Source organism: Pantoea phosphatilytica, assembly GCF_051025615.1.
Classification (GTDB): domain Bacteria; phylum Pseudomonadota; class Gammaproteobacteria; order Enterobacterales; family Enterobacteriaceae; genus Pantoea.
The window spans coordinates 115,344-346,029 of record NZ_JBPFDF010000002.1 but is presented as its reverse complement, the minus strand read 5'-3'; the positions used below and the strand labels follow the sequence as shown (position 1 = coordinate 346,029).

196 protein-coding genes, 4 tRNA genes, 4 pseudogenes, 1 riboswitch and 1 other annotated feature (1 of these 206 running past the window's edge) are annotated in these 230,686 nt (G+C 57.3%); of the genes and pseudogenes, 118 read left to right on the top strand and 86 right to left on the bottom strand.

All coding sequences use genetic code 11. The features are described from left to right. The first annotated feature begins 93 nt into the window (after positions 1–93). The 5 genes from rpsO to ACR6AS_RS11810 all read left to right on the top strand — a co-directional run bounded on the left by rpsO (position 94) and on the right by ACR6AS_RS11810 (position 5,894). Positions 94–363, top strand: coding sequence for a 30S ribosomal protein S15 (gene rpsO / locus ACR6AS_RS11830; protein WP_003851063.1), 270 nt, complete (start codon positions 94–96; stop codon positions 361–363). 310 nt (positions 364–673) lie between these two features. Then, positions 674–2,809 carry a polyribonucleotide nucleotidyltransferase gene (gene pnp, locus ACR6AS_RS11825; RefSeq protein ID WP_111139577.1) on the top strand — a complete coding sequence of 712 codons (2,136 nt, stop codon included), beginning with the start codon at positions 674–676 and terminating at the stop codon, positions 2,807–2,809. A gap of 129 nt (positions 2,810–2,938) precedes the next feature. Next, positions 2,939–3,823, top strand: coding sequence for a lipoprotein NlpI (nlpI, locus tag ACR6AS_RS11820; RefSeq protein WP_111139576.1), 885 nt, complete (start codon positions 2,939–2,941; stop codon positions 3,821–3,823). A gap of 105 nt (positions 3,824–3,928) precedes the next feature. Further along, the gene (gene yrbN, locus ACR6AS_RS11815; protein ID WP_111139605.1) at positions 3,929–3,985 is read left to right on the top strand and encodes a protein YrbN; all 57 of its coding nucleotides are present in this window, start codon (positions 3,929–3,931) and stop codon (positions 3,983–3,985) included. A 16-nt stretch (positions 3,986–4,001) separates the two neighbouring features. Next, positions 4,002–5,894, top strand: coding sequence for a DEAD/DEAH family ATP-dependent RNA helicase (locus ACR6AS_RS11810; RefSeq protein WP_111139575.1), 1,893 nt, complete (start codon positions 4,002–4,004; stop codon positions 5,892–5,894). Positions 5,895–5,949: 55 nt separating this feature from the next. On the opposite strand, the gene ACR6AS_RS11805 is transcribed toward ACR6AS_RS11810, so the two are convergent. Continuing rightward, positions 5,950–6,696: an SDR family NAD(P)-dependent oxidoreductase gene (locus ACR6AS_RS11805; RefSeq protein ID WP_293774189.1), complete on the bottom strand. Its 747-nt coding sequence runs from the start codon at positions 6,694–6,696 to the stop codon at positions 5,950–5,952. A gap of 174 nt (positions 6,697–6,870) precedes the next feature. On the opposite strand from ACR6AS_RS11805, the gene ACR6AS_RS11800 reads away from it, so the two are divergent. Further along, the gene (locus tag ACR6AS_RS11800; protein ID WP_293774187.1) at positions 6,871–7,791 is read left to right on the top strand and encodes an AraC family transcriptional regulator; all 921 of its coding nucleotides are present in this window, start codon (positions 6,871–6,873) and stop codon (positions 7,789–7,791) included. On the opposite strand, the gene ACR6AS_RS11795 is transcribed toward ACR6AS_RS11800, so the two are convergent. From ACR6AS_RS11795 to ubiU, 3 genes are all read right to left on the bottom strand, one after another. Then, entirely contained in the window at positions 7,792–8,802 is a 1,011-nt protein-coding gene (locus ACR6AS_RS11795; protein WP_367396028.1) for a luciferase-like monooxygenase, read from the bottom strand. Positions 8,803–8,917: 115 nt separating this feature from the next. Beyond that, positions 8,918–9,796: a U32 family peptidase gene (locus ACR6AS_RS11790; protein WP_111139571.1), complete on the bottom strand. Its 879-nt coding sequence runs from the start codon at positions 9,794–9,796 to the stop codon at positions 8,918–8,920. A gap of 9 nt (positions 9,797–9,805) precedes the next feature. Continuing rightward, positions 9,806–10,801, bottom strand: coding sequence for a ubiquinone anaerobic biosynthesis protein UbiU (gene ubiU, locus ACR6AS_RS11785; protein WP_111139570.1), 996 nt, complete (start codon positions 10,799–10,801; stop codon positions 9,806–9,808). A gap of 200 nt (positions 10,802–11,001) precedes the next feature. On the opposite strand from ubiU, the gene ubiT reads away from it, so the two are divergent. Then, entirely contained in the window at positions 11,002–11,532 is a 531-nt protein-coding gene (gene ubiT, locus ACR6AS_RS11780) for a ubiquinone anaerobic biosynthesis accessory factor UbiT (RefSeq protein WP_418799089.1), read from the top strand. Beyond that, entirely contained in the window at positions 11,526–12,032 is a 507-nt protein-coding gene (locus ACR6AS_RS11775) for a GNAT family N-acetyltransferase (RefSeq protein ID WP_111139569.1), read from the top strand. The genes ubiT and ACR6AS_RS11775 overlap by 7 nt, the downstream gene beginning before the upstream one ends. On the opposite strand, the gene ACR6AS_RS11770 is transcribed toward ACR6AS_RS11775, so the two are convergent. Continuing rightward, positions 12,016–12,309 carry a GIY-YIG nuclease family protein gene (locus ACR6AS_RS11770; RefSeq protein ID WP_199559997.1) on the bottom strand — a complete coding sequence of 98 codons (294 nt, stop codon included), beginning with the start codon at positions 12,307–12,309 and terminating at the stop codon, positions 12,016–12,018. The genes ACR6AS_RS11775 and ACR6AS_RS11770 overlap by 17 nt on opposite strands. 75 nt (positions 12,310–12,384) lie before the next feature. Between ACR6AS_RS11770 and ACR6AS_RS11765 the strand changes: the two genes are divergently transcribed. Further along, positions 12,385–12,813: a YhbP family protein gene (locus tag ACR6AS_RS11765; protein ID WP_293774178.1), complete on the top strand. Its 429-nt coding sequence runs from the start codon at positions 12,385–12,387 to the stop codon at positions 12,811–12,813. Between the two features lie 34 nt (positions 12,814–12,847). Here ACR6AS_RS11765 and ACR6AS_RS11760 read toward each other — a convergent pair whose 3' ends face one another. After that, entirely contained in the window at positions 12,848–13,369 is a 522-nt protein-coding gene (locus tag ACR6AS_RS11760; RefSeq protein ID WP_111139567.1) for a type 1 glutamine amidotransferase domain-containing protein, read from the bottom strand. Positions 13,370–13,514: 145 nt separating this feature from the next. Here ACR6AS_RS11760 and ACR6AS_RS11755 point away from each other — a divergent pair, with 145 nt between their 5' ends. Then, on the top strand, positions 13,515–14,150 hold the full coding sequence (locus tag ACR6AS_RS11755) for an NAD-dependent epimerase/dehydratase family protein (protein ID WP_111139566.1): 636 nt from the start codon (positions 13,515–13,517) through the stop codon (positions 14,148–14,150). Here the strand turns inward: ACR6AS_RS11755 and nrdG are convergent. The 3 genes from nrdG to galR all read right to left on the bottom strand — a co-directional run bounded on the left by nrdG (position 14,142) and on the right by galR (position 18,002). Continuing rightward, positions 14,142–14,606 (bottom strand): anaerobic ribonucleoside-triphosphate reductase-activating protein, encoded by a 465-nt coding sequence (gene nrdG / locus ACR6AS_RS11750; protein WP_418803371.1) that lies wholly within the window; start codon positions 14,604–14,606, stop codon positions 14,142–14,144. The two genes, ACR6AS_RS11755 and nrdG, sit on opposite strands and share 9 nt — an antisense overlap. Continuing rightward, positions 14,606–16,744 carry an anaerobic ribonucleoside-triphosphate reductase gene (gene nrdD / locus ACR6AS_RS11745; protein WP_434162264.1) on the bottom strand — a complete coding sequence of 713 codons (2,139 nt, stop codon included), beginning with the start codon at positions 16,742–16,744 and terminating at the stop codon, positions 14,606–14,608. Before nrdD ends, nrdG begins: the two co-directional genes overlap by 1 nt. Before the next feature lie 256 nt (positions 16,745–17,000). Next, a complete protein-coding gene (gene galR, locus ACR6AS_RS11740; protein ID WP_111138561.1) occupies positions 17,001–18,002 on the bottom strand; it encodes an HTH-type transcriptional regulator GalR in 1,002 nt (333 codons plus the stop codon). A gap of 190 nt (positions 18,003–18,192) precedes the next feature. Between galR and ACR6AS_RS11735 the strand changes: the two genes are divergently transcribed. The 8 genes from ACR6AS_RS11735 to lplT all read left to right on the top strand — a co-directional run bounded on the left by ACR6AS_RS11735 (position 18,193) and on the right by lplT (position 35,230). Further along, positions 18,193–20,466 carry a molybdopterin guanine dinucleotide-containing S/N-oxide reductase gene (locus tag ACR6AS_RS11735; RefSeq protein WP_418799092.1) on the top strand — a complete coding sequence of 758 codons (2,274 nt, stop codon included), beginning with the start codon at positions 18,193–18,195 and terminating at the stop codon, positions 20,464–20,466. 279 nt (positions 20,467–20,745) lie between these two features. Further along, positions 20,746–22,485 carry a penicillin-binding transpeptidase domain-containing protein gene (locus ACR6AS_RS11730; RefSeq protein ID WP_111138552.1) on the top strand — a complete coding sequence of 580 codons (1,740 nt, stop codon included), beginning with the start codon at positions 20,746–20,748 and terminating at the stop codon, positions 22,483–22,485. Between the two features lie 425 nt (positions 22,486–22,910). After that, positions 22,911–24,119 (top strand): efflux RND transporter periplasmic adaptor subunit, encoded by a 1,209-nt coding sequence (locus tag ACR6AS_RS11725; protein ID WP_293774170.1) that lies wholly within the window; start codon positions 22,911–22,913, stop codon positions 24,117–24,119. Then, on the top strand, positions 24,116–27,334 hold the full coding sequence (locus ACR6AS_RS11720) for an efflux RND transporter permease subunit (protein WP_434162260.1): 3,219 nt from the start codon (positions 24,116–24,118) through the stop codon (positions 27,332–27,334). The genes ACR6AS_RS11725 and ACR6AS_RS11720 overlap by 4 nt, the downstream gene beginning before the upstream one ends. Further along, positions 27,331–30,432 carry an efflux RND transporter permease subunit gene (locus ACR6AS_RS11715; protein ID WP_434162257.1) on the top strand — a complete coding sequence of 1,034 codons (3,102 nt, stop codon included), beginning with the start codon at positions 27,331–27,333 and terminating at the stop codon, positions 30,430–30,432. The genes ACR6AS_RS11720 and ACR6AS_RS11715 overlap by 4 nt, the downstream gene beginning before the upstream one ends. 3 nt (positions 30,433–30,435) lie before the next feature. Then, the gene (locus ACR6AS_RS11710; protein WP_111138549.1) at positions 30,436–31,803 is read left to right on the top strand and encodes an efflux transporter outer membrane subunit; all 1,368 of its coding nucleotides are present in this window, start codon (positions 30,436–30,438) and stop codon (positions 31,801–31,803) included. Positions 31,804–31,892: 89 nt separating this feature from the next. After that, the gene (gene aas, locus ACR6AS_RS11705; protein WP_434162254.1) at positions 31,893–34,040 is read left to right on the top strand and encodes a bifunctional acyl-ACP--phospholipid O-acyltransferase/long-chain-fatty-acid--ACP ligase; all 2,148 of its coding nucleotides are present in this window, start codon (positions 31,893–31,895) and stop codon (positions 34,038–34,040) included. Further along, positions 34,040–35,230, top strand: a complete 1,191-nt coding sequence (lplT, locus tag ACR6AS_RS11700; protein ID WP_111138547.1) for a lysophospholipid transporter LplT — start codon at positions 34,040–34,042, stop codon at positions 35,228–35,230. The genes aas and lplT overlap by 1 nt, the downstream gene beginning before the upstream one ends. A gap of 49 nt (positions 35,231–35,279) precedes the next feature. On the opposite strand, the gene ridA is transcribed toward lplT, so the two are convergent. From ridA to argF, 4 genes are all read right to left on the bottom strand, one after another. After that, positions 35,280–35,666, bottom strand: a complete 387-nt coding sequence (ridA, locus tag ACR6AS_RS11695; protein ID WP_111138546.1) for a 2-iminobutanoate/2-iminopropanoate deaminase — start codon at positions 35,664–35,666, stop codon at positions 35,280–35,282. Between the two features lie 72 nt (positions 35,667–35,738). Then, positions 35,739–36,203, bottom strand: coding sequence for an aspartate carbamoyltransferase regulatory subunit (gene pyrI, locus ACR6AS_RS11690; protein WP_010251684.1), 465 nt, complete (start codon positions 36,201–36,203; stop codon positions 35,739–35,741). An 11-nt stretch (positions 36,204–36,214) separates the two neighbouring features. Beyond that, positions 36,215–37,150, bottom strand: coding sequence for an aspartate carbamoyltransferase (gene pyrB / locus ACR6AS_RS11685; RefSeq protein WP_293774162.1), 936 nt, complete (start codon positions 37,148–37,150; stop codon positions 36,215–36,217). Positions 37,151–37,454: 304 nt separating this feature from the next. Next, the gene (gene argF / locus ACR6AS_RS11680; protein ID WP_111138544.1) at positions 37,455–38,462 is read right to left on the bottom strand and encodes an ornithine carbamoyltransferase; all 1,008 of its coding nucleotides are present in this window, start codon (positions 38,460–38,462) and stop codon (positions 37,455–37,457) included. Positions 38,463–38,623: 161 nt separating this feature from the next. Between argF and rraB the strand changes: the two genes are divergently transcribed. Together rraB and miaE are read left to right on the top strand one after the other, a co-directional pair. Further along, entirely contained in the window at positions 38,624–39,043 is a 420-nt protein-coding gene (rraB, locus tag ACR6AS_RS11675; RefSeq protein WP_418803283.1) for a ribonuclease E inhibitor RraB, read from the top strand. A 54-nt stretch (positions 39,044–39,097) separates the two neighbouring features. After that, positions 39,098–39,859, top strand: coding sequence for a tRNA isopentenyl-2-thiomethyl-A-37 hydroxylase MiaE (gene miaE, locus ACR6AS_RS11670; RefSeq protein WP_434162249.1), 762 nt, complete (start codon positions 39,098–39,100; stop codon positions 39,857–39,859). Between the two features lie 34 nt (positions 39,860–39,893). Here the strand turns inward: miaE and ACR6AS_RS11665 are convergent, their stop codons facing one another. The 4 genes from ACR6AS_RS11665 to pepA all read right to left on the bottom strand — a co-directional run bounded on the left by ACR6AS_RS11665 (position 39,894) and on the right by pepA (position 45,380). After that, positions 39,894–40,403: a GNAT family N-acetyltransferase gene (locus tag ACR6AS_RS11665; protein WP_111138541.1), complete on the bottom strand. Its 510-nt coding sequence runs from the start codon at positions 40,401–40,403 to the stop codon at positions 39,894–39,896. A gap of 79 nt (positions 40,404–40,482) precedes the next feature. Then, on the bottom strand, positions 40,483–43,338 hold the full coding sequence (locus tag ACR6AS_RS11660; RefSeq protein WP_111138540.1) for a valine--tRNA ligase: 2,856 nt from the start codon (positions 43,336–43,338) through the stop codon (positions 40,483–40,485). A gap of 5 nt (positions 43,339–43,343) precedes the next feature. Next, positions 43,344–43,802, bottom strand: coding sequence for a DNA polymerase III subunit chi (locus ACR6AS_RS11655; protein WP_111138539.1), 459 nt, complete (start codon positions 43,800–43,802; stop codon positions 43,344–43,346). 66 nt (positions 43,803–43,868) lie between these two features. Then, complete coding sequence (pepA, locus tag ACR6AS_RS11650) at positions 43,869–45,380, bottom strand: leucyl aminopeptidase (RefSeq protein WP_111138538.1); 1,512 nt, start codon at positions 45,378–45,380, stop codon at positions 43,869–43,871. 268 nt (positions 45,381–45,648) lie between these two features. Between pepA and lptF the strand changes: the two genes are divergently transcribed. Further along, on the top strand, positions 45,649–46,749 hold the full coding sequence (lptF, locus tag ACR6AS_RS11645) for an LPS export ABC transporter permease LptF (protein ID WP_434162245.1): 1,101 nt from the start codon (positions 45,649–45,651) through the stop codon (positions 46,747–46,749). Then, positions 46,749–47,825: an LPS export ABC transporter permease LptG gene (lptG, locus tag ACR6AS_RS11640; protein ID WP_111138536.1), complete on the top strand. Its 1,077-nt coding sequence runs from the start codon at positions 46,749–46,751 to the stop codon at positions 47,823–47,825. The genes lptF and lptG overlap by 1 nt, the downstream gene beginning before the upstream one ends. A 95-nt stretch (positions 47,826–47,920) precedes the next feature. Here the strand turns inward: lptG and ACR6AS_RS11635 are convergent, their stop codons facing one another. The 6 genes from ACR6AS_RS11635 to ACR6AS_RS11610 all read right to left on the bottom strand — a co-directional run bounded on the left by ACR6AS_RS11635 (position 47,921) and on the right by ACR6AS_RS11610 (position 54,051). After that, complete coding sequence (locus ACR6AS_RS11635) at positions 47,921–49,030, bottom strand: M20 family metallopeptidase (protein ID WP_434162242.1); 1,110 nt, start codon at positions 49,028–49,030, stop codon at positions 47,921–47,923. Continuing rightward, positions 49,027–49,785, bottom strand: coding sequence for a glutamine amidotransferase (locus tag ACR6AS_RS11630; protein WP_434162239.1), 759 nt, complete (start codon positions 49,783–49,785; stop codon positions 49,027–49,029). The genes ACR6AS_RS11635 and ACR6AS_RS11630 overlap by 4 nt, the downstream gene beginning before the upstream one ends. A 12-nt stretch (positions 49,786–49,797) precedes the next feature. Continuing rightward, entirely contained in the window at positions 49,798–50,877 is a 1,080-nt protein-coding gene (locus ACR6AS_RS11625; RefSeq protein WP_111138533.1) for a phosphotriesterase family protein, read from the bottom strand. Between the two features lie 3 nt (positions 50,878–50,880). Beyond that, on the bottom strand, positions 50,881–51,882 hold the full coding sequence (locus ACR6AS_RS11620) for an ABC transporter permease (RefSeq protein ID WP_199559960.1): 1,002 nt from the start codon (positions 51,880–51,882) through the stop codon (positions 50,881–50,883). 22 nt (positions 51,883–51,904) lie between these two features. Then, the gene (locus ACR6AS_RS11615; RefSeq protein ID WP_199559961.1) at positions 51,905–52,651 is read right to left on the bottom strand and encodes an ATP-binding cassette domain-containing protein; all 747 of its coding nucleotides are present in this window, start codon (positions 52,649–52,651) and stop codon (positions 51,905–51,907) included. A 377-nt stretch (positions 52,652–53,028) separates the two neighbouring features. Then, positions 53,029–54,051, bottom strand: coding sequence for a LacI family DNA-binding transcriptional regulator (locus ACR6AS_RS11610; RefSeq protein ID WP_111138530.1), 1,023 nt, complete (start codon positions 54,049–54,051; stop codon positions 53,029–53,031). Between the two features lie 324 nt (positions 54,052–54,375). On the opposite strand from ACR6AS_RS11610, the gene ACR6AS_RS11605 reads away from it, so the two are divergent. Continuing rightward, on the top strand, positions 54,376–55,326 hold the full coding sequence (locus ACR6AS_RS11605; protein WP_434162235.1) for an ABC transporter substrate-binding protein: 951 nt from the start codon (positions 54,376–54,378) through the stop codon (positions 55,324–55,326). Here the strand turns inward: ACR6AS_RS11605 and ACR6AS_RS11600 are convergent. Continuing rightward, on the bottom strand, positions 55,319–56,200 hold the full coding sequence (locus tag ACR6AS_RS11600; RefSeq protein WP_434162232.1) for a ribokinase: 882 nt from the start codon (positions 56,198–56,200) through the stop codon (positions 55,319–55,321). The two genes, ACR6AS_RS11605 and ACR6AS_RS11600, sit on opposite strands and share 8 nt — an antisense overlap. A gap of 29 nt (positions 56,201–56,229) precedes the next feature. Here ACR6AS_RS11600 and ACR6AS_RS11595 point away from each other — a divergent pair, with 29 nt between their 5' ends. After that, entirely contained in the window at positions 56,230–57,075 is an 846-nt protein-coding gene (locus tag ACR6AS_RS11595) for a BtpA/SgcQ family protein (RefSeq protein WP_111138527.1), read from the top strand. 93 nt (positions 57,076–57,168) lie between these two features. Here ACR6AS_RS11595 and ACR6AS_RS11590 read toward each other — a convergent pair whose 3' ends face one another. The 3 genes from ACR6AS_RS11590 to ACR6AS_RS11580 all read right to left on the bottom strand — a co-directional run bounded on the left by ACR6AS_RS11590 (position 57,169) and on the right by ACR6AS_RS11580 (position 61,676). Then, positions 57,169–58,458 (bottom strand): DUF445 domain-containing protein, encoded by a 1,290-nt coding sequence (locus ACR6AS_RS11590; RefSeq protein WP_111138526.1) that lies wholly within the window; start codon positions 58,456–58,458, stop codon positions 57,169–57,171. 26 nt (positions 58,459–58,484) lie between these two features. After that, positions 58,485–59,987: a helicase HerA-like C-terminal domain-containing protein gene (locus ACR6AS_RS11585; protein WP_293774143.1), complete on the bottom strand. Its 1,503-nt coding sequence runs from the start codon at positions 59,985–59,987 to the stop codon at positions 58,485–58,487. Positions 59,988–60,104: 117 nt separating this feature from the next. Then, positions 60,105–61,676: an ABC transporter substrate-binding protein gene (locus ACR6AS_RS11580; protein WP_418799115.1), complete on the bottom strand. Its 1,572-nt coding sequence runs from the start codon at positions 61,674–61,676 to the stop codon at positions 60,105–60,107. A 686-nt stretch (positions 61,677–62,362) separates the two neighbouring features. Between ACR6AS_RS11580 and ACR6AS_RS11575 the strand changes: the two genes are divergently transcribed. The 3 genes from ACR6AS_RS11575 to ACR6AS_RS11565 are packed head-to-tail and all read left to right on the top strand — an operon-like array spanning position 62,363 to position 66,156. Further along, positions 62,363–63,091 (top strand): gluconate 2-dehydrogenase subunit 3 family protein, encoded by a 729-nt coding sequence (locus tag ACR6AS_RS11575; RefSeq protein WP_111138523.1) that lies wholly within the window; start codon positions 62,363–62,365, stop codon positions 63,089–63,091. A 31-nt stretch (positions 63,092–63,122) separates the two neighbouring features. Continuing rightward, positions 63,123–64,892 carry a GMC family oxidoreductase gene (locus tag ACR6AS_RS11570; protein ID WP_434162226.1) on the top strand — a complete coding sequence of 590 codons (1,770 nt, stop codon included), beginning with the start codon at positions 63,123–63,125 and terminating at the stop codon, positions 64,890–64,892. A gap of 4 nt (positions 64,893–64,896) precedes the next feature. Next, the gene (locus ACR6AS_RS11565; protein WP_111138521.1) at positions 64,897–66,156 is read left to right on the top strand and encodes a c-type cytochrome; all 1,260 of its coding nucleotides are present in this window, start codon (positions 64,897–64,899) and stop codon (positions 66,154–66,156) included. 44 nt (positions 66,157–66,200) lie between these two features. Here the strand turns inward: ACR6AS_RS11565 and ACR6AS_RS11560 are convergent, their stop codons facing one another. The 3 genes from ACR6AS_RS11560 to ACR6AS_RS11550 all read right to left on the bottom strand — a co-directional run bounded on the left by ACR6AS_RS11560 (position 66,201) and on the right by ACR6AS_RS11550 (position 68,159). After that, on the bottom strand, positions 66,201–66,869 hold the full coding sequence (locus ACR6AS_RS11560) for a MarC family NAAT transporter (protein WP_111138520.1): 669 nt from the start codon (positions 66,867–66,869) through the stop codon (positions 66,201–66,203). 15 nt (positions 66,870–66,884) lie between these two features. Next, a complete protein-coding gene (locus ACR6AS_RS11555; RefSeq protein WP_293774133.1) occupies positions 66,885–67,520 on the bottom strand; it encodes a hypothetical protein in 636 nt (211 codons plus the stop codon). A 129-nt stretch (positions 67,521–67,649) separates the two neighbouring features. Continuing rightward, complete coding sequence (locus ACR6AS_RS11550; RefSeq protein ID WP_293774131.1) at positions 67,650–68,159, bottom strand: YjjA family protein; 510 nt, start codon at positions 68,157–68,159, stop codon at positions 67,650–67,652. A 538-nt stretch (positions 68,160–68,697) separates the two neighbouring features. On the opposite strand from ACR6AS_RS11550, the gene ACR6AS_RS11545 reads away from it, so the two are divergent. The 6 genes from ACR6AS_RS11545 (at position 68,698) to ACR6AS_RS11520 (ending at position 74,432) form a co-directional block, all read left to right on the top strand. Next, positions 68,698–69,099, top strand: coding sequence for a DUF2382 domain-containing protein (locus ACR6AS_RS11545; protein WP_434162221.1), 402 nt, complete (start codon positions 68,698–68,700; stop codon positions 69,097–69,099). A gap of 16 nt (positions 69,100–69,115) precedes the next feature. Further along, entirely contained in the window at positions 69,116–70,111 is a 996-nt protein-coding gene (locus tag ACR6AS_RS11540) for a YsnF/AvaK domain-containing protein (RefSeq protein WP_434162219.1), read from the top strand. A gap of 209 nt (positions 70,112–70,320) precedes the next feature. Next, entirely contained in the window at positions 70,321–71,352 is a 1,032-nt protein-coding gene (locus ACR6AS_RS11535; RefSeq protein WP_434162387.1) for a DUF1176 domain-containing protein, read from the top strand. A gap of 282 nt (positions 71,353–71,634) precedes the next feature. After that, positions 71,635–71,719: transfer RNA gene (locus ACR6AS_RS11530), tRNA-Leu, on the top strand. Between the two features lie 199 nt (positions 71,720–71,918). Next, entirely contained in the window at positions 71,919–73,175 is a 1,257-nt protein-coding gene (locus ACR6AS_RS11525; protein WP_434162217.1) for a tyrosine-type recombinase/integrase, read from the top strand. Positions 73,176–73,307: 132 nt separating this feature from the next. Continuing rightward, on the top strand, positions 73,308–74,432 hold the full coding sequence (locus ACR6AS_RS11520) for a DNA cytosine methyltransferase (protein WP_434162214.1): 1,125 nt from the start codon (positions 73,308–73,310) through the stop codon (positions 74,430–74,432). On the opposite strand, the gene ACR6AS_RS11515 is transcribed toward ACR6AS_RS11520, so the two are convergent. Continuing rightward, the gene (locus tag ACR6AS_RS11515; protein ID WP_434162212.1) at positions 74,401–75,324 is read right to left on the bottom strand and encodes a type II site-specific deoxyribonuclease; all 924 of its coding nucleotides are present in this window, start codon (positions 75,322–75,324) and stop codon (positions 74,401–74,403) included. The genes ACR6AS_RS11520 and ACR6AS_RS11515 overlap by 32 nt on opposite strands. 588 nt (positions 75,325–75,912) lie before the next feature. Between ACR6AS_RS11515 and ACR6AS_RS11510 the strand changes: the two genes are divergently transcribed. Further along, positions 75,913–78,498, top strand: coding sequence for a DEAD/DEAH box helicase (locus ACR6AS_RS11510; RefSeq protein WP_434162209.1), 2,586 nt, complete (start codon positions 75,913–75,915; stop codon positions 78,496–78,498). Positions 78,499–78,748: 250 nt separating this feature from the next. Here ACR6AS_RS11510 and ACR6AS_RS11505 read toward each other — a convergent pair whose 3' ends face one another. The 4 genes from ACR6AS_RS11505 to ACR6AS_RS11490 all read right to left on the bottom strand — a co-directional run bounded on the left by ACR6AS_RS11505 (position 78,749) and on the right by ACR6AS_RS11490 (position 83,119). Next, a complete protein-coding gene (locus ACR6AS_RS11505) occupies positions 78,749–79,756 on the bottom strand; it encodes a YagK/YfjJ domain-containing protein (RefSeq protein WP_434162206.1) in 1,008 nt (335 codons plus the stop codon). 400 nt (positions 79,757–80,156) lie between these two features. Continuing rightward, positions 80,157–80,375, bottom strand: a complete 219-nt coding sequence (locus ACR6AS_RS11500) for a helix-turn-helix transcriptional regulator (protein ID WP_434162203.1) — start codon at positions 80,373–80,375, stop codon at positions 80,157–80,159. A gap of 113 nt (positions 80,376–80,488) precedes the next feature. Then, the gene (locus ACR6AS_RS11495) at positions 80,489–81,490 is read right to left on the bottom strand and encodes a DUF6387 family protein (protein ID WP_434162200.1); all 1,002 of its coding nucleotides are present in this window, start codon (positions 81,488–81,490) and stop codon (positions 80,489–80,491) included. 183 nt (positions 81,491–81,673) lie between these two features. Then, entirely contained in the window at positions 81,674–83,119 is a 1,446-nt protein-coding gene (locus ACR6AS_RS11490) for a YfjI family protein (protein WP_434162197.1), read from the bottom strand. Positions 83,120–83,639: 520 nt separating this feature from the next. Here ACR6AS_RS11490 and ACR6AS_RS11485 point away from each other — a divergent pair. From ACR6AS_RS11485 to ACR6AS_RS11450, 8 genes and pseudogenes are all read left to right on the top strand, one after another. After that, the gene (locus ACR6AS_RS11485) at positions 83,640–84,368 is read left to right on the top strand and encodes a YaaW family protein (protein WP_434162196.1); all 729 of its coding nucleotides are present in this window, start codon (positions 83,640–83,642) and stop codon (positions 84,366–84,368) included. A gap of 61 nt (positions 84,369–84,429) precedes the next feature. Then, entirely contained in the window at positions 84,430–85,107 is a 678-nt protein-coding gene (locus ACR6AS_RS11480; protein ID WP_122051103.1) for a helix-turn-helix transcriptional regulator, read from the top strand. Between the two features lie 106 nt (positions 85,108–85,213). Next, positions 85,214–85,624 carry a YfjT/YkfB family phage-associated protein gene (locus tag ACR6AS_RS11475; protein ID WP_060436705.1) on the top strand — a complete coding sequence of 137 codons (411 nt, stop codon included), beginning with the start codon at positions 85,214–85,216 and terminating at the stop codon, positions 85,622–85,624. A 54-nt stretch (positions 85,625–85,678) separates the two neighbouring features. Continuing rightward, complete coding sequence (locus ACR6AS_RS11470) at positions 85,679–86,038, top strand: hypothetical protein (protein WP_434162193.1); 360 nt, start codon at positions 85,679–85,681, stop codon at positions 86,036–86,038. 80 nt (positions 86,039–86,118) lie between these two features. Further along, entirely contained in the window at positions 86,119–86,331 is a 213-nt protein-coding gene (locus tag ACR6AS_RS11465) for a hypothetical protein (protein ID WP_434162190.1), read from the top strand. 110 nt (positions 86,332–86,441) lie between these two features. After that, positions 86,442–86,963 (top strand): annotated as a pseudogene (locus ACR6AS_RS11460) (DUF932 domain-containing protein); the annotation flags it as partial. Between the two features lie 5 nt (positions 86,964–86,968). Then, complete coding sequence (locus ACR6AS_RS11455; RefSeq protein ID WP_434162384.1) at positions 86,969–87,217, top strand: type IV toxin-antitoxin system YeeU family antitoxin; 249 nt, start codon at positions 86,969–86,971, stop codon at positions 87,215–87,217. 49 nt (positions 87,218–87,266) lie between these two features. Then, positions 87,267–87,374, top strand: a pseudogene (locus ACR6AS_RS11450) (TA system toxin CbtA family protein); the annotation flags it as partial. A gap of 161 nt (positions 87,375–87,535) precedes the next feature. Here the strand turns inward: ACR6AS_RS11450 and ACR6AS_RS11445 are convergent. Then, on the bottom strand, positions 87,536–88,525 hold the full coding sequence (locus ACR6AS_RS11445) for a glycosyltransferase (protein ID WP_434162187.1): 990 nt from the start codon (positions 88,523–88,525) through the stop codon (positions 87,536–87,538). Between the two features lie 604 nt (positions 88,526–89,129). Here ACR6AS_RS11445 and ACR6AS_RS11440 point away from each other — a divergent pair. From ACR6AS_RS11440 to ACR6AS_RS11405, 8 genes and pseudogenes are all read left to right on the top strand, one after another. Beyond that, a complete protein-coding gene (locus ACR6AS_RS11440) occupies positions 89,130–89,927 on the top strand; it encodes a helix-turn-helix transcriptional regulator (RefSeq protein WP_434162186.1) in 798 nt (265 codons plus the stop codon). A 146-nt stretch (positions 89,928–90,073) separates the two neighbouring features. Further along, positions 90,074–90,266, top strand: a pseudogene (locus tag ACR6AS_RS11435) (restriction endonuclease subunit S); the annotation flags it as partial. 226 nt (positions 90,267–90,492) lie between these two features. After that, positions 90,493–90,822 (top strand): endoribonuclease SymE, encoded by a 330-nt coding sequence (gene symE / locus ACR6AS_RS11430; RefSeq protein WP_434162183.1) that lies wholly within the window; start codon positions 90,493–90,495, stop codon positions 90,820–90,822. 423 nt (positions 90,823–91,245) lie between these two features. After that, positions 91,246–92,080: pseudogene (locus ACR6AS_RS11425) on the top strand (RNase A-like domain-containing protein). A 2-nt stretch (positions 92,081–92,082) separates the two neighbouring features. Further along, positions 92,083–92,391 (top strand): contact-dependent growth inhibition system immunity protein, encoded by a 309-nt coding sequence (locus ACR6AS_RS11420; RefSeq protein WP_111138500.1) that lies wholly within the window; start codon positions 92,083–92,085, stop codon positions 92,389–92,391. 121 nt (positions 92,392–92,512) lie between these two features. Next, complete coding sequence (locus ACR6AS_RS11415; RefSeq protein ID WP_418799272.1) at positions 92,513–93,271, top strand: CDP-diacylglycerol diphosphatase; 759 nt, start codon at positions 92,513–92,515, stop codon at positions 93,269–93,271. Between the two features lie 412 nt (positions 93,272–93,683). Next, entirely contained in the window at positions 93,684–94,268 is a 585-nt protein-coding gene (locus tag ACR6AS_RS11410) for a DJ-1/PfpI family protein (protein WP_293774635.1), read from the top strand. 312 nt (positions 94,269–94,580) lie between these two features. After that, positions 94,581–94,883, top strand: a complete 303-nt coding sequence (locus ACR6AS_RS11405; RefSeq protein WP_434162181.1) for a hypothetical protein — start codon at positions 94,581–94,583, stop codon at positions 94,881–94,883. Between the two features lie 142 nt (positions 94,884–95,025). Here the strand turns inward: ACR6AS_RS11405 and ACR6AS_RS11400 are convergent, their stop codons facing one another. After that, on the bottom strand, positions 95,026–95,694 hold the full coding sequence (locus ACR6AS_RS11400) for a YecA/YgfB family protein (protein WP_367396051.1): 669 nt from the start codon (positions 95,692–95,694) through the stop codon (positions 95,026–95,028). A gap of 239 nt (positions 95,695–95,933) precedes the next feature. Here ACR6AS_RS11400 and ACR6AS_RS11395 point away from each other — a divergent pair, with 239 nt between their 5' ends. Then, positions 95,934–97,187 carry a serine hydrolase domain-containing protein gene (locus tag ACR6AS_RS11395; RefSeq protein ID WP_434162179.1) on the top strand — a complete coding sequence of 418 codons (1,254 nt, stop codon included), beginning with the start codon at positions 95,934–95,936 and terminating at the stop codon, positions 97,185–97,187. A 131-nt stretch (positions 97,188–97,318) separates the two neighbouring features. Next, the gene (locus tag ACR6AS_RS11390) at positions 97,319–97,825 is read left to right on the top strand and encodes an RcnB family protein (protein WP_293774640.1); all 507 of its coding nucleotides are present in this window, start codon (positions 97,319–97,321) and stop codon (positions 97,823–97,825) included. A gap of 101 nt (positions 97,826–97,926) precedes the next feature. On the opposite strand, the gene pdxR is transcribed toward ACR6AS_RS11390, so the two are convergent. Then, a complete protein-coding gene (pdxR, locus tag ACR6AS_RS11385) occupies positions 97,927–99,393 on the bottom strand; it encodes a MocR-like pyridoxine biosynthesis transcription factor PdxR (RefSeq protein WP_434162382.1) in 1,467 nt (488 codons plus the stop codon). Positions 99,394–99,493: 100 nt separating this feature from the next. Between pdxR and ACR6AS_RS11380 the strand changes: the two genes are divergently transcribed. Further along, on the top strand, positions 99,494–100,207 hold the full coding sequence (locus tag ACR6AS_RS11380; RefSeq protein WP_111138493.1) for a GNAT family N-acetyltransferase: 714 nt from the start codon (positions 99,494–99,496) through the stop codon (positions 100,205–100,207). Between the two features lie 15 nt (positions 100,208–100,222). Here the strand turns inward: ACR6AS_RS11380 and ACR6AS_RS11375 are convergent, their stop codons facing one another. The 3 genes from ACR6AS_RS11375 to ACR6AS_RS11365 all read right to left on the bottom strand — a co-directional run bounded on the left by ACR6AS_RS11375 (position 100,223) and on the right by ACR6AS_RS11365 (position 104,311). Further along, positions 100,223–101,188 carry a tropomyosin gene (locus ACR6AS_RS11375; protein ID WP_434162176.1) on the bottom strand — a complete coding sequence of 322 codons (966 nt, stop codon included), beginning with the start codon at positions 101,186–101,188 and terminating at the stop codon, positions 100,223–100,225. Between the two features lie 218 nt (positions 101,189–101,406). After that, positions 101,407–103,698, bottom strand: coding sequence for a phosphatidylglycerol--membrane-oligosaccharide glycerophosphotransferase (opgB, locus tag ACR6AS_RS11370; protein WP_434162173.1), 2,292 nt, complete (start codon positions 103,696–103,698; stop codon positions 101,407–101,409). Positions 103,699–103,921: 223 nt separating this feature from the next. After that, entirely contained in the window at positions 103,922–104,311 is a 390-nt protein-coding gene (locus ACR6AS_RS11365; RefSeq protein ID WP_111138490.1) for a tautomerase family protein, read from the bottom strand. Positions 104,312–104,410: 99 nt separating this feature from the next. On the opposite strand from ACR6AS_RS11365, the gene ACR6AS_RS11360 reads away from it, so the two are divergent. Continuing rightward, positions 104,411–105,328, top strand: coding sequence for a LysR family transcriptional regulator (locus ACR6AS_RS11360; RefSeq protein WP_111138556.1), 918 nt, complete (start codon positions 104,411–104,413; stop codon positions 105,326–105,328). Here the strand turns inward: ACR6AS_RS11360 and ACR6AS_RS11355 are convergent. Continuing rightward, positions 105,305–106,318 (bottom strand): glycosyltransferase family 32 protein, encoded by a 1,014-nt coding sequence (locus ACR6AS_RS11355; RefSeq protein WP_111138489.1) that lies wholly within the window; start codon positions 106,316–106,318, stop codon positions 105,305–105,307. The two genes, ACR6AS_RS11360 and ACR6AS_RS11355, sit on opposite strands and share 24 nt — an antisense overlap. Positions 106,319–106,823: 505 nt before the next feature. Between ACR6AS_RS11355 and ACR6AS_RS11350 the strand changes: the two genes are divergently transcribed. Further along, positions 106,824–107,789: a beta-propeller fold lactonase family protein gene (locus ACR6AS_RS11350; protein WP_111138488.1), complete on the top strand. Its 966-nt coding sequence runs from the start codon at positions 106,824–106,826 to the stop codon at positions 107,787–107,789. Here ACR6AS_RS11350 and ACR6AS_RS11345 read toward each other — a convergent pair. Continuing rightward, the gene (locus ACR6AS_RS11345; protein ID WP_111138487.1) at positions 107,771–108,325 is read right to left on the bottom strand and encodes a histidine phosphatase family protein; all 555 of its coding nucleotides are present in this window, start codon (positions 108,323–108,325) and stop codon (positions 107,771–107,773) included. The two genes, ACR6AS_RS11350 and ACR6AS_RS11345, sit on opposite strands and share 19 nt — an antisense overlap. A 583-nt stretch (positions 108,326–108,908) precedes the next feature. On the opposite strand from ACR6AS_RS11345, the gene ACR6AS_RS11340 reads away from it, so the two are divergent. The 3 genes from ACR6AS_RS11340 (at position 108,909) to ACR6AS_RS11330 (ending at position 112,405) form a co-directional block, all read left to right on the top strand. Beyond that, a complete protein-coding gene (locus ACR6AS_RS11340) occupies positions 108,909–110,297 on the top strand; it encodes an MFS transporter (protein ID WP_111138486.1) in 1,389 nt (462 codons plus the stop codon). Positions 110,298–110,384: 87 nt separating this feature from the next. Continuing rightward, positions 110,385–111,407 carry a LacI family DNA-binding transcriptional regulator gene (locus ACR6AS_RS11335; RefSeq protein ID WP_111138555.1) on the top strand — a complete coding sequence of 341 codons (1,023 nt, stop codon included), beginning with the start codon at positions 110,385–110,387 and terminating at the stop codon, positions 111,405–111,407. Between the two features lie 11 nt (positions 111,408–111,418). Continuing rightward, positions 111,419–112,405 carry a nucleoside hydrolase gene (locus ACR6AS_RS11330; protein ID WP_367396055.1) on the top strand — a complete coding sequence of 329 codons (987 nt, stop codon included), beginning with the start codon at positions 111,419–111,421 and terminating at the stop codon, positions 112,403–112,405. Positions 112,406–112,544: 139 nt separating this feature from the next. Here ACR6AS_RS11330 and ACR6AS_RS11325 read toward each other — a convergent pair whose 3' ends face one another. The 3 genes from ACR6AS_RS11325 to ACR6AS_RS11315 form a co-directional block, all read right to left on the bottom strand. Beyond that, the gene (locus ACR6AS_RS11325; RefSeq protein ID WP_111138554.1) at positions 112,545–113,009 is read right to left on the bottom strand and encodes a YbaK/EbsC family protein; all 465 of its coding nucleotides are present in this window, start codon (positions 113,007–113,009) and stop codon (positions 112,545–112,547) included. A gap of 94 nt (positions 113,010–113,103) precedes the next feature. Beyond that, the gene (gene fhuF / locus ACR6AS_RS11320; protein ID WP_293774658.1) at positions 113,104–113,898 is read right to left on the bottom strand and encodes a siderophore-iron reductase FhuF; all 795 of its coding nucleotides are present in this window, start codon (positions 113,896–113,898) and stop codon (positions 113,104–113,106) included. A 171-nt stretch (positions 113,899–114,069) separates the two neighbouring features. Continuing rightward, positions 114,070–115,167: a GGDEF domain-containing protein gene (locus ACR6AS_RS11315; protein WP_434162165.1), complete on the bottom strand. Its 1,098-nt coding sequence runs from the start codon at positions 115,165–115,167 to the stop codon at positions 114,070–114,072. A 219-nt stretch (positions 115,168–115,386) separates the two neighbouring features. Between ACR6AS_RS11315 and ACR6AS_RS11310 the strand changes: the two genes are divergently transcribed. Then, a complete protein-coding gene (locus ACR6AS_RS11310) occupies positions 115,387–115,671 on the top strand; it encodes a DUF1435 domain-containing protein (protein ID WP_111138482.1) in 285 nt (94 codons plus the stop codon). A gap of 121 nt (positions 115,672–115,792) precedes the next feature. On the opposite strand, the gene ACR6AS_RS11305 is transcribed toward ACR6AS_RS11310, so the two are convergent. The 4 genes from ACR6AS_RS11305 to rsmC form a co-directional block, all read right to left on the bottom strand. Next, positions 115,793–115,879: transfer RNA gene (locus tag ACR6AS_RS11305), tRNA-Leu, on the bottom strand. Positions 115,880–115,907: 28 nt separating this feature from the next. Continuing rightward, positions 115,908–115,994: transfer RNA gene (locus ACR6AS_RS11300), tRNA-Leu, on the bottom strand. Between the two features lie 30 nt (positions 115,995–116,024). Beyond that, positions 116,025–116,111 (bottom strand) — tRNA-Leu (locus ACR6AS_RS11295). 152 nt (positions 116,112–116,263) lie between these two features. Continuing rightward, complete coding sequence (rsmC, locus tag ACR6AS_RS11290) at positions 116,264–117,295, bottom strand: 16S rRNA (guanine(1207)-N(2))-methyltransferase RsmC (RefSeq protein WP_434162162.1); 1,032 nt, start codon at positions 117,293–117,295, stop codon at positions 116,264–116,266. A gap of 106 nt (positions 117,296–117,401) precedes the next feature. On the opposite strand from rsmC, the gene ACR6AS_RS11285 reads away from it, so the two are divergent. The 3 genes from ACR6AS_RS11285 to yjjG are packed head-to-tail and all read left to right on the top strand — an operon-like array spanning position 117,402 to position 118,923. Beyond that, positions 117,402–117,812, top strand: coding sequence for a DNA polymerase III subunit psi (locus ACR6AS_RS11285; RefSeq protein ID WP_111138480.1), 411 nt, complete (start codon positions 117,402–117,404; stop codon positions 117,810–117,812). Continuing rightward, positions 117,784–118,224: a ribosomal protein S18-alanine N-acetyltransferase gene (rimI, locus tag ACR6AS_RS11280; protein WP_111138479.1), complete on the top strand. Its 441-nt coding sequence runs from the start codon at positions 117,784–117,786 to the stop codon at positions 118,222–118,224. Before ACR6AS_RS11285 ends, rimI begins: the two co-directional genes overlap by 29 nt. Before the next feature lie 18 nt (positions 118,225–118,242). After that, on the top strand, positions 118,243–118,923 hold the full coding sequence (gene yjjG, locus ACR6AS_RS11275) for a pyrimidine 5'-nucleotidase (RefSeq protein ID WP_434162159.1): 681 nt from the start codon (positions 118,243–118,245) through the stop codon (positions 118,921–118,923). A gap of 87 nt (positions 118,924–119,010) precedes the next feature. Here the strand turns inward: yjjG and ACR6AS_RS11270 are convergent, their stop codons facing one another. Further along, positions 119,011–119,661, bottom strand: coding sequence for a YtjB family periplasmic protein (locus tag ACR6AS_RS11270; protein WP_418799168.1), 651 nt, complete (start codon positions 119,659–119,661; stop codon positions 119,011–119,013). A 107-nt stretch (positions 119,662–119,768) separates the two neighbouring features. Here ACR6AS_RS11270 and serB point away from each other — a divergent pair, with 107 nt between their 5' ends. The 3 genes from serB (at position 119,769) to nadR (ending at position 123,459) form a co-directional block, all read left to right on the top strand. After that, a complete protein-coding gene (gene serB, locus ACR6AS_RS11265; protein WP_111138476.1) occupies positions 119,769–120,746 on the top strand; it encodes a phosphoserine phosphatase in 978 nt (325 codons plus the stop codon). Between the two features lie 13 nt (positions 120,747–120,759). Continuing rightward, positions 120,760–122,142 (top strand): DNA repair protein RadA, encoded by a 1,383-nt coding sequence (radA, locus tag ACR6AS_RS11260; RefSeq protein WP_128085969.1) that lies wholly within the window; start codon positions 120,760–120,762, stop codon positions 122,140–122,142. A 75-nt stretch (positions 122,143–122,217) separates the two neighbouring features. Beyond that, positions 122,218–123,459, top strand: a complete 1,242-nt coding sequence (gene nadR / locus ACR6AS_RS11255) for a multifunctional transcriptional regulator/nicotinamide-nucleotide adenylyltransferase/ribosylnicotinamide kinase NadR (RefSeq protein ID WP_293774668.1) — start codon at positions 122,218–122,220, stop codon at positions 123,457–123,459. Between the two features lie 45 nt (positions 123,460–123,504). Here the strand turns inward: nadR and ACR6AS_RS11250 are convergent, their stop codons facing one another. Further along, complete coding sequence (locus ACR6AS_RS11250) at positions 123,505–124,506, bottom strand: zinc-binding alcohol dehydrogenase family protein (protein ID WP_434162155.1); 1,002 nt, start codon at positions 124,504–124,506, stop codon at positions 123,505–123,507. Positions 124,507–124,695: 189 nt separating this feature from the next. On the opposite strand from ACR6AS_RS11250, the gene ACR6AS_RS11245 reads away from it, so the two are divergent. Further along, positions 124,696–125,592, top strand: coding sequence for a LysR family transcriptional regulator (locus tag ACR6AS_RS11245; protein WP_111138472.1), 897 nt, complete (start codon positions 124,696–124,698; stop codon positions 125,590–125,592). A 112-nt stretch (positions 125,593–125,704) separates the two neighbouring features. Next, entirely contained in the window at positions 125,705–126,082 is a 378-nt protein-coding gene (locus tag ACR6AS_RS11240; RefSeq protein WP_434162152.1) for a type II restriction endonuclease, read from the top strand. Positions 126,083–126,132: 50 nt separating this feature from the next. On the opposite strand, the gene ettA is transcribed toward ACR6AS_RS11240, so the two are convergent. Continuing rightward, on the bottom strand, positions 126,133–127,800 hold the full coding sequence (gene ettA, locus ACR6AS_RS11235) for an energy-dependent translational throttle protein EttA (RefSeq protein WP_293774673.1): 1,668 nt from the start codon (positions 127,798–127,800) through the stop codon (positions 126,133–126,135). A gap of 167 nt (positions 127,801–127,967) precedes the next feature. Further along, complete coding sequence (gene deoR / locus ACR6AS_RS11230) at positions 127,968–128,738, bottom strand: DNA-binding transcriptional repressor DeoR (protein WP_434162150.1); 771 nt, start codon at positions 128,736–128,738, stop codon at positions 127,968–127,970. 385 nt (positions 128,739–129,123) lie between these two features. On the opposite strand from deoR, the gene rbsK reads away from it, so the two are divergent. From rbsK to ACR6AS_RS11215, 3 genes are read left to right on the top strand one after another with little or no spacing between them, the layout of a single operon-like run. After that, positions 129,124–130,041, top strand: coding sequence for a ribokinase (gene rbsK, locus ACR6AS_RS11225; RefSeq protein WP_434162148.1), 918 nt, complete (start codon positions 129,124–129,126; stop codon positions 130,039–130,041). A 9-nt stretch (positions 130,042–130,050) separates the two neighbouring features. Continuing rightward, entirely contained in the window at positions 130,051–131,376 is a 1,326-nt protein-coding gene (fucP, locus tag ACR6AS_RS11220) for an L-fucose:H+ symporter permease (RefSeq protein ID WP_111141508.1), read from the top strand. After that, positions 131,373–132,386, top strand: coding sequence for an aldose 1-epimerase family protein (locus tag ACR6AS_RS11215; protein WP_111141510.1), 1,014 nt, complete (start codon positions 131,373–131,375; stop codon positions 132,384–132,386). The genes fucP and ACR6AS_RS11215 overlap by 4 nt, the downstream gene beginning before the upstream one ends. 7 nt (positions 132,387–132,393) lie before the next feature. Here the strand turns inward: ACR6AS_RS11215 and urtE are convergent, their stop codons facing one another. From urtE to atzF, 8 genes are all read right to left on the bottom strand, one after another. Continuing rightward, positions 132,394–133,092, bottom strand: coding sequence for an urea ABC transporter ATP-binding subunit UrtE (gene urtE / locus ACR6AS_RS11210; RefSeq protein WP_111141512.1), 699 nt, complete (start codon positions 133,090–133,092; stop codon positions 132,394–132,396). A gap of 1 nt (position 133,093) precedes the next feature. Continuing rightward, complete coding sequence (gene urtD, locus ACR6AS_RS11205) at positions 133,094–133,885, bottom strand: urea ABC transporter ATP-binding protein UrtD (protein ID WP_111141514.1); 792 nt, start codon at positions 133,883–133,885, stop codon at positions 133,094–133,096. After that, positions 133,882–134,955, bottom strand: coding sequence for an urea ABC transporter permease subunit UrtC (gene urtC / locus ACR6AS_RS11200; RefSeq protein WP_111141516.1), 1,074 nt, complete (start codon positions 134,953–134,955; stop codon positions 133,882–133,884). Before urtC ends, urtD begins: the two co-directional genes overlap by 4 nt. Continuing rightward, positions 134,955–136,520, bottom strand: coding sequence for an urea ABC transporter permease subunit UrtB (urtB, locus tag ACR6AS_RS11195; protein ID WP_434162144.1), 1,566 nt, complete (start codon positions 136,518–136,520; stop codon positions 134,955–134,957). Before urtB ends, urtC begins: the two co-directional genes overlap by 1 nt. 77 nt (positions 136,521–136,597) lie before the next feature. Further along, the gene (urtA, locus tag ACR6AS_RS11190; protein ID WP_111141526.1) at positions 136,598–137,866 is read right to left on the bottom strand and encodes an urea ABC transporter substrate-binding protein; all 1,269 of its coding nucleotides are present in this window, start codon (positions 137,864–137,866) and stop codon (positions 136,598–136,600) included. A gap of 27 nt (positions 137,867–137,893) precedes the next feature. Beyond that, entirely contained in the window at positions 137,894–138,589 is a 696-nt protein-coding gene (locus ACR6AS_RS11185; RefSeq protein ID WP_111141520.1) for a GntR family transcriptional regulator, read from the bottom strand. Further along, a complete protein-coding gene (uca, locus tag ACR6AS_RS11180; protein ID WP_434162142.1) occupies positions 138,586–142,215 on the bottom strand; it encodes an urea carboxylase in 3,630 nt (1,209 codons plus the stop codon). The genes ACR6AS_RS11185 and uca overlap by 4 nt, the downstream gene beginning before the upstream one ends. 2 nt (positions 142,216–142,217) lie before the next feature. Continuing rightward, positions 142,218–144,005, bottom strand: a complete 1,788-nt coding sequence (atzF, locus tag ACR6AS_RS11175) for an allophanate hydrolase (protein WP_434162139.1) — start codon at positions 144,003–144,005, stop codon at positions 142,218–142,220. Between the two features lie 269 nt (positions 144,006–144,274). Here atzF and sltY point away from each other — a divergent pair, with 269 nt between their 5' ends. After that, positions 144,275–146,194 (top strand): murein transglycosylase, encoded by a 1,920-nt coding sequence (sltY, locus tag ACR6AS_RS11170; protein ID WP_434162137.1) that lies wholly within the window; start codon positions 144,275–144,277, stop codon positions 146,192–146,194. 45 nt (positions 146,195–146,239) lie between these two features. Then, positions 146,240–146,560, top strand: coding sequence for a trp operon repressor (trpR, locus tag ACR6AS_RS11165; RefSeq protein ID WP_111141374.1), 321 nt, complete (start codon positions 146,240–146,242; stop codon positions 146,558–146,560). Here trpR and yjjX read toward each other — a convergent pair whose 3' ends face one another. Further along, the gene (gene yjjX / locus ACR6AS_RS11160; RefSeq protein ID WP_111141373.1) at positions 146,561–147,079 is read right to left on the bottom strand and encodes an inosine/xanthosine triphosphatase; all 519 of its coding nucleotides are present in this window, start codon (positions 147,077–147,079) and stop codon (positions 146,561–146,563) included. It abuts the gene before it with no gap. A 203-nt stretch (positions 147,080–147,282) separates the two neighbouring features. Between yjjX and gpmB the strand changes: the two genes are divergently transcribed. Continuing rightward, entirely contained in the window at positions 147,283–147,930 is a 648-nt protein-coding gene (gene gpmB, locus ACR6AS_RS11155) for a 2,3-diphosphoglycerate-dependent phosphoglycerate mutase GpmB (RefSeq protein WP_111141372.1), read from the top strand. A gap of 38 nt (positions 147,931–147,968) precedes the next feature. Here the strand turns inward: gpmB and robA are convergent, their stop codons facing one another. Continuing rightward, complete coding sequence (robA, locus tag ACR6AS_RS11150; RefSeq protein WP_111141371.1) at positions 147,969–148,850, bottom strand: MDR efflux pump AcrAB transcriptional activator RobA; 882 nt, start codon at positions 148,848–148,850, stop codon at positions 147,969–147,971. A 194-nt stretch (positions 148,851–149,044) separates the two neighbouring features. Between robA and creA the strand changes: the two genes are divergently transcribed. Beyond that, positions 149,045–149,518, top strand: coding sequence for a protein CreA (gene creA, locus ACR6AS_RS11145; RefSeq protein ID WP_111141370.1), 474 nt, complete (start codon positions 149,045–149,047; stop codon positions 149,516–149,518). 71 nt (positions 149,519–149,589) lie between these two features. On the opposite strand, the gene arcA is transcribed toward creA, so the two are convergent. Then, positions 149,590–150,306 carry a two-component system response regulator ArcA gene (gene arcA / locus ACR6AS_RS11140; protein ID WP_111141369.1) on the bottom strand — a complete coding sequence of 239 codons (717 nt, stop codon included), beginning with the start codon at positions 150,304–150,306 and terminating at the stop codon, positions 149,590–149,592. A 609-nt stretch (positions 150,307–150,915) separates the two neighbouring features. Between arcA and ACR6AS_RS11135 the strand changes: the two genes are divergently transcribed. The 5 genes from ACR6AS_RS11135 (at position 150,916) to thrC (ending at position 156,641) form a co-directional block, all read left to right on the top strand. Next, positions 150,916–151,620 (top strand): tRNA/rRNA methyltransferase, encoded by a 705-nt coding sequence (locus tag ACR6AS_RS11135; RefSeq protein WP_434162131.1) that lies wholly within the window; start codon positions 150,916–150,918, stop codon positions 151,618–151,620. A 187-nt stretch (positions 151,621–151,807) separates the two neighbouring features. Further along, on the top strand, positions 151,808–151,876 hold the full coding sequence (thrL, locus tag ACR6AS_RS11130) for a thr operon leader peptide (protein WP_090964490.1): 69 nt from the start codon (positions 151,808–151,810) through the stop codon (positions 151,874–151,876). Continuing rightward, positions 151,815–151,933, top strand: a sequence feature (Thr leader region). It overlaps the preceding gene by 62 nt. Positions 151,934–151,959: 26 nt before the next feature. Next, a complete protein-coding gene (gene thrA, locus ACR6AS_RS11125; RefSeq protein WP_367396063.1) occupies positions 151,960–154,422 on the top strand; it encodes a bifunctional aspartate kinase/homoserine dehydrogenase I in 2,463 nt (820 codons plus the stop codon). A 2-nt stretch (positions 154,423–154,424) separates the two neighbouring features. Next, positions 154,425–155,354 (top strand): homoserine kinase, encoded by a 930-nt coding sequence (gene thrB / locus ACR6AS_RS11120; RefSeq protein WP_367396064.1) that lies wholly within the window; start codon positions 154,425–154,427, stop codon positions 155,352–155,354. A 3-nt stretch (positions 155,355–155,357) separates the two neighbouring features. Continuing rightward, complete coding sequence (gene thrC / locus ACR6AS_RS11115) at positions 155,358–156,641, top strand: threonine synthase (protein ID WP_111141365.1); 1,284 nt, start codon at positions 155,358–155,360, stop codon at positions 156,639–156,641. Positions 156,642–156,688: 47 nt separating this feature from the next. Here the strand turns inward: thrC and yaaA are convergent, their stop codons facing one another. Next, the gene (gene yaaA, locus ACR6AS_RS11110; protein ID WP_111141364.1) at positions 156,689–157,462 is read right to left on the bottom strand and encodes a peroxide stress protein YaaA; all 774 of its coding nucleotides are present in this window, start codon (positions 157,460–157,462) and stop codon (positions 156,689–156,691) included. A 209-nt stretch (positions 157,463–157,671) separates the two neighbouring features. On the opposite strand from yaaA, the gene tal reads away from it, so the two are divergent. The 3 genes from tal to ACR6AS_RS11095 all read left to right on the top strand — a co-directional run bounded on the left by tal (position 157,672) and on the right by ACR6AS_RS11095 (position 160,755). After that, positions 157,672–158,625, top strand: coding sequence for a transaldolase (gene tal / locus ACR6AS_RS11105; RefSeq protein ID WP_111141363.1), 954 nt, complete (start codon positions 157,672–157,674; stop codon positions 158,623–158,625). 125 nt (positions 158,626–158,750) lie between these two features. Beyond that, the gene (gene mog, locus ACR6AS_RS11100) at positions 158,751–159,338 is read left to right on the top strand and encodes a molybdopterin adenylyltransferase (RefSeq protein ID WP_293774709.1); all 588 of its coding nucleotides are present in this window, start codon (positions 158,751–158,753) and stop codon (positions 159,336–159,338) included. Between the two features lie 106 nt (positions 159,339–159,444). After that, complete coding sequence (locus tag ACR6AS_RS11095; protein WP_367396065.1) at positions 159,445–160,755, top strand: MFS transporter; 1,311 nt, start codon at positions 159,445–159,447, stop codon at positions 160,753–160,755. Positions 160,756–160,783: 28 nt separating this feature from the next. Here ACR6AS_RS11095 and satP read toward each other — a convergent pair whose 3' ends face one another. Then, on the bottom strand, positions 160,784–161,359 hold the full coding sequence (gene satP, locus ACR6AS_RS11090; protein ID WP_434162124.1) for an acetate uptake transporter: 576 nt from the start codon (positions 161,357–161,359) through the stop codon (positions 160,784–160,786). Between the two features lie 303 nt (positions 161,360–161,662). Between satP and dnaK the strand changes: the two genes are divergently transcribed. The 4 genes from dnaK to nhaR all read left to right on the top strand — a co-directional run bounded on the left by dnaK (position 161,663) and on the right by nhaR (position 167,146). Continuing rightward, complete coding sequence (gene dnaK, locus ACR6AS_RS11085; RefSeq protein WP_111142259.1) at positions 161,663–163,573, top strand: molecular chaperone DnaK; 1,911 nt, start codon at positions 161,663–161,665, stop codon at positions 163,571–163,573. Positions 163,574–163,677: 104 nt separating this feature from the next. After that, a complete protein-coding gene (gene dnaJ / locus ACR6AS_RS11080) occupies positions 163,678–164,823 on the top strand; it encodes a molecular chaperone DnaJ (RefSeq protein WP_293774716.1) in 1,146 nt (381 codons plus the stop codon). A 205-nt stretch (positions 164,824–165,028) separates the two neighbouring features. Beyond that, entirely contained in the window at positions 165,029–166,207 is a 1,179-nt protein-coding gene (nhaA, locus tag ACR6AS_RS11075) for a Na+/H+ antiporter NhaA (protein ID WP_111139365.1), read from the top strand. 30 nt (positions 166,208–166,237) lie between these two features. Then, on the top strand, positions 166,238–167,146 hold the full coding sequence (gene nhaR, locus ACR6AS_RS11070; RefSeq protein ID WP_111139366.1) for a transcriptional activator NhaR: 909 nt from the start codon (positions 166,238–166,240) through the stop codon (positions 167,144–167,146). A 38-nt stretch (positions 167,147–167,184) separates the two neighbouring features. Here the strand turns inward: nhaR and rpsT are convergent, their stop codons facing one another. Continuing rightward, positions 167,185–167,448 carry a 30S ribosomal protein S20 gene (rpsT, locus tag ACR6AS_RS11065; protein WP_006117633.1) on the bottom strand — a complete coding sequence of 88 codons (264 nt, stop codon included), beginning with the start codon at positions 167,446–167,448 and terminating at the stop codon, positions 167,185–167,187. Positions 167,449–167,754: 306 nt separating this feature from the next. Between rpsT and ribF the strand changes: the two genes are divergently transcribed. The 11 genes from ribF (at position 167,755) to ACR6AS_RS11010 (ending at position 183,414) form a co-directional block, all read left to right on the top strand. After that, positions 167,755–168,684 (top strand): bifunctional riboflavin kinase/FAD synthetase, encoded by a 930-nt coding sequence (ribF, locus tag ACR6AS_RS11060; protein ID WP_111139367.1) that lies wholly within the window; start codon positions 167,755–167,757, stop codon positions 168,682–168,684. 29 nt (positions 168,685–168,713) lie between these two features. After that, on the top strand, positions 168,714–171,530 hold the full coding sequence (gene ileS, locus ACR6AS_RS11055; protein WP_367396067.1) for an isoleucine--tRNA ligase: 2,817 nt from the start codon (positions 168,714–168,716) through the stop codon (positions 171,528–171,530). Next, the gene (lspA, locus tag ACR6AS_RS11050) at positions 171,530–172,036 is read left to right on the top strand and encodes a signal peptidase II (protein ID WP_111139369.1); all 507 of its coding nucleotides are present in this window, start codon (positions 171,530–171,532) and stop codon (positions 172,034–172,036) included. Before ileS ends, lspA begins: the two co-directional genes overlap by 1 nt. 3 nt (positions 172,037–172,039) lie before the next feature. Beyond that, positions 172,040–172,510, top strand: a complete 471-nt coding sequence (gene fkpB, locus ACR6AS_RS11045) for an FKBP-type peptidyl-prolyl cis-trans isomerase (RefSeq protein WP_434162120.1) — start codon at positions 172,040–172,042, stop codon at positions 172,508–172,510. Continuing rightward, the gene (gene ispH / locus ACR6AS_RS11040) at positions 172,491–173,444 is read left to right on the top strand and encodes a 4-hydroxy-3-methylbut-2-enyl diphosphate reductase (protein WP_111139370.1); all 954 of its coding nucleotides are present in this window, start codon (positions 172,491–172,493) and stop codon (positions 173,442–173,444) included. The genes fkpB and ispH overlap by 20 nt, the downstream gene beginning before the upstream one ends. Positions 173,445–173,667: 223 nt before the next feature. Beyond that, positions 173,668–174,480, top strand: coding sequence for a 4-hydroxy-tetrahydrodipicolinate reductase (gene dapB / locus ACR6AS_RS11035; RefSeq protein WP_111139371.1), 813 nt, complete (start codon positions 173,668–173,670; stop codon positions 174,478–174,480). Between the two features lie 471 nt (positions 174,481–174,951). After that, positions 174,952–176,100: a glutamine-hydrolyzing carbamoyl-phosphate synthase small subunit gene (gene carA / locus ACR6AS_RS11030; protein ID WP_111139372.1), complete on the top strand. Its 1,149-nt coding sequence runs from the start codon at positions 174,952–174,954 to the stop codon at positions 176,098–176,100. A 14-nt stretch (positions 176,101–176,114) separates the two neighbouring features. Beyond that, positions 176,115–179,342: a carbamoyl-phosphate synthase large subunit gene (carB, locus tag ACR6AS_RS11025; protein WP_111139373.1), complete on the top strand. Its 3,228-nt coding sequence runs from the start codon at positions 176,115–176,117 to the stop codon at positions 179,340–179,342. Between the two features lie 247 nt (positions 179,343–179,589). After that, on the top strand, positions 179,590–180,723 hold the full coding sequence (locus tag ACR6AS_RS11020; RefSeq protein WP_369974399.1) for a porin: 1,134 nt from the start codon (positions 179,590–179,592) through the stop codon (positions 180,721–180,723). Positions 180,724–180,957: 234 nt separating this feature from the next. Continuing rightward, a complete protein-coding gene (folA, locus tag ACR6AS_RS11015) occupies positions 180,958–181,440 on the top strand; it encodes a type 3 dihydrofolate reductase (protein WP_111139375.1) in 483 nt (160 codons plus the stop codon). Positions 181,441–181,530: 90 nt separating this feature from the next. Continuing rightward, positions 181,531–183,414, top strand: coding sequence for a PhoX family protein (locus tag ACR6AS_RS11010; protein WP_367396070.1), 1,884 nt, complete (start codon positions 181,531–181,533; stop codon positions 183,412–183,414). 33 nt (positions 183,415–183,447) lie between these two features. Here the strand turns inward: ACR6AS_RS11010 and apaH are convergent, their stop codons facing one another. Genes apaH through lptD form a run of 6 tightly spaced genes read right to left on the bottom strand, consistent with a single transcriptional unit; the run spans position 183,448 to position 190,252 of the window. Beyond that, positions 183,448–184,305: a bis(5'-nucleosyl)-tetraphosphatase (symmetrical) ApaH gene (gene apaH, locus ACR6AS_RS11005; RefSeq protein ID WP_111139377.1), complete on the bottom strand. Its 858-nt coding sequence runs from the start codon at positions 184,303–184,305 to the stop codon at positions 183,448–183,450. 53 nt (positions 184,306–184,358) lie between these two features. Continuing rightward, entirely contained in the window at positions 184,359–184,736 is a 378-nt protein-coding gene (gene apaG, locus ACR6AS_RS11000; RefSeq protein WP_111139378.1) for a Co2+/Mg2+ efflux protein ApaG, read from the bottom strand. A 3-nt stretch (positions 184,737–184,739) separates the two neighbouring features. Further along, positions 184,740–185,561: a 16S rRNA (adenine(1518)-N(6)/adenine(1519)-N(6))-dimethyltransferase RsmA gene (gene rsmA / locus ACR6AS_RS10995; RefSeq protein ID WP_111139379.1), complete on the bottom strand. Its 822-nt coding sequence runs from the start codon at positions 185,559–185,561 to the stop codon at positions 184,740–184,742. Further along, a complete protein-coding gene (gene pdxA, locus ACR6AS_RS10990) occupies positions 185,554–186,546 on the bottom strand; it encodes a 4-hydroxythreonine-4-phosphate dehydrogenase PdxA (RefSeq protein ID WP_367396072.1) in 993 nt (330 codons plus the stop codon). Before pdxA ends, rsmA begins: the two co-directional genes overlap by 8 nt. Beyond that, complete coding sequence (gene surA / locus ACR6AS_RS10985; protein ID WP_111139380.1) at positions 186,536–187,831, bottom strand: peptidylprolyl isomerase SurA; 1,296 nt, start codon at positions 187,829–187,831, stop codon at positions 186,536–186,538. The genes pdxA and surA overlap by 11 nt, the downstream gene beginning before the upstream one ends. Positions 187,832–187,885: 54 nt before the next feature. Next, positions 187,886–190,252 carry an LPS assembly protein LptD gene (lptD, locus tag ACR6AS_RS10980; protein WP_434162115.1) on the bottom strand — a complete coding sequence of 789 codons (2,367 nt, stop codon included), beginning with the start codon at positions 190,250–190,252 and terminating at the stop codon, positions 187,886–187,888. Positions 190,253–190,434: 182 nt separating this feature from the next. On the opposite strand from lptD, the gene djlA reads away from it, so the two are divergent. Further along, the gene (gene djlA / locus ACR6AS_RS10975; protein WP_111139382.1) at positions 190,435–191,244 is read left to right on the top strand and encodes a co-chaperone DjlA; all 810 of its coding nucleotides are present in this window, start codon (positions 190,435–190,437) and stop codon (positions 191,242–191,244) included. A gap of 58 nt (positions 191,245–191,302) precedes the next feature. Here djlA and rluA read toward each other — a convergent pair whose 3' ends face one another. The 3 genes from rluA to polB form a co-directional block, all read right to left on the bottom strand. Further along, positions 191,303–191,956, bottom strand: coding sequence for a bifunctional tRNA pseudouridine(32) synthase/23S rRNA pseudouridine(746) synthase RluA (gene rluA / locus ACR6AS_RS10970; protein WP_293774744.1), 654 nt, complete (start codon positions 191,954–191,956; stop codon positions 191,303–191,305). A 41-nt stretch (positions 191,957–191,997) separates the two neighbouring features. Then, the gene (rapA, locus tag ACR6AS_RS10965) at positions 191,998–194,904 is read right to left on the bottom strand and encodes an RNA polymerase-associated protein RapA (protein WP_367396073.1); all 2,907 of its coding nucleotides are present in this window, start codon (positions 194,902–194,904) and stop codon (positions 191,998–192,000) included. Positions 194,905–195,057: 153 nt separating this feature from the next. Then, positions 195,058–197,412 carry a DNA polymerase II gene (polB, locus tag ACR6AS_RS10960; protein WP_369974400.1) on the bottom strand — a complete coding sequence of 785 codons (2,355 nt, stop codon included), beginning with the start codon at positions 197,410–197,412 and terminating at the stop codon, positions 195,058–195,060. Between the two features lie 175 nt (positions 197,413–197,587). Here polB and ACR6AS_RS10955 point away from each other — a divergent pair, with 175 nt between their 5' ends. Beyond that, positions 197,588–198,352, top strand: a complete 765-nt coding sequence (locus tag ACR6AS_RS10955) for a DedA family protein (RefSeq protein WP_111139386.1) — start codon at positions 197,588–197,590, stop codon at positions 198,350–198,352. A gap of 5 nt (positions 198,353–198,357) precedes the next feature. Here ACR6AS_RS10955 and thiQ read toward each other — a convergent pair whose 3' ends face one another. The 4 genes from thiQ to sgrR form a co-directional block, all read right to left on the bottom strand. Beyond that, the gene (gene thiQ / locus ACR6AS_RS10950) at positions 198,358–199,059 is read right to left on the bottom strand and encodes a thiamine ABC transporter ATP-binding protein ThiQ (protein ID WP_293774748.1); all 702 of its coding nucleotides are present in this window, start codon (positions 199,057–199,059) and stop codon (positions 198,358–198,360) included. Then, positions 199,043–200,653 (bottom strand): thiamine/thiamine pyrophosphate ABC transporter permease ThiP, encoded by a 1,611-nt coding sequence (gene thiP, locus ACR6AS_RS10945; RefSeq protein WP_111139388.1) that lies wholly within the window; start codon positions 200,651–200,653, stop codon positions 199,043–199,045. Before thiP ends, thiQ begins: the two co-directional genes overlap by 17 nt. Further along, positions 200,629–201,615: a thiamine ABC transporter substrate binding subunit gene (thiB, locus tag ACR6AS_RS10940; protein ID WP_434162111.1), complete on the bottom strand. Its 987-nt coding sequence runs from the start codon at positions 201,613–201,615 to the stop codon at positions 200,629–200,631. Before thiB ends, thiP begins: the two co-directional genes overlap by 25 nt. Before the next feature lie 46 nt (positions 201,616–201,661). Next, a riboswitch (TPP riboswitch) is annotated at positions 201,662–201,764 on the bottom strand. Between the two features lie 35 nt (positions 201,765–201,799). Continuing rightward, complete coding sequence (gene sgrR / locus ACR6AS_RS10935) at positions 201,800–203,467, bottom strand: HTH-type transcriptional regulator SgrR (RefSeq protein WP_434162109.1); 1,668 nt, start codon at positions 203,465–203,467, stop codon at positions 201,800–201,802. 252 nt (positions 203,468–203,719) lie between these two features. Between sgrR and ACR6AS_RS10930 the strand changes: the two genes are divergently transcribed. Continuing rightward, on the top strand, positions 203,720–204,898 hold the full coding sequence (locus ACR6AS_RS10930) for an MFS transporter (protein ID WP_111139391.1): 1,179 nt from the start codon (positions 203,720–203,722) through the stop codon (positions 204,896–204,898). A gap of 39 nt (positions 204,899–204,937) precedes the next feature. Here ACR6AS_RS10930 and leuD read toward each other — a convergent pair whose 3' ends face one another. The 5 genes from leuD to leuL form a co-directional block, all read right to left on the bottom strand. Then, positions 204,938–205,543 carry a 3-isopropylmalate dehydratase small subunit gene (leuD, locus tag ACR6AS_RS10925; protein WP_111139392.1) on the bottom strand — a complete coding sequence of 202 codons (606 nt, stop codon included), beginning with the start codon at positions 205,541–205,543 and terminating at the stop codon, positions 204,938–204,940. Between the two features lie 3 nt (positions 205,544–205,546). Beyond that, a complete protein-coding gene (gene leuC, locus ACR6AS_RS10920) occupies positions 205,547–206,953 on the bottom strand; it encodes a 3-isopropylmalate dehydratase large subunit (RefSeq protein ID WP_293774757.1) in 1,407 nt (468 codons plus the stop codon). A 4-nt stretch (positions 206,954–206,957) separates the two neighbouring features. Continuing rightward, on the bottom strand, positions 206,958–208,049 hold the full coding sequence (gene leuB, locus ACR6AS_RS10915) for a 3-isopropylmalate dehydrogenase (protein WP_111139394.1): 1,092 nt from the start codon (positions 208,047–208,049) through the stop codon (positions 206,958–206,960). Between the two features lie 2 nt (positions 208,050–208,051). Then, a complete protein-coding gene (leuA, locus tag ACR6AS_RS10910) occupies positions 208,052–209,614 on the bottom strand; it encodes a 2-isopropylmalate synthase (protein ID WP_111139395.1) in 1,563 nt (520 codons plus the stop codon). An 89-nt stretch (positions 209,615–209,703) separates the two neighbouring features. Next, positions 209,704–209,787, bottom strand: coding sequence for a leu operon leader peptide (gene leuL / locus ACR6AS_RS10905; RefSeq protein WP_111139396.1), 84 nt, complete (start codon positions 209,785–209,787; stop codon positions 209,704–209,706). Between the two features lie 729 nt (positions 209,788–210,516). On the opposite strand from leuL, the gene ilvI reads away from it, so the two are divergent. The 18 genes from ilvI to ftsZ all read left to right on the top strand — a co-directional run. Continuing rightward, positions 210,517–212,241 carry an acetolactate synthase 3 large subunit gene (ilvI, locus tag ACR6AS_RS10900; RefSeq protein WP_111139397.1) on the top strand — a complete coding sequence of 575 codons (1,725 nt, stop codon included), beginning with the start codon at positions 210,517–210,519 and terminating at the stop codon, positions 212,239–212,241. A 2-nt stretch (positions 212,242–212,243) separates the two neighbouring features. Further along, positions 212,244–212,735, top strand: a complete 492-nt coding sequence (ilvN, locus tag ACR6AS_RS10895) for an acetolactate synthase small subunit (protein ID WP_009092152.1) — start codon at positions 212,244–212,246, stop codon at positions 212,733–212,735. Between the two features lie 194 nt (positions 212,736–212,929). Next, complete coding sequence (gene cra / locus ACR6AS_RS10890; RefSeq protein ID WP_111139398.1) at positions 212,930–213,940, top strand: catabolite repressor/activator; 1,011 nt, start codon at positions 212,930–212,932, stop codon at positions 213,938–213,940. 496 nt (positions 213,941–214,436) lie between these two features. Further along, complete coding sequence (mraZ, locus tag ACR6AS_RS10885; RefSeq protein WP_111139399.1) at positions 214,437–214,895, top strand: division/cell wall cluster transcriptional repressor MraZ; 459 nt, start codon at positions 214,437–214,439, stop codon at positions 214,893–214,895. Positions 214,896–214,897: 2 nt separating this feature from the next. Then, the gene (rsmH, locus tag ACR6AS_RS10880) at positions 214,898–215,839 is read left to right on the top strand and encodes a 16S rRNA (cytosine(1402)-N(4))-methyltransferase RsmH (protein ID WP_111139400.1); all 942 of its coding nucleotides are present in this window, start codon (positions 214,898–214,900) and stop codon (positions 215,837–215,839) included. Further along, entirely contained in the window at positions 215,836–216,156 is a 321-nt protein-coding gene (gene ftsL, locus ACR6AS_RS10875) for a cell division protein FtsL (protein ID WP_003854764.1), read from the top strand. Before rsmH ends, ftsL begins: the two co-directional genes overlap by 4 nt. A gap of 16 nt (positions 216,157–216,172) precedes the next feature. Further along, entirely contained in the window at positions 216,173–217,939 is a 1,767-nt protein-coding gene (locus ACR6AS_RS10870; RefSeq protein WP_111139401.1) for a peptidoglycan glycosyltransferase FtsI, read from the top strand. After that, entirely contained in the window at positions 217,926–219,413 is a 1,488-nt protein-coding gene (gene murE, locus ACR6AS_RS10865; protein ID WP_111139402.1) for a UDP-N-acetylmuramoyl-L-alanyl-D-glutamate--2,6-diaminopimelate ligase, read from the top strand. Before ACR6AS_RS10870 ends, murE begins: the two co-directional genes overlap by 14 nt. Then, complete coding sequence (murF, locus tag ACR6AS_RS10860) at positions 219,410–220,768, top strand: UDP-N-acetylmuramoyl-tripeptide--D-alanyl-D-alanine ligase (protein ID WP_111139403.1); 1,359 nt, start codon at positions 219,410–219,412, stop codon at positions 220,766–220,768. The genes murE and murF overlap by 4 nt, the downstream gene beginning before the upstream one ends. Further along, a complete protein-coding gene (gene mraY / locus ACR6AS_RS10855) occupies positions 220,762–221,844 on the top strand; it encodes a phospho-N-acetylmuramoyl-pentapeptide-transferase (RefSeq protein WP_111139404.1) in 1,083 nt (360 codons plus the stop codon). Before murF ends, mraY begins: the two co-directional genes overlap by 7 nt. 2 nt (positions 221,845–221,846) lie before the next feature. Further along, a complete protein-coding gene (murD, locus tag ACR6AS_RS10850) occupies positions 221,847–223,163 on the top strand; it encodes a UDP-N-acetylmuramoyl-L-alanine--D-glutamate ligase (protein WP_111139405.1) in 1,317 nt (438 codons plus the stop codon). Then, positions 223,163–224,377, top strand: coding sequence for a cell division protein FtsW (ftsW, locus tag ACR6AS_RS10845; RefSeq protein ID WP_111139406.1), 1,215 nt, complete (start codon positions 223,163–223,165; stop codon positions 224,375–224,377). The genes murD and ftsW overlap by 1 nt, the downstream gene beginning before the upstream one ends. Further along, positions 224,374–225,432 carry an undecaprenyldiphospho-muramoylpentapeptide beta-N-acetylglucosaminyltransferase gene (gene murG / locus ACR6AS_RS10840; protein ID WP_111139407.1) on the top strand — a complete coding sequence of 353 codons (1,059 nt, stop codon included), beginning with the start codon at positions 224,374–224,376 and terminating at the stop codon, positions 225,430–225,432. Before ftsW ends, murG begins: the two co-directional genes overlap by 4 nt. Positions 225,433–225,502: 70 nt before the next feature. After that, positions 225,503–226,978, top strand: coding sequence for a UDP-N-acetylmuramate--L-alanine ligase (gene murC, locus ACR6AS_RS10835; RefSeq protein WP_111139408.1), 1,476 nt, complete (start codon positions 225,503–225,505; stop codon positions 226,976–226,978). Further along, on the top strand, positions 226,971–227,891 hold the full coding sequence (locus ACR6AS_RS10830; RefSeq protein ID WP_111139409.1) for a D-alanine--D-alanine ligase: 921 nt from the start codon (positions 226,971–226,973) through the stop codon (positions 227,889–227,891). The genes murC and ACR6AS_RS10830 overlap by 8 nt, the downstream gene beginning before the upstream one ends. Position 227,892: 1 nt before the next feature. Next, positions 227,893–228,732, top strand: coding sequence for a cell division protein FtsQ (gene ftsQ, locus ACR6AS_RS10825; RefSeq protein WP_111139410.1), 840 nt, complete (start codon positions 227,893–227,895; stop codon positions 228,730–228,732). After that, on the top strand, positions 228,729–229,985 hold the full coding sequence (gene ftsA, locus ACR6AS_RS10820; RefSeq protein ID WP_003854739.1) for a cell division protein FtsA: 1,257 nt from the start codon (positions 228,729–228,731) through the stop codon (positions 229,983–229,985). Before ftsQ ends, ftsA begins: the two co-directional genes overlap by 4 nt. 71 nt (positions 229,986–230,056) lie before the next feature. Continuing rightward, a protein-coding gene (gene ftsZ / locus ACR6AS_RS10815) for a cell division protein FtsZ (protein WP_111139411.1) crosses the window boundary here: on the top strand, positions 230,057–230,686 show its 5' portion. The gene runs 525 nt beyond the window's last position; only the first 630 of its 1,155 coding nucleotides appear in the window; it begins with the start codon at positions 230,057–230,059; its stop codon lies beyond the right edge, outside the window.

Here is a 230,686-nt window from a genome sequence, read left to right as displayed (position 1 = left end):
GCTATCAGGCGCAGAGTAGAATAGCGCGGCTTTAAAGCGGGATGCTGAATTAGAGATCGGCACCCATACATTCATTTATTACTGGAGTTTATTATGTCTCTAAGCGTAGAAGCTAAAGCAGAGATCGTTGCTAAATATGGTCGTGGTGCTAACGACAGCGGTTCAACCGAAGTTCAGGTTGCCCTGCTGACCGCGCAGATCACCCATCTGCAGGGTCACTTCTCTGAGCACAAAAAAGACCACCACAGCCGCCGCGGTCTGCTGCGCATGGTATCTCAGCGTCGTAAGCTGCTGGACTACCTGAAGCGTAAAGACGTTGCACGCTACAGCAGCCTGATCGAGAGCCTCGGTCTGCGTCGCTAAGTCTGAAAAATCTGATCGTCGGGGCGTTATGCGGGCATTTGCACGGTGTGCAGCTTACGATCAGATTTGTGCGAGTTTCGTGAAGAGGGGGCCTTTATGGCCCCTTTTTTCGAGCAAGCGGCAGCAATCCGGGCCAAACTGATGTATTGTTGCTTAGTGTGATCTTGAGTTTGCAGAATTTCGCGCGGCTAATGAGAGGCTTTACCGCAGGGGCGGTCGAGGGTTGTCATTAGTCGCGAGGATGCAACTGAAGATTGGTAATCAATGGCGGGCTACAGATAGCCCTGCCCCGAAGTTAAGGACTTTGATTTTGCTGAATCCGATCGTACGCAAATTCCAATATGGTCAACATACCGTCACGCTGGAAACCGGCATGATGGCTCGCCAGGCGACTGCCGCTGTGATGGTGAGCATGGACGATACTGCCGTGTTCGTCACCGTAGTCGGCCAGAAAAAAACCAAACCAGGTCAGGATTTCTTCCCGCTGACCGTAAACTATCAGGAGCGCACCTACGCTGCTGGTCGTATCCCGGGCAGCTTCTTCCGTCGTGAAGGCCGTCCAAGCGAAGGCGAAACCCTGATTGCGCGTCTGATTGACCGCCCGATTCGCCCGCTGTTCCCGGAAGGTTTCATCAATGAAGTGCAGGTTATTGCCACCGTTGTGTCGGTGAACCCACAGGTTCATCCGGACATCGTTGCGATGATCGGTGCTTCAGCTGCGCTGTCTCTGTCTGGTCTGCCCTTCAACGGCCCAATTGGTTCTGCACGCGTCGGTTATATCAATGACCAGTACGTCCTGAACCCGACTGCCGATGAGCTGAAACAGTCTCGTCTGGATCTGGTTGTTGCCGGTACACAGAATGCCGTTCTGATGGTGGAATCTGAAGCTGAGATCCTGTCAGAAGAGCAGATGCTGGGCGCCGTGGTATTTGGTCACGAGCAGCAGCAGGTTGTTATCGAAAACATCAATGCTCTGGTTGCAGAAGCGGGTAAACCGCGCTGGGACTGGCAGCCAGAAGCCGCCAACACGCCACTGATCTCGCGCGTTGCTGCCCTGGCCGAAGCGCGCATCAGCGACGCTTACCGCATCACGGATAAGCAGGAGCGTTACACCCAGGTTGGCGTCATCAAAGACGAAACCATTGCTGCGCTGCTGGCTGAAGACGAAACGCTGGATAGCGCTGAAATCAGCGATATCGTTCACAGCCTTGAGAAGAACGTCGTTCGTACCCGTATCCTGAACGGCGAGCCACGTATCGATGGCCGCGAAAAAGATATGATCCGCGGTCTGGACGTGCGCACTGGCGTTCTGCCACGTACCCACGGTTCATCACTGTTCACCCGTGGTGAAACCCAGGCACTGGTTACCGCAACGCTGGGTACAACCCGCGATGCGCAGAACCTGGATGAGCTGATGGGCGAACGTACCGACAGCTTCCTGTTCCATTACAACTTCCCTCCATACTCTGTCGGTGAAACCGGCATGGTAGGTTCGCCGAAGCGTCGTGAGATTGGTCACGGTCGTCTGGCGAAGCGCGGTGTGTTAGCGGTAATGCCAAAAGCGGAAGATTTCCCTTACACCGTGCGTGTGGTTTCTGAAATTACCGAGTCGAACGGCTCCTCTTCAATGGCTTCTGTCTGCGGTGCCTCTCTGGCGCTGATGGATGCAGGTGTGCCGATCAAAGCCGCCGTTGCGGGTATCGCAATGGGCCTGGTGAAAGAAGATGAGAAGTTTGTTGTTCTGTCAGACATTCTGGGTGACGAAGATCACCTGGGCGACATGGACTTCAAAGTAGCCGGTAGCCGTGAAGGTATCACCGCGCTGCAGATGGACATCAAAATCGAAGGCATTACGCGTGAAATCATGCAGGAAGCGCTGAACCAGGCCAAGGGTGCGCGTCTGCACATTCTGGGCGTGATGGAACAGGCTATCAGCACACCACGCACTGAGATTTCTGAATTTGCGCCACGCATTTACACCATCAAAATCAGCTCAGACAAGATCAAAGATGTGATCGGTAAAGGCGGCTCAGTGATTCGTGCGCTGACCGAAGAGACCGGCACAACGATCGAAATCGAAGATGACGGCACCGTGAAAATCGCTGCGACCGACGGTCTGAAAGCGAAAGAAGCGATTCGTCGTATTGAAGAGATTACGGCTGAGATCGAAGTTGGCCGCATCTACAGCGGTAAAGTGACCCGTATCGTTGACTTCGGTGCCTTCGTGGCCATCGGTGGCGGTAAAGAAGGTCTGGTTCACATTTCACAAATCGCAGATAAGCGCGTTGAGAAAGTGACTGACTACCTGCAGATGGGTCAGGAAGTACCGGTTAAGGTGATGGAAGTTGACCGTCAGGGCCGTGTACGTCTGAGCATCAAAGAAGCGACAGAATCTAAGCCGCAGACTGAAGAAGCTGCAGCGGTGACAACGCCTGACGCGGAATAAATCGTTGCTGATTTGCCCCTCTTTGCCTGGCAGAGAGGGGCGTTTGTATCATCGCGAGGGCGGGAATCCTTGTGCAGGGCAGGCGGATGACAGGATGGTTATCCCAATGTTTGTATTCGGGAGTGGGAAATGAAGCCTTTTCTGCGCTGGTGTTTTGTTGCGACAGCTCTGACGCTGGCAGGATGCAGCAACTCCAATTGGCGTAAGAACGAAGTTCTTGCAGTGCCTTTACAGCCCACACTGCAGCAGGAAGTGATACTGGCGCGCATGGAACAAATTCTTGCCAGTCGCGCTCTCACCGATGATGAACGCGCACAGCTGTTATATGAGCGCGGAGTGTTGTATGATAGTTTAGGTCTGCGGGCATTAGCGCGGAACGATTTTTCGCAAGCGCTGTCTATAAGACCAGATATGCCCGAAGTGTTTAACTACTTAGGCATATACTTAACGCAGGCGGGCAACTTTGATGCCGCCTATGAAGCGTTTGATTCTGTACTTGAGCTTGAACCAACTTACAACTATGCGCATTTAAATCGTGGTATCGCCCTCTATTACGGCGGTCGATACAAGTTAGCGCAAGATGATCTGCTGGCGTTTTATCAAGACGATCCTAACGATCCTTTCCGCAGTCTGTGGCTCTATCTCGTTGAACGTGAGATGGATGCTGATAAGGCAAAAGTCGCGCTTCAACAGCGTCACGACAAAGCGGTCAGAGACCAATGGGGATGGAATATTGTCGAGTTCTACCTTGGAGATATCAACGAAAAAGCGTTGATGGAAAGTCTCAAGGCGGACGCAACGGATAACACCTCGCTCGCTGAACATCTCAGTGAAACCAACTTCTATTTAGGTAAGTATTACCTAAGTCTGGGGGAGAAGGACGACGCGAAAGCGTTGTTCAAACTGGCGGTGGCCAACAACGTCAATAACTTTGTTGAACACCGATACGCATTGTTGGAACTGGCGCAACTCGGCCAGGCACAAGACGATTTATCAGAATCTGACCAGCAATAGCTGACGAACTTAATTTGCCTGTAAAACCTGTTAAGTCATCATCTTAAAGGATGAGGGCTTTTCTGTTCGTCAAAACTTCTAATTTGAGCCGGTTCACACTTTTTGATGAAAATGACTGAAAGTTTTCACGACGAGTTATGTAGACTGGCCGCCGAAATCTAAGAGGCACGTGTACTACATGACTGATATTCAAACCACTTTTGCTGACCTTGGCCTGAACGCCGACATCCTTGAATCACTGAATGGCATGGGCTACGTTAAGCCATCCCCAATCCAGGCTGAGTGTATTCCTCACCTGCTGGCGGGCCGTGACGTGTTAGGCATGGCGCAGACCGGGAGTGGTAAAACTGCGGCGTTCTCTCTGCCGCTGTTAAACAACATCGACCCTGCTGTTAAAGCACCTCAGATCCTGGTGCTGGCACCGACCCGCGAACTGGCGGTACAGGTAGCTGAAGCAGTGACTGAATTCTCCAAACATATGCGCGGCCTGAACGTGGTTGCCCTGTACGGCGGCCAGCGTTATGACGTGCAGCTGCGCGCACTGCGTCAGGGACCACAGGTTGTTGTGGGTACGCCTGGCCGTCTGCTTGACCACCTGAAACGCGGCACGTTAGATCTCTCTAACCTGCGCGGCCTGGTGCTTGACGAAGCGGACGAAATGCTGCGTATGGGCTTCATCGAAGACGTTGAAACCATCATGGCGCAGATCCCGGAAGGTCATCAGACCGCACTGTTCTCTGCAACTATGCCGGAAGCGATTCGTCGCATCACTAAGCGCTTCATGAAAGATCCACAGGAAGTGCGTATTCAGTCAAGCCTGACCACGCGTCCTGACATCAGCCAGAGCTACTGGACCGCTTACGGTCGTAAAACAGATGCACTGGTTCGCTTCCTGGAAGCGGAAGACTTCGATGCTGCCATCATCTTCGTGCGTACTAAAAACGCCACGCTGGAAGTAGCCGAAGCCCTGGAGCGTAGCGGCTACAACAGCGCGGCTCTGAACGGTGACATGAACCAGGCACTGCGTGAGCAGACGCTGGAGCGCCTGAAAGATGGTCGTCTGGACATCCTGATTGCAACCGACGTTGCGGCCCGTGGCCTGGACGTTGAGCGCATCAGCCTGGTGGTGAACTACGATATCCCGATGGATGCAGAGTCTTACGTTCACCGTATCGGCCGTACCGGTCGTGCGGGTCGTGCCGGCCGCGCGCTGCTGTTCGTTGAGAACCGTGAGCGTCGCCTGCTGCGCAACATCGAACGTACGATGAAGCTGACGATCCCTGAAGTAGAACTGCCTAACGCAGAACTGCTGGGTCAGCGTCGTCTGGCTAAGTTTGCGGCTAAAGTCCAGCAGCAGCTGGAGAGCAGCGATCTGGATCAGTACCGTGCTCTGCTGACCAAAATGCAGCCAGAAGATGAGCTGGATCTGGAAACACTGGCAGCTGCACTGCTGAAGATGGCACAGGGCGAACGTCCTCTGATTCTGCCACCAGAAGCACCACGTCCGCCACGTCGCGAATACCGCGATCGTGATGACCGTGATGGCCGTCGTGACAGCCGTGAAGCTCGTGGTCCGCGTGACAGCCGTGATGGCGATCGTCCTCGTCGCGAACGTCGTGACGTTGGCGAGATGCAGCTCTACCGCATCGAAGTCGGTCGCGATGATGGTGTTGAAGTGCGTCACATCGTTGGCGCTATCGCTAACGAAGGCGACATCAGCAGCCGTTACATCGGTAACATCAAGCTGTTCGGCAACCACTCGACTATCGAGCTGCCGAAAGGCATGCCAGGCGATGTGCTGCAGCACTTCACCCGTACGCGTATTCTGAACAAGCCGATGAATATGCAGCTGCTGGGTGATGCACAGCCAAACGAAGGCCGTGGTGATCGTCGTCCTGCGGGCGGTGATCGTCGCAATGGTCCTGGCGCGGGCAACCGTGAAGGCGGTCGTCGTTTCTCTTCTGAGCGCCGTGAAGGTGGTCGTGAAGGCGGACGCAGCTTCAACCGTGAAGGTGGCCGCGGTCCGCGTCGTGAAGATGGCGCAGCCGCTCCACGTCGTCGCGATGCATAACGACATTCTGTTGTAACAAAAAGGGAAGCCACTGGCTTCCCTTTTTTTATGCCTGTCAGGCTCCGCCGCTGATCATCACGCGCTCGCCGCTGACCCAGGCGGACTCTTCCGAGGCCAGAAACAGCGCCACCTGCGCCACATCCTCCGGCAGGCCAAAACGCCCCAGCGGCGTCGCAGCCAGCAGCTGCGCCTTGAGCTGCGGGCTCATTCTCTTCGCAGCCAGTAATCCCTCTGTGAGTATCATTCCCGGCGCCAGCGCGTTGACCCGGATATGCCTGGGGCCCAGTTCGCGCGCCAGTCCCTGAGTCAGCGTATCCACCGCACCTTTGGTCGCCGCCCAGAGGACGGAGCCGGGCGTGCTGTTTTTACTGTTCAGAGCGCTGAGGTTAATAATGGTGCCGCCGTGGGCGGGAAAGTGATGGATCGCCTGCTGACAGACCAGCAGCGTGCCCAGCAGGTTAACGTTGATTTGCTGCTGCATCTCCTCCTGCGTCAGCGCCTCAAACTCGCCATGATGAAAGCAACCCGCGTTGTTCACGACAATATCGGGTGCGCCAAAACAGGAGAGGGTGGTGGCGAAGAGCTGTTCCACCTCCCGATGCTGAGTGACATCCGCCCGAACCGCCACGGCGTCACTGCCCAGATCCAGGATATCGCTGACCACATCCGCAGCGCCACCCTCATCCTGACGATAGTTCACCACGACCCGGGCGCCAGCCGTGGCAAAGGCGATGGCGATCGCCGCGCCAATGCCTTTCGATGCACCGGTTACCAGTGCGACTTTATTCTGCAGTGCCTTCATTATGTTGTTCTCCGCCGTAATGATTGCGTCGACAGACTATGCGCGCTGGCGCAGAAAACCAGGTAACGCAATCCTGCAAGCTTTTTGCACGATCCTGCAAATCTGTTCCTGCGGGACAGGTATTCTGCCCGGCGTCAGGTACTATCAGCACAGGGTGCGTCAGAGGAGAGCGGAATGAGTGAGAGTGATAAGTGGCAGGTGCTGGCTGAGTTGATCGCCCGTCATGCACCGGAAGATGGCCGGCACGCCAGTGCTATAGATTGCCTGTTCTTTGGCCGGGTTTCCGCACCGACCGAGCCGATGCACTTTGCCCAATGGGCCAGTTTTGCACTGGTGGCGCAGGGCGGCAAAGCCCTGCATATCGGGGATGAGGTGCTGCATTACGGCCCGGGCGATCTGCTGCTGGTAACGCTGGATATGCCGGTGCGCGCCTGTGTCACCCGCGCCACGCCGGACAAGCCGAATCTGGGAATTGGCATCGCGATTAATGAGTCGCGACTGATGCGCTACCTTGAACAGTTCCCACCGACGCTGCCGCTGGCGACCACGGACAATGAGCGTGGCGTCACCGTGCATAAAGTGTCGCCATTACTGGTGGATGCGGTGATCCGGCTGGTGCGCCTGCTGGATCATCCCGGCGATATTGAGGCGCTGGCCCCGCTCATCGAGCAGGAGATCTTTTACCGGTTGCTGACGGGACCGGAAGGATCGCGAATTCTGAATATGGCGCTGGCCGAACGGCCCGGCAACCGGGTGGCGCAGGCGGCCCGCTGGCTGCGGGAAAATTTTCATCAGCCGCTGAGAATCGATCGGCTCGCCAGTCGCGTCGGGATGAGTATCTCTTCGCTGCATCATCACTTCAAAGCCGTTACGGCGATGACGCCGATGCAGTATCAGAAACAGCTGCGGCTGAACGAGGCGCGGCGTCTGATGCTGGTGGAAAAGCTGGATGCCGGCACGGCAGGCTATCGGGTGGGATATCAGAGCGCGTCACAGTTCAGCCGGGAGTATCGCCGCCTGTATGGGCAATCCCCGGCCAGAGACAGTCGTCAGCAGGCGGTGAGTCAGGAGAGCCTGCGCCCACCGCAAAACTGATTACAGGCTGTTCGCCGCCTCCATCGCAATAGCAAAGGAGCGCAGACGGGCCTCCGTGTCAAAGATCTGTCCATTGACCATGATTTCATCCGCCTGAGTTTCACGCATCAGAGAGGCCAGACCGTGGCGCACCTTGTCCATATCGCCGACCAGCGACATGCTCAGCGCCTGCTGAACACCATACTGCTCGGACGGTGACCAGAGGTTATCCATGTTTTCAACAGGTGCCGGTAGCGGACCCGGTTTGCCGCGACGCAGATTGATAAACTGCTGCTGCTGGGAGGTAAACAGGAAGCGCGCATCACGCTCGCTGTCAGCCGCGATCACGTTAATGCAGACGGTGGCATAAGGTTTGTCGAGGCGCGCCGACGGCTGGAAATTCTCGCGGTAAACGTGCAGCGCCTGGAACAGCTGATCGGGCGCAAAATGGGAGGCAAACGCGAACGGCAGGCCCATTTTTGCCGACAGCTGCGCGCTGTAGAGGCTGGAACCGAGCAGCCAGACCGGGATCTTCAGACCCAGCCCAGGTACGGGCTGAACGGGTAGCTGCGCACCCGGTTCGGCATCAAACCAGCTGATCAGTTCGGCCACATCTTCGGGAAAGGTGTCGGCGTGCAGATTGGCCTGATGACGACGCAGCGCCATCATCGTGCGCTGGTCAGAGCCTGGCGCTCTGCCCAGACCGAGGTCGATACGGCCAGGATAGAGAGAGGCCAGCGTGCCAAACTGCTCGGCGACCACCAGCGGGGCGTGGTTCGGCAGCATGATCCCGCCCGACCCCAGCTTCAGCGTTTCGGTGTTGGCCGCCAGATAGCCAATCAGCACCGCCGTTGCAGCGCTGGCGATCCCTGTCATGTTGTGATGTTCAGCCAGCCAGTAGCGTTGGTAGCCCAGTTTTTCGGCCTGACGCGCCAGCGCCAGCGAATTGTGGAACGCATCGCGTGCGGTTGCGCCCTGAGGGATCGGGGCAAGATCCAGCACGGACAGGCGAAGAGGTTTTTTATCAGACATGACTACTCCCGTTGTATGGCACAGGCGTTAAAACCTGCACCATTTAGTATTACGCATCATGCCTTATATTAAAACTGCTAACCTCAGCAGGAATATAGCCGGTATGTGCTTTTACTCAGGATAGCAGCGTCATGCCTGCCAGTTTGCGCCAGTAACCGTTACAATCGCTACCTTTCGCCACCATTAACGGCGCCTCGCCGTTTTCATTGGCGCGGAAACGATCGATTTCGGCCAGCGTCGACGTATCCTGCGGAGAGAGCCGCACACAATCGACATGGCTGCGCATACCGGCCAGATCGTTGCCCAGGTTATAGCAGTAGCCACTCATGGTCTGGATGCCATTGAGGACAAACACCTGCTGCCCCTCCTGAGAGTTGACGCGGCGGCCTGTGGGATAGCGGATGCAGCAGGTTTCGCACTCATCCCTGGCGAGATTTTCCGAGCGGGCGGTGAAGCAGCGCGCGGAGAGTGCCAGAGGCAGATGACCGTAGCCCAGCACCTCGACGTCGAACTGCTGGCGGATCCCCCGCGCCTCACACTGCGCCAGCAGCTGCAGCAGCCAGTCACGCGACATCTCAACCGGCATGCACCAGCGCGTCATTCCCTCTTTGACCAGCAGTTGCAGCGTGTCGGCGTTATAGACATTCAGCGTCGGCCCCGCGACAAACGGCAGATGGCGCTCAGCGGCCATGTTGACCGTGCCGATATCATTGGCCTCAATCAGAAATTCGCCGTTTTCCACGTAGCGCTGCAGCTCTTTCAGCTCGGAGGGTGACTGCAGCAGCGCCAGCGTGCTCAGCACCACCTGTTTGCCGCTGGCCGCGACCGCGCGCGCCAGTTCCATCCAGCGTGCATAGGATGTGGCACGGCGTTTACTGCACACTGCTTCGCCAAGGTAGATAATATCCGCGCTGCTTCGGGCGGCCTGTTGATAAAAGTCGTCCAGCGTATCGGTTGGCCAGTACCAGAGCACCGGCCCAAGGGCATATTGCATCATCATTCCTTATTGCCATTCACGGTGATAAGCACCCAGCGTGGTTTGCGTGCCTTCGGAGAGATCGCCCAGCGTCTGCATCCACTGCGGCGCGATTGCAAACTGGTCCGGCTGCGCCTTGCAGCGATCGATCGCCTGACGCCAGACGCGCGCCACATCCGCGACATAGGCGGGGCTGCGCTGACGGCCTTCGATCTTCACCGAGGCGATGCCCGCCCGCAGCAGCTCCGGCAGCAGCTCCAGCGTGTTCAGGCTGGTGGGCTCCTCCAGGACGTGATAGCGCTGGTCGTTAACCTCATACCGTCCTTTGCACAGCGTCGGATACCCGGCGCTTTCATCCGGGGCGTAGCGGTCGATTAAGACCTCATTCAGACGCGACTCCATACCCTGCGGCGTCTGCTGCCAGCGCACAAACTTCGCCGGTGAGCAGGCGCCTGCGCTGTTAGGGGATTCGCCGGTGAGCCAGGAAGAGAGAAAGCAGCGGCCTTCCGCCATGATGCACAGGCTGCCAAAGGCGAACACCTCCAGCGGCACCGGCGTACTGCGCGCCAGCTGTTTCACCTGATGAATCGACAGCACGCGCGGCAGCACCACGCGCTGCAGGTTAAAGTGGCGATGATAGAAGCGAATCGCCTCCAGATTGGTGGCGGACGCCTGCACTGACAGATGGCGTTCAACCTCCGGATAACGCGTTGCGGCGTACTCCAGCGTGGCGATATCCGCCAGGATCAGTGCATCGGCTCCGTTCTGCACGGCGACATCAATCGCCCGTTGCCAGCGTCCCATGCCATCCGGGTGGGCAAAGGTATTGATTGCAACGTGCAGTTTGCGGCGATGCTGATGCAGATAGCGCGCCGCTTCCGCCAGCTTTTTGTCGGTAAAATTCAGGCCCGCAAAGTGGCGGGCGTTGGTGTCATCTTTCAGCCCCACATACACCGCATCCGCGCCATTCTCTACGGCGGTGCGTACTGCGGGTAAGTTTCCTGCCGGGCAGAGCAGTTCCATAGGTGTTCCTCTCAACATGCAGACGGGCGTCGAGTCTAGGCATCCGGCCTGATGCGCATGTTGATTTAAGGCAGTGAAATGCCAGTTCATCCCCCCGGATGGCGCTTTTTTTTCCCCTGATGACGGCGGTTTTTATTGATCCCGGCCGAGGCGCGCAGAAAAGGATATGGCAATATACGTAAAATTTTCTGAAGGGAGTGATGAAAGTGTTAGAGCGGTTACATGCCCATTTTGTGAAAAACGGTCCTAAAATCTTAGGCTTACCCGCAGCGCTTACCCCCTTTCCGCTCAGGAAGCGGCTTCTGCAACAACTCTTAAACTGGCAATTTCGTCATGCTTTGGCTGAAGGTGAGTTAGACTTTCTGAACGGTCGCCTGCTGGGTATCGGGATTGCCGATCTTAATCTGCAATGGATAACCACGCTGGAGGATGGCCGACTGGCGGTATTGCAACAGTCCGAAGCGGATGTCTGGTTTCGGGGCAATGCCAATGATCTGTTGCTTGTGGCAGCACGTAAAGCAGATCCCGATATGCTGTTCTTTCAACGCCGGCTGGTGATTGAAGGGGACACTGAACTGGGACTTGAGGTGAAAAACGTAATGGATGCTATTGAACCCGAGGCTATGCCCACCGCGTTACGCACGGCGATTCAGCAGATGGCGGCGTTTGTTGAAGCCGGGATGAAACAGGACGCGAAGGCCATTCAGGCGCGCGCAGGTGCCGCATGTTGATCCGTAGCGAAATTGGTATGGATGCGGCTGGTATCGATGCGCTGCTGAAGCGCTGCTTCGCCACGTCCGCCGAGGCGGAACTGACGCAGGCGCTGCGTGAAGATGGCCTGCTGACCTTAGGCGTGGTCGCCACGGATGATGAAGGGCAGGTGCTGGGCTACGCCGCCTTCAGCCCGGTCAGCGTTCAGGGTGACGATCGCGGCTGGGTCGGACTGGCTCCGCTGGCCGTCGACGAGACGCTGCGCGGTCAGGGTATCGCCAGCAAACTCATTTATGAGGGGCTGGACACGCTCAACGAGTTTGGCTACAGCGCCGTTGTCGTGCTGGGCGATCCGGCGCTGTTCGGCCGTTTTGGCTTTGAACCGGCGGCCCGTCACGGTCTGCACAGCCGCTGGCCTGGCACGGAGGCGGCGTTCCAGGTTTACCGTCTGGCGGATAACGCCTTCGATGGGGCAGAAGGGCAGATCGACTACGCCGAACCCTTTAATCGTCTGCCGTAAGCCCCAGCCAGTGCGCCAGATGAGCAGGCTGACCCGCAACCAGCTGTAATTTCTGCTGACGGGTCAGCTGCTTAACCTGATACTCCAGTCGGGAGGCGCTGGCACGATCGCCTGCCTCGCAGTGAAACATCAGCTCCAGCGGACCTTTGCCGCGCAGCGCACGGGCACCGCGCCCGCTCTGATGCTGAGCGACCCGGCGTGCCACATCGGTGGTGATGCCGGTATAGAGACTCCCTTTCGCCGTCCGGACGATGTAGAGTTGCCACTGCTGACTCATCGTAATTACGTTCCCAGAAAAGATGCCGGCCAGTGTAACGCGCTTGACGCGGCTGTGCCCAGCCAGGAGTTTATCTTGTCCGATCATGCCCATCTGGTTCGCTACCTCAGAAAGCAGCATGTGCTGTCACTCTGCTGCACCGCTGACAATCAGCTATGGTGCGCGAACTGCTACTACGTTTTTGATGAAACACGCATGGCCTTCTGGATCATGACGGAACCCGATACCCGCCACGGTGTGTTAATGGCGCAGAATCCGCAGGTGGCGGGCACCGTTAACGGCCAGCCCAGAAGTGTGCTGCTGATCAAAGGCGTACAGTATCGCGGCCGGGTCGTCCGGCTGGAAGAGGAGGCGGAGAGGGTCGCCAGAACCGCGTATCAGAAACGTTTTCCGGTCGCGCGAAAAGTGTCGGCACCGCTGTGGGAGATCACACTGGATGAGGTGAAGATGACCGATAACGCACTGGGATTTGGCAGGAAAATCGGCTGGCAGAGAGAGGGATAAAACGCCCTTTTCAGCGGAAAAGGGCGTCGCAGGCTTACAGCGCTTCGAGGATCCGCAGGGATTCGCGATTAAAGGCTGGCAGATCGGCCGGGGTGCGGCTGGTGACCAGCTTATCGCCATCGACGACCACTTCTTTGTCGTGGAAGTCAGCGCCTGCGTTGATCAGGTCAATGGCAACGGCCTTGACCGTCGTCATCTTGCGACCGCGCACGCCATTGGCGCTGATCAGCAGCTGTGGGCCGTGGCAGATAGCAAAGATAGGCTTACCGCTGGCAACAAACTCTTTGGTAAAGGCGACGAAACGATCGTCACCGCGCAGGGCATCGGGCGAATGGCCGCCTGGCAGTAACAAGGCATCGAACTCCGCCGGGCTGACATCATCAATGCTGCGATCGATGGTCACTTCCGCTTCGCCTTTTTTGCCCTTCACCACATTACCCGCTTGTTTCTCAATGGTAACCACGTCGAAACCGGCGCGTTTGTACACCTCAGCGGGTGAGGTAAACTCTGAGTCTTCAAATTCATCGGTAATCAAAACCGCAACTTTCTTGCTCATTTTTTTCCTCCTAAGACATGCAGAGCGCAGGGCGCGCTTTCCGTTAACGCTTGTAAGCCTGGTCGCTGAGCGTGAGAACGCAAGCCAGCCCGTTAAGATCAGCTATCTTTTAACCTGTGAGCAGCGAAATAAGGACGAATCTGAGATGAATCGCGTATTACTGACCGGTGCCACCGGTTTAGTCGGGTCGCATCTGCTGCGCTTACTGATTGAGGATCCGCGTGTCGATGAGATCATCGCACCTACCCGCCGGCCACTGCCCGCGATGCGCAAAGTGGTGAATCTGGTTGAGGCCGATCTGACCGATGTCCTGGGGCCGCTGCAGGGAGCACTGGATACGGTATTCTGCTGTCTCGGCACCACCCGTAAAGCGGCGGGCAGCAAACAGGCCTTCATTCACGTTGATTACACCCTGGTGGTGGATACCGGCTTAAGTGGATTACGCCTGGGGGCGAAGCAGATGCTGGTGGTCAGCGCACATGGCGCTAACCGGCACTCGCCGTTTTTATACAATCGCGTCAAAGGCGAGATGGAGAATGCGCTGCGTCATCAGGGCTGGCCGCGCCTGACGCTGGTACGGCCCTCTCTGCTGCTGGGCGATCGCGCGCAGAAGCGCGGCGGCGAGAGCCTGATGGCACCGATCTTTTCGCTGCTGCCAGGGAACTGGCAGGCGGTGCAGGCGCGCGACGTGGCGCGCTGTCTGCACCAGCAGGCTTTTGCGCCAGGTGAAGAGCGCGTCACAATCATTGAATCGGGCGCGATCCCGCGTCACTCAGCGTAGCTGCCAGATAATCTGATTACGGCTGCCGCGCCATTGCAGCGTGGCATCCTTCTCCTCCTCAATAAAACGGCCATCAATCAGCACGTCCAGAAAGTCCAGCACTGCGCGCTGCGCCGCGTCCAGCTCCTGCATCCGGTAACCGGTCCAGAGCCAGATATCTTTATCCGGACAGGTCTGCCGCACCCGTTTAACCAGACGACGAATGTGCGGGACGTTGTGCGGATGCAGCGGATCGCCACCGCTCAGCGACAATCCCTGGCGCGGAATGCGCATGTCCTGCAGATCGGCCAGCAGCTGCTCCTCCATCGCCAGCGTAAAGGGAATACCGGAGTCGATGCGCCAGGTGCTCTGGTTGTAGCAGCCACGGCATTGATGTTCGCAGCCGGCGACAAACAGCGTGCAGCGGGTGCCGGGGCCGTTCACGATATCCACATCATAGTAGCGGTGGATATGCATCATCCCAGCGGCCCCTCTGCCATATGTTTCACCCGACGCTGAACCTCCTGCTGTTTGCCGGCGTTGAAAGGCCGCGCATCCGGGCTGCCCAGATAGCCGCAGACCCGCCGGGTCACCGAGACGCGCGCCGGATCGTGGTTGCCGCAGTTGGGGCAGGTAAAGCCGCGACTGGTGCAGGCGAACTCGCCGTGGAAGCCGCAGTCGTAGCACTCATCGATGGGCGTATTGGTGCCGTAGTAGGGCACGCGGTCATAGCTGTAATCCCAGACATCCTCCAGCGCCCGGAGGTTGTGCTGCACGTTCGGATATTCGCCGTAACAGATGAACCCGCCGTTCGCCAGCGGTGGATAGGGCGCTTCAAAGTCGATTTTGTCGTAGGGATTGACCTTTTTCCCGACGTCGAGATGGAAGCTGTTGGTGTAGTAGCCTTTGTCGGTCACGCCCGGCACTACGCCGAACTGCGCAGCATCAAGACGGCAGAAGCGGTCGCACAGGTTCTCGCTCGGGGTACTGTAGAGGCTGAAGCCGTAGCCGGTCTCCGCTTTCCAGCGGTCGGCCGCCTCACGCATCCGGGCGATGATCTCCACCCCTTTGGCGCGCAATGCCACATCATCATAGGGGTGTCGCTGACCGCCGCTGAGCGCATTCAGGGTTTCATGCAGGCCGATAAAGCCCAGCGACAGTGACGCGCGGCCATTGCGGAAGATCGGACCGACCTCATCATCGGCGTTCAGCCGGACGCCGCAGGCGCCCTCCATGTAGAGGATCGGGGCGACGCGCGCTTTGGTTTTCTCCAGCCGCGCCACCCGGGTCATCAGCGCCCGCTTAGCCAGCAGCAGCCGCGCATCGAGCAGCGCCCAGAAACGCGCCTCGTCACCCTCCGCTTCCAGCGCGATACGCGGCAGATTCACGCTGATGACGCCAATATTGTTGCGGCCCTCATGAATCTGCTCGCCATTCTCTTCATATACGCCCAGGAAGCTGCGGCAGCCCATCGGCGTTTTAAAAGAGCCGGTCACTTTAACCACCTGATCGTAATTGAGGATGTCGGGATACATCCGCTTGCTGGCGCACTCCAGCGCCAGCTGCTTAATGTCGTAATTCACGTCGCCCGCCCGGCGGTTCACGCCTTCACGAATCGTGAACACCAGTTTGGGGAACACGGCGGTTTTATGATTTTTACCCAGTCCGGCCAGCCGGTTGCGCAGAATGGACTGCTGAATCAGCCGGGCTGGCCAGCTGGTGCCCAGGCCGAAACCAAAGGTGACAAACGGCGTCTGCCCGTTGGCGGTGTGCAGTGTATTGACCTCATACTCCAGGGACTGGAAAGCGTCGTAGCACTCTTTCTCTGTCCGCTGGCGCGCATACTGTTCAGCCTGCGGGATCTGCCACTCTTCGGCGATCGCCAGATGGCGGGCATAGCTCAGCTCAACAAAAGGGGCTAGCACTTCATCGATGCGGTTGATGGTGGTGCCGCCATAGATGTGGCTGGCGACCTGGGCGATGATCTGCGCCGTCACCGCAGTGGCGGTGGCGATCGATTTCGGCGGCTCGATCCCGGCGTTGCCCATTTTGAAGCCGTTGGTCAGCATACCTTTCAGATCGATCAGCATACAGTTGAACATCGGGAAGAAAGGAGCGTAATCCAGATCGTGATAGTGGATCTCGCCGCGTTCATGCGCCAGCACCAGATCGCGGGGCAGCATCTGCTGCTGCGCATAGTGCTTCGCGACGATCCCGGCCAGCAGATCGCGCTGAGTCGGGATCACTTTGCTGTCTTTGTTGGCATTCTCATTCAGCAGCGCCGGATTGGTCTGATCGACCAGGTCGCGAATGGCGTGATGTAACCGGCTCTGACGATCGCGGGCGACATCGCGATCGTGGCGATATTCAATCCAGATGCGGGCCAGCTGCGGATAAGGGCCGGCCATCAGTGTCTCTTCGACCGCGCACTGAATCTCATGGATAGCCACTTCCGGGCGATCGGCCAGCTGCCGGGCCACATGCTCTGCGACCTGAGCGCACCAGGCCTTGTCACTGACCTCTGCTGCCCGCGCCGCGGCCGCCACGGCCTGTTCGATACGCTGTGCATCAAAGGCCGTCCGGCATCCATCACGCTTGATTACCACCGTTGCCATTTTTCTCTCCGTAAACTACATATGGGGTTTGCAGAGATTCTATTATCTACATGTAGTGATTGCTGCGAATTAATACGCGCTGATTTGACCTGAAACAAGGAAGCCGCAACCGGGCAGAAAAGGGCGACTGAGGCCAGAACCGGTGCCTGGTTGTGGTGACGGGCGGGCGTCAGGGCGCTGCGGCAGGGGAGGCTGCCGCAGGGAAAAAGGGGATGACGTGCTTACACGAAGGCCGACAGAACCGGTCCCGGCCGCATCAGGCCGGACCGCTGACGGAGTGGCGACGAACCAGCGTCGGGCTGAACATGTGGGTCACTTCCGGCAGCGGCAGATCGTTGGCCAGCGCCAGTGCCAGCTGGGCCGCCTGCTGCGCCATCGTGACAATCGGATAGCGGACGGTGGTCAGGCGCGGTCGCACATAGCGGGAGACCAGCACATCATCGAAGCCAATCAGCGACATCTCCTCCGGCACGCGGACGCCGTTATCGCTCAGCACCGCCAGCGCACCCGCCGCCATTGAGTCGTTGTAGCAGGCGACGGCGGTAAAATTCCTGCCGCGTCCCAGCAGTTCGGTCATCGCCTGCTCACCGCCTACCTCATCCGGTTCGCCCCAGGTGACCAGCCGGTCGCTGCACGGCAGACCATGCTCTTTCAGCGCGTCGTAATAGCCCTGCAGGCGATCTTCGGCGTCGGAGATGGTGTGGGTCGAGCAGATAAAGGCGATATTCTGATGGCCGAGCTGGATCAGGTGGCGGGTTGCGAGCCAGGCACCGTAGCGGTCGTCGAGGGCGATGCAGCGCTTTTCAAAGCCTTTGATCAGCCGGTTCAGCAGCACCATACCCGGCACCTGCTTCATCAGCACTTCCAGTTCGGCGTCGGGGATTTTCTTGGCGTGAACCACCAGCGCCGCGCAGCGATGCCGCATCAGCTGTTCAATCGCCTGCCGCTCTTTTTGCTCATTATGGTAACCGTTACCAATCAGCAGGAAGTTACCGGTGTCGCCGGCGACCTCATCCACGGCTTTTACCATGGCACCAAAAAAGGGATCGGAAACGTCACCGACAATCAGGCCGAGCGTTTCGGTCGATTGCTGCGCCAGCGCGCGTGCGTTGGCGTTCGGGTGGTACTGAAGCTGCTCCATCGCCTCACCTACGGCCTGTCGGGAGCTGTCGCTGGCTTTGGGAGAATTATTGATTACACGGGAGACTGTGGCGACAGAAACGCCAGCCAGTCGCGCAACATCCTTTATGGTAGCCATGCGTTGACCTGCTTTGGGGAAAACGTTTACACATCGCATCAGTGTTACGGAAAAGGGCGGACACATCAACCCGACAGAATGCCAGCGTCGTCGCAAAAAGGGGCAAAAACGGCCGCGCCCGCGCATCTTCTGTTGAGGCGCTGCGCCATGTTATGCTCAATCTCTCACCTGGCAACCGTGAAAAATCATAATGAAAACCAAAGTGCCACATCTGGCGCACTGGGGCGCGTTTACCGCCGTCACTGAAAACGATCGCCTGACGGGCTGTGAACCCTTCTTTGCCGATGCCGATCCATCACCGATGATCCATACCCTTCCTGAGCTGGTCTATTCCGACCGTCGTATCCGCCAGCCGATGGTGCGGCGCTCGTGGCTGAAGTCACGCGAGAAGAGTGACCGCTCGCTGCGTGGCCGGGAAGATTTTGTCGCCGTCGACTGGGAAACTGCGCTGGATCTGGTGGCGGAGGAGAATCGCCGCGTGCGCGATCGCTACGGCGCGTCGGGCATCTTTAACGGCTCCTACGGCTGGTCATCAGCCGGTCGCGTCAACCACGCCCGCACACTCGTGCGCCGCTTCTACTTCCAGGGCGGCGGCGGCGTCGATCAGCAGGGTAACTACAGCTGGGGCGCCGCGCAGTTCTTCCTGCCCTATGTGATCGGCACCTATATGCCGCTGACCGGGCGCGTCACGGAATGGCCGCAGGTGGTGGAGCATGCCGAAATTTTTGTCGCCTTCGGCGGACTGGCGCTGAAAAACGCCCAGGTCGCGTCGGGTGGGGCCGGGCAGCACAGCCTGAAACCGGCGCTGATGCAGCTGGCCGCCAAAGGCACACCGGTGATCAACATCAGCCCGATGCGGGATGACTGCCCGGAATTTGTTAACGCTGAATGGATCCCGATTCGCCCGAATACCGATGTGGCGCTGATGCTGGCGCTGGGGCATGAGATCACCCGGTGCGGCGCAGTGGACGAGGCGTTTCTCGCCAGCCACTGCACCGGCTGGCCGCAGCTGCGCGCCTATCTGCTGGGCGAGAGCGATGGGGTGGCCAAAACCGCAGGCTGGGCCAGCCGCATCACCGGCATTCCGGCCGACCGCATTGTCCGGCTGGCGCAGCAGCTTACCGGCAGGCGCAGCTTTATCACCTGCTCCTATTCGGTTCAGCGCGCTCATCGCGGCGAACAGCCTTACTGGATGATGATCGCGCTGTCGTCGATGCTTGGTCAGCCGGGGCTGCCGGGCGCGGGATTTTCGTTCGGACACGGCTCGATGAACAGCGTCGGCAACCCGCGTCAGGAGGGACCTGCGCCGATGATGAGCACCGGCCCGAACCCCAGCGGGCTGTCGATTCCGGTCGCACGCATCAGCGATATGCTGCTTAATCCCGGTCAGCCTTACCGGTTCCAGGGGGAAACGCTGCACTATCCCGACATTCACCTGGTCCACTGGGCAGGCGGCAATCCGTTCCACCATCACCAGCAGCTGAACCGGCTGGTGGAGGGCTGGCAGCGGCCCGACACGGTGGTGGTGCAGGATATCGTCTGGACGCCTGCGGCGCAGATGGCTGACATTGTGCTGCCGGCCACGACCACGCTGGAGCGTAACGACATCGGCGGCTCCTCCCGTGACCGCTTTGTGCTGGCTATGCATCAGGCGATTAAACCGCAGCATCAGGCGCGCAACGACTTCGATATTTTTGCCGATCTGGCCGAGCGCCTGGGCTATCGCGACACCTTCACCGAAGGGCGCAACGAGATGCAGTGGATTGAACATCTCTATCAGCAGTGCGCCACGGCGCATCAGCGTAAAGGCATCGATTTCCCGGAATTTGACGCGTTCTGGCAGCGCGGCTTCGTGGAAATCCCGGAAGGCGGCAAGCCCTATCAGTTTATGGATGCATTCCGGGCCGATCCGCAGGCGCATCCGATCAAGACCGCCAGCGGCAAAATCGAGCTTTTCAGCCAGACCATCGCGGACTATCAGCTGGACGACTTCGCCGGCCATCCGGAATGGCGTGAGCCGCAGGAGTGGCTGGGATCGCCGGTCAGCCGCGACTATCCGCTGCACATGATCTCGATTCAGCCCGCCGACCGGCTGCACAGCCAACTGGATGCCACCGACACCGTGCAGGGCAATAAAACCGCCGGCCACGAGACGCTCTATATGCATCCAGAGGATGCGGCAGCGCGCGGGCTGGCAGAGGGCGATGAGATTGAGGTGAGTAACGCCCGTGGCGTGATGCTGGCAGGCGTGCGGATCACCGACGGCGTCACACAGGGCGTAGTGATTATCGCGACCGGGGCCTGGTTCGATCCGGGATTCGGCAAAGCCTGGCAACCCTGGGACCGGGCGGGTAACCCGAATGTGCTGACGCTCGACATTGGCACCTCGTCGCTGACGCAGGGACCCAACGCCATGAGCTGCCTGGTGGAAATCAAAAAACATCAGGATTGCACAATAGCGTAAGGATCTCATGGCTGGTTACATTTTGCGGGTAACTGTTGCGTTTGAGTGATGGCAGCCGATCAATCGCCCTTGCTACATTCAGGGTCCCAGAGGTATTGATGGGTGAACATCAATAGATTTTCTTGATTACACCAACCTGCGCAGATGCGCAGGTTTTTTTTGCCCGTCATCTGGCTGCCGATAACGAACTGATACACAGTTTTCCTGTTATACGGCCAGCGCTTTCTTTATAACTGCTGGCACCAGCCCCTTTCTCTTTTTTTTGCGCAGCGGAATGCCATGCCCCGGATTAAAAAACTACTGGGAAAAGACCAGATAAAAGCTCCGTTTAACCCTTTTCGTTTTCGGCTGATCTGCCTGGGTGTAATGACCTGCCTGGTGGTACTGCTGGCGCGCGTCGCGGACCTGCAGTTCCTGAATCAGCCGATGCTGGAGCACGAAGCGGATCAGCGTTCACTGCGAACCGTGACGCTGCCCACCAGCCGCGGTACGCTGCTGGATCGCAACGGTGAAGCGCTGGCACTCAGCGTGCCATCGCGCGATATCATCGCCGATCCGCAGCGCGTGCTGGAGAGCAACCCCGATTTTACCAGTGCCAAATGGGCCTATCTGGCTGCCGCGCTGAACACCCGTCCTGAAGAGCTGGCGGCGCAGATCACCGCCAACCCGAAACGTCGCTTCCTCTATCTGGGGCGCAAAGTCGAACTGGGCATCGCCAAAGATATTAAAGAGCTGAAGCTGAAAGGCATCAGCGAAGTCTATGACGACAGCCGCTTCTATCCGATGAGCGAAGCCTCTGCGCCGCTGATTGGCATCGTTGGCGCGGACAATGTGGGCCTGAACGGACTGGAAAAAGGGTTCGATAAGGTACTGCAGGGGGAGCCGGGCAAAGAGGTCTATCGTCAGGATGCGGCAGGCAACATCATCGCGATGATTAACTATCAGCCGCCAACGCAGCCGCCCACTGTTCAGCTCAGCATCGACAAATATGATCAGTACACGCTCTACAGCAAACTGCGCGACGGCGTGCTGCTCAACAAGGCGGACTCCGGTGCCGCGGTGCTGGTGAAAATCGACACCGGTGAGATTCTGGCGATGGCCTCCTATCCGTCGTTCAACCCCAACAACTATGAAGGGGCCACCCCGGCGCAGATGCGTAACTCCGCCATTAACGACAGCTATGAACCGGGTTCGACCGTTAAGCCGCTGGTGGTGATGGAGGCGCTGGAGCGTCATTTGGTGCGGCCGGACTCGGTGATCGACACCACGCCCTACAGCGTCAACGGCCACCTGATCCGTGACGTCGGCCACTGGCCGCGTCTGACCATGACCGGGATCCTGCAGAAGTCGAGTGACATCGGCGTTTCGCACATGGCGCTGGCGATGCCTGCTGAAGCGCTGGTGAATACTTACCACGCCTTTGGGCTGGGCAAGCCGACCGGCCTGGGACTGACCGGTGAAAGCGTCGGTTATTTTCCACTGCACCGCGCCCGCTGGGCGGATATCGAACGGGCCACCTTCTCGTTTGGCTATGGGCTGCGCGTAACGCCGCTGCAGATCGCCCGTGAATACGCCACCCTCGGTTCATATGGTATCTACCGTCCGCTGTCGATCACCCGCGTAACGCCACCGGTGCTGGGCAAGCAGGTTGCTAACCCGGAGACGGTGAAAGAGGTGGTGCACATGCTGGAGAGCGACGTGCTGCCGGGCGGAACCGGGCTGAAAGCCGCTGTACCGGGCTACCGTCTGGCGACCAAAACCGGTACGGCCGAAAAGATGGGCGCCAGCGGCAAATATGATGGCGGCTACGTCAACTACACGGCGGGCCTTGCGCCAGCCAGCCACCCGGAAGTGGCGCTGGTGGTCATGATTAACCATCCGACCGCGGGCGACCACTTCGGTGGCTCGGTTGCAGCCCCGGTGTTCGGGAATATCATGGGGCCAGTGCTGAAGCATATGAATATTGCACCGGATGCCATCTACACCAAACCGGCGGCCAGTCCTTCGGATAAATCTTAGTTAAATCAGAGTGTAAGCGGGGTGTGAAAGATATACACACCTCGTTGCACTTCCCCGAATTCGGTTGCGTTTTCCCGCTGTCTCTGCGCGGTCGATCAGTGCGAAGATAGCGGTCCCAGAGGTATTGATGGGTGTGAAAACAACACTGCTTCGGCAGTGAGATCCCTGTTATTACACCAACCCACGCAGAAGCGTGGGTTCTTTTTTATTTCTCTGCATGCCCCGCCTTCTACGCTGCTTCAGCTGCCGTTAAATCATCATCGTTCTTAACAAAACCCTGACTATTTGCCGATAGAAAGGCGCATCGCCTTTCACTGATAATGGCCGCCGTGAAGCCTGGCGCTTTTGCGCACCACAGCCGGTTTTCACTGCCGCATTCCGCACGTTCCGGGATTTCTTTTTCTGCTTATCTGAAGAGTTCGACGATGACTCACCTTTCTCGCCCCGCGCGTTCCACCGGGCTTAAATGGCTGCTTCTGTTGCTGGTGATCGCAATTGTCGCTGGCGTTATCTGGCGTCTGCTGTCGGCAGGGCACGGGCCGGATGAGAGAATGCCGTCGGGCAGACCGGGTGCGGCTGGCATGATGGGCGGCGGTGCCACGCTGGTTCACAGCGGTGTCGCCAGCACGGCGGATGTGCCGGTGTGGCTGAATGCGCTCGGCACGGTGATCCCCAACGCCAGCGTGACGGTGACCAGCCGCGTTGACGGTCAGCTGGAACAGGTGTTCTTTACCGAAGGGCAGAAGGTCAGCGCCGGGCAGCTGCTGGCACAGATCGATCCGCGCAGCTATCAGGCGACGCTGAACCAGTATCAGGCTGAACTCAGCGAAAACCAGGCGCTGCTGAAAAGTGCCGAGCTGACGCTGGCGCGCTACCGCAAACTGGCGGCACAGGATGCGCTGGCGCGGCAGGATCTGGATAGCCAGATTGCCACCGTCGGGCAATATCGTGGCGCTGTTGCCGCCGATCAGGCGCAGATCGCCAGTGCGAAGCTGAGCATAGAGTATGCCCGCATCACCGCTCCGGTCAGCGGGCGCGTCGGTCTGCGTCAGGTCGATCCCGGCAACATGGTGCAGAGCGCCAGCAGCACCGGCCTGGTGACCATCACCCAGATGCAGCCCGCCGCCGTGACGTTCAGCGTGCCGCAGAGTGACATTCCGGCGCTGGTCAACGCACTGCATCAGGGGCAGAGCCTGCCCGCCACGCTGTTCGATCAGGACAACCAGCATCAGCTCGCCCAGGGGGAAGTGAAGTTCATCAGTAACCAGATCGATACCGCTACCGGCACCGTGGCGCTAAAAGCGGTGTTCGCCAACCGGGATGAGTCACTGTTTGCTAACCAGTTTGTGAATATCAGGCTGCAGACCCGGATACTGAAAGGCGCAACGGTGATCCCGGCGCAGGCGCTGCAGCTCAGCAGCGACGGTAGCTTTGTCTTTGTGATCAATCAGGACAACCGCGTGACGCGCAAAGCGGTCACCACCGGCCCGGCGTTCGGAGACGATCAGCAGGCGATCCTCAGCGGCGTTTCACCGGGGGATCGGCTGGTGACCGAAGGGATCGATCGTCTGACCAGCGGCAGTAAGGTGTCACTGGCCGATGAGGCTCCCGCTGCCGGTACTGAGCCGAAATGAATCCGTCACGCCTGTTTATTCTGCGTCCGGTCGCGACCATTCTGCTGATGGTCGGCGTGCTGATCGCGGGCATCTTTGCCTGTAAATTCCTCTCGACCTCGGCGCTGCCGCAGGTGGACTATCCCACGATTCAGGTCACCACACTCTATCCGGGTGCCAGCCCGGATGTGATGGCGTCGTCGGTCACATCACCGCTGGAGCGCCAGTTAGGGCAGATGGCGGGGCTGAGCCAGATGAGCTCGACCAGCGCCAGCGGCGCGTCGATCATTACCCTGAAATTCAGCCTGGAGCTGTCGCTGGATGTCGCCGAGCAGGAGGTGCAGGCGGCGATCAATGCGGCAAATAACCTGCTGCCTGACGATCTGCCCAATCCGCCGACCTACAAAAAGGTCAATCCGGCGGACAGCGCGGTCGTGACGCTGGCAGCCAGCTCCGGCACGCTGCCGCTGACCGAGGTGCAGGACCTGGTGAATACCCGGGTGGCGCTGAAGCTGTCGCAGATTTCCGGTGTCGGGATGGTGACACTGGCGGGCGGCCATCAGCCTGCGATTCGGGTGCAGATGAACCCGCAGGCGCTGGCGGCGCATCATCTGACGCTGGAGGCGGTGAATACGCTGATCGGCAACAGCAACGTCAATGGCTCCAAAGGCGGCTTTGACGGCAAATATCATTCGGTCACTATCGACGCCAACGATCAGCTGCGTACCGCCGACGCGTACGGCAACCTGATCCTGACTTACGAAAATGGTGCGGCGCTGCGCCTGAAAGATATCGCCCATATCGAACAGGGGCCGGAGAACAGCTTCCAGTCGGCATGGGCTGATAACCAGCCTGCGATTGTGATCGGTGTACAGCGTCAACCCGGCGCGAACGTGATTCAGGTGGTAGACAACATCAGGGCGCAGCTTCCTGCACTGCAGGCAGCGCTGCCGGATGGGGTTAAGATGACCATTCTCTCCGACCGCACCCAGACCATTCGCGCCTCAATCAGCGACGTGCAGTTTGAGCTAATGCTGTCGATTGCGCTGGTAGTGATGGTGACCTTCCTGTTCCTGCGGAACGTTGCCGCCACGCTGATCCCCAGCGTTGCGGTGCCGCTGTCGCTGGTCGGCACCTTTGGCGTGATGTATCTGGCGGGCTTCAGCCTGAATAATCTGTCGCTGATGGCGCTGACTATCGCCATCGGTTTTGTCATTGATGACGCCATTGTGGTGGTGGAGAACATCTCCCGGCGTCTGGAGCTGGGCGAGTCACCGATGGAGGCGGCGCTGAAAGGCTCACAGCAGATTGGCTTCACCATTATCTCGCTGACCTTTTCACTGATTGCCGTGCTGATCCCGCTGCTGTTTATGGGCGATGTGGTGGGGCGACTGTTCAGAGAGTTCGCGATTACGCTGGCGGTGGCGATTCTGGTATCGATGGGGGTCTCGCTGACGCTGACCCCGATGCTGTGCGCGTATCTGCTGCGCCACATTCCGCCTGAGCAGCAGTCCGGATTTTCCCGTAAGGGCGGCGCGTTGTTTGACCGCCTGGTGCGCGGTTATGACCGTCTGCTGACCGTGGTGCTGAATCATCAGAAACTGACGCTGCTAGTGGCGCTGGCGACCTTCGGGCTGACGGCACTGCTCTATCTGATGGTGCCGAAAGGCTTCTTTCCGACTCAGGATACCGGGCTGATTCAGGGTGTCACCGTTGCCTCACAGGATGTCTCGTTTAACGCGATGGCGACGCGACAGCAGGCGCTCTCGGCACTGATCCTGAAGAATCCGGCGGTGGAGAGTGTTTCATCGACCATCGGGATCGACGGCACCAACACCAGCCTTAACAGCGGACGGTTACAGATCAACCTGAAGCCGTTTGGTGACCGCGACCTCAGCGCCAGTGACGTCATCAGCCAGCTGAACCAGGCGAGCGCTGATGTGCCGGGTATCCGGCTCTATCTGCAGCCCGCGCAGGATCTCACGGTCAACGATCAGGTCTCGCCGAGTCGGTATCAGTTCACCCTCGACGACGCTGACAGTGAAAATCTGGTCCGCGAGTCGCCTAAACTGATGGCGGCACTGCAGCAGCGGCCCGAGTTTAACGGCGTGGTGAGTAACCTGCAGGATCAGGGGCGCATCGCTTACGTGGCGCTGAACCGGGACAAAGCGGCGCGCTTCGGCATCACGGCGTCGGACGTGGACACCGCGCTCTATAACGCATTTGGTCAGCGCCTGGTTTCGACCATTTTTACCCAGTCGAATCAGTATCGGGTTGTGCTGGAAGTGGCACCGGCCTGGCAGCAGGGGCCGGCGTCATTTGATAATGTCTGGCTGCAGCCCTCCACCAGCAGTAGCAGCATGACGTCATCCAGCAGCACCGCTTCGTCATCAACATCTTCATCTTCATCAACGTCGACGTCGACGTCCGCTTCGGCTTCTGACACGACATCCGCCCGCAGCGGCATGGTGAAGCTCACCGCCATCGCCACGATTCATCAGCGCACGGGCTCGCTGATGCACATGCGCCTGAATCAGTTTCCAGCGGTGATGATCTCCTTCAACCTCAATCCGGGCTATTCGCTAGAGGATGCGCAGCGGGCAATCGCCGACGTGCGGCAGCAGCTTCAGCTCCCGGAGAGCACCACGCTGCGCTATCAGGGTGAAACCTCGGCATTTCAGAACGCGACCGGCAACACGCTGTGGCTGATTCTGGCCGCGCTGATCACCATGTATGTGGTGCTCGGCATCCTCTACGAAAGTTTTATTCACCCGGTCACGATTCTCTCAACGCTGCCCTCAGCCGCAGTAGGGGCGCTGCTGACGCTGTTGCTGGCGGGCAGCGAGTTCAGCCTGATTGCGCTGATTGGCGTCATCCTGCTGATAGGTATCGTGAAAAAGAACGCCATCATGATGATTGACTTCGCGCTGGAGGCGGAGCAAAAGCAGCACCTCAGCGCGCGTGAGGCCATTCACCAGGCCTGTCTGCTGCGTTTCCGTCCCATCCTGATGACGACGATGGCGGCGATGCTCGGCGCGCTACCGCTGATGCTCGCCTCCGGCTCGGGTGCCGAACTGCGGCAGCCGCTGGGGCTGGTGATCGTCGGCGGGCTGATTGTCAGTCAGGTGCTGACACTCTTCTCCACGCCGGTGATCTACCTCTGGTTTGACGGACTGGCGCAGCGCGGAAATGCCTGGGTGAAACGCCGTCAGCAGCAGGCACGGAGCGGGCAATGAATCTGATCCGGTTGTTTATCTTTCGCCCGGTAGCGACGCTGCTGCTGACGCTGGCGATCCTGCTGGCCGGCGCGCTGGGCTACCGGCTGCTGCCGGTGGCACCGCTGCCACAGGTTGATTTCCCGACTATCATGGTCAGCGCCAGCCTGGCGGGGGCCAGTCCGGAAACCATGGCGGCAACGGTCGCTACGCCACTGGAACGTGCGCTGGGGCAGATTGCCGGTATCAGCGAGATGACCTCCAGCAGCTCGCAGGGTTCCAGCAGCATCATCCTGCAGTTTGAGCTGGACCGCGACATCAATGGCGCGGCGCGCGACGTGCAGGCCGCGATCAACGCGGCACGCAGCCTGCTGCCGAGCGCGATGGCCTCGCTGCCGACCTATCGCAAGGCAAACCCCTCGGACGCGCCGATCGTCATGCTGGCGCTGACCTCCGCCACCCGCACGCCTGGCGAGCTTTACGATCTGGCAGAGAGCAAGATCGAACAGGCGATGGGGCAGGTGCAGGGCGTTGGCGAAGTGTCGCTGATGGGCAGCGCCTTACCGGCGGTGCGGATTGATCTGCAGCCGCGGAAGCTGATCCATTACGGCATCTCGCTGGAGACGGTGCGTACTGCCGTCGCCAGCAGCACCACTAATCTGCCCAAAGGGATCTTACAGGGCAGTGGTCAGTCGTGGCTGGTGGACAGCAATGGTCAGCTGGAGAAGGCGGCCAGCTATCGCGATCTGATCGTTACCTGGCAGCAGGGCAAGGCGGTGCGGCTTCGCGATGTCGCGACCGTCTACGATTCGGTAGAAGATCGCTATCAGGCGGGATTTCTGAATGCCACGCCTGCCGTGATGATCGGCATCAAACGTCAGGCGGGCGCTAACATGCTCGAAACCATCGACGCGATCAAAGCGCAGTTGCCGCTGCTGGAGAATAGCCTGCCTGCGGACAGCCAGCTGAAGGTGGTGATTGACCGCTCGCCTGGCGTGCGCGCCTCGCTCTATGACACCGAAGAGACGCTGCTGATTGCGGTGCTGCTGGTCATCGCGGTGGTGTTTATCTTCCTGCGCAACATGCAGGCGGTGATCGTTCCGGCACTGGCGTTGCCGGTGTCGCTGATCGGCACCTGTGCGGTGATGTATCTGCTGGGGTACAGCCTGGATAATCTGTCGCTGATGGCGCTGATTATCTCTACCGGCTTCGTGGTGGATGATGCGATCGTGGTGCTGGAGAACATCACCCGTCACATTGAACGCGGGCTAAGCCCGCTGCGGGCGGCGCTGCGTGGGGCGCAGGAGGTGAGTTTCACCGTGCTGTCGATGACCGTGTCGCTGATCGCAGTGTTCATCCCGATCCTGCTGATGGGCAGCCTTGTCGGGCGGCTGTTCCGTGAGTTTGCCGTCACGCTCACGGTGTCGCTGCTGATCTCGCTGTTTGTCTCGCTCAGCCTGACGCCGATGCTTTGCGCGCGCCTGCTTAAACCCAGGCCGCCTGTCAGCCAGCGGCCGCATCCACTCTGGCAGTTTATTGAAAACCAGCTGAGTCGCCTGCTGGCCGCCTACGGGCGCGGGCTGGCCTGGGTGATGCGCCATCAGAAACTGACGCTGCTCAGTCTGCTGCTGACAGTGCTGCTGAATGTTTTTCTGTTTACCGTGGTGCAGAAGGGCTTTTTCCCGAACCAGGACACCGGGCTGCTGATGGGCGCGTTGCGTGCCGATCAGAACATTTCGTTTCAGGCGATGAAGCCAAAAATGCTGATGTTTACCCGAATCATTCAGGCGGATCCGGCGGTCCAGAGCGTGATGTCGTCAATGGGCAGCGGGATGTTCGGCTCCCGCAACAGCGCCAACTTCTTTGTGCGGCTGAAGGACTTTGATCAGCGCGACGCCACGGCCAGCGACGTGGCAAACCGGCTGACGCGCAAAACCAGCCATATCGCCGGGGCACAGATGTTCCTGATGGCGGCACAGGATCTGCACATTGGCGGGCGCAGCGCTAATGCAACCTATCAGTACAGCCTGCAGGCTGACGATCTTGATCTGCTGCGGGTCTGGACGCCGAAGGTGCAGACGGCGCTGGCGGCCATCCCTCAGCTCAACAGCGTGGACTCTGATTCCCAGACCGGCGGGCAGGAGGTGGTGCTGATAATTGACCGTGACCGCGCCACCCGGCTGGGCGTCAACGTGAAAATGCTCGATACGCTGCTGAACAATGCCTTCAGCCAGCGACAGATCGCGACGCTTTACCACACGCTGAATCAGTATCATGTCGTGATGTCACTGCAGGACAGCGACACCGCAAATCCGGAGACGCTGCAGCAGCTCTATGTGATTAACGACAGCGGTGACCGGGTGCCGCTCGCCGCGTTTGCCCGCTTTAGCGGCGGCAATGCGCCGCTGTCGGTGGCGCATCAGGGCCAGTCTGCCACCAGCACGGTAGCGTTCAATCTCAACGAGGGCGTCTCGCTGGAACAGGCGCAGGAACGGATTAAACAGGCAATGGCGAAGCTGGGCCTGCCATCGACCATTCATGCCGGTTTCGCCGGTACCGCCGCCGCGTTTTCACAGCTGACTGCCACCATGCCGTGGCTGATTCTGGCGGCGCTGGCGGCGGTCTATATCGTGCTCGGCGTCCTCTATGAGAGCTATATCCACCCGCTGACCATTCTCTCAACCCTGCCGTCAGCGGGCGTCGGGGCGCTGTTACTCCTGCTGCTGACCAACACACAACTCACGCTGATTGCGCTGATTGGCATCATCCTGCTGATCGGCATCGTGAAAAAGAACGCCATCATGATGATCGATTTTGCCATCGACGCAGAACGGCGGCAGGGGCTGTCGCCGCAGCAGGCGATCACGCAGGCGTGTCTGATGCGCTTCCGGCCCATCATGATGACCACGCTGGCCGCCTTTTTCGGTGCCTTGCCGCTGGCGCTGGGCAGCGGCGGTGACGCCGATCTGCGCAGTCCGCTGGGAATCGCTATCGCGGGCGGACTGGCGCTCAGCCAGCTGCTGACGCTGTTTACCACGCCGGTTGTTTATCTGTGGCTCGATCGTCTGGGTCGCGCCACTCAACGTCAATGGCGTCGTCTGCGCCATGCGGAATCCTGAACCATGAAACCTTATCTCCCGTTTATTGTGCTGCTGCTGGCTGGCTGCAGCGTTGGCCCCGACTATCAGCGCCCATCGATGGCGATGCCGGTTCACTATAAAGAGGCACGGGGCTGGCAGCCGGCGACGCCGCGTGATGCGCAAAGCAAAGGCGAATGGTGGTTGGTGTACCATGACGCCACGCTGAGCGGGCTGCTGAGTCAGGTCAGTGTGTCGAATCAGAACGTAGCGACCTACAGTGCGCAGTACCGGCAGGCGCAGGCGCTGGCGGCAGAGTCACGCGCGGCGCTGTTTCCCTCGCTGGGCTATGACGGCAGCGTAACGCGCAGCGGCAGTCAAATCACTACCAGCAGCAGCCATCAGGCGGCGCTGAGCGCCAGCTGGGAGCTGGATCTGTGGGGCAAACTGCGGCGTACGCTGGAGGAGGATCGCGCCAGCGCCTCGGCCAGCGCGGCGGAACTGGCTAATATCACCCTGAGCGCCCAGTCAGAGCTGGCGCAGGACTATTTCCAGCTGCGGATCATGGATCAGAAAATCGCACGCTATCAGCAGAGCGTTGACGCCTATCAGCGCTACCTGAACGTGATCGGCCGCCAGTATCAGGCGGGCACCGCATCGCGTGCCACTCTGGCACAGGCGCAGCTGCAACTGGAGAGTGCCCGCGCCTCGGCGCAGGATGAGCAGTGGCAGCGTGCGCAGATGGAGCATGCCATTGCGCTGCTGGTCGGCAAAGCCCCCGCCGACTTCAGTCTGGCCGCCGCGCCGCTGACCGCTACGCCGCCCGCGATTCCGGCCGCCCTGCCGGGCGAGCTGTTGCAGCGCCGTCCTGACATTGCGTACGCTGAACGCAATATGGCCGCCGCCAATGCGGCCGTGGGGGTGGCGGTGGCCGGGTACTATCCCGATCTTACCCTGAGCGCCAGCGCGGGTGTCAGTTCGTCGGTGCTGCACTCGCTGTTCTCGCTGCCGAGCCGCGTCTGGTCGCTGGGGCCGGAACTCAGCGGCACGCTGTTCGACGCGGGCGCGACCTCAGCGAAGGTCGATCAGGCGCGGGCGGGCTGGGAGGCCAGCGTCGCAACCTATCGTCAGACGGTGCTGACGGCCATGCAGGAGGTAGAGGACAAGCTGGTAGAGCTGAATACGCTGCAGGGCGAGATCGCAGCACAGCAGCGCGCCACCGACGCGGCGCAGACCTCGGCGCGGGTGACGCGTCTGCAGTATGACGCGGGCATGATTAACTACCTGGATGTGGCAACCACGGAGAACAGTAGCCTGAGTGCGCAGCAGAGTTTGCTGACGCTGCAGAGCACGCAGTGGGTCAGCAGCGTGGCGCTGATTGCCGCGCTGGGCGGCAGCTGGCAGGCGCCCTGAGGTCGCGCCGTAACGCCGATAATTCTGTTGTCGAACCGCGTTAAATCCTGCATCGTGAGGGGCTATTTTCATGATGCTAAGGAGCCGGCATGGTTTTCACACTTTTGCGCCTGATATTCCGCCTGTTGTGGCGGGTCGAACTGCGGGGCGATGTCACCGAACTGAATAAAGAGAAGGTATTGATCACGCCGAACCATATGTCGTTTCTCGACGGCATATTGCTGGCGCTATTTTTGCCGATCAAGCCGGTCTTCGCTATCTATAGCACCATCAGCGAAAGCTGGTTTATGCGTCTGGTGAAACCCTTTATCGATTTTGTGCCGCTGGACCCGACGCGTCCGATGGCGCTGAAGCAGCTGGTCCGGCTGATCGACACCGGTCGTCCGGTGGTGATCTTCCCGGAAGGCCGGATTACGGTGACCGGCTCGCTGATGAAGATTTACAGCGGCGCAGGCTTTGTCGCGGCGCGTTCCGGCGCCAGCGTGGTGCCTGTGCGCATCGAAGGCGCGGAGTTTACGCCCTTTGGTCGTCTGGCGGGGGTGTTTAAGCGTCGTCTCTTCCCGCGCATCACCCTGAGCATTCTGCCCGCCACCCGCATTCCGATGCCGGAGGCGAAACGGGCGCGCGATCGGCGCGTGCTGGCCGGTGAGCACCTGCACCATGTGATGATGGAAGCGCGCATGGCGGTGCGTCCGCGTGAAACGCTGTTCGAGGCGTTTCTGGCGGCACGAACGCGTTACGGCGCGTTTAAGCGCTGCATCGAAGATGTCAATTTCAAACCCGACAGCTACAACGGCCTGCTGAAGAAGTCGCTGGGCGTGGGGCGCATTCTGGAGCGCTACAGTCAGCCGCGTGAGGTGGTGGGGCTGCTGCTGCCCAATACCACCGTCACGGCGGCGGCGATTTTCGGTGCCACGCTGCGCGGGCGCGTGCCAGCGATGCTCAACTACACCGCGGGCGTTAACGGCATGCGGGCGGCGCTGACCGCCGCGCAGATCAAAACGATCTTTACCTCGCGTCAGTTCCTGGAGAAGGGCAATCTGTGGCATCTGCCGCAGGGGCTGGATGAGGTGCAGTGGATCTATCTGGAAGATCTGAAAGAGACCGTTACCGGCAAGGACAAGCTGTGGATCCTCGCCCATCTGCTGATGCCGCGCCGTGCGCAGCTGCCCCAGCAGCCGGAAGACGCGGCGATGGTGCTCTTCACTTCCGGTTCGGAAGGGCACCCTAAAGGGGTGGTGCATTCGCATAAAAGCCTGCTGGCCAACGTCGAACAGATCCGAACCGTGGCAGACTTCACGCCGCGTGACCGTTTTATGTCGGCGCTGCCACTGTTTCATGCGTTTGGCCTGACCGTGGGGCTATTCACGCCGCTGATGACCGGCGCGCAGGTCTTTCTCTATCCCAGCCCGCTGCACTACCGCATCGTGCCGGAGCTGGTGTATGACCGTAACTGCACCGTGCTGTTTGGCACCTCCACCTTCCTGGGTAACTACGCACGCTTTGCCGCGCCCTACGATTTTGCCCGTCTGCGCTACGTGGTTGCGGGTGCGGAGAAACTGCAGGAGCAGACCCGCCAGACTTATATGGAGAAGTATGGCATTCGCATCCTCGAAGGCTACGGCGTCACCGAGTGCGCGCCGGTGGTGGCGATCAACGTGCCGATGGCGACAAAAGCGCACACCGTGGGACGGATTCTGCCGGGCATGGATTCACGCCTGATGTCGGTGCCGGGCATTGAGCAGGGCGGACGACTGCAACTGCGCGGACCAAACGTGATGAAGGGCTACCTGCGGGTAGAAAACCCTGGCGTGCTGGAGACGCCGGTTGCCGACGATGGCGAAGGCAATATGGAAGCGGGCTGGTATGACACCGGCGATATCGTCAGCTTCGACGAGGGCGGTTTCTGCCAGATTCAGGGGCGGGCCAAACGCTTTGCCAAGATCGCCGGGGAGATGGTATCGCTGGAGATCGTGGAACAGATCGCTCTTAAAGCGTCGCCGGACCGACATCATGCCGCCTCGCTGCGCCCGGATGGTCAGCGTGGTGAGGCGCTGGTGCTGTTCACCACCGATGCTGAGCTGGCGCGCGACAGCCTGCAGAAAGCGGCGCGTGAGCTGGGTGCGCCGGAGCTGGCGCTGCCGCGCGATATCCGGGTCGTGAAACAGTTACCGCTGCTCGGCAGCGGCAAACCCGATTACGTGACGCTGAAGAAAATGGCGGAAGAGGAGAAGTAATGCGCCTGGATCCCAATGCGCCGCTGATGTCGCGCGGCATGATCGCCGTGATTATCGCCCAGTTCTTTTCGGCCTTTGGCGACAACGCGCTGCTGTTTGCCACGCTGGCGGTACTGAAAAGTCAGTTCTATCCCGACTGGAGCCAGCCGGTATTACAGATGCTGTTTGTTGCCGCCTATATTCTGCTGGCGCCGTTTGTTGGTCAGGTGGCGGACAGCATGGCAAAAGGGCGTGTGATGATGCTCGCCAACAGCCTGAAACTGCTGGGTGCGCTGGTGATCTGTTTCGGCTTCAATCCCTTCGTCGGCTATACCCTGGTGGGCGCGGGTGCCGCAGCCTACTCACCGGCCAAATATGGCATCCTGGGGGAGATCACGCACGGCGATAAGCTGGTAAAAGCCAACGGGCTGATGGAGGCGTCTACCATCGCCGCCATCCTGCTCGGCTCGGTAGCGGGCGGGATGCTGGCCGACTGGCATATCCTGGCGGCACTGGGGATCTGTGCGCTGACCTACGGCATCGCTGTCATCGCGAACCTGTTTATCCCGAAGCTGCAGGCTGCCCGTCCCGGTCAGAACTGGCAGCCTGGCATGATGGTGCGCCGCTTCTTCGCTGCCGTCATGCTGTTGTGGCGTGACGCGGAGACGCGCTTCTCGCTGCTCGGCACCAGTCTGTTCTGGGGCGCAGGCGTGACGCTGCGTTTCCTGCTGGTGCTCTGGGTGCCGGTGGCGCTGGGCATCAATGACAACACCACGCCAACTACCCTGAATGCCATGGTCGCGATCGGGATTGTGATTGGCGCGGCGGCGGCGGCGAAGCTGGTGACGCTGGAGACCGTGCGTCGCTGTATGCCGGCCGGGGTGCTGATTGGCGTCATGGTCGTGCTCTTCTCGCTGCAGCACGCTCTGCTGAATGCTTATCTGATACTGATGCTGGTTGGTGCGCTGGGCGGGTTCTTTGTGGTGCCGCTGAATGCGCTGCTGCAGGCGCGGGGCAAAGAGAGCGTCGGCTCCGGTAATGCCATTGCGGTGCAGAATCTGGGTGAGAACAGCGCCATGCTGATCATGCTGGGACTCTATACGCTGGCGATCAGGGCGGGTGCGCCTGCGGTGGCGACGGGCATCGGCTTCGGTGTGCTGTTTGCGCTGGCGATAGCGCTGCTGTGGCTGTGGCGTCCGGCTAAGCGGTAAAACGGCTTCGCCGCCTGCCAGCGTTCGCGGCAGGCGGCGGCATACGCGCTTAGCGGCGGACGGCAATCGCTTCGATTTCGATCTTCACATCTTTTGGCAGACGCGCCACTTCAACGCAGGAACGCGCCGGGAAGTGAGCCTGATGTTCGGTGAAAAACGCTTCATAGGTCGCATTGACCGTAGCGAAATCATTTAAATCCTTGACGAAAACCGTGGTCTTCACGATATCGCCCACCTTCAGACCCGCTGCTTCTACAATCGCCTTCACGTTTTCCAGCGACTGACGCGCCTGTGCGGCAACGTCATCGGCAACCTGGCCGGTCGCCGGATCCACCGGGATCTGCCCGGACGTGATGATCATGCTGCCCAGATCGACACCCTGAACATAGGGACCGATAGCGGCAGGGGCTTTTTCAGTACTGATTTCACGAGACATCATGGCTCCTTTGATTATGTCGTCAGGCGGCGATGCCGCCGCTCAGGCCCATTATAAGGTCGGGCAGGACGATTACCAGTGACCCAGCACCACATGGCGGGCGAACTCTTTCTCGCAATATTTGCACTTCAGGTGCACATCATCGGCGCGCTGCTTGACGGCAAAGCTGGAGAAGACCGGCTCGCTGCGGCTGATACAGTTGCTGTTGGGGCAGGTCAGCACGCGCTCAACGTGATCCGGCAGCGTCGGGGCGATCTTCGCCACCACTTCGTAGTCATCGATGCGGTTGACCGTGGCATGAGGGGCATAGACCGCCAGCTGATTGACCTGATCGTCAGTGAGAAAGGTGTTCTCGATCTTGATCAGATCCTTGCGGCCCATCTCACCGGATGGCAGGTTCAGGCCGATGGTAATGCGCTGATCCGTTTCGGTCAGCCGGAACAGAGAGAGCAGTTTAAAGCCGATCTGCGCCGGGATATGGTCGATAACCGTGCCGCGCTTGATCGCTTCGACCTGCAATTTGTTGTCCTGAGTCATGGGGTCTCTCCTTACAGGGCGGGTTCGCTGTTTAAAACCAGTGCCAGCAGAGCCTGGCGCGCATAGATGCCGTTACCCGCCTGCTGGAAATACCAGGCGTAGGGGGTCTTATCGACATCGGTGGTGATCTCATCGATACGCGGCAGCGGGTGCAGCACTTTCATGTTGTCGCGCGCCGTCCCGAGATCGGTCGCCCGCAGGATGAACTGCGCTTTGACGTTGGCATACTCTGAGGGGTCGAGCCGCTCTTTCTGTACCCGCGTCATGTAGAGGATGTCGAGCTGCGGCATCACCTCTTCGAAGCTGTCGTGGCGTGACCAGGGGATCTGCTTCTCATCCAGCATATCGGTAATGTAGGCGGGCATCGCCAGCGCATCGGGCGCAATAAAGAAGAAGCGGTTGCCTTCAAACTTCGCCAGCGCCTGGGTCAGGGAGTGGACAGTACGGCCATATTTCAGGTCGCCGACCATCGCCACATTCAGCTGATTCAGACGGCCCTGGGTCTCCTGGATAGTGAAGAGATCCAGCAGCGTCTGGGTCGGATGCTGGTTCGCACCGTCACCAGCGTTGAGGATTGGGATGCCGCCAGAAAACTCGGTCGCCAGCCGGGCCGCGCCTTCCTGCGGATGACGCATTACAATCGCATCCACATAGGTGCTGATGACCGAAATGGTGTCGGCCAGGGTTTCCCCTTTCTTGCCCAGCGAGGTATTGCTGCCGTCAGCAAAGCCGACCGCCGACGCGCCGAGCCGATGGATCGCGGTTTCAAACGACAGGCGGGTGCGGGTGGACGCCTCAAAGAAGCAGCTGGCGATCACCTTGTGCTTCAGCAGTTCCGGCTGCGGATGGGCCTTGAGCTGCGCCGCCGTCTGCAGCGCCAGTTCCAGCTCTTCGCGACTGAGGTCGTTAATTGAAATAATGTGCTTGCGATATAGCGGGTTAGCCATAGCTCTCTCCTCTGCGCGGCCGGATTGCGGACAAAAAAAAGCCCCTGCTTAAGGGGCTTTTTTAAGATCGGGTCGATGACCGAAAGAAACAGCAGCACCGCCTGCGGTCAGGCGTGATTGAGCATCAAATTGTCCGCTGTGCTGTCGCATATTTCCTCCGGCAAATTGGGCCGCATTATACCCGTTCGTCGCAGGGCAGCAAGAGGAAAACGTTTGCGGGGCGGTTGCCGGCGCGTGTCCGGCAGCGGGGCATGGCGAGTGCGGCGGACGCTGTCCGGTGGAGACAGCGCCCTGCGGCGTCCTGTCAGCGCTGGCCCAGCGTTGCCACCATCACCGCTTTGATGGTGTGCATGCGGTTTTCGGCCTGATCGAAGACGATGCTGTGCGGCGACTCAAAGACCTCGTCGCTGACTTCCATGCCGTTGGGCAGATCGTACTGTTCCGCCATCTGCTGGCCCAGCGTGGTCTGATCGTCATGGAAAGCGGGCAGGCAGTGCAGGAATTTCACCTGCGGGTTACCGGTCAGGTCGAGCATCGCCCGGTTGACCTGATAGTCACGCAGCAGGGCAATCCGCCCGGCCCAGACCTCTTTAGCTTCGCCCATCGACACCCAGACATCGGTGTAGATGAAATCCGCGCCTTTCACGCCACTGGCAATGTCGTCGGTGAGGGTAATCTTTCCGCCGGTCTGCTGTGCTACTTCGCGGCACTGCGCCACCAGTTCATCCTCCGGCCAGCAGCTCTTCGGGGCCACCAGACGCAGATCAAGACCAACCAGAGCGGCGGCTTCCAGCATGGTATTTCCCATGTTGTTGCGCGCATCACCGACATAAACCAGCGTCATCTCGCTGAGTTTTTTACCCGGCAGATGCTCCTGCATCGTCAGCAGGTCGGCCAGCAGCTGGGTCGGATGAAACTCGGTAGTCAGACCGTTCCACACCGGCACGCCGGCATGTTCAGCCAGCGTTTCCACCAGTGCCTGACCGTAGCCGCGATACTGGATGCCATCGTACATCCGGCCCAGGACGCGGGCGGTGTCGCGCATCGACTCTTTATGGCCGATCTGACTGCCGCTCGGGCCAAGATAGGTGACGTTAGCACCCTGATCGTAAGCGGCAACTTCGAAAGAGCAACGGGTACGGGTCGAGTCTTTTTCGAAGATGAGCGCGATGTTTTTGCCTTTCAGATACTGCACTTCGCTGGCGCTTTTTTTCGCCTGTTTTAATTCAGCGGAAAGAGAGAGCAGGTGATCGATTTCGGCGGGGGTAAAATCCAGAAGTCTGAGAAAATGACGCTGATACAGCTGACTCATACAACGCTCCGGTAAGCACTAAAGTGAATTAAAATTCAATCTAACCGTATGAATATTCATTTTCAAGTGCGGGGGCGAATAAACTTTTCGTTTTGTGTAGTGGCGCGACAGGCAGTGTGGGAAAATAATTGTTTATTGCCGAACTCAGAGAGGACATCGTCATGGCATATGAAGCATTACTGGAAGAGCAGCAGGAAGAGACACGGCAGATCATCGAAGAGCTGCTGGAGGATGGCAGCGATCCTGATGCGCTCTATACCATCGAGCATCATCTCTCCTGCAATAACTTTGACTCACTGGAAAAAGCCGCCGTCGACGCGTTCAAGCTGGGTTATGAAGTGACCGAGCCGGAAGAGCTGGAGCTGGAAGATGGCACCACGGTAATGTGCGTGGACATCATCAGCGAATCCGCGCTGAATCCGGAACTGATCGATGCGCAGGTTGAGCAGCTGGTCAACCTGATCGGCAAGTACAACGTCGATTATGACGGCTGGGGCACCTATTTCGAAGATCCCGATGCCGAAGATGAAGATGAAGATGACGCCATTGAAGATGAAGATGATAATGGTGTTCGCCACTAAGTAGCCGGGGCGGAGATTTCTCCGCCTGTCACCTCTGCCACGCCATTTAACATCATGAACTACGCACCTTTATTAGAACCTATCTATCAGTTTCTGCACTGCCGCACGCCCCAGGCCTGGATTGATGAGGCGCGCAAGCCGGAAAATCTGACCCTGCTGTTAACTGATCATCTGGTCTGCGAGCTGAAAGCCGCCCAGACCGCGGTCTGGCTGATCCGCAAATATGTGGCTGACAAACCCAGCGGCGACGCGATTCTGGCGTGGCTGAAGCCCTATGAAGATTTTATCTTTCGCGAAGATGGCGACAGCGACTTTATCAACGCCCACAGAAACCTGACCAAACGCATCATCGTGCGTAACGCGCTGCCGTGGGCGGATGATCTGGTTGAGAAGATGGTGCTGCTGATTAAAGAGGAGCTGCATCACTTCTATCAGGTGTGGGAAATTATGCAGTCGCGCGGGCTGGTCTATCAGAAGATCACCTCCAGCCGCTACGCCAAATCGCTGCTGCGTGAAGTCACCACCCATGAGCCGGAAACGCTGGTGGATAAACTGATTTGTGGCGCCTATATCGAGGCGCGCTCCTGCGAGCGTTTCGCCAGTCTGGCTCCTTATCTTGATGATGAGCTGGCGAAATTCTATCTGTCGCTGCTGCGCTCTGAGGCGCGGCACTATCAGGACTATCTGACCCTGGCGGCGCAGATCGCGGCGAAAGATATCACGCCACGGGTGCAGGCGATTGGCATCACAGAAGGGTGGTTAATCAGCGAGCCGGACAACGAACTGCGCTTTCACAGCGGCGTACCGGCATTCTGACTCTGCGACATCAGCGGGGCGTTCAGCCCCTGTTTCACAACACTTTCAGCATCCGCACTTCGCAGTCGACATGGCCGGTGCAGCCCATCGCGCCGTCGATATGCTCAAAGCCCAGCGACTCATAAAGTTTAATCGCCCGCGTCAGGCTGGCGGTGGTTTCCAGATAGCAGCGGCGGAAGCCGTGACGGCGTGCATGTTCCATCGCCCGCAGCGCCAGCTCGCGCGCCAGACCCTGACCGCGCACGGCAGGCAGAAAATACATCTTCTGCAGTTCGCAGATGTCGGGCGCGCTGCAGGCGAGAGGCGCCACGCCACCGCCGCCAACGACGTTACCCTGATACTCAATAATCCAGTAGGCGCTCTGTTCGGCACTGTAAAGCTCGAACAGCTGGTCGAGCTGGGGATCGGAGACGGTATAGCCTTTGTCCGCCGTCAGGCCGAACTCGGCGGACACATCGCGGATCACCTGAGCAATATGCGGATTATCGGCGGCAGTAATCGGCCGCACCTGGAGGTCAGAAAGCGGGTTGGCGCTGGTCGTCATCATCTCTTCCGGATTTGTACGAGGTCAATAAAAAAGCCGGGCAAGCCCGGCTTTATGAATAAGCTGTCAGCTAAGACGCTTACAATGCCGCAATGACCGCCTGCTGTTCAATCAGTTTTGCTTTTGACTGCTGCAGTTCGGCTACGCGCTCGCGCTCTTTCGCGACCACCGCTTCCGGGGCGCGCGAAACAAAGCCTTCGTTCGCCAGCTTGGTCTCGATCTTCTCAATCTCCACCTCCAGCTTGACCAGCTCTTTCGCCAGACGCTCCAGCTCGGCGGTTTTATCCACCAGATCCGCCATCGGGATCAGCAGTTCTGCGCCTTCGACCAGCTTGGTCACCGACACCGGGCCTTTCTCGCCCGCAGGCAGAATGGTCAGGCTTTCCAGACGCGCCAGGCGCGACAGGAAGTTGCGGTTCGCTTCGACGCGACGCAGCGCGGCAGGGGAGCAGTCACGCAGCAGCACATCCAGCGGTTTGCTCAGCGCGATGTTCATTTCAGCACGGATATTACGCACCGCCACGATCGCCTGCTTCATCCACTCGATATCCGCTTTCGCTTCGGCATCCTCTTTCGCCGCATCGTACTGCGGGAACGGCTGCAGCATGATGGTGTCGTCGCTGATGTTTTTCAGCACTTTCACACGCTGCCAGATGGTTTCGGTGATAAACGGAATGATCGGGTGCGCCAGGCGCAGCAGCGCTTCCAGCACATGCACCAGCGTATGACGGGTGCCGCGCAGTTCCGCTTCGCTGCCGCTGTTCATCACCGGCTTGGTCAGCTCCAGATACCAGTCACAGAACTGGTTCCAGGTGAAGTCATACAGGATGTTGGCGGCGATATCGAAGCGATAGCTGTCCAGCGCTTCGCGGTACGCTTTAACCGTGTTGTTGAACTCGGTCAGGATCCAGCGATCGGCCAGCGACAGCGTCATCTCACCGCCATTCTGTCCGCAATCCTGATCTTCGGTGTTCATCAGCACAAAGCGGCTGGCGTTCCACAGCTTGTTACAGAAGTTGCGATACCCTTCCAGGCGCTTCATGTCCCAGTTGATGTCGCGGCCGGTAGAGGCCAGCGCCGCCAGGGTGAAACGCAGCGCATCGGTGCCTGATGGCTCGATGCCGTCCGGGAACTGCTTCTCGGTACGTTTGCGGATCTTCTCTGCCAGCTGCGGCTGCATCATGTTGCCGGTGCGTTTTTCCAGCAGCGCCTCCAGCGAGATGCCGTCAACCATATCCAGCGGGTCAATCACATTGCCCTTGGATTTCGACATCTTCTGACCCTCTTCATCACGGATCAGACCGGTCATGTAGACGGTTTTGAAAGGCACCTGCGGTTTGCCGTTTTCATCTTTGATGAAGTGCATGGTCAGCATGATCATGCGGGCAATCCAGAAGAAGATGATGTCGAAGCCGCTGACCAGCACGCTGGTCGGGTGGAAGGTGCGCAGCGCTTCGGTGTTTTCCGGCCAGCCCAGGGTGGAGAAGGTCCACAGGCCTGAGGAGAACCAGGTATCCAGCACGTCATCATCCTGACGCAGCGCCACATCGGCGGCCAGGTTGTTCTCTGCACGGACTTCCTCTTCGGTGCGGCCAACATAGACGTTGCCGTTCTCGTCATACCACGCCGGGATGCGATGACCCCACCAGAGCTGACGGGAGATACACCAGTCCTGAATATCGCGCATCCAGGAGAAGTACATGTTTTCATACTGCTTCGGCACGAACTGGATGTCGCCGTTCTCAACCGCTTCAACCGCGACTTTCGCCAGCGGGGCAGTGCGCACATACCACTGGTCGGTCAGCATCGGTTCGATGACCACGCCGCCACGATCGCCGTAAGGCACGGTCAGGTCGTGAGGCTTGATCTCATCCAGCAGGCCCAGCGCATCGACGGCGGCGACAATCGCTTTCCGCGCGGCGAAGCGTTCCATTTTCTGGAAGGCGGCCGGGATCTCGTCAGAGCAGGCGTCGCTTGCTTCACCGTTGGTGTCATAGACCTGCGCGCGTTCGCGGATATCACCGTCGAAGGTCAGGATGTTGATCATCGGTAAGCGATGACGACGGCCTACTTCGTAGTCGTTGAAGTCATGGGCCGGGGTGATCTTGACGCAGCCGGTGCCTTTTTCCATGTCGGCGTGTTCGTCACCGACGATCGGGATCAGACGGCCCACCAGCGGCAGCATCACAAATTTACCAATCAGATCTTTGTAGCGCGGATCTTCCGGGTTAACGGCCACGCCGGTATCGCCCAGCAGGGTTTCCGGGCGAGTCGTGGCGACGACCAGATAATCTTTGCCATCGGCCGTTTTTGCGCCGTCAGCCAGCGGGTAGCGGATGTGCCACATTGAGCCTTTGCTCTCGCGGTTTTCCACTTCCAGATCGGAGATCGCCGTGCGCAGTTTCGGATCCCAGTTCACCAGGCGTTTGCCACGGTAGATCAGGTTCTCTTTATAGAGGCGGACAAACACCTCTTTAACCGCATTGGAGAGCCCTTCGTCCATTGTGAAGCGTTCGCGCTCCCAGTCGACGGAGTTACCCAGACGGCGCATCTGACGGGTGATGGTGCCGCCAGACTCGGCTTTCCACTGCCAGATTTTGTCGATGAAGGCGTCGCGGCCATAATCCTGGCGCGTTTTACCCTCTTCAGCCGCAATTTTGCGCTCAACCACCATCTGCGTGGCGATGCCCGCGTGGTCGGTACCCGCCTGCCACAGGGTGTTTTTCCCCTGCATGCGCTGGTAACGGATCATGGTGTCCATGATGGTTTGCTGGAAGGCGTGACCCATGTGCAAGCTACCGGTGACGTTCGGCGGCGGGATCATGATGCAAAAGCTTTCCTGGCTGGTATCGCCATTCGGTTTGAAGTAGCCCTGCTTTTCCCAATGCTCGTAAAGCGGCTGCTCGATATCTTGCGGGTTATATGTCTTTTCCATTTCTGCTATGTCGTTTGCGGCTGTGGTGGCGCTGCCGTATTCAATTGGAATCCAACGCTGCGATACGCTTTGTAGCGGTCGCGCGCCAGTTGTTTGAGAGCGTCCTCGTGAGGAACGAAGTCTATCACTTCATGGAAAGCAGTAGCAAAATCTGCGAAGTGGGGCAGCAGGCTAATCAGCAGGTCGCGCGGGGAACTGCCACGACGCTGAGGCCAGGCCAGTTCGACGGGCGCGCCATAGCGCGGGCCTTCACCCGCCAGGTTGTGTGGCACGAAGGCGTTCGCCGGTCGTTGCCACAGCGCTTCATCCAGACGAATGGCCTGCTGCTCATCTTCGCAGGCGATCAACACCCGCTTTCCGGCCCGCCAGCGTGTTTCCGCCAGATCGCACACCAGGGCTTCAACGGCGCTCAGGCCATCACTGGGGGCATCGGTTTCCAGCACGTAGAAGGTTGCGTTTTTCATCGGTTAGCTCATCAGAAGATCAGGGGGCGGAATCAGATCCGCCCCTGCGGTCAGGAAAGAGGGCGCTTAGTCGTCGCCGTTCAATCCTGCCCGATTCAACAGGAACTGCGACAGCATCGGAACCGGGCGTCCGGTCGCGCCTTTGGCCTTGCCGGAGCGCCAGGCGGTGCCGGCGATATCCAGGTGCGCCCAGTTATATTTACGGGCAAAGCGGGCCAGGAAGCAGGCTGCGGTAATCGCGCCGCCAGGACGGCCGCCAATGTTACCCATATCGGCGAAGTTGGACTCCAGCTGCTCCTGGAACTCATCCGCCATCGGCAGACGCCAGGCGCGGTCGCCCGACTGCTCCGAGGCGCTGATCAGCTCATGCGCCAGCGGATTGTGGTTCGACAGCAGGCCGCTGATGTGATGACCCAGCGCGATTACGCAGGCACCGGTCAGCGTTGCCACGTCGATCACCACTTCCGGATCGAAACGTTCGACATAGGTCAGCGCGTCACACAGCACCAGACGGCCTTCGGCATCGGTGTTGAGCACTTCGACCGTCTGGCCCGACATGGTGGTCAGCACATCGCCCGGACGCATTGAGCGGCCATCCGGCATGTTTTCACATCCGGCCAGCACACCCACCACGTTCAGCGGCAGGTTCAGCTCTGCCACCATCCGCATCACGCCATAGACGGCCGCCGCGCCGCACATGTCATACTTCATTTCGTCCATGCTGTCGGCAGGCTTGATGGAGATGCCGCCCGAGTCAAAGGTCAGCCCTTTACCCACCAGCACAATCGGGCGCGCATCAGCGTCCGGATGGCCTTTGTATTCGATCACCGACATCAGGGACTCATTCTGCGAACCGGCACCGACGGCGAGATAGGCGTTCATGCCCAGCTCTTTCATCTGCTGTTCGCCAATCACCCGGGTCGTGACATTTTTGCTGAAGGCATCGGCCAGCTGACGCGCCTGCGACGCCAGATAGGCGGCGTTGCAGATATTGGGTGGCATATTGCCGAGATCTTTCGCGGCTTTCATACCGGCTGCGACGGCCAGACCATGCTGAATTGCCCGTTCACCGCTGGTCAGTTCACGGCGGGTCGGCACGTTGAAGACCAGTTTGCGCAGCGGACGACGCGGCTCTGCTTTGTTGCTCTTAAGCTGATCAAAGTTGTAGAGCGCCTCTTTTGAGGTCTCCACCGCCTGACGCACTTTCCAGTACGTATTACGGCCTTTAACGTGCAGCTCGGTCAGGAAGCAGACCGCCTCCATCGAACCGGTGTCGTTGAGCGTATTAATGGTTTTCTGGATCACCTGCTTGTACTGACGCTCATCCAGCTCGCGCTCTTTACCGCAGCCAATCAGCAGAATACGCTCAGACAGGATATTTGGCACATGATGCAGCAGCAGTGTCTGGCCCACTTTTCCTTCCAGCTCGCCGCGGCGCAGCAGGGCGCTGATGTAGCCGTCGCTGATTTTATCCAGCTGCTCGGCAATCGGTGACAGACGACGCGGTTCGAAAACGCCAACGACAATGCAGGCACTGCGCTGTTTTTCCGGGCTTCCGCTTTTTACACTGAACTCCATGCACTCTCCTGAATCTTAAAGACAACGGCCGCTGCTGCCGCTAGAATGTAGCGCGCTCATGACCCATTTATTCATTGTCGCAGCATGACATTCTGCCGCTGGAGGTCATAATGAATCAGGGTGACAAGATGTTGTTTTTTCACCACCCGAACGCGTTTTTCATACAATTTTAGCTACGACGACGGCCATTGATGAAGAAAAATGGCTGATAAGCGTTGAAACTAGCGATTTTCCTGCAAAAAGACAAGTTTTCACAGGCGTACTAAGCGTGATCATCATTAGATATCTGGTTCGGGAAACGCTCAAAAGCCAGCTGGCTATCCTGTTTATCCTGCTGCTCATCTTCTTTTGTCAGAAGTTAGTCAGGATCCTGGGTGCCGCGGTGGATGGCGAAGTGCCGACAAACCTCGTTCTGACCTTGTTGGGACTGGGTGTGCCTCAAATGGCACAACTTATTCTGCCCTTAAGTCTGTTTCTGGCGATCCTGATGACGCTGGGGCGACTTTACACGGAAAGTGAAATTACCGTGATGCACGCCTGCGGCCTGAGTAAGGCCGTGCTGGTGAAAGCCGCGATGGTGCTGATGCTGTTTACCTCGCTGGTGGCGGCCGTCAACGTTATCTGGCTGGGCCCCTGGTCATCCCGCTATCAGAGCGAAGTGACACAGAACGCCAAGGCGAACCCGGGCGCGGCGGCGATGGTAGCCGGGCAGTTTCAGGCCTCCAGCGACGGCAGCGCCGTGCTGTTTGTTGAGGATGTGAAGGGTAACCAGTTTGGTAACGTCTTCCTGGCGCAGCTGCGGCCAAAAGGCAACGCGCGACCTTCTGTGGTGCTGGCTGACAGCGGTAACATGGAGCAGCACAAAGATGGCTCGCAGGTCGTGACGCTGGATAAAGGCACTCGCTTTGAGGGCACTGCGCTGCTGCGCGATTTCCGCATCACTGACTTTACCGATTATCAGGCAGTGATTGGGTATAAAGCGGCCACGCTCGATCCCAACGATTCCGAACAGGCGAGTATGGCTGACCTGCTCGCGAATAAAACACCTGATTTTAAGGCCGAGCTGCACTGGCGTCTGACGCTGGTCTTCGCGGTACTGGTGATGGCGCTGATGGTGGTGCCGCTCAGCGTGGTGAATCCGCGTCAGGGCCGCGTGCTGTCGATGCTGCCTGCCATGCTGCTCTATCTGATCTTCTTCCTGCTGCAAAGCTCGCTGAAGTCGAGCGGCGCGAAAGGGCGGCTGGATCCGGCGCTCTGGATGTGGGTGGTGAATATCAGCTATCTGGTGCTGGCGATACTTCTTAACCTGTGGGATACGGTGCCGATGCGTCGGATTCGCGCCCGCTTCACCCGCGGAGGGTCGGTCTGATGTTTCGCGTTCTTGACCGCTATATCGGTAAAACCATTTTTAATACCATCATGCTGACGCTGTTCATGCTGGTGTCGCTCTCCGGCATCATCAAGTTCGTCGATCAGCTGCGCAAGACCGGCCAGGGCAGCTACAGCGCCCTGAGCGCCGGTTATTACACCCTGCTCAGCGTGCCCAAAGATATTGAGATTTTCTTCCCGATGGCAGCCCTGCTGGGTGCGCTGCTGGGACTGGGCGCGCTGGCGCAGCGCAGCGAGCTGGTGGTGATGCAGGCGGCGGGCTTTACCCGCATGCAGGTGGCGCTCTCCGTTATGAAGACGGCGATCCCGCTGGTGTTGCTGACGATGGCGATTGGTGAGTTTGTGGCACCCTCGGGCGAGCAGATGGCGCGTAACTATCGGGCTCAGCAGCTTACCGGTGGCGCACTGATTTCGACGCAGAACGGTCTGTGGGCCAAAGATGGCAACAACTTCATCTACATTGAGCGCATCAAAGGCGACAATCAGATTGATGGCGTCAGCATCTATAACTTCAACGATCAGCGTCGTCTGCAGAGCGTGCGCTATGCGGCGACGGCGACCTGGGATGCGGATAAGAAGCGCTGGCTGCTGTCGCAGGTGGATGAGTCAAACCTGACCGATCCTAAGCAGATCACCGGTTCCCAGAGCCTGAGCGGCGAATGGAAAACCAACCTGACGCCAGACAAGCTGGGTGTGGTGGCACTGGATCCGGATGCGTTGTCGATTCGCGGTCTGCACAGCTACAGCAAATATCTCAAGCAGAGCGGTCAGGAAGCGGGACGTTATCAGCTGAATATGTGGAGCAAGATTTTCCAGCCACTGTCGGTGGCGGTAATGATGCTGATGGCGCTGTCGTTTATCTTTGGTCCGCTGCGTAGCGTGTCGATGGGTGTGCGGGTGGTGACCGGGATCAGCTTCGGTTTCCTGTTCTACGTGCTGGATCAGATTTTCGGTCCGCTGAGCCTGGTTTATGGGCTGCCGCCGGTTCTGGGGGCGATACTGCCAAGCTTCGCGTTCTTTGCGATCAGCATGTTTATGCTGATTAAGCGGCGCTAAGCGTCAGTGTGAAAAGGCCGCCTCTCAGGGCGGCCTTTTTCATGGCAGGCAGCGAGCGCCCGTTTCTTCGTCCGGCCGTCTGATGCCGCCCGCCATTACCTCATCCAGTCGTTAATCAACACCCCATACAACGCTTCCGCTTCTGCTAACCGGCTCAGCAGGCAGTATTCATCCGTCTGATGCGCCATTGATGGCTCACCGGGTCCGAGGATAATGCAGGGCGGCGAACCCAGTGCGGGCAGCAACAGTGACGCATCTGTAAAGTAGGGCACAATTCGCGGCGTCAGCGGGGCATCGTGTAACGCCTGACAATGCTGATAAACAGAATGAATCCAGGCGTGACTCTCTTCGCTCAGCACCGCCGGCAGATCCACCAGCGTCGTCACCGTTATGCTGCCTCCCAGCAGGGTGATCAGTTGCTGACGAATGGTGGCGTGCTGCAGGTTGGGTGCGCTACGGATATCCACATCAAACTGCGTGCGATCGGGCACAGAGTTAATGTTCAGACCGCCTGTAATGCGTCCGACGTTAATGGTCGGCTGTTTCATCAGCGGATGCGGTGCGCCAGGTGAGAAGTGCTGAATCTTGCCCAGCGCCTCCGCCGCCAGATAAATGGCATTAATGCCCAGCTCCGGCATGGCGCCATGGGCTGTTTTCCCGCGTGTTTCACAGCGTAGCCATAACGCCCCTTTATGCCCGATAACCGGATAGTTGGCAGTGGGCTCGCCGACAATCAATGCGCCCACAGCGGGCAGGTCAGCGGTATCAATCAGCGCCCGCGCGCCGTCACAGCCCGTCTCCTCTCCGCCGGTGATTAACATTACGACGCCGGAACCCTGCCGAATCGCCTGCTGATTCGTCACGCAGGCAACCGCAAACGCCGCCACAGCGGCCTTCATGTCACTCGAACCGCGCCCGTAGAGGCGATCACCCACGATTTCACCGAAAGGATGGTACTGCCAGTCAGCATTGCCGAGCGGAACGGTATCCAGATGGCCGGTAAACGCCAGCTGCGGTCCGGACTGGCTGCCAGCCAGGCTGGCAATCAGGTTAAGGCGATTTTTACCGAAGGAGGACAAGGTGACATCAAAGCCCTGTTCCATCAGCCAGTTCGCCAGAAAGTGCATGCAGGCGGCTTCATTGCCCGGTGGATTAATCGTGTCAAAACTCAGCAGCTGTTGCGCCAGCATCTGGCTCTGGCTCATGCACCGCGCTCCGTTAACCAGTGCAGACAGTTGATCCAGAGCTGGCGATAACCCTGCCACCGGGCAAATTCCTGCGGCAGCCAGTGCGCAGACATATCGCTGGTCCAGACCAGTGAGCGACCCTGCTGATACTCACGCACCGCCAGCAGCGGATGTGACGTACCCTCAATGGTCGCCAGCAGTTTGCCTTCAGGGTGCATTTCCACTTCGTTATAGCCCAGCAGCCACGGCCACTCTTCTGGCATGTCGGTGAACAGCGCGTGGGATTCCGTTACGCTGGGGTAAACGCCTTCGGGCGTTTCGATACGATCATCCCATGCCAGACAGCGCACCGGCAGGACTTTCTCAACGGCCGTGTTGCGATAGCGTGCGCCGCCATTAATACCCTGAAAACTAAAGTAGCCGCCTACCATCATCAGCGCGCCGCCTGCGGCCACGTAGTCGTGAATAAGCGTCAGGCGGTTCGCCGTGCGCTCGCTCTTCAGCCAGGTATCCGGGTGCAGCAGCAATGTATTCGCACCGATGTCCGACAGAATGATGGCATCCCATTCACGGAGCCCGGCAGGCGTCAGGGGGAATTCGGTGGCGGCAGCGTGGGCGGGCATGTAGGTGATGGCATAATCACTGTCGGCCAGCGCCGCCATAAAGTCGGTTGCGCCATTATGCCAGGTCGCGGTGGCAAACTGATCGAAGCCTTTGACGTGAACAGACGTGCTGGTCCAGGACTCGCCAACCAGTAAAATTTTCTTCTGCATTACGGTTCTCCCTTACCCACCAAAAACGCGCTGTGGGTTAGCAATCAGTAAGTTTTCAAGTTGTTCGCCGCTTACGCCGTGGCGTTTCAGGCGCGGAACAAAATGTTTAAGGATGTAGCCATAGCCGTGACCGCCATAACGGGTCAGCATGGTTTTCAGAAACACGTCCTGGGACAATAAAATCTGGTCAATAAAGCCGTCATCGATCAGCTCGCAAATGGCACGGGCATTCTCTTCGTCGGAGGGCGACTGTGCGGACTCATCGGCGTAGTAATAGCTCATGCCGATCATGTCGTACTCCAGAAAGGCCCCGCGCTGCGCGAGTTCACGCTGGTAGCGTTTGTCGGCAAAGCTGGGGTTCATGTGGCATAGCACCACATGGCGCAGGTCTGCCCCTTCATTTTCCAGGATATCCAGCACCTGATGCCCTAATCGTTCCCAGCCGGGCAGGTGCACCTCGATCGGCACTCGTGTCGCGGCACTGGCACGGCCTGCCGCCCGCAGGGATTTCTCCTCGCCGGGCGTAAAGCGGCTGGATACGCCAATCTCGCCGATCAGGCCAGCCAGCACCTCGGGTTTTTCGTCCCTGCCGCCGAGGTCATAAATCAGCTTCTCCGTCAGGGCTTCGAGGCTGATGGTTTTCACCCAATCAGGATGCGAGGGTTCCAGATATAACCCGGTGCTCATGATGATATTAAGCCCGGTCAGGCGCGCGATGCGTTGCAGTGCTTTGGGATCGCGGCCAATGCCGATATTCGTGGGATCCACCACGGTATCGCCGCCCAGCGCCCGGAACTTCATGAGCTCCTCAATCGCTAAATCCACGTCAAACAGCTGGCAGTTATCGCGGCTGATGAGCGGATTAAGCGACAGCTCGCCCAGGTTTTCGATGCTTACCGGCATTTCCGCCAGATGACGATCGCCACAGCAGCAGGGCGGCACCCATTTGCCGGACGCATCCAGCAAAATATGTTCGTGCATCAGCGTCACGCCCATCTCACTCACCGGCAGCGGGCCGAGTACGGTCATGACATAGCCACTGCTGATGCCCAGCGGCAGGGGATCGGGATGGCGGAAGATTGAATGTTTCATGGGCTACCCTTTCGCCGCCGATCGCGTCGGGTTGAGAATGCGGGTGTTCAGCCAGATGGCCAGCAGAATAATCGTACCAGTGGCGATCTGCGTGTAAAACGGAGAGATATGCGACAGAATCAGGCCGTTCTGGATGATGGCAATCGACAGCGCACCTAACAGCGTGCCAATAACGGTGCCAAAGCCGCCGAACAGGCTGGTACTGCCCAGCACCACCGCCGCGATCACCTGCAACTCAAAGCCTTCACCCTGATTGGAGGAACCGCTGCCGAGACGGGCGGTGATGATCATACCCGCCAGTGCTGCCGCCATGCCGCTGAGAATGTAGACCTTCATGGTCACGGCTTTGGTGTTAATCCCGCTACGGCGTGCGCCTTCCGCATTTGCGCCAATCGCCGTGACATAACGACCAAAACGCATGTAGTTAAGCACGATGTGGCCGGCTACCAGTACCACGATGCCAATCAGTGCGGGCATCGGAATGCCCAGCACCCAGGCGCGTCCCATAAAGGCGAACAGGCTGTCGGCAGGGATGGGAATGGAGTAACCCTGAGTGATCAGCAGTGCCACGCCGCGCACCACCGCCAGCGTAGCCAGCGTGACGATAAAGGCCGGGATGCCTTCATAAGCAATAAAGAAGCCGTTGATGGCACCGACCAGTGCGCCCAGCAGCAAGCCGCCCAGCAACACCACCGGCCAGGGCAGGCCCCAGTTATTCAGGGCGATAGCAGACAGGGCGCCGACCAGCGCCAGCGTCGATCCCACGGAAAGATCAATTCCACCGGTGGTGATCACCAGCGTCATCGCCGTGGCGACGATCAGCAGCGGCGCACTCTGGCGAATAATATTCAGCCAGTTGGTGCTGCTGAGAAAGTTGCCGGTGATCAGGGAGAACACCACGCAGCAGAACACGAAAAACAGTGCGATGCTGACGACACCAGAGTGGTTGTGCAGAAGGCGACGCGGCAGCGAGTGCTGCGCCATACGGGAACTGCTCAGATTCATAATAGTCATCCTGTTTCCTCGCTCAGTGCGCTGCGGCCGAGCGGGCGACAAATTTCTCACCCACGATCAGATTGACGATCTCGGTCAGATCCGTTTCGGCCACCCTGCGCTCCGCCACATTGGTGCCTTCGTACATCACCATGATGCGGTCACAGACCAGGAAGAGATCCTGAAGGCGATGCGTAATCAGGATGACACTCACACCGCGTGCCGAGACACGACGAATCAGCTCCAGCACCGCCTCCACTTCGGCGACAGCCAGTGCGGCGGTGGGTTCATCCATGATCAGCACTTTAGGATCGAAAGCGGCCGCGCGCGCAATGGCAATCGCCTGGCGTTGCCCGCCGGATAAATTGCGCACCAGCAACCGGGTGTCCGGGATAGAAATCCCCAGTCCTTTCAGCATCTCCCGTGCATCCGCGTGCATTTTCACTTCATCCAGAAACGGAATGCCGAGAATGGATTTCATCGGCTCACGGCCCATAAACAGATTGCCTGCGACATCGACGGTGTCGCACAGCGACAGGTCCTGATAAACCATCTCGATATGGCAGCGGCGCGAATCCGCCGGGGTCGTGAAATGCTGATCCTCGCCATCAATGCGAATCGTGCCACTGGTAGGCACAACAGCACCTGACAGCACTTTGGTCAGAGTAGATTTCCCCGCGCCGTTGTCACCCACCAGACCCAGAACTTCACCCGGTGCCAGTTGCAGATTGACGCCGCGCAGAGACCGTATCGCGCCGTAGGTTTTAGTAATATTTACCATCTCTACCCGTGTCAGGGCAGTTTGTGCTTGCTGCATGTGATCACTCCCATCACCACTAACGGGATCGTTACTCTGCATGTGAAAAAAGCGTTATCCGGCCCGGTTTACAGTCTAGTAAACCGGTTTACCAGCAGGATAAACCCTTTGTAATCAGATGCAGAACAACACGCTTCAACGATATTTGTTTGCCGGGTAAAACATTGCAGCTTCCGTGCCAGACTACTAACAGGGGAGAGACTTCCGGTCTAACTCACTGTAATAAAACGCGTTTAACGTTTTACTTCAGGTAAACCGGTTTACTTAAAGTAACACTAAGAAATTAAAATGCTCGTTATTTGCGCCATCATTGTGCACTTTTGCGCCATTCTGGGACGTTGTTAACATTTCTGTATCGAATCACGCGCCACCCACTCTACCGGCAGGCGGGTTTCGGCGGGGACAGGGCGGTCATCATTCAGAATACGCAGCATGATCGCTACCGCGGTGCGACCCAGTTCCCGAGCGGGCTGGCGGATGGTGGAAATACGGGGCTGGGTAAAGTCAGCGTAGGTCGCGTCATCAAAGCCAACCAGCGACAGCGCCTCGGGCGCGTTAAGTCCGCGCGCGCGCAGGCCATCCATCAATCCCAGCACGAGAAAATCGCTGGCGGCAAAGACGGCGGTAGGGCGCTCAGCGTGGCTGAAGAGCTGTTCCAGCGCCTGTTCACCAGACTTGCGCTGGTATTCCCCATACATTACCCATTCGGGCGGGACATGCAGGCCAGCCTGCTCCATGGCGGTGCAGAACCCCTGGTAACGTTCGCGTACACTCATCAGTTCGTCCGGGCCGCCGACAAAGGCGATCTGCCGATGACCCGCAGCGATCAGCTTTTCGGTTGCAATCCGGCCACCCTGAACGTTGTCGACAAACACCTTAGGCACCGCGCTACCGGGAATGTCCTCATCCAGCAGCACGATGCGCTGGTGGCGGTTAATCTCTTTGCGCAACAGACCGTTATCAGGATGGTTGGTGATAAACAGCAGGCCGTCTACCTGGCAGGTGTCCAGCCAGCGGATAAACTGACTCTCTTTGTCCGGATGGTTGCGGGTAATACAGAGCACCAGGCTGTAGCCGTGGGCAGAGGCGGCTTCTTCGGCGGCATCGGCCAGTTCGGCAAAGAAGGGGTTGGTAATATCAGGCAGCACCAGCCCCAGGGTTTCGCTGCCGCCCTTGCTCAGACGGCGAGCCAGGCTGTTACCGCGATAATCCAGTTGACGAATCGCCGCTTCGATACGGTCAATCGTCTCCTGCGGCAGCATAATGCTTTGATTCATATAGCGGGATACGGTCGTTTTTGACAGTCCGGCCAGCGCTGCGACATCGGATAACAGCACCCGTTTTTTACTCATATCACCTGCCATTTTGCCCGGAATTGGCGCTCAGTTAACACAGTCGCGCGCAGCGAAAACCGTTTTTCAGTAACCGCTGACGATAAAATAATCGCTTGACAAAATTTAGCCAGAAGCGAATGTTAAAGGCAGTTTACCGCATTACCCGGGAGTCACTCCCAAACCCGATTCCTCCCTTTCACATGTGCACCATAATGGACGGTGTGCAGAAAGTCGATGAGTCAGGTCCTGGCTGAAGCAGCCATTCAGACGATATTTGCCCGCCAATACTATTCCCTCTGCATTTCGATGTGGAGATCGACTGGTTATCGCTCATTCCCGACGAGGAATTTTAAGATGATGGCATTTAACACCAGAAAACTGCGTGCTGTTGCGCTGGCAACCGGCTTACTGTCTGCGGGTTCTTTATTCTCTCTGGCGCAAGCCGCTCCGGCTTATGCGCTGGTCCAGATTAATCAGCAGGCCCTGTTTTTTAATCAGATGAACAAAGGCGCTCAGGAAGCAGCGAAAGCCAGCGGTAAAGATTTAGTGATCTTTAACGCCAACGATAATCCTGTGTCGCAAAACGATGCGATTGAAAATTATATTCAACAGGGCGTGAAGGGCATTATGGTGGATGCGATTGACGTCAACGGTATTATGCCCGCCATAAAAGAAGCGGCCGCCGCTAAAATACCGGTGATTGCGATTGATGCCGTATTACCGGCAGGCCCGCAGGCCGCGCAGGTAGGCGTGGATAACCTGGAGGGCGGCAAAATTATTGGTAAATATTTTGTCGACTACGTGGCTAAAAACAGCGGCGGCAAAACGCGACTGGGCATTGTGGGCGCACTGAATTCAGCGGTGCAGAATCAGCGTCAGAAAGGGTTTGAAGAGACGATTAAGAGCAATCCGGGCATCACCGTGGCGGACGTGGTTGATGGCCAGAACGTGCAGGACACTGCGATGACGGCGGCAGAAAACCTGATTACCGGTAACCCGGATTTAACCGCGATTTACGCGACCGGTGAACCTGCACTGCTGGGGGCGATTGCTGCCGTTGAAAACCAGGGACGTCAGAAGGATATCAAAGTCTTTGGCTGGGATCTGACGTCAAAAGCGATTAGCGGCATTGATGGCGGGTATGTCACAGCCGTGCTGCAGCAGGATCCCAAAAAGATGGGTGAAGAAGCGGTAAACGCCCTGAATGCGCTGACGTCGGGCAAAACCGTGTCAAAAACCATTCTGGTGCCGGCCACGGTGGTAACCAAAGCCAACGTGGACAGCTACCGGCCGATGTTTAAGTAAGTGCTGACTCGCCGCCTGTCTGGAGCAGCGCGGCGAGTTCCTGCGCGGTGGGAAAGGCCTGACGTGTCCCGGGACGGCTGACGGTCAGCGCAGCAGCCTGACTGGCATGCGTCAGAGCTAATGTATCAACGTCCCCCCCGCGCAGGAGCGCGGAGGCCAGCATCACGGCCAGAAAGGTGTCACCTGCGCCGGTGGTATCTACGGCATTGACGGCTTGCGCCGGGGAAAATGTTCGCCGGTCGCCCTGAATCAGCCAGGCACCGGCGCTGCCGTGCGTGATAACCAACGTTCTCACCGCGCCGGGCTGCAGCTGTTGGGCTTCGTGCTGATTGACCACCGCAATATCCACCAGCGGCCAGCATGTGCTGAACCCCGCGTGCACCGGGGAGGGGTTAAAAACGGTGATCAGGCCACGGGATTTCGCCTGGTGAAACAGCGCATGGGTTTTCTCAGGCGAGAAATTACCCTGCTGCACCAGCAGATCGCCCGGACGCGCGCTGGCAAGATGGTGGTTAAGCGTATCAATATCCAGCGAATCTACCGCCGCTGTAGTGGTAATGATGGCGTTATCGCCATCGGCACTGTGCAGAATCAGCGAGGTATCGCTCAATGCGGTCATGGGCTGCGCGAGCAGTAACGTGACAGGCTCGTTCATGAGCTGCTGGCGGATCCATTCTCCATTACTGTCATAACCGGTTGCGGCAATTAAACAGGTTTCAATGCCGCAACGGGATAAAAGTATCGCCTGATTCGCGCCTTTACCGCCGATATCCTGCGAACGCTGATAACCGTGAACAGAGGCACCCTTAACCGGAATATCTGTAACAGACCAGGTTTCATCGACAGTAATATTACCAGCCACATAAACACGCATAGTGTTTTCCTGAACAGGATAAAGAAGCAATGGTTGCTATATCAGCAGAAAAAATTGATGCAATACAAGCGATATTTTCACGACCTAAAGCTGTTATTGGCGTTATTCACTGCGATCCTTTTCCGGGTTCGCCTAAATATCGCGGTAAACCCGTCAGCGCGATAATTGATCGGGCATTACGTGATGCGGAAAATTATATTCTTGGCGGTGTTCACGGTCTGATTGTGGAAAATCATGGCGATATTCCTTTTTCAAAACCTGAGGATATTGGCCCTGAAACGCCGGCACTGATGGCGGTGATCACGGAAAAAGTGCGGGAACGTTTCGGCGTGCCGCTGGGGATTAACGTACTGGCGAACGCGGCATTACCTGCTTTTGCCACGGCGCTGGCGGGCGGGGCGGATTTTATTCGCGTCAATCAGTGGGCCAATGCCTATATCGCCAACGAAGGCTTTATTGAAGGGGCTGCCGCGAAGGCGCTGCGCTATCGAAGCCAGCTTCGCGCTGAGCATATCCGGGTGTTCGCCGACAGCCACGTTAAACATGGCAGCCATGCGATAGTAGCCGATCGCTCCATTAAGGAACTGACCCGCGATGTTGACTTCTTTGAAGCGGATGCGGTTATCGCCACCGGACAACGAACCGGTGACAGCGCCACGCTGGATGAAATCGACGAAATCCGTGCCGCCACCGCTTTACCGCTGCTGGTGGGGTCGGGCGTGACGCCCGCTAACGTCTGTCAGATTCTGTCACGCACGCAGGCCGTCATTGTGGCCAGCGCGCTCAAAGTCGATGGTGTCTGGTGGAACGATGTGGACCGGGACAGAGTAAAACATTTCATGGCGGTGGCGCAGGCCGCGCTGGAGCAGGCTTAGCCGCCTTTTACCACCCGACGCAGGCTGGCAAATCCCGCGGGTGAGGTTACGGGGCAGCACGGTGAAGGGCAACGTACATCGTGCTGTCCCGATTCAGAACAGCCAGCTTTTCACCACCGGCAGCGCCGCGGGCAGCTGCGACAGCAGATAGAGGATCAGCCCGATAGTGCCGCCGACCAGCGTGCCGTTGATGCGGATAAACTGCAGGTCTTTGCCGATATTGAGTTCGATCTGCTGCGACATGTCGCGCGCGTCCCAGCTCTTTACGGTGTCGCTGATATGTCGCGTCAGGAAGCTGGCGAACTCCGGCGCCACGCTGCGTGCCGCCTGCTCCAGATGCTGGTTCATGGAGTCACGCAGCGCCGGATCCGCCGCCAGCGTTTCCCCCAGCCACAGGGCTGCATCACGCACTTTTTCCTGCACCCGCGAATCTTCGCTGCTGAGATCGGCTTTGAGCCAGTTGCGCATATCATTCCACAGTTCGCCGATGTAGCGATTGAAGGTGGCATCCTCTTTCAGCCAGCCTTTGATCTCCTCTGCGCGCGCGGCCATTTCCGGGTCGTTCTGCAGTCTGACAATCAGCTTCTCTACCGCCCGGTTAAAGCCCAGGCGCAGCTCATGCCCCTGATCCATCGCCACATCATCCAGCAGAGAATCGACCGCATTCGCCACCAGCTCGGCGCTGTGTTCGCCCAGCCATTCGGTCGGCAACATTTTGGCTTTGATGGGATGTTCGCGTTTCAGCCAGCGCACCAGCTGCAGAGCAATAAATTCCCGGGTCGCAGGCTTGTGCAGCAGTTTCAGCAGCTGGTCGATGGCCGCGTCCAGCAGCGCCTGATGACGGTTATTCCGGGTCAGGCTCTCCAGCACCATGGCGCTGGTCTGGCTGAGGTCCACCTTGTCGATAGCGCGATGCACGGCGCGGCGCATAAAGGTCTGGATGCGCGCGTCGTCGGTCAGATCCAGGAAGCCGCGCATCACCTGCAGCAGGTGGCGGCCGATACGATCGGCATTCCCGGGCGTATTCAGCCACTGCGCCAGCAGCTGTGAGGGATCGTGACGGCGGATCAGATTCAGCAGTGAATCGGTATCCAGAAACTTCTCCTGGACAAAGCGGCCCAGGTTTTCACCAATGCGATCTTTGTTGCGTGGAATAATCGCGGTGTGGCGGGAGATAAAGGGCACCGGCACCCGCCGGAACAGCGCCACGACGGCGAACCAGTCCGCCAGAGCGCCGACCATTGCAGCCTCGGCAATTGCTTTAACGCCGCTGACCCAGAAGCCGGGCGGCAGAAAAAGGGTGATGATAAAGGTGGCGGCGGCCAGCAGCAGCAATAGCAGCGCCAGGCGCTTCATCCGTTTCAGTTCGTGTTGTTTATCCATAACCTGATCTTAGCAGAGAGCCGGGTCTACCGGCGGCGACCACCCAGCAGGCTGCCGAGTACGCCACGGATGATCTGAGTGGTGATCTGGCGGGTGGCGCTTTTCGCCATCGTCTGCACCACGCCGTCGTGTCTGCCGCCGCGCGGGCCGGTATGACCAAAGAGGATCTCTTTCAGTCCGCCGAGGATCCCGTTGTCGACCGCGACATCACCACCCTTGGCCGGCGGTGCGCTGGCCTGATCGCTGGCGGCCTGGAAACCCTGTTGCAGCTTTTCAAAGGCCGATTCACGATCGACTTCGGTCTCATATTTGCCGTAGAGCGGGGAGTGATTGATCAGACCGTTACGTTCATCGCCGGTGACCGGCCCCATGCGCGAGCCGGGCGCAATCACCATCGCGCGCTCCACCACCGACGGGCTGCCTTTCTCATCCAGGAAGGAGATCAGCGCTTCGCCGGTGCCCAGCGCCTGAATCGCCTCTACGCTGTCAAAGGCCGGATTGGTGCGCAGGGTTTCGGCCGCCGTTCTGACCGCTTTCTGATCCCGCGGCGTAAAGGCGCGCAGGGCGTGCTGGACGCGGTTACCAAGCTGGCCCAGCACCCGATCGGGGATGTCGGCCGGGTTCTGCGTCACAAACCAGACGCCGACGCCTTTCGAGCGGATCAGCCGCATTACCTGTTCGATCTTCTCCAGCAGCACCGGCGGCGCGTCGGTGAACAGCAGATGCGCCTCATCAAAGAAGAAGACCAGTTTCGGCTTGTCGGGGTCGCCCGCTTCCGGCAGGTGTTCATACAGCTCCGACAGCAGCCACAGCAGGCTGGTGGCGTAGAGTTTTGGCATCTGGTAAAGCTTTTCGGCGGAGAGGATGTTGATGACTCCTTTGCCGTTGCTGTCGACGCGCATCCAGTCAGCGATATCCAGCATCGGTTCACCAAAGAAGTGTTCCGCACCCTGCTGCTCCAGCGTCAGCAGTCCGCGCTGAATAGCGCCGACCGAGGCGCTGTTGATGTTGCCATAGTGGCTCTGGAAGCTTCTGGCGTTGTCACCGATATACTGCGTCATGGCGCGCAGATCCTTAAAGTCCAGCAGCAGCAGACCCTGGTCATCGGCGATGCGGAAAATAATCTGCAGCACACCGCTCTGCACCTCATTCAGGTTCAGCAGTCGCGCCAGCAGCAGTGGCCCGAGATCGGAGACGGTGGCACGCACCGGATGACCTTTCTCGCCGAAGATATCCCACAGCACCACCGGATTGCTCTGCGGCTGCCAGTCGGTCACGCCGATTTTTGCCAGCCGCGCCTGCAGCTTTTCACTGGACTGGCCCGCCATCGCCACGCCGGTCAGATCGCCTTTAACGTCGGCCATAAAGACCGGCACGCCGCTGGCGGAGAAGGATTCGGCCAGCTTCTGCAGCGTGACGGTTTTACCGGTGCCGGTCGCGCCGGTGATCAGGCCGTGGCGGTTGGCCATCTGCGGTAACAGGTGAAGTTCGGTGTCGGGGGTACGCGCAATCAGTAGCGGGGCAGTCATGCTTTTCACTCCTGGCTAAAGGGTATGCCTGAAGGATAGCAAGCCGGACGTCTACAGGAGGAGAACAATCTGCCAGAAAAGATGCCGCTGCCCGTAGCACAGCGGCCGGAGACGGATTTACTTCTCTACCTCTTCGAAGTTAAGCAGGCTGACACCGATGCCCTGCTGCAGATGGCTGAGATTGCTGCGCACCGCTACCTGAACCGCGCCCTGTAACAGCACGACAAACGGCGAATCCTGCTGGATGCGGGTCTGCAGCCCGGTGTAGAGGCTGCGGCGTTTCACCGCGTCGCTCTCTCCGGCGGCGGCGCGGGTCTGCGCGCTTAATTCCGGGATGGACCAGCCGACGCGCCACGCCAGGGTTTTGCCGCCGCCCGGCACGTTACTGGCAAAGGTGCTGGCGTTGGTATTGGGATCGATGTAATCCGCGCCCCAGTAGGTGAAGATCGCCTGGAAGTCACGGCTGCGCATTTTGCTCCAGAGCTCTGATTCCGCCACCGGCTGGAGATCGATCTGCACATCTGCTTTGGCAAAGCTCGCCTGCAGCGCCTGTGCCACGTCGATGTAAGGAGGCTGGTTTACCACCGTCAGCGCGATGCGGGTGCCCGGTTTAATGCCGCCTTTCTGCAGGATCGCCTGCGCCTTTTTCAGATCGTAATGGAACGGCGTACTGTTCAGCGCGCCGTCGAACCCGTCCGGCAGGAAGCTCTGATGAATGCGGTACTGCCCTTTCAGCAGCTGGTTTGCCAGGCTCTGATAGTCAACCAGCCAGCGAGCCGCCTGCCACAGGGCCGGATTGCTCAGCGCCGGCTGCTGCGGGCTTTGAGTGTTAAAGCCGAGGTAGTAGATCAGGCTGGACGGGAAGGCGTCGACGCGCACATCCGGCACGCTTTTCAGCGCCGCAATCTGGTCCGGGCCGAGCTGATAAGCCACATCCACGTCGCCCTGCTGGAGAAGCAGGCGGCGGCTGCCGGGATCGGCGACCCCTTTCAGCAGCACCCGTTTCAGATGGGGCTTCTGCGTGCTGTAGGGGTTCGCCTCCAGCACCAGCGCCTGCAGCGGCACAAATTGTCTGATGGTATACGCCGCGCTGCCGGCGGAATGGGACTTCAGCCAGCCGTTGCCGTAGTCATTATTGCTGGCGTGTTCCTGCGCCACTTTGCTGTCGACAATCGAGGCGACCGGCGCGGTCAGCAGGCGCAGCGCCAGATCGCTGCCGATCTCCGCAGGCCAGCGTAGCTCAAGCTGGTGGTCGTTAATCACCGTGAACTGCTGGTCGATGTTTTCCGGCGTCCAGCCAAACTCGCCCAGGATAAAAGAGGGCGCTTTATTAAGTTTTACCGCCCGGGTCAGGGAGAAGACCACATCCCGGGCGGTCAGCGGATTGCCGCTGGCGAAGCGGGCCTGCGGATTAAGGTCAAACACCAGGCTGTGAGGCGTTTTCCCCGGCTGCCAGCGCGTGGCCGCCAGCGGTGAGAGCCGCTGCGGATCCTGATGATCCGGCTCCAGCAGCATCTGATAGATATTGCGCAGGCTGCTGTTGCTGACCGTTTCAAAACTTTCGGCCGGGTCAAAACTGATAATGCCATCCAGCGGAACAGCGACCACCAGCGTATCGGCAGGCGTCGCGGCGTGAGCGGCGTGAGACAGCGCCAGAGCGGTAAAGAGGGATAAGAGCGTTTTGCGCATCGGAAAAGGTCCTGAGTCGTCGATGTGCTCTACACTACCGGGCGGCGCATCATCTCAAAATGCCGGTTTGTTCTGAGCTTTGCACAATTTTTCGCGTCGACGATCGGGCAAAAAGATAAAACGGAATAGTGGCAGTGCGTTATTATCTCGCGACGGACGGAACAGGATAAAATAAAAAGGCTGACCACAGACGATCACAGATTGCGCATTGTCTGATGGTGTCACCGCCGTTATTACGCCAGGATAAGCAACTGCTGAAATTATCCTGTATGGAAGTATGATATTTTTTTATTGGTTATTCAGCGTGATGATGACCGGTCGAAAATAATAACGCTCACTCCTGCGTCAGAATGGCTAAATTACCGATGTTTATAGGGTTTTATTAGCAATTTTCCTGCTGTAAATCTGATAGCCCTTTGTTACCCCTCCGCAACAGCATGATAAACTTTCACTCTGAAATAGTTTAAATTCAATTTTTACATTCAGAAATAGTTATATCCCTAAGATTGCCAGGTTATTAACCGATATGTTCCGTTAGTCACCGAACCATAATTTTACCCGCCTTTATCTGTTCTGCCGTCGTCTGTCTTGTGTGCATTCCTCTCTGCGGAGCCTTTTTCGTCTGCACGCACTTTTCGCGCCAGAACGGATAAGCCGGGTATTCAGCAGATGAGAGTCGTGCGGATATGCTGTTAGAAAAACCCACCACCAGGCGTAAATTTTTGCTCGGTTCACTGCTGGCGCTGCCGCTCAGTGAACTGGTTTTCAAAGGCCTGACTGCGGCGCAGGCTGCGGAGATGGCCGCTCCCGAGTTAGCCGATTACAAACCGATCTTTTTCAGTGCGGATGAGTGGCAGTTCATCCTGGCTGCAACCGACCGTCTGATCCCGGCAGGCGGCAACGGCAAAGCGCCTGGCGCGCTGGAAACCAACGTCCCGATCTTTATCGATCAGCAGCTGCACAGTGAAGCCTTTGGCAGCGAGATCTATCTGCAGGGGCCCTTCAATACCCAGGCACCAGCGACGCTGGGCTATCAGATCCCGTTCCGTCCCCAGCAGATCTATCAGACCGGGATCCGGCTGATCGAACAGTGGTCGCAGAACACCCATCAGAAAGCGTTTCATGCGCTGACGCTGGAGGAGAAAGATGCGGTGCTGACCCAGGTAAACAAAAACCAGATCGATTTTGCCGCGCTGGGCGAAGCCGATCTCAAACCGGCGCACTTCTTCAGCCAGCTGCTCTCCGATACCAAACATGGTTACCTGGCCGACCCGATGTATGGCGGTAATAAAGGCATGAAAGCCTGGATCGCCATCGGCTTCCCGGGTGCGCGTGCCAGCTTCACCGAATGGGTGAAACAGCACAACGTGCCTTATCCACTGGGTCCGGTCAGCATCAAGGGTGAACGCGCATAAGGCGCTTCGACATCAGGTAAACAGGATTATCATGACACAGGTTACTAAGAAAGAAGTCGACGTCGTGGTCTGCGGCCTCGGCTGGGCAGGCTCGCTGATGAGCATCGAGCTGGCGCTGGCAGGTCTGGAAGTGCGCGCGCTGGAGCGCGGCGGCGATCGCGATTATGACGAATTCGCCTACCCGAAACCGGCGGATGAATATGCCTATGCGGTGCGCAACAAGGTGTTTGCGACCCCCGCCGAAGTGGCGGTTACCGTGCGTTACAACAGCAGCCAGACGGCGCTGCCGACCCGTAAGTGGGGCGCCTTTGCGCCGGGAACGGGCGTGGGTGGTGCCGGGATGCACTGGACGGCGGTACTGATCCGTCCGACCCCGACCGATCTTAAACTCAAGACCTACGTGGATAAGGCTTACAGGCCGGGCATCCTGCAGGAAGATATGCGGGTGATGGACTTCCCGTTCAGCTGGGAAGAGATTGAGCCCTACTACTATAAATTCGAACTGATCTGCGGCCAGTCGGGCAACACCGGCAATCTGCGCGGCAAAATTCTGGAAGGCGGCGATCCGTTTGAAGGCCCGCGCTCCGAGCCTTACCCGCTGCCTGCGCTGGAAGATACGCTGAACAACGTGATGTTCAAAGAGGCGGCCACGAAACTGGGTTATCACCCGTTCCCGAACCCGTCCGCCTGCGTTTCGCGCGCGTGGAAGAACCCCTACGGCAACCAGATCGCGCCGTGCAACTACTGCGGCTACTGCAGTAAATATCCCTGCCTGAACTACTCCAAAGCCTCGCCGCAGACCGCGGTGATGGATTCGCTGAAGCGTATGCCGAACTTCTCCTATGAAGTGAATGCGGAAGTGATCAGGGTCGTGCTGAACGACGATAAGAAAACCGCGAAAGGGGTGATCTATATTGATGCGCAGGGCAACGAGTGTTTCCAGCCTGCAAAAATCGTGGTGCTGAGCAGCTTCCAGCTCTACAACGTGCGGCTGATGCTGCTCTCCGGGATCGGCAAGCCTTACAACCCGATCACTGAAGAGGGTGTGGTCGGCCGTAACTACGCGTTCCTGTCGAACGGCGGCGCGACCCTGTTCTTCAAAGACAAGAACTTCAATCCGTATGCCACGGCGGGCGCGACCGGCCAGATGTTCAACGATATTTCGCCAGGCAACTTCGACGGTCCGTCGCTGGGCTTCCTCGGCGGCGCGAAGATCCACAGCTCCCAGGCGACCGGTACGCCGATCAGCACCGCGCTGCCAAAAGGCACGCCGACATGGGGCATGGGCTACAAAGAGGGTCTGGAGGAGTGGTACGGCCATTCGATGAAGATCAGCATCACCACCACCTGCCAGTCTTATCGCGACATCTATCTGGATCTCGATCCGAACTACAACGATCACCGTGGCCTGCCGCTGCTGCGCATGACCTTTAACTGGAAAGAGAACGAGCTGAAGCTGCAGCAGCATCTGAAGGGCATCGTCGGCAACATCGCCAAAGAGCTGAACCCGGACAGCATGAGCATGAGCTTCCTGCCGATGGGTGCGGATTTCGATATCACCAAATATGTCTCTACCCACAACGTGGGCGGCGCGATAATGGGCGATAACCCGAAAACCTCGGCGCTCAATAAATATCTGCAGAGCTGGGATGTGCATAACGTCTTTGTGCCGGGCGGCAACGCCTTCCCGCAGAACTTCCAGGCGAACCCGACCGATACCATCGGTGCGATTACCCTGATGGCGGCACAGGCGATCAAAGATCACTACCTGAAAAATCCCGGCCCACTGGTACAGGCATAAGCGCATGAACAAGCTGAAACTGAAATCTTTTATTCTGGCGAATGCGCTGCTGCTGAGCGGCATGGCGCTGCCGGCTCACGCCGAAGATGAGGCGCAACTGATTAAGCAGGGCGAATATCTCTCCCGGCTGGGCGACTGCATGGCGTGTCACTCGCTGCCCGGCAAGCCGGCCTATTCCGGTGGCCTGGCGATTGAGTCGAACCTCGGCACTATCTTCTCCACCAACATCACACCGGATAAGCAGCACGGCATCGGCAACTACAGCGAGCAGCAGTTCTCGGATGCGGTGCGCAAAGGCGTCCTGCCGGACGGCTCCCGCCTCTATCCGGCGATGCCCTACCCGGACTACGCGAAAATCAGCGATGCTGATATCCACGCGCTCTACGTCTACTTTATGAAGGGCGTGCAGCCGAGCGCGGCGCAGCCGCCGGAGACCGATCTGCGCTTCCCGTTCAGTCAGCGCTGGGGGATGCGGTTCTGGAACTGGGCGTTCACCTCCGACAAGCCTTTCCAGCCGATTGGTGGTGCGTCCGCAGAGATCAATCGCGGGGCCTATATCGTCGAGAGTCTGGGCCACTGCGGCAGTTGCCATACGCCGCGCGGGCTGGGCATGAACGAAAAGGCGCTGGACAGCGGTGACGATCAGTTCCTGGCAGGCGGCAGCCTGAACCACTGGGAGGTGCCATCACTGCGCGGACTACCGCACTGGAGCCAGCAGGAGGTGGTGGATTACCTGCAGACCGGGCGCAACGATAAAGCGGCGGTTGGCGGGGAGATGACCTCAGTGGTCGAGCACAGCAGCTCACACATGACCGACGCCGATCTCAACGCCATCGCGGCGTACCTGAAGTTCCTGGGCGGTAACCCGCCGCTGCAGGCGGTTAACGTGCAGGCGCAGCAGGCGACGGAAGCGGAACTCACCGCCGCGAAGAACCTCAGCGAAGGCGAGCGTCTCTATCTGGATAACTGTGGTGCCTGTCACTTCGTTACCGGCAAAGGCGCCCCGGGCGTCTTCCCGGAGCTGGATCAGGCGACCATCGTGAATGCTAAAGATCCCACGGGTCTGATCCACACCATTCTGGCTGGCGCGCAGCAGCCCTCGACGGAGAAAGCCCCGTCGAAACTGGCGATGCCGGGCTTTGCCGGGCGGCTGAGTGATGATGAAGTCGCGCAGCTGGCGACCTTTATTCGTCAGGGCTGGAGCAACACCGCGCCTGCGGTGAGCGACGATCAGGTTGCTGAGGTGCGTAAAACGCTGAAGTAATGAGTCAGATGGCCCCCCGGTTGAGATGAGAGGGGGGCCATCTCTCAGTGAAAGGTGTGCGCCACTTCCAGCACGCCGTTGATGACAAACTGCACGCCCATACAGACCAGCAAAAATCCCATCAGGCGCGAGATCGCCTCAATGCCACTCTTACCGACCAGCTTCATGATGGCCCCTGAGCTGCGCAGCGAGATCCAGAGGATCAGGCTGACCAGCAGGAAGGTCAGCACCGGCGCAACGCTGATCACCCAGGCGGGAAAATCGACACCGCTTTTGACTGTTGACGCGGACGAGATGATCATCGCGATCGTACCCGGCCCGGCGGTGCTCGGCATCGCCAGCGGCACAAACGCGATATTCACCGGCTCTTTGGCCTCATCCAGCTCATCCAGCTTCTGCTTCGCCTCAACCGAATGACCCGCTGGCTTCGCCGGGAACAGCATCCGGAAACCGATAAAGGCGACGATCAGGCCGCCTGCGATGCGCAGGCCCGGAATGGAGATGCCAAAGGTATGCAGCACCGCGTTGCCCGCGTACCAGGCCACCATCATGATGGCGAAGACATAGACGGACGCCTGGCGCGCCTGACGGTTGCGCTCCTGGAAGTTCATCTCGCCCGCCAGCCCTAAAAACAGGGCTACGGTGGTAAGCGGGTTAGCCAGCGGCAGGATGACGACCAGCCCCAGGCTGACCGCTTTAATCAGTTCCAGCATCGGTGATCTCCCCGGTTAGTGTTTCGGCCGCTCCAGCGCCTCAAGCAGTTCCGGGAAGAAGTCCTGCAGGATTTCTGGCGTCATCAGTTCGGGATACTGCATCAGATGTTCGCGGATACGTTCGTTCACCTCCGGCAGCAGACGCTGGGCTGCGGCGCTGGCGGTGATCCGGTGCTTCTTCATGGCGCGCAGCAGATCGGCAGGCAGCGCATCTTCGTCGGCGTCGTCTTCAACCATCTCCAGCGCATCCAGCTCATCGAACATCTCCATCAGCGCTTCGGTCTGCGGGGTTCGCGACTCATATTCACGCGGATGTTCATCTTCCAGGAAGCGCAGCATCGCGCGCATTGGCGTACCATCAGGCGTCGACGGCGGCTCTGCGGCGAACCAGCTCAGCAGCTGGTGCATGGTGACCTGATGGACGCGATAACCGCTGTCGACCAGTTCGTCGGCCAGCAGCTCGGCGGTTTCGTTCTCAATCAGGCAGATGTGGGTACGGTTGGGTTCGTACTGCTCCAGCCACTGGTAGATCTCTTCAATCACGCCATCGTCATACTCGAATTTTTTACTGAGATAGCTGCCATCCTGTTGGTGAACGCAGGCCTGAATCTGATCGGGGTCGAAGTAAAGTGCGATGTTGATGCCTTTCATGCGTGCTGTCCTGTAGAAATCAAAACAACACTATAGCGCCCAACCCCAGGTTTAGGGAATGTCAGGCGTCACAGCATCGGGGCGTTTGATACTCCCCTCACGGCAGAGAGGGGAGCAGAGAGAAGGGGATCAGGAGATAAAGTTTTTACCCTGCTTCAGGACGACGTCACAGGCTTTGGTCTTCAGCTTCTCACCCATCGGCGAGTTGCTCAGGCTCTGCAGGTTAAGCTGCTGACCGTTGCCGGTATTCAGCAGACCAGCCACACCCTGGGTGTAATCCGTTTTCTGCTCCTGCGCGGTGGTGGTGTTCAGGCCGAGCTTACTCAGCACCTGATCTTTCACCGACTGCACATTATTTTTCACCACGTTGTGTTCGACGCAGTACTGCATCACACCGGCAGCGTTGGTCATGCTATTGGCGCTGACCGCTTTGTCGCCGCCGCCCAGCAGGCTGGTTATGGAGGAGAGCGACAGTCCGCCGTTCTGCTGGGTAGTGCTGGTGGTGTTCGCGTTGTTCTGCTGGCTGAGCTGTGACGCCGCGCTGCTCAGCTGATCCTGCCAGCTTGCCGCCGAGGCACTGCCTGCCACCAGAAGCGCCGCCACGCCCCATGCCCATGCACTGCGCTGTACCTGTTTCATTTTAACCTCTGCATATACGTATTCAGTTTTGCTAAGAGAGGCTGAACAGCAGAAAGTTCCTGAGTTTTCTGCTAAACGGGCGCTTTGAGAATCTTCTGTAATACGGGGAATGAGTAAATCGGGGAAAGGGAAAAATTGTTATTTCATGAGGCTGTTCACTGCCGGTTCGAATAATTTCCCTGAGCTGAAACATTATTTAATATTTGTTCATCGCTGCATTCAATTTATCAGGATTCGTCCTGGTTTATTGCTTTTTACCGCTTTGGTTAAAAAATTTTTTATTCCGGTTTGTGTTTTTATTGTTAATGTTTACCTGTGAAATTAAATTATTTTAACGGCATGTTTTAACGTGTCTTTTTTATCTCATTCGTTGCCGGTTTAAGCCGGTTTTAACTGATTCAGGCATATTTTTCTGCGCTGTTTTCAAAATTAACTGCCGAGGTTTTTTAATATTCCGCCTTGCGAAATCCACGAGGGTATTCATGCTTAATCACTGTGTCAGGCAGTTGTGGCCGACTTATTCAACGGGAGAGAAAATATGGCCGGGCAGCCCGATCACAATAACGATGCAGAGGTCACGCTTAAACTCGCTGAAGAGCAAATAGCCCTGACGAAGCAGAAGATTGTGGATGGACATGTTCGCGTCACCCGTTCCACAACCGAGCATGACGAGGTCATCAGTACACTGCTTAACCGGGATAAGGTTGAGGTTGAGCATGTAGCGAAAGCAGAGCCCATTGAGGATATACCCGACATCAGGGAAGAAAACGGCGTACTGATTGTCCCGGTAGTTGAAGAAGAAATCCAGATCGTCAGAAAGCTGGTGCTTAAAGAGGAGATCCACATCCGAAAAGTGCAGGAAAGTGTTCCTTTTCAGGAAGTGGTGACCCGACGTGAGCAGCAGGAAAAGGTTGAAAGAGATGACGATCAAAACCGCTAACAGAGAGGAACCTATCATGGCACAGGAAAAAATCGTAACACTGTTCGATTCTGCACAGCAGGCAGAGGCCGCGAAAAGAAATCTCGTGAAAGCAGGCTTTTCTGATCGGGACATCAGTCTTATCAGTGGAGAACGTTTAGAGCAGGAAGGGCACTCTGTCCGCCATCCGAGCCTGTGGCAGCGTCTGTTCGGTCACACCGTCGATCAGGATCAGGCGGATGTCTATACCCGGGCGATGGACAAAGGCGGCGTGGTGCTTACGATCCGAACCGAAGAGGAGAAGCTGGCACGCGCCATGACGATTCTCCATTCGCATGACTCGGTCGATGTACCGTCGCGGATGCAGAGTTCAGTTGAGAATGGCGCCCGCGCGCCGGGCATCGATCCCACAGCCGGTAAGCAGTTTGCCGGAGAGACCAGCGACCGCCAGGCGGAACCGCGACGCGCCTCGCTGACCGGCGATGAGAGTGAAGCCGATATTCTGCGTCTGGCCGAAGAGCAGGTGGAAGTGGGTAAACGTCTGGTCAGCGAAGGCTCGACCCGCGTGCGCCGCTATACCGTGACCGATACCGTCTCTGAAGATATTTCGCTGCATGAGCAGCACGCCGATATCTTCCGCCGCTCGGTGAATGAACCCGCGCTGGCCGGTGAAGTGGACTGGTCGGAGAAAACCGTCGAGGTCGCCGAAACTCATGAGCAGCCGGTGATTAACAAGACGACGCATGTGAAAGAAGAGGTGGTCGTGCGCACCGACGGCAGCGACCGGACCGAGACCATTAATGACACGGTGCGTCGTCAGGAAGTGGATATCGACCGCGCGCGCAGCGGGCTGGAGCGTGAACTGCCCGGAACAACGACAGCAGTGAACCCTGCCGCCGGTTCGCCGTCACCTGCGGCGCATCACCGCGACCACAAAGAGGGCCTCGCGGAGAAGGTGAGCGAGAAAGCCAGCGAAGTGAAAGATAAGGTGGAGAACAAGCTGCATCACCGCGATTATGACCACTCGCACTGAGGCGCCGATCCTGACAACCGGCGCTGACGGGTATTGCTGATGCCCGATGCTGAAGATGTGATATGCCGAAAAGAGCCAACCGCGAGGTTGGCTTTTTTGCGTCTGGGGAAGGAAGTAAAACGGATAACGGCGCACTCTCTTCTTCGATATAATCAGGGGCTATACGCGCAGGTCGGGCAGACTGAGGGAATAAAGTGAACTGTAAACCGATGCTTTTCGTGCTGGCGGCGTTCTCCCTGTCGGCTCAGGCCGCCCAGAGCGGAACAACGCTTCAGCATAAAGACTGGGAAGTCGTCTGTGATAATACGCTGACCTGCCGCATGGCCGGTTATGGTAAAGAAGAGGATCCCTCCGGCTCTATCCTGCTCACCCGTGCCGCTGGCCCCGCAACGGAGACTGTGGGAGAAGTGACGCTGGGCGACACCGAAGATGACAGCGAGCCAGCGGAGAAGCTGACGCTGTGGATCAACGGAAAGCCAGCGGGCGATCTGACGGCGGCGGATGATAACTGGCGGCTGTCGGCCAGCCAGACCGCTGCGATAATCAGCGCCGTTAAAGGCAACGGTAAGGTCGAATTTGAAGGCGGCTCAAAGCCGTTCCAGCTTTCCGCCGAGGGGGCATCTGCTGTGCTGCTGAAAGCCGACGACGTGCAGGGCCGTATCGGCACGCCAGGCGCGCTCACCAGAAAGGGCAATAAACCGGAAAGCAGCGTGGCTAAGGCCGTGCCCGCACCGGTTATTCAGACAGCAAAAACCCTCAGCGGCGAACCCCGTTTGCTGACCGCACCGGAAACCGACGCGCTGAAAACCCGGTTGCTGGCCTCGGTCAATCACAATGACGATGACACCTGCGACAGCCTGTTTTCACCGGCAGAGAACAGCGATCCGGAGACCGACGGGCCCACTCTGACACCGCTGGATGACACCCATGCTTTGCTGTCGGCGCTCTGCTGGCGAGCCGCTTATAACGAGGGGTATGGCTACTGGGTCATCGATAAGCAGCTGAAAGGTACGCCGACACTGGTGACCACATCCGGATCGGATTATGACAAGGGCGAGATTACCAGTGTGCAGAAAGGCCGGGGTATCGGGGACTGCATGAGTCAGGAGAGCTGGGTCTGGGATGGTCAGGCGTTCCGTAAAAGTTATGACGGCGGAACCGGCATGTGCCGCTATATCCATGCGGGCGGCACCTGGGATCTGCCGACGCTGGTCACGGACGTGAAGCCTGTTGCGGAGTAGAGCGGCTGGTTGATGGGATCTCGGCGTTTACTCATTCGGCTGTAAGGCCATCAGTTTCACTGCGCACAGGCTGTTTCGTTACTCTGTGCCAGTGAAACCAGCGTGCTGAAGCAACTGTTCAGCGCGGGTTGGGAAGGGCAGGAGTTCAGTCAGAGAGTCCACGCGGTATAGCAGAGAACCCGGAAGACGTTTTTTTCAGCAGTTGCATCGGCGTCGGCGGATAAGGGTTGCGGAAACAGGGGGCAACGGTATAATCCACAACGTTTTCCGCATCCCTTCAGTGCCGAAGTGGCGAAATCGGTAGACGCAGTTGATTCAAAATCAACCATCGAAAGGTGTGCCGGTTCGAGTCCGGCCTTCGGCACCATCGGAACATCAATAGACGTCAACGGACGTCTTTTTTTGTGCCTGAAATCCGCGTCACACAAGGCTTTCCTCGATTTTCCTTTCAACAGAAGTCAATCTGAGTCAACCCACATCAAGTCGCTTGTGAGTATAGAACCGAGTATATGCGCTGGTTCGATAATGGTTATATACTCACAGCGGTACATGGAAGGAGAACTTTTATGGCTCTGACAGATATCAAAGTGCGTTCAGCAAAACCGCAGGAAAAGGAGTACACCCTTGTTGATGGGGATGGCATGTTTTTGCTCATTCACCCTAACGGCTCAAAATACTGGCGGTTCCGATTTCGCTTTGGTGGCAAGCAGCACCTGATGGCGTTTGGTGTTTATCCTGAAATATCGTTAGCCGATGCGAGGCAGAAGAGGGAAGAGGCAAGGAGGCTTGTTGCTGCTGGTAGTGATCCTCGCGAGTATAAACGGGCTGTGAAGGAAGAACAGGCTAAAGAGGCCATTACCTTTGAGTCAGTTGCCAGAGAGTGGCACGCAGCTAATAAGAAATGGTCAGAGGATCACAGTCGGCGGGTGCTGAAGAGCCTGGAAGACAATCTGTTTCCTAATATTGGGAAGCGGAGTATTGAAGAGCTGAAGACTCGCGACCTGCTTGTACCCATTAAAATCGTAGAGGCTACAGGCCGCTTTGAAGTTGCTTCTCGCCTTCAGCAGCGAACCACAGCAATCATGCGATATGCGGTGCAAAGTGGGATGATTGATTACAATCCAGCCCAAGAAATGGCAGGTGCTGTTGCTTCCAGTAATCGTGTCCATCGCCCAGCACTTGAGCTGAAACGCCTACCTGAGCTACTCCACAGAATAGATGGTTACACTGGACGCCCTTTGACTCGTCTGGCTGTTGAGCTCACCTTGTTAATCTTCATTCGTTCCAGTGAATTGCGCTTTGCCCGCTGGTCTGAGATCGATTTTGAAACGGCAATGTGGACGATACCGGCTGAACGAGAAGGTATCGAAGGAGTTAAGCACTCTCAACGAGGTTCTAAAATGCGCACACCTCATCTGGTGCCGTTATCTCGGCAAGCATTGGACATCCTTAAACAGGTTCATAAGCTCAATGGCAATCGTGATTTTGTTTTTGTTGGCGATCATAATCCTCGTAAGCCGATGAGTGAAAACACGGTGAACAAGGCGCTGCGCGTTATGGGTTATGACACGAAGGTTGAGGTTTGTGGGCATGGTTTTAGAACGATGGCGTGTAGTTCGCTGATTGAATCAGGATTATGGTCTAGGGATGCGGTTGAACGGCAGATGAGCCATATGGAACGTAACTCTGTGCGCGCGGCTTATATCCATAAGGCAGAACATTTGGATGAGAGACGATTGATGCTTCAATGGTGGGCTGATTTTTTGGATGTAAACCGTAATAGATTACATAGTCCATTTGAGTATGGGAAAAACCTATATTAGAAATAACTTTTTATATAAGTTAATTCATTCACTCTTTTTTTATTAAGCTTATTTTGATTTAAAATGTAACTATGGTTTTGCTTAATAAATAACGTTATACTAGAAAGATTAATGAGCGTTAAGTGAGTTTATATGAGTAATATTGATAGTATTCAAAAGCTTACATGTATTGAGGGTTTTTGTGGTGCGGGTGGAATGTCCCTTGGGCTTAAGCAAGCCGGTTTTGATATCAAATTAGCATTTGATATCAATGAGGATGCTGTAAAAACTTATAATAATAACCTTGGAGAGCATTGTCTTCAATTAGATGCTTCTGCTATTAGCGGTAAGTTTCTTTTAGAAAAAGCAGGAGTAACTTCTAGGCTGGACCTTTTTAGCGGCGGACCTCCATGTCAGGGATTTTCTAAACAAAGAAAAGGGGCCCATCTGCTAAATGATGAAAGAAATAAATTGGTACTTGAATATTCCAGGCTGGTAAATGAATTAAATCCAAGAGCTTTTCTGTTTGAAAACGTCGAGATTTTTGGACAAAAAAGAGGTCGGGATTTAATCGATGAAATAAAAGAGAAATTGTTCAAATATAATATTTTTACCTTTTTTATTTGTTCTTCGGATTTTGGCGTTGCCCAAAAAAGAGGGCGTTTTATTATGATCGGAATAGATAAATCTGAGAATAGTGACTATCCGAAGCTTGAAAGAACTGATAGTGAGCTTACTATTAAAGATGTTATTGGTAATCTTCCTCCGCCCCCTGAAGATTATACTGAGCATGGTGAGATACCTAATCATATTAAGTGTAAAATAACAAAGCTTAATGAAGAAAGATTTTCTTATGTTCCGCCTGGTGGTGGATGGAAAGACATTCCACATGATTTGAGGCTAAAATGTCATCAAAATGTTGACACCAACTCTGGCGGATGGCCAGATGTATACGGGCGGCTTGAGTGGGATAAACAATGCCCTACAATTACCGCAGGGTTTGATAGTTTCACTAGAGGAAGGTATGGGCATCCATCTCAAAATAGAGCTATAACTCTTAGAGAGGGGGCTATGTTGCAAGGATTCCCCATTGACTACCGGTTTTACGGTAAGAGGGATGCTATAAGGTTGCAAATTGGGAATGCTGTTCCGCCTCCAGTAGCTAAAGCTGCAGGAACAGCAATTATTAAATGCCTTAATAATCAGAGCTCTGAAAACAGCAGTTATCAAAGCCCTATTGAGAACACTAATGAGGAGCAAATTGAGCTGTTCTCATAAAGAAATTATTTATATCTAACAAAAATTCACCCATTGATTTGACCGGTATAATATCGGTCAAATCAGCCTGTAGATATCTTTCAGGTATATCACAATAATACATACCTGCAACATTTGACAGGTATTTTTGATATAACCGTATAGTTCCAGGTACACATATATGGTTTACTTTTCGATTGACTTTATCTTGCTGGGTTTCACTAATACATGCCAAGAAAGAATTAAAAACACCATTACCGAAATATGAATCTAAAATTCGTTGTTGGGCAAATGGCTGAACGATTCGTTCCCTTGTTGTTATTTTTAATGGAATAACAACTCCTCGGTTCACATCTGCGCCACTCTTAATTACTACATCGGTAGAAACACTCGCTGGATCTGCAAGCTCTTCATCAGAGTTTATCTGATCAATCAATGGAATGTGTTTTGAAAAAATTTCATTAGGTAGCATTACTTTCAAGAGAGCTGCGATGTAAATTTCAAAAACTGTGCCTGGTGTTTTTCTGCTGCCTTTCTTCCACAGATCAAAAGCACAAGCTATGGACATGATTGATGTATATATAACTTTATTTGCTAATGTTGATTTATCGGAGTCCCAGCTAGTGTTTATCTGCTTTAAATCGATAAGCACATTATTGCTTAGTTCCTTATAAATATTTATATCTCTGATATATAAATCATCTCTGATAGGCCTAGAAATCTCATTATTACCAAAGAATGCATGGTAGCCTATCTCTTTTTTTCCTTTAAATGGACCAAAATAATCATATTTTGCATTCTCACTTAAGAGATTCATTGAGTGCTCGATTAACTCTAAAGTTGCTGGAAGATGATCAAGATTCCGATTATAAAGTTTAGATGCACGACTTATTAGCTCCCTTAATTTATCCACTTCAGACACCCCATTAATTTGCGTAAAGATGTATCATATCAATAACTTGCTTTCAGAACACTACATGATCAAAAAAATTCCAATTGACTCTGTCTCAACAGCTCTGCTCCGATGAGCTACTTTAGGCTTGTTGTCGAAAGATGTTTATTACCTATATGTCTATTACAACTAGATCTGAAGTATGAGGCCATCTTGGAGGTATCTGCCTTTAAAGCCTTCAAATGCTCGTTCAAATGAAGAGGAAGTATCCACTATTGGCAGTGTAGATCAGGGCACTTAGTGTTGAGCTGCTGAAGCTGTTTTTTAGTCGTGGCTGATTTTTTTATCTATTAGACGGAAATCATTGGTTTTACCATACTTCAATCCAGTCATTACATTGATGACGCCCTACACAATACATGAGGATATAGCTACCAATTTAAAAATCTATTTAGTACAACAGTATTACTGAGTTTTTTACAGAGCAATGAGTCAACACACGTATCACCTATTCTTGGAAAGAATGTTCATGGAAAAATATTTATTTCTATAAAAAGACCTTAAAATCATAAAGTTACAGTGAAAAGCGTTAACCGCAAGGAGTATATCATGGCCTTCAAGACGCCCCTTACAGGCTCAACTGTACCAGAAACACCAGACAGGCTTTTTCGAGAGCTAACTCGACGAAAGTTTCCAGACGTATTGCCACATCAGGCAGCTATCATGAAGGCTTACGCAGAGAAGGCAGTTGGAATGCCCGATGTTGCTCTTCAATTACCTACTGGAAGCGGTAAAACTCTTGTAGGTCTCTTGATCGCGGAATGGAGGCGTCGAAAATTCAAGGAACGGGTAGTGTACCTTTGTCCGACAAAACAGCTGGTTTACCAGGTTGCTGAACAAGCTAATGAAAAATATGGGCTGTCCGTGGCAACGTTTGTGGGTAAACAGCGCAATTTTTCACCTGTTGACAAAACGGACTATCTCCAAGCCGAAAAAATTGCAGTAACTACCTACTCCAGCCTTTTTAATACTAATCCGTTTTTCAATCAAGCGGATGTTATATTTGTTGATGATGCTCATGCCAGTGAGAATTATATTGCTTCACACTGGACATTACGTATCAATCGGCTGGAAGAAAAGTACAAGCCTCTGCATCAGGCTTTATGCAATGTGTTTACCCCTCATCTTACGCCCACTGATTTGTCACGACTCCGAGGTGTATGGGAGGACGTGGGTGATCGTTCTTGGGTTGAGAAACTTGCAACTCCCACTTTAACTCTGCTCAAGTCACAAATTATCGAAATATTAGATGCACATACGCAAGGAACTGACCTTGCCTATACATGGTCATTGATTAGGGGCCATCTAGATGCATGTCATATCTACCTATCTTCTCAAGAGATCCTGATCCGCCCTCTTTTACCACCGACGTTCTCGCATCAAGCGTTTGAAAATGCCAAGCAGCGTATCTACATGTCAGCGACTTTAGGAGCAGGTGGAGACCTAGAACGTTTGACGGGGAGAAAAACTATTACACGTCTACCAGCGCCAGAAGGTTGGGATACTCAAGGAGTTGGCCGCCGTTTCTTCATCTTTCCAGAAATGTCGCTCACTGCTGAGCAAACTGCAGATTTGAGAAAGGAGCTCATGCAGAGAGCAGGTCGAAGTGTGGTTCTCGTGCCCAGTGATAGAGAAGCAGATGCGATCGCTTTAGAAGTTACTAATAATTTAAAATATCCTGTCTTTAAGGCGAGTGATATTGAAGAATCGAAAGCAAGCTTTGTAAATTCTAAACAAGCAGTAGCTGTAGTATCAAACCGATATGATGGGATCGATTTTGCAGGAGAAGAATGCCGATTACTATTTATAGAGGGGCTACCTAAAGCAATGAACATCCAAGAGCGTTTCCTCATGACTCGAATGGCCGCGAACGCTCTTTATAACGAACGGATTCAAACCCGCGTAGTACAAGCTATAGGTCGTTGCACTCGATCATTAGAAGACTATTCTGCTGTTGTTGTGTCTGGAGAGGAACTCCCTGACTATCTCGCCGATCTTCGCCGTAGGCCTTTCTTTCATCCCGAGCTTCAGGCCGAGATAAACTTTGGTGCTCACCAATCTAAAGACACTGGGCTTTCAGATTTGGTGGAGAACTTTGAAATCTTCTTAGAAAATGATCGTGATTGGGAAACAGTAAATAGACAAATTCTGGATGAGCGTGACCGATCTCAGCAGCAATTCCTGCCAGCTATTCAAGAGCTTGAGGTAAGCGCAGCGGCTGAGATCGATTATCAAACTGCGCTATGGCGACATGATTATTATAATGCGATAGCTGCCGCTGAGAGGGTCTTAGGTACATTAAAATCACCTGACTTGCGTGGTTATCGAGCTCTATGGAATTATCTTGCAGGCTCTGCATGCCATCTTGCAGCGCAAGATGGCAATACAGCTATGGCTGCTAAAGCAAGACAATATTATCAAGATGCTCACAAATGCGCTCCCAATATTCCGTGGTTGACAGTATTTGCCCGTAGAGAAGTTGGAGATAGTATCACTGTCCAGGTCGATGACATTGCATTGCAACGTCAGGTGGAAAGAATTGGTGCTGAACTCACGCGTCTCGGTGCCACCCATGACCGCGATTTCGCAAAACTGGAACGGTCAATTCTCAGCGGACTCCTGCGACCAGAAACCTTCGAAAATGCACAAAAGGAGCTAGGTACGCTGCTGGGGTTCAATGCTGGGAAAATCGAAAGTGAAGGTTCTCCAGATCCTTGGTGGATAGCTGAATCCCAGTGCATTGTATTCGAAGATTATGTGAATACGACAGATGGTACATTGAGTGTCACAAAAGCGCGGCAAGCAACATCTCATCCTGATTGGATGAGAGCAAATGTTGCGGAGTCTGCGGAATGCGAGTTTCTGGCGGTATTGGTTACACCTGCAACTAAGATTAGTTCAGCTGCGGTTGTTCACGCGGCTGGATTATTCTACTGGGGGCTCGAAGATTTTTGTTCATTTGCTACCCATGCTTTACAGGTCATCCGTCAACTCCGAACTACCTTCTTTGAGCAAGGCGACTTAGTCTGGCAAGCAGAAGCCGCTGAAATTCTCAAGCAGCAGGGTTTAGACTTTGCATCGATTAAAATGCGTGTTACGGCCAATCCGGTTAAGCTGTGCATGCAGGCGGTTTGATATATTAACAAATAGAGGGTTATTGGCCCTCTATTGTTTTTAGAATATTACACTGCAAAAGTTTATAACTTTTTGACATACGCCTCGTAGATCAACATATCGCAATGTTCATAATGTCTTCATCATCACCATTTTTGTATCCAATAAGGAGCGGTTCTCAAAATACTTCTACTTTTATGAATCGCATCTATATAGCCAATGAACAGGGCGTTTTCGATTAAGCATTCTCTGAAAATTAAGAGTGTTGATATTATGCTGGATTATGCCGTGGCCGGCCCCGTTTCTCCCTGTTTCGTAAAATACATTCACTGCGTCCAAATGTACGCGCTCCTTGTGGCAAACTCAAACGAACAGCCGTATCAACCTTAGTAATATAGGTAATAGCTCTCTGCAATGCGTGACGTTTCTCCTCATTAGTGTAATGAATATCACCAATACCTGAATGGGCGTAGCCATTGGCAATCGCATTACAATTAAAGTACAGCCCTTTACCCTCGGTAATCTCATTTTTCCAGAACTCACCGATTCGACGAGCCAATGAAACATCACCACGAACTTTACTCCCGTCAAAGAAGAAACAGGTGTGATAATGAAAACCCTTGTACTGCCCGTATTCAAGTTTCCATATGTACCCTAGGCAATGTTCAAATAAAGGGTGTGACTTTATCCGTTTAAATAAACGCTTACAGTGTAGCCGGGTTGTGTTTACGGGAACTGTTTTGCTTTTAACAATTTTTTTCTGATAGGACAAATCAACACGGACCACCAGTAAACGAGAATGATACTCAAAAAGATGATTCACATAATCTAATGCACCTTTTAAATTTTTACTGGCGGCCCGCTGGAAATTACGCAGCAGTCGTTTATGCCGGATTGAATTTGCTCCCTCACGAAACAGTTTCAGTACACTATTTATTGTGTCTACACGTGATGTTGATAACTCAGTCAGATTATATACTTTAAGCACTGTACTGAATAATTTTATCGTGGGATGCACTTGTTGATACTCACTAATATTGACTTTCAGCTCTGATAAGCTATTGACGGCTTCCTCAAGTAAATAACCCGTTTTAGTATATTTTCCCGATTTAGTAAGTTTAAATTCTTCATATTCAGAACTCAGTATTTTGTTTAAAATAAAAAGAACCCGACGTTGTACTTGTACGGTATCAAAATCTTCTGTGACGATGAATGCAGTATCACTATCAGTAGAATGCATGCTGCTTGATTCCACATCAAAATAATTTTCAGTGGTCATGATTATCCTGTACCTGCTTTGTATCAATAGTTATAAATCAGTTATGAAAGATCAACTGCATACAATTACGGCTCATTAATAATGAGTAAAAAGGTTTATCAGGCTTGAACACCTAACGTCACGTAAAGGGAAAATAATTCACTTTACTATTTTATAGTATACACAATAACAATGTTCATGTGCTGATTCATATCAACATAATAATGAATGTTAAATCAATATTAATAATAATATAATAATAACATAAGAACCATAATCCCTGAATTTAACTGGAGAGGTCTGCAGCCCTTCCATAGAAATAAAATATCACCCAGTCCAGTGTTCTTTACTGATATATTAATATCAGTTGAAAGAAAGTTAGTGCATCAGATGTATCGCGCACGGTACGACTAAATCGGCCCTACATCCTGTGCTGGCTATCCAGCCATGCCTTAATCTCTTTGAGATACCAGCGACTGGCGCGTCCCAGTTTCAGCGGTTTTGGGAAGAGATCATTACTCATCAGTTTGTAAATACCCCCACGGGATAATCCGGTGATTTCACAAATAAATTTCAAATCAATCAGTTTTAACTGCTGTTCATAATCCATTTGCATGTCTTCTTGTTTGTTCTCTTTCACAGCATAACCCCTTGTTATGTTGAACTCAGGGCTAAGGTAAACAAAAAAAAATCTGCCGTAACGGTAAAATTTAATGCCCAGAAATGTACGTTGACATTTTTTTTGAAATATGATTACGTTCCTGGCTGCACCTTTCTAAGTTTGAGGTTGAGGTTGTACCCATCTTTCTTTTCACGAAGCGCATCAAGCAGCGGTATGAACGTGCCCTGACCCAGCACGCTTTCGAAGGTTTTCAGCACAGTGTTAGCAAATACCCTCGAATCGAAATCAGTATTCTTCTGGGCGAGGTCTACCGGAAGACCTCCCAGCAAGTTATAAATCTGCCACGAAGGTAGCTGCTTTTTATTTTTAATCTGCCAGATAACAAGATCCATTAACGGTAGGGTTTTGTGTACTCTAATTTTCAGTATTTTTCCGTCGCTCAGCATCTTATGCTTACGATAACGGGTCAGAATTTCCTGAAAAGATGAAAGTATTTCTGACTCACTGCAGTAGGGGTTAACGGACAGATAAATTTGCTCTATGCCCCGATTTTGTTCCTGAAGTGTAGTCAGAAGCGTATCCAGACCAACATCTTCCTTCCTAGCGAAACCGAGATAACACGGATGTGTGAAATCTTCAGTTACCGAGAATGTGAGCTTATCAGCGACAGAAATTGCATTGTAGCATTCATTAATATCCCTGATGCTTAATTCCCGCACCGGGACAGGATCTTCTGATAAGATAAACTCTCTGGCCGCTGATCCTGCATCAGGTTTCGGATATATAATTTCTGGATTCTCTTTGTCAGAGATAAAATAATCGCTTATGACAGGCTGACCTTCGGTGATTTTGGCATAAAGTTTCCTAAATAAATCTGTCGTAATGACGTCGTAGTCTGAATCAGTATTTGCAACAATACCTAAATTTATCCGTATGACCAGTTCACGGACAAGTGCACTAAAGGGCATCTCATTAGCAAATTGATAGTTCTTTATTTTAAACCAGTTAAATTCTTCTGGGTTACCTTTATATTTTACACACTGAGCGCGTGAGAGTACCTGACTGTAATAGGTCTCAGTAGTCACCTTTTCAGCCTCATCTGTACTAAGTGTATTGTGAGTTTCGTCCTTCATATGCTCTCCTTTTCGTGCGAGGGTGTATTTTGGCTTACCGATATTCTATTATAAAAATGAATGTATCCGTCACCCATAGCGCTCACGTTTTAGCGGCTAAATCTGCTAAATTAAGCACATTTAGCCGCTTTTTTTATGTGTGTGCGGTTCAATTCCTCATCTGCGCGACTACCAGCGGCTTGTTTACCCCCTGAAATTAAACGGAGCGATCAGCAGCGTTCTGCCATTATGAACCATCGAAATCCGGTAAGTATTATGCAGGTGTTCCAGTGCTGGCTGTAACCGGCCCGGCGTGCGAAGCAGATTTGGTACCCTGGGACTCATCCAGCTTCTCGTTAAGGGCTGACCGTTATTATCCATGAAGCGATCATGCAGCCATCGCCATAACAGCACGGCATCCTGAACATGCTGAGGTTGTTCCGGCTTAGTACCAAACAAATAAAGCGCTTCGTTCAGATACCATTCACTGACCTTCTGAGCATTCATCAACGTCTCTTCGGGAATATCACCCTCATCGCCATTAAAGTAATGGAACAGTGCCGCGAGACGTGCCACCTTATTCCCTTCTTTGGAGGCAAAATCGCGCAGGGAACCATAACGACCATTCTCAGTCATCTCTTGTTCCAGGTACTCACTCATTGCTCCCCATTGCAGCTGTGCTTCCGGCGTAAAAGTCAGTTTTTCCTGACGTACTGGAACCCCGGCTTCTGTTTTCCGGACATAGTTCTTCAGAAGTTCCTGAAGACGTTTATGGTACGGGACCAGCAGTTGCCGGTAATTTTCAAGAATATATCCTGTTCGTGTACCAATCGTACTTTCAGGGCGGGAAAAAAAGAACCGGGCCAGAAAGCCATTTCCCCGGGCCTGCTGCTGTGCCCGTTTGAAATACTTACGTAAAGGCGCATCCTGTACCATCAGGCATGCACTTAGCCGGGCATTATGAACGGTGAAACTTTCCGAGCACCGCCGGGATACCGTAAATGGTGCTCCGTCCCACAGGTCATTTAGCATCCCCAGATTCCGTATTGCTTGCCCTCCCAGAATGATATCCCCCTCAGCGGAATGTAATGCCATCGATCCTCCCCCCTTATGCAACTGAAACTGCAAAGCTGCAGGGGTAATGTCACTGCCCAGCAGTTGTACTCGTGTCGGCTCCTGTGGAATGGTTTCCCGGTGTGCCCTGATACTCTCTTTAATCTCCTCTGTTGACTGTTTTTTTTTGACCTGGTTATTCAGTTTACTTTTTAGTGCCTTAAGTTCCTCTGCCCATATCTCCCGTTCAGTCTCATACACCTGAATCGCATTGCCATACCGAATCTCGGCTTCATGCTCGAACTCATGTATTGGGGCCATAAAAAGTTTATCCACTGTAGACTTACGTTCTCCTGATTCTGCTACAGTGCAGAAATTACATGACACCGGAAATGTCAGACCTTCTGCCGGGCTGATATCCGTTAATCCCTGGCAAAGCAGAGAAACCGGCGCCATAGCGGAAGCAAAAATCAGCGCTACCGGTGCTTTTGTTTTACTGCCTGCTCCGATAATCGCATTTCGAATAATTTCCGGCACACGCTCCAGAGGGAATTGCGGTCCTCCATTCAATAACCCGGATACGTAAAGGTTACTCATAATCTCTCCTTTCAGTTTTTTAATTAATAAATCTGACCTCCAAGCTTATTGAAAACAGTATTTTCACTTTTTACAATTACTATAGGTTTTCGATTTTCAGCAAATTACGTCAGTTGATATCGGTAGACTGCTATTGATGAAATCAAGAAAATGTTGAATCATGTTCTTATTGCCTTATTCAGCTGATTTTTGAGTTCAACGCAGTTTTGTTATTTATTTTTGAAAATAATCTGCCAGTAGTAGCCCAAAAAACAAGTCATTATTTATCTGACTTCATGCATTAACGTTTTTTGCATGTATTATCATCCCATTTTCAGAAAACCTTCAGATATATATCACCTTAATGAACAAGTACAGGCATGTGGTATCTTTGACTGAGTGATGATTCCTCCTCCTAAATATCGACATACCCTGTCGCCCGGAGAACGTTGCGTACAAAAATCAACCAATCCTGATGACGCAACCGTGTAGTGCTCACTCTTATAGTGTGATCTCTCACTACACAATCAGAGAAAGAATAATGGCTGTATACCGTAATGACCCTGATTTGAATCTGCTGGGCCAGTGCAGCAATGAAGAACTGCAATTGCTGGTTTCCATCCTGACCACCGACCCACGCGACGGTGACACCCGCTGGACAGAGAGTCTTACCGGAACCCCGGAGTTTCGTCTGCTGGCACCAGACCATCGCCGCTACTGGCAACTGATAGCCGCTGAGCTTCAGCGTTACGGCGCGAATACCCTGGCGAGTCTGGTCCGGCTGGGGCAAGGCGTGACCTATCGGGAAATTCTCGTTGATGTCTGTGACAAGCTTGATGTGAATTACAACCAGAAAAGTACTACCGAAACCATTGAGCTTGCTCTGTTGATGAAGGTACTGGAAAAGAGCCTGGATCAGATGACACCGGAAGAGCTGGCTGCTTTTTCCCGCAATATGCATCTGGATCTGACAAACCCCACGCCGCAACTCATTCTTATCGCCGTTCAGGCTGCCATACGGACTTCCTCGCTGGCTGCGCTGGAGCTGGCAACGATGTTGTCTGCCAGTGTCATTGCCTCTCTGGGTGGTATTGCCACCTGGGGGACAGTTGTGGTTACTTCGCGCGCACTTTCCGTACTGGCGGGTCCTCTTGCCATCGCACTGAGCTCAGCGTGGATGATTTCCGACCTCGCCGGTCCGGCTTATCGGGTCACGATACCCGCCTGCATCATTGTGTCCTGGCTGAGACAGCAGCACCTTTCCCGCTAACAACGTTTTACTTTAACCTCCAGCCCCGACGGGGCTGCTATTTGCGCAGGAAGCATCCCTCATGTCTGAACAGGAACAACGTTATGACCGCCTGGCAAGCCGTCTCGCCATACTGGTCAGCCGCCTCTTTATGGGGGAAACGCTCAGTGTCAGTCAACTTGCTCAGGAGTTTGGCGTCTCTGAGCGCACCGTTCAGCGCGACCTGCGTGAACGACTGCGCTATATCGACACGGAATATTCCGGGGGGAGTTTTCGCCTGCGGGATGCACGGGGCCCCTTTCGCACTAACAGTGACATTATCCGCTTTGCCCGGATAACCAGCGTGGCACATTACTTTCCGGCACTAGACCCCAAGTTGTTGTCTGTCCTGCTCGACAGCGGTCAGGATTCCCCCTGCATTATCTGGAATGCGCCACCCCTTCAGGCTCCGGCGTTGTTTGGCGGTTTTCAGGTCATTATCCAGGCCATCATCAGCAGTCGCCGCATTCATTTTCTGCACCACGGACACCATCAGTCCGCCGTTGCTCCTTACCGGCTTATCTGCCTGGAAGGCGAGTGGTACCTGACTGCAGTGACTGGCGAGCGGATTCAGGTATTTACCCTTTCAGCCATCTCCGATGTGGTCATGACCATCGGGGGCTTCACCAGAAGCAGCCATATCCGGCGGATTTTTGAAGACCCGCGATTTATTCAGGCCCTGCCGCATTTTCAGTACATCAGTGGGCTTATCCGGGAATGAACCGCATGTTCATTCGTCAGCCCACCAATTTCCCTAACAGAAGGAGTTCATCTTGAAAAATGTATCGCTCAGCGCCCTGGTACTGGCAGGCAGTCTGCTGCCGGTTATGGCGCAGGCATCTGGCAACCAGGATACCTGGACCCGTGGATGGGGGCAGGGAGTATCAGAGTTTGTTATCAACGGGGAAGGTCAGTCGCAACTGTCTCTGACCTGTGAGGATTACGGCTCGCAACCGGCCACGGTCATATTTACTGACGCCAGCGGGCATCAGGTCAGTATGGATGAAGATAAAAGCCTTCAGGTCAGCATTGACGGCGGAGCCCCCATCGATATCAGCGAATCTGAAAGTCGTGTGGGCGGTAATAACCTCGCGCAGGCCTGGGCCCAGTTACGTAATGGCAAGCAGGTCTCAGTGACAGGAGACGGTGTTAAGCCTGCCACATTCACGCTGGCCGGGGCGGCCAAGGTTTTACCGGTATTCGGGACCCACGGCTGTGTGGGTAAAGATGCACTCTAGCCCGCATCTGAATTTAACGCCTGTTGATTACGTTATTTTTAAAAGGAACATATTATGAAATTTAAATACATGCTGGTACCCGCACTACTTGTATTCTCAGCCCATACGCTGGCAGAGCCAACGCCACCCATCAAAGTGGAGACCAGTAACCAGGTCCATCCTGCCGGAACACGCTACGTCACTGTTGTGGTCACCTCCCTGGATGACAGTATCAATGTTGAAAACATAGACGTGAACCGCGGTAACTGTCGCATCGACAACCAGAAGTACCTGTCTTCAAAAAATAAGGAAACCATTCTGCCTGCCACCCTGCGCTACGGGCAGTCCGTCAGAGTGAGTTTTTATAATAACTGCGTGGCTTCTGAAGTCGTCGTCACCACGGATAAGGGGGGATGGCGTTACACCTACCACTGAGCCACTTTCCTGTATCAGCTTCCTCAAATAAATCTTCACTCCACCAGAGGGCTGCCACCAGGCAGTCCGGAGCAAACCCTATGACCTTTCTGAAAATGCTGGTGACTACCCTGAGCCAGGTGCTGACCTGGTGCGGCGGGCATCAGGCCCGGCAGTATATTGAAATTCACCTGCGTCAGGCAGGCTACGATGAGAGCAGTATTGATACAGCCCGGGAAGCGGTCACGTTACTGGTCACTGCACTTATCACCGCCCTGATGGCGCAGATACTGAAGATTCTGGATACGCTGTAGCCCCGCCCGCCATATCCGTCCCATTGAGAACATCATATCTGCCCCTGCCTCCTCACGGAGCAGGGGCTTTTGCTTTCATGCCGTCAGATTAATCAGATGAGGAATCAACCATGCGATTAGCCAGCCGTTTTGGCCGGGTGAACCAGATCCGCCGAGACCGTCCCTTAACCCACGAAGAACTGATGCAGCATGTCCCCAGCGTCTTCGGGGAAGACAAGCATGACTCCAGAAGCGAAAAGTATACCTACATACCCACGATCACCCTGCTGGAGAACCTTAAGCGCGAAGGGTTCCAGCCATTCTTTGCCTGTCAGTCACGAGTGCGCGACCAGCGCCGACGGGAACATACAAAGCATATGCTCCGGCTGCGTCGTGCCGGTCAGATAAACGGTCAGCAGGTGCCGGAAATCATCATTCTGAATTCTCACGATGGCGCATTGAGTTTTCAGTTACTGCCGGGGATATTCAGAAGCGTCTGCACCAATTCGCTCGTCTGCGGACAGTCGTTTGGCGAGATCCGCGTGCCGCACAGGGGCGATGTCGTCGGGAAGGTGATTGAGGGGGCCTATGAGGTTCTCAGCGTCTTTGACCGGGTGGAAGAGAAACGTGACGCCATGCAGTCCGTGCAACTAACCACCTGCATTACCTTGCTGACCGTGCCAGCATTACCGGGACATTTAATGACGCAGATTTACGCCATCTGGACCAGGCATTTCCGGTACTGATGAAGCAGATGGAGCTTATGCTGACCAGCAACGAACTCACGCCCCACATTCAGCGCTGCATCACGCTCCACGCAAAAGGGCTGATATGTGAGGCCGATACGCTCGGCTCCTTTGGCTATCTGTACATCGTAATTTATCCGACATCTGCAACAACCGCATAAACCCCGGACGCTTTTCCTTCGTCAAACCAGCCAACAAAGAGCGCAAACCATGCAAATACAATCCATGCCCCCTCAAAGGGTGGCATCGTCACGTCTGTCATCAGTCGAAATCTGGCAAAAATTACTGGAGTATCTGCTGGAGCAACACTACGGCCTTATCCACAGGCATTCCCGCAGCATAAATCGCCGGGTCCGTTGGGTGAGGTCACCGCCTTTGTCATACCAGCGTTCGACGATATCCCTGGCAGAGCGAATGGAGTCATTACCCGTTGTCGCAGTTTGCCACGACCGTGCCAGAAGCGTTGAGATATCCATGGATTAACGTCGCGCCTGCGAAACGGCTGCGGGAGTATTGCGGACACCAGGCAGATAAATATTGCGAACCAGCTTCAGGAGGAAAAAGACATCGCTCAGGTTGCTCACGCCGGGTACCAGATGGCGAAAGGCTATCCGCGCACGAAAACGCGCCCGGACCGCCTGTCGGTCATTCACCCTGCGCCGGTACAGGCCCAGAAAATGGCGGCTTTCCACCAGCGCATGCCTGACCAGCGCTCGTCTGACTGCCCGGTATTGCGTCTGTGTGCTGAGTGCCAGAATATCTGCAATCACATCTATATAGCTGAATGCTCGAATATCGTAATAATCCGGGCGGTGGGTAATTGACGCCGGGTTATTCATCCACAGGTAATCCTGTCTGTCAGAGAAATAAAACCGGCCATCTGCGGCGGCAAGCTGTATCGTCCAGAGAATATCCTTGTGGCTTTTCCCTTCCTGGAATCGCAGGTTATGCTCGCGGATATACGCTGAACGGATTATCTGCAGCCACAGGTAATGCGGCCACTCCCTCCGACTGACGCAATGGCGTATCCACTGCTGACCCGTCAGCGTCTGGCCGTAAGGCTGTCTGCGGTGAACGGGATGCCGCAGATGTCCGGCACTGTCTGTATGCCGGGCATTGAAAAGGACGACATCGGCCTGTGCTTCGCGGGCTGTGCGCAGCCGCTCCTGCAGAAAATCTGCCGCAACCCGGTCATCCGCATCCAGGAACACCACCCATTCACCACGGTGAATCGCCAGTGCAGTATTACGGGCAGCATACACGCCCTGATTTTCCTGACGAATGAGAATAAGCCGTTCATCTGTAATGGCGCTGAGTACCGTCCATGTTTCGTCGGAGGAGCCATCATCCACAACGATGATTTCAGTACTCAGCGTTGTTTCGCCAAGCAGTGTCTGGACCAGAACCCCGATACTGTCAGCCGCATTGAAGGCAGGAATGATGACGCTGATATCGATGTTGATTTTCATTGAGCAAAGGGAATGTAAACAGGGGGAAGCTTCAGTGTTGTCACCCCATCAGGGGCAATAACCTGCCGGGTATGAAACATTGTCAGGAAGAGCGTCCCAGTGATTTTCGTGCTGGTGTGGACACCACCCGTTTTTCTCTGATTTCCTGGTTAACCACCATCAGACAGTCATCGCAGAATTCTTTATCCAGCCCGAAAATCCGGTCCAGAACGCCTCTTTTCTTGTTACATCTGGCACATCTTTTCATTCCAACACCTGCTGTCGCATTCCGATGCCATGCTTGCAGGACAAAAGAAAGCCGCCCGCCAGAAGACAGGAAATAAATTAATAAACAATACGTTAAATGAGTTTTTGGGAATTTATCACAGGTACTACCGGGCCGGATAATTCATTTTGCAGATCAATTTTTATCAATCGATCGGTTTAACCGATCATCTTTTTTACTCTGCTTTACTCGCCCCGTGTTCCTGCACACTCTACTCCGGTAAGGACGTGCTTTTACGTTAACGAATATTGCCTCTCGGTATTAAACCCATTTTGGTGTTTTTTACTCATATTTGTGTTTGAATGGCATTCATTACTTTTAAGAGGGAGAGATGTCATCTTGCAAAACAAAATCAAAGAACTTCGTTCCCAGCTATCAATCACTCAACGTGAGTTGGCAGATATGGTTGGTACCAGCCAACAGCAGATTCAGCGTATCGAAACAGGGAAAGTTGCGGCCAAGTTGGGGCTGGCGCAAGCGATTAGCGCGGTCTTAAAAAAGCCATTGAGCGCTGTTTTTCCAGATAGCGATAAATTGCTGAAGAAACTGCGCAATCAAGGTAGCCGTAGTGACGATGAGCTGGAAAGTATCGCCGCTAATGGCATTGAAATGGATGGCTGCATTTGGACGGTGAAACTCTGGCTACGAGGGCAACAAGATTATTTGCTGTTACCTATTTCCCCGGCTGATAAGCGTCGTTTTTACTCACACTTTCAGGAAAGTGTAGTGCCAGACCGTGAGCTTTTTTTTGTTTTTGACTCTGAGCAGCATCGTTATGCCTTTAATACCCGAGAAGTCATTTTCCATCAATTCTTGTTTGAGGCACTTCCTCTTATTACTGACGAAGATAATAATGACGAAAATGAAGGAAGATACGGAAATGTCCAAATCACTATGGCGAACGGTGGGCCGGTTATTGAGTTGTGCTGCGAATCAGATGAAAGAGAGGGAGAACTCTGGAATATAGGTCAATTGAATTCCTTTTTTTATATGTTGGAGTTGGAACCAGAGTCAACAGAGCGATACCAGATCACAGACGAAGATGGAGAAGATGCTTTTATCCGAGTAGGCTCTATTGCCATGGTGCGAGTAGCACTTGACGCGCTAGAGCCTATGGAAGAGGAAGACGATGAATAATCGTTTTCCTAGGAAATCTTGCTGAGTATATATGTGAGTATATTAGCTGGTTTTATCTGTTTTTAATTATTTATAATTCAGATGGTTATGTTGAAATGATCGGTCCGGCCTTCGCAACAATAACTCAAAGTCCATACAAATCACCAAACGCACAGGCCCTCGTTAATAACCTGACGCAATCGATCCTGGCAAAAACCTTCCGGGGTGAACTCACCGCCCAGTGGCGGGCAGAAAACCCGGAATTGATCTGCAGGGAAAACAGCGCTCCCGAATTACTAGAAAAAACAAAGCCGAACGTGTAGCCAGCACAGGAAAAAAGCTTCTCGTAGAAAATCCTGAATCTTATTTTATTGTGTGAATTCATGCTGGATTTATTATTGTTTCCTGTCAGGTAAACCTTAATATTTATATTCAAATGATTTTATAAATTGCGTATTTCACGCTGTTGAAAGCTGGACTTCCCATCTCTTTCCTGATGATATGTACAGGTATTTAGCGCGGCACGGATGTGCTGCAACACACCCGCGCCGCTAATCACAATCACTATTTATAGGGAATAGTAATCATGACTGACGCTCATTCTATTGCACAACCGTCTGAACCAGAAGTCTCTCCGGCAAATAACCGTCAATTGACTGTTGGCTACGCGAGTCGCTATCCGGATTACAGCCGGATCCCTGCAATTACCATGAAAGGTCAATGGCTAAAAGCTGCCGGTTTTGCCATGGGCACAGTAGTAGATGTAAAGGTAATGCAAGGCTGTATTGTGCTCACCGCCCGGCAGGAGAGCGAACTGATGCAGTCGCTGCGCCAGGTGTGCAAACTGTCGGCGCGGAAACAAAAGCAGGTGCAGGAGTTTATTAAGGTCATTACCTCTAAACAGAAAGTAGCCTGAATGTGAATCCGCTCCCGATATTGCATCGGGAGCGATTAACTATCAGGAAGCCACTACCTCCATCAGTTCATTAGTCCTTCGTATCATTTAATAGCTTTACTTCGCTTTCAACTTTTTAATAGAAGAAACTGATGCTTAAATTGCCTTTTAAAAAATAAAAGGCTGTTTGACCAGTGTTATCGAAAATAATATGAAAATCTTAGAGGAGGAAATTGCAAAAGTAGCTTACATCGGCTGACCTCCCTGATGAAATCGTCAACAATAGTAATACACTCAAATGCGACAACCTGTGGCACGCAAATCTACGACATAATACTGCTTTGATTTTAAATCACACTTTAGGGCCAGTCTTCTTTAAAGTGGCTGATGATTATAGCTACAATATTGCGCAGGACTATTGATACCTCAAGGAGGATTTGAGCTATGGATAATGAAGACGAAGTGAGAGTTATTCTTTCCCCGGTGCAGCTTGCGGCTTTACTATCAGATAAAAGCGTTAGCGAAGGCGAAACTCTGAGTAATCGCTTTTATGGCGGTTTAGGCCTTGCGGGTGGTATCGTTGAGCTATTTGGTGCCCGGTGCCATGTGCGTAGTACCTGAACCCACGATGCTGACTAAAGCGGGATGTGTTGTCGTTGGCACGCATGGACTGGATACTGTGCAGGCATCTCTGCGGCAGATCTGGACAGGCAAAGGTACTGAGACCGATACCTACAATTCTGCTGTCTCACTGGCACAGGCGCTGGGGGCTGATAAAAATACGGCAATGAAAGTGGGATTCACAGTCGATCTGGCAGTTCCACTGGCATTTTCTTTTGCTACAGGCGCCCAGCGTGTTATTGCGATACGCAGTGGTCGCATCAAGCTTGCTGAACATGAATCTCTTCCTGGTACTAATGCGGCTGGACATGCTATTGAAAGACACGCAGGCAAAACTGCGGAAGAGTTATTTGAACGGCTTGAAAAATCCCCAAGATTGAAGTCATCGAGCAACTTTAAAAGTACCCGGGATGCTGAAATACTTATCTCTAAGATTTTAAGAGACAATAAGAATAGCATCACACTGTGGGTGAAGAATGTTCCCGAAGGTCTCAAAGCTAAAACAGTGTTAGATGGTAGCTTTGCCCGCCAGACAGGTATTTCAGTTTCCAGAGGAATAATGGAAGTGAAAGCCTGCTATATGGTCCGTATAATACTCAAATTCGAGTATTGGAACGGTAAGCCCTTTTTCATCCTGACTGCTTATCCGATGGTATAACTATGAAAAACATTAACATAGCCGGACTTGATAGCCTTATTGCCATCTATTTCGGACAAGACTATGACCTGTTCGGTAGTGGTGAAAGTGTAGATGCCCAAATCAACGCATGGATTGCAGACTCCACTGCTGCTTCACGACATGGCTTGATGGGTGATATTGAGCAATTTATGAGGGAGTGTGACAACCTGGAGGAGGACTTCAGAAGCCGCTATGGCGCGGAATTTTCTACAGAATTATGGGAAACGACGCCTGCCGAATTCCTCAACCTTTTAAAGCAAAAGGTTAGTGCACCTCTTTCTCAAGGCTGATTTGCCATTACAATAAGCGCTCCCCCCAATATGAATTCTTGCTGATGAGGTTGTACCTGCATTGAGTCGCCTGATCGGATGCAATCCACTTAACGGGAAATGGTTATGGCGATGCCGCTCGCTGCCGCTTTTCATCGCGCTGCTGCTGGTTGGATGCGCCCGCTCTGACGCGCTGTGGACGGTCACGCATGACCTCTGCATGACTAACCATCACTACCGGCGCGATCCTGCTCCCTGCCAGCAGGTCTATCAGCCGCAGGACAGTAACCAGGGCTTCAGCGTCATCCAGAATCCTCGTTACAGGCTGCATTTTCTTCTGGTCCCCACCATAGCGATCTCCGGCATTGAGAGCATCACGCTATCGCGCCCCGGGCGTCCCGACTATTTCGGTTACGCCTGGCTTATGCGTTATCCGCTGATGGCTGCCTATGGGGCTAGGGTGCCGGAGGATCGACTTGGCATGGCGCTGAATTCCGCTTATGGCCGCAGCCAGAATCAGCTGCATATTCATCTGACCTGCCTGCGGAAGGATGTTTATCGGCAGCTTCAGGCCGAGCGTCCTTATATTCAGGATGAGTGGCAACCCTTGCCTGATCGCCTGCTGAAACATACTTACTATGCCCGTCGCGTTATACAGCCGACGGCGATGGGGATCTATCCTGTCAGCTCTGTGGCACGTCATCTCCGGCTGTCGCCGCCGCAGCTGGCGGAATGGGGCGTAGCGCTCATCCCGGCGACGTTCTCAGGCGAAAAAGGGTTTATTCTGCTGGCTACCCGACGCGGTCTGGATAAGGGCAATCGGGCCTCCGTTGAGTCGTTACTGGATAAGCGCTGCGCGATCCTGTCAACGCCGCCGGCAGAGGTTTCAGTCGGCGATTAGCCTGGCACCATTGCCCCGAACTTTCAGCAGGCTGATGGCGGGAGTGACAATAACGATCGCCAGCGCAGAAAAGATCAGCTCATGCCGTAACGCAGGGCCAGTCCGTCAGGGGATCGCCACGAAAGAGCCCACCGCTTCACAGGCACAGACCCGCGCCAGCGTCTCTGGCGGGATGTGCCTCTGTAACGCATTGTCTAAGCTCACGCCGGACAGCCCGGACATCATCCAGGCCCTTATGAACCCGGAAATCAGACAGCCTGGCCCGGCGAACTGGCTCAGCACCAATGCAGAAAGGGCACATCCTTCATAAACATCCTCGCCTGAACCGATCCATCGACAACGTGAAACTTCTGGCAGAATGCTGTAAAAATGAAACAGTGTTTTATTTTGATAAAAACGTATCGGAGGCGACATGTCTGAAAATGCAGCACTACTGCTGGCCACAGGATTTGAAGAAGCAGAAGCGTTTATTACTCTCGATATTCTCAGTCGGCTGGGGATCGAAGTCACCACCGTTGCCTGCCAGCCTCAGCGCGAGATTGTCAGTTACCACGGTGTCGTCGTTAAAGCCGATAAGCAAATCGAAGAACTGCAGGACGCACATCTCTTTGATGCGCTGATCCTGCCTGGCGGACCGGAGGGGTCTGAGAATCTTGCCGCCAGCCCGGCGGTCACCGCCTTAATCCAGCGACATGATGAAGCCGGGATGCTGATTGCGCCCATCTGCTCTGCCGCCGCCCGGGTGCTGGGGGGAAATAACCTGCTGAAAGGCCGTCGCTATACCTGCTCGGGTGAGCTGGGGCTGGCGGTGAAAGATGGCGAGTATCTGATGGAGGATGTGGTGGAAGATGGCAATCTGCTCAGCGGCCGGGGTCTGGGTGTCGCCTTCGATTTTGCTTTCACCCTTGCTCTGCGCCTGACCGGGAACAAGGGCGCGGTCGACTTTCAGGCTGAACATATCTATTACCGTCCGTGGCTGAACAGGGAGCCTCGCTAAACGCCCGGATTGCAGCCATAAGAGAGACTGAATCTTCAGTGTCTCTCTACCGCGTGGCCGGGTCTTATCCGGGGTCGGCTTACCGGCACAGCGCCGCTTTCCTCACTGAACAGAACCATCTTCGCGGTGAGCATTTCGCTCGCCGCCGGTATCGGATTAACGATGGGTGCGTCAGGCGCTTGCCCACCCAGCCCCAGCGCAACAGAGAAGGCTTTCTTTATCGCGGGATATTAAAGTCGTTACCAATGATGGGGCATCACTCGCATTTATGGGGAAGAAGCAATGAAGAACCTGATTAAATGATCTGCCGCTATGGCTGCCACCGTGCTGATCTGTGGTGGTTTATTTATCGGGTTTGTCGCGTCGGGCTCAAATAACGTGACCGTTTACACGCAACGCGATTTTTTTAAATACCACACACTGACAGATACGGATATTGAAAACGCCCCGTGTATCACGGCGCGCTACTATTTTGAAGCCCATCCGGGAGACGGTTATTTCCGTTCAAATAGCATCGTATTTAAGGGGGCGGCAGAGACCGTATCGCTGCGTGCTTATCTCGAAAAACCGGGATACGCGAAGCAAAAACGCAGTCCGGGTGAGAAGGAGATATGATCAGCTGGATGGGGCTCTGTTCTGTCTCTGTTTCAATCCCCTGACCCGGGAAACTGAACTGACTAACGTGCTGAATAATTAATGCATTCGGATAAAACGTAACTGCCAGGCACTCATCCGCCCGGCAGCTCAGAACGTTTAATCAGTGCAGGCAGCACTGCTTATATTTTTTACCGCTGCCGCACGGGCAGGGATCGTTGCGGCCCGGCATTTTCTCTGCCGACACGGGCTTCTGCGGAACAGGAATGGCTTCAGGCTGAGAGATCCAGTGGTCGTGCAGCGCCAGGGCCGCCGGACGGATCGCCTCGATGCTGGCTTCCATCTCTTCCGGTGTCAGGGCGTCGATCTTCTCCAGGTTCTCTTCCGTGCCGTGCAGGGCGATGGCGTCCAGCGCAGGCTGCAGCTCTGGCGGCAGACCAGACCAGTCGCTCAGCGAGACACCGCGCATGTAGCCAAAGCACCACTCTTCAACCACAGTAAACTCCAGCCCCTCCATCTCGCGGATGCCAAACAGCGGTTCGAACTGCTCCGGGAATTCCGACAAGCGGTCAGCCACGTCATTCATATGCTGGAAGCAGAGCGACATAAAGCGGGTCATTTCACGCTCATTGCTCCATTTAGGAATATGTTTCTCGCCACCCCAGAGCGCGACCAGCCACTGGCTGGGTTCGATGGTCACGGGGCCAGAGAGGACGGCAGTCAGCAGACCATCGAGCTCGGAGACATCCATAATTGACGCTTCGCTGCCATATTTTTCCAGCATATCTTCCAGCCATTGCAGCTCTTTTTCGGACAGTGGGCCTTCTTTCATGCGGTTGCCTCCCGGGCGTATCAGATTTCAGCGTGGCGTTAAGCCTTAAAACCGCAGCAGTGTACACCCTTGCGGGCCACAAGACAGCTAACCCCGTTGCGGTGTCTCTGGCGGTTAAACCGCGCTTAGCCCCTGTTTCCGGTCGTTAAGCAGGCGATAGCCCACTGCACTTTGTGATACATTTTTGCGCTACCGCCCGCCCGTGACATGCTTTAAAGCGTTAAGTTAATGATTAAAAAATGAATAATGGATTTACTCTCTGCCAGGCGGATGCCGGATTACTCGCGGGGGCTGCCTCTCCCCGCCAGCGGGCCAGCAGAGCGATCAGGCTTTTCATGCCCGTTATCCTCTTCCTGCTGGCAGGCTGCGGCACCCTGTCGCAGACCTCCGCGCCGGTAAGCGATCGTGTTTATCTTACGCATGCCACCTTTGACGAAAATGTCGAAGATATCGTGCAGCACTACATGCAGCAGAAGCAGGTTCCTGGCATCAGCATTGCGGTCATCCATCACAATGGTCCGACGCGCTTTTATCCCTTTGGCGTCACCGACCGCGTGCATCGCCATCCGATCACGCCGGATACCCTGTTTGCGCTGGGATCGCTGAGTAAAGGCGTAACGGCAGAGGTGATTATCCAGCTGGTGGAGCAGGGCAGGCTGCGCTGGAGCGATACCCTGGCCGATCTGTTGCCTGAAAAGGTCACGCTCAGCGCGGACGCGCGGCGCATCACCTTGCTGCAACTGGTGACGCATACTTCCGGCCTGCCGCGTCAGGATATGGATCTGCCGATGCTGGCGCAGTTCATCGGTTATCTGGGCACGGGCGAGAACTTCTATGGCAATCTCGACAGCGACACACTGCTGAGTTATCTGGCAGATTTCACCGCGCCGTCCGTACGCGTGCCGCACTACTCTAACCTCGGCTATGCGCTGCTCGGTTATATCCTGCGCACCCGTTTTCATCAGGACATCCAGACGCAGGCGTCAGCACTGATCTTCGCGCCGCTGAAGATGAATCAGAGCAGTTTTATGCCGGAAACGCTGCCGGGTTATCCGCTGCGCGCGCTGGGGCATGCCGGCGATCAGCCGAAATTCATCCGTCGCGGCGCACTGACGCCCGACTGGCATTTTCACGGCAATATGGTGGCCGCGGCCAGTCTCTACAGTAATGCACGCGATCTCAGCGCCTATCTGAGCGCGCATCTGCGTGCGACCGGGGACAGGGCGCGGGATCGTGCCTTTGCCGCGGTCGGGCGGGCGTGGTATCAGCAGGGTTCACAGGCGCAGAACATTGCCTGGGTGACGGACAGGGTCGACGGGCAGCAGATCACCTATCAGGTAGGCTACATCGGCGGTTACGCCAGTTTTATCGGCTACGATAAACGAAACGGTAATGCGATTGTGGTGCTGCAGAACGGCTTTAACTGGAGCAACTATTTAGGCATTGCGCTGTTGGTCGATCTGGCAACTCAGGATAAAGTGGTTTTACAGTAACCGGTCAGCTGGCCTGTGTGCAGTGAAATGAATCGCGCTGTTTTCCCTGCAAAGCGCGTCAGCGCGCCGGAACTGAAGTGCGATAAAAATTGTCTTTAGCCTGACTGTCAAAATTTAACGTGGAAATCATTATGCGCAGGACTCAACGTGTACTTTTATCAATGGGATTACTGGTTGGCTCGCTGAGCCTGATCCCCGCTGTTCAGGCCGCTGGCGAAGCAACGGATAACGTTCCGCCACCGCCACAGGTTCAGCCCGCGAATCCTGGCACACAGCCTGCTGCACCGGCTGCGGGTACTGCTCAGCCGGATACCCCTGCGCCGCAGGGCCAGGCACCGGCCAGCTCACAATCCAATGATGGCATCACGCCAACCACACCCGCTCCGTCCAACGGCGCGCGTCCGAATTACGAACTGAGCACCATCATCATCGATTACAAAGAGTATAAAATCGGTGATACCGTGCCAGAGAAGTACACCGGCAAAACCTACACTATCGGCGAGTGGCAGAAGCGTAACCTGCCTGCGCCACAGGAAAATACCCACTGGGCCTATATCAACGCCAACTACATTCTGATTACCAATGACACCGGCAAGATCGTCATGGGTAAATCAGGTGATATCTTCTTCCGTGGCTGAGTGAAAAAGCCGGTCGTGATGACCGGCTTTTTTTTTGCGGAAACGCCTGGCACCCCCGGCTTCGGTTATGCGGCGGCGTCAGCCGGGCTGTGTGATCCCTCTCAATTCACGCCGTGGGGGTTATCCGGCCAGTCCAGTAACCGGCTCAGCAGGCGCGTGGCCGCTGTGATTTGCGTGTCGCTGCTGTTGCCATAGCCCATCACCAGCCCGGACTGCGCCGGTTCAGTCAGACAGAAGGCAGAGAGCGCCGCAGGCGCAAAACCCGCCTGATGCAGTCTTCGGGCGATGGCCCTGTCATCCCGCTGCGAATCGAGCGGCAGCACCAGATGCATACCGCTTTCACCGCCCAGCAACGGCACGGCCCGACCCGCCGCGCGCTGCAGTTCGCTGCGCAGCCAGGTCTGACGTTGCCGGTAGAGACGACGCATTTTGCCGAGATGACGGCGATAATCCCCATTGAGAATAAAGCGTGTCAGCGCCAGCTGCTCCAGACGATTACCGCCCCGCAGCAGCTGATCGAGTGCCGGACGCAGACGGCTGACCAGTGACGCGGGCAGCACCATGAAACCAATTCGCAGCGCAGGAAACAGTGTTTTACTGAAGGATCCAAGATAGATAACCGGCGCATTCACGCTCATGCCCTGCATCGCCGTGATGGGTTCGCCGTGATAATGGAAGTCGCCATCGTAATCATCTTCAATAATCCAGGCCTGCTGCTGGCGCGCAGCCGCAATCAGCGCCAGACGCCGGGCGGCGCTCATGACTGCGCCGGTAGGATACTGATGCGTGGGCGTGGTGTAGATAAGACGCGGTGGCGTCACTGCCCAGTCTGCTGACCGGGGAGCCATTCCCTGATGATCGGTCGGGATTGGCACCACGTTCAGTTCACCCGTCCGGAACGCCGCTCTGGCACCGCGATAGCCCGGCTCTTCGAGCCAGCCATAGTCGCCCGGATTGGTCAGCAGGGCGACACACAGCATCAGCGCCTGCTGCGTTCCTTCGGTAATGACAATCTGTGCGGCATCACAGCGCACACCGCGTGTGATGCGCAGCTGCTGCGCCAGCACGGCCCGCAGTTCGGGCTCACCGAGCGGATCGCCATAACCGAGCCGCTGCGGGGACGTCTGGCTCATGACCTGACTCATCGCCCCTCGCCAGGCCGCCATCGGAAAGTGGTTAAGGGCCGGGATGCCGGGACGCAGCGGCAGCGCGCCAGTGTCGAACCACGGGCTGTGTTGAAAGGCGTCAATCCGGTTTGCCAGGGGCCAGCTGTCGGGCATCGTCTCCTCGGCCTGCCTGACAGGCAGAGCCAGTGGAGTGACGCGGCTGCCCTGTCTGTCGCTGGTGAGATAGCCCTCTGCCTGCAACTGAGCCCAGACGTTGAGCACGGTATTGCGCGACACCCCCAGATCCAGGGCCAGCTGCCGGGTGGCAGGCAACCGCGATCCGGCAGCAAGCTGCCCCTGCAAAATAGCCTCTTTTATTCGCTGATAAAGCTGCTGCTGCAGCGTCGTTCCGGCAGTGGTCATTAAGGGGGCCATCAGCAGGGCGGTGATCTCTGACATCATGGTCTGCTCGCGTGGATCTATCATTTCTCCTGATTGTGGTACTTTTTAACCTGCCAGGATAGTGGCAACCTGCTGACATCATCCACAGCCGGGAGGCGATATGTCACAGCAGATCAATCAATATGGACAACCGGTCGGAGCGCCTTTACCCGACTGGCAACCCCGTCCTGTACCGGAGCATCAGGTTTTCACCGGCGAGACGTGCAGGCTGGAGCCGTTCAGTCTGGCACGGCATAGCGACGCACTGTTCGCGTGCTGGTCCCTGGCAGAAGATGGCCGTGACTGGACGTATATGTTTATGGGGCCGTTCAACGATCGACAGGCGTGGCTGGATTATGCCGGTCAGCTCGAAACCAGCCGCGATCCGCTGCATTTCGCCGTCATCGATCTGGCAACGGAGCAGGCGACAGGCACGCTGTCATTAATGCGCATTCAGCCTGAACATGGGGTGATGGAGGTCGGCCATGTCGCCTTCTCACCCAGGCTGAAGCAGACCCGGATGGCAACGGAGGCCCATTTTCTGCTGATGCGTTACGCATTTGAAACGCTGGGCTACCGTCGATATGAGTGGAAATGTGACAGCTGCAATGCCCCCTCCCGCAAAGCGGCAACACGCCTCGGTTTTCGCTATGAAGGCGATTTTCGTCAGGCCATTGTCTATAAAGGGCGCTCGCGTGACACCAGCTGGTTCTCCATTATCGACAGTGAATGGCCGCAGGTGAAAACCGGTCTGCAGTGCTGGCTGGCGGATGATAACTTCACGGCAGAGGGTCAGCAGCGCGAAAAGCTGGAGACGTTGCGCAATCGGGCCTGATCGGTCGCAGGCCGATCACAGCAGGATATCTTTCAGGACCGCCGCCAGCAGGGTGGTGGTCATCAGAACAGATAACCGCTTGATCCAGCGCATATCGGTGCTGAGGCCGACCACGTCATTTCTCAGGTTGTCCACCGCCGACGTTAAGCGGACATTCATATCACTGAGTAGCACTTCCAGCTTGTCCATTCGGATTTCCAGATGATTAAACCGGATGGACAGCTTATCGGTTTTTCTTTCAACATGGCCCAGCCGCTCGTCCATATGCAGTACTTTGGTCGTAAGCTGGCCAAGGTGATTATCCATCCGGTCAACTTTTGCTGTGAGTTTGCCAAGGTGATTATCCATCCGGTCAACTTTTGCTGTGAGTTTGCCAAGGTGATTATCCATCCGGTCAACTTTTGCTGTGAGTTTGCCGAGGTGATTATCTATCTGGCCGACTTTTGCTGTGAGTTTGCCGAGGTGATTATCTATCTGGCCGACTTTTGCTGTGAGCTGGCCGAGGTGATTATCCATCCGCTCAACTTTAGCTGTGAGCTGGCCGAGGTGATTATCCATCTGGCCGACTTTAGCTGTGAGCTGGCCGAGGTGATTATCCATCTGGCCGACTTTTGCTGTGAGTTTGCCGAGGTGATTATCCATCCGGTCAACTTTAGCTGTGAGGTGGCCGAGGTGATTATCCATCCGGTCGACCTTAGCTGTCAGTTTGCCGAGGTGAGTATCTATCTGACCGACTTTAGTCGTAAGCTGGCCGACCCGGTTATCAGTCTGATCAACTTTTACCGTTAGCCTGTCGAACCGGTTATCGGTCTGATCGACTTTGGCCCGAATCTTATCGAGTTGTCTGCTGATCTGTTCGCCAGGCTGACTCTGTTGCATATGGGTAAACACCTTAACCATCGCCTCCGCCTGCTGATCGGCAATCCCGGCCTGTTGTAGCGTTTTAAACGCTTTGTGAGTACGGATTACTGTACCTGTCATTACGACACCTCCCTGTGAATGCTGGCGATAGCGGCATCATGACAGGCAAACAGCATATCGCCCTGTAGGATGGTTGTATTTTGCGCAAATTGCAGAAAAATATCAATTAGTACAACAGGTAACGTGCATTGTCGTGCGGCGCGCTTCGCAATATTTTGCGGCAGGAAAAGGATGACGCCTCTGCGATCTTCCGCAGAGGCGTGAAGCGGAAAAAGGGGTTAAGGCTGGGGTACGATTTTAATTTCGACCATACCAATGCCGAGTTTGCGGGGATCCTGACCCGTGATATTACCGGTATTACTCAGTTGCGGTTCCGGCGGAGCAATCACCAGGCGATGACTGGCACCGGGATTGTCAAAATGCAGGGTATGGGTGGATATCTCTTCGCCCAGCGACAGCAGCTGCTCCTGATCGCCGACCCGAACCGGAATCGCCCGATGCGCGTTAGCGCCCCAGGCGCGTGCGGTGATCACCAGATCGAACTTCGCTGGCAGCGCATCGACATAGTCGATCCGTACCTCTGGTGCGAGATTGGCATTGGACCAGCGACCCCAGCTCTCAGGCCGGGAGATGCCGCTGAAGCTTTTCACACTCTCCGGTGCGCCCGGCACGTTGAGCCTGAAGCTGTCGGCGCTGTAACGAATATTGTTATCTTCCACCCTGATCTGCGCCAGATTCTGCTGGTAGCGCGCTTCGGTGACGGGTCCTTCAGGGAACTGCACTTTTCCTTTCCACTGCGGTTTATCGACGAGCGTCACCGATGGCGTACCGCCGGTCTGCCCCATCGCTATACAGAGATCGCTGGAGAGCGCCAGCGAAGGCTGCCAGAGGCGCGCCATCTTAAAGCAGCGATCCACCCAGACGAATTTATCATCGAGAGCAAAATCGGCGAGCTGATAGCGCAGTGGGGCGGAGTATTCGCCCTCTGGCATCGGCTCAACGTGTTTATCACTGATGCGGAACAGGATCGGCAATTTAAAGGTGGTCCCGGAAAAGCTGAAGACATTCTTCGCCTTATCTATCGTGAAGGTGTCCATCTTCTTCGGGAAGTTCCACAGCTGAATAATATCGGGCTTCCAGCTCAACACCTTGCTCTTCATGTCATCAAACTGGGTTGAGAGCGAAAGCGAAGAGAGGCTGCTGCGACCCAGGCCAATCGCATTGTCGCCGCCCAGAATATCCAGCAGCGTAGCGCCGTTATCCAGCGTGCTGCGCTTTGCCTCCATCAGTTCCGCCTGCGGCTTGTCACCCCGGATCACCATAAACAGGTTGCGGCGCGGCTGCTTAATCAGCCAGGGATGCGCCGTATTGTTCATGGCCAGATGGTCCGAGCTCACCACAATCACGGTATTGCGGAACCACGGCGACGCTTTGATGCGCGAAATCAGACGCGCCACATGTTCCTGTGAGCAGGTGACGGCACTAAAGGACTGATTGGGTTTGCCCTCCATGCTGTAGCTCCTGCGCTCACAACTGCGCGAGATAAATCCATCGGGATGGTGGGTATCGACGGTCAGCGTAAACAGGGCGAAAGGTTTGCCCGCCTGAGAAAGTTCCTGATACTTATCAAAGACTTCGTCCAGCACCGTATCGTCGTAATAGCCCCAGTTATTGCGGTAGGTCGGATCGGCGACGCGACTTTTCAGCTCCTGCGAACCATAGAGGTTTTTGGGATCAAAGCCGTGAGATTTCAGGAAAACATCCTTACCGGCAAAGCGCAGATCGGCCCCCTGAATAAACCAGTTTTCGTAACCTGACTTTTTCAGGATGTCGCCCAGGCAGACATTTTGCGGGTAGAAGCTGGACAGCGAGGCCGACGCGTTGCCGTCAAACGGCGCAAAGAGCGGGATACCGCACTGCGAGGCGACCATGCCCGCAATCGTGTAATCGGTGCCCGGCAGCTGTTCGGTCTGGCTGAAGTCGATGCTCTGCTCTTTCTGACGGCTCAGTTCCGGCGCTAAACCCGGGAAAGCGGTGGCGTCGAAATAGGTGCGCTCCAGGCTCTCACCGTAGATGTAAACCACATTGAGATGCGGATTTTCAATGTGATTGCGCGGCACTTTATAGAAGTTATCGAAGTCAGAATCGGCCAGCTGAGTGTGCGACACCACCAGTGTCGCGACCTGACGAAAGGCTGGCGTCGTCTGAACTGAACCCAGCGCGCAGGCCGCTGCCAGCAGCGACCAGCCTAAATGATGCGGACGCCTGCGCCGCCGCAGGATCCACGACAGCAGGCAGAATAGCAGGAAAAGCACGATGATCAGGCCAATCGCCGGCACCACATATTTACTGACGCCCGCGCCGGTCAGACTGTTGGTAAGGGTATAGAGCACCGCATCGTTAATGCCGTCACCGGTGAAATAGTTGCTGGCATACAGCGTGGCATTCAGCACCACGAAAAGCACCAGCAGAATCAGAACAAGCACAAACCAGAATTTGTTACGTCCGGCTTTACAGGAATAGATTGCAATAGCGGCCAGAAATAACGCCACGGACACCAATTCGGACAACGGCAAATCCTCTCTCTACAAGGGCACGCGAGGCGTCGCGCAACCGACCATCTTCGTGGGATGGTTTTTCGACAATCTATATTGGCTGTCATCGGGCTGCAACATATCCGGTCCGATTTGTGCGGTGATGAACAGATTAACTGAGGGTCATATCAGAAGAGAGGTTATCAGGCGTGACGGTGGCTGGCGCGCACCGTCAGACTCGCCGCGACCGGGATGCTTTTCAGAGTTTACCGGTGAGATACTGCGCTTCGCCATCGGCAAAACTCCAGTCACCTTTGTCATTGGTAATAAAGCTGATCATCAGGTCATTGCCCTGAACACCACAATGCTCACGCAGTTCCCGCGCCAGTTCGGCCATAAAGTGCTGTTTCTGTTCGGTGCTGCGCGGGCTGGTGTAGACCCGGACCATGACCAGATTGTCGCTGCGGCTGAATCCCAGACCGGTATCCTGAAAAACCATCTGATACCGCTTGTTTTCCTGAACAATCTGGTAGCGATCGCGTGCCGGCACGTTAAAGGCGGTGAGGACGGCGCGGTGTGCCGCATCCAGCAGCGTTCGCAGTTCTGATTCCGAACGACCTTCAATCACATCAAATTGCAGCAGTGGCATGGCAGATTCCTCATAGGGGTTAAGCACCCTATGATGAACACTTTATGCGGCGGGAAAAAGCGCGTAGCCTGAATTGATTATTCATTATAGTGAACAATGATGAAAGAGATGAAAACCGATACGCTGTGGGAGCACCTGCACTGGCTGACCGTGCTGGCGGACCAGGGCAGTTTTACCCGGGCGGCTGAGCGGCTTGGCGTCAGTAAAGCGGCGATGAGTCAGAAAATCAAAGAGCTGGAGGCGCAGGCCGGTGTGCTGCTGGTGCAACGCACCACGCGCAGCGTACGGCTGACGTCGGCGGGCGAGAAGCTGGTGGAGGAGTTACGCGATCCCTTTACCCGCATCGAACAGAGCTTTTTCAGCGTGCGTGACGAGGCGGGGCCGGTGCGTGGCCTGGTGCGTATGACCGCGCCGGTGGCCTTTGCCCGTCAGCAGCTGGTGCCGCTTATCGGTGAGTTTCTGCGGGACTATCCGCAGGTCCGTCTGCAGCTGGATGTGACAGACCGTCTTGTGTCGCTGAGTCATGAGGGATTTGACCTGGCGATCCGGCACAGCGACACGCTGCCGGAAACCCATGTGGCGCTGCCGCTGTGTGATACGCAGACGCTGCTGGTGGCGTCTCCCGCCTATCTCAGGGCACAGGGCGAACCGCAGCGCCCACAGGATCTGGTACAGCATAACTGCCTTTACTATCCGCGAGGCGTGGAGTCACCGCGCTGGCGGTTTATCACGCCTGCGGAGAGCGAGCCGATGCAGGTGCAGATCGAGGGCAGCTTCGCCACCAACAATAGTGAGTCGATCCGCGATGCCGCACTACAAGGGCTGGGGATCGCCATGCTGCCCGATTTCAGCGCCCGTGAGGCGCTGGCGGCGGGAAGCCTGCGACGGGTGCTGCCCGAATGGCAGCCAGTGGAGGCCTTTGCGACCCGTCTGTGGATTGTGCGGCCCTGGGCGGCGCAGGTGCCGCGTGCAGTCACCACCCTGACGCACTGGCTACGCGCGCGCTTTGGTCATTGACGGCAATGCCAGCGCAGAGGGGGTGGTCTGCATCATCTCCCCAATCAGGCTGCTGCGGTTATACAGGCCGAGGCGCAGATTGAAGTCGAGATGCAGCCGCTCGTTGCCGGTTAATTTGATAATCGGGGGGGGCGTCTGCGGCCGCTGGTGAAACATCACCGACCGGGCAAAGGCGCTGCTGTTGTCGCCATGCAGACGCTGATAATACCAGGCGCTGGCTTCTCCTTTCCGCAGATAGAGGTTGGCCCGCCGCTCTTCCCGCATCGCGACCTGCTGCGCCAGTGCCAGCAGCTGGCGGGATGGGTTATCCATATTCTGCACAATCAGTGGAAAGTCGTCGCGCTTCTTCAGCTCATGAAGATAGTTACGGATACCGATGTTTTTGACCGGTGCCAGCTGCTTCAGCCATTCACGAATAAAAGGATTCTGCGCGGGTGCGGCAATAAACCAGCTCTCGATAACGGGTGCCAGCAGGTTCATCGTGGATTGCTCGCGGTAGTAGCCGATCAGATCCATCGGACGCGCTTCGTGCGCGCGATGTACCCAGGCGAGATCCTCAAACAGCAGGGTGCTGCAATCAATGCCGATGCCACCGTAGCGATGGATCAGCTCCAGCCGGATGATGTCACTTTTATGGGCCAGCGTCAGATCGGAAGAGATCAGGTTAAAGTCGGGCAACCATTGCGACAGGGTACGCGGAGTCACCAGATAGACCTGGTGGTCCGGGTTGTCCCGCCGGATATTACGGATGTTCAGTGCCATTGAGGCAGGCAGGCGATCGTGATGCCATACCATCCAGACAATTCTGGAGATTGCCGGCAATGCTTTCTGCTGAGTGACTAATATCACATTATTTTCCTGCCCCGGATCATATTCCGGAGCCTGAAGGCGGCTCTGCTGTTTTTTATTCCATAGCATCTGGCTACTGAACGATATTCTTTTCCAGTTGCGCCAGATTTTATGTGCCGGACGCTGACGATGTGAAGTCATGGTACACCTGTTATTTTTATTTTCCCGTTATCGTGCAGGCTCTGTCTGTTCCGCCAGAGGCGCAGACGTGCGGGGTTGCAGACCGGCTGCAAGCCCGTTGAGTACGGGAAGTGTTGAAGAGTTTTCCCTGGTGGCGACGCAGTGCGGAAGCGCGCGATAGTTTCCTCACGGCGGATTAATTGCACTGCATCTTTTTAATAAAACATTATTTACGCATTAGCTATCTCTTTTTTTGACTTTAGGATAATACGGAATTAATCCGGTCACCTTTTGCGAATAATAATATCGACAGAATTAATCGTTTATTAAAATGGCGCGGGCATCGGGTTTAAGGAATATCTGAAGATTATGCGATGCGTGCGGGATAAATAGCGGGCAGGCGTGCGACTCAGGTCACTATTGGCCTTAAAACGGGGCGTAAGCCTGGCTCATCAGTAGGCAGAACCGGACAGCACCGGAGAGGATTGTCTACGCTTAAGAAGAACTTACTGAGAAAGGAGCACGCATGCAGAGTGAATCCTATGGTTTACTGGCGGTTGATAAGCAGGGCAATCGCGTCCTGTTCCTGAATCCGGAGACGTTCGCTGTCGAGCGGGAACTGAACGCGTTTCCGCCACGCCCCCATGAACTGCTGATGCTGGCGCCGTGGGGAAAAGCCTATGTGCCGATCTATGGTGACGGCGTTCACGGCAATAATCCGCATCCGGGGCATAAGATCGCGATTATCGATTTACAGCATCGGGCGATCAGTGGCTTTATCGATCTGTCGCCGCTGCGGGCCCCGCACAGCGGACAGCTGGGACGGGATGGCAAAGTCTATCTCTGCTGTGAGCAGAGCGCCGCCGTCGCGGTGATCGATCCGCTGACCGACAGCGTGGAAAAAGTAATTCCCATCCCTTCGCACAACGCCCATCGTCTGACGCTGTCACCCAGCGGGCGCAAACTGTTCACCGATAACGAAGAGGATGCGACCATCACCGTGGTGGATCTCTGTGAAGCAGAGGGGCGGGTCATCGATACCATCCTGCTGCCCGGCCCGATCGCGGGCATCGCCGCCTCGCCAAAACACCCCTATCTGGTTGCCAGCGCGGCCGATGCGCCACTGCTCTACGTGATTGACCGGCAAAGCCACCGTATCCGCCAGCGCCTGACGCTGCCGGGCCATCAGCAGCCCTGCCAGGTGGTGCGCTTCAGTGCAGACGGGGAGCAGCTGGTGGCGATAGGCGACCAGGAGCCGCTGGTGACGCTGTTTGACGATCTGCTGAATCCACTCGGTGATATCAGCACGGGCCGCATGCCGATGGATGGATGCTTCACTCCCGACAGGCAGCAGCTGCTGATTGCCAATCAGGGCGATGGCACGCTGAGCGTGATCGATCTGGCGCAGCGTAAAGTGATTGCCACGCCGCGTGTCGGCACCGGCTGTGAGGTACTGGGCTATTTTCCGCGCGGTCAGATAAACGGCCGATGATAGATGGCGGAGCTCCAGTGACGACTGCTGGCATGCTTCTCTGCCTGCCAGCCGCGCTTGCGTAATTCACGCGCGATCATCTTGTTCATGATGCCGTGGCCCAGCAGCAATACCGTGCCCCGCTGCGAGTGCGCAATCAGCTTCTCGGCCGCTGCCGAGGCCCGGCTGCGGGCATGTTGCAGTGACTCCGCTTCACCCGCATAGCCGCAGAGCCATAACAGGCGCAGCAGGGCCAGCCAGCATACCGTGGGCAGTTCCAGCGCGCCGCTTCGCAGCAGAGGGACAGCGACTTCGCTGAACAGCGCATCAATCTCATGCGGCTGCAGCCCGAGCTGTCTCAGGGAAGACTGCGCGCGGGGCAGGGGACTACAGACTACCACCGTAGCCTGACGTGCAATGGCCAGGCTACGCGGTGGCGGGCCATCCGTAACCTGTGACTGATCATAGGCTTCGCACCAGTCTGCCAGCGCCTGTACACTCTGGCGGCCCGTTGCCTGGTGATCGGGTTTACCGTGTCGCATCAGAATAATTGTCATCGCATCTCTGTCCGGCTTTTTGCTCAGGGTAACGCATTGTCCCTCCTTACACCGACTTTTCAGAATAAACGTGATGTGTCATCTCAGGGTCACAAACCTGTGCGACAACAGAACGCGATGAAAGGCGCCTCGCCTGCCTTCTGCCACTTAATGATTAGCGAAAATGGTAACTTGCTGCCGGGAGTGATCTTTTTTTATGCGATTCGGCGTAGTTAACTGGCTGAATTTGCGATAAAAATATGTGGTGACGGAAAGTGATAGTGAAATTTTACTAACAATTTTCGACCAAATCTCTTGATTTATCTACGCGCGTAGATACACTGGCTCCCCAGTGATTGCTCACGGTGCATGATGCACAGTCGGCGCCATTGATTGTTAAGTTACATTCGTTCAGTTTAAGCGACCGGTCAAAAATAGATCGGCGGGGCAGAACGATGAATACGATTCCAACACCAGGGGATCCTTTAACCTTTCATCATGGTTAGTCAACTGAACGTCACTGCCGGGGGAATTCCGCTTTGATAAGGGAATCGACCCAGGGAGGGGCGTTTATCGATCTGCATACGCATTCAGGGATAGGATTATGACGGCACACGACTCCGTTAAGCAGCAGACATCACTGTCATCACCTTCAGCCGCCGATGAGCGGTTTAATACCTCTTCTGGCCGCAAAGATTTCTGGCGTGCCACATTCTCATGCTGGCTGGGCACGGCGATGGAGTACGCAGATTTTGCGCTCTATGGGCTGGCTGCCGGTATTATCTTTGGCGATGTTTTCTTTCCGGAATCGACACCCGCGATGGCGCTGCTCTCGAGCTTTGCCACCTGGTCAGTGGGATTTGTGGCCCGGCCCATCGGCGCCCTCTTTTTCGGCTGGCTCGGTGACCGCAAGGGACGCAAGGTGGTGATGATCACGACCATCATTCTGATGGGCGCTTCCACCACCTTTATCGGCTTAATCCCGGGTTATGCCACCATCGGCGTCTGGGCGCCCGCCTGTCTGGTGCTGCTGCGCTTTACACAGGGGTTCGGCGCGGGCGCAGAGCTCTCCGGCGGAACGGTGATGCTGGGCGAATATGCGCCGACCGCGCGCCGCGGGCTGGTCTCATCCGTGATTGCGCTGGGTTCCAACAGCGGCACGCTGCTGGCTTCTCTGGTCTGGCTGCTGGTGGTACAGATGGATCAGCAGAGCCTGCTGGAGTGGGGCTGGCGTATTCCTTTCCTCAGCAGCGCCCTGATTGCGCTGGTTGCGTTGTGGATCCGGCGTCATCTGCGCGAAACGCCCGTGTTTGAGCGCAGAAAAGCGGAGATGGAAGCGGAACGTGCGGGCGTACTGGCCGCGCCGCTGATCGATGAGCGGCCCTTCTTTCAGCGCACCCGTGCGTTCTGGACCATGGTTGGACTGCGCATCGGAGAAAACGGCCCCTCTTATCTGGCGCAGGGCTTTATTGTGGGCTACGTCGCGAAGGTGCTGCTGGTCGATAAGTCTGTGCCGACTACCGCTGTGTTTCTGGCGTCCCTGCTGGGCTTCCTGATCATTCCTTTTGCGGGCTGGCTCTCGGATCGCTTTGGTCGCCGGATCGTCTATCGGGTGTTCTGTCTGTTACTGATGGCCTACGCCTGGCCCGCCTTTACGTTGCTGGACACGCGTGAGCCGATGCTGGTGATCCCGGTGATTGTGGTCGGCATGGCGCTGGCGTCGCTGGGCATTTTTGGTGTACAGGCGGCCTGGGGTGTTGAGATGTTCGGCGTGCACCATCGCTATACCAAAATGGCGGTGGCAAAAGAGCTGGGCTCAATTTTATCGGGTGGCACAGCACCGCTGATTGCCGCTGCTATGCTCTCTTATACCGGCCACTGGTGGCCTGTCGCGGTCTATTTCTCGGGAATGGCCGCCATAGGATTCTTCACCACCTTTGTGGCGCCTGAGACCCGAGGGCGAAATCTCAATTTGCCTGAAGATGCCATCTAGATTCGTCTGTGCAGGCTATCTGTCAGGATCGGGTGAAAAGCAGCAGGCCGTGTAATGCGGCCTGTTTTTTTTATGGAGGAATATGATGTGCCTAAGTCGTTAACGGGAAAAGTGACCCGCAGTGAAGTGGCGAAAGCGGCAGGCACGTCAGTGGCAGTCGTCAGTTATGTCATTAATAACGGACCCCGCCCGGTGGCCGAAGCGACCCGTCAGCGCGTGCTGGACGCGATAAAAGCGACCGGTTACCGGCCCAATGCGGCTGCCCGCGCACTGGCCTCCGGCAACACCAAAACCTTTGGTCTGGTGGTGCCTAACATCGGTAATCCTTTTGTGGCTTCCATGGCGCACATGCTGCTGCAGGAGTCGATGAATCACGGTCACGTCATGCTACTGGGTGATGCCGGGGACGATCGCAAGCGCGAACTGGAATTAATTCAGGGGCTGCTGAATCGGCAGGTCGATGGACTGTTTTACAACAGCGTGGATCGCCACCCTTATATTGATCTGATTAAAGCCAGCGGAACGCCACTGGTCATGCTGGAGCGGGTTGAGCCTCAGCCCGGCGTCAATATGCTGCGGGTTAATGAGCGTCAGGCTGCCTGGCAGGTAACGGCACATCTGCTGAGCCACGGTTATCAGCAGGTCGGCATCATCAGTGGTCCGGTAGAGATGCTTAACGCGCAGGATCGTATTCAGGGCTGGCGCGATGCCATGGCGGATCGCGGTCTGCCCGTCGATGAGTCGCTGATGTTTCCGGCCAGCTATACCCCACAGGGCGGATATGGCGCGGCTCAGACCATGATCGCCCGACGCTGCGTGCCCCGGGCGCTGTTTGCCAGCAATGAGGGGCAGGCGATTGGCGCGCTGCGCGCCTTTTCCGAACATCAGATCCGGGTGCCGCAGGATGTGGCGCTGGTCTGCTTCAACGGCACTAATCACTCATCATTTCACGTTCCGACATTAACCACTGTACGCCAGCCTCTGCGTGAGATGGCCCGCTCCGCTATTCATATGCTGAAAGAGGGGCAGAGTGAAGCCCAGCTAAAGGAGTTTCCACACTATCTTGAAATCGGTGAATCCTGCGGCTGTCAGCCGCAAAGTCAGAGTTAAATTATAAAAACATGAAAAGAATCATTATTGACTGCGATCCCGGTAATGGGATTGCAGGTGCCAACACCGACGATGGGCTGGCGATTGCGCTGGCCTTAGCTTCACCCGGACTATCGCTGGAATTGATCACCACCGTGGCCGGTAATACGCCCTGTGACGTGGGTGCGCGTGTTGCCAAAGATCTGATTGTCCGGCTGGGATTAACCATTCCGGTCGTTCAGGGAGCGCCCCGAGCCCTGCAGGAAGATCCTGCGCCGTGGCGGGAAACGCTGGATAACCGGGTGAATCAGCTTGCGCTCAATTCACTCTGGCAGGATGTGCCGCAACCAGCGGCGCTCACGGCCGATGCCTTCGATGCCGCCGACGCGATCGGCAGACTGATTTGTGATAATCCGGGTGAGATTACCCTGGTCGCGATTGGCCCGCTGACGAACGTGGCGCTGGCGATGCAGCGTTATCCTGCGATGGCCGAATCGGTCGCCGAGATTGTGATTATGGGCGGCGTATTTGCGCTGGATGATTACATCAAAGACACCAACTTTGGTCTGGACCCGGAGGCGGCGCATCAGGTACTGCACAGCGGGGCGGCCGTCACGCTGGTGCCGATGGACGCCACAACACAGACGCTGCTCACTCAGCAGGATCTGACTCGTCTGACCGCAGTGGACCATCCGCTGACCGCTTTTGTGCGCGATACGTTGCGGCCCTGGATCGACTATTCGATAGCGACCCGGCAGCTTGCGGGATGCTGGATCCACGATGCGCTGGTGATCGCCTGGCTGCTGAATCAGCGCGTCGCGTCAGGCATTGATTACCAGGTCGATATCGAACTGCGGCCGGGTGCAACGCGCGGTAAAAGCTGGCGTTACCGGCAGCCGCTCCGGCTGAAGGTGGGCGTGCCTGAACAGTGTGGCGCATCGGTGCATGTGCTGCATCGGGTGGATAACGCGCTGCTGCTGTCGATCATCGAAGAGGCATTCAGACGCCTGAAAGCCTGATCCGCCAGGGCGCGCTTACCCGACAGCGGGCTGCGCCGGATTGGGCTTCGGCCCACGGCGCGGTTCCGCTGGTCCGTTCAGGTTAACTGGCGGTCAGCGGCTTGATTTCGCAGGCAGAAAGGGCAGGCGAGATCCGGGGTCAGATCACTTCGCAGACGTCGATCCAGCGGGCGTTTGTCAGTTCAGCCATCTGCTGGGGCGAGATGCGCACGGCGCTGTGGATTGCACCCGCAGCGGGCAGAACTTCGTCGAAACTGCGCAGTGAAACATCACAGTAGACGGTCAGCGGATTCTCCAGACCAAATGGACAGACGCCGCCCACCGGATGGCCGGTCCAGTTAATCACCTCATCGACGCTCAGCATTCGTGCCTTCGCCCCGAGTGCTGCTTTCAGCTTGCGATTATCCAGTCGGGCATCGCCTCGCGTCACAATCAGTACCACATCGTTTTTCACTTTCAGCGACAGCGTTTTGGCAATCTCTCCCGGTGTCACGCCGTGGGCGCGGGCAGCCATGCTGACCGTTGCGGTGCTCCCGGCCAGTTCAATAATTTCAATTTCAGGGGCGTGTTCGGCGAAGAACTGGCGCACGGACTCCAGACTCATCTTTTTCTCCAGGCTGATCGAAGGCGTAAAAATTGCCACAAGCCTCAGTGCCTGTAAACGAGATAAACGGAGAATTCGCGGGAATTAACCCTGTTTAGTTACCGCTCAGCGTGCAGTTGCCGCATTGTTCGACATCAGGGATACGATAACGCTGGCAGCAGCTGCGACGAACCAGTTCACCGTTGCGCGGGATCATGGTGCGGTAGAGCGGGTTCTCGCTGCCATCCAGCAGCCGCTGACTGAAGAACAGCGCCTGCTCCAGCTGCAGTACCTGCGCCTCATCGATCTGGCTTTTCAGCTCGCCCAGGAACCACTGGAATGAGTAGCCCATGTTATTCCAGATCAGACGGGCGTTGATGTCGCCATGCTGCGTGATCCCGTTCACCGCCGGAATAAGATGCTGCTGAATCAGCCGGTCAATGCGCTGATGAGGGTTCAGATAGCGCGCTTCCTCATCCTCCTGCACATCGATCCAGAACGTCGCCGGATGGCCATGCTGATGGAAGCCGACGCGGATATGCTCTGGCGAGCAGTCCAGTGCGCGCGACTCCTGCAGCAGCGCCATCATCAGCGGCGGCAGCAGCAGACCAAAATACCATTGCGCCCAGAGTGACAGCACCGGCTTCGCTTCCCGTACCGCATCGGGATGATCGCGATAAAGATAATCGCTGTAGCACTGGATAAGCGGGGTAAAGCGGGCGGCCTGGGACCACGCGGCGAGGGTCAGCGTGTCATGCGGCGCAGGCTGACTGAACTTTGTTGATTCAAGCAGATAGCTACGCTGCTGTTGCAGTTGCTCATGCAGACTTTCCGCCAGTGGACGGTCGTTCTGCCGGAAGATCATCGACTGAGCGCGAAAACGCGGTTCCTGAACTGAAGCGGTTGCCATGACGACTCGCGAAACGTGTAGATAAGAAAGCAAATGATAATCGTTATTGATTAACTCTACAAGTCGCGCAAAAAATCTTCTGCTGGCGGAGAGAGGCGCAGGCGAAGTCGGGGGGATCAGCACGGACAGGGCAGGGCCTGTCGCGACGTCACCTCTTTATAATCAGCGTAATCAGGTCGGTTCGCTGGCGGTCTGTTGCGGTTGCCGTGGGAGATCTTCCCAGGCGAGGATAGTATTCCGCCCCTGATTTTTAGCCACGTAGAGCGCGCTGTCAGCATTGGCAACGGCCTGATCAAATTCATCATCATAAACGGGCGCGATGCCGGCGCTGATGGTGACGTGGGTCGAAACGGTTTCGTTGAAAAGATGGGGAATTTCTAAATCCACCACATACTGGCGGATGCGCTCAGCCAGTTTCAGGGCAATCGAGCTGTTGACGTTGGTCATCAGCACCAGAAACTCTTCGCCGCCATAGCGGGTGACGACATCGCGTGAGCGCACCGCATCACGAATCGCGACAGAGACGCGCGCCAGCGCCTGGTCACCCATCGCATGCCCGTAGTTATCGTTGTAGGCTTTGAAGTGATCGATATCCAGCAGCAGCACATAGTGGCTGCCCGCGTGATTCTTCAGAATATTATCGAGCCGGTTCTTCAGGCCACGACGATTATAGAGCCCGGTCAGCGGGTCGAGCATACTGAGATCGCTGAAGGTCTCTTTCTCTTCATAGAGCTGATGCATCAGGCGCAGGGTAAAATTGTCGGCGCGTCGGCGCATCAGATGCTGAAGCGAAAAACCGATTAACGGCAGGGCAATGGTCAGCAGAATCAGCGGCAGATGTTGCGCATTGTCGAGCAGCACCACAGTCAGCACCGGCGGGGTAACGTGCAGCCAGAATGCCGCCAGATAATCACTCAGGGCGATGGCACTGATAAATAACAGACTGATTAAGCTGATAATAAGAAAGCCCCCATCAAAATAGAATATCTGATGAAAGCGATAATTAATGTGCCAGGCCCAGAGCACGCCGAGCAGTAACGCGGCGGGATTTAACAGGGGAAGTTTTGCTTTTGGCCAGATTAAATAGGTTATTAGCATGATGCCGCTGAATGCCATGATACAAATGAGCGGCAGCGTCGTATCACTCTTTTCGACGTTAATTACGGGCAGAAGAAAAAAGAGTGAAATGGCGATATTAAGAAACAGAAAAAGCATAACCGACAGCCGGTATTTGCTCTGTTTAAGCTCTTCATATGATTGTAATTTCATTATAAATACTCGCGGCGACCCTGAAATATCAAAGCGCAAGCCGGCAGAATAGCTTCTGCCAGTCAGATAATTATTGCTGTTATTAAAAATGTTATCGGCCGCAATCTAGCATTTTCCAACTGGTCTGTCATCTTCGGTGCGGCGCCAACAAAAACAGGCTGCACAGTGGCGAAAACTGCTCTATGATAATGGGAATGCTTATCATTTGAGGTTTCTGTTATGGGAGTAGCGATTGTTGCGGCCTGCAGTCTGTGGGGCATCAGCCTGGCGCTGGGAAAGAAACTGGATAGTGCATGGGGCGTGTTGCTGCCCTGCATCGCGCTGCCGCTGTTTGCATTATGGGAACCCGGCTTCAGTCAGTGGCGGATGGTGATGACCGTGGCGCTGCTGCTGACCGTCGTGATGCTGTTTAATCAGCGTCTGCGTCATTACCTGCTGCTGCCGTCGTGTCTGGTGTTAGCAGGGGGACTCGCGGCCGTCTCTGCAAATTTCCAGCTGCATTAATGCTGTGGCGCGATTGAAAACCGTAACAGGGCGATGAATAACGAACTAAGCGGAGAGAGTGAAACAGAAAAACTGGGGAGCAGAGGAGTGGCCGGGAAACGACCTGAAGATTAGACAACGTTGGTGCGAAGAGAGGGACTTGAACCCTCACGTCCGTTAAGACACTAACACCTGAAGCTAGCGCGTCTACCAATTCCGCCACCTTCGCATCGAGTTGTCTTTTCATATCACCGCATTGGTGCGAAGAGAGGGACTTGAACCCTCACGTCCGTTAAGACACTAACACCTGAAGCTAGCGCGTCTACCAATTCCGCCACCTTCGCGCAGTGCTCGCGATATGAAACATGTGATTTTGGTGCGAAGAGAGGGACTTGAACCCTCACGTCCGTTAAGACACTAACACCTGAAGCTAGCGCGTCTACCAATTCCGCCACCTTCGCATACCCGTAACACCCTGAGAATGTTACAACCACGGAGGCGCATTCTAGAGATTTTACTCTTTGCGTCAACAACTATTTCGTCGGGCTGAAACGATCGCTGCAAAAAGCAACGTTTTCAGCCCGCCAGCACGGTGAGTGGCGAAAAAAAGCGCTTAGCGTGCCTTCGCACTACGACCATAAACAGCACGATAGACTTTAAAGCGACCGGTCTGTGCAAGCACTTCGTGGCTGCCGAAGGTTTCATCCAGCACCTGCGGATAGGGCAGGAAGCTATTTGCCACGATACGCAGCTCACCGCCGGTGTTCAGATGCTTCACCGCGCCCCGGATCAGCGCCTGAGCCGCATCGAGGCTGGTCTGTGTCCCTTCATGGAAAGGCGGGTTGGAGATAATCATATCGAAACGGCCCGTGACGTCAGAGAAGACGTTGCTGGCGAAGACCTCGCCCTCAATGCCGTTGGCGGCCAGCGTCGCTTTACTCGCTTCGATCGCCGCTGCGTGCACATCGCACAGCCACAGACGGACCTTAGGCGAAACGGCAGAGAGCGAAGCGGCCATCACGCCCGCGCCACAGCCCATATCCAGCACCTTACCTTTGGTGTGCGGAGCAAACGTTGAAAGCAGCAGGGCGCTGCCGCTGTCCAGGCCATCACGGCTGAAGACGCCCGGCAGGGTGTGGATGGTCAGATTATCCAGCTGATAGTGATCGCCAAAGGCGCTGACATCAAACGCAGGCTGGGTATCGAGGCGGCCATGATAGAGCCCACAGCGGCGGGCGCTGTCGATCTTCTCCAGCTGCACCCACGACGCCAGCATACCTTCTGCGCTGCGCACACCGCTGCGGTTTTCACCGACCACGAACACGTCGCAGCCCACCGGCAGCAGGGACAGCAGGTTCTGCAGCTGGAACTGCACTTCCGGCTTATTTTTCGTCCAGAAGTAGATCAGCGTATCGCAGCCCTGCACATCTTCCGCCTGCGCCACCATGCCGTAACGGGCCTGCTCGCCCATGCGGCGGCTCAGGTTTTGCCAGTGATGATATTGCTGGGTGTGAACGCGCGACGAGGCGGTTTCCAGCTGAGCGGGCAGGTCATCCTGCAGATCGCCAGCAAATAAGACATGGCGGGCGGTAAATTCATCACTGTGGCGCAGAATAACTTCACTGGCCGGGGAAAAAGCAGACATGTAGGGCTCCTGTAAGATCTGAGCGGGGATTATAGTGCTTTGTTGGCGCATGTTCGATGGGTTTGCTAGCATAGCGTCGCAATCAGGCAGCAGAACAGGTAACACCATGACGTCCAGGCGCGACTGGCTTTTACAGCAAATGGGAATTACGCAGTATCAACTGCGCCGCCCGCGCGTGCTTCAGGGCGAAATTGCCGTCACGCTGGCCCCGGACACGCAGTTAATCATTGTCGCTGAAGTGCCCCCCGGTCTGGATGAGCCGCTGATGCGCGACGTGCTGCATGCCCTCCATCTGCAACCTGCACAGGTCATGACCGTTACGCCGGATCAGCTGCAGATGCTGCCGGAAACGCTGAACTGCGCAGGCTGGCTGCTGGGTGTTGAAAGCGAACAGACCTTCAATGGCGTGGCACTAAGCAGCGCCTCTTTTAATGAACTGATCAGCAGCGGCGTCGCCAGACGTGCGCTCTGGCAACAGATGTGTAACCATGACAGCCATCTCTTTCCTCACCCCTGACGATCTGGCGGAAGCCTTTGCGATTGAGTGCCGCAGCCACGCGTTTCCCTGGCGTGAGCAGACTTTTGCCAGCAATCAGGGTGATCGCTTCCTCAATCTGCGACTCGACGTCGGGGACAAAATGGCCGCCTTTGCCATTACCCAGGTCGTCCTCGACGAAGCCTCCCTGTTCAATATTGCGGTCGATCCCGCTTTTCAGCGTCGGGGATTAGGCCGTCAGCTGTTGCAGCATTTGATCGAGGCGTTGATCAAACGCGATGTGCTGACGCTGTGGCTGGAAGTGCGGGCCTCAAACCTGCCCGCTATCGCGCTCTATGAGCAGCTTGGCTTCAATCAGGTCAGTCGTCGCCCTGACTACTATCCCACTGCCAGCGGCCGTGAAGATGCCATTCTTATGGCGCTGACGCTGTAGCCGCATAAAGGAGCTTTCATGTCAGAACACTGGGATTGCATCCTGTTTGATGCAGACGATACCCTTTTTCATTTCGACGCCTTCGCCGGGCTGCAGCGCCTGTTCGCGGGTTACGATGTGCAGTTTACCGACCAGGACTACAGCGACTATCAGGCGATAAACAAACCGCTCTGGGTCGATTACCAGAACGGCACGATTTCGGCGCTACAGCTGCAGACGCAGCGGTTTAACCACTGGAGCGAAAAGCTCAGCGTTGCCCCCGAGATCCTCAACAGCGGTTTTCTCAGCGCCATGGGCGAGATCTGCACGCCGCTGCCGGGCGCGGTCAGCCTGATGAACCACCTGCACGGGCGGGTGAAGATGGGCATCATCACCAACGGCTTCACCGCCCTGCAGCAGACCCGCCTGGAGCGCACCGGCTTCCGCGACTACTTCTCGGCGCTGGTGATCTCTGAGCAGGTCGGCGTACCAAAACCGGCGGCAGCGATTTTTGATTATGCGCTGGAACAGCTGGGCAATCCGGATCGTCAGCGGGTGCTGATGGTGGGCGATACCCCGGAATCGGACATTCTGGGCGGCATGAACGCGGGCCTGAAAACCTGCTGGCTCGATCATGGCACCCGACCGCTGCCGGACCATATCAAACCGACCTGGCAGGTCAAATCGCTGGCCGAACTGGAAGCGCTGCTGGTCGGCTGACTGACGCCGCACACCGCGATCGCCTGCCGATCAAAAAAGGCCCGCAGCGCGGGCCTTTTTGTTTAACGCATTCGCGGCGCCAGCGCGCTACGCTTTCTTCTCTTCGTCATCATCGCGATCCTCTTTCACCGGCGTACTGGCGGTCAGCAGAAACGGCGACTGCTGCCAGCGGGTGCGGCGATGACGCAGCAGGGTGCGGGAGAGGATAATGCCGATGGCCAGCGCCAGCAGCATCATCAGGCGCAGAATATTGGTGGTGTTATCGACCTGATGCGAATCGGTGACCAGCACATGGGTGTCGAGCGTTACGCGCAGAAAGCCCAGCGGACCATCGTTCCCGGCCAGCGGCTGCACAATCTGATGGTTGAAATAGCTGCCCGCACGCTGCCCGTCGAGCGCCAGGCGGTCGCGGACGTTGATATTCTCGCCGCTGTGCGCCACCAGGCTGCCGTCGCCGTCATAGACCGACGCATCCAGAATACGGCTGTTCGCCGTCATCTGGTTCAGGATCGCTTCGATCTGATTACGGTTATTTTCGCTGTTGTCCATCAATGGTTTAAGGCTGAACGCCACCTGACTGGTGAGCGTATGCGCCAGCTCCTCAACCTGTTCAGAGCGTGCCATCTGATGACCCAGACTGAACCAGGATGCGCCCTGCATCAGGACGACCAGCAGCGCCATCGAGATGAGCACGATCACGGTTCGATGCAAGCGAAATTTCAGTGCGGTTTTAGCCATTAATCATCCGGGTCATATCACAACAGAAAGCCTGGAGATTATGTTGCCAGAAGCGGCGCAGACAAGGTAGCCTCTTGCGTGGTTTTGTTGTCCCTACAGGAGCTGTGATGCCAAATCGTTTAACCTGGTGCGATCTTCCCGCCGATGTCTCTCTCTGGCCGGGTTTGCCCCTTTCTCTTAGCGGTGATGAAGTGATGCCGCTGGATTATCGCGCTGGCCGCACCGGCTGGCTGCTGTATGGCCGCGGGCTGGATAAACAGCGCCTGACCGATTATCAGCATCAGCTGGGTGCCGCGATGGTGATCGTCAGCGCCTGGAACGTCGATGAGTATCAGGTGATTCGCCTGGCAGGATCGCTGACGCCCTTTGCCAGCAAGCTGGCGCACGACGCCGGGCTGGACGTGGCGCCGCTGGGTAAAATTCCGTGGCTGAAAGCGCCAGGGCTGCTGGTAATGGATATGGACTCTACCGCGATTCAGATCGAATGCATCGACGAGATCGCAAAACTGGCGGGCTGCGGCGAGCAGGTGGCGGACGTGACGGAGCGCGCGATGCGTGGTGAACTCGACTTCGCCGCCAGCCTGCGCGAGCGCGTGGCGGCCCTGCAGGGTGCAGACGCCAATATCCTGAAGCAGGTGCGTGATGCCCTGCCGCTGATGCCAGGCCTGACGACGCTGACGCAGAAACTGCAGGCGCTGGGCTGGCAGGTCGCTATCGCGTCCGGCGGCTTTACCTACTATGCCGAATACCTGCGCGACAGGCTGCACCTGTCAGCGGTGGCGGCCAATGAGCTTGAAATTCGCGACGGCAAGCTGACCGGCAAGGTGCTGGGCCCGATTGTCGACGCACAATACAAAGCCGATACCCTGAAAAAGCTGGCGCAGCGTTTTGACATCGCGCCGGAACAGACGGTGGCGATCGGCGATGGTGCCAATGACCTGCTGATGATCAAAGCCGCAGCACTGGGCATTGCGTTCCATGCTAAACCTAAGGTGAATGAGCAGACTGCAGTCACCATTCGCCATGCCGATCTTATGGGGGTGTTCTGCATCCTGACCGGCAGCCTGATCCACGAAGAGCGTTAACTGAGGTATTGATTTGGCCAAAGCGGCAAAACGCGCATTTGTCTGTAACGAATGTGGCGCAGATTACCCACGCTGGCAGGGGCAATGCAGCGCCTGTCACGCCTGGAACACCATCACCGAGGTGCGCATCGCCGCCTCGCCTGCGGCTGCGCGTAACGAGCGCCTGAGCGGTTACGCCGGCAGTGCCGGCACCAGCCGGGTGCAGAAACTCTCTGAAATCAGTCTGGAGGCGCTGCCGCGTTTCTCCTCCACCTTCAAAGAGTTTGACCGGGTGCTGGGCGGCGGCGTCGTGCCGGGCAGCGCGATCCTGATCGGCGGCAACCCCGGCGCCGGGAAATCGACGCTGCTGCTGCAGGTGATGTGCCGGCTGTCAGAGGGGATGAAAACCCTCTACGTGACCGGTGAAGAGTCGCTGCAACAGGTCGCGATGCGCGCCCATCGTCTGGGATTGCCCACCGAAAATGTGAATATGCTGTCGGAAACCAGCATTGAGCAGATCTGCCTGATCGCCGAACAGGAGCAGCCGCAACTGATGGTGATCGACTCGATCCAGGTGATGCACATGGCGGAGATCCAGTCGTCACCCGGCAGCGTTGCCCAGGTGCGTGAAACCGCCGCCTATCTGACGCGCTTTGCCAAAACGCGCGGCGTCGCGATCATTATGGTCGGCCACGTCACCAAAGATGGTTCGCTGGCGGGGCCGAAAGTGCTGGAGCACTGCATCGACTGTTCGGTGCTGCTGGATGGCGATGCTGACTCCCGCTTCCGCACGCTGCGCAGCCATAAAAACCGCTTCGGGGCGGTCAACGAACTGGGCGTGTTTGCCATGACCGAACAGGGCATGCGCGAAGTCAGCAACCCGTCAGCAATCTTTCTGTCGCGCGGCGAAGAGGTGACGTCCGGCAGCTCCGTGATGGTGCTGTGGGAGGGAACGCGGCCGCTGCTGGTGGAGATTCAGGCGCTGGTCGATCACTCAATGATGGGCAATCCGCGCCGTGTGGCGGTGGGGCTGGAGCAGAACCGTCTGGCGATTCTGCTGGCGGTGCTGCATCGTCACGGTGGACTGCAGATGGCGGACCAGGATGTGTTCGTCAACGTCGTCGGCGGCGTGAAGGTCACCGAAACCGGTGCGGACCTGGCGCTGATGCTGTCGATGGTATCGAGTCTGCGTGACCGTCCGCTGCCGCAGGATCTGGTGATCTTCGGCGAAGTCGGCCTGGCCGGTGAAATCCGTCCGGTGCCCAGCGGCCAGGAACGCATCTCCGAAGCGGCGAAGCACGGCTTCAGACGCGCGATTGTGCCCGCCGGCAATGCACCGAAAAAACCGATTGCCGGGATGCAGGTGTTCAGCGTGAAGAAGCTGGCCGATGCGCTGGCCATTCTGGACGAACTGTAACGCGCCTGCGGCCTGTCAGCCGGAGTGCAGGGCAGGCCGGACGCACCTTAACCGCATTGATGCAGGAGGCACGACATGTCGTCGTTTGAATATCTGAAAACGGCCATCCGCCAGCAGGGTCACACGCTGCAACAGGTCGCTGATGCCAGCGGCATGACGAAAGGCTATCTGAGCCAGTTGCTCAATGCCAAAATTAAAAGCCCCAGCGCGCAGAAGCTGGAGGCGCTGCACCGCTTTCTGGGCCTGGAGTTTCCGCGCCGGGACAAACGGATAGGGGTGATATTCGGTAAGTTCTATCCCCTGCATACCGGCCATATCTATTTGATCCAGCGCGCCTGCAGCCAGGTGGATGAGCTGCATATCATCATGGGCTACGACGAGCCGCGCGACCGGGAGCTGTTTGAGAACAGCGCGATGTCTCAGCAGCCGACGGTCAGCGATCGTCTGCGCTGGCTGCTGCAGACCTTTAAGTATCAGAAAAATATCCGCATCCACGCCTTCAATGAAGAGGGGATCGAGCCTTATCCGCACGGCTGGGATGTCTGGAGCAGAGGCGTTAGTGCTTTCCTCAGCGAACAGGGAATTACGGCGGACTGTATCTACACCAGCGAAGCGCCCGATGCCGAGATGTATCAGCAGCATCTGGGGATTCAGACCGTGCTGGTCGATCCCAGCCGATCCTTTATGAGCATCAGCGGTGCGCAGATCCGTCAGGATCCGTTCCGCTTCTGGGACTACATTCCCACCGAAGTGAAACCGTTCTTTGTCCGCACCGTGGCGATCCTCGGCGGAGAATCCAGCGGCAAATCGACGCTGGTCAATAAACTCGCCAACATCTTCAACACCACCAGTGCCTGGGAGTATGGCCGGGACTACGTCTTCTCCCATCTGGGCGGCGATGAGATGGCGCTGCAATATTCCGATTACGACAAAATCGCGCTGGGGCAGGCGCAGTACATCGATTTCGCCGTTAAATATGCCAACAAGGTGGCATTCATCGACACCGATTTCGTGACCACGCAGGCGTTCTGTCTGAAGTATGAGGGGCGTGAACATCCCTTTGTGCAGGCGCTGATCGACGAATATCGCTTTGATCTGGTGATCCTGCTGGAAAATAACGTGCCCTGGGTGGCCGATGGATTGCGCAGTCTGGGCAGTTCGGTGGATCGTCGGGAGTTTCAGTCGATGCTGGTGACGATGCTGCGGGAAAATAACATCGATTTTCTGCACGTTCAGGAAGATGATTATGACACCCGCTTCCTGCGCTGCATTGAGCTGGTGAAGGCGATGCTGGGCGAGAAAAACGCCCAGCCATAACGCCTGTGGCGATCCGGTCTGCCGTCCGGCAGCCGGATCGACGCATCAGTAGACCATCACCACTTTACCGCGCATGTGGCCTTCCAGCACCCGCTGATGGGCGGCTTTCAGCGTCTCCACGCTCAGGCCGTGCAGCGTCTCGCTCAGCGTCGTCTGCAGTTTCCCCTCATCCAGCAGCGCCGACACCGCATCCAGAATCTCACCCTGGCGCGCCATGTCCGGCGTATTGAACATGCTGCGGGTATACATCAGCTCGAAGTGCAGCGCGGCGCTCTTCAGTTTCAGCTGATCCATCGACAGCGGATGCTCGTTTTCGACAATGGTGCAGATGTGGCCCTGCGGGGCGATCAGTCTGGCCATAGTGTCCCAGTGACCGTCGGTGTCATTCAGGCAGAAGATGTAATCAACCTGCTTAATCCCCTGTTTCTCCAGCTCGCCGACCATATCTTTGTAATTGATCACCCGATCGGCACCGCGATCGCGACACCACTGTGCGGAATCTTCCCGTGAGGCGGTGGCGATGATCTGCACCTTGCTGCGCAGCTTCGCCAGCGGGATCGCCAGCGATCCCACCCCGCCCGCGCCGCCGACGATCAGCAGCGTCTGATCGGCCGTAGCGTTCTCCAGGTTCAGTCGCTCAAACAGCCCTTCCCAGGCGGTCAGGGCGGTCAGCGGGATCGCCGCCGACTGCGCCCAGTCCAGGCTCTCCGGCTTGTGGCCGGTAATACGTGAATCCACCAGCTGCTCGGTGCTGTTACTGCCGGGCCGGGTCAGATCGCCTGCGTAAAAAACTTCGTCGCCGGGTTTAAAGTTGCTGACTTTGATACCGACTTCCAGCACCACGCCGCTGGCGTCCCAGCCGAGAATGCGCGGCTGCTCAAGGCCATTCTTCATCGCCCCTTTGTGGACTTTGGTGTCGACCGGGTTGACCGACGCCGCTTTCACTTCGACACGCAGGTCATACTCACCGGGCGTCAGGGATTCAGGGAAAATCTCAGTGAAGGTTGCAGGATTTTCCGGATTAACTGCGATAGCGCGAATAGACATAGCATTTTCCTGTTTAATCAGGCTCTCAGCCTGGAGCGTATCTCTGCCATTCCGGCCGTGATGCGTGGGCTGTGCCACGCTTTACGGAGCGGGATGGCGAATCATTCAGAACCGGCTTTAAGTGTAGAACCTGAATTTAGCGGTGATAAGATGGACAATCTTTCATAGAGTGTTCGTCTGAGGTGAACAATGGCGTTTCGGCAGTGGCAGGATATGGCGCTTTTCGCGCTGGTGGCGGAGTGCGGCAGCTTTACCGGTGCGGCAGAACGGGCCGGTCTGCCGAAATCGAGCGTCAGCCAGCGCATCAGCCAGCTGGAGCAGCGGCTGGGGATCCGGCTGCTGAACCGTACCACCCGCCAGCTCAATCTGACCTTTGCCGGTGAACGCTATCTGCTGCACTGCCAGGAGATGATGCAGGCCAGTGAACGCGCCGATCAGGCAATTGCCAGCCTGCGTGATAACCCCAGCGGACGCCTGCGCATCACCAGCCCGGCGGGGATCGGCGCTACGCTGCTGGCGCGCTGCAACGCGGCATTTTTACGCCTTTACCCTGATGTGACGCTGGATGTGTCGATATCGGATGAGATGCGCGACCTGGTGCAGGAGGGGTTTGATGTGGCGCTCCGCACCGGTCAGCCGCAGGAGTCATCGCTGATTGGCCGCCGGATAGGCAACTGCCCGCGACGGCTGGTCGCCTCTCAGCACTATCTCGACCAGCATCCGCCGCTGGTCCACCCCCAGCAGCTGTCGGCCCATCGCTGCATTGCGCACCGCGCCTGGAATGAATGGGTGCTGCAGCGCGACGAAGACTTCTACCGCTGGCTGCTGCCGCCAGGCCACCTCACGGACAATCTGCTCTACGCGCGCGAATCGGCGCTGGGCGATGCGGGCATCACGCTGCTGCCGCAATTTCTGACCGATGGGCCGATGGCCGATCCCCGGCTGGTGCCGGTGTTGCCGGAATGGGAGGTCGAAGGCAATGAGCTGTGGCTGGTCTATCCGGGCCGCAAACTGCAGTCACCCGCGCTGGCACGCTTTATTGAGTTTGCGCTGCAGTCACCGGTATTCAGGGCGTTTTATCGCTGAGCATGAAATAAAGATTCCTGGCGTTTCCTCTAACTTTGATACCGGCAGCAGAAAATGATATTGCATTAATTATGATGGTCTTTCCTGTTCTTCTCAAAGGATGAGAAATGTTATGAAAGCTCAAAATTTAAAAAGTGCATGTATTAAAACTTTATCAAAAAGTGAAATTTACGATCAAAAAGAGTTTAACGGTGTAACAGCCCTTAAAACTATTCTGGGTCATGAAAATAAAGAGTTTGAAGCAGACTTTGTACTCAGAGGCAGTGATGTCAGCTGTAGTGCGTCAGTTACCTGGTATGATGCCAGAGAGTCACACGAGAGCCGATCTGAATTCCGGCTTTATTATGAAGGCAATCCGGTGATGGAACTGGCAGAGCCCGGTGATAATATCGTTATTGGTTTTGATAGAAAAAAGATCTTAACCTGCATTCTGTTTAAAACACATGATGATGAGCATCAGGGACATATTGAGCAGTGGACGCCGCTGTAACAAAATAAAAAAGGGAAGCATCCGCTTCCCTTTTAATATTCATCCGACGCTTACTTCGTCATACGCTTGTACTTGATGCGCTTCGGCTCCAGCGCGTCTGCGCCGAGGGTACGCTTCTTGTACTCTTCATATTCGGTAAAGTTACCTTCGAAGAATTCGATTTTACCCTCATCCTGATAATCCAGAATGTGAGTCGCGATACGGTCCAGGAACCAGCGGTCATGCGAGATCACCATGGCACAGCCCGGGAACTCCAGCAGGGCGTTTTCCAGCGCGCGCAGGGTTTCGATGTCCAGGTCGTTGGTTGGCTCATCGAGGAGCAGCATGTTGCCGCCTACCTGCAGCAGTTTCGCCAGGTGTAGACGACCGCGTTCACCGCCCGACAGTTCACCGACGCGTTTACCCTGATCGACGCCTTTGAAGTTAAAGCGGCCGACATAGGCGCGGCTTGGCATCTCGGTGTTACCGATACGCATAATGTCCTGACCGCCGGAAACCTCTTCCCATACGGTTTTGGAATTGTCCATGCTGTCGCGGAACTGATCGACGGAGGCCAGCTTCACGGTTTCACCCAGCACGATGCTGCCGGAATCGGGCTGCTCCTGACCGGACATCATACGGAACAGCGTCGATTTACCCGCGCCGTTCGGACCGATAATCCCGACAATCGCGCCTTTTGGCACAGAGAACGAGAGATCATCAATCAGCACACGATCGCCGTATGATTTACGCAGGTTGCTGACTTCCAGCACTTTGTCACCCAGACGGGCACCTGGCGGAATGAACAGTTCGTTGGTTTCGTTACGCTTCTGGTAGTCGGTGTTATTCAGCTCTTCAAAGCGTGCCAGACGGGCTTTGCCTTTAGACTGACGGCCTTTGGTCCCCTGACGCACCCACTCCAGCTCTTTCTCGATCGACTTACGGCGAGCGGCTTCGGTAGAGGCTTCCTGTGCCAGACGCGCATCTTTCTGCTCCAGCCAGGAGGAGTAGTTGCCTTCCCACGGAATGCCTTCGCCGCGGTCCAGCTCCAGAATCCAGCCCGCCACGTTATCCAGGAAGTAACGGTCGTGCGTAATCGCCACGACGGTGCCTTCGAAGTCATGCAGGAAGCGCTCCAGCCAGGCGACAGATTCGGCGTCCAGGTGGTTGGTCGGTTCGTCCAGCAGCAGCATGTCTGGTTTTTCCAGCAGCAGGCGGCAGAGGGCGACGCGGCGACGTTCACCACCGGAGAGGTTCGCGATTTTCGCATCCCAGTCTGGCAGGCGCAGCGCATCGGCCGCACGTTCCAGCTGCGTATTCAGGTTGTGACCGTCGTGCGCCTGGATAATCTCTTCCAGACGACCCTGTTCAGCGGCCAGCTTGTCGAAGTCTGCATCCTCTTCGGCGTACAGGGCATAGACTTCGTCGAGGCGCTTCAGCGCGCCAACCACTTCGGACATCGCCTCTTCCACCGACTCACGCACGGTGTGTTCAAGATTCAGCTGCGGCTCCTGCGGCAGGTAGCCAATCTTGATGCCTGGCTGCGGACGCGCTTCCCCTTCGATATCTTTATCGATGCCGGCCATGATGCGCAGCAGGGTAGATTTACCCGCACCGTTCAGACCGAGGACGCCGATTTTTGCGCCTGGGAAGAAGCTGAGCGAGATGTTTTTCAGGATATGTCGCTTCGGCGGAACCACTTTGCCGACGCGATGCATGCTATAGACGAATTGAGCCACGTTGGTTTGAGCCTCTGGGTCTTGGTCGTTGGAATGATGTCGAAGTTTAGCCTTTTTCACCGTCTAATCCCAGCCGGGGGGCGGCGAATATTACCCAGGCCGGGGAATCGCGGACGGTGCAGAGCGCCACCGTCTGATTTCAGTGCCGCCAGGCGGCCAGGCAGGGATCAGGGCAGGCGCAGCGGTATCGCCTGCTGGGCCAGCCAGTGTTGCAACGCCTGATCGGGCGCGCTGTCGCTGACCAGCAGATCAAAGCGCTGCAGTTCGGCGATACGGGCGGGCAGCACCTTGCCATACTTGCTGCTGTCAGCCACCAGCACCGACTTCCGGGCGCGCAGCATGGCGTGATGCTTCATCATCAGCTCATTAGTGTTGTAGCAGGTCGCGCCCTGATCTTTGTCGATGCCAGCGGCAGAGATAAAGGCCAGCGTCGGACAGAGATCATCCAGGATGGTGTGCACGCCAATCGGCGTAAACAGGGCATTGTCAGCGTGAAATTCACCGCCGCTCAGGATCACGTTGCAGGCCGGTTTCTCCTTCAGCGTCAGAAAGGTGTTCATGGCGCAGCAGATGGCGGTAAACGCGAGGGTATCGGGGATCGCATCCACGATGTAGGGGAGGGTGGTGCCGCAGTCAAAAAAGACCGTATCGTTCTCCGCGATCAGGCTGGCTGCGGCCTGAGCCAGCCGCTGTTTTCGGGCGGCATTCTGCCCATGCTGATCGCTGACAAAATAGTGGCTGGCGTGACTTTTCGGATCGCTGACGATGTAGCCGCCCAGCAGAACGATGCTGGAAGCGGGCTCGGTTAAGTCGCGCCGCACCGTCATCTCTGAGACGCCCAGCAACTGAGCCGCATCCTTCAGATGCAGTTTATCGGTGCGTTTCAGCGCCTGCGTCAGCTTGTGAATGCGTTCGTCGCGCCGGGTTTCGATGGTCATCTCTCTGTTACCTATCCTGCAGTGCGGAACAAGGACGCCGGAACCGGCGTGGTAGCGCGACAAACCTCACAGATTTTAATGAGTTGCGTCTCATCCGCCAGGCTGGCAACCAATCTTACCCGCAATCCGTGAGGGCCGCAAACCTGCGCTGTGCGGTCAGCGCCGTGTCACATCCCTGGCGCAGGCGGGCGGGGAGAGGCGCGTCTCCCGCGTAGCCGGTGATGTTATCTTGTTATAATAATAACATTAACCTTTCCTTTCAGCGCCGCATTTTCCCACCGGTTGCCGCTTCAGGATGTGGTTTTTGTCACATATTTAACCTTTAAGAAAGGTTATTGTTAATTTATTAACATTCAGGTTTGCAACACATCCGGGAGAAACCGTTATGACAATCGCGGTGATCGGCTCAAATATGGTCGATCTGATTACGTATACCAACAGCCTGCCAAAAGCGGGCGAAACCCTCGAAGCTCCCGATTTTGCCATCGGCTGCGGCGGCAAAGGTGCCAACCAGGCGGTCGCGGCGGCAAAAATGGGCGGCCGCGTGATGATGGTCAGCAAGGTCGGCGACGATCTCTTCGCGCCCAACACCGTGGCCAATCTGCAACAGCAGGGTGTCGACACGCGCTATGTGACGACCGCCACAGGCACCTCCAGCGGCGTGGCCCCTATCTTTGTCGATGACCAGTCGCAGAACCGCATTCTGATTATCAAGGGCGCCAACCAGCAGCTGAAACCGGCGGATATCGACGACGCGGCAGAGGCTCTGAAAGCCTGTGTGCTGATCATTCTGCAGCTGGAGATCCCACTGGAAACGGTCTACTACGCCATTGATTTTGCCCGCCGGCATCAGATCCGGGTGATCCTCAATCCGGCGCCGGCCGTCGCCACGCTGGACATCGACTATGCCTGCAAATGTGATTTCTTTATGCCCAATGAAACCGAGCTGGAGATCCTGACCGGCCTGCCGGTCAGCAGCGATGAAGAGGTGATGCTTGCCGGGCAGTCGCTGCTGAAGCGCGGCCTCAAAAATCTGATCATCACTCTGGGCAGCCGGGGATCGATCTGGATGAGCGGCGATCGGGTTCATCGTGTGGCCGCTACGCCGGTTCAGGCGGTGGACACCAGCGGCGCAGGCGATGCCTTTATCGGCTGCTTTGCATATCTGCTGACCGAAACCGGTGATGTGGCCGCCGCCATGGCGCAGGCGTCTGCTTATGCCGCCTGCAGCGTTACCGGGCGTGGCACCCAGCGTGCTTACCCCACCGCCGAGTGTTTTCAGCGTTTTCTTAACCTTAACTGAGGTTCTGCTATGCAACAGAAAATAGTGCAGCAATCTGATGGCTATCTGAATAAAACGCCGCTGTTCCAGTTCATTCTGCTGTCATGCCTCTTTCCGCTATGGGGCTGTGCGGCGAGTCTCAACGATATTCTGATCACCCAGTTTAAAAGCGTCTTTGCCCTCAGCGACTTCGCCAGTGCGCTGGTGCAGAGCGCCTTTTATGGCGGCTATTTTCTGATTGCGATCCCGGCTTCGCTGGTGATCCGCAGAACCAGCTACAAAATGGCGATCATGATCGGCCTGGCGCTCTACATCGCAGGCTGCATCGTCTTTTACCCGGCGTCACACATGGCGACCTACACCATGTTCCTGGCGGCAATTTTTGCTATCGCCATTGGCCTGAGTTTCCTGGAAACCGCGGCCAATACCTACAGTTCGATGATTGGCCACCGTGATCACGCCACGCTGCGCCTCAACGTCAGCCAGACCTTCTATCCGATTGGTGCACTGATGGGGATTGTGCTGGGCAAATATCTGGTGTTTCAGGAAGGAGGCAGCCTGGAGAGCCAGATGGCGGGCATGACGGCGGAGCAGGTGCATGCTTTCCGGCTGACCATGCTGGAACATACGCTGGAGCCCTACAAATATCTGGTGATGGTGCTGGTGGTCGTGATGTTGCTGTTTATGTTCACCCGCTATCCGCACTGCAAGCCGGAAAGCCATGCGAAATCGCGCCCGTCACTGGGTGAGACCTTTCGCTATCTGGCCACTAACCGCCACTTTAAACGCGGGATCGTGACCCAGTTCCTCTATGTTGGCATGCAGGTGGCGGTCTGGTCGTTTACGATTCGTCTGGCGCTGACGCTGGGCGCAGCCAACGAGCGTCACGCCTCTGACTTTATGATCTACAGCTTCATCGGCTTCTTTATCGGTAAGTTCGTAGCGAATTTCCTGATGGCCCGTTTCCGTGCCGAAAAGGTGCTGATCGCCTATTCCGTGCTGGGCGTGCTGACGCTGGCCTATGTGATGCTGGTGCCGGACTTCACCGCCGTCTACGCCGCCGTTTTTGTCAGCGTGCTGTTTGGTCCCTGCTGGGCCACCATCTACGCAGGCACCCTGGCGACGGTAGACAACAAATATACCGAGGTGGCGGGCGCGTTTATCGTAATGGCGATTGTGGGCGCCGCCTTCGTTCCGGCGCTGCAGGGGCTGGTCTCTGACACACTGGGATCGATGCAGCTGGCGTTTGGCGTCTCGCTGCTCTGCTTCGCCTGGGTCGGCTTCTATTTCTATGGCGAGCTGCGTCATAAAAAGCAGCCGGTTGCGAGCGGGCGTCTGGTGGAGGAGTTGCCATGAAAACCCGTTTGCCCCTGGCGCGTGACCAGTTTCACCCCACGCCGTCGACGCTGCTGGAGAGCGAGGCGTTCCGGGTTGAACTGTTTCGCTACCCGTCAGGCATTGAGGCGGTACGCCTTCATAACCGTCGCGGCAGCGTAACCGTGCTGCCGTTTCTTGGGCAGATGATCTGGGAAGTGCAGTTCGACGGACATAACCTGACGATGGGCCACAGTTTCAGGCAGCCGCTGCCAGCCCGTTCGATCATTGATACCTATGGCTGTTTTGCGTTTCATTCGGGGCTGCTGGCTAACGGCTGTCCTGCGCCAGAGGACGATCATCCGCTGCATGGCGAGATGGCCTGCGCCCGTATGGACAGCGCCTGGCTGGTGCTGGAGGATCAGACGCTGTCGCTGGAAGGGGAGTATGACTATGTAAAAGGCTTTGGTCATCACTATCTGGCTGCACCGGCCGTGCGTCTTCAGGCCGATCGCCCGCGGCTGACGATCGACATGACTGTTACCAATCTGGCCGGTGCGCCGATGCCGCTGCAGTACATGTGTCACATCAACAGCGCGTGGATCGATCAGGGGCGCTTCCGGCAGTCGATCCCCGATCGGGCCTTTCAGCTGCGGCAGTCGATCCCTGCGCATCTGCGGCCGACGCCCGCCTGGCGCGACTATACGGATCGGCTGGCGCGCGATCCGCTGGCTCTGCAGCAGCTTGATCAGCCGCAGCTCTGCGACCCGGAGATCGTCTTTTTCGCGGACGATCTGCCGCAGTATGGCGATGAGGTGCAGTTTGAGCTGCATGCGCCGCAGGGCTACGCGCTGATGACGCGCTTCTCCACCGCGCAGTTCCCGCACGCCACCCGCTGGCTGCTGCATAATCCCGACCAGCAGGTAGCGGCCTATATCCTGCCCGCCACCTGCCGGCCGGAAGGCTTTCTGGCGGCACAGCAGGCAGGTACGCTGATCACCCTGAAACCGGGCGAACAGCGCCACTTCTCCGTCGAAACGGGCCTGCTCTGATCGCCGGTTAAATCGCCACGAGGCCGCGCACACCCTCTGCTTCCATGGTGTCGCCGCGGCCACGCTGCACGATCTCCCCGCGCGACATCACCAGATAGCTGTCCGCCAGCTCGGCGGCGAAATCGTAAAACTGCTCGACCAGCAGAATCGCCATATCCCCGCGCTGCGCCAGCTGGCGGATCACTGCGCCGATCTCTTTGATCACGGAGGGCTGGATCCCCTCTGTGGGTTCATCCAGGATCAGCAGCTGAGGGCGACAGGCCAGCGCCCGGCCGATCGCCAGTTGCTGCTGCTGACCGCCCGAAAGATCGCCGCCGCGACGTGACTTCATCGCCAGCAGCACCGGAAAGAGCTGATAGATCTCCTCCGGCACCTCGCGCGCCTGCGCCGCCGGAAAACGGGAGAGCCCCATCAGCAGATTCTCCTCCACCGTCAGACGCGGAAAAATTTCGCGGCCCTGTGGCACATAGGCGATGCCCGCCTGCACGCGCTGATGAGGTTTACGGCCAGTGATCCGCTGCTGCTGCCAGTGGATATCCCCTGACTTCGCCGGGATCAGCCCCATCAGGCACCTGAGCAGCGTGGTTTTCCCCACGCCGTTGCGTCCCAGCAGGCAGGTGATCTCACCAATCTTCACCTCAAACGACAGGCCGCGCAGAATATGACTGCCGCCATAATATTGATTCAGTTCAGTAACCTGTAACATCTCAGCGCCCCAGATAAACGTCGATAACCTGCTCGTTGGCCTGCACCTCGCGCAACGACCCTTCGGCCAGCACCTGACCCTGATGCAGCACCGTGACATGGTCGGCGATGGTCTCCACAAAACCCATGTCATGCTCCACCACCATCAGCGAGTGTTTGCCTGCCAGGCTGCGGAACAGCTCGGCGGTGTAGTCCGTCTCGGCGTCGGTCATGCCCGCCGCAGGCTCATCCAGCAGCAGCAGGTGCGGCTCCTGCACCAGCAGCATCCCGATCTCCAGAAACTGCTTCTGGCCGTGCGACAGCAGGCCCGCCCGGCGCTGGCGTTCAGCGCCCAGCCGCAGCATCTTCAGCACTTCATCAATGCGATCGCGCTGTTCGCTGTTGAGGCGGGCACGCAGGCTGGCCCAGACCGATTTATCGGTTTTAAGCGCGATCTCCAGATTCTCAGCGACCGTTAATGCTTCAAACACCGTGGGCTTCTGAAACTTGCGGCCGATACCGGCGCGGGCGATCTCCACCGGCGAAAGACGGGTCAGATCGCTGTCCTGGTCATAGATCACCCGGCCCGAATCGGGTCGGGTTTTGCCGGTGATCACATCCATCAGCGTGGTTTTGCCCGCGCCGTTGGGGCCGATCACGCAGCGGAGTTCACCGATGCCGATCTGCAGCGACAGATCGGTGAGCGCGCGAAAGCCCTCGAACGAGACGTTGATCTTCTCCAGCTGCAGCACCGGATCGCGCTGCAGCCGGTGACGATCCGCCCGCTGGGGCTGGGTAAACAGGGCATCACTCATGGTTTCCTCCGGCGCAGCAGGCCAATGACGCCAGAGGGCAGAAACAGCGTCACCAGAATGAACATCAGACCCAGAAAGAACAGCCAGTACTCCGGGAAGGCCACGGTGAAGATGCTGCGTGCGCCGTTGACAATCGCCGCCCCCAGCAGCGGGCCAATCAGCGTGCCGCGTCCGCCCAGCGCCACCCAGATGGCGGCTTCGATCGAGTTGGCCGGTGACATTTCTCCCGGATTAATAATGCCGACCTGCGGCACATAGAGCGCCCCGGCCAGGCCGCACAGCACAGCGGAGAGCGTCCAGACAAACAGCTTAAAGCCGCGCGGATCGTATCCGCAGAACATCAGACGATTCTCCGCATCCCGCACCGCGGTCAGCACCCGGCCAAACTTGCTGCGCGCCAGGGCAAAGCCGATCGCCAGGCTCAGCAGCAGCAGCAGCACCGTGGCAACGAACAGCCCGATACGGGTGCCCGTCGCCGTGACGGAAAAGCCGAGCAGGGTGGTAAAGCCGGTAAACCCGTTGTTGCCGCCAAACCCGGTTTCGTTGCGGAAGAACAGCAGCATACCGGCGTAGGTCAGCGCCTGGGTGATGATGGAGAAGTAGACGCCTTTGATTTTTGAGCGAAAAGCGAAGAAGCCAAACAGCCAGGCCAGCAGGCCCGGCACCAGCATGCTCAGGCAGAGCGCCCAGGCGAAGTACTGGGTGCCGGTCCAGAACCAGGGCAGCTCATGCCAGGAGAGAAAGGACATAAAGGCGGGTAAACCCTCGCCCGCGGCCTGGCGCATCAGGTACATGCCCATGGCATAGCCGCCCAGGGCAAAAAACAGGCCGTGCCCCAGCGACAGCAGACCGGCGTATCCCCACACCAGATCCAGCGCCACCGCGACCACCGCATAGCAGAGGATTTTGCCGACCAGCGTCAGGGTATAGGTCGAGAGGGCCAGCGGATGCGTGGCGGGCAGCAGCGCCAGAAACGGCATCAGCAGCAGCGCCAGCGCGACCAGCAGGCCGAGGCTGAGTGTCAGGCGCGGCGCGGTACGCGCCACGCGAAGCGTCATGGGTTGCGTCATCAGTCAGTCACCCTTCCTTTAACCGCAAACAGGCCCTGCGGGCGTTTCTGAATAAACAGCACGATGATCATCAGAATCAGGATCTTGCCCAGCACGGCGCCCATCTGCGGCTCCAGCACTTTGTTGAGAATGCCCAGGCTGAACGCCGCGACCACGGTGCCCGCCAGCTGGCCAACGCCACCCAGCACCACCACCAGAAACGAGTCGATGATGTAGCCCTGGCCCAGCTCCGGCCCGACATTGCCCAGCTGGGACAGCGCCACGCCACCCAGCCCGGCGATACCGGAGCCGAGGCCAAACGCCAGCATATCGACGCGGCCGGTTGGTACGCCGCAGCACTCCGCCATTGCACGATTCTGGGTTACGGCCCGGACGTTCATGCCCAGGCGGGTGCGGTTCAGCAGCAGCCAGGTGAGCGCCAGCACAAACACCACAAACAGGATCACCGCGATACGGTTCCACGGCAGCACCAGGTTAGGCAGCAGCGTCAGGCCGCCCGAGAGCCACGCCGGATTCGCCACCTCCAGGTTCTGTGCGCCGAACAGCACCCGGACCAGCTGGGTCAGCATCAGGCTGATCCCCCAGGTGGCGAGCAGCGTCTCCAGCGGACGGCCATAGAGATGACGGATCACCGTGCGCTCCAGCGCCATGCCGATGGCGGCGGTGACCAGAAAGGCAACCGGCAGCGCCAGCAGCGGATACCAGGCTAAATAGTACGGCGCGAACTGCTGAAACAGGCCCTGCACCCACCAGGTGGCATACGCGCCGAGCATCAGCATTTCACCGTGCGCCATGTTAATCACCCCGAGCAGACCGTAGGTGATCGCCAGGCCCAGTGCGGCCAGCAGCAGAATCGATCCGAGCGACAGGCCGCTGAAGGCCTGCCCCAGCAGATCGCCCCACATCAGCCGCTTCTGAATCTGTTGCAGGCTCTGCGCCGCCGCCGCCCGCACCGTGGGATCCGGCTCGTTCGCGGCCTGAGTCAGACGCTGCAGGCTGGCCTGAGTATTGGGATCGCCGGACTCACCCAGCTGCTGAACCGCCCGCAGACGCACCATCGGCTCGCGATCGGCCAGCTGCAGATTCGCCAGCGCCAGCGCTAACGCGGCGTGGACCCGACTGTCCGGCTCGGCGGCCAGCCGCTGTTCCAGCAGGGGAAGCTGGTCCGCCATCCCCTCATTTTGCAACTGCCGGGCCGCGCGCAGGCGCAGAGCGACATCCGGGCTGACCAGCTGGTGGGCGGCCAGCGCAGTGTTGACCAGTACACGCAGCCGGTTGTTCATAAACAGTTTTTTCAGGCTGCCGGCAGGCTGCGCCACCGTGTCCAGCGGCTGCAGCGTCGCACCCTGCTGGCTGAACGGCTGCCTGTTCTGGTCGGTAACCACAGTTTCAGCATGCAGCGCCTCCAGCAGCGGCAGGCGCTGACTGTCGGGCGCCGCGGCCCACTGCTGCAGCAGCGCCGCCTGCTGACTGCGGCTGGCGGCCGCAAAGTCCGCAGCCGGTCCGGCGCTGGCCATCAGCGGCATCAGCAGCAGCAGGCTGAGAAAGCAGCGACATAGATTCATAAAGAGAGCCTCGTCAGGGGAGAGCATCGCAGCCGCATCACAGCAGGTGACGCGGCCGGGTTATCCGCCGCGCACCATTACTGCGCGGTTTTGACCGGGTGGTCGGGCTTTTTGTCGTTACCGGCGATATAGGGGCTCCACGGCTGCGCGCGAACCGGCTGATCGGTCTGCCATACCACGCTGAACTGGCCGTTCTCTTCCACCTCGCCAATCATGACCGGCTTATGCAGATGGTGGTTGGTCTGATCCATCGTCAGGGTAAAGCCATCCGGGGCCTTAAAGGTCTGGCCGGCCATGGCCGCCCGCACTTTGTCGACGTCAGTGGTGCCCGCTTTTTCCACCGCCTGCGCCCACATATGGATCCCTACATAGGTTGCCTCCATCGGATCGTTGGTGACGACGGTGGCGGCGTTCGGCAGGTTGTGCGCTTTGGCGTAAGCGCGGTAATCGGCGACGAATCTGGCATTAACCGGATTATCAATCGACTCGAAATAGTTCCAGGCCGCTAACTGACCCACCAGCGGTCGGGTGTCGATGCCGCGCAGCTCCTCTTCGCCCACCGAGAAGGCGACGACCGGAATGTCAGTGGCCTTAATGCCCTGGTTGGCCAGCTCTTTGTAGAACGGCACGTTGGAGTCGCCATTGATGGTGGAGACCACGGCCGTTTTGCCGCCCGCCGCAAACTTTTTAATGTCCGCGACGATGGTCTGATAATCGCTGTAACCGAAAGGCGTATAGACCTCTTTGATATCGCTGTCCGCCACGCCTTTACTGTGCAGAAAGGCGCGCAGGATCTTGTTGGTGGTACGCGGATAGACGTAGTCGGTGCCCAGCAGGAAGAAGCGTTTCGCGCTGCCGCCATCTTCGCTCATCAGGTACTCCACGGCCGGGATCGCCTGCTGATTCGGCGCGGCACCGGTGTAGAAGACGTTGGGCGACATCTCTTCCCCTTCATACTGCACCGGGTAGAAGAGCAGGCCGTTCAGCTCTTCAAACACCGGCAACACCGACTTACGTGAAACCGAGGTCCAGCAGCCAAACACCACCGCCGCCTTGTCCTGCGTCAGCAGCTGGCGCGCTTTTTCGGCAAACAGCGGCCAGTTGGAGGCGGGATCCACCACCACCGGCTCCAGCTTTTTCCCCAGCACGCCCCCTCTGGCGTTGATCTCATCGATCGTCATCAGCGCCACATCTTTCAGCGGCGTTTCAGAAATCGCCATGGTGCCGGAGAGGGAATGCATGATCCCCACTTTGATGGTATCCGCAGCCTGGGCACTCCAGGTGAAACCCAGACTGACAACGGTGGCGGAGAGCGCAAAAGCCTTGATCAACGAACGTCTTTTCATCATCTGAACCCCTGAGTGGTAGTGGTATTATTCGGTGAGCTGAAGCCGGGCCTGCTGGAGGCGGTGCAGCGTGATCTTGCGGACTTCCGCCTTACTGACGGCGATGTGATCGGTCAGAATCTGTTGTGCCGTGGCACGCTGCTGCTGAAAAATTGCCTGTAAAATCTGCGCATGTTCCTGATAGGTGGCGCAGATGCGATCGTCGCGGGTGAAGTCGAGGCGACGGATGATGCGGATCTTCTCCGTGAGTTCGGCGTGGATGCGCGCCATCTCCGGATTACCGGCGGCGGCGACCAGCGTCATGTGAAACGCCTCATCATGCTGCGACACCACCAGTCCGTCGGCGAGCGCCTCCGACTCACACCAGAACTGGTTGAGTGCTTCGAGCAGCGCGGCGCACTGCGGCGCGGGCAGGGCGCAGAGGCGTTTTACCGCCTCGCACTCCAGCACGGTGCGCAGGTCATAGAGCGATTCGAACCAGGCGAAATCGAAGGTTTTGATCTGCCAGCCGCTGCGAAACCAGACGTCCACAAAGCCTTCACGCTCCAGCCGGAACAGCGCCTGGCGCACCGGGGTGCGGCTGACCGCCATGCGCGCGGCGATTTCGCTTTCGCTGAAGCGATCGCCCGGCATCAGGCGAAAGGCAAAAATATCGTCCTTCAGGGCCTGATAGACCCGTTCGGCCAGCGCTTCGGGGCGCGCTTTCGGAGGATGTGCTCTCATTCTGCCTCCGGTTCAAGCCATAACAGGGTGTCACCGGGCGTGACCGGCCGCCCCGCCTGACAGAGGATCCGCGTCACGCGGCCCGCCTGAGGCGCGACAATCGCCAGCTCCATCTTCATCGCCTCCACGATGATCAGCGTCTGACCGGCGCTGACCGCCTCGCCCGGCTGCACCAGCACTTTCCAGATGTTGCCATTGAGGTCAGCCTGCAGGGCCTGGCCGCTGTGATCCTCGTCACTGACGCCGGTGGCGGCCTCCTGCACAGGCGGGGCGTTCTCCTCTTCCCGCGCCCAGTGCTGCACTTCCTGTTCAAAGGCGGCAGCCTGACGCTGGCGAAAGGCGGCGATCTCAGCGGCGTGATCGGCAAGGAACTGCTGATGAGTGGCGAAATCAAACTCGGTCTCTTCAATACGCAGGCTGGTGCGGCCTTCACGGAAATCTTCGCGCAGCCGATTCAGTTCGCTCTCACTCACCGGATAGAAGCGCACCTGGTCGAAGAAGCGCAGCAGCCATGGCGCATCGGCCGCGAACTGCGGATTTTTCAGGAAGGTGTTCCAGATCGGCAGCGTGCGGCCCACCAGCTGATAGCCGCCGGGCGAATCCATGCCGTAGATGCACATATACATGCCGCCGATGCCGACGGTACCTTCGGCGGTAAAGGTGCGCGCCGGACTGTATTTGGAACTCAGCAGGCGATGACGCGGATCGATCGGCACGGCGCAGGGGGCGCCGAGATAGACGTCGCCCAGTCCCAGCACCAGATAGCTGGCGTCGAACAGGGTATCGCGCACCGCTTCGCGGCTGCTCAGGCCGTTAATGCGCTGAATGAAATCGACGTTATTCGGCAGCCAGGGAGCCGTGGCGCGCACCGTCTCCTGATAGCGGCTGACGGCGCCCAGCGTGGCGCTGTCTTCAAACGCCATCGGCATCCACACGACGCGCGACGGCACTTTAAGGGTGCTGACATCGCCCAGCGTGGCCTCCAGCGCCAGCAGCAGCGACATCAGCCGCGCCTGGCTGATAACCAGGCTGTCGTAGCGCACCTGTAGCGACCGCACACCCGGCGACAGCTCCTCAATGCCTGGTTCAGCCTCTGCTTTCAGCGCATTCATCAGCAGATGCACGCGCAGGCGCAGCGCCAGATCCAGTACGTTATCGCCATACTCAATCAGCACATATTTGTCGCCCGCCTGGCGGTAGACCACGGCCGGTGTGCTGCCGGTCGCGTCCCGCGCGGCCAGGATCGTCGCGGAGCCGTGGGCAGTTTCGGCCAGCGACGGCACGGCAAACGCTGGCGGATGCTCCGGCCGCAGGGTCTCGATCAGATGCGTCTGCGCTTTTTCCCGCGCCAGCGCATCGTCTGCGGAAATCGGGTGGAAGCGGATGGTGTCGCCAGGTTTGACCTGACCCACCTTCCACAGCTCCGCTCTGGCGATGGTCACCGGACAGACAAAGCCGCCCAGACTGGGGCCGTCATGCGTCAGGATCACCGGAAAGTCGCCGGTAAAGTTGACCGCGCCGATGGCATATTCGCAGTCGTGTACGTTTGAGGGGTGCAGGCCCGCTTCGCCGCCGTTGGCGCGGGTCCAGGTGGGTTTCGGGCCGACCAGCCGCACGCCGAGGCGGTTGGAGTTGTAGTGCACCTGCCAGTCACTGGCAAAGAACTCATCAATTGCGGCCTGGGTGAAGAAGTCTGGCGCGCCGTGCGGCCCGTAGAGGACGCCGATACGCCATTCGCTGCCGTAGTGCGGGATCAGCGCCGCGTCGAGCGGCTGCGGTGCGCTGATCGGGGCAGGGGTGGTGCAGGCCGCCTGTTCAGGCCGGGAGATCGGCAGCATATCGGCCACGCGCAGGGTGCGCCCGGCGTGACCGCCGAACTGGCCCAGCGAGAAGGTGCTGCGGCTGCCGAGATAGACTGGCACGTCGAAGCCGTTGCGCACCGCCAGATAGCTGCGGCAGCCCTCTCGGGCGCGGCCCAGCGCCAGCGTCTGTCCCGCTTTTACCGTCAGCGGCTGCCAGTAGCTCACCGGCTCGCCATCCAGCGTGGCGTCACACGCCGCGCCGGTCAGCGCCAGCGTGGCATCGCAGTGGAAGCGCAGGGTCGGCCCCTGCAGCGTAAACTCCAGGCCCGCTGCCGATGCATGGTTCCCGACGATGCGGTTAGCCAGCCGGAAGGCGAAATCGTCCATCGGGCCGGAAGGCGGCACGCCGATGTCCCAGTAGCCGAGGCGGCCGGGATAGTCCTGAACCGAACTGAAGGTGCCGGGCTGCAGCACCTCCACCACCGGGGCGGCGGGCACCACGCTGTCGAGATAGCGGGTCCAGACGCTGCCGCTGCGAAACGTGTCGCTGGTGGTGATCTGCCGCAGGTAATCCAGGTTGGTGGCGATGCCGTGCAGCTGGGTGGCATTCAGCGCCTGCTGCAGTTTTTCCAGGGCCGCATCGCGGCTGTCGGCGTGCACAATCAGCTTGGCGATCATCGGATCGTAGAACCCGGAGACCTCGCTGCCGGTTTCGACACCCGTGTCGACCCGCACGCCTTCGGGAAAGACCACGCCCGTTAACAGGCCTGGGCTGGGCTGAAAGTTTTTCAGGGGATCTTCGGCATAGAGACGGACTTCAATCGCCGCCCCCTGCGGCGCCTGCTGCAGACGCGCCCAGTCCACCGCATCGCCCGCCGCCACCTGTAACATGCACGCCACCAGGTCCAGCCCGGTGACGCACTCCGTAACCGGATGTTCCACCTGCAGGCGGGTGTTGACCTCCAGGAAGTAGAATGTCTGCTGGCTGACGTCGTAGATATACTCCACGGTGCCCGCGCTGCGGTAGTTCACCAGCTCACCGAGCCGCACCGCCGACGCGAGCAGGGCCTCGCGCGTGGCGGGCGACAGGCCCGGCGCAGGCGTCTCCTCCACCACCTTCTGGTTACGGCGCTGCAGCGAGCAGTCGCGTTCGCCCAGCGCCACCACGGTGCCGTTGCCGTCGCCAAAAATCTGGACTTCGATGTGACGGGCGCGATCGATACAGCGCTCCAGAAACACCCCGGCATCACTGAAAAACTGTTCGCCGAGGCGGCGCACGCTCTCCCAGGCGCTGGCCAGAGCCTGCGCATCGGCGCAGCGTGTCAGGCCAATGCCGCCGCCGCCTGCGGTGCTTTTCAGCATCACCGGATAGCCAATCTCATCGGCGGCCTGCAGCGCCGCCTCAAGCGACGCCAGCAGCGGCGTGCCCGGTGTCATCGGCACGCCCGCACGGGCCGCCAGTTCGCGCGCGCGGTGCTTCAGTCCGAACTCGCCAATCTGCTGCGCGGTCGGGCCAACAAAGGCGATGCCTGCCGCTTCGCAGGCTTCGGCAAACGGCTGGCTTTCGGAGAGAAAACCGTAGCCAGGCCAGATCGCCTGCGCGCCGCTCTGCTGCGCCGCCGCCAGAATTTTGTCGATGCGCAGATAGCTGTCGCTGGCTTTGTCGCCGCCCAGGGCGATAGCCACATCCGCCTGCCTGACGTGCCGGGCGTTGCGGTCGGCGTCAGAGTAGACCGCGACGCTTTTCACGCCGAGGCGCTTCAGGGTGCGGATGGCGCGGCAGGCAATCTCGCCGCGGTTGGCAATCAGTACGGTGGTGAACATGATCAGTGACTCCCCTGTGATGCCAGCCAGTTGCGCCAGCCGCCCGTTTCAGTGATCTCCAGCGCGCCGTTCAGCGCCGCGCCTTCGCAGATAAAGCCTTTGACGACCCGGCCATCGGCCAGCGTCAGGTTGCCGATCCCCAGCGGCGCCGGGATCTCTGCCACAAACTCGCCGAAGCGCGCCAGCGGGATGTCCCACAGCTCCACGGCGATTGCGGCACCCTGTTCATCACGCATCAGGCCCGGCTTTTTGATCGCCCCCTCCAGCAGGGCAAACAGGCGGTAATGGGGCGCGGTCTGCGTCTCCCCGGCCCACACCGCCTGGCGTTCGGTAAGCTGGAAATTGAGCGGCATACCGGTGAGATGGGCGCCCACCACCGCCAGCCGGACGTGATCGGCTGAAGGGGGCAGCGTGGCGCGTCGGGTCGGAAAGGGCTGGCCGGTGGCGCCCAGCGGCAGCGCCAGTTGCTGCTGCCAGCGCAGACCAAACTCAGCCAGCGCCCGATCGTGCCAGGCCGGCGCGATCAGCGTGATACCGGCTGGCAGGTCGTCGTTGCGGAACGGCGCGGGCAGCGCCAGCGCCGCGAGGTCAGCAAGGTTGGTAAAGTTGGTGTAGGTGCCAAACTGCGAGTTGTAGTGGACGGGCTCCTGCTTCATCTCTTCCAGGGTGTGGATGGTGGGCGAGGTCGGCACTACCAGCGCGTCGAAAGGGGCCATCGCCTGCTGGATCTGGCGCGTCAGGTCGGCGCGCAGATACTCCGCTTTATATGCCTCCACCGCGCTGTAGTTCAGCCCGCTGGCGATGATGTTCTGCACGACCGGCTCCATCTGGTCGAGCATTTCGCCCACCGCCGCCGTGCGTTCGGCAACCCAGGGGCCGTAATAGAGCTGTTCAGCCAGCTGGCGGAACGGGGTGAAGTCGATGGGATGCAGCGTCGCGCCGCCTGCCTGCAGGGCCTCCAGCGCCCGATCCCAGGCGGCTTCGGCAGCAGCATCATCAAAAAAAGCTGGATCGGCCGGGATAGCAAAGTGAGGACGGGCGGGCAGGCTGGCCGGGGCGGTGCGCGGGTTGACGCGCGAATAGGCGTCGCCGCTGTCATAGCCGCCCATGAGCGTGGCGACGGTAAAGGCATCTTCGGTCGTCAGCGCAAAGATTGAGATGGTGTCGTTAAGCCGACAGGCGGGCACCACGCCGCGCGCAGAGAACCAGCCTTTGGTCGGTTTCAGGCCGACGATGTTGTTGAAACCTGCCGGGACGCGACCCGATCCGGCCGTATCGGTGCCGAGTGAAAAGGCGACCAGTCCGCGCGCCAGCACCGACGCCGAGCCAGAGCTGGAGCCGCCGCTGACATAGCCGGCGTCGAAGGTATTGCAGACCGCGCCGTAAGGCGAGCGGGTGCCCACCAGACCGGTCGCGAACTGATCGAGGTTGGTTTTGCCGATGACCACCGCGCCAGCGGCTTTCAGCCGGGCGACAGCCACCGCATCCTCACGGGCGGTGTAGGTAAAGGCGGGGCAGGCGGCGCTGGTGGACCAGCCCATCACATCAATGTTGTCCTTGACCGCGAACGGTATCCCAAACAGCGGCAGCGCCGCAGGATCGCGCTGATAGTCCGCCAGCAGCGGCGCAATCTGTGCCGCTAACTGATCCGGTGTCGCCAGGGTGATCCAGGCGTTATCCTGCGGATCGATCTCCGCCAGGTGTGCGTTGAGCAGGGCGCTAATCTGCTGCGGTGCCTGCTGAATGCGCTGCTGCCAGGCGTGAAGCGTCAGGCCAATGGTCGATGTCATAAGAAGAATTCCAGCTGGTATACAAGATGGCATTCAACAGAGCAAAGGGTGTGCCAGTTTTTTAACGCGCTGATTCAACGGGTTAATGACGGTGGTGATAAGATTTTCTGATGATAATTTGCACAATCGCGGCGCGCAGCCTGAGCGATAGCGGTGCGCCGGGGGTCATGGTGCGTAAATTTTGTGAAGAACATGGCAAGAGTCCGGTGGCCTGGTTAGCATGAAGACTGTCTGGCAGTTCGCCGGGCCCAGCAACAGAGGAGATTTACGTGGTGAAGTGGCGTAACTGGATGATAGGGATCTGCCTGGCCGGCACGGCCAGCAGCGCATGGGCCGATTCGCTTGATCAACAACGGCAACGTTATCAACAAATTAAACAGGCCTGGGACAGCAACCAGATGGCCACCGTGGATCAGCTCCTGCCGACGCTGCAGGATTATCCGCTTTACCCTTATCTGCAGTATCGCCTGCTGGCGCAGGATCTCGATCAGGAGACCGCGCTGGCCGTGCAGAACTTTATTCGCCAGTATCCGACGCTGCCGCCTGCGCGATCGCTCAGCACCCGCTTTATCAACGTGCTGGCTTACCGCCAGGACTGGCAGGGCGTGCTGAACTTCAGCCCGACTGAACCTAAGCCGGTGCAGGCGCGCTGCAACTGGTACTACGCGAAATGGGCCACCGGCCAGCAGCAGGCCGCGTTCGACGGTGCGAAGCAGATCTGGCTGCGCGGCACGGCGCTGCCTGCGGACTGCGATAAGCTCTTCTCAGTCTGGCAGTCTTCCGGTCAGCTCTCACCGATTACCATCCTGGAGCGCATCCGGCTGGCGATGAAGGCTGGCAATGACAGCCTGGTAAGTTATCTGGCGAAAACGCTGCCAGCCGATTATCAGACCATGTCTGACGCGGTGCAGGCGCTGCAGCAGGATCCGCTGACGGTCAGCACCTTCGCCAGCAGCGTCGGTCCCACCGACTTCACCCGCCAGGCGACGATCTACGCCTTTACCCGTGTGGCGCGGCAGGATATGGAAAATGCCCGCAGCCTGATCCCGATTCTGGTCCGGGCGCAGAAGATGGGGCCGGAGGATGAGCAGGCGCTGAAGGAGATTGTCGTCTGGCGCATGATGGGCAGCGATCTCACCTCTGAGCAGGCGCGCTGGCGTGATGCGGTGGTGATGAACAGCGAGTCGACCGCGCTGCTGGAACGCCGGATTCGCCTGGCGCTCACGCAGCACGATCGGCGCGGTCTGAACACCTGGATCGCCCGTCTGCCGCTGGAAGCCAAAGAGAAAGATGAGTGGCAATACTGGCAGGCCGATCTGCTGTTTGAGAAAGGACGTAAAGAGGAAGCGGAAGAGATCCTGCGTAAGCTGATGCAGGCGCGCGGCTTCTATCCGATGGTAGCCGCTCAGCGTCTGGGCGTGGATTATCCGCTGCAGGTGGATGAAGCGCCGAAGCCAGACAGCGCCACGGTGCAGGGCCCCGAACTGGCCCGTGTTCGCGAGCTGATGTACTGGGGGCTGGATAACCTGGCACGCAGCGAGTGGAGCAATCTGATCGGCAGCCGCACGCATACCCAGCAGCAGATGCTGGCGCGATACGCGAATGAACAGGACTGGTGGGATCTCAGCGTGCAGGCGACCATCACGGCCAAAATGTGGGACAGCCTGAAGGAGCGTTTCCCGCTGGCATGGCGGAGCGTCTATGAGCGCAATACCGACGTGAAGCAGATCCCGCCGAGCTATGCGATGGCGATCTCGCGTCAGGAGAGCGCCTGGAATCCCAAAGCCCGTTCCCCGGTCGGAGCCAGCGGTCTGATGCAGATCATGCCCGCAACCGCAGCGCATACCGTGAAGATGTATAACATTCCGGGCTACAGTAACGTCAGCCAGCTGCTGGATCCGGAAACCAATATCCAGATCGGCACCCAGTATCTGGAGTATGTCTATCAGCAGTTCAGCCAGAACCGGATCTTCGCTTCAGCGGCCTACAATGCCGGGCCTGGCCGGGTGCGCAGCTGGCAGAAAATCAGTGGCGGCAACCTTGATGCTGTGGCGTTTATCGAGACAATCCCCTTCTCCGAAACGCGCGGCTATGTGAAGAACGTTCTGGCGTATGACGCCTACTATCGTCACTTCATGGGCAAGCCTGACCAGATCCTGTCAGATGCTGAGTGGAATCGCCGTTACTAGCTGTGCTAAGCTTCCGTACTCTTTAGCGAGTACGGAAGCCTCTCCATGACCCATTCTGATTCCCCCTCTGCCGATGCGCATCCGACAGACGATAGCTGGCAGCGCGTTGTCCTGCTGATGCAGCAGGCCTTTGCGGATGGCCATGCGTTGCCTCTGCTGCAACTGATGATGACGCCCGACGAGCGCGAAGCGTTCGGCACCCGTCTGCGGATCATTGAAGAGTTAATGAACGGCGAAATGAGCCAGCGCGAGCTGAAAAATGAGCTTGGCGTCGGCATCGCGACCATTACCCGGGGATCAAACAGCCTGAAAGAGGCGCCGCCGGAACTGAAACGCTGGCTGGAAGCGCGCCTGGGCCGCGCCTGATTACTGCTGATAGAGCGGATGGACGAACGGGCAGAGCGCCAGGATCAGCGCCTGATGATAGACGCTGGAGCGGCTGAGCAGGCCGTGCGTAAACGCGCCAATCGCGCCGCCCTTCTGTTTGATATTCTCAATACCGGTCAGGCGCGCCATCTCTTCGCCCAGCTCGCGGCCTTCACGCAGACCCGCCAGCACGGCCGGTGGCAGGGTAAAACTGGCTGAACGCGATTCGCCACGCTGCTTCTGATTTTCCACCACCATCCAGGCAAACGCACAATCCTCTTCAATCCCTGCCTCAATCGCGACCCAGAACGCCGCCTCCGGGCGAACCTGGCGGGCATTCATTACGCGCTGGCGTGCGCCGGTTCGCGTTTCGAGATGGGTTAACGGCTGTGCGGCAACGCCACTATCGACCTCGACCCCTTCGATATGGCAGGATCCTTCGCCGAAAACGTCGCTGAATGCCTGCGCAATCGCGTGAATCTTCGCTGGGTTGGTTGTGGCTGCGACAACATGGTACATAATTGATTGAACCCTCAGGTGATTAAGCGCCTGGCCCTCAGGCCATTTTATCTGTCAGTCTGAGCCGGAGCAGTGCCCACACGCCGCACGTACCCGCTGTACGTCGGGTGATTACGCACTGTCTGCGCCCGGACTGCCTGCAACAATGACGCCTGTCGGAACAGGCTCTAAAGCGATTTTGTCGCAGTATAACGGAAACTAACATGCTACAGGTCTATCTTGTTCGTCACGGTGAAACGGTATGGAATGCGGAACGCCGTATTCAGGGCCAGTCTGACAGTCCATTGACGGAAAAAGGTGAGCAGCAAGCCCGACAGGTGGGTGAGCGCGTAAAACAGCTGGGGATCACCCATGTGATCGCCAGCGATCTGGGACGGACGCGCCGCACCGCGGAGATTATTGCGGATGCCTGTGGCTGCGCCGTGACGCTGGATGCGCGGCTGCGCGAGCTGAATATGGGGGTGCTGGAGAAACGTCCGCTGGATGGTCTGACCGCCGAAGAGGAGCAGTGGCGCGCCACGCTGGTCAACGGCACGGAAGGCGGCCGCATTCCGCAGGGCGAGTCGATGACGGAGATGGCGACGCGTATGCACGCCGCACTCAATGCCTGCCTCGACCTGCCTGCCGGCAGCCGCCCGCTGCTGGTCAGCCACGGTATGGCGCTGGGGTCACTGGTCAGTACGATTCTGGGGCTGCCCGCCTATGCGGAGCGTCGTCTGCGCCTGCGTAACTGCTCACTGTCGCGGGTGGATTACCAGCAGAGCGCCTGGCTGGCGGAGGGCTGGATTGTCGAGACGGCGGGAGATGTGTCTCATCTGGATGCGCCTGCGCTCGACGAACTGCAACGCTGATTCTGCAGGCTGCCGTCATGATAACGGCAGCCCGGCACTTAGCTGTCGGCCGCCTGACGGCGGATAGGGATCAGATAGTCGCAGCGGATCTCCGTCGGCGGCTCGGCGCGCTTTTTACCGCCGTGGGTATAAAAGCGTTCGATATCCTGTCCCTGACGGCGGGTCAGTCCCAGCGTTGGCATGCAGGTGCCATAGAGTAACAGGATAAACTCCTGCAGGCTGGCGCGGGGGCCGCTGTAGCTGAACTGCACATAATCTCCGGCTTCCAGAATGACGTTATGGCCGGAGAAGAGGCTGGCCGCGCTGTCCGCTGGCACCGCTGTAGTGTAGAGGATCTCCTGCTCGTCATCTTTCTCCTGGCTGGCGCGCACCTGATGCAGGCCATACAGCACCGGCGGCACGGTGTCGGTTTCCAGCAGGAACTGCTTCCAGAAGTGAATACGCATCTCGTCGCGGTAGCTGGAAATCTGCTCCAGCGTACAGGTGTAGTTCTGGGTCTGTCCCACCAGCACCGTTTCCGGCAGCGTAACGAACGTGGACTCCGGCTGCGGCTCATTATCCAGGCGGATAGGGGGGCGAATACCGAATGAGTTCCAGTCAGACGCGCGACGATACCAGGCGGGCGTCTGAGCAAACTGCTTTTTGAAGGCGCGAGTAAAAGTCTGTTGTGAATCAAAACGATACTGAAGCGCGATATCCAGAATCGGCCGGCTGGTCAGGCGCAGCGCCACAGCGGCTTTTGACAGGCGACGGGCGCGGATATAGGCACCGATGGCGTGTCCGGTCACGTCTTTGAACATCCTTTGCAGGTGCCACTTAGAGTAACCCGCTTTCTGGGCAACGTTGTCCAGCGAAAGGGGTTGATCCAGATGGCTCTCCAGCCAGACAAGCAAATCGCGAATGATACCGGCTTGGTCCATAAAACATCCTCATACTCTGGTGGGGCAGCTAAACGCATTCGAAAAATATTAGCACTCATTGCTCAAAAGACGGGGGCCGTTTTCCGGGGAAGGTTGTGCTAAAACATGACGGGTTAAAACCCGTTTTGGTTTGGTCATTATATCGATTAACAGTACATTACATTTTCATCTATTCCATTTGCAATGGTAACTCCATGACAATATCGCGTCTTATAATTGCTGCGTTCACTACGCTGACTTTCTCCAGCCCGCTGTTCGCCGAGCAGATCGGCTCGGTCGATACCGTGTTCAAGATTTTTGGTCCTGACCATAAGATTGTTGTCGAAGCTTTCGACGATCCGGACGTGAAAAATGTAACCTGTTATATCAGCCGGGCAAAAACCGGCGGGATCAAAGGCGGGCTGGGGCTGGCAGAAGATACGTCTGATGCCGCGATTTCCTGCCAGCAGATTGGGCCGGTTGAGCTGAGCGAGAAAATTGCACAGGGCAAAGCGCAGGGTGAAGTGGTCTTCCGCCAGCGCACCTCGCTGATCTTCAAAAAGCTGCAGGTCGTGCGCTTTTTCGACCAGAAGCGTAATGCGCTGGTCTATCTGACCTACTCCGATAAGGTGGTCGATGGCTCACCGAAAAATGCGCTCAGCGCCGTGCCGATTATGCCGTGGCACTGATATAACAATCCTCGCCGGAATAAAAAAACGCCCGCAGGGGCGTTTTTTTACTGGTCTGCTCTGACAGGCGATTACTCCTGCAGGTCGCCGCAGAAGCGATAACCTTCACCATGAATGGTGGCGATGATCTCTGGCGTGTCCGGCGTGGATTCGAAATGCTTACGGATACGACGGATCGTGACATCGACGGTGCGGTCGTGCGGCTTGAGATCGCGGCCGGTCATTTTTTTCAGCAAATCGGCACGGGTCTGGATCTTGCCCGGGTTTTCGCAGAAGTGCAGCATGGCGCGGAACTCGCTGCGCGGCAGTTTGTAGTGCTCGCCGTTCGGGTTGATCAGTGAGCGGCTGTTGATATCCAGCTCCCAGCCGTTGAATTTATAACTCTCGACCTGACGGCGCTCTTCACCCGGCATCGCCAGGTTCATAGTGCGCGACAGCAGGTTGCGGGCACGAATCGTCAGCTCACGCGGATTGAACGGTTTGGTGATGTAGTCGTCAGCGCCAATTTCCAGACCAAGAATTTTATCGACTTCGTTGTCACGGCCGGTCAGGAACATCAGTGCGACATTGGCCTGCTCGCGCAGTTCACGGGCCAGCAACAGGCCATTTTTACCCGGCAGGTTGATGTCCATGATCACCAGGTTAACGTCATTGTCAGTCAGCACCTGATGCATTTCAGCACCGTCCGTCGCCTCATACACCACATAACCTTCCGCCTCAAAAATACTCTTGAGGGTATTACGCGTGACCAGTTCGTCTTCAACGATAAGAATGTGCGGGGTCTGCATGTTTAGCTACCTAAAATTTGCCAACAAATTGAAAACAGGGCGTACAGCGGTATGGCGTTCTCCATCATCGAGAGCGGCGGGCCGCGCGGAACCGTTGTACGAAATCATCTTTTGATAAGCCATCTATCAACGTCAACAACAGTATTAGCTCAGCCAGTCAGGATGAAAATTGCATGCCCCAGGCGTTAATGATAATGGCGCATATCCTAACTGTATTAACAGCAACCTAACAGCACCAACTACAACCGATAAGCATAAAAAAAACGCTTCGTTGACTTATATCAAATGCAATTGTAGCACGTTAACACTTTTGTGAAAAACTTCTCGCATATTGCCTGTTTAGCTCACAAAAAGCATCATTTTCATTACATTTTCCAGGCATGCGAGCCAAAATGAATCCCGAGCATCATCACATTCTATCCTGTTGAAGTTAAATGAATTAATAATCCTTTCTTTAATAATGGCCACTTCGGTGATAAAACGTTCCCGGTCACGATTTTTAATGGGTTTTAACATCCTTAACACTCTATTTTCTTATTACCTCCTGACGACTGAATCATTAACAGCCATGTTAATATGGCGTTATGTAAATGGACCAATGGAATAAATATGCTTTTTCCTCTGATTCTCGTCTCGCCTGCGCGGCCAGAAAATATCGGCGCTGCGGCGCGTGCCATGAAAACGATGGGCTTCACCCAGCTGCGTATCGTGGCCAGTGACGCCTGGCAGGATCCCGCTGCACGCCGGGTCGCCCACGGGGCAGGTGAGATCCTCGATAATGTGCAGACCTTTGCTACCCTTGCTGACGCCCTGGCGGATATCGATTTTTCGGTCGCCACCACGGCGCGCAGCCGGGCAAAGTTTCGCTACTACGCCACGCCGGAACAGGTCGAAGCGCAGCTGCAGGAGAAGCGTCAGTGGGTCAACAGTATGGCGCTGGTGTTTGGCCGCGAGGATAGCGGGCTGACCAATGAGGAGCTGGAGCAGGTCGATCTGCTGACCGGCATCCCGATGGCGAATGACTATCCGTCACTCAATCTCGGGCAGGCGGTGATGGTCTACTGCTATCAGCTGTCGAAGCTCAATCAGGTTGAGGCGCCGGTCGCGGCGACCGCCGACGGGCAGCAGTTGCAGGCGCTGCGTCAGCGTTTCCATCAGCTGCTGGCACACCTTGAGGTGAGCGATGATGAAAAACTGTCAGACTGGATCGATCAGCGGGTCGGACTGCTGGAGCAGCGCGACAGTGCGATGCTGCATCGTCTGCTGCACGATATTGAAAAAAAACTGACAGATAAATCCTCGGCAAAAAGCTGATTTTATAGCACCAGATCGCACCTGAATTCCTCATGGCAAACGATCAAACACCGTTTCCGGCTTTCCCCGGAGGCTGTGCGCAGTGGTGAAGATCTGTCCGGCGGACAAATCGTGTTGACTTAATGTGCGCTTTGCTTTACTTCTGGGAGCCAGACGGACAGAAAAGACAGACAGAAAATAAATCTTAATGCGTAAAATCAGCCTGAACACCACAATTATTACCACCACCATTACCCCAGGTAACGGTGCGGGCTGACGCATACAGGAAAAACAGAAAAAAAGCCCGCACCTGAACAGTGCGGGCTTTTTTTTCGGCTTAAATTCAGGAGAGTGAATATCATGCGAGTGCTGAAATTCGGCGGGACATCGGTAGCGAATGCGGAGCGGTTTCTTCGCGTCGCGGACATTCTGGAAAGTAATGCGCAACAAGGACAGGTTGCAACCGTGCTCTCTGCGCCAGCAAAGATTACTAACCATCTGGTGGCGATGATTGAAAAAACTATCAGTGGTCAGGATGCTTTGCCGAATATCAGCGACGCCGAACGCATTTTCAGCGAGCTGCTGCAGGGACTGGCTGAAGCGCAGCCCGGCTTTGAGTACGATCAGCTGAAAACCCGCGTCGATCTGGAGTTTGCCCAGCTGAAGCAGGTGCTGCACGGCATCAGCCTGCTGGGGCAGTGCCCGGATAGCGTGAACGCGGCGATTATCTGTCGTGGTGAAAAGCTCTCGATCGCGATCATGGAGGCTCTGCTGCAGGCGCGCGGCTATGGCGTCAGCGTGATCGACCCGGTGGAAAAACTGCTGGCGGTCGGTCACTACCTTGAGTCCACCGTCGATATTGCCGAATCAACCCGTCGCATTGAGGCGAGCCAGATCCCACCGCAGAACATGATCCTGATGGCGGGCTTTACGGCCGGTAATGAACGCGGCGAGCTGGTGGTGCTGGGCCGTAACGGCTCTGACTACTCCGCCGCGGTGCTGGCGGCCTGTCTGCGCGCCGACTGCTGTGAAATCTGGACGGACGTGGATGGCGTCTACACCTGCGATCCGCGTCAGGTGCCGGATGCGCGCCTGCTGAAGTCGATGTCCTATCAGGAGGCGATGGAGCTCTCCTATTTCGGCGCGAAAGTCTTACATCCCCGCACCATTGCGCCGATTGCCCAGTTCCAGATCCCCTGCCTGATCAAAAACACCGCCAATCCGCAGGCACCTGGCACCCTCATCGGCGCAGAGGCCGATCAGGATGAGATCCCGGTGAAAGGCATCACTAACCTGAATAATATGGCGATGGTCAATGTCTCCGGCCCGGGCATGAAAGGGATGGTGGGCATGGCGGCCAGAGTCTTTGCGGCGATGTCCCGCACCGGGATCTCCGTGGTGCTGATCACGCAGTCCTCTTCGGAATACAGCATCAGTTTCTGCGTGCCGCAGAGCGAGCTGGCGCGTGCGCGTCAGGTGCTGGAGGAGGAGTTCTATCTTGAGCTGAAAGATGGCCTGCTGGACCCGCTGGATATTATCGAAAACCTGGCGGTGATTTCGGTGGTGGGCGATGGCATGCGCACCCTGCGCGGCATCTCAGCCAAATTCTTCTCGGCGCTGGCGCGCGCCAATATCAACATCGTGGCGATTGCCCAGGGCTCCTCCGAACGCTCTATCTCGGTCGTGGTCAACAATGATGAGGTGATCACCGGCGTTCGCGTGGTGCACCAGATGCTGTTTGCCACCGATCAGGTGATCGAGGTGTTCGTGGTCGGCGTAGGCGGCGTGGGCGGCGCACTGCTGGATCAGCTGCATCGCCAGCAGGCGTGGCTGAAGCAGAAACATATCGATCTGCGGGTCTGCGGTATCGCTAACTCGCGGGCGCTGTTAACGAACGTCCACGGCATCGATCTGAGTCACTGGCAGGCGGCGCTGGCCGAGGCGAAAGAGCCGTTCAATCTGGGCCGCATGGCGCGTCTGGTGAAAGAGTACCATCTGCTTAATCCGGTGATTGTGGACTGTACCTCCAGCCAGGCAGTTGCCGATCAGTACGCCGATTTTCTCAGTGAAGGCTTCCATGTGGTGACGCCGAATAAAAAGGCCAATACCTCCTCATGGCAGTACTATCAGCAGATGCGCGCCGCCGCCGCCAAATCGCGGCGTAAGTTCCTGTATGACACCAACGTGGGTGCCGGACTACCGGTGATCGAAAACCTGCAGAACCTCATGAACGCGGGTGATGAGCTGCTGCGTTTCTCCGGTATCCTCTCCGGTTCGCTCTCCTTTATCTTCGGCAAGCTGGATGAAGGGGTGTCCCTCTCCCAGGCGACCCGGATGGCGCGTGAGATGGGCTTCACCGAACCCGATCCACGCGACGATCTCGCCGGAACCGATGTGGCGCGCAAGCTGCTGATTCTGGCGCGTGAGGCGGGTCATCAGCTGGAGCTGAGTGACATTGAGATCGAGCCGCTGCTGCCCGCCAGCCTGACCGGGATTCAGGATGTTGAGCAATTTATGCAGCGTCTGCCGGAACTGGATGACGCCTTTGCCAGCCGGGTCGCGCAGGCGCAGGAGGCGGGCAAAGTCCTGCGCTATGTGGGCGTGATTGAAGAGGGTGGCATCTGCAAAGTGAAGATCGAGGCCGTTGACGGCAACGATCCGCTCTATAAAGTGAAAAATGGCGAGAACGCGCTGGCGTTTTACAGCCGCTACTATCAACCGATTCCGCTGGTGCTGCGTGGATACGGTGCAGGAAATGATGTCACAGCGGCCGGTGTCTTTGCCGACCTGCTGCGCACGCTGTCATGGAAGTTGGGAGTTTAATCATGGTAAAAATTTACGCACCGGCCTCGATTGGTAACGTCAGCGTCGGTTTCGATGTGCTGGGCGCGGCCGTTTCGCCGGTAGATGGCTCCCTGCTGGGCGACTGCGTTTCAGTTGAGGCGGCCGATCAGTTTTCCCTGACCAACGCCGGCCGTTTCGTCAGTAAACTGCCCGCCGATCCCCGGGAGAATATCGTCTATCAGTGCTGGCAGCGGTTCTGCGAGGCGGTGGGCAAAGAGATCCCGGTGGCGATGACGCTGGAGAAGAATATGCCTATCGGCTCCGGGCTGGGCTCCAGCGCCTGCTCGGTGGTGGCCGGTTTAATGGCGATGAACGAATTCTGCGGCAAGCCGCTCAGCGACGGCGCCCTGCTGACGCTGATGGGCGAGCTGGAAGGGCGGATCTCCGGCAGTGTGCATTATGATAATGTCGCCCCCTGCTTCCTGGGTGGCATTCAGCTGATGCTGGAGGAGAATGACATTATCAGCCAGGCGGTGCCGGGCTTCGATGACTGGCTGTGGGTGATGGCCTATCCGGGCATCAAGGTTTCGACCGCTGAAGCGCGCGCCATTCTACCTGCGCAGTATCGCAAAGAGGATTGCATCAAGCATGGCCGCCTGCTGGCGGGCTTCATTCACGCCTGCCATACGCGTCAGCCTGAGCTGGCCGCTAAACTGATGCAGGATGTGATCGCCGAACCCTATCGCACCCGGCTGCTGCCCGGCTTTGCCGCCGCGCGTCAGGCCGCTAAAGACACAGGCGCGCTGGCGTGCGGGATTTCAGGTTCCGGTCCGACACTTTTCGCCGTTTGCAATCAGATGGAAACGGCACAGCGGATGGCTGACTGGCTGAGCCAGCACTATCTGCAGAACGATGAAGGCTTCGTCCATATCTGCCGTCTTGACACGGCTGGCGCACGACAATTGGGATAACGCATGAAACTCTACAATCTTAAGGATCACAACGAGCAGGTCAGCTTCGCCCAGGCGGTGAAACAGGGGCTGGGCTCACAGCAGGGTCTCTTCTTTCCGCTGGAACTGCCAGAGTTTGAACTGACCGACATCGACGCGATGCTGGAGATGAATTTTGTCGACCGCAGCAGCAAAATCCTCTCGGCGTTTATTGGTGACGAGATCCCGGCCCAGCAGCTGCATGAGCGCGTGAAAGCCGCGTTTGCCTTTCCGGCACCGGTCAAAGCGGTCAGCGAGGATATTGCCTGTCTGGAGCTGTTCCACGGCCCGACGCTGGCGTTTAAAGATTTCGGCGGCCGCTTTATGGCGCAGATGCTGTCATATGTTTCTGGCTCCGATGAGCAGATCACGATCCTGACCGCCACCTCCGGCGACACCGGTGCCGCCGTGGCGCATGCCTTCTACGGCATGAAAAACGTGCGCGTGGTGATCCTCTATCCGCAGGGCAAAATCAGTCCGCTGCAGGAGAAACTCTTCTGCACCCTGGGCGGCAACATTGAAACCATCGCGATCGACGGCGATTTTGATGCCTGCCAGGCGCTGGTGAAACAGGCGTTTGATGATGAAGCACTGAAGAAGGCGATTGGCCTTAACTCGGCAAACTCCATCAACATCAGCCGTCTGCTGGCGCAGATCTGCTACTACTTTGAAGCGGTCGCCCAGCTGCCCCAGGAAAAACGTAACCAGCTGGTGGTCTCTGTGCCAAGCGGTAACTTTGGCGATCTGACTGCCGGTCTGCTGGCTAAATCGCTGGGCCTGCCGATCAAACGTTTTATTGCGGCCACCAACGCCAACGACACGGTGCCGCGCTTCCTGGGCAACGGCGAATGGCAGCCTAATCAGACGGTCGCCACGCTGTCGAATGCGATGGACGTCAGCCAGCCGAACAACTGGCCGCGTGTGGAAGAGCTGTTCCGCCGTAAAACCTGGCGCCTGACCGATCTGGCCTGTGGTGCCGTCTCTGATGAGACCACCCGCGCCGCGATGCGTGAACTGGCTGAGATTGGCTATGTGTCCGAACCGCATGCCGCTATCGCCTGGCGTCTGCTGCGCGATCAGCTGCAGGAAGGGGAGTATGGTCTGTTCCTGGGAACGGCTCATCCGGCGAAGTTCCGCGAGAGCGTGGAGGCGATCCTGGAGCAGACGCTGACGCTGCCGCCGGAGTTAGCGGAGCGCGCCGATCTGCCACTGCTGTCGCATCAGATGAAGGCGGATTTCACCGCGCTGCGGGCGTTCCTGCTGAAGTAATCCTGTAAAAGGCTCCCCGGTAAGGGGAAGCCTGGGGCGCGGAGGCGTTACTGCTCCGCGCGCTTAAACACCAGCTCACTGTCGCTGCTGCTGGCGGCATCAAAACGATACCCCTCCAGATCAAACGCTTTAAGCTGCTCCGGCTTCGTCAGCTGCTGCTGAATTACAAAGCGACTCATTAATCCGCGCGCCTTTTTGGCATAGAAACTGATGACTTTGTAGCTGCCGTTCTTCTCGTCCAGGAACACCGGCTTGATCAGCTGCGCCTGCAGTTTCTTCGGCTTAACGGCCCTGAAATATTCGTCCGAGGCGAGGTTGATCAGCACCTCATCGCCCTGTTCCGCCAGCGCGGCATTCAGCGTTTCAGTAATGAGATCGCCCCAGAAGGTATAGAGATCTTTACCGGCCGGGTTCGCCAGGCGAATCCCCATCTCCAGACGGTAAGGCTGCATTAAGTCGAGCGGACGCAGTACGCCATAGAGGCCAGACAGCATGCGCAGGTGCTGCTGAGCAAAATCGAAATCGCGATCGCTGAAGGTTTCAGCCTGCAGGCCGGTGTAAACGTCGCCTTTGAACGCCAGAATCGCCTGCCGGGCGTTCTGTGGCGAGAAGTCGGGCTGCCAGCTGTTAAACCGCTCGGCATTCAGGTGCGCCAGTTTGTCGCTGATGCTCATTAACGAGGCGATGCTGGCCGGGGACAGGTCGCGGGCAATCTCAATCAGCTGTTGTGATTTTTCTAACAGCGCAGGCTGGGTGTAGCGCGTCGTCGCCAGCGGGCTTTCATAATCCAGCGTCTTGGCCGGAGAGATCACCATCAACATAGTCGTTTCCTCGATTAATAGCTGGTTTTACAGGGCATTGGCTGCTCATCAGGGCTGGCAGTGTAGCAAAAAAGCTGCAAAGAATGACGAATCACACCTATTTGTCCGCACTATCGCAAACGGCATTCCCTGACCTTGCGCCACCGTTGCTGCGTGATATTATCGCCACAGCCTTTTTTCACACTGACAGTTAACTAAGAGAAAAGAACATGACGGACAAACTTACCTCCCTGCGTCAGCTCACCACCGTCGTCGCCGACACCGGTGATATCGCAGCCATGAAGCTGTACCAGCCTCAGGATGCGACTACCAACCCTTCTCTGATCCTCAACGCCGCACAAATCCCTGAATACCGTAAACTGATCGATGAAGCGATCGGCTGGGCGCGTGAGCAGAGCAGCAACAAAGAAGAGCAGCTGCAGCTGGTTTCTGACAAGCTGGCCGTAAACATTGGTCTGGAAATTCTTAAGCTGGTGCCGGGCCGCATCTCGACAGAAGTCGATGCGCGTCTCTCTTACGACACTGAAGGCAGCATCGCCAAAGCCCGCAGCCTGATCAAACTCTACAACGATGCCGGCATCAGCAATGACCGCATCCTGATCAAACTGGCCTCGACCTGGCAGGGTATCCGCGCGGCGGAGCAGCTGGAAAAAGAGGGCATCAACTGTAACCTGACGCTGCTGTTCTCCTTTGCCCAGGCGCGTGCCTGTGCCGAAGCGGGCGTGTTCCTGATTTCGCCGTTTGTTGGCCGTATCCTCGACTGGTACAAAGCGAACACCGACAAAAAAGAGTATGCCGCGCACGAAGATCCAGGCGTGATTTCCGTTTCTGAAATCTACAACTACTACAAGCAGCATGGCTATGAAACCGTGGTCATGGGTGCAAGCTTCCGTAACGTGGGCGAAATTATCGAGCTGGCAGGCTGCGACCGTCTGACCATCTCTCCTGCGCTGCTGAAAGAGCTGGCAGAAAGCGAAGGTACGCTGGAACGTAAACTGAGCTACAGCGGCGAAGTGAAAGCGCGTCCGGCCCGTATGACCGAGTCTGAGTTCCTGTGGCAGCACAACCAGGATCCGATGGCCGTCGCGAAGCTGGCTGAAGGTATCCGCAACTTTGCCATCGACCAGGGCAAACTTGAGAAGATGCTGGCAGAACTGCTGTAATCTGCTGACCGTGGCGGCACAGGCCGTCACGGTTTTCCCTTTTGCGACCCTTTCACTTTATATTATCCTCTCTGCCAGTCCTCTTTTACTCCACCGCACCGCGGTAAAGCACAGCGAAATACATCATGAATACATTACGCATTGGCCTGATCTCAGTCTCCGATCGCGCCGCCAACGGCATCTATCAGGATCAGGGGATCCCCGCGCTGGAGAGCTGGCTCAGCAGCGCCATCAGCAGCCCGTTTGAGATGGAGTCCCGTCTGGTGCCCGATGAGCAGGTGATGATTGAACAGGCGATTTGTGAACTGGTCGATGAACGCTTCTGCCATCTGGTGCTGACTACCGGCGGCACTGGCCCGGCCCGCCGCGATGTCACCCCTGACGCCACGCTGGCCGTCGCCGATCGCGAGATGCCAGGTTTTGGTGAGCAGATGCGCCAGATCAGCCTGCAGTTTGTGCCGACCGCGATTCTGTCGCGCCAGGTGGGCGTGATCCGTAAGCAGTCGCTGATCCTGAATCTGCCGGGGCAGCCGAAATCAATTAAAGAGACCCTGGAAGGGCTGAAGGATGCGCAGGGCAAGGTCCGGGTACACGGGATTTTTGCTTCTGTACCTTATTGTTTACAGCTTCTGGACGGGCCGTATGTCGAAACGCATCCGGAAGTGGTAGCAGCATTTCGGCCGAAAAGCGCCATCCGTGAGATAAATAACTAAATATTCCCCATTTCAGGCATAAGCTATAGCCCTGCTGGTGTGGCAAAAGATTGACGGTATAGTAATCAGATCGTTACAACCTTATCTCTTTTGCCTCGGGAATATTATGAATCCGACTCCTACTCAGCGTCTGACCGGTAAGGATTACCGGACGCTGGCGCTGGCCGCCCTGGGCGGCGCCCTCGAATTTTACGACTTCATCATTTTTGTCTTCTTCGCCACCGTTATCGGCGAGCTTTTCTTTCCTGCGGATATACCGGAATGGCTGCGTCAGTTACAGACGTTCGCCATTTTTGCCGCTGGCTATCTGGCCCGGCCGCTGGGCGGCATTGTGATGGCGCATTTCGGCGATAAGCTCGGCCGCAAAAAGATGTTCAGCCTGAGCATTCTGCTGATGGCGCTGCCGACCCTGATGATGGGCGCATTACCCACCTGGCAGACGATCGGGATCGCGGCACCGCTGCTGATGCTGCTGATGCGGATGTTGCAGGGGGCGGCGATCGGCGGCGAAGTGCCGGGTGCCTGGGTGTTCGTCGCGGAGCATGTGCCTTATAAGCGTATCGGCATCGCCTGCGGCACGCTGACTGCCGGGCTGACCGTTGGCATTTTACTGGGGTCGCTGGTAGCAACGCTGATCAATACCTCAATGTCACAGCAGGCGATTCATGATGGCGGCTGGCGCATCCCGTTCTTTTTAGGCGGGCTGTTTGGTCTGGTCGCGATGTATCTGCGGCGCTGGCTGCATGAGACGCCGGTGTTTGTGGAGATGCAGCAGCGCAAAGCACTGGCGGAAACCCTCCCGCTGAAAACGGTGCTGGCGGAGCATAAAAAATCTGTGGTCATCTCCATGCTGCTTACCTGGCTGCTCTCCGCCTGCATCGTGGTGGTGATCCTGATGTCACCGGTCTGGCTGCAGAAGCAGCAGGGCATTGCCCCCGCGCTGACCCTGCAGGCCAACAGCATTGCCACCCTGATGCTCTGTGTGGGCTGTATCCTTGCCGGGCTGGCTGCCGACCGCTTTGGTGCCAGCCGCACCCTGTGTGTCGGCAGCCTGCTGCTGGCAATCTGCAGCTGGCAGTTTTATCACCTGACGGCCTTCTATCCGCAGCAGATCTTCCTGCTTTATGGGCTGGCGGGGCTGAGCGTCGGTATCGTCGGCGTTGTGCCGTTCGTGATGGTACGCGCCTTTCCGGCAGAGGTCCGTTTTACCGGGCTCTCATTTTCCTACAACGTCGCCTATGCGATCTTCGGCGGGCTCACACCTGTCTGTGTTTCGCTGCTGATGGGGGTCTCGGTCATGGCGCCGTGCTGGTATGTGATGGCGCTGGCGCTGGTGGGCTTTGTGACCGGGATCTGGCTGCGGCGCGATGTCAGCCACGAACCGGCGAGGGCGCAAGAGATTAAGCCACTGTCATAAGCGACGCGGAGCCAGGCTCCGCGTGCTCTCAGGCTTCAGGTGATTTGGTGCCCGTCGGCAGAAGGGTGCGGCCAAACGTTTCATTCAGCACTTCACCCACCGCCAGATAGCAGGCACTGGCCCCACAGATCATGCCAGTCCAGCCGGCGTACACGATCAGCGCAGGCTGGCGCAGCAGATGGCCAGCGGCCAGCAGCAGAAACAGCAGTGCAAGCGAGCCAAAGACAAACTGCAGCATCCGCGCCCCTTTCAGCGTGCCAATAAACATAAACAGGGTGAAGAGACCCCACAGTGCCAGCCAGACCCCCAGAAAGCGTTCGTCTGGTGCTTTCGCCAGACCCATTTCCGGTAGCAGCAGGATCGTCACAAAGCTCAGCCAGAACATGCCATATGAAGTAAAGGCCGTCAGCCCAAAGGTGTTGTTCTTTTTAAACTCCAGCAGGCCAGCCAGCAACTGGGCTATTCCGCCATAAAAAATACCCATCGCTAAAATGGTGACATCCATGTCAAACAAGCCCGCGTTGTGCAGATTCAGCAGAACGGTAGTCATGCCAAATCCCATTAAGCCCAGTGGGGCAGGGTTAGCCAGTGTTGAATTTGCCATAGTTCCCCGGCAGTAAAATGATGATTGATGAAATAAAAAGATCCGCGCCTGCTCTCTTAAGGAGCAAGGCGTCGCATGATATTCAGCGTGGTGAAGGCATTCTTTGATCCCGACAGGAGCAGCGGCGAAAAATTTTTTTTGATTTAACCCTTGATGCGCTTCGAAGCGGCCCCATTTACTTCTCATCGAGCGTTGTGAACGCTGGAAAAAAAGCATGTGCTGGCAGGTTGAATGCAAACAACCCGCCCACATAAAAGGTTCACAACCCAAACTTGGCAACGAATTTAAGTGGGAGATGTTTAGATGGGTAAGATTATTGGTATTGACCTGGGTACAACCAACTCTTGTGTTGCGATCATGGATGGCACCAAAGCACGCGTGCTGGAAAATGCCGAGGGCGATCGCACCACGCCTTCAATCATTGCTTACACACAGGATGGCGAAATTCTGGTCGGTCAACCGGCTAAACGTCAGGCAGTGACTAACCCGCAGAATACCCTGTTCGCGATTAAGCGTCTGATCGGTCGTCGCTTCCAGGATGAAGAAGTACAGCGTGATATCAAAATCATGCCTTACAAAATCGCCAGCGCCGACAACGGTGACGCCTGGCTGGAAGTGAAAGGTCAGAAAATGGCACCGCCGCAGATCTCTGCTGAAGTGCTGAAAAAAATGAAAAAGACCGCCGAAGATTACCTCGGTGAGCCAGTGACTGAAGCGGTTATTACCGTTCCGGCCTACTTCAACGATGCGCAGCGTCAGGCGACCAAAGATGCCGGCCGTATCGCAGGTCTGGAAGTCAAACGTATCATTAACGAACCAACGGCGGCTGCGCTGGCATACGGTCTGGACAAAGGCCAGGGTAACCGCACCATCGCGGTCTATGACCTGGGTGGCGGTACTTTCGATATCTCCATCATCGAGATCGACGACGTTGACGGCGAAAAAACCTTTGAAGTTCTGGCGACCAACGGTGACACCCACCTGGGTGGTGAAGACTTCGACAGCCGCCTGATCAACTATCTGGTTGCAGAATTTAAGAAAGATCAGGGCATCGATCTGCACAACGATCCTCTGGCGATGCAGCGTCTGAAAGAAGCGGCAGAGAAAGCGAAAATCGAACTCTCTTCTGCGCAGCAGACCGACGTTAACCTGCCTTACATCACGGCAGATGCGACCGGTCCTAAGCACCTGAACATCAAAGTGACCCGCTCTAAACTGGAGTCACTGGTTGAAGATCTGGTTGCACGCTCAATCGCGCCGCTGAAAGTTGCGCTGCAGGATGCGGGCCTGTCTGTTTCAGACATCAACGACGTCATCCTGGTGGGTGGTCAGACCCGTATGCCACTGGTTCAGGCGAAAGTAACCGAGTTCTTCGGCAAAGAGCCACGTAAAGATGTGAACCCGGATGAAGCGGTTGCGGTCGGTGCGGCAGTTCAGGGTGGTGTACTGGGCGGCGACGTGAAAGACGTACTGCTGCTGGACGTTACCCCGCTGTCACTGGGTATCGAAACTATGGGTGGCGTGATGACTTCGCTGATCAGCAAGAACACCACCATCCCGACCAAGCACAGCCAGGTCTTCTCAACAGCAGAAGATAACCAGTCAGCCGTGACCATTCATGTGCTGCAGGGTGAGCGCAAGCGCGCCAATGACAACAAGTCACTGGGCCAGTTCAACCTCGACGGTATCCAGGCTGCGCCACGCGGTATGCCGCAGATCGAAGTGACCTTCGACATCGATGCGGACGGTATCCTGCATGTGTCAGCGAAAGATAAGAACAGCGGTAAAGAGCAGAAGATCACCATCAAAGCCTCTTCAGGTCTGAACGACGAAGAGATCGAAAAAATGGTGCGCGATGCAGAAGCGAATGCTGAAGCTGACCGTAAGTTCGAAGAGCTGGTACAGACGCGCAACCAGGGCGATCAGATTGCCCATAGCACCCGTAAGCAGCTGGAAGAAGCAGGCGACAAACTCTCTGCTGATGACAAAGCGCCAATCGAAGCTGCGCTGGCTGCACTGGAAACTGCGCTGAAAGGCGAAGATAAAGCGGAAATCGACGCCAAAATGCAGGCGCTGATGGAAGTTTCTGGCAAGCTGATGGAAGCAGCACAGCAGTCTCAGGCAGGTGCGGCGGATGCCGGCGATGCGTCAGCGAAGAAAGACGATGACGTTGTCGATGCTGAATTCGAAGAAGTGAAAGACAACAAGAAATAATTGCCCCTGACCGGGCGCGACGGCTGGCCTGACAGCCGTTGAAACCAGCACGGGCGTAGGAGATCTCTCCACGCCCGTGCGATCATGTTAAGGGCTAAATAAACATGGCGAAGAGTGATTACTACGAGATTTTAGGCGTCGCCAAATCCGCGGACGAGCGTGAAATCAAAAAGGCTTACAAACGCCTGGCGATGAAATTTCACCCGGATCGTAATCCCGGTGATAAAGAGGCCGAAGCCAAATTTAAAGAGGTCAAGGAAGCGTATGAAATCCTGACCGATGCGCAGAAGCGCGCAGCCTACGATCAGTATGGTCATGCAGCCTTCGAACAGGGCGGCATGGGGGGCGGTGGATTCGGCGGCGGCGGCTTTGGCGGCGGCGGTGCAGACTTCAGCGATATCTTTGGCGACGTATTCGGTGACATCTTCGGTGGTGGACGCCGTCAGCGCGCATCCCGTGGCGCCGATTTACGCTATAACATGGAGCTGTCGCTGGAAGAAGCGGTACGCGGCGTGACCAAAGAGATCCGCATTCCAACGCTGGAAGAGTGTGACGTCTGCCACGGCAGCGGTGCGAAAGCGGGTACCAAGCCACAAACCTGTTCAACCTGTCACGGTGCAGGCCAGGTGCAAATGCGCCAGGGCTTCTTTACCGTTCAGCAGGCGTGTCCGACCTGTCACGGTCGCGGCTCGGTGATTAAAGATCCGTGCAACGCCTGTCATGGTCATGGCCGCGTTGAGAAGTCGAAAACGCTGTCCGTGAAGATCCCGGCAGGGGTGGACAACGGCGACCGCATTCGTCTGAGTGGTGAAGGCGAAGCGGGCGAGCAGGGTGCACCGGCTGGCGATCTCTACGTCCAGGTTTCCGTGAAAAAACACCCGATCTTCGAACGTGAAGAGAACAACCTCTACTGTGAAGTGCCGATCAACTTTGCGATGGCGGCACTGGGCGGCGAGATCGAAGTGCCGACGCTGGATGGTCGCGTGAAGCTGAAAGTGCCGTCAGAAACCCAGACCGGCAAGCTGTTCCGCATGCGCGGACGTGGCGTGAAGTCGGTCCGTGGTGGTGCGGTCGGCGACCTGTTATGCCGCGTGGTGGTGGAAACACCGGTCAGCCTGAACGAGAAACAGAAAACGCTGCTGCGTGAACTGGAAGAGAGTTTCGGCGGCCCGAGTGGTGAGCATAACAGCCCACGCTCAAAGAGCTTTTTCGACGGCGTGAAGAAATTCTTTGACGATCTGACCCGCTAAGTGGTGACAGAGAAAACGGAGCCTCAGGCTCCGTTTTTTTTGCCCCCCGGGGCCGCAGCTTCCTCTCCCTGAACCTCGCCTCTTTTCAGACCACTCTTTCCCGACTCAGTTAAACCGAGCTAACAGCGTGGTATAAGCTGCTTTTAACGAACTATATGAGTCGTTACACTCATTATCTTTCTATCGCTGATCAGGAAGATAAACGTTGAATAAGCCTCGCAGACTCAAAAACCTCCTAAAAAGCTTCATTGAGAGTGACGCCAGCAATGGCATGATATTAATTCTGGCGGCCGTGGCAGCCATGATTCTGGCCAATACGGCGTCGACCGCCGAAGGCTATCAGGCGTTTCTCAATGAACCCGTCCAGATCCGCTTTGGCGCACTCGATATCAGCAAAAATCTGCTGTTGTGGATTAACGATGCGATGATGGCGCTGTTCTTCCTGCTGATTGGCCTGGAAGTCAAACGCGAGCTGATGGTGGGCGAACTGGCAAGTCGCGACAAAGCGATCTTCCCGGTTATCGCCGCCCTCGGCGGTATGGCGCTGCCAGCCCTGATCTTTCTCGGCTTCAACCACGGCGATGAGATTGCCCGCAACGGCTGGGCGATTCCCACGGCGACCGATATCGCTTTTGCGCTGGGCGTGCTGGCCCTGCTGGGCAGCCGTGTTCCTGCGGCGCTGAAAGTGTTCCTGATGGCGCTGGCGATCATCGATGACCTGGGGGCGATTGTGATTATTGCCCTGTTTTACACCAGCGGCCTCTCGGTGCTCTCTCTGGGTGTGGCGGCAGGGGCGATCGTGGTGCTGGCGCTGCTGAACTACTTCAACGTCCGTAAGATCTCTATCTATATCCTGGTCGGGATCGTACTCTGGACCGCCGTACTGAAGTCGGGCGTTCACGCCACGCTGGCGGGCGTTATCGTGGGCTTCTTTGTGCCGCTGGAGAAGAGAGAGGGGCACTCGCCTGCGGAGCATCTGGCGCACGGTCTGATGCCGTGGGTTAACTGGCTGATCCTGCCGCTGTTCGCCTTTGCCAATGCCGGTATTTCACTGGCGGGAATTACAATCGGCGACGTTCTCTCGCCTGAGCCATCAGGCATCATCCTTGGCCTGTTAATCGGTAAGCCACTGGGCATTACGCTGTTCTGCTGGCTGGCCGTCCGGCTCCGTCTGGCGGTACTGCCCGACGGCACGACCCTGCGTGACATCATGGCGATTGGGGTGCTGTGCGGCATCGGCTTTACGATGTCGATATTCATCAGTTCGCTGGCCTTTGACGCGGCCCACGAGCAGCTGGTGACCTTCTCTAAACTCGGGATCCTCACCGGCTCTCTGCTTTCCGCCGTGATCGGATACTGCCTGTTGCGGGTCAAACTGCGTTAATGGAGAGGAGGCGAAAGCCTCCTTTTTTCGATGAATCATATCAACTACAACCATCTCTACTACTTCTGGCACGCCTGCCGTGCAGGCTCGATAGCAGGTGCCGCAGAGGCGCTCTCCCTGACGCCGCAGACCATTACCGGACAGATTAAAACGCTGGAGGATCGCCTGCAGGGCAAGCTGTTCCGGCGTCAGGGCCGGGGGCTGGTGCCGACTGAGCTGGGGCAGCTGGTCTTTCGCTATGCGGATCGCATGTTCATGCTGGGTCAGGAGATGCTGGACATCGTTAACTATCGCAAAGAGTCGCATCTGCTGCTGGATGTGGGCGTGGCGGATGCGCTCTCCAAACAGCTGGTCAGCAAGGTGCTGGAGACGGCGGTGGTTGCCGAGGAGAAAATCCATCTGCGCTGCTTTGAATCGACCCATGAGATGCTGCTGGAGCAGCTCAGTCAGCACAAGCTGGATATGATTATCTCTGACTGCGCCATCGACTCCACCCGCCAGGAGGGGCTGTTTTCGGTCCGGCTGGGCGAGTGCCCCGTCAGCTTCTGGTCAACCGAGCCGCTCTCCGGCCTCACTTTTCCGGCCTGCCTGGAGTCACGTCCGCTGCTGATCCCCGGCCGTCGCTCCATGCTGGGACGCAAGATCCTGAACTGGATCAGCACGCAGGGGCTGCAGGTGGAGATTCTGGGGGAGTTCGATGATGCGGCATTGATGAAAGCGTTTGGTGCGCGGCAGAATGCGCTGTTTGTCGCGCCTTTGCTGGATATCGGTCAGCGGGAGGGGATCCATGAAGCCGGACAGCTCAGCGCGGTGTCAGAGGAGTATCACATTATCTTTGCGGAGCGGATGATTCAGCACCCGGCGGTGCAGCGGATCTGCCATGCGGACTTCAGCGGTCTCTTCCCCCGCCAGCATCCGGACGAAAAAAAACCGGCGTAAGCGCCGGTTCTTTCAACAAAGCGATAAACAACGGGCGATTAAGCCAGTTTGTTGATCTGTGCAGTCAGGTTTGCTTTATAACGTGCAGCTTTGTTTTTGTGGATCAGACCTTTAGCAGCCTGACGATCCACGATTGGTTGCATTTCATTGAATGCGTTCTGCGCAGCAGCTTTGTCGCCTGAAGCGATCGCCGCGTATACTTTCTTAACGAAGGTACGCATCATAGAGCGGCGGCTAGCGTTATGCTTACGGCGTTTCTCAGATGTTACGGCGCGTTTCTTAGCTGATTTGATATTAGCCAAGGTCCAACTCCCAAATGTGTTCTATAGAGACAAATCAAAGGCCGAGGACTATGCCCTTCTAACCTGATTTTGTCAATGGATTTGTGCAAATAAGCGTCGCTCTATGAGCAGCACTCGGTTACGTATTTGATGGCGCAAGATTCTACCAGCTTCCCCTTCCTGAATATAGTATTTAGCGACAAAATTCTTAACATGCGCCTCTGTGACAGGAAATGCAGCCCGTAAAGCATGAAAGGCGTGCTGACGGGTTAACCTGAGTCACTTTCAAGGGTATAATCCGCCGATTTCCACCGGTTTGGGCCAGCCATGAAGTTTATCCGCGGTATTCATAATCTTAACGAGCAGCATCGCGGCTGCGTTCTGACCATTGGTAATTTCGATGGCGTTCACCGTGGGCATCAGGCGCTGATTTCCCGGCTGTGTGAAGAGGGGCGCAGGCTGAATCTGCCGGTGGTGGTGATGGTTTTTGAGCCACAGCCGCTGGAGCTGTTCGCCGGTGATAAAGCCCCGGCTCGCCTGACCCGCCTGCGTGACAAACTGCGATACATGGCGGAAGCGGGCGTCGACAGCGTGCTGTGCGTGCGCTTTGACCGTCGCTTTGCGGCGTTGTCTGCCCAGCGCTTTATCAGCGACCTGTTAGTTGAAAAGCTGGACGTTAAGTACCTTGCGGTGGGCGATGACTTCCGCTTTGGTGCGGGCCGTCAGGGCGATTTCCCGCTGCTGCAAAAAGCCGGTGCGGAGTATGGCTTCGACGTCGTCAGCACCGAAACCTTCTGCGACGGCGGCAAGCGTATCAGCAGCACCGCCGTCCGTCAGGCGCTGGCCGCAGACGATCTGGCGCTGGCGCAGTCGCTGCTGGGTCATCCTTTCACGATTTCCGGCCGCGTGGTGCACGGGGATGCGCTGGGACGCACGCTGGGCTTCCCGACGGCGAACCTGCCTCTGCGCCGCAGCGTTTCGCCGGTGAAAGGGGTCTACGCGGTTGAAGTGCGGGGCCTCACGCCCGAGCCGCTGCCAGGGGTCGCCAACATCGGCACCCGCCCGACGGTAAAAGGTTTGCGCCAGCAGCTTGAAGTTCACCTGCTCGACATCAATATGGATCTCTATGGCCGTCACATTGATGTGGTGCTGAAACAGAAAATACGAAACGAGCAGCGCTTTGCCTCACTGGAGGCGTTGAAAGAACAAATTGCAGACGATGTGGTAACGGCCCGACACTATTTCGGGCTGCTTTAACCTGAGCGAAAAACGGAATCGAGAATCTGATGAGTGACTATAAATCTACCCTGAATTTGCCGGAAACGGGATTCCCGATGCGTGGCGATCTGGCCAAACGCGAACCGGGAATGTTGCAACGCTGGTATGCCGACAACCTCTACAGCATTATCCGCGAAGCCAAAAAAGGGAAAAAAACCTTTATCCTGCATGATGGCCCTCCGTATGCGAACGGCAGCATTCATATTGGTCACTCCGTTAACAAGATTCTGAAAGACGTTATCGTTAAGTCGAAAGGCATGGCGGGTTATGACGCGCCCTATGTGCCGGGCTGGGACTGTCACGGTCTGCCTATTGAGCACAAAGTGGAGCAGATGATCGGCAAGCCAGGCGAAAAGGTCACCGCAGCCGAATTCCGCGAAGCGTGCCGCAAATATGCCGCTGAACAGGTGGAAGGCCAGAAAGCGGACTTTATCCGTCTGGGCGTGCTGGGCGACTGGGATCGTCCTTACCTGACCATGGATTTCGGCACCGAAGCCAACATCATTCGCGCACTGGGCAAAATCATCGGCAATGGCCATCTGCACAAAGGCGCGAAGCCGGTGCACTGGTGCCTGGACTGCCGTTCAGCCTTAGCTGAAGCCGAAGTCGAATATTACGACAAAACGTCACCGTCGATTGACGTGATGTTCAACGCGCTGGATACCGAGGCGGTGCGTCAGGCCTTTGGTGTGGCAGAGGTCAGCGGCCCGATTTCGCTGGTGATCTGGACCACCACGCCGTGGACGCTGCCGGCTAACCGCGCGATCTCCCTGCACCCTGAATTTGAGTATCAGCTGATCCAGATCGAGGGCCGTGCCCTGATCCTGGCGAAAGAGCTGGTGGACAGCGTCATGAAGCGCGCCGGTGTCAGCGAATGGCAGGTGCTGGGCGAATGCAAAGGCGCGGCACTGGAGCTGCAGAAATTCCAGCATCCGTTCCTGGCGATCGCGTCGCTGGTCGTGCTGGGCGAGCACGTCACCCTGGACGCCGGTACCGGTGCGGTGCACACGGCACCAGGCCACGGCCCGGATGACTATGTCATCGGTCAGAAATATGGCATCGAAACCGCCAATCCGGTCGGTCCGGATGGCACCTATCTGCCAGGCACCTTCCCAACGCTGGATGGCGTAAACGTCTTTAAAGCCAACGACATGATCGTTGAGCTGCTGAAAGAGAAGGGCGCGCTGCTGCACGTCGAAAAACTGCTGCACAGCTACCCGCACTGCTGGCGTCATAAAACGCCGATCATCTTCCGGGCGACCCCGCAGTGGTTCATCAGCATGGATCAGAAAGGTCTGCGTGCGCAGTCGCTGAAAGAGATCAAAGGCGTGCAGTGGATCCCGGACTGGGGCCAGGCGCGTATCGAATCGATGGTCGCGAACCGTCCTGACTGGTGCATCTCCCGTCAGCGTACCTGGGGCGTGCCGATGGCGCTGTTCGTCCATAAAGAGAGCGAAGAGCTGCACCCGGACACCCTGGCGCTGATGGAGAAAGTTGCGCAGCGCGTCGAGCAGGATGGGATTCAGGCCTGGTGGGATCTTGATCCGCGCGAGCTGATGGGCGACGACGCCGATCACTACGTAAAAGTGCCGGATACCCTGGATGTCTGGTTTGACTCCGGTTCAACCAGCTACTCAGTCGTTGATGCACGTCCTGAGTTTGACGGCCATTCGCCGGATCTCTATCTGGAAGGCTCCGACCAGCATCGCGGCTGGTTTATGTCCTCGCTGATGATCTCCACGGCGATGAAAGGCAAAGCGCCTTACCGTCAGGTTCTGACACACGGCTTCACCGTCGACGGCCAGGGCCGCAAGATGTCGAAATCGATCGGCAACACGGTGTCGCCGCAGGATGTGATGAACAAGCTGGGGGCCGATATTCTGCGTCTGTGGGTCGCCTCAACCGACTACTCTGGCGAGATGGCGGTGTCAGACGAGATCCTCAAACGCTCTGCCGACGCCTACCGTCGTATCCGCAACACCGCACGTTTCCTGCTGGCGAACCTCAGCGGCTTTAATCCGGCTACCGATCTGGTGAAACCGGAAGAGATGGTGGTGGTGGATCGCTGGGCGGTAGGCCGTGCGCAGGCGGCGCAGGCCGATATCGTTGCCTCCTACGAAAACTATGATTTCCATGAAGTGATCCAGCGTCTGATGCAGTTCTGCTCCATCGAGATGGGCAGCTTCTATCTGGACATCATCAAGGATCGTCAGTACACCGCGAAAGGCGATGGCCTGGCACGTCGCAGCTGCCAGACCGCGCTGTGGCATATCGTTGAGGCGCTGGTTCGCTGGATGGCACCCATCATGTCCTTTACGGCGGATGAAATCTGGGGCTACCTGCCGGGCGAGCGTGCGCAGTATGTCTTCACGGAAGAGTGGTATCAGGGTCTGTTCGGCCTGGCCGCAGACGAAGCACTGAATGACGCCTACTGGGCCGAGCTGCTGAAAGTGCGCGGCGAAGTGAATAAGGTGATCGAACAGGCGCGTGCAGACAAACGTATCGGTGGCGCACTGGAAGCGACCGTCACGCTGTATGCCGATCCGGAGCTGGCCGCTAAGCTGCAGGCGCTGGGCAACGAACTGCGCTTTGTGCTGCTGACCTCGGGCGCACAGGTGGCGGATTACGCGCTGGCCAGCGATGAGGCGCAGCAGAGTGAACTGCTGAAAGGTCTGAAAATCGCCCTGCACAAGGCGGAAGGCGAGAAATGTCAGCGCTGCTGGCATTACACTACTGACGTCGGGCAGAATCCGGAGCACGCTGAGGTGTGTGGTCGTTGTTATACTAACGTAGCCGGTGACGGTGAACAGCGTGAATTTGCCTGATGCGTAAACCTATTTTATCAACCGGATTGCGCTGGCTCTGGCTGGTGCTGGTGGTGATTGTTGTCGATTTCGCCAGTAAGCAGTGGGTGATGAACAACATGATGCTGCATGAAACCCAGCCGCTGATTCCGTTCCTGAATCTGTTCTACGCGCACAACTACGGCGCAGCGTTCAGTTTCCTGGCGGACAAGGGCGGCTGGCAGCGCTGGTTCTTTGCCGGTATTGCGCTGGCCATTGTGGTCTCACTGATGGTGATGATGTACCGCAATCGTGCCAGCCAGAAGATCGCCAACATCGCGTATGCCCTGATCATCGGCGGCGCGATAGGCAATCTGTTTGATCGTTCCTATCATGGCTTTGTGGTCGACTTTATCGATTTTTACGTCGGTAACTGGCACTTCGCTACATTTAATATCGCCGACTGCGGCATCTGTATTGGTGCGGCGCTGGTGGTGCTGGAGGGGTTTTTAAGCCCCAACAGCAAACAGGCTAAACAGAAAGGGTAAGTGATGACTGAGTGCGTACAGCGTGAAAGCGCGGTGTTGGTGCATTTTACGCTGAAGCTGGAAGATGGCTCGACGGCGGAATCGACCCGTGCAAACGGTAAGCCCGCGCTGTTCCGTCTCGGTGATGGCAGCCTCTCTGCGGCACTTGAGCAGGCACTGCTGGGGCTGAAAGCAGGTGACACAAAGCAGTTCACCCTGGCACCGGAAGAGGCCTTTGGCGGCGTCAGTCCTGACCTGATCCAGTATTTTTCGCGTCGCGACTTTATCGATGCAGGGGAACCGGAAGTGGGTGCCATCATGCTGTTCAGCGGCATGGGCGGCAGTGAAATGCCCGGCGTGATCCGCGAAGTCTCCGGTGATTCCATTACTGTAGACTTCAACCATCCGCTGGCGGGTCATCATATTCAGTTTGATGTAGAGGTGCTGGAGATCGATCCGGTACTGGAGGCCAACGATGCAAATCCTGTTAGCTAATCCGCGCGGTTTCTGCGCGGGCGTCGATCGCGCCATCAGCATTGTTGAGCGCGCGCTGGAGATGTATGGCGCACCGATCTACGTCCGTCATGAAGTGGTGCATAACCGCTACGTGGTGAACAGCCTGCGCGAACGTGGCGCCATCTTCATCGAAGAGATCAGCGAAGTGCCGGATGAGGCGATCCTGATCTTCTCTGCGCACGGTGTGTCGCAGGCGGTGCGTGCGGAAGCGAAAGCACGCAACCTGACGATGCTGTTCGACGCCACCTGTCCGCTGGTGACGAAGGTGCATATGGAAGTTGCCCGCGCCAGCCGTAAAGGCGTTGAGGCGATCCTGATCGGCCACGCGGGCCACCCGGAAGTCGAAGGCACCATGGGGCAGTACAACAACCCCAACGGCGGCATGTATCTGGTCGAGTCACCGGAAGATGTCTTCAGGCTGACGGTTAAAGATGAAAATAATCTGAGCTTTATGACGCAGACGACGCTGTCGGTGGATGATACCTCAGACATCATTGATGCCCTGCGTCAGCGTTTCCCGGCAATCGTCGGGCCGCGCAAAGATGATATCTGCTACGCCACCACTAATCGGCAGGAAGCGGTGCGGACGCTGGCACAGGATGCTGACGTGGTGCTGGTGGTGGGGTCGAAGAACTCCTCTAACTCAAACCGTCTGGCGGAGCTGGCGCAGCGTGCCGGTAAACTGGCGAAGCTGATCGACTCTGCGGATGATATTCAGGAAGAGTGGGTAAAAGGCGTCGGCTGCATTGGTGTGACGGCGGGCGCGTCTGCCCCCGATATTCTGGTGCAGCAGGTTATCCAGCGGCTGCGTGAGCTGGGGGGTGAAGCCGCGATTGAACTGATTGGCCGCGAAGAGAACATCGTCTTCGAAGTGCCGAAAGAGCTGCGCGTCGAGGTGCGAAACGTCCAGTAACTCCCGGAAATCTCTGATAAAAAAGGCCGACTCTGTTCGGCCTTTTCTGTTTTTTCAACCTGGTCTCCGGGCCGGAACTGGCGGTGGTAATTGCTTTTACTGATAATCAGCGTCGGCTGGCATAAAATTCTTATTATCACGGATTAATAGTGGCGTGACGGTTAACTCATCGTTAACCTGATAACGCTTTGGATGCATAGTTTTGTTTTAGGAATGAATAAATATGAACACTATCCGCATTGCTGTGGTGGGCGCACCGGGCCGTATGGGCCGTAATCTGATTGAAGCGACGCAGCAGGCAGAAGGCGTGGTGCTGGGGGCCGCTCTGGTTCGTCCCGGTTCATCGCTGACCGGCAGCGACGCCGGTGAATTAGCCGGTATCGGCAGAAACGGCATCCTGATCGCCGATGATTTACGCGCGGTGATCAACGACTTTGATGTGCTGATCGACTTTACCCGTCCGGAAGGAACGCTGGAGTATATGGCGATCTGCCGTGAGCACGGCAAAGCGATGGTAATTGGCACCACCGGTTTTGATGACGCCGGCAAAGCCGCGATTCGTGCGGCGGCTGAAGAGATCGCCATCGTGTTCGCCGCGAACTTCAGCGTCGGGGTTAACCTGGTGCTGAAGCTGCTGGAGCAGGCTGCAAAAGTCATGGGGGAGTACGCGGATATTGAGATCGTCGAAGCGCACCATCGCCACAAAGTGGATGCGCCGTCTGGCACCGCGCTGGCAATGGGCGAGGCGATCGCCGATGCGATGCAGTGGAAGCTGGATGAACATGCGGTCTATGCCCGTGAAGGCCATACCGGCGAACGTCAGCCGCAGACTATCGGCTTCGCTACCGTGCGTGCGGGCGACATCGTCGGTGAGCATACCGCCATGTTTGCCGATATCGGCGAGCGGATAGAGATAACCCACAAGGCCTCAAGCCGCATGACCTTTGCAAAAGGCGCCGTTAAGTCGGCTGTGTGGCTGAAAGGGAAAGAAAATGGTCTTTTTGATATGCGGGATGTCCTTGGTTTATCTGTCTGATGTGTGTTGTGAACCATCGTGATGTGGTTATTTCAATCGTTAATTCATTGATTGAGAAGGGGCAATGTTTTCATTGCCCTTAATTTTATCATTTATCTCTGTTATTCCCTATTTTTCGCCTGTAACGTTTTTTTTGTTCTCTTTTCTCTGATTTTTTATCTTCCCGAATGCTAATTTTGACCATTTGGTCAAAAAAATAGTCTCCCTGTCGCCTCTTTCGCTTTTAGGCGGCGTGGCAAACGATTATTTCAATGGGTTTCCTCCTCTTTTTGTCCTTTATATCGCGTATTTCCTCCAGAAGCCGGATAAAGATGAAAAAAAGTGGCCTCAGGGTAGACAATGCCCAGGGGGATCATTAGAATGCGCGCAATTTGCCAAAAATCGACAATTCAGGCGGTTTTTGCATTGATTCAACCGGCTATTTTGAATTAATATGCAGATATTATGACTGTTTATTCCCTGGAGGATGTTTTGATTAAGTCAGCAATCCTGGTTCTGGAAGACGGAACCCAATTCCACGGTCGGGCCATCGGGGCAACGGGGTCGGCAGTGGGGGAAGTCGTTTTCAATACCTCAATGACCGGTTATCAAGAAATCCTCACTGATCCTTCCTATTCCCGCCAAATCGTTACTCTCACTTATCCCCATATCGGTAATGTCGGTGCCAACGCCGCCGATGAAGAATCCAGCCAGATTCATGCGCAGGGCCTGGTCATCCGTGACCTGCCGCTGATTGCCAGCAACTTCCGCAGTGAAGAGAGCTTATCCGCTTATCTGCAGCGCAATAACATCGTGGCCATCGCCGATATCGATACCCGCAAGCTGACACGTCTGCTGCGTGAGAAAGGGGCGCAGAACGGTTGCATCATTGCTGGCGACGCTCCGGATGCGGCACTGGCGCTGCAGAAAGCCCAGGCGTTCCCCGGCCTGAAAGGGATGGATCTGGCGAAAGAGGTCTGCACCACCGAGACGTACAGCTGGCAGCAGGGCAGCTGGACGCTGAAAGCCGGTCTGCCAGAGCAGTCATCGGCAGAGTCGCTGCCTTATCATGTTGTGGCGTACGATTATGGCGCCAAGCGCAATATTCTGCGCATGCTGGTCGATCGTGGCTGTCGCCTGACGGTCGTTCCGGCGCAGACGCCTGCGGAAGAGGTGCTGAAGCTGAACCCGGATGGCATTTTCCTCTCCAACGGTCCGGGCGACCCGGAGCCGTGTGACTATGCGATCAGCGCCATTCAGTCGTTCCTGAAAACAGAGATTCCGGTGTTCGGTATCTGCCTGGGTCATCAGCTGCTGGCGCTGGCCAGCGGTGCAAAAACCGTGAAGATGAAGCTCGGCCATCACGGCGGCAACCATCCGGTGAAAGATCTCGACAGCAACCGCGTGATGATCACCGCCCAGAACCACGGTTTTGCGGTTGATGAGAAGGATCTGCCCGCGAATCTGCGTGTGACCCACATTTCGTTGTTTGATAAGACTGTGCAGGGCATTCACCGCACCGACAAGCCTGCTTTCAGCTTCCAGGGACACCCGGAAGCCAGCCCGGGACCGGGTGATGCAGCGCCGCTGTTTGACCACTTTATCGAATTGATTGACGCATTTCGTCTGCAAGCGAAGTAATCAGGAGCTAATTCATGCCAAAACGTACAGACCTGAAATCCATCCTGATTCTTGGGGCCGGTCCGATTGTGATTGGACAGGCCTGCGAATTCGACTACTCCGGTGCGCAGGCGTGTAAGGCGCTGCGTGAAGAGGGTTATCGCGTTATTCTGGTTAACTCTAACCCGGCGACCATCATGACCGACCCGGAAATGGCCGATGCAACCTATATCGAGCCGATCAACTGGGAAGTGGTGCGTAAGATCATCGAAAAAGAGCGCCCGGATGCCGTTCTGCCAACCATGGGCGGCCAGACCGCGCTGAACTGTGCGCTGGAGCTGGAACGTCACGGCGTGCTGGAAGAGTTTGGCGTCACCATGATCGGTGCGACCGCTGATGCGATCGACAAAGCGGAAGATCGTCGCCGCTTCGATGTAGCGATGAAGAGCATCGGTCTGGACACTGCGCGTTCCGGTATTGCCCATACCATGGAAGAGGCGCTGGCCGTGGCCGAAGATGTGGGCTTCCCCTGCATTATCCGTCCCTCCTTTACCATGGGCGGCACCGGTGGCGGCATCGCCTATAACCGTGAAGAGTTCGAAGAGATCTGCGAACGCGGCCTCGACCTCTCCCCGACCAATGAGCTGCTGATCGATGAGTCGCTGATTGGCTGGAAAGAGTATGAGATGGAAGTGGTACGTGATAAAAACGACAACTGCATCATCGTCTGCTCCATTGAAAACTTCGACGCCATGGGGATCCACACCGGTGACTCCATCACGGTCGCGCCTGCCCAGACGCTGACTGACAAAGAGTATCAGATCATGCGTAACGCCTCGCTGGCGGTACTGCGTGAAATCGGTGTGGAAACCGGCGGTTCCAACGTTCAGTTCTCGGTAAACCCGAAAGATGGCCGTCTGATTGTCATTGAGATGAACCCGCGTGTTTCACGCTCCTCGGCGCTGGCTTCCAAGGCGACCGGCTTCCCGATTGCAAAAGTGGCCGCCAAACTGGCGGTGGGTTACACCCTTGATGAGCTGATGAATGATATCACCGGCGGATTAACCCCGGCGTCGTTCGAACCGTCCATCGACTATGTGGTCACCAAGATCCCCCGTTTCAACTTCGAAAAATTCGCTGGTGCGAACGATCGTCTGACCACCCAGATGAAGTCGGTCGGTGAAGTCATGGCGATTGGTCGTACATTCCAGGAGTCGATGCAGAAAGCGCTGCGCGGCCTGGAAGTCGGCGCGAACGGCTTCGACCCGAAAGTTCACCTCGACGATCCGGAAGCGTTAACCCGCATCCGCCGCGAGCTGAAAGATGCCGGTTCCGACCGTATCTGGTACATCGCGGATGCGTTCCGGGCGGGCATGTCAGTGGACGGCGTCTTCAACCTGACCAATATTGACCGCTGGTTCCTGGTGCAGATCGAAGAGCTGGTGCGGCTGGAAGATCAGGTCGCGCGTGAAGGCGTTAACAGCCTGGATGCGACCTTCCTGCGCGCGCTGAAACGCAAAGGCTTTGCGGATGCGCGTCTGGCCACGCTGGCCGGTGTGGCTGAAAGCGAAATACGCAAGCTGCGTCAGCAGTTTAACCTGCACCCGGTCTACAAGCGCGTGGACACCTGCGCCGCCGAGTTCGCGACAGACACGGCCTACATGTACTCCACCTATGAAGAGGAGTGCGAGGCCAATCCGAGCCAGGATCGCGAAAAGATCATGATTCTGGGCGGCGGACCGAACCGTATCGGCCAGGGTATCGAGTTTGACTACTGCTGCGTTCACGCTGCCCTGGCACTGCGTGAAGATGGCTATCAGACCATCATGGTCAACTGTAACCCGGAAACGGTCTCGACCGATTACGACACCTCTGATCGCCTCTACTTCGAGCCGGTTACGCTGGAAGATGTGCTGGAAATCGTGCGCATCGAGCAGCCAAAAGGCGTGATCGTGCAGTATGGCGGACAGACGCCGCTGAAACTGGCGCGTGCGCTGGAAGCGGCAGGCGTACCGGTCATCGGCACCAGCCCGGATTCGATTGACCGCGCGGAAGACCGTGAGCGTTTCCAGCAGGCAGTCGATCGTCTGAGCCTGAAGCAGCCGGCTAACGCCACCGTCACCACGCTGGAGCAGGCCGTTGAGAAGGCCGCTGGCCTGGGCTACCCGCTGGTGGTGCGTCCTTCTTATGTACTGGGCGGCCGTGCCATGGAGATTGTCTACGACGAGCTTGACCTTAAACGCTACTTCCAGACGGCGGTATCGGTCTCCAACGATGCGCCGGTTCTGCTGGACCGCTTCCTGGATGATGCGGTCGAAGTGGACGTGGACGCGATCTGCGACGGTGAGCGGGTGCTGATTGGCGGCATCATGGAACATATCGAGCAGGCTGGCGTGCACTCCGGTGACTCCGCCTGTTCACTGCCGGCCTACACCCTGAATCAGGAGATTCAGAACGTGATGCGTCAGCAGGTCGAGAGACTGGCGTTTGAGCTGAACGTGCGCGGCCTGATGAATGTGCAGTTCGCGGTGAAAGAGAATGAAGTCTACCTGATCGAAGTGAACCCACGCGCAGCGCGTACCGTACCGTTCGTCTCTAAAGCGACCGGCGTACCGCTGGCGAAAGTGGCGGCACGCGTGATGGCCGGTAAAACTCTGGCCGAGCAGGGCGTTACCGAAGAGGTAATCCCGCCGTACTACTCCGTCAAAGAAGTGGTGCTGCCGTTCAACAAGTTCCAGGGCGTTGACCCGATTCTTGGCCCGGAAATGCGTTCGACCGGCGAAGTTATGGGGGTGGGCCGCACGTTCGCTGAGGCGTTCTCCAAAGCGATGCTGGGTGCCCAGAGCAACATGAAGAAGTCGGGCCGTGCGCTGCTGTCGGTGCGCGAAGGCGACAAGAAACGGATTGTTGACCTGGCCGCTAAGCTGCAGAAGTTTGGTTTCGAACTGGATGCGACGCACGGCACGGCGGTGGTGCTGGGCGAAGCGGGCATCAACCCGCGCCTGGTCAACAAGGTGCATGAAGGCCGTCCGCATATCCAGGATCGCCTGAAGAACGGCGAATACAGCTACATCGTCAATACCACGGCAGGCCGCCAGGCGATTGAAGATTCGAAGCTTATCCGCCGCAGCGCGCTGCAGTACAAAGTGCATTACGACACCACGCTGAACGGCGGCTTTGCCACCGCGATGGCGCTGAATGCTGACCCGACGGAGCAGGTTATCTCCGTTCAGGAGATGCATGCGCAGATAAAGGCGATGTAATGTAAAAGCGGCTCCTGCGGGAGCCGTTTTTTTTGCCCTTTTTCTGGGGATATTCTTAAAGTCAGGTCCACGAAAAGCAAAGAGTTTGCGTTAAAGTTACTGATTTGACTTATTTTTTTAGCTATAGGTGCGGAACGCGCGGGTTCGCACAGATTTATAAAAGAAACGCTTTCTGCAGGGATTTTTCGCCAGTACTATGCCTGCCGCTCATCACCAGAGCGTATCAGGACATTAATAAAAAATGAAAATGCGTACTTTTTCTCTGAGTGCAGTGGCTGCACTGATGGCTGTTCTTCCTTTCGCCAGCCAGGCGGAAATCACCCTGCTGAAGCAGGATCCGCAGGCGGGCGATCCGCTCAGCCGCCTGAACTTCACGTTTGGCGGCAGCATTCGTGCTCAGGTCAACCATCAGACCGGCGTGGATGACAAATCCTATAAGCGCGACGGTTTTGACGGCGGCACCCGTTTCCGCTTCGGCGCGGACTACTACCTGTTCGATGACGTCAGCTGGGTCAGCTACTACGAACTGGGCGTTAACGTCCCGGCCCTGTTCAGCTGGGACGGTCACTATGCCGACGGGGCGAATAACACCACCCGCCGCCAGCTTTATACCGGCCTGAAAAGCAAAACCTGGGGCCAGCTGACCTTTGGCCAGCAGAACAGCGTCTATTACGACACCGTGGGCGCCAAAACCGATATCTGGGATTACGACATGATCGGCCAGGCACCGGGCAACGGGATCAACGGCGACTACGACGGCTCTTACCGTTCACGCAAGCAGCTGAAATATAAAAACAGCTTCGGCGATGTGGATCTCTTCGCCTCTTACCTGTTTGACGACAATGAGTTCCTGCCGGGCAATGGCCTGCGTTACAAGCGTAAAGGCGGCGGCTCGCTGGGTGTGGACTACCACATCACCGACGATCTGAGCTGGGGCACCGCGTGGAACTACACCCGTGCGGCGATGCGTAACCCGAACAATGGCGACAGCAAAACCTACGACCAGAACATCTTCGGTACTGCGCTGAGCTGGACACCGGGTAACTGGACGCTCTCTGCCGGCGGTGGCTGGTATCAGAACTTCATGACCACCAGACGCAAAGATGTGCATGACTACTTTGCGGGCGATGCGTGGGGCCTGGAATATTTCGCTGGCTACAAAATTCCGGTCGCGCAGTATGGCCTGAAAGCGGTTCAGCCTTACGTGATGGGCGATCGCATCGAGTATGCGAACGGCCGTGACTACCAGCGTATCGACAACGGTCTGGGTGTGACGCTGTTCCTCGACTACGGTTTCCGTGTCGATTACGAACATGTCTTTACCTCCAGCACCGATAACCTGGGTGACATGAACCTGGTGCGTCTGCGCTACGACTTCTGATCATCCTGACGGCTCCTGCGGGAGCCGTTTTCTTTTGCGCCCCCTGTTTGTGCCAGCCTGAGGCCGCTGGCTGGCGAGCTGCAGCAAACTAACGCGATTACGCGGTGAAAAACGCTGCACAGGCCGTGAAAAACGGCGTCATAGAAAGCTTTACGCAAATAGACCGATCCCCCTATCGACGAAACTTTCACCTTTACGTATCATGGCGCCAATTTTTTTCAGTGAGTGGTTAACATGATTAGTCTTATCGCGGCATTAGCAGCAGATCGCATTATTGGAATGGAGAACGCCATGCCGTGGGACCTGCCTGCAGACCTGGCGTGGTTCAAACGTAATACGCTGAAGAAACCGGTGATTATGGGCCGACTGACCTTTGAATCGATCGGCCGTCCTCTGCCTGGTCGCCTGAATATTGTGGTCAGCAGCCAGCCCGGCAGCGCGGAAGGCGTCACCTGGGTGACATCGCTGGATGAGGCTGTTCAGGCCGCCGGTGATGCAGAAGAGATCATGGTGATTGGCGGTGGGCGCGTCTACGAACAGATGCTGGCGCGTGCCGATCGTCTCTACCTGACGCACATCGACGCAGAAGTTGAAGGGGATACCCAGTTCCCGGATTACGAGCCGGACGAGTGGCAATCCACGTTCAGCGAATTTCACGACGCTGACGAGCAGAACTCCCACAGCTACTGCTTCGAGATCCTCGACCGTCGTCGCTAATCCCGCCTCCGCCCGGCTGTAACCTGGTTGTCATCATTATTCATTAGCATTGCTTCTTTTCTGGGACCGTGACAAAGGAAGCAATCACCAATGAAAATCGAATTATCCGCATTAAGCACTGACCGCCTGCCTGATCCACTGCGTCGTAAATTTCTTGCCGGTTCCGGTGCGCTCGGCCTGACCGGCTTTCTCAGCGGCGGCCTGACGCTCTCATCCGGCGCGCGGGCCGCAGAGAAACCGGCGGGCAGTGCGCTGCTGGGCTTTCAGGCTATTGCCGCCTCGACCGCCGACGAGGTGGTGGTCGCGCCCGGCTACCGCGCCGAGGTGCTGATCTCCTGGGGCGATCCGCTGGTGAACGGGGCTGCGGCGTTTGATCCGCACGGCAACAACAGCGCGGCGGATCAGGAAAAGCAGTTCGGTGACAACAATGACGGGATGAGCTTCTTTGCCATCGACGATCATCGCGGCGTAATGGCGATCAATAATGAATATGTTAACGAGCCAACGCTGTTTGCCCACGGAGGCAGCAAAGCGACCAGCCTGGAAGACGTGAAAAAGTCACAGGCGGCGCACGGTATTTCCGTGGTGGAAGTGAAACGGGGCGAGGATAACCGCTGGCAGGTGGTGCGTCCGTCTGACTACAACCGCCGCATTACCGCGAACACCCCGATGCGCTTTTCCGGCCCTGCCGCCGGTGACAACGCATTGCAGACCGCAGCCGATCCCGAAGGCATGAACGTCCTCGGCACCTTTGGTAACTGCGCCAACGGTAAAACGCCGTGGGGCACCTATCTGACCTGTGAAGAGAACTACGACACCTATTTTGGCACACGACAGGCGGACTTCACGCCAACCCCGCAGCAGAAGCGCTATACCCTGAATGCCGCCGAGCCGGAACGGAACTGGGCCGACTTTGATCCCCGCTTTGATGTCGCGAAAAACCCCAACGAATTTAACCGCCACGGCTGGATAGTGGAAATCGATCCCTTTGACCCTCACTCCGTGCCGGTCAAACGCACCGCGCTGGGTCGCTTCAAACATGAGAATGCGGCGGTCACGGTCGCGAAAAACGGTCAGCTGGTGGTGTACATGGGGGATGATGAGCGCGGCGAGTATATCTATAAATATGTCTCCGACGATCGGGTTAACCCGGATGATGCGAAAGCGAATCATGGGCTGCTGGACAAGGGCACGCTCTATGTGGCGCAGTTCAATGGTGACGCGCAGGGCACGCCGCTTAAAGGCACCGGGCGCTGGCTGGCGCTGAAGTGGGGCGAAAATGGCCTCACCGCAGAGAAGGGCTTCAGCAGTCAGGCTGACGTCCTGATCAACGCGCGAGCGGCGGCCGATGTGGTAAACGCCACCCGTATGGATCGGCCGGAATGGATCGCCGTGAATCCGCACGATGGCCGCGCCTACTGCACGCTGACCAACAACAACAAGCGCGGCAACGAGGGGATGCCCGTCAATGCGGCCAACCCGCGGCCAAAAAATATCTACGGCCAGATTATCCGCTGGGATGAGAAGGGCGATGCCACCGCGCTGACGTTTGAGTGGGATATTTATGCGCTGTGCGGCAATCCGATCGCGCACCCTGAGGGGATCTATCGCGGCACGCCCAACATCACCGCTGAGAACACCTTCAACAGCCCGGATGGTCTGGGATTTGATGCCGCGGGGCGCTTATGGATCCTGACCGACGGCAAATACAGTAACAAAGAGGATTATCAGGGGCAGGGGAATAATCAGATGCTGGTGGGCGATCCCGACAGCGGCGAGATCCGCCGCTTTATGGTCGGCCCGAAATCGTGCGAGCTGACCGGCATTACCTTCACGCCCGATTACAGAACGCTGTTTGTCAACGTGCAGCATCCCGGCGAAGAGGGGGACTCCCATTTCCCGCACAACAGCCCGCGTCCGCGCTCATCGGTGATCATGATCACCCGCGAAGATGGTGGTGTTATCGGGGCCTGAAACCATATGCTGGCCTGACGGCCAGCCTGATCGTTACAGTGCAGGCGGCGCCAGGCTGTCGCTGGCAGCCAGCGCTTTTTCGCGGTTGGAGGGCTGCACCACATAGCGTTGCGTCTCCCAGTGCAGCAGGGTCAGCGTTCCGCCCCAGCAGCAGCCGGTATCCAGCCCGATAATCCCCGCAGGCGTGCCCTTGCCTTCCAGCGACGCCCAGTGACCAAAGATGATGGTGTAGTCGCGTGCGACCGGCCCCTCAAGGGTAAACCAGGGTTTCAGCGGTGGAAGTGCCGACTCCGGCGCATCTTTGCAGATCATATCCAGCTGACCGTTCGGGAAGCAGTAACGCATCCGGGTCAGGGCGTTGGTGCTGAAGCGCAGACGGGCCAGCCCGGTCAGGTCTTCACTCCAGTTATTCGGCATGTCGCCATACATGGCATCCAGGAACAGCGGATAGCTGTCGCTGGCAAGCACCGCTTCGACCTCACGCGCGCACTTTTTCGCGGTTTCGATATCCCACTGCGGCGTGACACCGGCATGGCCCATCACCAGTTTCTTCTCTTCATCCACCTGCAGCAGGGGCTGACGACGCAGCCAGTTAATCAGCTCGTCGGCATCCTCCGCTTCCAGCAGCGGCGTCAGGCGATCTTTCGGCTTGTTGCGGCTGATCCCGGCGTAGACCGCCAGCAGATGCAGGTCGTGATTACCCAGCACCAGACGCACCGCGTCGCCCAGCGATTTTACGTAGCGCAGAACCTCCAGCGAGCCGGGGCCGCGCGCGACCAGGTCGCCGGTCAGCCACAGGGTATCCTGCTCAGGGTTGAAATCGACCTGTTGCAGCAGTGCACGTAATTCGTCGTAGCAACCATGAACGTCGCCAATCAGGTATGTGCTCATAACGTTTTATCCATCGGGAAGGTGCCCGGCTTAGCGGGCAAAAAGCGTGTGAATCAGTGAATGTGGGTCTGAACGGCGAGGCGGAACACCGGGATATCGACGTGAAAGGTTTCACCCTGCTCATCGACCATCACATAGTGTCCCTGCATAGTGCCCATCGGGGTTTCGATCACGGCACCGCTGGTGTACTGAAACTCATTGCCTGCGGCGATAAGCGGCTGTTCACCGACCACGCCTTCACCCTGAACTTCTGTTTCGCGGCCATTACCGTTGGTAATCAGCCAGTAGCGCCCCAGCAGTTGCACAGCGGAACGGCCCAGATTGCGTATCGTGATGGTATAGGCGAAGACGTAGCGATCCTCATCCGGCGAGGACTGGGAGGCGACGTACTGGCTCTGCACATGGACGGAGACGCGGGCCGTTTCACTCATGACTTACTCCTGCGATTTTCCCTGATGATTCGCCAGCCAGTTGGCCAGCTGACAATATTGCGCGACTGAGACATTTTCAGCGCGCAGACCGGGATCGATGGACAACTCTTCCAGCGCACCGGCCGTCACCATGTGGTTCAGGCTGTTTCGCAACGTTTTGCGGCGCTGACCAAAGGCTTCGGTGGTAATGCGGCTCAGAATACGCACGTCGCTGACCGGATGAGGCGGTTCGGCAAAAGGTACCAGACGCACCACCGCAGAGTCCACTTTCGGTGGCGGTGTAAAGGCGTGCGGCGGCACTTCCAGCACCGGGATCACCTGGCAGTAATATTGCGCCATCACCGTCAGGCGGCCATAGGCTTTACTGCCCGGACCGGCAACCAGACGGTTAACCACCTCTTTCTGCAGCATGAAGTGCATATCTTTGATCGAACCAGTATAGCTGAAAAGGTGGAACATCAGCGGGGTCGAAATGTTATAGGGCAGGTTACCAAATACCCGCAGCGGCTGGCCTCGCTCCTGCGCCAGGGCGGCGAAGTCAAAGGTCATGGCATCCTGCTGGAAGATAGTCAGTTTCGGGCCAAGGAACGGATGGGTCTGCAGACGCGCGGCGAGATCGCGGTCCAGCTCGACCACCGTTAAGCTATCGAGGCGTTCCCCTACCGGCTCGGTCAGGGCACCCAGGCCAGGACCGATCTCAACCAGCGCTTCATCGCGCTGTGGATGAATAGCGGAGACAATGCTGTCGATAATGTACTGATCGTTCAGGAAGTTCTGCCCGAAACGTTTACGGGCGTAGTGCCCCTGATGGACGCGATTATTCATTACTGCTCTTGATCATAGTGATGGCGAGGTTAAGCGCCGTGATGAAGCTGCCCGGTTCCGCCTGACCCAGCCCGGCGAGTTCAAGCGCGGTGCCGTGGTCAACGGAGGTCCGGATAAAGGGCAGGCCCAGGGTAATATTTACCGCCCGGCCAAACCCTTGAAACTTGAGTACCGGCAGGCCCTGGTCGTGATACATCGCCAGAACCGCATCGGCATGTTGCAGATATTTAGGCTGGAACAGCGTATCGGCAGGCAGCGGGCCGGTCAGTCTGATGCCCTGCTGACGCAGTTCATCCAGTGCCGGTGTGATCGTCTCGATCTCTTCACGGCCCATGTGGCCGCCTTCACCCGCGTGGGGATTGAGACCGCAGACGTAGATGTGTGGCTCGGCGATCGCAAACTTCTGCTGCAGATCGCGATGCAGAATCGTGATCACCTCATGCAGGCAATCACGCGTGACCGCCGCGGCGACATCCTTCAGCGGCAGATGGGTCGTCGCCAGCGCGACACGCAGCGCTTCGGTCGCCAGCATCATCACCACGCGATGTCCGCCTGCGCGATCGGCGAAGAACTCGGTATGGCCGGTGAAGGCGATACCGGCATCGTTGATCACGCCTTTGTGGACCGGGCCGGTGATCAGCGCCGCAAATTCCCCGGACAGGCAGCCGTCACAGGCGCGCGCCAGCGTGGTCAGCACATAGTCGCTGTTGGCGACGCAGAGCGTGCCCGGCGTCACCGGTTCGGCGGTTTCGACGGGCAGGATAGTCAGCGACCCCGCCTGCTGTGGCGCGGCGGCCACGCCAGGCTGGTAAGGGCGCAGGGTCAGTGGCAGACCGAGCTGCGCCGCACGCTGCTGTAGCAGGGCAGGTGAGGCGCACACCACCAGCTCAACCGGCCACGCCTGCTGGGCCAGCTGAACGGTGAGATCGGGACCAATCCCGGCGGGTTCGCCGGGCGTGATCACCACACGGGCATTACTGCGCATTGCCATCCAGAATCTTCACGTAGGCGCTGGCGCGCTGTTCCTGCATCCAGGTCTGTGCTTCTTCCGCAAACTTACGGTTGAACAGCATGCGGTATGCGCGCTCTTTCTGGGCCGCATCGGTCTTATCGACCTGACGGGTATCCAGCAGCTGAATCAGATGCCAGCCGAAAGAGGAGTGAACAGGCTGACTGACCTGGCCTTTTTGCAGACGCAGCAGCGCGTCGCGGAACGCCGGATCGAAGACTTCCGGTGAGGTCCAGCCGAGATCGCCGCCCTGGTTAGCCGAGCCGGGATCGTCAGAGTATTGCTTGGCCGCGGCGGCAAAGGTGGTTTTCCCGCTGCGGATGTCGGCCGCGATCTGCTCCAGCTGCGCGCGCGCCTGGCTGTCAGTGAGGATCGGTGAGGGCTTCAGCAGGATGTGGCGTGAATGCACTTCGGTGACGGAGACATTTTTGCTCTCGCCGCGCAGGTCGTTCACCTTCAGGATGTGGAAGCCCACACCGGAACGGATCGGCCCGACGATATCGCCTTTTTTAGCCGTTGCCAGTGCCTGCGCAAACAGGGTCGGCAACTCTTCGATTTTGCCCCAGCCCATGTTGCCGCCTTTCAGCGCCTGGGAGTCGGCGGAATAGGTCACGGCCATCTTGCCGAAGTCAGCGCCATTTTTCAGTTCGCCCACCAGCTGTTTTGCCAGCGTCTCCTGCTCGTCAACCTGCTGCTGCGTCGGGTTTTCCGGCAGCGGCAGCAGAATGTGGCTGACGTTCAGCTCGGTGCCCTGGCTGTTCTGAGAGCCGATCTGGGCAGCCAGCGTATCCACTTCCTGCGGCAGAATAGTCACGCGACGACGCACTTCGTTGTTGCGGACTTCGGCAATCGTCATCTCTTTACGGATCTGCGCACGATAGACGCTGTAGTTCATGCCGTCATAGGCCAGACGGCTGCGCAGCTGATCGAGGCTCATGCGGTTCTGTGCTGCGATGTTCTGAATAGCCTGGTCCAGCTGCTCGTCGCTGATCTGAACGCCCGCTTTCTCGCCCATCTGCAGGATGATGTTGTCCATGATCTGACGTTCCAGAATCTGATGGCGCAACGTTTTATCATCTGGCAGCTGCTGATTGGCCTGCCGGGCCTGAGATTTGACCGTGCTCATCATGCCGTCCACGTCACTCTCAAGAACCACGCCGTTATTGACTACGGCAGCAACTTTATCAACGACTTGTGGTGCTGCGAACGCGGTGTTGGCACTGATTGCCACACCAAGAATCAGCATTCTCCAGTTCTTCATACTTTATCCATTGTTGGTTCCGCACTGCGGGATTGCCTGTCAAACATCACAACATCAGAAAGCGGGCTGGTAAGGAATAATGCCCTGACGCAGCATATCGTTGGTGCCTAAGCCGTAGTTAGGACTCAGACCACGCAGCTCAATGTTGAATGAGATTTGGTTGTCATATTTACTGTCGTTGTTTTCCCAACCGTTAATTTTGCGCTCGTAACCGACCCGGATCGCGTAACAGCATGAGCTGTACTGCAGGCCCACCAGCTGCGATGCCGGACGCGTGTTGCGGGTATCGTAGTAGTAAGCGCCTACCACAGACCATGCATCCGCAATCGGCCAGCTGGCCGTGGTGCCGACCTGTGAAATCCCATTTTTAAAGATAGGATTGGTCACCAGCGCACTGTTGTTCAGCGCACTGGCCACATATTCCGGGCTGCTGTAACGATAGCTCAGCTGCACCATGCGGTCGGCATCGCGACGGTATTCCAGGACGGTATTGCCCTGAGAGACGTTGTCGAGTTTGGTGTCATACTGCAGACCACCCCGGACGCCCCAGCGATCGCTGATTTTCCAGTATGTATCGCCAGCCCAGATCAGGCTGCCGGTATCATCTTCTTTACTGGTTTGATTCACACCAGTACGAGAAGGGGTAAACGAGTAGATTTGACCCACAGAAACGTTAAAACGTTCAACCAGATCGGTATCATAAATACGGGAGGTGACACCGGTCGCCACTTCATTCGCAGACGCGATGCGATCCAGGCCGCTGTAAGTACGATCGCGGAACAGGCCGGTGTAGTCGGTCTGCAGCAGCGTGGAGTCGTACGGATAGATGTTGCTCTGATTGCGGTACGGGATATAGAGGTACTGTACCCGCGGCTCCAGCGTCTGGGTGTAACCCACCGCCGAGTTCATATCGCGATCAAAGACCATCCGGCCATCAACCTTAAACTGCGGCAGCGTACGGTTAACGGACTCTTTGAGCTGGTTGTTGCGATCGGTATCGATGTTGGTGTTGTAGTACTCAACATCATCCTGCTGATAGTGCGTCGCCAGTAATTTCGCTTCGGTATCCAGGCTGGCCCAGCCGTTTGACAGCGGCAGGTTCAGGGTTGGCTCAATATGTAAGCGGGTCGCTTCAGGATAACGGTCGCTGACGTTGGTGAATTTCACCGCCTGCGCATAGATCCGGCCATCGAACGGACCGATGTCGTTCTGATAGAGGTTGACGTCCAGCTGCGGCATGGCGCGATAGACGTTGTTGCTGCTGTTATCGCCGAACACCTGGAAATCTTTGGTGGAAAGCGTGGCGTCCCAGTTGATGTCCGCATAACCAATGCTGAATTTTTGCGTGGCGTAGTTATCGGTTGAGCTGTAGTACTTCGAGTCGAGATCGTTGAAGTAGTACTTATCGCTGACCTTGGTGTAGTCCGCATTGAAGCGCCAGTTCTTGTCATAGACGCCGGCATGACGCCAGTAGAAGAGCCAGCGGTTTGAGCTGTCATCTTCGGCGATACCGCGCATCGCTTTGTCGTTATCGTACTGTTTGTCTGAGCCGAGGTAGTCGAACTCCATCAGGCCCGCGCCCAGCGTCGTCAGATAACGGAATTCGTTCTCAAACTGCATGCCGCGCTTGCTCATGTAGTGCGGCGTAATGGTGGCATCGGCCTGCGGCGCAATGTTCCAGTAATAGGGCAGCATGAACTCAAAGCCGTTGTTGCTGCCATATTTTGCATTCGGGATCAGGAAGCCGGAGCGGCGGCGATCGCCAATCGGCAACTGCAGATAGGGGCTGTAGAACACCGGCACGGAACCGATCTTAAAGCGGGCGTTCCAGATCTCGGCCACTTCCTCTTCACGATCCTGGATCACTTCGGACCCCACCACGCTCCAGCTGTTTGAGCCAGGCAGACAGGAGGTAAAGGTGCCGTTTTCCAGAATGGTATAGCGGTTGTCCCCGCGCAGCTTCATCTGATCGGCGGTGCCGCGTCCCTGACGATCCACCATCTGATACTGACCGTTCCAGACGTTGGTATCTTTGGTGTTGAGGTTTGACCAGGCTTTCGGACCTTTCAGGATGACCTGATTGTCATCGTAGTGCACATTACCCAGCGCATCGACGGTGCGGACCGGAGCGGTCTGGTCGTTCGGCTGACGCTGATGAAGCTGCACTTCATCAGCCTGCATGCGGCTGTTGCCCTGCTCAATATTCACGTTGCCGGTAAACACCGCATCGTCGGGGTAGTTCCCTTTGGCGGTGTCGGACTTGATGGTAACAGGCAACTGATTCGCATCGCCGTTGACCAGCGGGCGGTTGTAACTCGGCACGCCTAACATACACTGCGACATCAAATCGTCGGCAAAGGCTTGCTGGCTAATGGCTGCGCCGATCAGTGTGGCCAGCAGGGTAGGTATATGTTTTTTCATACGCGGTATCGAGAATTCCATGAAAACTGGCATCATGCCGACAATCGGGTCAGAGACTAACTTACTGCCCGGCGTTGCGCCAGTGTTAATCCTGGTCTGTCAGCGTTGCTGTTAGGCGCTGAGGTAAATGACAGGTATGATAATGCAATTTTCAGCCGCAAGCATGGCGAATTGAGGAGTTTATGCGCTACTGGGGAAAAGTTGTGGGTCTGGCGGTGGGATTACTTTCCGGTGCCGGCTTTTGGGGTATTGTGATCGGTTTGATCATTGGCCATATGATTGACAAAGTACGCGGTGCGCAGGGCAAGGCTTACTTCTCAAACAATCAGACCCGACAGACGCTGTTTTTCAGCACCACCTTTCAGGTGATGGGCCATCTGACCAAGTCAAAAGGGCGCGTCACTGAAGCCGATATTCAGATTGCGTCACTGTTAATGGAGCGGATGCAGCTGCATGGTGAGTCGCGCACGGCTGCCCAGCGCGCCTTCCGCGAAGGCAAACAGGCAGATTACCCGTTACGCAGCAAACTGCGTGAACTGCGCAGCGCCTGCTTTGGCCGCTTCGACCTGATTCGGATGTTTCTGGAGATCCAGATCCAGGCCGCCTTTGCCGACGGTTCACTGCATCCCAACGAGCGCCAGGTGCTCTATGTGATCGCCGAGGAGCTGGGGATTTCACGCACGCAGTTCGATCAGTTCCTGCGCATGATGGAAGGCGGCCAGCAGTTTGGCGGCGGCCAGCGCAGCGCCGGCGGTTTCCAGCAGGCGCAACGCGGACCGACGCTGGATGACGCCTGCAGCGTGCTGGGCGTAAAGCGCAGTGACGACGCCACCACCATTAAGCGCGCCTACCGCAAGCTGATGAGTGAGCATCATCCCGATAAGCTGGTGGCGAAAGGCCTACCGCCCGAGATGATGGAGATGGCGAAGCAGAAAGCGCAGGAGATTCAGGCGGCGTACGACCTGATTCGCAAAGAGAAAGGCTTCAAGTAATCCCCGGCTGCCGCGCCTCTTCTGTCACAGAGGAGGCCCGCAGTCGCTGGCGTGACTCTCAGAAGTCAGCAGGCTGACGAAACGTCATCGCATTGCCAAACGCCGGATGGGTGATAGTCAGCGACTCCGCATGCAGCAGCAGGCGGGACGCCATCGCCCTGGCGTCCGGGTGGGCATAGAAGTTGTCCCCCAGAATCGGATGGCCCAGCGCCAGCATATGCACCCGCAGCTGGTGTGAGCGACCGGTAATCGGCTTCAGCGAGACGCGCGCGCTGTTATCATCGCGATATTCCAGCACCTGATACGCCGTCTGCGCGGCTTTCCCGTTCTCGAAACAGACCATCTGCTTCGGACGATTCGGCCAGTCGCAGATCAGCGGCAGATCAACCAGCCCCGCCTCCTTTTCCGGATGTCCCCAGATGCAGGCCACATAGGTTTTAGCGGGCTCGCGCTCGCGGAACTGGCGTTTCAGTTCACGCTCGGCGTCCTTGGTCAGGGCGACAACCAGTACGCCGCTGGTCGCCATATCCAGCCGATGGACCGATTCAGCCTGCGGGAAGTCCCGCTGGATCCGCGTCATCACGCTATCTTTATTCTCGGGTAACCGGCCGGGAACGGAGAGCAGACCGCTGGGTTTATTGACCACCATAATATGCGCATCCTGATAAAGGATGTGCAGCCAGGGTTCGTGCGGCGGATTGTAAGGTTCCATGAGGCTTTCCAACAAAAAGAGGGGCCATGCGGCCCCTGAGCTTACTGGTGGGTCACGACAATCAGGCGCAGCGCGTCGAGACGCCAGTTAGCCTGATCGAGACTTTCCAGCACCTGTTCGCGGTTGCTTTCCAGCGCCTCGATTTCATCTTCACGGATGTTCGGGTTCACCGCTTTCAGGGCGTTGAGACGCGAGAGCTCAGCGCCCAGCTTCTCGTTCGCCTCGGCGCGCGCAGCGTCAATCAACGCACGCGCTTCGCTGACGACGCTCTCTTCACCCTGCAGCAGAATCGCATGCACATCCTGCTGGACCGCATTCACCAGTTTGCTGGCGGTATGACGGTTCACCGCGTTGAGCTGACGGTTAAAGCTCTCGAACTCCACTTTATCCGCCAGATTGGTGCCTTTGGTATCCATCAGCAGACGGATCGGCGTTGGCGGCAGGAAGCGCGTCAGTTGCAGATGCTTCGGCGCCTGCGCTTCTACCACATAGATCAGCTCGACCAGCAGCGTGCCGACCGGCAGCGCCTTGTTCTTCAGCAGCGACAGCGCGCTGCTGCCCGTATCGCCCGACAGAATCAGGTCCAGGCCGTTGCGGATCAGCGGGTGCTCCCAGGTAATGAACTGGGTATCCTCGCGTGACAGCGCCTGGTCGCGGTTAAAGGTGATGGTGCAGCCATCTTCCGGCAGACCAGGGAAATCGGGCACCAGCATGTGGTCGGACGGCGTCAGGACGATCAGGTTATCGCTGCGATCTTCCTGATTGATACCGACGATATCAAACAGGTTGAGTGCGAAGTTAACCAGACCGGTGTCGTTATCCTGCTCGCTGATGGCATTTGCCAGCAGCTGCGCCGATTCGCCGCCGTTGGAGTTCAGCTCCAGCAGACGGTCACGACCCTGTTCCAGCTGCGCTTTCAGCGCATCATGCTGTTTACGGCACTCGCTGATAAACGTATCGAAACCTTCGCTGTTTTCCGGTGCGGCCAGATAGCCAATCAGCTCTGAATGCACGCTGTCATAAATGGTGCGGCCGGTCGGGCAGGTGTGTTCAAACGCATCCAGCCCCTCGTGATACCAGCGCAGCAGCACCGCCTGGGCGGTCTGCTCCAGCCACGGCACCAGAATCTGGATGTCGTGCGCCTGGCCGATACGATCCAGACGACCGATACGCTGCTCCAGCAGATCCGGGTTAAACGGCAGGTCAAACATCACCAGACGGCTGGCGAACTGGAAGTTACGGCCTTCGGAGCCGATCTCGGAGCAGAGCAGCACCTGCGCGCCATTCTCTTCGGAGGCGAACCAGGCGGCGGCACGGTCACGTTCGATGATCGACAGACCTTCGTGGAATACGGCGGCCCGGATGCCTTCACGCTCGCGCAGTACCTGCTCCAGCTGCAGCGCCGTGGCCGCTTTGGCACAGATCACCAGCACTTTCTCTTTGCGGTTGCTGGTGAGATAGCCCATCAGCCACTCCACGCGCGGATCGAAGTTCCACCAGGTGCCGCTGTCGCCTTCAAACTCCTGATAAATCTGTTCCGGGTAGAGCAGGTCACGCGCCCGCTCTTCGGCGCTCTTGCGCGCACCCATAATGCCGGAAACTTTGATCGCGGTCTGATACTGCGCGGGCAGGGGCAGACGGATCTGGTGCAGTTCGCGTTTCGGGAAGCCTTTAACGCCGTTACGGGTGTTGCGGAACAGGACGCGGCTGGTGCCGTGGCGGTCCATCAGCATTGAGATCAGCTCCTGACGCGCCTCCTGCTTGCCGTCGCGATCGCTGTTGGCCACCTGCAGCAGCGGCTCGATATCCTGTTCGCCGACCAGATCGTTGATCCGGTTCATCTCCTCCTGAGAGATCGCCTTGTCCGCCAGCAGCGCCGTCACGGCGTCAGCAATCGGGCGGAAATGCTGCTGCTCTTCTACAAAGGCAGCAAAGTCGTGGAAGCGATCCGGATCGAGCAGGCGCAGACGGGCGAAGTGACTCTCCATTCCCAGCTGCTCCGGCGTCGCGGTCAGCAGCAGCACCCCGGCGGTTTTCTCTGCCAGCTGTTCGATCACCTGATATTCACGGCTCGGTTCGCCTTCTGACCAGGCCAGGTGGTGCGCTTCGTCGACCACCAGCAGGTCCCACTCGGCATCAGCCAGCTTCTCAAGGCGCTGACGGTTACGGCGCACAAAGTCGAGCGAGCAGATAATCAGCTGCTCGGTTTCAAACGGGTTGTCGCTGTCGTGCTGCGCTTCGGTGTAGCGATCGTCATCAAACAGCGCAAAGCGCAGGTTGAAGCGACGCAGCATCTCGACCAGCCACTGATGCTGTAAGGTTTCCGGCACTACGATCAGGACGCGTTCGGCACGGCCCGCCAGCAGCTGCTGCTGGATGATCATCCCGGCTTCAATGGTTTTTCCCAGACCCACTTCATCGGCCAGCAGCACGCGCGGCGCATGGCGGCGGCCCACATCATGGGCAATGTGCAGCTGGTGAGGGATCAGGTTGGTGCGCATACCGCGCAAGCCGCTGATCGGCAGGCGGTACTGCTCACTCTGATATTTACGGGCGCGGAAGCGCAGGGCAAAGCGGTCCATCCGGTCGAGCTGGCCGGCAAACAGGCGATCCTGGGGTTTGCTGAACACCAGCTTGCTGTCGAGCATCACCTCGCGCAGCATTACGTTGCTCTCTTCGGTATCCAGACGGGTACCGATGTAGGTCATCAGGTCATTTTCGTTGCGGACGTCATCGACGCGCATCTGCCAGCCTTCGTGGCTGGTGATGGTATCACCCGGATTAAAGATGACGCGGGTAACCGGCGAATCGTTGCGGGCGTAGAGGCGGTTTTCCCCCGTGGCCGGGAACAGCAGGGTGATCATGCGGGTATCGATCGCCACCACGGTGCCCAGTCCCAGTTCACTTTCCGTATCACTAATCCAGCGCTGACCTAATGTAAAAACCATATATTTTTTGCTCGAATTTTAACGTTTTTAGAGGTGTTTCCCCAAACTCAGGCAATAGCGTTACCGCCAGACAGCAGGGTCTGGAGCGTACTTAAGAGCGGTGAGTTTCAGGAAGGGCGCTATGGTACTGGATGGCAGGGCGTTCGTCACCTGTCAAAAAAGACCCAGCTGCCCGGTAATCAGTGTAGCAAAGTCCCCCTCCACAAAGGGCAGGATCCCCTCGGCAACGGGCTGAAGTTGTCGGGTCACGTAGTGATCATAGTCCAGCGGAGTGCTGCGCGCCTCCAGCGGCTCGGGACCCGCCGTCGCCATGACGTAACGGATCCGGCCGCCGTTCTGATACTGCAGCGGACGGTTTAATTTGCGGTTCTGCTCGTCGGCCAGCCGGGCTGCGCGGACGTGCGGCGGCACGTTTCGTTCATATTCCTTTAACGGACGCCGCAGACGCTTTTTATAGATCAGCTGATCGTCGAGTTCCCCCGCCAGCAGCTGCGCCACCGTCTCCCGGATGTAATCCTGCCAGGGTTCCCGGTGGAAGATGCGGTGATAGAGCTGCTGCTGAAAGGTTTTTGCCAGCGGCGTCCAGTCGGTCCGTACCGATTCCAGTCCCTTGAAGACCATGCGCTCACCGCCTGCATCGCGGATCAGGCCCGCGTAGCGTTTTTTACTGCCCTGTTCGGCGCCCCGAATCGTCGGCATCAGAAAGCGGCAGAAGTGGCTTTCATACTCCAGCTCCAGCGCGCTGGTCAGCCCCTGGGTCTGTTGCAGATGGTCGCGCCACCAGGCATTCACTTTCTGCACCAGCTGCTGACCAATCGCGGCCGCCGCCTCCTCGCTATGTGCTGATTTCAGCCAGACAAAGGTAGAGTCGGTGTCGCCGTAGATGACATCGTAGCCTTCCGCCTCAATCAGCGCGCGGGTCTGCTGCATAATGGCGTGACCGCGCAGCGTAATCGAGGAGGCAAGGCGCGGATCGAAGAAGCGACAGGCGCTGGTGCCCAGCACGCCATAAAAGGCGTTCATGATGATCTTCAGCGCCTGCGACAGCGGCTGGTTGTTCTGTTTTTTCGCCGCTTCGCGGCCCAGCCAGATCTGCTCAACAATCGCCGGCAGGCAGTGGGTCTGCCGCGAGAAGCGCGCTTCCCGGAACCCCGCCACCGAATCGGCATCATCGGGATGAGCCAGGCCCTCCACCAGCCCGACCGGATCGATCAGGAAGGTACGGATAATAGAGGGGTAGAGGCTCTTATAGTCCAGCACCAGCACCGAGTCATAGAGGCCGGGGCGCGAATCCATCACATAGCCGCCCGGGCTCGCTTCCGGCGCGATATCTCCCCGGTTCGGCGCGACAAACCCCGCGCGGTGCATCCGGGGAATATAGAGATGACTGAAGGCCGCCACCGAGCCGCCGTGGCGATCCACCGCCAGGCCATTGACCGCCGCGCGTTCCAGCAGGAACGGCATAATCGCCGTCTTGTGGAAAATGCGCGTGACCAGCTCGCAATCTTTCAGGTTATAGCGCGCCAGCGCCGGTTTATCGTTGGCGAAGCGCCAGTTGATCTCCTCCATGCGCTGCCAGGGGTTATCGATCGCTTTCCCTTCGCCCAGCAGCTGCCGGGAGACCGACTCCAGGCTGAAGGAGGGAAAATCCCAGAACGCCGATTTAAGGGCTTCAATGCCATCGATAATCAGGCGGCCGCTGGCCTGGGCGAAGAAAACGCCAGGCTTAAAGCCATGTTCGCGCCACTCCAGCGCGGCCTGCTGGCGCCCCAGGCGCAGCGGGATGCCGTAACGATCGGCATGTTTCTGCAGCACGCGCAGGTCAAACTGCACCACGTTCCAGCCAATCAGGACATCCGGATCGTGCCCGGCAAACCACTGGTTCAGCGCCTCGATCAGCTGCGGACGGCTGTCGAGATAGATCAGGTCGAAATCGAGGCTGCTGGCGTCGCCGTTGGCCGGGCCGAGCATATAAACCTGACGCTGACCGCAGCCCTCCAGCCCGATGCAGTAGAGCTCGCCGTGCTGGGTGGTTTCGATATCCAGCGACACCCACTTCAGCGGCGGGCGATAGTCGGGATGCGGCTTAAGCCGCGCATTGACCACGCTGTCGCCCTGCTGCTCGCCATCAAACCAGACGGGCGCGGTGATAAACCGCTCCATCAGATAGCGTTCCGGCGGGCGGATATCGGCCTCATAGACCGGAATACCCTGTTCGCGCAGCCGTTTTTCAATGCGCTGAAGCTGCCGGTTCTGCGGACAGTAGAGGCCGAAAACCGGGCGACGGCGGAAATCTTTCAGCGCCAGCGACTGAATCCGAAACTGCCGCTCATCCTGGAGCAGCGCGCTGACCTGCGCCTGAAACGCCTCAGGGATAAAGGCCACGGACTCCTGCACCGGCAGCACCACGCGCTGCGGGCCCGCATCGGTGGCGAGCCAGAGGATAATTTCCGTGCCATGCGGGCTGTCGCGCCAGTGGCGGGTGAGCACAAAACCTGCGCGGGGCATCATCAGCGGTTCTCCGGACTCAGCATTTCAGGGATGAGAAAACCCGTTAAGTATACCATGGATATTTATACAGTTCCCGCGGCTGGCTTTTGTCAACATTGCCCTACAATTCTTGCCTTGACGCTGTGTGGCTGGCTCAGGACAATCCAGGCTTCTGCTTTTACTAAGGATGAATATGGAAGCCTGGATTCAACAACTGATTACGCAGTCCCTGGAGTGGGCGCTGTTTGCCGTTGCGCTGGTGACGTTTCTGGAGTCACTGGCGCTGGTCGGGCTGTTGCTGCCAGGTACGGTGATGATGGCCAGCCTGGGCGCGCTGGTCGGCAGCGGTGAGCTGGGCCTCTATCCGGCCTGGGCCGCGGGCTTTGCGGGCTGCCTGATTGGTGACTGGGTCTCCTACGGCATCGGCTGGAAATTCCAGGGGCCGCTGCATCGCTGGAAATATCTGCAAAAGTACAAGGGTCTGCTGGATAAAACGGAACACGCCCTGCATCAGCACAGCATGTTTACCATTCTGGTCGGGCGCTTTGTGGGACCGACGCGGCCGCTGATCCCGCTGGCGGCCGGGATGCTGGAGCTGCCGGTGCGGAAGTTCCTGCCACCGAACATCATCGGCTGCATCCTCTGGCCGCCGCTCTATCTGCTGCCCGGTATTCTGGCGGGCGTGGCGATCGATGTGCCAAAGGCCGCGCAGGGCGGCAGCTTCAAGTGGCTGTTGCTGGGGGCTGCGCTGCTGATCTGGCTGGGCGGCTGGTTATGCTGGCGCTGGTGGCGCAGCGGCAAAAGCCGTGACTGGGCTACCGCCTGGCTGCCGCCGGAACGCCTGCGCTGGGCAGGCCCGCTGGGGCTGATCGTCGCCGTGGCGGCGTTTGTCGGCATTCAGTTTCATCCGATGATGCCGGTTTTCCGTCACCTGCTGTGGCAGGTCTTTATCGCCTGATCCGCTTAACGACGCGGGATACCGAGGACATCGGCTTCCCGCGTCTCGCCCGACAGCAGCTGTCGGGTTTCACCATCCCAGTAAACCCGGCCATCCACGATCACTACGCTGCGCGCCGCAATCTGCTGCGCATCTTCCAGACTGTGCGACACCATCAGCAGGGTGATCCCGCGCGCCTCGCACACCGAACGCACCAGCTGCAGCATCTCTCCCCGTAATGCCGGATCCAGCGCCGAGAAGGGCTCATCCAGCAGCAGCACCGGCCGATCCCGCAGCAGACAGCGGGCCAGCGCGACGCGCTGTCGCTGGCCGCCCGACAGCTCGCCCGGCAGACGGGTCAGCAGATCGCCCAGCCCCACCTGCGCGGCCAGCGTGACCAGTGCCTGACGCTGCAAAGCCGTAAGCTTTAATCCCGGATGCAGCCCCAGCCCCATGTTCTGTTCCACGCTGAGGTGCGGAAAAAGGTTATTTTCCTGAAACAGCATTGAGACCGGGCGTCTGGCCGGGACGCTGTGGGTATGATCCTGGCCGTCGATGATCAGGGCCCCCTGGTTCACCGGCAGGAAGCCGGCGATCAGGCTCAGCAGGGTACTTTTACCGGCGCCGCTGGGCCCGAGAATGGCGATGCGCTCGCCGCGAGCGGCGGTAAGGCTGAAGCGCATCGGCAGATGCTGATAGAGGTAGGTAAGGTTATCGAGAGTCAGCATGACGACCTGGTAATTTTTCCATTAGCGTGAACAGCAGCAGGCAGAGCAGCAGCAGCAGCAGGGCGGTGACTGCGCCATCTGCGCCGCGATAGGCGCCTATCTGCTGATAAAGGTAGAACGGCAGCGTGCGGAAGTCGGCGCTGCCAAACAGGGCGACCACGCCAAAATCACCCACCGACAGAACGCAGGCAAAGGCCAGCGCCTGCGCCAGCGGACGCTTCAGCGCCCGCAGCTCAATCAGCCGCAGCCGGTTCCAGCCGCGGATATCCAGCGAATCACAGAGTCTGCCGTAACGCTCTGCCACATCCCGCATCGGGTTTTCCAGCACTTTCATGGCATAGGGAATGGCGATCAGCGCATTGGTAAAGATCACCAGCCCCTCTGCCGAATCGGGCAGGCCGATCGTGGCGTTGAACAGCAGGAAAAAACCGGTGGCGAGGACGATGCCGGGCATCGCCAGGATCAGCATCCCGCTGGTGTCGATCAGCTGTGCGGCCACCGGGCGCTGACGCAGCCGCAGCTCACGGCTGCTCCACAGCAGCATCATGGTCAGCGCCACACAGAGCAGACCCGCGCCGGTGGCGATTCGCAGCGAGGTCAATGTCGCCTGCCAGAGGGCCGGCTGCGCCAGTGCGCCCCGCACGCCGCCGTGCAGCCCCTCGACGATCACCGCCGCCAGCGGGGGGAGCAGCAGCAGCAGCGCCAGCAGGATCAGCAGCGCATCGATCAGCTGTGCCGCGCGCGAATCCTGCGGATCGCGCCAGCCGCTGAGCTGGCTGCTTCCGGCGGGGATCGCTTTGCTGAATCGCTGGCTGAGCAGCACCAGGGTGAGGCAGCAGCCGAGCTGGATCATCGCCAGCAGGGCAGCGCGGCCGGGATCGTAGTCATAACTCAGCGCCTGGAAGATCGCCAGTTCGATGGTGGTCGCCTGCGGACCGCCGCCCAGCGACAGCACGGTGGCAAAGCTGGCAAAGCAGAGCATGAAGATCAGCGCCCCGGCAGGCAGCAGCTGACGCCGCAGCCACGGCCACTCCAGCAGACAAAAGCGATGCCAGCCGCGCACGCCGAGCTGAGCCGCCAGCTGACGCTGCTCTGCCGGGATCTGCTCCAGCGCCTGCAGCAGCAGACGCGTTGCCAGCGGCAGGTTAAAGAAAACGTGCGCCAGCAGAATGCCCGACAGCCCATAGGGGGAGAAGTGATAACCGAGCCCGGCCCACTGGCAGAGCTGCGCCAGCCAGCCGGTACGCCCGTAAACCGTCAGCAGACCAAATATCGCCACCAGCACCGGCAGCACCAGGGTCATAGCACACAGGCGCAGCAGCAGCTGTCGGCCTGGAAAGCGGCGGCGGTAGAGCGCCCGCGCCAGTGGCAGCGCGGGCAGTAGTGACAGCAGCGCAGAGAGCAGCGCCTGACCGAAAGAGAACGCGATGACATGGCGCAGGTAATCATCCTGCAGCACGCTGCGCAGGTCCGTTTCCGGTGCGGCGCGCCAGAGTGCGCCAAAGGCCAGAAACGCCACCAGCGTTAACAGCAGCGTAGCGAACGATCCCGGCAGCAGCCAGCGCGGCATCAGCGACTGACTGCGCGTTGCCACTGACTAATCCAGCCGGAACGCTGACTGGCGACCTCTTCCGGCGAGAACTGCAGCGCGGTGGCGGGCACCGTCAGGGCGTTAAAACCGGCGGGCAGCGGCGTGGCGGTCACCGGGTACATCCAGTTGCCGGTCGGGATGGTGCGCTGGAAGTCGGGGGAGACCATAAACGTCATAAACTGCTGCGCCAGTTCAGGCTGTTTGCTGCTGGCTAACTGCGCGGCAACTTCGACCTGCAGATAGTGGCCTTCGGCAAACGGGGCGGCCGCATAGTTCTCTTTCTTCTCTTCGATGATGTGATAAGCCGGTGACGTGGTGTAGCTCAGCACCAGATCGCTTTCCCCTTTCAGGAACAGACCATACGCCTCACTCCAGCCTTTGGTCACCGTCACGGTTTTCTGCGCCAGCTTCTGCCACGCCTGCGGTGCCTGATCGCCATAGACTTTCTGCATCCAGAGCAGCAGACCTAAGCCGGGGGTGCTGGTGCGGGGATCTTCGTAGATCACCCGCCATTTCTGCGGGCTGTCGACCAGCTCTTTCAGGCTTTTCGGCGGGTTTTTCAGCCGGGTACTGTCGTAGACGAAGGCGAAGTAGCCATAGTCAAAGGGGATGAAGGTCGTGTCATGCCAGCCGCCGGGCAGGGTTAATTTTGTGGTGTCGACCTGACTTCTGGCGAACAGGCCGGTTTTCTGCGCCGCCTGCACCAGATTGTTGTCCAGCCCCAGCACCACATCCGCCTTACTGTTTGTGCCTTCCATCCGCACGCGGTTCAGCAGCGAGACGCCATCTTCCAGCGTGACAAACTTCAGCTCGCAGTTGCAGCGGGCTTCAAAGGCTTTTTTTACCGCCGGGCCGGGGCCCCAGTCGGCAGAGAAGGAGTCGTAGGTGTAGACCGTGAGAACCGGCTTAGCCGCCAGAACGGGGGCGGAGAGTAACAGCAGGACCGGCAGAACTTTGTTTAACACTTTGCGCTCCTTCAGGAGAATAGGGGATGAGTCGCAAAGGATCTGAGCACGGAGGCCTCTCAAATCCCTACGTCGGTATTAACCGAATCAGGTTCGACGGGTCTCTCTCAGCTGCTTGCTGGTGGCAGGCGGCACCCCGTTGAGAACGCCACATTCTAGTCATTTCAGCGGCGTGGCGAAAGCGTTACAGCGCCGGTGGCGCGAACCAGGCGGATTTAAAATCGAACCAGCCCAGCGTATTCATCCGCACGCCGCGCATACTGCGCTGGCCTTCGAGCAGCAGCCAGTGGTGAAACAGCGGATGCAGGCCCGCCTCTTCGACTAACTGTTTGCTCCATTCGGCCAGCGGCAGCGTTTTCTCGCGCCAGCGTGCCGCATCGCTCTGCCAGTCGATCGCCAGGCAGTGGTGCAGCAGCGGGATCTCATACAACTGCGCGAACAGCGAATAGTTCAGCGGCAGGGTAAAGTTCACGCTGCCGAGCCAGATGTCACTTTCCGCCTCGCCCTGATACCAGCTCTCGTAGTCGATCTCGCGGGTCACCAGCGTCACACCATGCTGAGCCAGCAGCGGCCGCAGCGCATTGGCGATGCCTTCATGCTCCACATGCTGGCTGTACCAGGTCAGCGTCAGGTGGGTCAGGCCGGGCGGCTTTTCGACCGGCGTCAGGTCGCGGCGGTGATGCCAGCGCGGCAGCAGGCCATAGGCCGGGAACCAGTAACGCTGATACCCGACACCTGCGTGATTAAGCAGGGCGATGGGGTTAAACAGGTAGCTCACCCAGCGCCGGACCGCCGCGTCGCGGCCCTGCGCGGAACGCTGGTCGAACAGCAGGTAGTAGCACCCCTCCTCCAGACGGCTCTCCTCCTGGATCTCATCGCTGCCATCACTCTCGCCCTGCAGTCGGACACCAGCATAGACCAGCTCATCGCTGATGTCGGGCAGCACCCAGATAGAGACATCGTCGATCAGGGCGCGAAAACCAAAGTAGTCATCAAAGGCTTCAATTTTCAGCTGGCTCGCCTGATTGCGGATCACCCGGTAGGGGCCGGTGCCCACCGGCTGGCGGGCAAAATCGGGCAGGGTGGGCCATTCGCGTGGCAGGATCATCGCGCTTACGCTGCCCAGCAGCCAGGGCAGACCCTCGTCGGGCTGGCTTAAGTGGATGTCGAGCGTCCAGGGGGCGGGCGAGGCGATCTCTGCAATGTGTGAGAAGAGCGGGTGAGGGCGCTGGCGCGCCAGCGTGGCCAGCACATCCTCCATCTCCAGCTCTCTGCCGTGATGGAAACGAATCGCCGGGCGCAGAAAGAAACGCCAGTGAAGCGGCGAGGTCTGCTGCCAGTGGTGTGCAATGTCCGGTTCGGCTTCCCCGTTTTCCTCATTTATCCGCGTCAGGCCGTTGAAGATCTGGCGGGCAATGTGGGTCTCCGAGCGCCGCAGCGGCGAGCCGGGCAGCAGGTTGAGCAGCGGCCGGTAGTAGAGCACCCGCAGGATATGCTTGCCCTGGCGGAAGCTGCGGCCCAGATGCGCGCCGATCATCTGGCGCACCTGATTTTTATCCCCCACCAGCTGAACGAGCTGATCGATGCGATCCTGCTCCAGCAGATCCTCGGCGCGCTCCTGCTGTAAGGCCAGCCCGGTGTAGCAGAAGGTCAGCACCGAGCGTTTGCCGCGACCCGCCTCAGCCTGCCAGATCAGCCAGCCCGCGGCCTGCATCCGGTTGAGCAGGTTGCGCATGTGGCGGCGCGAGCAGTGCAGCCGATCGGCCAGTTCGCTAAGGGTGATCGCCTGCGTCTGCCCCTGACAGCTCTGCCACAGGCGGATGAACTGCTGCTTCAGACGTGATGAGGACATAAAAGGGGAACTCCCGCTGAAAAGCGCTCTGTTTTTCCTGCCCTATTTTAAGAGCAAACTTTGTGCGATGGGAAGAGCGGGAGGCATTCCGCAGGGGATGGCGTTCGACCCTCACGTCGCGCTTCAGCGAGGTGCTTTTCTGAGTAGGGTGCATTTTCACCGCCAGCAGAGGATCTCTGCTGGCTTTTTTCATGCTGCGCGGTATCGTCTACCCTTCTTTTTTTCCCCGTTTGTCCTGTAAGGGATTTCGCTATGAAATCGCTGTTAACGCGGCAGCGCCGCATCAATCCGGTTTACCTCGCTTTTATGGTCGCCTCTTTCATGCTGGGCGTGGCCGGTGCATTGCAGGCACCGACCCTCAGCCTGTTTCTGACGCGCGAGGTGCAGGCGCGACCCTTCTGGGTCGGCCTGTTTTTTACCCTCAATGCGGTAGCCGGGATCGTGGTGAGTATGCTGGTGGCAAAACGCTCTGACAGCGTGGGCGACCGGCGTCATATCATCCTCTTCTGCTGCCTGATGGCCCTGGCCAATGCGCTGCTGTTCGCCTTTACCCGGCACTATCTGACGCTGCTCACTCTGGGCGTGCTGCTGTCGGCGCTGGCCAGTGTGTCCATGCCTCAGCTCTTTGCGCTGGCGCGGGAGTATGCCGACCAGTCGGCACGCGAAGCGGTGATGTTCAGTTCGATCATGCGTGCGCAGCTTTCGCTGGCGTGGGTGATCGGGCCGCCGCTCTCCTTTGCTCTGGCGCTGAACTACGGCTTCGTCACGCTGTTCAGCGTGGCCGCCGCGCTGTTTCTGATCTGTATCCTGCTGGTCTGGTTTACCCTGCCGTCGGTGCCGCGCAGCCAGCCGCTGATGCAGAGCGGCGGGCTGCCGATAAGCGGCTGGCGCGATCGGGATGTGCGCCTGCTGTTCATCGCCTCGGTGGTGATGTGGACCTGCAACACCATGTATATCATCGATATGCCGCTCTATATCAGCACCACGCTGGGCCTGCCGGAGAAGCTGGCCGGTCTGCTGATGGGCACGGCGGCCGGACTGGAGATCCCGGTGATGCTGCTGGCGGGCCACTATGCGCGTCGTATCGGTAAGCGCCGGTTAATGCTGATCGCGGTGGCGGCCGGCGTGTTGTTCTATCTGGGGCTGGTGCTGTTTAACTCCCGCGCGTCACTGATGGTGCTGCAGCTGTTTAACGCCGTGTTTGTCGGGATTATTGCGGGCATCGGGATGCTGTGGTTTCAGGATCTGATGCCGGGACGGCCAGGCGCAGCGACTACGCTGTTCACCAACTCCATCTCGACCGGCATGATCCTGGCGGGGGTGATTCAGGGGACGCTCAGCGAGCGGCTGGGGCATGAGGCGGTTTACTGGCTGGCGTTCGGACTGGCGGTGGTGGCGCTGGTGATGTCGGCGCGGGTGCGCGACGTATAAAGAACAGGGGCGACCGGGTGTCGCCCCTGCTTACCCTCATCAGCGCAGAAAGGCGGGCTGATTCTGCTCATACTGTGAAATCGACGCTTCGTGCTGCAGCGTCAGGCCGATGCTGTCGAGACCGTTTATCATGCAGTGACGGCGGAAGCTGTCCAGCTCAAACGGATAGACTTTGTCGCCTGCGGTGACCGTCTGCGCTTCCAGATCGACCGTGAAACTGATGCCGGGCTGGGCCGCAACCAGTCTGAACAGCTCATCCACCTGCTCTTCACTTAACTTCACCGGCAGCAGCTGGTTGTTGAAGCTGTTGCCGTAAAAGATATCTGCAAAGCTCGGCGCGATGACGACGTGAAAACCAAAATCGGTCAGCGCCCAGGGGGCATGCTCGCGTGAGGAGCCACAGCCAAAGTTCTCGCGCGCCAGCAGGATGCTGGTGCCTTTGAATTCGGGTTTGTTCAGCACAAAGCCGGGGGTCGGCACCGTACCGGCGTCATCTTCAAAACGCCAGTCATGGAACAGATGCTGGCCAAAGCCGGTGCGGGTGACTTTCTGCAAAAACTGTTTAGGGATGATCGCGTCGGTGTCCACGTTCGCGGCATCCAGCGGCGCAACAATGCCGGTGTGCTGAGTAAATTTATTCGCCATGACTTAAGCTCCTGTCGTCAGTTCACGGATGTCGGCAAAGTGGCCGGTCACGGCCGCCGCTGCGGCCATCGCCGGGCTGACCAGATGCGTCCGGCCACCGCGGCCCTGACGGCCTTCAAAGTTACGGTTGCTGGTGGAGGCGCAGCGCTCGCCCGGATTCAGACGGTCGTTATTCATCGCCAGACACATCGAGCAGCCCGGCAGACGCCATTCAAAGCCCGCTTCCAGGAAGATTTTATCCAGACCTTCCGCTTCAGCCTGCGCCTTCACCGGACCGGAACCCGGTACCACCATCGCAATCACGCCCGGCGCGACCCTGCGGCCTTTGGCGATCGCGGCCGCCGCACGCAGGTCTTCAATACGGGAGTTGGTGCAGGAGCCGATGAACACCTTATCAATCGCGACGTCGGTCAGACGGATGCCCGGCTGCAGGTTCATGTAGGCCAGCGCTTTTTCCGCAGAGGCGCGCTCAACCGGATCGGCAAACGAGGCCGGATTCGGGATCAGCTGATCGACTGCGATCACCTGGCCCGGGTTGGTGCCCCAGGTCACCTGCGGCGCAATCTCTTCCGCCTGCAGCGTCACCACCGCATCATAGTGCGCGCCCTCGTCAGACTTCAGCGTGCGCCAGTACTCTACGGCCTGATCCCATTTCTCACCCTGCGGCGAGAACTGGCGACCCTTCAGATAGCTGAAGGTCGTCTCATCCGGTGCGACCAGGCCCGCTTTCGCGCCCATTTCGATCGCCATGTTGCACAGGGTCATACGGCCTTCCATGCTCAGCGCCTGGATCGCCGGGCCGCAGAATTCAACCACATAGCCGGTACCGCCTGCGCTGCCGGTTTTGCCGATGATCGCCAGCACGATATCTTTTGCGGTAATGCCGGTGGAAGCCTGGCCCAGCACTTCGATCTTCATGGTTTTAGCCCGACCCTGTTTCAGCGTCTGAGTGGCAAACACATGCTCGACTTCAGAGGTGCCGATACCAAAGGCCAGCGAGCCAAAGGCGCCGTGCGTCGCGGTGTGCGAGTCGCCGCAGACGATGGTCATGCCCGGCAGCGTCATGCCCTGCTCAGGGCCGATAACGTGGACGATGCCCTGGAAAGGGTGGTTCAGGTCATACAGCTGGACGCCAAACTCTGCGCAGTTCTTCATCAGCTCCTGCATCTGAATACGCGCCATCTCGCCGGAGGCATTGATGTCTTTGGTCTGCGTCGAGACGTTGTGATCCATGGTGGCAAAGGTTTTGCCCGGCTGACGGACTTTACGCCCGTGCGCGCGCAGCCCGTCGAAAGCCTGGGGCGAGGTCACTTCATGGATCAGGTGACGATCGATGTAGAGTAACGGCGTTTCATTCGGCGCTTCGTGAACGACATGAGCATCAAATAACTTCTGGTATAAGGTTTTCATTGTTTTATTTTTCCTCGGCGATAAAGCGGGCAATGATGCTGCCCATCTCATCTGTGCTGACCGCAGGGCCATCACCGGCTAAATCTTTGGTGCGGTAGCCCTGTTCCAGCGCACGGCTGATGGCGCGTTCGATACTGTCGGCAGCCGCATCAGCATTCAGGCTGTAACGCAGCAGCAGCGACAGCGACAGGATCTGGGCGACCGGGTTAGCAATATTCTGACCCGCGATATCCGGCGCGGAGCCACCGGCCGGTTCGAACAGGCCAAAGCCCGCTTCGTTCAGGCTGGCGGAGGGCAGCATCCCCATCGAGCCGGTGATCATGGCGCATTCGTCAGAGAGAATGTCACCAAACAGGTTGGAGCAGAGCAGCACATCAAACTGCGAAGGATCTTTGATCAGCTGCATGGTGGCGTTGTCGATATAGATGTGGCTCAGCTGTACGTCCGGGTACTCTTTAGCCACCTCGTTGACAATCTCACGCCACATGACCGAGGTCTGCAGCACGTTCGCTTTATCGACCGATGTGACCTTATTGCGACGCTTGCGGGCGGACTCGAAGGCGATGCGGGCGATGCGCTCGATCTCAAAGCGGTGATAGACCTCAGTATCGAAGGCGCGCTCTTCCGGGCCGCTGCCTTCACGTCCTTTCGGCTGACCAAAGTAGATGCCGCCGGTCAGTTCACGTACGCACAGAATATCGAAGCCCTTCGCGGCGATGTCGCTACGCAGCGGGCAGAATGCTTCCAGTCCGCTGTAGAGCGCCGCCGGACGCAGGTTACTGAACAGCTTAAAGTGCTTACGCAGCGGCAGCAGGGCACCGCGCTCCGGCTGTGAGGCGGGCGGCAGGTGTTCCCATTTCGGGCCACCAACAGAGCCAAACAGGATCGCGTCGGCCTGCTCGCAGCCGGCCACGGTCGCGGGTGGCAGAGGTTCGCCATACTGATCGATAGCGATGCCGCCGACCGCATATTCCTGAGTAGTAATCTGCAGATCAAAACGCTGGCGGATGGCATCCAGCACTTTCATCGCCTGCGCCATCACTTCCGGGCCGATGCCGTCACCGGGTAAAACTGCGATATGAGAGGAGCTGGACATGGTTATACGGTTTCCTTCTGATCTTTAAATTTGCGCTGCAATTCCTGTTCGACCTGACGGGCACGCCAGATGTTGTTCAGAGCGTTGACCATTGCTTTGGCGGAGGATTCGACGATATCAGTCGCCAGACCGACGCCGTGGAACTTGCGGCCGTTATAGGCGACCACGATATCGACCTGGCCCAGTGCATTTTCACCATGGCCTTTGGCGGTCAGTTTGTAGTCCACCAGCTCCGCGTCAAACTGGGTGATCCGGTTAATCGCCTGATAAACCGCATCCACCGGACCGTTACCGGTTGCCGCATCGGATTTGGCCTCATCACCGCAGCCCAGATTAACGGAGGCGGTGGCGGTGATGCCGGAGCCGGTCTGGACGTTGAATTCACGCAGCTGGAAATGCTCCGGCTCTTCGTTCTGTTTGTTGATAAAGGCCAGCGCCTCCAGGTCGTAGTCGAAGACCTGACCTTTCTTGTCGGCCAGCTTCAGGAAGGCGTCATACAGGGTATCCAGGTTGTAATCCTGCTCGGCATAGCCCATCTCTTCCATGCGATGTTTTACCGCCGCACGACCGGAACGCGAGGTCAGGTTCAGCTGAATTTTATGTAAGCCGATCGACTCCGGCGTCAGGATCTCGTAGTTTTCGCGATTTTTCAGCACGCCATCCTGATGGATACCGGAGGAGTGAGCGAAGGCGTTGGAACCGACCACCGCTTTATTGGCCGGGATCGGCATGTTGCAGATCTGGCTGACCATCTGGCTGGTGCGATAGATCTCCTGATGATGAATATTGGTGTGGACGTTCATGATCTGCTGACGGGTTTTAATCGCCATGATCACCTCTTCCAGCGCACAGTTACCTGCACGTTCGCCCAGGCCGTTCATCGTCCCCTCAACCTGACGCGCGCCCGCCTGAACCGCCGCCAGGGCGTTGCCGGTTGCCATCCCCAGATCGTCATGGGTATGCACAGAGATGATCGCTTTATCAATGTTCGGTACGCGGTTCATCAGCTCGCTGATGATATGGGCATATTCGCCCGGCAGGGTGTAGCCGACGGTGTCCGGGATATTAATGGTGGTGGCACCGGCGTTAATCGTGGCTTCCACCATCCGGCACAGGTCATCAATCGGGGTACGGCCGCCATCTTCGCAGGAGAACTCTACGTCGCTGGTGTAGTTACGCGCCCGCTTCACCATATGCACCGCGCGCTCAATCACCTCCGGCAGTGTGCTGCGCAGTTTGGTCGCGATATGCATCGGCGAGGTGGCGATAAAGGTATGAATGCGGAAGGCCTCGGCCACGCGCAGCGATTCATACGCGGCATCGATATCTTTCTCGACGCAGCGCGCCAGACCGCAGACCCGGCTGTTTTTAATGGTCCGCGCGATAGTCTGTACGGACTCAAAGTCGCCAGGTGAGGAGACCGGGAAACCGACTTCCATCACATCCACGCCCATGCGCTCCAGCGCTAACGCGATCTGCAATTTTTCTTTCACACTCAGGCTGGCCTGCAAAGCCTGTTCACCGTCGCGCAGAGTGGTATCGAAAATAATGACTTGCTGACTCATCGTAATCATCCTTATGCGTTTTCTGGCCTGGCAACGAGCATAAAAAAACCCGCGACAGGCGCGGGTTTTTAACTTTCAGCAGGTTTGAATCAGTGTCTGATTCCGCCCACAAGTCTACCGCGCAAGCTGTGTGCGTTTAGTAGTAGACCGAGAAGGCGAGCAAAACGAAACATGGATTCAAACCTTATAGAATGTTGTGCTGCACATATTGGTACTGGAATCACCGGGGGATGTCAACCTTCAATGCAGGGTTATTCTGCGCGGTGCGGAAGGAAGATATTCTGTTATTTCACGGTCAGGCAGCGGATTAAACAGCAGGGTAACGGCGGCAGCAGTCACGCCCTTGTGCTGCGCGGCTTATTCAGCTCCTTTATGCGTTTATATTCATGAAATAAAAGGCATTTAATCCTGGCCTGACTCAGGCTAAGCACAGAATTTATCACCTCCCGGTTAGCATAATCGCATGTGCATGACTGATTTAATGGTTAATTACGCCAGAAAAGAAAAATGTCAGACGATTGTGGGCTGGAGCCAGGCGTAATAAGTTTTCGTTATTTCTTAGATCACGCTGAAAATAATTTCTTCCTCAGCATTTTCCGCTGCGGTTCTGCGGCGCAATTAGTTTAATCCGCGCAGCCAATTCTTTTCGGGCAGAGCCTTTACGCCCCCGCCATTTAATTTACGCGGGTTTGCGGTTTGCCTGCCCGGTTAAGTGCGGTTATGGTAATCGACCTACTCTCAGAACAATGAACGCAGCAGATTTCTCTGTAACCGGACCGCGACCGCTGTGTCGCTGTCGTGAATAAACATACGTTTTAGATTGGCAAAGCAGTTACCGGCGCGATGTGACAGGCCCAGCGGGCCTGTCCGCGGCGTCAGGTTCTGCAGCCTGGAGGCAGAAGATGGAGATGTTGTCAGGAGCCGAAATGGTCGTCCGTTCGTTAATCGATCAGGGCGTTAAGCAGGTATTCGGTTATCCGGGTGGCGCAGTGCTGGATATTTACGATGCGCTGCAAACCGTCGGAGGTATCGATCACATTCTGGTACGCCACGAGCAGGGTGCGGTGCATATGGCAGATGGCCTGGCGCGCGCGACCGGCGAAGTCGGCGTGGTGCTGGTCACCTCCGGCCCCGGCGCGACCAATGCGATTACCGGTATCGCCACCGCCTATATGGATTCGATTCCGCTGGTGATTCTGTCGGGCCAGGTTCCTTCGTCCCTGATTGGTTATGACGCCTTTCAGGAGTGCGATATGGTCGGCATCTCCCGCCCGGTGGTGAAGCACAGCTTCCTGGTGAAAAGCACTGAAGAGATCCCCGGCGTCCTGAAGAAGGCGTTCTGGCTGGCCGCCAGCGGACGGCCAGGCCCGGTGGTGATCGACCTGCCAAAAGATATTCTGAACCCGGCGAATAAGCTGCCTTATCACTGGCCTGAGACGGTCAGCATGCGCTCTTACAACCCAACCATTCAGGGGCACAAAGGGCAGATCAAACGCGCCCTGACTACACTGCTGGCCGCGAAGAAGCCGGTGATTTACGCCGGTGGCGGTGCCATTACCGCAGGCTGCGAAGCAGAACTGCTGCAGCTGGCCGAAAGCCTGAACGTGCCGGTGACGACCTCGCTGATGGGACTGGGGGCGTTTCCGGGCACCCACCGTCAGTGTGTCGGTATGCTGGGCATGCACGGCACCTACGAAGCCAATATGACGATGCACAACGCCGATCTGATTTTTGGCGTCGGCGTCCGCTTCGATGACCGCACCACCAACAATCTGGCGAAATATTGCCCCAACGCCACGATAATGCATATCGACATTGACCCGACCTCTATCTCCAAAACGGTGGCGGCCGATATTCCGATTGTGGGTGATGCGAAGCAGGTACTGCAGCAGATGCTGGAGTTGCAGGCGCAGAGCGACAGCCCGTCGGGCAGCGAGAGCCTGCACGACTGGTGGCAGGCGATTGAAGGCTGGCGCAGCCGTCACTGTCTGGAGTTTGATCGCACCAGCGACAAAATCAAGCCGCAGGCCGTGATCGAAACCATCAGCCGCCTGACCAAAGGCGAGGCCTATGTGACTTCGGATGTGGGCCAGCACCAGATGTTTGCGGCGCTCTATTATCCGTTCGATAAACCGCGTCGCTGGATCAACTCCGGCGGTCTCGGCACGATGGGCTTCGGCCTGCCTGCCGCGCTGGGCGTGAAGATGGCGCTGCCGGAAGAGACGGTTATCTGCGTCACGGGCGATGGCAGTATCCAGATGAATATTCAGGAGCTGTCGACCGCGCTGCAGTACGATCTGCCGGTGCTGGTGCTGAACCTGAATAACCGGGTGCTGGGCATGGTGAAGCAGTGGCAGGATATGATCTACTCGGGCCGTCACTCTCAGTCTTATATGGAGTCGCTGCCTGATTTCGTCCGCCTGGCAGAAGCCTATGGCCACATCGGGATCGCCATTGAGCATCCGGCAGAGCTGGAAGAGAAGCTGACGCTGGCGCTGGAAACCCTGGCGAAGGGGCGTCTGGTCTTTGTGGATGTCACCGTTGACGGTAGCGAACACGTCTACCCGATGCAGATTCGCGGTGGCAGCATGGATGAGATGTGGTTAAGCAAAACGGAGAGGACATAATTATGCGTCGTATTTTATCAGTTCTGCTGGAGAATGAATCCGGCGCATTATCCCGTGTCGTCGGCCTGTTCTCGCAGCGTGGCTACAACATCGAAAGCCTGACCGTGGCACCGACTGACGATCCGACCCTGTCGCGGATGACTATCCAGACTGTGGGCGATCAGAAGGTGCTGGAGCAGATCGAGAAGCAGCTGCACAAGCTGGTCGATGTCCTGCGCGTTACCGAACTGGGCCAGGGTGCTTACGTTGAGCGCGAAATCATGCTGGTGAAGATTCAGGCCAGCGGTTATGGCCGCGAAGAGGTGAAGCGGAATGCCGAGATCTTCCGCGGTCAGATTATCGACGTGACGCCAACGCTGTACACGGTTCAGCTGGCAGGCACCAGCGACAAACTGGACGCCTTCCTGAACTCCGTGCGCGAGGTGGCTGAAATCGTTGAGGTGGCGCGCTCCGGTATCGTGGGCGTTTCACGCGGCGATCGCATCATGCGTTAATCACGCAGCGTGATCATCGATCCTGACCTAACCCGGCGAAATGCCGGGTTTTTTTATTTTTTATGCGTCAGGCGGATTACATTCAGAAAAGCGGTTGCTCCGCGCACTTTTCTGCTGTTAGATGAGAGTCATAGGTTATCCATAGCGTAACTGCGGCTATTCTGCCGCAACGCGGAGTTGATGGTGGGGTTATCGTGAAGCTGGATGAAATCGCGCGTTTAGCAGGCGTATCGCGCACCACGGCCAGTTATGTCATCAATGGCAAAGCGCGGCAGTATCGTGTCAGCGACAAAACCGTTGAGAAAGTGATGGCGGTGGTTCGTGAGCATAATTATCACCCTAATGCGGTGGCCGCCGGGCTGCGCGCCGGGCGCACGCGCTCGATTGGATTAGTGATTCCCGATCTGGAAAACACCAGTTACACCCGTATTGCGAACTATCTTGAGCGGCAGGCGCGCCAGCGCGGCTACCAGCTGCTGATCGCCTGTTCAGAAGATCAGCCCGATAACGAGATGCGCTGCATCGAGCATCTGCTCCAGCGGCAGGTCGATGCGATCATCGTCTCAACCTCGTTACCGCCGGAACACCCTTTCTATCAGCGCTGGATCAACGATCCGCTGCCGATCATCGCGTTAGACCGGGCGCTGGATCGTGAGCACTTCACCAGCGTCGTCGGTGCCGACCAGGACGATGCGCAGACGCTGGCCGCTGAATTGCGTCAGCTGGATGTCAAAAATGTACTTTTCCTGGGGGCGTTACCTGAGCTCTCCGTGAGTTTCCTGCGCGAAATGGGCTTCCGTGACGCCTGGAAAGGCGATTCCCGCCCGATAGACTACATCTACTGCAACAGTTTTGAGCGGACCGCCGCCGCCGCGCTGTTTGAACGTTATCTTGAAGATCACCCGATGCCGGAGGCGCTGTTTACCACCTCCTTTGGTCTGCTGCAGGGGGTGATGGATGTGACGCTGAAACGAGACGGGCGCCTGCCGACCGAGCTGGCGATTGCCACCTTTGGCGACCACGAACTGCTCGATTTTCTTGAGTGTCCGGTGCTGGCCGTCGGGCAGCGTCATCGCGACGTGGCAGAGCGCGTGCTGGAATTAGTTTTAGCCTCGCTGGATGAACCCAGAAAACCGAAACCGGGTTTAACCCGCATCCGGCGTAATTTATACCGGCGCGGACAATTAAGCCGAAGAGTGAAATGAATCTCAGGCGGGTATTACCATGCCCGCCCGCTTTATTTCACGATTTAACTGATTAAATAAACAGGTCGGCGTAAAAAAGCGTAAATTCTCCTCATCAAATCTAACAAAGCAGAAAGCACGAATTTTATTATCTGCTTACAACTTCAACAAACTTCCCGGCCCCGTAGCCCCTGAACCCGCTGGGCTTCCTTTCAGAAATCCCCTAAAATGCCGCAGCTTTCTGCCGGACTGCGATAAATATTAAGTCGGTCACATTGTTTCATTTTTAAGCGTTTTTTCACAGGTCGTTTTTTTTATTCAGATATTCATTGGCTTAATTTTTACTTTTCTCTTTCATTCGATTATATCGTCGCCAGAGATTAATTTTGCGCTCTGTAAAGAGTGATATTCAGCTACCGCTCCGGCTTGACAACGATTTCCCCGGGTCCTTAAACTCGTTTCGTGGTAAAAAGTGGGATAAAGTGGTGTAAACGGGTGACCAGGAGGAGAGACTGGCATGTTCCGCGGAGCAACGTTAGTCAATCTCGACAGCAAAGGGCGGCTCGCCGTACCGACGCGCTATCGCGATTTGCTGATCGGGGAGTCTCAGGGGCAGATGGTCTGTACCATCGACCTCCACCAGCCATGCCTGTTGCTTTATACCCTGCCCGAATGGGAAATCATTGAAAAAAAGCTGGCACGCCTTTCCAGTATGAATCCACTTGAGCGTCGTGTGCAGCGTTTGCTGCTGGGCCATGCCAGTGAATGTCAGATGGACAGCGCGGGCCGCCTGCTGCTGGCGAACACGCTTCGGCAGCATGCAAAATTAACCAAAGAAGTGATGCTGGTTGGACAGTTCAACAAGTTTGAGCTGTGGGATGAACAGACCTGGTATCAACAAGTCAGGGACGATATTGACGCAGAACAGTCGGCTCAGGAGCCTTTATCTGAGCGGTTGCAGGACTTGTCGCTATAGCTATGCAGGAAAATTTCAAACATACCACCGTACTGTTGGACGAGGCGGTTAACGGCCTCAATATCAGGGAAGACGGTATTTACATCGACGGCACCTTTGGTCGCGGTGGTCATTCACGCCTGATTCTTTCTCAGCTGGGAGAGAAGGGCAGGCTGATCGCTATCGATCGGGACCCGCAGGCGATTGCTGCCGCTGCCGACATCACTGACCCGCGCTTTTCCATTATTCATGGTCCTTTTTCCGCCCTCGCAGAGTATGTGACAGAACGGGATCTGGTCGGGAAAATTGATGGCATCCTGCTGGATCTGGGAGTCTCCTCGCCGCAGCTGGATGATGCGGAACGCGGCTTTTCCTTTATGCGTGACGGGCCGCTGGATATGCGCATGGACCCTTCCCGGGGTCAGTCTGCCGCAGAGTGGCTGCTGAATGCGGAAGAGGCTGACATCGCCTTCGTCCTGAAAACCTACGGTGAAGAGCGATTCGCTAAGCGCATCGCCCGGGCCATCGTCGAACGCAATCGCGAACAGCCGATGACCCGCACCCGGGAACTGGCTGAAGTTATTGCCGTCGCCACACCGGTAAAAGATAAGTTCAAGCATCCGGCCACGCGCAGCTTCCAGGCCATTCGTATCTGGATTAACAGTGAGCTGGAAGAGATCGACACTGCCCTGAAAGGTGCGGTTGAGGTACTGGCTCCGCAGGGGCGTCTCTCGGTGATCAGCTTCCATTCCCTGGAAGATCGGCTGGTTAAACGCTTTATGCGCGACCAGAGTCGCGGGCCGCAGGTGCCTGCCGGGCTGCCGATGACCGAACATCAGCTGCGCGCCCTGGGTGGCCGGGAACTGAAACTGCTCGGCAAAATGTCGCCGGGTGATGCAGAAGTTGCCGAAAACCCACGCGCCCGCAGCTCGGTATTACGTATCGCGGAGAAAACCGACGCATGATCGGTAACGAGCGTCACAGTCTGCCCGCCGTCATCGGCGGGGATCTGCTGCGAAAGGGCAAGATTCCGGTGCTGTTGCTGATCGCCGTAGTGGTGTCGGCTGTGCTGGTGGTGACCACTACCCACAAAACACGCCTGCTTACCGCACAGCGTGAGCAGCTGGTCCTGGAGCGTGACGCGCTGGACATTGAGTGGCGCAACCTGATTCTGGAAGAGAATGCCCTGGGCGACCACAGTCGTGTCGAACGCATTGCCACCGAGAAGCTGCAACTGCAGCACGTTGATCCTTCACAAGAAAATATCGTGGTGCAGAAATAAGGATTTCAGATAGCGAATGAGCGGTACAGGCAGAACGCTGAAGTTAAAGAAACCGGAAGATAAGGCCAGCTTTGTAAGCTGGCGTTTTGCGTTGCTGTGCGGCTGTATTTTGCTGGCGCTGGGAGGCCTGCTGTCGCGGGTGGCCTGGCTGCAGGTGATTAATCCGGGCAAGCTGGTTAAAGAGGGCGATCTGCGCTCACTGCGCGTTCAGGCGGTGCCGACGTCGCGCGGGATGATCAGCGACCGCGCCGGACGCCCGCTGGCGGTGAGTGTGCCGGTGAATGCGATCTGGGCCGATCCCAAAGAGCTGCACGCCGGGGGCGGCGTGACGCTGGACAGCCGCTGGAAGGCGCTCTCCGATGCGCTCTCGATTCCGCTCGATCAGCTGGCAGCCCGCGTTAATGCCAATCCCAAAGGCCGCTTTGTCTATCTGGCGCGCCAGGTCAATCCGGCCATCGGCGACTACGTTAAAAAACTCAAACTGCCGGGTATTCATCTGCGCGAAGAGTCGCGCCGCTACTATCCTGCCGGGCAGGTGACCTCCCATCTGATTGGCTTCACCAACATCGATGGCCAGGGCATTGAAGGCATCGAAAAGAGCTTTGATAAGTGGCTCACCGGCGCGCCGGGCGAAAGAACGGTGCGTAAAGACCGCTATGGCCGGGTCATCGAAGATATCTCTTCCGTGGACAGCCGCGCCGCCCACAACCTGACGCTCAGCATCGATGAGCGGCTCCAGGCGCTGGTCTACCGTGAACTCAACAACGCTGTCGCCTTTAACAAAGCGGAGTCGGGAACAGCGGTGCTGGTGGACGTGAACACCGGCGAAGTGCTGGCGATGGCCAACAGCCCGGCTTACAACCCGAACAACCTCAGCAACACGCCGAAAGATCTGATGCGCAACCGCGCGATCACCGACATCTTTGAGCCAGGGTCGACTGTGAAGCCGATGGTGGTGATGACGGCGCTGCAGCGTGGCGTGGTCAGAGAGAACAGCGTCCTGAATACCGTGCCGTACCGCGTCAATGGTCATGAGATCAAGGATGTGGCGCGCTACAACGAACTGACCCTGACAGGGGTTTTGCAGAAGTCGAGTAACGTCGGTGTTTCACGTCTGGCGTTAGCGATGCCCTCCTCAGCGCTGGTAGAAACTTACGCGCGCTTTGGCCTGGGTAAACCGACCAATTTGGGGTTGGTCGGGGAAAGCAGTGGCTTATACCCTAAAAAACAACGGTGGTCTGACATAGAGAGGGCCACCTTCTCTTTTGGCTACGGGCTAATGGTAACGCCGTTACAGTTAGCGCGGGTCTACGCAACGATTGGCAGCTATGGCATTAACCGTCCGCTGTCGATCACCAAAGTCGATCCCCCCGTCGCGGGTCAGCGCGTCTTCGATGAATCACTGGTTAAAACCGTGATGCATATGATGGAAAGCGTGGCGCTGCCCGGCGGCGGCGGCGTCAAAGCGGCCATCAAGGGCTACCGGATTGCGATAAAAACCGGTACGGCGAAAAAGGTCGGTCCGGACGGACGTTACGTCAATAAATACATTGCTTATACCGCAGGCGTGGCGCCTGCGAGTCATCCCCGATTCGCGCTGGTGGTGGTGATCAACGATCCACAGGCCGGCAAGTATTACGGCGGTGCGGTTTCCGCACCGGTGTTTGGTGCCATCATGGGCGGCGTACTGCGCACCATGAACATTGAGCCGGATGCGTTACCGACAAATGACAAGAACGAGCTGGTGACTAACAGAAGTGAGGAAACAAGTGACAGATCGTAACCTGCGCGACTTACTCGGCCCCTGGGTGCCAGGCGCGCCGGCGCGCCCTTTGCGCGACATGACCCTGGACAGCCGCCTGGCGGCTTCTGGCGATCTGTTTGTCGCGGTTGCAGGCCACCAGGTCGACGGACGCCGTTTTATTCCACAGGCGATCGCGCAGGGCGTGGCGGCGGTGGTGGCGGAAGCCGAGGGTGAAGCGGCTGACGGCGAGATCCGTGAAATGCACGGGGTGCCGGTCATCTATCTGGCCCAGCTGCCTCAGCGTCTGTCGGCGCTGGCAGGCCGCTTTTATCAGCAGCCGGGCGAAAAGCAGACGCTGATTGGTGTCACCGGCACCAACGGTAAAACCACGACCACACAGCTGCTGGCGCAGTGGGCAACGCTGCTGGGTGAAACCAGCGCGGTCATGGGCACCGTCGGCAATGGGCTGGTCGGTCACTTATCGGCGGCGGAAAACACCACCGGTTCGGCGGTCGATGTTCAGCATCTGCTGCACGATCTGGCCGAAAAAGGGGCGACCCTGACCGCGATGGAAGTTTCGTCGCACGGCCTGGTGCAGCATCGCGTGGCGGCGCTGCCGTTTGCCGCCGCGGTCTTTACCAATCTCAGCCGCGATCATCTCGATTATCACGGCGATATGCAGGGCTACGAGTCAGCCAAGTGGCTGCTGTTTTCTGAACACCAGGTCGGCCAGGCGATCCTGAACGCGGATGATGAGGTCGGCCGTCGCTGGCTGGCGCGCCTGCCTGATGCCGTCGCCGTAACGCTGGAAGATAACCTGCAGCCGGGCTGCCGGGGCCGCTGGCTGAAAGCCGATGCGGTGACCTATCACGACAACGGTGCGCACATCCGCTTCAGCTCCAGCTGGGGCGATGGCGAGATCGACAGCCCGCTGATGGGCGCCTTCAACGTCAGCAACCTGATGCTGGCGCTGGCAACGCTGCTGTCGCTGGATTATCCGCTGACCACGCTGGTCAGTGTGGCTTCGCAGCTGCAGCCGGTCAACGGGCGCATGGAAGTCTTCAGCGCCGCAGGAAAACCCACGGTGGTGGTGGATTATGCCCACACACCGGATGCGCTGGAAAAGGCGCTGGAAGCGGCCCGCCTGCACTGCAAAGGCAAACTCTGGTGCCTGTTTGGCTGTGGCGGCGATCGCGACAAAGGTAAACGTCCCCTGATGGGCGCGATCGCTGAGCAGTATGCGGATGTCGTGGTCATTACGGATGACAACCCGCGCAGCGAAGATCCTCAGGCGATTGTAAACGACATTCTGACCGGACTGCTGGACCCCGGCCGCGCACGCGTGGTCGCCGGCCGTGCGCAGGCGGTCACTAACACCATTATGCAGGCGCAGCCCGACGATATCGTGCTGGTGGCTGGCAAAGGCCATGAAGATTATCAGATCATCGGTAATCACCGTCTCGACTATTCCGATCGTGCCACGGTAGCGGCACTGCTGGGAGGCGTAGCATGATCCCGGTTTCATTACAGACGCTGGCGCAGATCACCGGCGGCACGCTGCACGGCAGCGATCTGACGCTGAATGAGGTGACCACTGACACCCGCCGCGTGACCGCAGGCAGCCTGTTTGTGGCGCTGGTCGGCGAACGCTTTGATGCTCACGACTTCGCCGCCGATGCGATTGCCAGTGGCGCGCAGGCGCTGCTGGTGAGTAAGCATTTACCTGTCGCTGTGCCGCAGGTCGTGGTTGCGGATACCCGCCTCGCCTTTGGCAGACTGGGCGCGTGGGTGCGTCAGCAGTCCACCGCGCGCGTGGTGGCACTGACCGGCTCCTCCGGCAAGACCTCAGTTAAAGAGATGACGGCCGCGATTCTGCGTCAGTGCGGCGAAACGCTCTACACGGCGGGCAACCTGAACAACGATTATGGCGTGCCGATGACGCTGCTGCGGCTGACCGCAGAGCATCAGTATGCGGTGATCGAACTGGGTGCGAATCATCAGGGCGAAATCGCCTACACCACCGATCTGGTGAAGCCGGAAAGCGCGCTGGTAAACAACCTGGCCGCTGCCCATCTGGAAGGTTTTGGTTCACTGGAAGGTGTTGCCAAAGCCAAAGGCGAGATTTTTCAGGGCTTACCGGCTCAGGGGATCGCCATTCTGAATGCCGAAAGCAATGACTGGCCCAACTGGCAGCGCACACTGCAGGATAAAACAGTGTGGCGCTTCTCGCCGCAGGCGGCAGAGTGTGATTTTTCCGCCCACGATATCCGCATCGCGCAGGATGGCACCCATTTCGTGATGAAGACGCCGCGCGGCACGATCGACATCGTGCTGCCGCTGCCGGGACGTCACAACATCGCTAACGCCCTGGCGGCCGCGGCGCTGGCGCTGTCGGTGGACGCTCCGCTCAGCGCCGTTCAGCAGGGACTCAGAAACCTGCAGTCGGTGCCGGGTCGCCTGTTCCCGGTTCGCCTCTCTGCGAATCAGTTGCTGCTGGATGACAGCTACAACGCCAACGTCGGGTCGATGACCGCCGCCGCGCAGGTGCTCTCAGAGATGCCAGGCTACCGGGTGCTGGTCGCGGGTGACATGGCGGAACTGGGCGACGAAACAGAAAAATGTCACCGCGAAGTCGGAGAGGCGGCGCGTGATGCCGGTATCGATCGCGTACTGACCACCGGCAGATTCAGCCATTTTATCGGCGAAAGCAGCGGAGTTGGCGAACATTTCAGCGATAAGACGGCGCTGACTGAACGTTTGCGTCAGTTGTTGTCCGAACACTCAGAAATTACAGTCTTGATAAAAGGTTCACGTAGTGCCGCCATGGAGCAGGTAGTACAGAGCTTAAAGGAGAAAGGAACATGTTAGTCTGGCTGGCCGAGCATCTGGTCGCTTTTTATTCCGGCTTTAACGTCTTTTCGTATCTGACGTTTCGCGCCATCGTCAGCCTGCTGACCGCGTTATTTCTCTCGCTCTGGATGGGACCGCGCCTGATCGCCTGGCTGCAGAAATTACAGATTGGCCAGGTTGTCCGTAACGATGGCCCGGAGTCACACTTCAGCAAGCGCGGCACGCCTACGATGGGCGGCATTATGATCCTGACCTCCATCACCGTCTCCGTGCTGATGTGGGCCTATCCCTCGAATCCGTACGTCTGGTGTGTGCTGTTCGTCCTGATTGGCTTCGGCATCATCGGCTTTGTCGATGACTACCGCAAAGTCGTGCGCAAAGACACCAAAGGCCTGATCGCCCGCTGGAAATATTTCTGGATGTCAGTGATCTCGCTGGGCGTGGCCTTCGGACTCTATGCGGCGGGCAAAGATACACCCGCGACCCAGCTGGTGGTGCCTTTCTTTAAAGACATCATGCCGCAGCTGGGCCTGTTCTATGTGCTGCTGGCCTACTTTGTAATTGTCGGCACCGGTAACGCGGTCAACCTGACCGATGGCCTGGATGGTCTGGCTATCATGCCAACCGTATTTGTCGCGGCGGGCTTTGCGCTGGTCGCCTGGGCCACCGGTAACGTCAAATTTGCGGAGTACCTGCACATCCCTTATCTGCGTCACGCGGGTGAACTGGTGATCGTCTGTACTGCCATCGTCGGGGCAGGGCTGGGCTTCCTCTGGTTTAACACCTATCCGGCTCAGGTCTTTATGGGCGACGTCGGCTCGCTGGCGCTGGGCGGCGCACTGGGCACCATCGCCGTACTGCTGCGTCAGGAATTTTTGCTGGTGATCATGGGCGGCGTGTTTGTGGTTGAAACGCTGTCGGTGATCCTGCAGGTGGGATCGTTCAAGTTACGCGGCCAGCGTATTTTCCGCATGGCGCCGATCCATCACCACTATGAACTCAAGGGCTGGCCGGAACCGCGCGTGATTGTGCGCTTCTGGATCATTTCGCTAATGCTGGTGCTGATTGGCCTGGCCACGCTGAAGGTGCGTTAATCATGGCTGACTATCGGGGTAGAAAAGTTGTCATCATCGGGCTGGGCCTGACCGGGCTCTCCTGTGTTGATTTCTTTTTAGCGCAGGGCGTAACGCCTCGCGTGATGGACACCCGTGTCTCGCCGCCGGGGCTGGAAAAACTGCCCGGCCAGGTTGAACGTCATCTGGGCGGACTCAACGGCGACTGGCTGCTGGCCGCCGACCTGATTGTGGCCAGCCCGGGTATCGCGCTGGCGCACCCGGTGCTCAGTGAAGCGGCAGACGCCGGTATCGAAATCGTCGGTGACATTGAGCTGTTCTGCCGCGAGGCGCAGGCCCCGATCGTGGCGATTACCGGCTCTAACGGCAAAAGCACCGTCACCACGCTGGTCGGCGAGATGGCAAAAGCGGCGGGCTGGCAGGTGGGCGTCGGCGGCAATATCGGCCTGCCTGCGCTGAGCCTGCTGCAGACTCCGGCACAGCTCTATGTGCTGGAACTCTCCAGTTTTCAGCTGGAGACCACCAGCAGCCTCAAAGCGGCGGCGGCCACCGTGCTGAACGTCAGCGAAGATCATATGGATCGTTATCCGCTGGGCATGCAGCAGTATCGCGCGGCCAAACTGCGGATCTACGAGAACGCCCGAACCTGCGTCGTTAACGCCGATGATGCGCTGACGATGCCGGTGCGCGGCGCAGATAACCGCTGCATCAGCTTCGGTATCGACTTTGGCGACTACCACCTCAACAAGCAGCAGGGCAGTATCTGGCTGCGGGTGAAGGGCGAGAAAGTGCTGAACACGGCCGAAATGAAGATGGTGGGACAGCACAACTACGCGAACGCGCTGGCGGCGCTGGCGCTGGCCGATGCGGTCGGTCTGCCTCGCGCCTCCAGTCTGGCTGCCCTGACGCAGTTCAGCGGCCTGGCGCACCGTTTTCAGCTGGTCCATGAACATCAGGGCGTGCGCTGGATTAACGACTCCAAAGCCACCAACGTCGGCAGCACCGAAGCGGCGCTGAACGGCCTGCAGGTAGAGGGAACTCTGTGGCTGCTGATGGGCGGGGACGGAAAGTCTGCCGACTTCTCGCCGCTGCTTCCCTGGCTGCAGGGCGACCATATCCGCCTCTACTGCTTTGGCCGCGATGGTGATGCGCTGGCGGCACTGCGTCCGGAGATTGCTGTGCGCACGGAGACGCTGCGTCAGGCGATGGAGCAGATTGCGCCACAGGTCCGGTCCGGCGACATGGTGCTGCTGTCGCCTGCCTGCGCCAGCCTTGACCAGTTCCGTAACTTTGAGCAGCGCGGTGAGCAGTTCGCGCAACTGGCGAAGGAGCTGAGCTGATGCGTATTCCTGGTGCCGGTGTGGCGCAATTCTTTGGCGGACGCCTGAAAGACTGGGTCATGGGCGCACGCGAGAGCGATGACACGTCGCTGGTGCTCTATGACCGCACGCTGCTATGGCTGACGCTGGGCCTGGCGGTGATCGGTTTTGTGATGGTGACATCGGCCTCAATGCCGGTCGGTCAGCGTCTCAACGATGACCTGTTCTACTTTGCCAAGCGTGATGCGTTCTATATTGCGCTGGCCTTTGGTATGGCGCTGGTCACGCTGCGGGTGCCGATGGATTTCTGGCAACGTTACAGCAACGTGATGCTGATGGTGACGGTAGCGATGCTGCTGATTGTTCTGGTGGTCGGTAGCTCGGTTAACGGGGCCTCGCGCTGGATCGCGCTGGGGCCACTGCGTATTCAGCCTGCCGAGCTGTCGAAGCTCTCCCTGTTCTGCTATCTCGCCAGCTACCTGGTGCGCAAGGTAGAGGAGGTGCGTAACAACTTCTGGGGCTTCTGTAAGCCGATGGGCGTGATGGTGGTACTGGCGGTTTTACTGCTGGCGCAGCCCGACCTCGGAACGGTCGTCGTACTCTTTGTGACCACGCTGGCGATGCTGTTTCTGGCGGGCGCCAAACTGTGGCAGTTCATGGCCATCATCGGCTCCGGTATTTTCGCGGTGATCCTGCTGATTATCGCCGAACCTTACCGTATGCGCCGTGTGACCTCGTTCTGGAATCCGTGGGAAGATCCCTTTGGTAGCGGCTATCAGCTGACGCAGTCGCTGATGGCATTTGGTCGCGGCGAATTCTGGGGCCAGGGGCTGGGTAACTCCGTACAAAAGCTGGAATATCTGCCGGAAGCGCATACCGACTTTATTTTCGCCATCATAGGGGAAGAACTCGGCTACGTCGGTGTGGTATTGGCACTTTTAATGGTATTCTTCGTCGCTTTTCGTGCGATGTCGATTGGTCGCCGTGCACTGGAGCTGGATCAGCGTTTCTCCGGCTTTCTGGCCTGTTCGATCGGGGTCTGGTTCAGCTTCCAGGCGCTGGTTAATGTCGGGGCCGCCGCCGGTATGCTGCCGACCAAAGGTCTGACGTTACCGCTGATCAGCTACGGTGGGTCGAGTCTGATCATTATGTCGACGGCCATCGTCTTTTTATTACGCATAGATTATGAAACGCGCCTGGCGAAAGCGCAGGCGTTTACCCGAGGTGGTCGATGAGCGGTAAGCGATTGATGGTGATGGCAGGCGGAACCGGTGGACATGTCTTTCCCGGTCTGGCTGTCGCCCATCATCTGATGGAGCAGGGCTGGGAGGTGCGCTGGCTGGGTACGGCCGACCGTATGGAAGCCGATCTGGTGCCAAAGCATGGCATCGACATCGACTTTATCCGCATCAGCGGGTTACGCGGCAAAGGCCTGAAAGCCCTCCTGCAGGCCCCGCTGCGCATTTTCAACGCATGGCGTCAGGCGCGCCGCATCATGAAAGCCTGGCAGCCGGATGTGGTGCTGGGCATGGGCGGCTACGTTTCGGGCCCCGGCGGTCTGGCGGCCTGGAGTTGCGGCATTCCGGTGGTGCTGCATGAGCAGAATGGCATCGCCGGATTGACTAACAAGTGGCTGTCGAAAATCGCCACCAAAGTGCTGCAGGCTTTCCCGGGCGCCTTCCCCGCCGCTGATGTGGTAGGAAACCCGGTGCGTACCGATGTTCTGGCGCTGCCGCTGCCTGCGCAGCGGATGGCTGGTCGTCACGGCCCCGTGCGGGTGCTGGTGATTGGCGGCAGTCAGGGCGCACGGATACTGAATCAGACCCTGCCGCAGGTCGCGGCGCGGGTGGGTGATGAGATCACCCTGTGGCACCAGACCGGTAAAGGGGCGCTGCCCGAAACCGAGAAAGCCTATCAGCAGGCCGGTCAGACCCGGCACAAGGTGACCGAGTTTATTGATGATATGGCGGCCGCCTACGCCTGGGCGGACCTGGTGGTGTGTCGCTCTGGTGCGTTAACCGTGAGCGAAGTCGCTGCCGCAGGTTTACCGGCGATTTTTGTGCCGTTTCAGCATAAAGATCGCCAGCAGTACTGGAACGCGCTGCCGCTGGAGAAAGCGGGCGCCGCCAGAATTTTTGAGCAGCCGCAGTTTACGGCGGAGGCCGTCGCGGATCAGCTCCGCCACTGGGATCGCGCAACACTGCTGACGATGGCTGAACAGGCCCGTCAGGTGGCGATCCCCGATGCGACCGAACGGGTCGCTCAGGAAGTGGCTCGCGCCGCAAAGTAATCATTCCGGTCAGCGCGTCTGACCTGTACCCGGAGCGGGTACAAACTGAAAGAGCAGGTAATTGAGAGCGATGAATACACAACAATTGGCAAAACTGCGTTCTATTGTGCCCGAGATGCGTCGCGTCCGGCACATCCACTTTGTCGGCATCGGTGGTGCGGGCATGGGCGGTATTGCCGAAGTGTTAGCAAATGAAGGCTACCATATCAGCGGTTCAGATCTGGCCCCTAACCCGGTGACACAGCATCTGACCGGACTGGGTGCCACCATTTATTTTAACCATCGCCCTGAGAACGTCACCGATGCCAGCGTGGTCGTGGTGTCCAGCGCCGTTTCGCAGGATAACCCTGAACTGGTGGCGGCCCGCGAACAGCGTATCCCGGTGATCCGCCGTGCGGAGATGCTGGCTGAGCTGATGCGCTTCCGTCACGGCATCGCCGTTGCCGGGACGCATGGCAAAACCACCACCACGGCGATGGTTTCAAGTATTTATGCGGAAGCGGGTCTCGATCCGACCTTCGTTAACGGCGGCCTGGTGAAAGCCGCAGGCACCCATGCGCGCCTGGGTCACAGCCGCTATCTGATTGCCGAAGCGGATGAGAGCGATGCGTCGTTCCTGCATCTGCAGCCGATGGTGGCGATTGTGACCAACATCGAAGCCGATCACATGGACACTTATCAGGGCGATTTCGGGAACCTGAAGCAGACGTTTATTAACTTCCTGCACAACCTGCCGTTTTATGGTCGCGCAGTGATGTGCGTGGATGATGCGGTGATCCGTGACCTGATCCCGCGCGTGGGACGCCATATCACCACTTACGGCTTCAGCGACGATGCGGATCTGCGGATCGAGAACTACGAGCAGCTGGGTGCCCAGGGCCATTTCACCCTGATCCGTCAGGATAAAGCGCCGCTGAAGATTACGCTGAACGCGCCGGGCCGTCACAACGCCCTGAACGCGGCCGCCGCCGTCGCCGTCGCCAGCGAAGAGGGCATTGAAGACAATGCAATTCTGGCCGCGCTGGAGAGTTTCCAGGGTACCGGTCGTCGCTTTGATCTGCTGGGTGAGTTCCCGACAGAGCCGGTCAATGGTCAGCCAGGCAGCGCGATGCTGGTGGATGACTACGGCCATCATCCCACCGAAGTGGATGCGACGATCAAAGCCGCACGCGCAGGCTGGCCGGATAAAAAGCTGGTGATGGTGTTTCAGCCGCACCGCTACAGCCGGACCCGCGACCTGTTCGACGATTTTGCCAACGTGTTGTCCCATGTGGATGTGCTGCTGATGCTGGATGTTTACTCGGCCGGTGAAACCGCCATTCCGGGGGCTGACAGCCGTTCGCTGTGCCGGGCGATCCGTAACCGTGGCAAGGTCGATCCGATCCTGGTCACGGAACATGAGGCCCTGCCGGAGATGCTGGCGCCGCTGCTGTCAGGTAACGACCTGATTCTGGTTCAGGGTGCCGGAAACGTCGGCAAAGTGGCGCGTAAACTGGCTGAGATCAAACTCCAGCCAGCGCCTGAAGCGGAGGATCGTCATGGCTGATAAAGTGGCTGTATTAATGGGCGGCACCTCGGCAGAGCGCGAGGTTTCGCTGAATTCAGGTCAGGCCGTTGTCGCCGGATTACGGGAAATGGGGATTGATGCCGAGGGCATCGACACCCGCGACGTCTCTGTGCTGACGCTGAAAGAGCAGGGCTTCACCAAAGCCTTTATCGCGCTGCATGGCCGGGGCGGAGAGGATGGCACGCTGCAGGCCGTCCTGGAGTTTCTGCAACTGCCCTATACCGGCAGCGGCGTGATGGCCTCGGCGGTGACTATGGACAAGCTGCGTACCAAACTGCTGTGGCAGGGGCGTGGCTTACCTTCAGGCCGCTTTGTCTGGCTGACACGTCAGCAGTGTGATGCCGGACTGGATGCCGCGTGTCACGCGGAGATTGCGGCGCTGGGCTTGCCGCTGTTTGTTAAGCCCGCCTGTGAAGGCTCCAGCGTGGGTATCAGCCGGGTCAACGATCTGAGCGCGCTGCCTGCGGCGCTGGAACTGGCGTTTAAGCACGACAACGATGTGCTGGTTGAGGCGTTTCTCAGCGGCGCGGAGTATACCGTGGCGATTGTGGGCGACCGCATCCTGCCGGCCATCGAAATAAAGAGCGCCAGCGAGTTCTATGATTATGAAGCAAAATACATTTCTGACGATACTCAGTACCTCTGTCCGGCAGATTTAAGCCCTGAACGCGAGGCGGAGCTACAGCAGCTGGTGCTGGCCGCCTGGCGTGCGCTGGGATGCAGCGGCTGGGGACGGATAGATGTGATGACCGATGGGGCAGGGCACTTCCAGCTCCTGGAGGCGAACACCTCGCCGGGTATGACCAGTCATAGCCTGGTGCCGATGGCGGCAAAACAGGCGGGCATGAGTTTCCCGCAGCTGGTTGCCCATATTCTGGAGCTGGCCGACTGATATGTCACAGGCGGCGATGAGAGTTCGAAACCGTGAACCGCAGGAGCGTATTCGCACCGGCCGCAGTAACGGAGCCCGACTGTTCGGCATCATTTTTTTGCTGACCGTTATCGGGATTATGGTGGCTGGCGGACTGGCGGTGCTGAAGTGGATGAATGATGCGTCCCGGCTGCCGTTATCGAAACTGGTGGTGACAGGGCAGACGCACTACACCACGCACGATGATATCCGCCAGGCGATTCTGTCGCTGGGTCCGCCCGGCACGTTTATGTCTCAGAATGTGGATATCCTGCAGCAGCAGATTGAGCGGCTGCCCTGGATTAAGCAGGTCAGCGTGCGTAAGCAGTGGCCGGATGAGCTGAAAATCCATCTGGTCGAGTACACGCCGGTGGCGCGCTGGAATGATTTGCATATGGTGGACGCGGAAGGCGTTTCCTTCAGCGTACCCGCCAGTCATGTCGGCAAAGAGGTACTGCCGATGTTGTATGGGCCGGAAGGGAGTGAGAAAGAGGTCCTGGCGGGCTATCACAGCATGGATGATGTGCTGAAAGCCCGGAAGTTTACGCTGAAGGTGGCGTCGATGACGGCCCGGCGTTCATGGCAACTGGTCACCAGCGATGATATCCGCATCGAACTGGGACGCAGCGACACGATGAAACGACTGAATCGCTTTATTGAGCTCTATCCGGTGCTGCAGCAGCAAGGTCAGAACGAGAGCAAACGTATCAGCTACGTGGATTTGCGATACGACTCTGGTGCTTCTGTGGGCTGGACACCGGTCGTGATGGAGCCACAGGACAGTAATCAGCAACAGAACCAGGCACAGGCTAAACAACAATGATCAAGGCAACGGACAGAAAACTGGTAGTTGGACTCGAAATCGGCACTGCGAAGGTTGCCGCCCTGGTTGGGGAAATTCTGCCCGATGGTATGGTCAACATTATTGGGGTGGGCAGCTGCCCGTCCCGTGGTATGGATAAAGGTGGCGTAAACGACCTTGAGTCGGTGGTGAAATGCGTTCAGCGCGCCATCGACCAGGCTGAGCTGATGGCAGACTGCCAGATCTCCTCCGTCTACCTTGCTTTATCGGGCAAACATATCAGTTGTCAGAACGAAATCGGGATGGTTCCGATTTCCGAAGAGGAAGTGACTCAGGATGATGTGGAGAACGTCGTCCATACCGCGAAATCGGTTCGTGTGCGCGACGAGCATCGCATCCTGCATGTCATCCCTCAGGAGTACGCCATCGACTACCAGGAAGGGATCAAAAACCCGGTGGGTCTGTCCGGCGTGCGTATGCAGGCGAAAGTGCACCTGATCACCTGCCACAACGACATGGCGAAGAACATCGTCAAAGCCGTTGAGCGCTGCGGACTGAAGGTCGATCAGCTGATTTTTGCCGGTCTCGCCTCCAGTTTTGCCGTACTGACTGAAGATGAACGTGAGCTGGGCGTATGTGTTGTCGACATTGGTGGCGGTACAATGGACATTGCCGTATATACCGGCGGCGCTTTACGGCACACTAAGGTGATTCCATATGCAGGTAACGTCGTGACCAGCGACATCGCCTATGCGTTTGGTACACCGCCGACGGACGCTGAAGCGATCAAAGTGCGCCATGGCTGCGCACTGGGTTCGATTGTCGGCAAAGATGAGAACGTTGAAGTGCCGAGCGTGGGCGGACGTCCACCGCGCAGCCTGCAGCGTCAGACGCTGGCAGAAGTGATTGAGCCGCGTTACACCGAACTTTTGAATCTGGTCAATGACGAGATTCTGCAGTTACAGGAACAACTGCGTCAGCAGGGCGTGAAGCATCATCTGGCCGCAGGCATTGTCCTGACCGGGGGTGCCGCGCAAATCGAAGGACTGGCGGCCTGTGCGCAACGCGTATTCCATACGCAGGTGCGTATCGGACAGCCGCTGAATATTACCGGCCTGACTGACTATGCGCAGGAGTCGTACTACTCCACCGCAGTGGGACTGTTGCACTACGGCAAAGAGTCGCACATGAACGGTGATGCAGAGACCGAAAAACGTGTCTCAGTAGGCAACTGGTTCAAGCGTATTAACAGTTGGTTAAAAAAAGAGTTTTAATTTTTGTGAAAGGGGATCATGCTGTTTTCTTTTGTGATCTCCAGGCGACAGGCACATAACGGAGAGAAATCATGTTTGAACCTATGGAATTAACCAACGACGCGGTGATTAAAGTCATCGGCGTCGGTGGCGGCGGCGGTAACGCCGTAGAGCACATGGTACGCGAGCGTATCGAAGGTGTGGAATTCTTTGCTGTGAATACCGACGCGCAAGCGCTGCGTAAAACAGCTGTCGGCCAGACCATCCAGATCGGTAATAACATTACCAAGGGTCTGGGTGCGGGTGCGAACCCGGAAGTGGGCCGTAACTCTGCAGAAGAAGATCGCGAAGCACTGCGTTCTGCGCTGGAAGGGGCAGACATGGTGTTCATCGCAGCCGGCATGGGCGGCGGTACCGGAACCGGTGCAGCACCTGTAGTCGCTGAAGTGGCTAAGGATCTGGGTATCCTGACGGTGGCTGTGGTTACCAAGCCGTTCAACTTCGAAGGCAAAAAGCGCATGGCGTTTGCCGAGCAGGGGATCGCTGAACTCTCTAAACATGTGGATTCCCTGATCACCATTCCAAACGACAAGCTGCTGAAAGTGCTGGGTCGTGGCATCTCTCTGCTGGATGCATTTGGTGCGGCGAACGACGTGCTGAAAGGCGCTGTCCAGGGTATCGCCGAGCTGATCACCCGTCCGGGCCTGATGAACGTCGACTTT

What these genes read in the sequence shown, in the direction of transcription:
- rpsO (WP_003851063.1), top strand. Translation starts at nt 94, where the DNA reads ATGTCTCTAAGCGTAGAAGCTAAAGCAGAGATCGTTGCTAAATATGGT.
- nlpI (WP_111139576.1), top strand. Translation starts at nt 2,939, where the DNA reads ATGAAGCCTTTTCTGCGCTGGTGTTTTGTTGCGACAGCTCTGACGCTG.
- ACR6AS_RS11810 (WP_111139575.1), top strand. Translation starts at nt 4,002, where the DNA reads ATGACTGATATTCAAACCACTTTTGCTGACCTTGGCCTGAACGCCGAC.
- ACR6AS_RS11805 (WP_293774189.1), bottom strand. Translation starts at nt 6,696, where the DNA reads ATGAAGGCACTGCAGAATAAAGTCGCACTGGTAACCGGTGCATCGAAA.
- ACR6AS_RS11800 (WP_293774187.1), top strand. Translation starts at nt 6,871, where the DNA reads ATGAGTGAGAGTGATAAGTGGCAGGTGCTGGCTGAGTTGATCGCCCGT.
- ACR6AS_RS11795 (WP_367396028.1), bottom strand. Translation starts at nt 8,802, where the DNA reads ATGTCTGATAAAAAACCTCTTCGCCTGTCCGTGCTGGATCTTGCCCCG.
- ACR6AS_RS11790 (WP_111139571.1), bottom strand. Translation starts at nt 9,796, where the DNA reads ATGCAATATGCCCTTGGGCCGGTGCTCTGGTACTGGCCAACCGATACG.
- ubiU (WP_111139570.1), bottom strand. Translation starts at nt 10,801, where the DNA reads ATGGAACTGCTCTGCCCGGCAGGAAACTTACCCGCAGTACGCACCGCC.
- ubiT (WP_418799089.1), top strand. Translation starts at nt 11,002, where the DNA reads ATGAAAGTGTTAGAGCGGTTACATGCCCATTTTGTGAAAAACGGTCCT.
- ACR6AS_RS11775 (WP_111139569.1), top strand. Translation starts at nt 11,526, where the DNA reads ATGTTGATCCGTAGCGAAATTGGTATGGATGCGGCTGGTATCGATGCG.
- ACR6AS_RS11770 (WP_199559997.1), bottom strand. Translation starts at nt 12,309, where the DNA reads ATGAGTCAGCAGTGGCAACTCTACATCGTCCGGACGGCGAAAGGGAGT.
- ACR6AS_RS11760 (WP_111139567.1), bottom strand. Translation starts at nt 13,369, where the DNA reads ATGAGCAAGAAAGTTGCGGTTTTGATTACCGATGAATTTGAAGACTCA.
- ACR6AS_RS11755 (WP_111139566.1), top strand. Translation starts at nt 13,515, where the DNA reads ATGAATCGCGTATTACTGACCGGTGCCACCGGTTTAGTCGGGTCGCAT.
- nrdG (WP_418803371.1), bottom strand. Translation starts at nt 14,606, where the DNA reads ATGCATATCCACCGCTACTATGATGTGGATATCGTGAACGGCCCCGGC.
- nrdD (WP_434162264.1), bottom strand. Translation starts at nt 16,744, where the DNA reads ATGGCAACGGTGGTAATCAAGCGTGATGGATGCCGGACGGCCTTTGAT.
- galR (WP_111138561.1), bottom strand. Translation starts at nt 18,002, where the DNA reads ATGGCTACCATAAAGGATGTTGCGCGACTGGCTGGCGTTTCTGTCGCC.
- ACR6AS_RS11735 (WP_418799092.1), top strand. Translation starts at nt 18,193, where the DNA reads ATGAAAACCAAAGTGCCACATCTGGCGCACTGGGGCGCGTTTACCGCC.
- ACR6AS_RS11730 (WP_111138552.1), top strand. Translation starts at nt 20,746, where the DNA reads ATGCCCCGGATTAAAAAACTACTGGGAAAAGACCAGATAAAAGCTCCG.
- ACR6AS_RS11725 (WP_293774170.1), top strand. Translation starts at nt 22,911, where the DNA reads ATGACTCACCTTTCTCGCCCCGCGCGTTCCACCGGGCTTAAATGGCTG.
- ACR6AS_RS11720 (WP_434162260.1), top strand. Translation starts at nt 24,116, where the DNA reads ATGAATCCGTCACGCCTGTTTATTCTGCGTCCGGTCGCGACCATTCTG.
- ACR6AS_RS11715 (WP_434162257.1), top strand. Translation starts at nt 27,331, where the DNA reads ATGAATCTGATCCGGTTGTTTATCTTTCGCCCGGTAGCGACGCTGCTG.
- ACR6AS_RS11710 (WP_111138549.1), top strand. Translation starts at nt 30,436, where the DNA reads ATGAAACCTTATCTCCCGTTTATTGTGCTGCTGCTGGCTGGCTGCAGC.
- aas (WP_434162254.1), top strand. Translation starts at nt 31,893, where the DNA reads ATGGTTTTCACACTTTTGCGCCTGATATTCCGCCTGTTGTGGCGGGTC.
- lplT (WP_111138547.1), top strand. Translation starts at nt 34,040, where the DNA reads ATGCGCCTGGATCCCAATGCGCCGCTGATGTCGCGCGGCATGATCGCC.
- ridA (WP_111138546.1), bottom strand. Translation starts at nt 35,666, where the DNA reads ATGTCTCGTGAAATCAGTACTGAAAAAGCCCCTGCCGCTATCGGTCCC.
- pyrI (WP_010251684.1), bottom strand. Translation starts at nt 36,203, where the DNA reads ATGACTCAGGACAACAAATTGCAGGTCGAAGCGATCAAGCGCGGCACG.
- pyrB (WP_293774162.1), bottom strand. Translation starts at nt 37,150, where the DNA reads ATGGCTAACCCGCTATATCGCAAGCACATTATTTCAATTAACGACCTC.
- argF (WP_111138544.1), bottom strand. Translation starts at nt 38,462, where the DNA reads ATGAGTCAGCTGTATCAGCGTCATTTTCTCAGACTTCTGGATTTTACC.
- rraB (WP_418803283.1), top strand. Translation starts at nt 38,624, where the DNA reads ATGGCATATGAAGCATTACTGGAAGAGCAGCAGGAAGAGACACGGCAG.
- miaE (WP_434162249.1), top strand. Translation starts at nt 39,098, where the DNA reads ATGAACTACGCACCTTTATTAGAACCTATCTATCAGTTTCTGCACTGC.
- ACR6AS_RS11665 (WP_111138541.1), bottom strand. Translation starts at nt 40,403, where the DNA reads ATGACGACCAGCGCCAACCCGCTTTCTGACCTCCAGGTGCGGCCGATT.
- ACR6AS_RS11660 (WP_111138540.1), bottom strand. Translation starts at nt 43,338, where the DNA reads ATGGAAAAGACATATAACCCGCAAGATATCGAGCAGCCGCTTTACGAG.
- ACR6AS_RS11655 (WP_111138539.1), bottom strand. Translation starts at nt 43,802, where the DNA reads ATGAAAAACGCAACCTTCTACGTGCTGGAAACCGATGCCCCCAGTGAT.
- pepA (WP_111138538.1), bottom strand. Translation starts at nt 45,380, where the DNA reads ATGGAGTTCAGTGTAAAAAGCGGAAGCCCGGAAAAACAGCGCAGTGCC.
- lptG (WP_111138536.1), top strand. Translation starts at nt 46,749, where the DNA reads ATGTTTCGCGTTCTTGACCGCTATATCGGTAAAACCATTTTTAATACC.
- ACR6AS_RS11635 (WP_434162242.1), bottom strand. Translation starts at nt 49,030, where the DNA reads ATGAGCCAGAGCCAGATGCTGGCGCAACAGCTGCTGAGTTTTGACACG.
- ACR6AS_RS11630 (WP_434162239.1), bottom strand. Translation starts at nt 49,785, where the DNA reads ATGCAGAAGAAAATTTTACTGGTTGGCGAGTCCTGGACCAGCACGTCT.
- ACR6AS_RS11625 (WP_111138533.1), bottom strand. Translation starts at nt 50,877, where the DNA reads ATGAAACATTCAATCTTCCGCCATCCCGATCCCCTGCCGCTGGGCATC.
- ACR6AS_RS11620 (WP_199559960.1), bottom strand. Translation starts at nt 51,882, where the DNA reads ATGAATCTGAGCAGTTCCCGTATGGCGCAGCACTCGCTGCCGCGTCGC.
- ACR6AS_RS11615 (WP_199559961.1), bottom strand. Translation starts at nt 52,651, where the DNA reads ATGGTAAATATTACTAAAACCTACGGCGCGATACGGTCTCTGCGCGGC.
- ACR6AS_RS11610 (WP_111138530.1), bottom strand. Translation starts at nt 54,051, where the DNA reads ATGGCAGGTGATATGAGTAAAAAACGGGTGCTGTTATCCGATGTCGCA.
- ACR6AS_RS11605 (WP_434162235.1), top strand. Translation starts at nt 54,376, where the DNA reads ATGATGGCATTTAACACCAGAAAACTGCGTGCTGTTGCGCTGGCAACC.
- ACR6AS_RS11600 (WP_434162232.1), bottom strand. Translation starts at nt 56,200, where the DNA reads ATGCGTGTTTATGTGGCTGGTAATATTACTGTCGATGAAACCTGGTCT.
- ACR6AS_RS11595 (WP_111138527.1), top strand. Translation starts at nt 56,230, where the DNA reads ATGGTTGCTATATCAGCAGAAAAAATTGATGCAATACAAGCGATATTT.
- ACR6AS_RS11590 (WP_111138526.1), bottom strand. Translation starts at nt 58,458, where the DNA reads ATGGATAAACAACACGAACTGAAACGGATGAAGCGCCTGGCGCTGCTA.
- ACR6AS_RS11585 (WP_293774143.1), bottom strand. Translation starts at nt 59,987, where the DNA reads ATGACTGCCCCGCTACTGATTGCGCGTACCCCCGACACCGAACTTCAC.
- ACR6AS_RS11580 (WP_418799115.1), bottom strand. Translation starts at nt 61,676, where the DNA reads ATGCGCAAAACGCTCTTATCCCTCTTTACCGCTCTGGCGCTGTCTCAC.
- ACR6AS_RS11575 (WP_111138523.1), top strand. Translation starts at nt 62,363, where the DNA reads ATGCTGTTAGAAAAACCCACCACCAGGCGTAAATTTTTGCTCGGTTCA.
- ACR6AS_RS11570 (WP_434162226.1), top strand. Translation starts at nt 63,123, where the DNA reads ATGACACAGGTTACTAAGAAAGAAGTCGACGTCGTGGTCTGCGGCCTC.
- ACR6AS_RS11565 (WP_111138521.1), top strand. Translation starts at nt 64,897, where the DNA reads ATGAACAAGCTGAAACTGAAATCTTTTATTCTGGCGAATGCGCTGCTG.
- ACR6AS_RS11560 (WP_111138520.1), bottom strand. Translation starts at nt 66,869, where the DNA reads ATGCTGGAACTGATTAAAGCGGTCAGCCTGGGGCTGGTCGTCATCCTG.
- ACR6AS_RS11555 (WP_293774133.1), bottom strand. Translation starts at nt 67,520, where the DNA reads ATGAAAGGCATCAACATCGCACTTTACTTCGACCCCGATCAGATTCAG.
- ACR6AS_RS11550 (WP_293774131.1), bottom strand. Translation starts at nt 68,159, where the DNA reads ATGAAACAGGTACAGCGCAGTGCATGGGCATGGGGCGTGGCGGCGCTT.
- ACR6AS_RS11545 (WP_434162221.1), top strand. Translation starts at nt 68,698, where the DNA reads ATGGCCGGGCAGCCCGATCACAATAACGATGCAGAGGTCACGCTTAAA.
- ACR6AS_RS11540 (WP_434162219.1), top strand. Translation starts at nt 69,116, where the DNA reads ATGGCACAGGAAAAAATCGTAACACTGTTCGATTCTGCACAGCAGGCA.
- ACR6AS_RS11535 (WP_434162387.1), top strand. Translation starts at nt 70,321, where the DNA reads ATGCTTTTCGTGCTGGCGGCGTTCTCCCTGTCGGCTCAGGCCGCCCAG.
- ACR6AS_RS11525 (WP_434162217.1), top strand. Translation starts at nt 71,919, where the DNA reads ATGGCTCTGACAGATATCAAAGTGCGTTCAGCAAAACCGCAGGAAAAG.
- ACR6AS_RS11520 (WP_434162214.1), top strand. Translation starts at nt 73,308, where the DNA reads ATGAGTAATATTGATAGTATTCAAAAGCTTACATGTATTGAGGGTTTT.
- ACR6AS_RS11510 (WP_434162209.1), top strand. Translation starts at nt 75,913, where the DNA reads ATGGCCTTCAAGACGCCCCTTACAGGCTCAACTGTACCAGAAACACCA.
- ACR6AS_RS11505 (WP_434162206.1), bottom strand. Translation starts at nt 79,756, where the DNA reads ATGACCACTGAAAATTATTTTGATGTGGAATCAAGCAGCATGCATTCT.
- ACR6AS_RS11495 (WP_434162200.1), bottom strand. Translation starts at nt 81,490, where the DNA reads ATGAAGGACGAAACTCACAATACACTTAGTACAGATGAGGCTGAAAAG.
- ACR6AS_RS11490 (WP_434162197.1), bottom strand. Translation starts at nt 83,119, where the DNA reads ATGAGTAACCTTTACGTATCCGGGTTATTGAATGGAGGACCGCAATTC.
- ACR6AS_RS11485 (WP_434162196.1), top strand. Translation starts at nt 83,640, where the DNA reads ATGGCTGTATACCGTAATGACCCTGATTTGAATCTGCTGGGCCAGTGC.
- ACR6AS_RS11480 (WP_122051103.1), top strand. Translation starts at nt 84,430, where the DNA reads ATGTCTGAACAGGAACAACGTTATGACCGCCTGGCAAGCCGTCTCGCC.
- ACR6AS_RS11475 (WP_060436705.1), top strand. Translation starts at nt 85,214, where the DNA reads ATGGCGCAGGCATCTGGCAACCAGGATACCTGGACCCGTGGATGGGGG.
- ACR6AS_RS11470 (WP_434162193.1), top strand. Translation starts at nt 85,679, where the DNA reads ATGAAATTTAAATACATGCTGGTACCCGCACTACTTGTATTCTCAGCC.
- ACR6AS_RS11465 (WP_434162190.1), top strand. Translation starts at nt 86,119, where the DNA reads ATGACCTTTCTGAAAATGCTGGTGACTACCCTGAGCCAGGTGCTGACC.
- ACR6AS_RS11445 (WP_434162187.1), bottom strand. Translation starts at nt 88,525, where the DNA reads ATGAAAATCAACATCGATATCAGCGTCATCATTCCTGCCTTCAATGCG.
- symE (WP_434162183.1), top strand. Translation starts at nt 90,493, where the DNA reads ATGACTGACGCTCATTCTATTGCACAACCGTCTGAACCAGAAGTCTCT.
- ACR6AS_RS11420 (WP_111138500.1), top strand. Translation starts at nt 92,083, where the DNA reads ATGAAAAACATTAACATAGCCGGACTTGATAGCCTTATTGCCATCTAT.
- ACR6AS_RS11410 (WP_293774635.1), top strand. Translation starts at nt 93,684, where the DNA reads ATGTCTGAAAATGCAGCACTACTGCTGGCCACAGGATTTGAAGAAGCA.
- ACR6AS_RS11405 (WP_434162181.1), top strand. Translation starts at nt 94,581, where the DNA reads ATGGCTGCCACCGTGCTGATCTGTGGTGGTTTATTTATCGGGTTTGTC.
- ACR6AS_RS11400 (WP_367396051.1), bottom strand. Translation starts at nt 95,694, where the DNA reads ATGAAAGAAGGCCCACTGTCCGAAAAAGAGCTGCAATGGCTGGAAGAT.
- ACR6AS_RS11395 (WP_434162179.1), top strand. Translation starts at nt 95,934, where the DNA reads ATGAATAATGGATTTACTCTCTGCCAGGCGGATGCCGGATTACTCGCG.
- ACR6AS_RS11390 (WP_293774640.1), top strand. Translation starts at nt 97,319, where the DNA reads ATGCGCAGGACTCAACGTGTACTTTTATCAATGGGATTACTGGTTGGC.
- pdxR (WP_434162382.1), bottom strand. Translation starts at nt 99,393, where the DNA reads ATGATGTCAGAGATCACCGCCCTGCTGATGGCCCCCTTAATGACCACT.
- ACR6AS_RS11380 (WP_111138493.1), top strand. Translation starts at nt 99,494, where the DNA reads ATGTCACAGCAGATCAATCAATATGGACAACCGGTCGGAGCGCCTTTA.
- ACR6AS_RS11375 (WP_434162176.1), bottom strand. Translation starts at nt 101,188, where the DNA reads ATGACAGGTACAGTAATCCGTACTCACAAAGCGTTTAAAACGCTACAA.
- ACR6AS_RS11365 (WP_111138490.1), bottom strand. Translation starts at nt 104,311, where the DNA reads ATGCCACTGCTGCAATTTGATGTGATTGAAGGTCGTTCGGAATCAGAA.
- ACR6AS_RS11360 (WP_111138556.1), top strand. Translation starts at nt 104,411, where the DNA reads ATGAAAGAGATGAAAACCGATACGCTGTGGGAGCACCTGCACTGGCTG.
- ACR6AS_RS11355 (WP_111138489.1), bottom strand. Translation starts at nt 106,318, where the DNA reads ATGACTTCACATCGTCAGCGTCCGGCACATAAAATCTGGCGCAACTGG.
- ACR6AS_RS11350 (WP_111138488.1), top strand. Translation starts at nt 106,824, where the DNA reads ATGCAGAGTGAATCCTATGGTTTACTGGCGGTTGATAAGCAGGGCAAT.
- ACR6AS_RS11345 (WP_111138487.1), bottom strand. Translation starts at nt 108,325, where the DNA reads ATGACAATTATTCTGATGCGACACGGTAAACCCGATCACCAGGCAACG.
- ACR6AS_RS11340 (WP_111138486.1), top strand. Translation starts at nt 108,909, where the DNA reads ATGACGGCACACGACTCCGTTAAGCAGCAGACATCACTGTCATCACCT.
- ACR6AS_RS11330 (WP_367396055.1), top strand. Translation starts at nt 111,419, where the DNA reads ATGAAAAGAATCATTATTGACTGCGATCCCGGTAATGGGATTGCAGGT.
- ACR6AS_RS11325 (WP_111138554.1), bottom strand. Translation starts at nt 113,009, where the DNA reads ATGAGTCTGGAGTCCGTGCGCCAGTTCTTCGCCGAACACGCCCCTGAA.
- fhuF (WP_293774658.1), bottom strand. Translation starts at nt 113,898, where the DNA reads ATGGCAACCGCTTCAGTTCAGGAACCGCGTTTTCGCGCTCAGTCGATG.
- ACR6AS_RS11315 (WP_434162165.1), bottom strand. Translation starts at nt 115,167, where the DNA reads ATGAAATTACAATCATATGAAGAGCTTAAACAGAGCAAATACCGGCTG.
- ACR6AS_RS11310 (WP_111138482.1), top strand. Translation starts at nt 115,387, where the DNA reads ATGGGAGTAGCGATTGTTGCGGCCTGCAGTCTGTGGGGCATCAGCCTG.
- rsmC (WP_434162162.1), bottom strand. Translation starts at nt 117,295, where the DNA reads ATGTCTGCTTTTTCCCCGGCCAGTGAAGTTATTCTGCGCCACAGTGAT.
- ACR6AS_RS11285 (WP_111138480.1), top strand. Translation starts at nt 117,402, where the DNA reads ATGACGTCCAGGCGCGACTGGCTTTTACAGCAAATGGGAATTACGCAG.
- rimI (WP_111138479.1), top strand. Translation starts at nt 117,784, where the DNA reads ATGACAGCCATCTCTTTCCTCACCCCTGACGATCTGGCGGAAGCCTTT.
- yjjG (WP_434162159.1), top strand. Translation starts at nt 118,243, where the DNA reads ATGTCAGAACACTGGGATTGCATCCTGTTTGATGCAGACGATACCCTT.
- ACR6AS_RS11270 (WP_418799168.1), bottom strand. Translation starts at nt 119,661, where the DNA reads ATGGCTAAAACCGCACTGAAATTTCGCTTGCATCGAACCGTGATCGTG.
- serB (WP_111138476.1), top strand. Translation starts at nt 119,769, where the DNA reads ATGCCAAATCGTTTAACCTGGTGCGATCTTCCCGCCGATGTCTCTCTC.
- nadR (WP_293774668.1), top strand. Translation starts at nt 122,218, where the DNA reads ATGTCGTCGTTTGAATATCTGAAAACGGCCATCCGCCAGCAGGGTCAC.
- ACR6AS_RS11250 (WP_434162155.1), bottom strand. Translation starts at nt 124,506, where the DNA reads ATGTCTATTCGCGCTATCGCAGTTAATCCGGAAAATCCTGCAACCTTC.
- ACR6AS_RS11245 (WP_111138472.1), top strand. Translation starts at nt 124,696, where the DNA reads ATGGCGTTTCGGCAGTGGCAGGATATGGCGCTTTTCGCGCTGGTGGCG.
- ACR6AS_RS11240 (WP_434162152.1), top strand. Translation starts at nt 125,705, where the DNA reads ATGAAAGCTCAAAATTTAAAAAGTGCATGTATTAAAACTTTATCAAAA.
- deoR (WP_434162150.1), bottom strand. Translation starts at nt 128,738, where the DNA reads ATGACCATCGAAACCCGGCGCGACGAACGCATTCACAAGCTGACGCAG.
- rbsK (WP_434162148.1), top strand. Translation starts at nt 129,124, where the DNA reads ATGACAATCGCGGTGATCGGCTCAAATATGGTCGATCTGATTACGTAT.
- fucP (WP_111141508.1), top strand. Translation starts at nt 130,051, where the DNA reads ATGCAACAGAAAATAGTGCAGCAATCTGATGGCTATCTGAATAAAACG.
- ACR6AS_RS11215 (WP_111141510.1), top strand. Translation starts at nt 131,373, where the DNA reads ATGAAAACCCGTTTGCCCCTGGCGCGTGACCAGTTTCACCCCACGCCG.
- urtE (WP_111141512.1), bottom strand. Translation starts at nt 133,092, where the DNA reads ATGTTACAGGTTACTGAACTGAATCAATATTATGGCGGCAGTCATATT.
- urtD (WP_111141514.1), bottom strand. Translation starts at nt 133,885, where the DNA reads ATGAGTGATGCCCTGTTTACCCAGCCCCAGCGGGCGGATCGTCACCGG.
- urtC (WP_111141516.1), bottom strand. Translation starts at nt 134,955, where the DNA reads ATGACGCAACCCATGACGCTTCGCGTGGCGCGTACCGCGCCGCGCCTG.
- urtB (WP_434162144.1), bottom strand. Translation starts at nt 136,520, where the DNA reads ATGAATCTATGTCGCTGCTTTCTCAGCCTGCTGCTGCTGATGCCGCTG.
- urtA (WP_111141526.1), bottom strand. Translation starts at nt 137,866, where the DNA reads ATGAAAAGACGTTCGTTGATCAAGGCTTTTGCGCTCTCCGCCACCGTT.
- ACR6AS_RS11185 (WP_111141520.1), bottom strand. Translation starts at nt 138,589, where the DNA reads ATGAGAGCACATCCTCCGAAAGCGCGCCCCGAAGCGCTGGCCGAACGG.
- uca (WP_434162142.1), bottom strand. Translation starts at nt 142,215, where the DNA reads ATGTTCACCACCGTACTGATTGCCAACCGCGGCGAGATTGCCTGCCGC.
- atzF (WP_434162139.1), bottom strand. Translation starts at nt 144,005, where the DNA reads ATGACATCGACCATTGGCCTGACGCTTCACGCCTGGCAGCAGCGCATT.
- trpR (WP_111141374.1), top strand. Translation starts at nt 146,240, where the DNA reads ATGACCCATTCTGATTCCCCCTCTGCCGATGCGCATCCGACAGACGAT.
- yjjX (WP_111141373.1), bottom strand. Translation starts at nt 147,079, where the DNA reads ATGTACCATGTTGTCGCAGCCACAACCAACCCAGCGAAGATTCACGCG.
- gpmB (WP_111141372.1), top strand. Translation starts at nt 147,283, where the DNA reads ATGCTACAGGTCTATCTTGTTCGTCACGGTGAAACGGTATGGAATGCG.
- robA (WP_111141371.1), bottom strand. Translation starts at nt 148,850, where the DNA reads ATGGACCAAGCCGGTATCATTCGCGATTTGCTTGTCTGGCTGGAGAGC.
- creA (WP_111141370.1), top strand. Translation starts at nt 149,045, where the DNA reads ATGACAATATCGCGTCTTATAATTGCTGCGTTCACTACGCTGACTTTC.
- arcA (WP_111141369.1), bottom strand. Translation starts at nt 150,306, where the DNA reads ATGCAGACCCCGCACATTCTTATCGTTGAAGACGAACTGGTCACGCGT.
- ACR6AS_RS11135 (WP_434162131.1), top strand. Translation starts at nt 150,916, where the DNA reads ATGCTTTTTCCTCTGATTCTCGTCTCGCCTGCGCGGCCAGAAAATATC.
- thrA (WP_367396063.1), top strand. Translation starts at nt 151,960, where the DNA reads ATGCGAGTGCTGAAATTCGGCGGGACATCGGTAGCGAATGCGGAGCGG.
- thrB (WP_367396064.1), top strand. Translation starts at nt 154,425, where the DNA reads ATGGTAAAAATTTACGCACCGGCCTCGATTGGTAACGTCAGCGTCGGT.
- thrC (WP_111141365.1), top strand. Translation starts at nt 155,358, where the DNA reads ATGAAACTCTACAATCTTAAGGATCACAACGAGCAGGTCAGCTTCGCC.
- yaaA (WP_111141364.1), bottom strand. Translation starts at nt 157,462, where the DNA reads ATGTTGATGGTGATCTCTCCGGCCAAGACGCTGGATTATGAAAGCCCG.
- tal (WP_111141363.1), top strand. Translation starts at nt 157,672, where the DNA reads ATGACGGACAAACTTACCTCCCTGCGTCAGCTCACCACCGTCGTCGCC.
- mog (WP_293774709.1), top strand. Translation starts at nt 158,751, where the DNA reads ATGAATACATTACGCATTGGCCTGATCTCAGTCTCCGATCGCGCCGCC.
- ACR6AS_RS11095 (WP_367396065.1), top strand. Translation starts at nt 159,445, where the DNA reads ATGAATCCGACTCCTACTCAGCGTCTGACCGGTAAGGATTACCGGACG.
- satP (WP_434162124.1), bottom strand. Translation starts at nt 161,359, where the DNA reads ATGGCAAATTCAACACTGGCTAACCCTGCCCCACTGGGCTTAATGGGA.
- dnaK (WP_111142259.1), top strand. Translation starts at nt 161,663, where the DNA reads ATGGGTAAGATTATTGGTATTGACCTGGGTACAACCAACTCTTGTGTT.
- dnaJ (WP_293774716.1), top strand. Translation starts at nt 163,678, where the DNA reads ATGGCGAAGAGTGATTACTACGAGATTTTAGGCGTCGCCAAATCCGCG.
- nhaR (WP_111139366.1), top strand. Translation starts at nt 166,238, where the DNA reads ATGAATCATATCAACTACAACCATCTCTACTACTTCTGGCACGCCTGC.
- ribF (WP_111139367.1), top strand. Translation starts at nt 167,755, where the DNA reads ATGAAGTTTATCCGCGGTATTCATAATCTTAACGAGCAGCATCGCGGC.
- ileS (WP_367396067.1), top strand. Translation starts at nt 168,714, where the DNA reads ATGAGTGACTATAAATCTACCCTGAATTTGCCGGAAACGGGATTCCCG.
- lspA (WP_111139369.1), top strand. Translation starts at nt 171,530, where the DNA reads ATGCGTAAACCTATTTTATCAACCGGATTGCGCTGGCTCTGGCTGGTG.
- fkpB (WP_434162120.1), top strand. Translation starts at nt 172,040, where the DNA reads ATGACTGAGTGCGTACAGCGTGAAAGCGCGGTGTTGGTGCATTTTACG.
- ispH (WP_111139370.1), top strand. Translation starts at nt 172,491, where the DNA reads ATGCAAATCCTGTTAGCTAATCCGCGCGGTTTCTGCGCGGGCGTCGAT.
- dapB (WP_111139371.1), top strand. Translation starts at nt 173,668, where the DNA reads ATGAACACTATCCGCATTGCTGTGGTGGGCGCACCGGGCCGTATGGGC.
- carB (WP_111139373.1), top strand. Translation starts at nt 176,115, where the DNA reads ATGCCAAAACGTACAGACCTGAAATCCATCCTGATTCTTGGGGCCGGT.
- ACR6AS_RS11020 (WP_369974399.1), top strand. Translation starts at nt 179,590, where the DNA reads ATGCGTACTTTTTCTCTGAGTGCAGTGGCTGCACTGATGGCTGTTCTT.
- folA (WP_111139375.1), top strand. Translation starts at nt 180,958, where the DNA reads ATGATTAGTCTTATCGCGGCATTAGCAGCAGATCGCATTATTGGAATG.
- ACR6AS_RS11010 (WP_367396070.1), top strand. Translation starts at nt 181,531, where the DNA reads ATGAAAATCGAATTATCCGCATTAAGCACTGACCGCCTGCCTGATCCA.
- apaH (WP_111139377.1), bottom strand. Translation starts at nt 184,305, where the DNA reads ATGAGCACATACCTGATTGGCGACGTTCATGGTTGCTACGACGAATTA.
- apaG (WP_111139378.1), bottom strand. Translation starts at nt 184,736, where the DNA reads ATGAGTGAAACGGCCCGCGTCTCCGTCCATGTGCAGAGCCAGTACGTC.
- rsmA (WP_111139379.1), bottom strand. Translation starts at nt 185,561, where the DNA reads ATGAATAATCGCGTCCATCAGGGGCACTACGCCCGTAAACGTTTCGGG.
- pdxA (WP_367396072.1), bottom strand. Translation starts at nt 186,546, where the DNA reads ATGCGCAGTAATGCCCGTGTGGTGATCACGCCCGGCGAACCCGCCGGG.
- surA (WP_111139380.1), bottom strand. Translation starts at nt 187,831, where the DNA reads ATGAAGAACTGGAGAATGCTGATTCTTGGTGTGGCAATCAGTGCCAAC.
- lptD (WP_434162115.1), bottom strand. Translation starts at nt 190,252, where the DNA reads ATGAAAAAACATATACCTACCCTGCTGGCCACACTGATCGGCGCAGCC.
- djlA (WP_111139382.1), top strand. Translation starts at nt 190,435, where the DNA reads ATGCGCTACTGGGGAAAAGTTGTGGGTCTGGCGGTGGGATTACTTTCC.
- rluA (WP_293774744.1), bottom strand. Translation starts at nt 191,956, where the DNA reads ATGGAACCTTACAATCCGCCGCACGAACCCTGGCTGCACATCCTTTAT.
- rapA (WP_367396073.1), bottom strand. Translation starts at nt 194,904, where the DNA reads ATGGTTTTTACATTAGGTCAGCGCTGGATTAGTGATACGGAAAGTGAA.
- polB (WP_369974400.1), bottom strand. Translation starts at nt 197,412, where the DNA reads ATGCCCCGCGCAGGTTTTGTGCTCACCCGCCACTGGCGCGACAGCCCG.
- ACR6AS_RS10955 (WP_111139386.1), top strand. Translation starts at nt 197,588, where the DNA reads ATGGAAGCCTGGATTCAACAACTGATTACGCAGTCCCTGGAGTGGGCG.
- thiQ (WP_293774748.1), bottom strand. Translation starts at nt 199,059, where the DNA reads ATGCTGACTCTCGATAACCTTACCTACCTCTATCAGCATCTGCCGATG.
- sgrR (WP_434162109.1), bottom strand. Translation starts at nt 203,467, where the DNA reads ATGTCCTCATCACGTCTGAAGCAGCAGTTCATCCGCCTGTGGCAGAGC.
- ACR6AS_RS10930 (WP_111139391.1), top strand. Translation starts at nt 203,720, where the DNA reads ATGAAATCGCTGTTAACGCGGCAGCGCCGCATCAATCCGGTTTACCTC.
- leuD (WP_111139392.1), bottom strand. Translation starts at nt 205,543, where the DNA reads ATGGCGAATAAATTTACTCAGCACACCGGCATTGTTGCGCCGCTGGAT.
- leuC (WP_293774757.1), bottom strand. Translation starts at nt 206,953, where the DNA reads ATGAAAACCTTATACCAGAAGTTATTTGATGCTCATGTCGTTCACGAA.
- leuB (WP_111139394.1), bottom strand. Translation starts at nt 208,049, where the DNA reads ATGTCCAGCTCCTCTCATATCGCAGTTTTACCCGGTGACGGCATCGGC.
- leuA (WP_111139395.1), bottom strand. Translation starts at nt 209,614, where the DNA reads ATGAGTCAGCAAGTCATTATTTTCGATACCACTCTGCGCGACGGTGAA.
- leuL (WP_111139396.1), bottom strand. Translation starts at nt 209,787, where the DNA reads ATGTTTCGTTTTGCTCGCCTTCTCGGTCTACTACTAAACGCACACAGC.
- ilvI (WP_111139397.1), top strand. Translation starts at nt 210,517, where the DNA reads ATGGAGATGTTGTCAGGAGCCGAAATGGTCGTCCGTTCGTTAATCGAT.
- ilvN (WP_009092152.1), top strand. Translation starts at nt 212,244, where the DNA reads ATGCGTCGTATTTTATCAGTTCTGCTGGAGAATGAATCCGGCGCATTA.
- mraZ (WP_111139399.1), top strand. Translation starts at nt 214,437, where the DNA reads ATGTTCCGCGGAGCAACGTTAGTCAATCTCGACAGCAAAGGGCGGCTC.
- rsmH (WP_111139400.1), top strand. Translation starts at nt 214,898, where the DNA reads ATGCAGGAAAATTTCAAACATACCACCGTACTGTTGGACGAGGCGGTT.
- ftsL (WP_003854764.1), top strand. Translation starts at nt 215,836, where the DNA reads ATGATCGGTAACGAGCGTCACAGTCTGCCCGCCGTCATCGGCGGGGAT.
- ACR6AS_RS10870 (WP_111139401.1), top strand. Translation starts at nt 216,173, where the DNA reads ATGAGCGGTACAGGCAGAACGCTGAAGTTAAAGAAACCGGAAGATAAG.
- murF (WP_111139403.1), top strand. Translation starts at nt 219,410, where the DNA reads ATGATCCCGGTTTCATTACAGACGCTGGCGCAGATCACCGGCGGCACG.
- mraY (WP_111139404.1), top strand. Translation starts at nt 220,762, where the DNA reads ATGTTAGTCTGGCTGGCCGAGCATCTGGTCGCTTTTTATTCCGGCTTT.
- murD (WP_111139405.1), top strand. Translation starts at nt 221,847, where the DNA reads ATGGCTGACTATCGGGGTAGAAAAGTTGTCATCATCGGGCTGGGCCTG.
- ftsW (WP_111139406.1), top strand. Translation starts at nt 223,163, where the DNA reads ATGCGTATTCCTGGTGCCGGTGTGGCGCAATTCTTTGGCGGACGCCTG.
- murG (WP_111139407.1), top strand. Translation starts at nt 224,374, where the DNA reads ATGAGCGGTAAGCGATTGATGGTGATGGCAGGCGGAACCGGTGGACAT.
- murC (WP_111139408.1), top strand. Translation starts at nt 225,503, where the DNA reads ATGAATACACAACAATTGGCAAAACTGCGTTCTATTGTGCCCGAGATG.
- ACR6AS_RS10830 (WP_111139409.1), top strand. Translation starts at nt 226,971, where the DNA reads ATGGCTGATAAAGTGGCTGTATTAATGGGCGGCACCTCGGCAGAGCGC.
- ftsQ (WP_111139410.1), top strand. Translation starts at nt 227,893, where the DNA reads ATGTCACAGGCGGCGATGAGAGTTCGAAACCGTGAACCGCAGGAGCGT.
- ftsA (WP_003854739.1), top strand. Translation starts at nt 228,729, where the DNA reads ATGATCAAGGCAACGGACAGAAAACTGGTAGTTGGACTCGAAATCGGC.